The organism is Bacillus sp. FSL K6-2865, from assembly GCF_040311405.1.
Classification (GTDB): Bacteria; Bacillota; Bacilli; order Bacillales; family Bacillaceae; genus Bacillus; species Bacillus velezensis.
In genome coordinates, this window is sequence record NZ_CP152036.1 from 230,172 (window position 1) to 460,857 (window position 230,686).

184 protein-coding genes, 5 pseudogenes and 1 other annotated feature (2 of these 190 only partly in view) are annotated in these 230,686 nt (G+C 47.3%); of the genes and pseudogenes, 132 read left to right on the forward strand and 57 right to left on the reverse strand.

The genetic code is table 11. The annotated features are described in order from the left end of the window. The 10 genes from NYE42_RS01240 to NYE42_RS01285 form a co-directional block, all read left to right on the forward strand. Window positions 1–5,891 carry the 3' portion of an amino acid adenylation domain-containing protein gene (locus NYE42_RS01240; protein WP_352426706.1) on the forward strand. Its footprint begins 4,867 nt before the window's first position, so the window shows 5,891 of its 10,758 coding nt (coding positions 4,868–10,758); its start codon lies off the left edge, out of view; the stop codon is at window positions 5,889–5,891. Between the two features lie 82 nt (window positions 5,892–5,973). Beyond that, on the forward strand, window positions 5,974–7,227 hold the full coding sequence (fabD, locus tag NYE42_RS01245) for an ACP S-malonyltransferase (protein WP_033575111.1): 1,254 nt from the start codon (window positions 5,974–5,976) through the stop codon (window positions 7,225–7,227). Between the two features lie 43 nt (window positions 7,228–7,270). Next, complete coding sequence (locus tag NYE42_RS01250; protein ID WP_033575112.1) at window positions 7,271–12,043, forward strand: type I polyketide synthase; 4,773 nt, start codon at window positions 7,271–7,273, stop codon at window positions 12,041–12,043. 185 nt (window positions 12,044–12,228) lie between these two features. Further along, a complete protein-coding gene (locus NYE42_RS01255) occupies window positions 12,229–17,019 on the forward strand; it encodes an SDR family NAD(P)-dependent oxidoreductase (RefSeq protein WP_342497185.1) in 4,791 nt (1,596 codons plus the stop codon). Window positions 17,020–17,040: 21 nt separating this feature from the next. Further along, window positions 17,041–18,564 (forward strand): FAD-dependent oxidoreductase, encoded by a 1,524-nt coding sequence (locus NYE42_RS01260; protein WP_033575114.1) that lies wholly within the window; start codon window positions 17,041–17,043, stop codon window positions 18,562–18,564. 97 nt (window positions 18,565–18,661) lie between these two features. Next, on the forward strand, window positions 18,662–25,282 hold the full coding sequence (locus NYE42_RS01265; RefSeq protein WP_052467619.1) for a non-ribosomal peptide synthetase: 6,621 nt from the start codon (window positions 18,662–18,664) through the stop codon (window positions 25,280–25,282). Between the two features lie 20 nt (window positions 25,283–25,302). Beyond that, window positions 25,303–26,346, forward strand: a complete 1,044-nt coding sequence (locus NYE42_RS01270; protein WP_033575115.1) for a methyltransferase — start codon at window positions 25,303–25,305, stop codon at window positions 26,344–26,346. 156 nt (window positions 26,347–26,502) lie between these two features. Further along, on the forward strand, window positions 26,503–26,979 hold the full coding sequence (locus tag NYE42_RS01275) for a DUF4879 domain-containing protein (RefSeq protein ID WP_007408988.1): 477 nt from the start codon (window positions 26,503–26,505) through the stop codon (window positions 26,977–26,979). An 80-nt stretch (window positions 26,980–27,059) separates the two neighbouring features. Next, on the forward strand, window positions 27,060–27,308 hold the full coding sequence (locus NYE42_RS01280; protein WP_242750536.1) for a sigma-G-dependent sporulation-specific acid-soluble spore protein CsgA: 249 nt from the start codon (window positions 27,060–27,062) through the stop codon (window positions 27,306–27,308). A gap of 109 nt (window positions 27,309–27,417) precedes the next feature. Then, window positions 27,418–28,116 carry a DUF308 domain-containing protein gene (locus NYE42_RS01285; protein ID WP_352426707.1) on the forward strand — a complete coding sequence of 233 codons (699 nt, stop codon included), beginning with the start codon at window positions 27,418–27,420 and terminating at the stop codon, window positions 28,114–28,116. Window positions 28,117–28,160: 44 nt separating this feature from the next. Here the strand turns inward: NYE42_RS01285 and NYE42_RS01290 are convergent, their stop codons facing one another. Then, window positions 28,161–28,421: a hypothetical protein gene (locus NYE42_RS01290; protein WP_003156732.1), complete on the reverse strand. Its 261-nt coding sequence runs from the start codon at window positions 28,419–28,421 to the stop codon at window positions 28,161–28,163. 185 nt (window positions 28,422–28,606) lie between these two features. On the opposite strand from NYE42_RS01290, the gene NYE42_RS01295 reads away from it, so the two are divergent. Continuing rightward, on the forward strand, window positions 28,607–30,226 hold the full coding sequence (locus tag NYE42_RS01295; RefSeq protein WP_015239073.1) for an APC family permease: 1,620 nt from the start codon (window positions 28,607–28,609) through the stop codon (window positions 30,224–30,226). Window positions 30,227–30,655: 429 nt separating this feature from the next. Beyond that, window positions 30,656–32,545: a glycosyltransferase family 2 protein gene (locus tag NYE42_RS01300; RefSeq protein WP_060675263.1), complete on the forward strand. Its 1,890-nt coding sequence runs from the start codon at window positions 30,656–30,658 to the stop codon at window positions 32,543–32,545. Window positions 32,546–32,613: 68 nt separating this feature from the next. Here NYE42_RS01300 and NYE42_RS01305 read toward each other — a convergent pair whose 3' ends face one another. Continuing rightward, window positions 32,614–33,501, reverse strand: coding sequence for a glycerophosphodiester phosphodiesterase (locus NYE42_RS01305; RefSeq protein ID WP_199022313.1), 888 nt, complete (start codon window positions 33,499–33,501; stop codon window positions 32,614–32,616). Between the two features lie 95 nt (window positions 33,502–33,596). Next, on the reverse strand, window positions 33,597–34,931 hold the full coding sequence (gene glpT, locus NYE42_RS01310) for a glycerol-3-phosphate transporter (RefSeq protein WP_003156725.1): 1,335 nt from the start codon (window positions 34,929–34,931) through the stop codon (window positions 33,597–33,599). 334 nt (window positions 34,932–35,265) lie between these two features. Here glpT and NYE42_RS01315 point away from each other — a divergent pair, with 334 nt between their 5' ends. Next, window positions 35,266–35,508, forward strand: coding sequence for a DUF2651 family protein (locus tag NYE42_RS01315; protein WP_007408994.1), 243 nt, complete (start codon window positions 35,266–35,268; stop codon window positions 35,506–35,508). Window positions 35,509–35,563: 55 nt separating this feature from the next. On the opposite strand, the gene hpaB is transcribed toward NYE42_RS01315, so the two are convergent. From hpaB to NYE42_RS01330, 3 genes are all read right to left on the reverse strand, one after another. After that, window positions 35,564–37,009, reverse strand: coding sequence for a 4-hydroxyphenylacetate 3-monooxygenase, oxygenase component (hpaB, locus tag NYE42_RS01320; protein ID WP_021495313.1), 1,446 nt, complete (start codon window positions 37,007–37,009; stop codon window positions 35,564–35,566). 150 nt (window positions 37,010–37,159) lie between these two features. Beyond that, window positions 37,160–37,585: a hypothetical protein gene (locus tag NYE42_RS01325; protein WP_033575121.1), complete on the reverse strand. Its 426-nt coding sequence runs from the start codon at window positions 37,583–37,585 to the stop codon at window positions 37,160–37,162. Window positions 37,586–37,657: 72 nt separating this feature from the next. After that, complete coding sequence (locus NYE42_RS01330) at window positions 37,658–39,832, reverse strand: glycoside hydrolase domain-containing protein (RefSeq protein ID WP_352426708.1); 2,175 nt, start codon at window positions 39,830–39,832, stop codon at window positions 37,658–37,660. Between the two features lie 373 nt (window positions 39,833–40,205). Between NYE42_RS01330 and NYE42_RS01335 the strand changes: the two genes are divergently transcribed. The 9 genes from NYE42_RS01335 (at window position 40,206) to NYE42_RS01375 (ending at window position 47,450) form a co-directional block, all read left to right on the forward strand. Beyond that, a complete protein-coding gene (locus NYE42_RS01335) occupies window positions 40,206–40,649 on the forward strand; it encodes a Ser-Thr-rich GPI-anchored membrane family protein (RefSeq protein ID WP_007408999.1) in 444 nt (147 codons plus the stop codon). A 264-nt stretch (window positions 40,650–40,913) separates the two neighbouring features. Next, window positions 40,914–41,384 (forward strand): helix-turn-helix domain-containing protein, encoded by a 471-nt coding sequence (locus tag NYE42_RS01340; protein ID WP_003156718.1) that lies wholly within the window; start codon window positions 40,914–40,916, stop codon window positions 41,382–41,384. Between the two features lie 71 nt (window positions 41,385–41,455). Further along, window positions 41,456–42,526 carry an iron-containing alcohol dehydrogenase family protein gene (locus NYE42_RS01345; protein WP_108725186.1) on the forward strand — a complete coding sequence of 357 codons (1,071 nt, stop codon included), beginning with the start codon at window positions 41,456–41,458 and terminating at the stop codon, window positions 42,524–42,526. A gap of 81 nt (window positions 42,527–42,607) precedes the next feature. Beyond that, window positions 42,608–43,762, forward strand: coding sequence for a phosphoribosylglycinamide formyltransferase 2 (gene purT / locus NYE42_RS01350; RefSeq protein ID WP_007409001.1), 1,155 nt, complete (start codon window positions 42,608–42,610; stop codon window positions 43,760–43,762). Between the two features lie 476 nt (window positions 43,763–44,238). Beyond that, a complete protein-coding gene (gene pssA, locus NYE42_RS01355; RefSeq protein ID WP_003156712.1) occupies window positions 44,239–44,772 on the forward strand; it encodes a CDP-diacylglycerol--serine O-phosphatidyltransferase in 534 nt (177 codons plus the stop codon). Next, a complete protein-coding gene (locus NYE42_RS01360) occupies window positions 44,763–45,251 on the forward strand; it encodes a DedA family protein (protein WP_003156711.1) in 489 nt (162 codons plus the stop codon). Before pssA ends, NYE42_RS01360 begins: the two co-directional genes overlap by 10 nt. Next, complete coding sequence (locus NYE42_RS01365; RefSeq protein WP_007409003.1) at window positions 45,244–46,059, forward strand: phosphatidylserine decarboxylase; 816 nt, start codon at window positions 45,244–45,246, stop codon at window positions 46,057–46,059. The genes NYE42_RS01360 and NYE42_RS01365 overlap by 8 nt, the downstream gene beginning before the upstream one ends. Before the next feature lie 42 nt (window positions 46,060–46,101). Beyond that, on the forward strand, window positions 46,102–46,377 hold the full coding sequence (locus tag NYE42_RS01370) for a hypothetical protein (protein ID WP_007409004.1): 276 nt from the start codon (window positions 46,102–46,104) through the stop codon (window positions 46,375–46,377). A 104-nt stretch (window positions 46,378–46,481) separates the two neighbouring features. Next, window positions 46,482–47,450, forward strand: coding sequence for a rhodanese-related sulfurtransferase (locus tag NYE42_RS01375; RefSeq protein ID WP_007609165.1), 969 nt, complete (start codon window positions 46,482–46,484; stop codon window positions 47,448–47,450). Between the two features lie 36 nt (window positions 47,451–47,486). On the opposite strand, the gene gltP is transcribed toward NYE42_RS01375, so the two are convergent. Continuing rightward, a complete protein-coding gene (gene gltP / locus NYE42_RS01380) occupies window positions 47,487–48,737 on the reverse strand; it encodes a glutamate-aspartate/proton symporter GltP (protein ID WP_007409006.1) in 1,251 nt (416 codons plus the stop codon). 369 nt (window positions 48,738–49,106) lie between these two features. On the opposite strand from gltP, the gene NYE42_RS01385 reads away from it, so the two are divergent. Continuing rightward, the gene (locus NYE42_RS01385) at window positions 49,107–50,174 is read left to right on the forward strand and encodes a branched-chain amino acid aminotransferase (RefSeq protein ID WP_015416722.1); all 1,068 of its coding nucleotides are present in this window, start codon (window positions 49,107–49,109) and stop codon (window positions 50,172–50,174) included. A gap of 40 nt (window positions 50,175–50,214) precedes the next feature. On the opposite strand, the gene NYE42_RS01390 is transcribed toward NYE42_RS01385, so the two are convergent. The 4 genes from NYE42_RS01390 to NYE42_RS01405 all read right to left on the reverse strand — a co-directional run bounded on the left by NYE42_RS01390 (window position 50,215) and on the right by NYE42_RS01405 (window position 55,239). Next, window positions 50,215–51,618: an amino acid permease gene (locus NYE42_RS01390; RefSeq protein ID WP_186314440.1), complete on the reverse strand. Its 1,404-nt coding sequence runs from the start codon at window positions 51,616–51,618 to the stop codon at window positions 50,215–50,217. A 113-nt stretch (window positions 51,619–51,731) separates the two neighbouring features. After that, the gene (mmuM, locus tag NYE42_RS01395; RefSeq protein ID WP_144664448.1) at window positions 51,732–52,679 is read right to left on the reverse strand and encodes a homocysteine S-methyltransferase; all 948 of its coding nucleotides are present in this window, start codon (window positions 52,677–52,679) and stop codon (window positions 51,732–51,734) included. A gap of 115 nt (window positions 52,680–52,794) precedes the next feature. Next, window positions 52,795–54,231 carry an alanine/glycine:cation symporter family protein gene (locus NYE42_RS01400; RefSeq protein ID WP_032870223.1) on the reverse strand — a complete coding sequence of 479 codons (1,437 nt, stop codon included), beginning with the start codon at window positions 54,229–54,231 and terminating at the stop codon, window positions 52,795–52,797. A 24-nt stretch (window positions 54,232–54,255) separates the two neighbouring features. After that, window positions 54,256–55,239, reverse strand: coding sequence for a glutaminase (locus NYE42_RS01405; protein WP_007409011.1), 984 nt, complete (start codon window positions 55,237–55,239; stop codon window positions 54,256–54,258). A gap of 243 nt (window positions 55,240–55,482) precedes the next feature. Here NYE42_RS01405 and NYE42_RS01410 point away from each other — a divergent pair, with 243 nt between their 5' ends. From NYE42_RS01410 to NYE42_RS01430, 5 genes and pseudogenes are all read left to right on the forward strand, one after another. Next, entirely contained in the window at window positions 55,483–56,775 is a 1,293-nt protein-coding gene (locus tag NYE42_RS01410) for a sensor histidine kinase (protein WP_352426709.1), read from the forward strand. A gap of 1 nt (window position 56,776) precedes the next feature. Further along, window positions 56,777–57,724 carry a DNA-binding domain-containing protein gene (locus NYE42_RS01415; RefSeq protein WP_039252880.1) on the forward strand — a complete coding sequence of 316 codons (948 nt, stop codon included), beginning with the start codon at window positions 56,777–56,779 and terminating at the stop codon, window positions 57,722–57,724. 5 nt (window positions 57,725–57,729) lie between these two features. Continuing rightward, window positions 57,730–58,122: pseudogene (locus NYE42_RS01420) on the forward strand (phosphotransferase); the annotation flags it as partial. A gap of 48 nt (window positions 58,123–58,170) precedes the next feature. Next, window positions 58,171–58,421, forward strand: a binding site (T-box leader). Window positions 58,422–58,509: 88 nt separating this feature from the next. After that, the gene (locus NYE42_RS01425) at window positions 58,510–58,674 is read left to right on the forward strand and encodes a tryptophan RNA-binding attenuator protein inhibitory protein (protein WP_007409016.1); all 165 of its coding nucleotides are present in this window, start codon (window positions 58,510–58,512) and stop codon (window positions 58,672–58,674) included. Between the two features lie 115 nt (window positions 58,675–58,789). Further along, window positions 58,790–58,968: pseudogene (locus NYE42_RS01430) on the forward strand (IS5/IS1182 family transposase); the annotation flags it as partial. Between the two features lie 144 nt (window positions 58,969–59,112). On the opposite strand, the gene NYE42_RS01435 reads toward NYE42_RS01430, so the two are convergent. Beyond that, the gene (locus NYE42_RS01435) at window positions 59,113–60,006 is read right to left on the reverse strand and encodes a cation diffusion facilitator family transporter (RefSeq protein ID WP_007409018.1); all 894 of its coding nucleotides are present in this window, start codon (window positions 60,004–60,006) and stop codon (window positions 59,113–59,115) included. 428 nt (window positions 60,007–60,434) lie between these two features. On the opposite strand from NYE42_RS01435, the gene NYE42_RS01440 reads away from it, so the two are divergent. The 4 genes from NYE42_RS01440 (at window position 60,435) to NYE42_RS01455 (ending at window position 63,057) form a co-directional block, all read left to right on the forward strand. Further along, window positions 60,435–61,055 (forward strand): nitroreductase family protein, encoded by a 621-nt coding sequence (locus NYE42_RS01440; protein WP_015239087.1) that lies wholly within the window; start codon window positions 60,435–60,437, stop codon window positions 61,053–61,055. A 24-nt stretch (window positions 61,056–61,079) separates the two neighbouring features. Continuing rightward, entirely contained in the window at window positions 61,080–62,018 is a 939-nt protein-coding gene (locus NYE42_RS01445; RefSeq protein ID WP_064115788.1) for a ring-cleaving dioxygenase, read from the forward strand. 131 nt (window positions 62,019–62,149) lie between these two features. Further along, a complete protein-coding gene (locus NYE42_RS01450; protein ID WP_015239089.1) occupies window positions 62,150–62,539 on the forward strand; it encodes a DoxX family protein in 390 nt (129 codons plus the stop codon). A gap of 179 nt (window positions 62,540–62,718) precedes the next feature. Then, window positions 62,719–63,057 carry a thioredoxin family protein gene (locus NYE42_RS01455; protein ID WP_064115789.1) on the forward strand — a complete coding sequence of 113 codons (339 nt, stop codon included), beginning with the start codon at window positions 62,719–62,721 and terminating at the stop codon, window positions 63,055–63,057. 63 nt (window positions 63,058–63,120) lie between these two features. On the opposite strand, the gene NYE42_RS01460 is transcribed toward NYE42_RS01455, so the two are convergent. Next, a complete protein-coding gene (locus NYE42_RS01460) occupies window positions 63,121–63,504 on the reverse strand; it encodes a DUF2512 family protein (RefSeq protein ID WP_003156684.1) in 384 nt (127 codons plus the stop codon). 153 nt (window positions 63,505–63,657) lie between these two features. Between NYE42_RS01460 and NYE42_RS01465 the strand changes: the two genes are divergently transcribed. From NYE42_RS01465 to tatC, 4 genes are all read left to right on the forward strand, one after another. Then, window positions 63,658–64,086 carry a cell wall hydrolase gene (locus NYE42_RS01465; RefSeq protein ID WP_011996267.1) on the forward strand — a complete coding sequence of 143 codons (429 nt, stop codon included), beginning with the start codon at window positions 63,658–63,660 and terminating at the stop codon, window positions 64,084–64,086. A 263-nt stretch (window positions 64,087–64,349) separates the two neighbouring features. After that, window positions 64,350–66,101, forward strand: a complete 1,752-nt coding sequence (locus tag NYE42_RS01470) for an alkaline phosphatase (protein WP_033575133.1) — start codon at window positions 64,350–64,352, stop codon at window positions 66,099–66,101. Between the two features lie 12 nt (window positions 66,102–66,113). Next, window positions 66,114–66,311, forward strand: coding sequence for a twin-arginine translocase TatA/TatE family subunit (locus NYE42_RS01475; protein ID WP_003156681.1), 198 nt, complete (start codon window positions 66,114–66,116; stop codon window positions 66,309–66,311). A gap of 61 nt (window positions 66,312–66,372) precedes the next feature. Then, window positions 66,373–67,098, forward strand: a complete 726-nt coding sequence (tatC, locus tag NYE42_RS01480; RefSeq protein WP_042634779.1) for a twin-arginine translocase subunit TatC — start codon at window positions 66,373–66,375, stop codon at window positions 67,096–67,098. Here the strand turns inward: tatC and pcp are convergent. Next, on the reverse strand, window positions 67,095–67,742 hold the full coding sequence (gene pcp, locus NYE42_RS01485) for a pyroglutamyl-peptidase I (RefSeq protein ID WP_007409027.1): 648 nt from the start codon (window positions 67,740–67,742) through the stop codon (window positions 67,095–67,097). The genes tatC and pcp overlap by 4 nt on opposite strands. A 71-nt stretch (window positions 67,743–67,813) precedes the next feature. On the opposite strand from pcp, the gene NYE42_RS01490 reads away from it, so the two are divergent. Further along, entirely contained in the window at window positions 67,814–68,941 is a 1,128-nt protein-coding gene (locus NYE42_RS01490) for an aminotransferase class V-fold PLP-dependent enzyme (protein WP_251257341.1), read from the forward strand. A gap of 35 nt (window positions 68,942–68,976) precedes the next feature. Here the strand turns inward: NYE42_RS01490 and lmr(B) are convergent, their stop codons facing one another. Both lmr(B) and NYE42_RS01500 read right to left on the reverse strand, forming a co-directional pair. Then, the gene (lmr(B), locus tag NYE42_RS01495) at window positions 68,977–70,416 is read right to left on the reverse strand and encodes a lincomycin efflux MFS transporter Lmr(B) (RefSeq protein WP_032865253.1); all 1,440 of its coding nucleotides are present in this window, start codon (window positions 70,414–70,416) and stop codon (window positions 68,977–68,979) included. A 36-nt stretch (window positions 70,417–70,452) separates the two neighbouring features. Next, window positions 70,453–71,019, reverse strand: coding sequence for a TetR/AcrR family transcriptional regulator (locus NYE42_RS01500; protein WP_015416737.1), 567 nt, complete (start codon window positions 71,017–71,019; stop codon window positions 70,453–70,455). A 177-nt stretch (window positions 71,020–71,196) separates the two neighbouring features. On the opposite strand from NYE42_RS01500, the gene NYE42_RS01505 reads away from it, so the two are divergent. The 4 genes from NYE42_RS01505 (at window position 71,197) to NYE42_RS01520 (ending at window position 75,422) form a co-directional block, all read left to right on the forward strand. Further along, window positions 71,197–72,312, forward strand: coding sequence for a type II asparaginase (locus NYE42_RS01505; RefSeq protein ID WP_144664461.1), 1,116 nt, complete (start codon window positions 71,197–71,199; stop codon window positions 72,310–72,312). A gap of 195 nt (window positions 72,313–72,507) precedes the next feature. Beyond that, complete coding sequence (locus NYE42_RS01510) at window positions 72,508–73,152, forward strand: triacylglycerol lipase (protein ID WP_007409033.1); 645 nt, start codon at window positions 72,508–72,510, stop codon at window positions 73,150–73,152. A 136-nt stretch (window positions 73,153–73,288) separates the two neighbouring features. Then, on the forward strand, window positions 73,289–74,359 hold the full coding sequence (locus NYE42_RS01515; protein ID WP_015416739.1) for a helix-turn-helix domain-containing protein: 1,071 nt from the start codon (window positions 73,289–73,291) through the stop codon (window positions 74,357–74,359). 130 nt (window positions 74,360–74,489) lie between these two features. Then, entirely contained in the window at window positions 74,490–75,422 is a 933-nt protein-coding gene (locus NYE42_RS01520) for an aldo/keto reductase (protein ID WP_039062535.1), read from the forward strand. A gap of 43 nt (window positions 75,423–75,465) precedes the next feature. Here NYE42_RS01520 and NYE42_RS01525 read toward each other — a convergent pair whose 3' ends face one another. Continuing rightward, window positions 75,466–76,461 carry a DUF5105 domain-containing protein gene (locus NYE42_RS01525; RefSeq protein ID WP_015416740.1) on the reverse strand — a complete coding sequence of 332 codons (996 nt, stop codon included), beginning with the start codon at window positions 76,459–76,461 and terminating at the stop codon, window positions 75,466–75,468. A gap of 126 nt (window positions 76,462–76,587) precedes the next feature. On the opposite strand from NYE42_RS01525, the gene NYE42_RS01530 reads away from it, so the two are divergent. After that, complete coding sequence (locus tag NYE42_RS01530; protein ID WP_144664556.1) at window positions 76,588–77,988, forward strand: YcdB/YcdC domain-containing protein; 1,401 nt, start codon at window positions 76,588–76,590, stop codon at window positions 77,986–77,988. Window positions 77,989–78,188: 200 nt separating this feature from the next. Beyond that, on the forward strand, window positions 78,189–79,547 hold the full coding sequence (locus NYE42_RS01535) for a YcdB/YcdC domain-containing protein (RefSeq protein WP_094032898.1): 1,359 nt from the start codon (window positions 78,189–78,191) through the stop codon (window positions 79,545–79,547). On the opposite strand, the gene NYE42_RS01540 is transcribed toward NYE42_RS01535, so the two are convergent. After that, a complete protein-coding gene (locus NYE42_RS01540) occupies window positions 79,544–80,047 on the reverse strand; it encodes a M15 family metallopeptidase (RefSeq protein WP_060563028.1) in 504 nt (167 codons plus the stop codon). The two genes, NYE42_RS01535 and NYE42_RS01540, sit on opposite strands and share 4 nt — an antisense overlap. Before the next feature lie 109 nt (window positions 80,048–80,156). Between NYE42_RS01540 and NYE42_RS01545 the strand changes: the two genes are divergently transcribed. The 6 genes from NYE42_RS01545 to NYE42_RS01570 all read left to right on the forward strand — a co-directional run bounded on the left by NYE42_RS01545 (window position 80,157) and on the right by NYE42_RS01570 (window position 86,628). Further along, window positions 80,157–81,278 (forward strand): Rap family tetratricopeptide repeat protein, encoded by a 1,122-nt coding sequence (locus NYE42_RS01545; protein WP_060675277.1) that lies wholly within the window; start codon window positions 80,157–80,159, stop codon window positions 81,276–81,278. A gap of 115 nt (window positions 81,279–81,393) precedes the next feature. After that, a complete protein-coding gene (locus NYE42_RS01550; protein ID WP_352426710.1) occupies window positions 81,394–82,173 on the forward strand; it encodes a glucose 1-dehydrogenase in 780 nt (259 codons plus the stop codon). 83 nt (window positions 82,174–82,256) lie between these two features. Next, window positions 82,257–83,936, forward strand: a complete 1,680-nt coding sequence (locus tag NYE42_RS01555) for an alpha-glucosidase (RefSeq protein WP_352426711.1) — start codon at window positions 82,257–82,259, stop codon at window positions 83,934–83,936. Window positions 83,937–84,121: 185 nt separating this feature from the next. Further along, window positions 84,122–85,081 carry a metal ABC transporter substrate-binding protein gene (locus NYE42_RS01560; RefSeq protein ID WP_335390433.1) on the forward strand — a complete coding sequence of 320 codons (960 nt, stop codon included), beginning with the start codon at window positions 84,122–84,124 and terminating at the stop codon, window positions 85,079–85,081. A 54-nt stretch (window positions 85,082–85,135) separates the two neighbouring features. Next, entirely contained in the window at window positions 85,136–85,831 is a 696-nt protein-coding gene (locus NYE42_RS01565) for a metal ABC transporter ATP-binding protein (protein WP_003156655.1), read from the forward strand. Next, a complete protein-coding gene (locus tag NYE42_RS01570; protein WP_003156653.1) occupies window positions 85,789–86,628 on the forward strand; it encodes a metal ABC transporter permease in 840 nt (279 codons plus the stop codon). The genes NYE42_RS01565 and NYE42_RS01570 overlap by 43 nt, the downstream gene beginning before the upstream one ends. A 44-nt stretch (window positions 86,629–86,672) precedes the next feature. Here the strand turns inward: NYE42_RS01570 and NYE42_RS01575 are convergent, their stop codons facing one another. Further along, window positions 86,673–87,668: an LLM class flavin-dependent oxidoreductase gene (locus NYE42_RS01575; protein WP_352426712.1), complete on the reverse strand. Its 996-nt coding sequence runs from the start codon at window positions 87,666–87,668 to the stop codon at window positions 86,673–86,675. A 275-nt stretch (window positions 87,669–87,943) separates the two neighbouring features. Between NYE42_RS01575 and NYE42_RS01580 the strand changes: the two genes are divergently transcribed. From NYE42_RS01580 to NYE42_RS01625, 10 genes are all read left to right on the forward strand, one after another. Further along, a complete protein-coding gene (locus tag NYE42_RS01580) occupies window positions 87,944–88,540 on the forward strand; it encodes a TerD family protein (RefSeq protein ID WP_015239102.1) in 597 nt (198 codons plus the stop codon). 23 nt (window positions 88,541–88,563) lie between these two features. Next, window positions 88,564–89,145: a TerD family protein gene (locus NYE42_RS01585; RefSeq protein ID WP_007409047.1), complete on the forward strand. Its 582-nt coding sequence runs from the start codon at window positions 88,564–88,566 to the stop codon at window positions 89,143–89,145. A 32-nt stretch (window positions 89,146–89,177) separates the two neighbouring features. After that, window positions 89,178–89,756 (forward strand): TerD family protein, encoded by a 579-nt coding sequence (locus NYE42_RS01590; protein ID WP_003156645.1) that lies wholly within the window; start codon window positions 89,178–89,180, stop codon window positions 89,754–89,756. Between the two features lie 38 nt (window positions 89,757–89,794). After that, on the forward strand, window positions 89,795–90,568 hold the full coding sequence (locus NYE42_RS01595; protein WP_003156644.1) for a TerC family protein: 774 nt from the start codon (window positions 89,795–89,797) through the stop codon (window positions 90,566–90,568). Window positions 90,569–90,640: 72 nt separating this feature from the next. After that, entirely contained in the window at window positions 90,641–92,263 is a 1,623-nt protein-coding gene (locus NYE42_RS01600) for a YceG family protein (protein WP_144664557.1), read from the forward strand. 6 nt (window positions 92,264–92,269) lie between these two features. After that, entirely contained in the window at window positions 92,270–93,358 is a 1,089-nt protein-coding gene (locus NYE42_RS01605; protein WP_007609246.1) for a toxic anion resistance protein, read from the forward strand. A gap of 114 nt (window positions 93,359–93,472) precedes the next feature. Continuing rightward, window positions 93,473–94,675, forward strand: coding sequence for an MFS transporter (locus NYE42_RS01610; RefSeq protein WP_352426713.1), 1,203 nt, complete (start codon window positions 93,473–93,475; stop codon window positions 94,673–94,675). Window positions 94,676–95,056: 381 nt separating this feature from the next. Next, window positions 95,057–96,313, forward strand: a complete 1,257-nt coding sequence (opuAA, locus tag NYE42_RS01615) for a glycine/proline betaine ABC transporter ATP-binding protein OpuAA (protein ID WP_015416756.1) — start codon at window positions 95,057–95,059, stop codon at window positions 96,311–96,313. Further along, a complete protein-coding gene (gene opuAB / locus NYE42_RS01620; protein WP_003156639.1) occupies window positions 96,314–97,162 on the forward strand; it encodes a glycine/proline betaine ABC transporter permease subunit OpuAB in 849 nt (282 codons plus the stop codon). Then, window positions 97,162–98,043 (forward strand): glycine betaine ABC transporter substrate-binding protein, encoded by an 882-nt coding sequence (locus tag NYE42_RS01625; RefSeq protein WP_007409051.1) that lies wholly within the window; start codon window positions 97,162–97,164, stop codon window positions 98,041–98,043. The genes opuAB and NYE42_RS01625 overlap by 1 nt, the downstream gene beginning before the upstream one ends. 34 nt (window positions 98,044–98,077) lie before the next feature. Here NYE42_RS01625 and NYE42_RS01630 read toward each other — a convergent pair whose 3' ends face one another. Beyond that, window positions 98,078–99,199, reverse strand: a complete 1,122-nt coding sequence (locus NYE42_RS01630) for a M20 peptidase aminoacylase family protein (protein ID WP_039252859.1) — start codon at window positions 99,197–99,199, stop codon at window positions 98,078–98,080. 133 nt (window positions 99,200–99,332) lie between these two features. Here NYE42_RS01630 and NYE42_RS01635 point away from each other — a divergent pair, with 133 nt between their 5' ends. The 4 genes from NYE42_RS01635 to NYE42_RS01650 all read left to right on the forward strand — a co-directional run bounded on the left by NYE42_RS01635 (window position 99,333) and on the right by NYE42_RS01650 (window position 104,779). After that, entirely contained in the window at window positions 99,333–100,766 is a 1,434-nt protein-coding gene (locus tag NYE42_RS01635; protein ID WP_144664471.1) for a YfcC family protein, read from the forward strand. A 91-nt stretch (window positions 100,767–100,857) separates the two neighbouring features. Then, window positions 100,858–101,346 (forward strand): DUF6773 family protein, encoded by a 489-nt coding sequence (locus NYE42_RS01640; RefSeq protein WP_015416759.1) that lies wholly within the window; start codon window positions 100,858–100,860, stop codon window positions 101,344–101,346. A gap of 229 nt (window positions 101,347–101,575) precedes the next feature. Continuing rightward, window positions 101,576–103,555: a starch-binding protein gene (locus NYE42_RS01645; RefSeq protein WP_352426714.1), complete on the forward strand. Its 1,980-nt coding sequence runs from the start codon at window positions 101,576–101,578 to the stop codon at window positions 103,553–103,555. Between the two features lie 270 nt (window positions 103,556–103,825). Further along, on the forward strand, window positions 103,826–104,779 hold the full coding sequence (locus tag NYE42_RS01650; RefSeq protein ID WP_014416851.1) for an L-lactate dehydrogenase: 954 nt from the start codon (window positions 103,826–103,828) through the stop codon (window positions 104,777–104,779). 41 nt (window positions 104,780–104,820) lie between these two features. Here NYE42_RS01650 and NYE42_RS01655 read toward each other — a convergent pair whose 3' ends face one another. Further along, window positions 104,821–106,353, reverse strand: a complete 1,533-nt coding sequence (locus NYE42_RS01655; RefSeq protein WP_003156627.1) for an MDR family MFS transporter — start codon at window positions 106,351–106,353, stop codon at window positions 104,821–104,823. A gap of 113 nt (window positions 106,354–106,466) precedes the next feature. On the opposite strand from NYE42_RS01655, the gene NYE42_RS01660 reads away from it, so the two are divergent. The 3 genes from NYE42_RS01660 to NYE42_RS01670 all read left to right on the forward strand — a co-directional run bounded on the left by NYE42_RS01660 (window position 106,467) and on the right by NYE42_RS01670 (window position 108,450). Further along, entirely contained in the window at window positions 106,467–106,928 is a 462-nt protein-coding gene (locus NYE42_RS01660) for a MarR family transcriptional regulator (RefSeq protein WP_144664475.1), read from the forward strand. Between the two features lie 63 nt (window positions 106,929–106,991). Beyond that, on the forward strand, window positions 106,992–107,621 hold the full coding sequence (locus NYE42_RS01665) for a LysE family translocator (RefSeq protein ID WP_043021494.1): 630 nt from the start codon (window positions 106,992–106,994) through the stop codon (window positions 107,619–107,621). Window positions 107,622–107,688: 67 nt separating this feature from the next. After that, window positions 107,689–108,450, forward strand: a complete 762-nt coding sequence (locus NYE42_RS01670; RefSeq protein ID WP_064115801.1) for a YqcI/YcgG family protein — start codon at window positions 107,689–107,691, stop codon at window positions 108,448–108,450. A gap of 1 nt (window position 108,451) precedes the next feature. Here NYE42_RS01670 and NYE42_RS01675 read toward each other — a convergent pair whose 3' ends face one another. After that, window positions 108,452–109,780, reverse strand: a complete 1,329-nt coding sequence (locus NYE42_RS01675) for an amino acid permease (RefSeq protein WP_144664477.1) — start codon at window positions 109,778–109,780, stop codon at window positions 108,452–108,454. Window positions 109,781–109,904: 124 nt separating this feature from the next. Here NYE42_RS01675 and NYE42_RS01680 point away from each other — a divergent pair, with 124 nt between their 5' ends. Continuing rightward, window positions 109,905–110,501 (forward strand): DUF1989 domain-containing protein, encoded by a 597-nt coding sequence (locus NYE42_RS01680; RefSeq protein WP_011996295.1) that lies wholly within the window; start codon window positions 109,905–109,907, stop codon window positions 110,499–110,501. Window positions 110,502–110,635: 134 nt separating this feature from the next. After that, window positions 110,636–111,454: an ammonia-dependent NAD(+) synthetase gene (gene nadE / locus NYE42_RS01685; RefSeq protein ID WP_007409061.1), complete on the forward strand. Its 819-nt coding sequence runs from the start codon at window positions 110,636–110,638 to the stop codon at window positions 111,452–111,454. Window positions 111,455–111,504: 50 nt separating this feature from the next. Here the strand turns inward: nadE and NYE42_RS01690 are convergent, their stop codons facing one another. The 3 genes and pseudogenes from NYE42_RS01690 to NYE42_RS01700 all read right to left on the reverse strand — a co-directional run bounded on the left by NYE42_RS01690 (window position 111,505) and on the right by NYE42_RS01700 (window position 113,406). Continuing rightward, complete coding sequence (locus tag NYE42_RS01690; RefSeq protein WP_007409062.1) at window positions 111,505–111,789, reverse strand: antimicrobial peptide LCI; 285 nt, start codon at window positions 111,787–111,789, stop codon at window positions 111,505–111,507. A 180-nt stretch (window positions 111,790–111,969) separates the two neighbouring features. Beyond that, window positions 111,970–112,563, reverse strand: a pseudogene (gene tmrB, locus NYE42_RS01695) (tunicamycin resistance ATP-binding TmrB). A 54-nt stretch (window positions 112,564–112,617) separates the two neighbouring features. Continuing rightward, window positions 112,618–113,406, reverse strand: a complete 789-nt coding sequence (locus NYE42_RS01700; RefSeq protein WP_352426715.1) for a sugar phosphate isomerase/epimerase family protein — start codon at window positions 113,404–113,406, stop codon at window positions 112,618–112,620. A gap of 219 nt (window positions 113,407–113,625) precedes the next feature. Between NYE42_RS01700 and NYE42_RS01705 the strand changes: the two genes are divergently transcribed. The 9 genes from NYE42_RS01705 to NYE42_RS01745 all read left to right on the forward strand — a co-directional run bounded on the left by NYE42_RS01705 (window position 113,626) and on the right by NYE42_RS01745 (window position 124,379). Then, window positions 113,626–114,936 carry an MFS transporter gene (locus NYE42_RS01705; protein ID WP_199022321.1) on the forward strand — a complete coding sequence of 437 codons (1,311 nt, stop codon included), beginning with the start codon at window positions 113,626–113,628 and terminating at the stop codon, window positions 114,934–114,936. A 125-nt stretch (window positions 114,937–115,061) separates the two neighbouring features. Then, on the forward strand, window positions 115,062–115,622 hold the full coding sequence (locus NYE42_RS01710; protein ID WP_003156609.1) for a shikimate kinase: 561 nt from the start codon (window positions 115,062–115,064) through the stop codon (window positions 115,620–115,622). A gap of 139 nt (window positions 115,623–115,761) precedes the next feature. Next, the gene (gene cah / locus NYE42_RS01715; protein WP_144464873.1) at window positions 115,762–116,718 is read left to right on the forward strand and encodes a cephalosporin C deacetylase; all 957 of its coding nucleotides are present in this window, start codon (window positions 115,762–115,764) and stop codon (window positions 116,716–116,718) included. Between the two features lie 65 nt (window positions 116,719–116,783). After that, complete coding sequence (locus NYE42_RS01720; RefSeq protein ID WP_021494192.1) at window positions 116,784–117,569, forward strand: nucleotidyltransferase domain-containing protein; 786 nt, start codon at window positions 116,784–116,786, stop codon at window positions 117,567–117,569. Window positions 117,570–117,756: 187 nt separating this feature from the next. Continuing rightward, entirely contained in the window at window positions 117,757–118,668 is a 912-nt protein-coding gene (locus tag NYE42_RS01725) for a proline dehydrogenase (RefSeq protein WP_087920787.1), read from the forward strand. A 17-nt stretch (window positions 118,669–118,685) separates the two neighbouring features. Beyond that, the gene (gene pruA, locus NYE42_RS01730; protein ID WP_072177585.1) at window positions 118,686–120,233 is read left to right on the forward strand and encodes an L-glutamate gamma-semialdehyde dehydrogenase; all 1,548 of its coding nucleotides are present in this window, start codon (window positions 118,686–118,688) and stop codon (window positions 120,231–120,233) included. Window positions 120,234–120,324: 91 nt separating this feature from the next. Then, on the forward strand, window positions 120,325–121,779 hold the full coding sequence (gene putP / locus NYE42_RS01735) for a sodium/proline symporter PutP (protein WP_144664483.1): 1,455 nt from the start codon (window positions 120,325–120,327) through the stop codon (window positions 121,777–121,779). A 157-nt stretch (window positions 121,780–121,936) separates the two neighbouring features. After that, window positions 121,937–123,172, forward strand: coding sequence for a PucR family transcriptional regulator (locus tag NYE42_RS01740; RefSeq protein WP_003156600.1), 1,236 nt, complete (start codon window positions 121,937–121,939; stop codon window positions 123,170–123,172). 196 nt (window positions 123,173–123,368) lie between these two features. Then, a complete protein-coding gene (locus NYE42_RS01745; RefSeq protein WP_163113940.1) occupies window positions 123,369–124,379 on the forward strand; it encodes an NAD(P)/FAD-dependent oxidoreductase in 1,011 nt (336 codons plus the stop codon). A 55-nt stretch (window positions 124,380–124,434) separates the two neighbouring features. Here the strand turns inward: NYE42_RS01745 and cobA are convergent, their stop codons facing one another. The 5 genes from cobA to nirB form a co-directional block, all read right to left on the reverse strand. Next, window positions 124,435–125,874: a uroporphyrinogen-III C-methyltransferase gene (gene cobA, locus NYE42_RS01750; protein WP_352426716.1), complete on the reverse strand. Its 1,440-nt coding sequence runs from the start codon at window positions 125,872–125,874 to the stop codon at window positions 124,435–124,437. Between the two features lie 66 nt (window positions 125,875–125,940). Then, window positions 125,941–126,261 (reverse strand): nitrite reductase small subunit NirD, encoded by a 321-nt coding sequence (gene nirD, locus NYE42_RS01755; RefSeq protein WP_007409365.1) that lies wholly within the window; start codon window positions 126,259–126,261, stop codon window positions 125,941–125,943. A 20-nt stretch (window positions 126,262–126,281) separates the two neighbouring features. Then, window positions 126,282–128,699 carry an NADPH-nitrite reductase gene (nasD, locus tag NYE42_RS01760; RefSeq protein ID WP_061861830.1) on the reverse strand — a complete coding sequence of 806 codons (2,418 nt, stop codon included), beginning with the start codon at window positions 128,697–128,699 and terminating at the stop codon, window positions 126,282–126,284. A gap of 119 nt (window positions 128,700–128,818) precedes the next feature. Continuing rightward, window positions 128,819–130,951 carry a nitrate reductase gene (locus NYE42_RS01765; protein WP_352426717.1) on the reverse strand — a complete coding sequence of 711 codons (2,133 nt, stop codon included), beginning with the start codon at window positions 130,949–130,951 and terminating at the stop codon, window positions 128,819–128,821. Next, the gene (nirB, locus tag NYE42_RS01770; RefSeq protein ID WP_352426718.1) at window positions 130,944–133,271 is read right to left on the reverse strand and encodes a nitrite reductase large subunit NirB; all 2,328 of its coding nucleotides are present in this window, start codon (window positions 133,269–133,271) and stop codon (window positions 130,944–130,946) included. The genes NYE42_RS01765 and nirB overlap by 8 nt, the downstream gene beginning before the upstream one ends. Window positions 133,272–133,451: 180 nt before the next feature. Between nirB and NYE42_RS01775 the strand changes: the two genes are divergently transcribed. From NYE42_RS01775 to NYE42_RS01800, 6 genes are all read left to right on the forward strand, one after another. Further along, window positions 133,452–134,657 (forward strand): nitrate/nitrite transporter, encoded by a 1,206-nt coding sequence (locus NYE42_RS01775; protein ID WP_352426719.1) that lies wholly within the window; start codon window positions 133,452–133,454, stop codon window positions 134,655–134,657. Window positions 134,658–134,845: 188 nt separating this feature from the next. Then, complete coding sequence (locus NYE42_RS01780) at window positions 134,846–136,048, forward strand: GTP-binding protein (RefSeq protein ID WP_352426720.1); 1,203 nt, start codon at window positions 134,846–134,848, stop codon at window positions 136,046–136,048. A gap of 64 nt (window positions 136,049–136,112) precedes the next feature. Further along, window positions 136,113–137,249 (forward strand): zinc-dependent alcohol dehydrogenase, encoded by a 1,137-nt coding sequence (locus NYE42_RS01785; protein ID WP_352426721.1) that lies wholly within the window; start codon window positions 136,113–136,115, stop codon window positions 137,247–137,249. A gap of 14 nt (window positions 137,250–137,263) precedes the next feature. Continuing rightward, complete coding sequence (locus NYE42_RS01790; RefSeq protein ID WP_352426722.1) at window positions 137,264–137,698, forward strand: RDD family protein; 435 nt, start codon at window positions 137,264–137,266, stop codon at window positions 137,696–137,698. Window positions 137,699–137,770: 72 nt separating this feature from the next. Then, entirely contained in the window at window positions 137,771–138,094 is a 324-nt protein-coding gene (locus NYE42_RS01795; RefSeq protein ID WP_040221546.1) for a YckD family protein, read from the forward strand. Window positions 138,095–138,197: 103 nt separating this feature from the next. Beyond that, the gene (locus NYE42_RS01800; RefSeq protein ID WP_352426723.1) at window positions 138,198–139,634 is read left to right on the forward strand and encodes a family 1 glycosylhydrolase; all 1,437 of its coding nucleotides are present in this window, start codon (window positions 138,198–138,200) and stop codon (window positions 139,632–139,634) included. A gap of 40 nt (window positions 139,635–139,674) precedes the next feature. On the opposite strand, the gene NYE42_RS01805 is transcribed toward NYE42_RS01800, so the two are convergent. The 4 genes from NYE42_RS01805 to hxlA all read right to left on the reverse strand — a co-directional run bounded on the left by NYE42_RS01805 (window position 139,675) and on the right by hxlA (window position 142,077). Then, a complete protein-coding gene (locus tag NYE42_RS01805; protein ID WP_014416873.1) occupies window positions 139,675–140,073 on the reverse strand; it encodes a competence protein ComJ in 399 nt (132 codons plus the stop codon). A 20-nt stretch (window positions 140,074–140,093) separates the two neighbouring features. Continuing rightward, a complete protein-coding gene (locus NYE42_RS01810; protein ID WP_003156588.1) occupies window positions 140,094–140,531 on the reverse strand; it encodes a NucA/NucB deoxyribonuclease domain-containing protein in 438 nt (145 codons plus the stop codon). Window positions 140,532–140,887: 356 nt separating this feature from the next. Continuing rightward, window positions 140,888–141,445 carry a 6-phospho-3-hexuloisomerase gene (hxlB, locus tag NYE42_RS01815; RefSeq protein ID WP_007409354.1) on the reverse strand — a complete coding sequence of 186 codons (558 nt, stop codon included), beginning with the start codon at window positions 141,443–141,445 and terminating at the stop codon, window positions 140,888–140,890. Then, window positions 141,442–142,077 carry a 3-hexulose-6-phosphate synthase gene (hxlA, locus tag NYE42_RS01820; RefSeq protein ID WP_031378686.1) on the reverse strand — a complete coding sequence of 212 codons (636 nt, stop codon included), beginning with the start codon at window positions 142,075–142,077 and terminating at the stop codon, window positions 141,442–141,444. Before hxlA ends, hxlB begins: the two co-directional genes overlap by 4 nt. A 232-nt stretch (window positions 142,078–142,309) precedes the next feature. Here hxlA and NYE42_RS01825 point away from each other — a divergent pair, with 232 nt between their 5' ends. From NYE42_RS01825 to NYE42_RS01865, 9 genes and pseudogenes are all read left to right on the forward strand, one after another. Then, window positions 142,310–142,672 (forward strand): helix-turn-helix domain-containing protein, encoded by a 363-nt coding sequence (locus NYE42_RS01825; RefSeq protein ID WP_012116770.1) that lies wholly within the window; start codon window positions 142,310–142,312, stop codon window positions 142,670–142,672. A gap of 591 nt (window positions 142,673–143,263) precedes the next feature. Continuing rightward, window positions 143,264–154,018 carry a surfactin non-ribosomal peptide synthetase SrfAA gene (gene srfAA, locus NYE42_RS01830; RefSeq protein ID WP_352426724.1) on the forward strand — a complete coding sequence of 3,585 codons (10,755 nt, stop codon included), beginning with the start codon at window positions 143,264–143,266 and terminating at the stop codon, window positions 154,016–154,018. A gap of 595 nt (window positions 154,019–154,613) precedes the next feature. Further along, the gene (locus NYE42_RS01835) at window positions 154,614–154,904 is read left to right on the forward strand and encodes a hypothetical protein (RefSeq protein WP_352427002.1); all 291 of its coding nucleotides are present in this window, start codon (window positions 154,614–154,616) and stop codon (window positions 154,902–154,904) included. A 77-nt stretch (window positions 154,905–154,981) separates the two neighbouring features. After that, window positions 154,982–157,132 (forward strand): annotated as a pseudogene (locus NYE42_RS01840) (amino acid adenylation domain-containing protein); the annotation flags it as partial. 16 nt (window positions 157,133–157,148) lie between these two features. Further along, window positions 157,149–157,313 (forward strand): competence protein ComS, encoded by a 165-nt coding sequence (gene comS, locus NYE42_RS01845; RefSeq protein WP_012116773.1) that lies wholly within the window; start codon window positions 157,149–157,151, stop codon window positions 157,311–157,313. After that, window positions 157,259–164,800: pseudogene (gene srfAB / locus NYE42_RS01850) on the forward strand (surfactin non-ribosomal peptide synthetase SrfAB); the annotation flags it as partial. The gene comS and the pseudogene srfAB, both read left to right, overlap by 55 nt. A 34-nt stretch (window positions 164,801–164,834) precedes the next feature. Continuing rightward, entirely contained in the window at window positions 164,835–168,671 is a 3,837-nt protein-coding gene (srfAC, locus tag NYE42_RS01855) for a surfactin non-ribosomal peptide synthetase SrfAC (protein WP_352426725.1), read from the forward strand. Between the two features lie 19 nt (window positions 168,672–168,690). Next, a complete protein-coding gene (gene srfAD, locus NYE42_RS01860) occupies window positions 168,691–169,422 on the forward strand; it encodes a surfactin biosynthesis thioesterase SrfAD (protein WP_012116775.1) in 732 nt (243 codons plus the stop codon). Window positions 169,423–169,543: 121 nt separating this feature from the next. Next, on the forward strand, window positions 169,544–170,854 hold the full coding sequence (locus NYE42_RS01865; RefSeq protein WP_352426726.1) for an aminotransferase class I/II-fold pyridoxal phosphate-dependent enzyme: 1,311 nt from the start codon (window positions 169,544–169,546) through the stop codon (window positions 170,852–170,854). Between the two features lie 34 nt (window positions 170,855–170,888). On the opposite strand, the gene NYE42_RS01870 is transcribed toward NYE42_RS01865, so the two are convergent. After that, complete coding sequence (locus NYE42_RS01870; RefSeq protein ID WP_012116777.1) at window positions 170,889–171,284, reverse strand: YcxB family protein; 396 nt, start codon at window positions 171,282–171,284, stop codon at window positions 170,889–170,891. Window positions 171,285–171,423: 139 nt separating this feature from the next. Continuing rightward, window positions 171,424–172,383 (reverse strand): DMT family transporter, encoded by a 960-nt coding sequence (locus tag NYE42_RS01875; protein WP_039062794.1) that lies wholly within the window; start codon window positions 172,381–172,383, stop codon window positions 171,424–171,426. Window positions 172,384–172,504: 121 nt separating this feature from the next. Here NYE42_RS01875 and NYE42_RS01880 point away from each other — a divergent pair, with 121 nt between their 5' ends. Beyond that, window positions 172,505–173,815 carry a PLP-dependent aminotransferase family protein gene (locus tag NYE42_RS01880; RefSeq protein WP_352426727.1) on the forward strand — a complete coding sequence of 437 codons (1,311 nt, stop codon included), beginning with the start codon at window positions 172,505–172,507 and terminating at the stop codon, window positions 173,813–173,815. On the opposite strand, the gene NYE42_RS01885 is transcribed toward NYE42_RS01880, so the two are convergent. The 6 genes from NYE42_RS01885 to NYE42_RS01910 form a co-directional block, all read right to left on the reverse strand. Then, window positions 173,810–174,484 (reverse strand): 4'-phosphopantetheinyl transferase superfamily protein, encoded by a 675-nt coding sequence (locus tag NYE42_RS01885; protein ID WP_039252813.1) that lies wholly within the window; start codon window positions 174,482–174,484, stop codon window positions 173,810–173,812. The two genes, NYE42_RS01880 and NYE42_RS01885, sit on opposite strands and share 6 nt — an antisense overlap. A 97-nt stretch (window positions 174,485–174,581) precedes the next feature. Further along, window positions 174,582–175,211, reverse strand: coding sequence for a YitT family protein (locus tag NYE42_RS01890; protein WP_039252812.1), 630 nt, complete (start codon window positions 175,209–175,211; stop codon window positions 174,582–174,584). Between the two features lie 99 nt (window positions 175,212–175,310). Further along, the gene (tcyC, locus tag NYE42_RS01895; RefSeq protein ID WP_007410246.1) at window positions 175,311–176,054 is read right to left on the reverse strand and encodes a cystine ABC transporter ATP-binding protein TcyC; all 744 of its coding nucleotides are present in this window, start codon (window positions 176,052–176,054) and stop codon (window positions 175,311–175,313) included. Window positions 176,055–176,066: 12 nt separating this feature from the next. Next, window positions 176,067–176,771 (reverse strand): amino acid ABC transporter permease, encoded by a 705-nt coding sequence (locus NYE42_RS01900; protein ID WP_003156375.1) that lies wholly within the window; start codon window positions 176,769–176,771, stop codon window positions 176,067–176,069. Beyond that, window positions 176,758–177,555: a cystine ABC transporter substrate-binding lipoprotein TcyA gene (gene tcyA / locus NYE42_RS01905; protein WP_015416795.1), complete on the reverse strand. Its 798-nt coding sequence runs from the start codon at window positions 177,553–177,555 to the stop codon at window positions 176,758–176,760. Before tcyA ends, NYE42_RS01900 begins: the two co-directional genes overlap by 14 nt. A gap of 128 nt (window positions 177,556–177,683) precedes the next feature. Further along, window positions 177,684–178,556: a LysR family transcriptional regulator gene (locus NYE42_RS01910; RefSeq protein WP_015416796.1), complete on the reverse strand. Its 873-nt coding sequence runs from the start codon at window positions 178,554–178,556 to the stop codon at window positions 177,684–177,686. A 91-nt stretch (window positions 178,557–178,647) separates the two neighbouring features. On the opposite strand from NYE42_RS01910, the gene NYE42_RS01915 reads away from it, so the two are divergent. From NYE42_RS01915 to NYE42_RS01930, 4 genes are read left to right on the forward strand one after another with little or no spacing between them, the layout of a single operon-like run. Continuing rightward, the gene (locus NYE42_RS01915; RefSeq protein ID WP_094032062.1) at window positions 178,648–179,262 is read left to right on the forward strand and encodes a non-oxidative hydroxyarylic acid decarboxylases subunit B; all 615 of its coding nucleotides are present in this window, start codon (window positions 178,648–178,650) and stop codon (window positions 179,260–179,262) included. A 2-nt stretch (window positions 179,263–179,264) separates the two neighbouring features. Continuing rightward, window positions 179,265–180,686 (forward strand): phenolic acid decarboxylase BsdC, encoded by a 1,422-nt coding sequence (gene bsdC / locus NYE42_RS01920; RefSeq protein WP_012116784.1) that lies wholly within the window; start codon window positions 179,265–179,267, stop codon window positions 180,684–180,686. A 17-nt stretch (window positions 180,687–180,703) separates the two neighbouring features. Further along, window positions 180,704–180,931, forward strand: a complete 228-nt coding sequence (locus tag NYE42_RS01925) for a non-oxidative hydroxyarylic acid decarboxylases subunit D (protein WP_007410250.1) — start codon at window positions 180,704–180,706, stop codon at window positions 180,929–180,931. Further along, window positions 180,931–181,392: a pyridoxamine 5'-phosphate oxidase family protein gene (locus NYE42_RS01930; RefSeq protein ID WP_352426728.1), complete on the forward strand. Its 462-nt coding sequence runs from the start codon at window positions 180,931–180,933 to the stop codon at window positions 181,390–181,392. The genes NYE42_RS01925 and NYE42_RS01930 overlap by 1 nt, the downstream gene beginning before the upstream one ends. 47 nt (window positions 181,393–181,439) lie before the next feature. Here the strand turns inward: NYE42_RS01930 and NYE42_RS01935 are convergent, their stop codons facing one another. Then, window positions 181,440–182,918: a peptide MFS transporter gene (locus NYE42_RS01935; protein ID WP_012116786.1), complete on the reverse strand. Its 1,479-nt coding sequence runs from the start codon at window positions 182,916–182,918 to the stop codon at window positions 181,440–181,442. Window positions 182,919–183,196: 278 nt separating this feature from the next. On the opposite strand from NYE42_RS01935, the gene NYE42_RS01940 reads away from it, so the two are divergent. After that, window positions 183,197–184,942 carry a right-handed parallel beta-helix repeat-containing protein gene (locus NYE42_RS01940; RefSeq protein WP_144664496.1) on the forward strand — a complete coding sequence of 582 codons (1,746 nt, stop codon included), beginning with the start codon at window positions 183,197–183,199 and terminating at the stop codon, window positions 184,940–184,942. A 92-nt stretch (window positions 184,943–185,034) separates the two neighbouring features. Here NYE42_RS01940 and NYE42_RS01945 read toward each other — a convergent pair whose 3' ends face one another. Then, window positions 185,035–185,256 (reverse strand): hypothetical protein, encoded by a 222-nt coding sequence (locus tag NYE42_RS01945; RefSeq protein ID WP_007410254.1) that lies wholly within the window; start codon window positions 185,254–185,256, stop codon window positions 185,035–185,037. A gap of 121 nt (window positions 185,257–185,377) precedes the next feature. Here NYE42_RS01945 and gerKA point away from each other — a divergent pair, with 121 nt between their 5' ends. From gerKA to NYE42_RS01995, 10 genes are all read left to right on the forward strand, one after another. Beyond that, the gene (gerKA, locus tag NYE42_RS01950; protein ID WP_144664497.1) at window positions 185,378–187,018 is read left to right on the forward strand and encodes a spore germination protein GerKA; all 1,641 of its coding nucleotides are present in this window, start codon (window positions 185,378–185,380) and stop codon (window positions 187,016–187,018) included. Then, window positions 187,005–188,231 (forward strand): Ger(x)C family spore germination protein, encoded by a 1,227-nt coding sequence (locus NYE42_RS01955; RefSeq protein WP_020955315.1) that lies wholly within the window; start codon window positions 187,005–187,007, stop codon window positions 188,229–188,231. The genes gerKA and NYE42_RS01955 overlap by 14 nt, the downstream gene beginning before the upstream one ends. Window positions 188,232–188,255: 24 nt before the next feature. Beyond that, window positions 188,256–189,374 carry a GerAB/ArcD/ProY family transporter gene (locus NYE42_RS01960; RefSeq protein WP_012116790.1) on the forward strand — a complete coding sequence of 373 codons (1,119 nt, stop codon included), beginning with the start codon at window positions 188,256–188,258 and terminating at the stop codon, window positions 189,372–189,374. Between the two features lie 167 nt (window positions 189,375–189,541). Further along, window positions 189,542–190,867 (forward strand): LLM class flavin-dependent oxidoreductase, encoded by a 1,326-nt coding sequence (locus tag NYE42_RS01965; RefSeq protein WP_029326230.1) that lies wholly within the window; start codon window positions 189,542–189,544, stop codon window positions 190,865–190,867. 13 nt (window positions 190,868–190,880) lie between these two features. Further along, window positions 190,881–191,372, forward strand: a complete 492-nt coding sequence (locus NYE42_RS01970) for a GNAT family N-acetyltransferase (RefSeq protein WP_003156352.1) — start codon at window positions 190,881–190,883, stop codon at window positions 191,370–191,372. Window positions 191,373–191,400: 28 nt separating this feature from the next. After that, complete coding sequence (locus NYE42_RS01975; RefSeq protein ID WP_012116791.1) at window positions 191,401–192,192, forward strand: amino acid ABC transporter substrate-binding protein; 792 nt, start codon at window positions 191,401–191,403, stop codon at window positions 192,190–192,192. Window positions 192,193–192,214: 22 nt separating this feature from the next. Then, window positions 192,215–192,889 carry an amino acid ABC transporter permease gene (locus NYE42_RS01980; RefSeq protein ID WP_007410261.1) on the forward strand — a complete coding sequence of 225 codons (675 nt, stop codon included), beginning with the start codon at window positions 192,215–192,217 and terminating at the stop codon, window positions 192,887–192,889. Window positions 192,890–192,902: 13 nt separating this feature from the next. Beyond that, window positions 192,903–193,652, forward strand: a complete 750-nt coding sequence (locus NYE42_RS01985) for an amino acid ABC transporter ATP-binding protein (RefSeq protein ID WP_012116792.1) — start codon at window positions 192,903–192,905, stop codon at window positions 193,650–193,652. Between the two features lie 17 nt (window positions 193,653–193,669). Beyond that, the gene (locus NYE42_RS01990; RefSeq protein WP_015239149.1) at window positions 193,670–194,821 is read left to right on the forward strand and encodes a M20 peptidase aminoacylase family protein; all 1,152 of its coding nucleotides are present in this window, start codon (window positions 193,670–193,672) and stop codon (window positions 194,819–194,821) included. Further along, a complete protein-coding gene (locus tag NYE42_RS01995; RefSeq protein ID WP_338683856.1) occupies window positions 194,818–196,164 on the forward strand; it encodes an MmgE/PrpD family protein in 1,347 nt (448 codons plus the stop codon). The genes NYE42_RS01990 and NYE42_RS01995 overlap by 4 nt, the downstream gene beginning before the upstream one ends. A 103-nt stretch (window positions 196,165–196,267) precedes the next feature. On the opposite strand, the gene NYE42_RS02000 is transcribed toward NYE42_RS01995, so the two are convergent. Together NYE42_RS02000 and NYE42_RS02005 are read right to left on the reverse strand one after the other, a co-directional pair. Then, the gene (locus NYE42_RS02000) at window positions 196,268–196,951 is read right to left on the reverse strand and encodes an ABC transporter ATP-binding protein (RefSeq protein ID WP_059366584.1); all 684 of its coding nucleotides are present in this window, start codon (window positions 196,949–196,951) and stop codon (window positions 196,268–196,270) included. A 14-nt stretch (window positions 196,952–196,965) separates the two neighbouring features. Beyond that, a complete protein-coding gene (locus tag NYE42_RS02005) occupies window positions 196,966–198,402 on the reverse strand; it encodes an ABC transporter permease (protein WP_076425710.1) in 1,437 nt (478 codons plus the stop codon). A 212-nt stretch (window positions 198,403–198,614) separates the two neighbouring features. Here NYE42_RS02005 and NYE42_RS02010 point away from each other — a divergent pair, with 212 nt between their 5' ends. The 4 genes from NYE42_RS02010 to NYE42_RS02025 all read left to right on the forward strand — a co-directional run bounded on the left by NYE42_RS02010 (window position 198,615) and on the right by NYE42_RS02025 (window position 202,122). Beyond that, entirely contained in the window at window positions 198,615–199,298 is a 684-nt protein-coding gene (locus NYE42_RS02010) for a response regulator transcription factor (RefSeq protein ID WP_007410267.1), read from the forward strand. Beyond that, a complete protein-coding gene (locus NYE42_RS02015) occupies window positions 199,285–200,718 on the forward strand; it encodes a HAMP domain-containing sensor histidine kinase (protein ID WP_165913860.1) in 1,434 nt (477 codons plus the stop codon). The genes NYE42_RS02010 and NYE42_RS02015 overlap by 14 nt, the downstream gene beginning before the upstream one ends. Before the next feature lie 152 nt (window positions 200,719–200,870). Then, window positions 200,871–202,019, forward strand: coding sequence for a Rap family tetratricopeptide repeat protein (locus NYE42_RS02020; RefSeq protein WP_007410270.1), 1,149 nt, complete (start codon window positions 200,871–200,873; stop codon window positions 202,017–202,019). Further along, window positions 202,003–202,122: a PhrC/PhrF family phosphatase-inhibitory pheromone gene (locus tag NYE42_RS02025; protein WP_265451313.1), complete on the forward strand. Its 120-nt coding sequence runs from the start codon at window positions 202,003–202,005 to the stop codon at window positions 202,120–202,122. Before NYE42_RS02020 ends, NYE42_RS02025 begins: the two co-directional genes overlap by 17 nt. A 147-nt stretch (window positions 202,123–202,269) precedes the next feature. Here NYE42_RS02025 and NYE42_RS02030 read toward each other — a convergent pair whose 3' ends face one another. Both NYE42_RS02030 and NYE42_RS02035 read right to left on the reverse strand, forming a co-directional pair. Beyond that, window positions 202,270–202,365 (reverse strand): YjcZ family sporulation protein, encoded by a 96-nt coding sequence (locus tag NYE42_RS02030; RefSeq protein WP_021495118.1) that lies wholly within the window; start codon window positions 202,363–202,365, stop codon window positions 202,270–202,272. 94 nt (window positions 202,366–202,459) lie between these two features. After that, window positions 202,460–203,824, reverse strand: coding sequence for an aspartate kinase (locus tag NYE42_RS02035; RefSeq protein ID WP_095352403.1), 1,365 nt, complete (start codon window positions 203,822–203,824; stop codon window positions 202,460–202,462). 413 nt (window positions 203,825–204,237) lie between these two features. Here NYE42_RS02035 and NYE42_RS02040 point away from each other — a divergent pair, with 413 nt between their 5' ends. Genes NYE42_RS02040 through NYE42_RS02055 form a run of 4 tightly spaced genes read left to right on the forward strand, consistent with a single transcriptional unit; the run spans window position 204,238 to window position 207,846 of the window. After that, window positions 204,238–205,191 (forward strand): ABC transporter permease, encoded by a 954-nt coding sequence (locus tag NYE42_RS02040; protein ID WP_059366593.1) that lies wholly within the window; start codon window positions 204,238–204,240, stop codon window positions 205,189–205,191. After that, entirely contained in the window at window positions 205,181–206,128 is a 948-nt protein-coding gene (locus NYE42_RS02045; protein WP_007410274.1) for an iron chelate uptake ABC transporter family permease subunit, read from the forward strand. The genes NYE42_RS02040 and NYE42_RS02045 overlap by 11 nt, the downstream gene beginning before the upstream one ends. Beyond that, window positions 206,122–206,880 (forward strand): ABC transporter ATP-binding protein, encoded by a 759-nt coding sequence (locus NYE42_RS02050; protein WP_003156330.1) that lies wholly within the window; start codon window positions 206,122–206,124, stop codon window positions 206,878–206,880. Before NYE42_RS02045 ends, NYE42_RS02050 begins: the two co-directional genes overlap by 7 nt. 21 nt (window positions 206,881–206,901) lie before the next feature. Continuing rightward, on the forward strand, window positions 206,902–207,846 hold the full coding sequence (locus NYE42_RS02055) for a siderophore ABC transporter substrate-binding protein (protein ID WP_265451314.1): 945 nt from the start codon (window positions 206,902–206,904) through the stop codon (window positions 207,844–207,846). Between the two features lie 41 nt (window positions 207,847–207,887). Here NYE42_RS02055 and NYE42_RS02060 read toward each other — a convergent pair whose 3' ends face one another. The 4 genes from NYE42_RS02060 to NYE42_RS02075 form a co-directional block, all read right to left on the reverse strand. Continuing rightward, window positions 207,888–209,312, reverse strand: coding sequence for an MDR family MFS transporter (locus NYE42_RS02060; protein WP_007410276.1), 1,425 nt, complete (start codon window positions 209,310–209,312; stop codon window positions 207,888–207,890). A 17-nt stretch (window positions 209,313–209,329) separates the two neighbouring features. Continuing rightward, window positions 209,330–210,205 (reverse strand): TetR/AcrR family transcriptional regulator, encoded by an 876-nt coding sequence (locus NYE42_RS02065; protein WP_015239157.1) that lies wholly within the window; start codon window positions 210,203–210,205, stop codon window positions 209,330–209,332. A gap of 160 nt (window positions 210,206–210,365) precedes the next feature. Next, on the reverse strand, window positions 210,366–211,112 hold the full coding sequence (nfsA, locus tag NYE42_RS02070) for an oxygen-insensitive NADPH nitroreductase (RefSeq protein WP_015416815.1): 747 nt from the start codon (window positions 211,110–211,112) through the stop codon (window positions 210,366–210,368). 16 nt (window positions 211,113–211,128) lie between these two features. Next, entirely contained in the window at window positions 211,129–211,416 is a 288-nt protein-coding gene (locus NYE42_RS02075) for a putative quinol monooxygenase (RefSeq protein WP_003156323.1), read from the reverse strand. 141 nt (window positions 211,417–211,557) lie between these two features. Here NYE42_RS02075 and NYE42_RS02080 point away from each other — a divergent pair, with 141 nt between their 5' ends. Then, a complete protein-coding gene (locus NYE42_RS02080; RefSeq protein WP_012116810.1) occupies window positions 211,558–211,872 on the forward strand; it encodes a helix-turn-helix transcriptional regulator in 315 nt (104 codons plus the stop codon). A gap of 27 nt (window positions 211,873–211,899) precedes the next feature. Here NYE42_RS02080 and NYE42_RS02085 read toward each other — a convergent pair whose 3' ends face one another. Continuing rightward, complete coding sequence (locus tag NYE42_RS02085; protein ID WP_352426729.1) at window positions 211,900–213,309, reverse strand: PLP-dependent aminotransferase family protein; 1,410 nt, start codon at window positions 213,307–213,309, stop codon at window positions 211,900–211,902. A gap of 107 nt (window positions 213,310–213,416) precedes the next feature. On the opposite strand from NYE42_RS02085, the gene gabT reads away from it, so the two are divergent. The 4 genes from gabT to gdh all read left to right on the forward strand — a co-directional run bounded on the left by gabT (window position 213,417) and on the right by gdh (window position 218,042). After that, on the forward strand, window positions 213,417–214,724 hold the full coding sequence (gabT, locus tag NYE42_RS02090) for a 4-aminobutyrate--2-oxoglutarate transaminase (protein WP_144664504.1): 1,308 nt from the start codon (window positions 213,417–213,419) through the stop codon (window positions 214,722–214,724). A 105-nt stretch (window positions 214,725–214,829) separates the two neighbouring features. Further along, entirely contained in the window at window positions 214,830–216,218 is a 1,389-nt protein-coding gene (gene gabD / locus NYE42_RS02095) for a succinate-semialdehyde dehydrogenase (RefSeq protein WP_094296380.1), read from the forward strand. 154 nt (window positions 216,219–216,372) lie between these two features. Continuing rightward, a complete protein-coding gene (locus NYE42_RS02100) occupies window positions 216,373–217,236 on the forward strand; it encodes a RhaT/GlcU family sugar-proton symporter (protein WP_003156317.1) in 864 nt (287 codons plus the stop codon). 20 nt (window positions 217,237–217,256) lie between these two features. Next, window positions 217,257–218,042 (forward strand): glucose 1-dehydrogenase, encoded by a 786-nt coding sequence (gene gdh, locus NYE42_RS02105; RefSeq protein ID WP_007410286.1) that lies wholly within the window; start codon window positions 217,257–217,259, stop codon window positions 218,040–218,042. A gap of 45 nt (window positions 218,043–218,087) precedes the next feature. On the opposite strand, the gene NYE42_RS02110 is transcribed toward gdh, so the two are convergent. The 3 genes from NYE42_RS02110 to NYE42_RS02120 are packed head-to-tail and all read right to left on the reverse strand — an operon-like array spanning window position 218,088 to window position 220,945. Continuing rightward, window positions 218,088–218,699: a DUF1775 domain-containing protein gene (locus NYE42_RS02110; RefSeq protein ID WP_144664505.1), complete on the reverse strand. Its 612-nt coding sequence runs from the start codon at window positions 218,697–218,699 to the stop codon at window positions 218,088–218,090. A 12-nt stretch (window positions 218,700–218,711) separates the two neighbouring features. Continuing rightward, window positions 218,712–220,340, reverse strand: a complete 1,629-nt coding sequence (locus NYE42_RS02115) for a copper resistance CopC/CopD family protein (protein WP_047935222.1) — start codon at window positions 220,338–220,340, stop codon at window positions 218,712–218,714. A 32-nt stretch (window positions 220,341–220,372) separates the two neighbouring features. Next, window positions 220,373–220,945 (reverse strand): DeoR family transcriptional regulator, encoded by a 573-nt coding sequence (locus tag NYE42_RS02120; RefSeq protein ID WP_032870800.1) that lies wholly within the window; start codon window positions 220,943–220,945, stop codon window positions 220,373–220,375. Between the two features lie 179 nt (window positions 220,946–221,124). Here NYE42_RS02120 and NYE42_RS02125 point away from each other — a divergent pair, with 179 nt between their 5' ends. The 5 genes from NYE42_RS02125 (at window position 221,125) to NYE42_RS02145 (ending at window position 225,125) form a co-directional block, all read left to right on the forward strand. Continuing rightward, complete coding sequence (locus NYE42_RS02125; protein WP_003156306.1) at window positions 221,125–221,466, forward strand: hypothetical protein; 342 nt, start codon at window positions 221,125–221,127, stop codon at window positions 221,464–221,466. 175 nt (window positions 221,467–221,641) lie between these two features. Then, complete coding sequence (locus NYE42_RS02130; RefSeq protein WP_154019557.1) at window positions 221,642–223,081, forward strand: PTS mannitol transporter subunit IICB; 1,440 nt, start codon at window positions 221,642–221,644, stop codon at window positions 223,079–223,081. A gap of 25 nt (window positions 223,082–223,106) precedes the next feature. Next, complete coding sequence (locus NYE42_RS02135) at window positions 223,107–223,538, forward strand: PTS sugar transporter subunit IIA (RefSeq protein ID WP_012116817.1); 432 nt, start codon at window positions 223,107–223,109, stop codon at window positions 223,536–223,538. Window position 223,539: 1 nt separating this feature from the next. Continuing rightward, the gene (locus tag NYE42_RS02140) at window positions 223,540–224,661 is read left to right on the forward strand and encodes a mannitol-1-phosphate 5-dehydrogenase (RefSeq protein WP_022552598.1); all 1,122 of its coding nucleotides are present in this window, start codon (window positions 223,540–223,542) and stop codon (window positions 224,659–224,661) included. A gap of 68 nt (window positions 224,662–224,729) precedes the next feature. Then, complete coding sequence (locus NYE42_RS02145) at window positions 224,730–225,125, forward strand: 3-hydroxyacyl-ACP dehydratase FabZ family protein (RefSeq protein WP_094032077.1); 396 nt, start codon at window positions 224,730–224,732, stop codon at window positions 225,123–225,125. A gap of 38 nt (window positions 225,126–225,163) precedes the next feature. On the opposite strand, the gene NYE42_RS02150 is transcribed toward NYE42_RS02145, so the two are convergent. Beyond that, window positions 225,164–225,328 (reverse strand): hypothetical protein, encoded by a 165-nt coding sequence (locus tag NYE42_RS02150; protein WP_003156294.1) that lies wholly within the window; start codon window positions 225,326–225,328, stop codon window positions 225,164–225,166. 127 nt (window positions 225,329–225,455) lie between these two features. On the opposite strand from NYE42_RS02150, the gene NYE42_RS02155 reads away from it, so the two are divergent. The 6 genes from NYE42_RS02155 to NYE42_RS02180 form a co-directional block, all read left to right on the forward strand. Further along, the gene (locus tag NYE42_RS02155) at window positions 225,456–226,205 is read left to right on the forward strand and encodes a Cof-type HAD-IIB family hydrolase (RefSeq protein WP_003156292.1); all 750 of its coding nucleotides are present in this window, start codon (window positions 225,456–225,458) and stop codon (window positions 226,203–226,205) included. 208 nt (window positions 226,206–226,413) lie between these two features. Continuing rightward, window positions 226,414–227,178, forward strand: a complete 765-nt coding sequence (locus NYE42_RS02160; protein WP_007410294.1) for a 5-oxoprolinase subunit PxpA — start codon at window positions 226,414–226,416, stop codon at window positions 227,176–227,178. A gap of 22 nt (window positions 227,179–227,200) precedes the next feature. Continuing rightward, on the forward strand, window positions 227,201–228,415 hold the full coding sequence (locus tag NYE42_RS02165) for an NRAMP family divalent metal transporter (RefSeq protein ID WP_007410295.1): 1,215 nt from the start codon (window positions 227,201–227,203) through the stop codon (window positions 228,413–228,415). Between the two features lie 4 nt (window positions 228,416–228,419). Beyond that, window positions 228,420–229,214 (forward strand): putative hydro-lyase, encoded by a 795-nt coding sequence (locus NYE42_RS02170; RefSeq protein ID WP_285840257.1) that lies wholly within the window; start codon window positions 228,420–228,422, stop codon window positions 229,212–229,214. Between the two features lie 29 nt (window positions 229,215–229,243). Further along, window positions 229,244–229,975, forward strand: coding sequence for a 5-oxoprolinase subunit PxpB (gene pxpB, locus NYE42_RS02175; protein ID WP_012116821.1), 732 nt, complete (start codon window positions 229,244–229,246; stop codon window positions 229,973–229,975). Between the two features lie 2 nt (window positions 229,976–229,977). Continuing rightward, on the forward strand, window positions 229,978–230,686 hold the 5' portion of the coding sequence (locus NYE42_RS02180; RefSeq protein WP_154019558.1) for a biotin-dependent carboxyltransferase family protein. Its footprint extends 299 nt past the window's final position; 709 of the gene's 1,008 nt are visible here — the first part of the coding sequence; the start codon lies at window positions 229,978–229,980; its stop codon lies off the right edge, out of view.

Below are 230,686 nucleotides of genomic sequence, written 5' to 3' on the forward strand. Positions count from 1 at the left end.
AACAATTGGAATTACTTCCTTTAGGGGCAGCCGGGGAACTTTGTGTCAGCGGAGAAGGGCTTGCGGACGGATATAAAAATAAAGCGGGCTTGACGTCAGAAAAATTTGTAGATAACCCCTTTGAACCCGGGGCTAAGTTATACAGAACAGGGGATATGGCAAAATGGATGCCGGACGGGACAATTGATTATTTAGGAAGAATTGATGATCAAGTCAAAATCAGAGGGTATCGTATTGAAACGGGAGAAATAGAAAACCGGCTTCTGAAAATGAGTCACATAAGAGAGGCTGTTGTTGTAGCGAGAGATGACCAACATGGGGATAAATATCTCTGCGGTTATGTTACTTCCGACAAAAAAATAGATGTTTATGCTTTAAAAGAAAATCTGTCTAAAGAATTACCGTTATTTATGGTGCCAAGTTATATCTTCCAGATTGAAAAAATGCCGTTAAGCTCAAACGGAAAAATAGATACGAAATCATTGCCGATTATAGATATTGCGGATGTATTGGAGTCTGCATATGAAGCACCGCGAAATAAAAAGGAACAAATTCTCGCATGCGTATGGGAGAAAGTTCTGGGGATGAAATCAATCGGGATTAACTATAACTATTACGAGATCGGCGGAGACTCAATTAAATCCATTTTAGTAGTTTCCGAACTCCAAAAATACGGCTTAAAACTTGAAGTCAGAGATTTAATGAAATATCCGCACATAAAAGACTTGAGTGCTCACGTAAAATCAGCTGATATACAAGCAGATCAGTCGATTGTAGAAGGAGACGTTGATCTGACACCGATTCAAAAATGGTTTATAGAACAGAGATTTGAACAAGAAAACCACTATAACCAAGCCTTTATGCTTTACAAAAAGTCCGGCATAGAAGAAAAAGCAATCGAAACGGCCTTTTTGGAACTGGTGAGGCATCATGATGCCCTCAGGATGCAGTTTAAAAAGGAAAACGGTGAAATTAAGCAATGGAATAGGGGCATTAAACAGGCAAAAGAAACATTTACTTTAGACGTATTTGATATGACACAAACAGAAGATCCAGCCATGGCAATTGAATCACTGGCTGACCGTATGCAGAACGAATTGAGCTTGGAAAAGGGGATTTTAATAAAACTGGCGGTATTTAAAACCAAAAACGGAGATCATCTTCTATTAACCATTCATCATATGATCATTGACGGAGTATCTTGGAGAATCCTATTGGAAGATTTTGAAACAGCTTATCTTCAAACAGTTAATGGGAACAAGGTGGAGCTGGAAACTAAAACAGCATCGTTCAAAGAATGGGCGCGTCAATTGAAAGAATATGCAAACAGCAAGGCTCTTCAAAAGGAAGCTGGGTACTGGGAGACCATAGAAACGGCTATTATTGAACCTCTTCCAAAGGATTTCATTGCCGAAAGCTGCTCTTATGAAGATAGTAAAGAAATTAAAATTGAATTAACAGAGGATCAAACAAAAACACTTTTAAGAAATACAAATGCAGCATATCATACACAAATTAATGATATATTGCTTTGCTCACTGGGACTTGCAGCCAAAGAGTGGACCGGCAACGAGAAGATCCTTGTGAATCTTGAAGGGCACGGCCGTGAAAGTGTTATAAAAATTCCGGTCCATCGCACAATAGGCTGGTTTACGACAATATACCCAATTGTTCTCGATATGACAGAAAGTAATAGTTTATCAAGCTCCATTAAGTATACAAAGGAAATGCTTAGACATATCCCCCAAAACGGGATTGGTTACGGAATACTCAGATATTTGTCGGACTCGGTTCACCTTCAATTAAAACCTGATATCAGTTTTAACTACTTGGGTGAATTTGGCCAAGAAGATCGCAGCAACCTATTTCAAATATCACCTTTGTCCGCCGGAACGAGCATATCTGGAAGAAATAAAAAGACACATAGTATAGAAATAAATGGATATATCATGGATGGCAGGCTGATGTTTTCGTTCAATTACAGTGCAAACCAATATAAACGAGAGACGATTGAGCAATTTACGAAAGCCTATCAATTGAAAATAAATCAGATCATAGAACATTGTGTGAATAAGAAAATATCTGAGAAAACCCCATGGGATTATGGGGATCCCGATCTTCAAATAGAGGAGTTAAATCAAATTCTTGCAAGCGGTGCTGAAGTAGAAAAAATTCATTCTCTTTCACCGATGCAGGAAGGCATGCTGTATAACGCTGTGATTGACCATCAATCTAGCGCTTATTTCGAACAAAGTGAAATAACAGTTGAAGGAAATCTGAATACAGAAGTTCTCAGTGACGCATTAAACAGACTGATTGATAAATATGAAATATTAAGAACGTCATTTTTCTATAACGGTTTCCGTGTATTTAAACAAGCCATTTTAAAAGAAAGAAAACTAAACATTCAATATCATGATATCAGCCAATGGGAGGAGCAGAAGAAGGATGCCTTTGTAGGGCAATTCAAGGTGAGAGACAGGAATACTCCGTTTGATCTGAACAAAGATTGTCTGATCAGAGTATCGGTGATCAAGCTGGGAAGAAATAAATTTAAAGTCATATACAGTTTCCACCACATTATTTTGGATGGCTGGAGTGTCGGTATTCTGTTAAAAGAGCTTATGGATCTATACGGTGACGTGGCTGAAGGGAAAAAACTCCTTCAAGAAACACCTGTACCGTACAGTCGTTATCTTGAATGGCTTGATCAGCAGGACAAGGACCGTGCATTTGAATATTGGAAGGAATACCTTTCTGCATATGAACAAGAGATCTCATTTCCGGAACTGGAATTGAAATCTGACGAGTATCAGCATGATCAAAAACTGGGAGCGCTTAACGGTGAAACCGCCGCTAAGCTGAAAAAAATCGCTGAGTCAAACAGCATTACATTAAATTCTATCGTTCAAACAGCATGGGGGATATTGCTGCAGAAATATAACAATACAAATGATGTGGTATTTGGTTCCATTGTTTCAGGCAGACCGAGTGAGATAAACGGAATTGAAAATATGGTCGGCTTATTTATAAATGCAGTGCCAATCAGAGTGAAAAGAGAATGTGATACATCATTTATTTCATTGGCTAAACAAATAAATAAAGACTTTATTGAAGCGAACGAATACAGTTATTGTTCTCTGGCAGACATACAGTCTTTGACAAGTATGAAGAATAAATTAATCAATCACGTAGTCGTGTATGAAAATTACCCGTTGAATGAGGATCTTTTCCAAGATTCAGCCCATTCGAGTGTGAAAATAACTGCTGAACATGGGTTTGAACAAACCAACTATGATTTAGAGCTTTTAATTGCTCCCGGTGACGAATTGCATATGAAAATCACATATAACGCCAGTGTTTACAGTAAAGAAACGGTAAGTTCAATCTTGGATAACCTGGTTAGCGTTTTACAGCAGGCAGCGGCTGATCATGAAGTAATGGTTTCTCAGATCGATATGGTAAATGAGACAGAGAAACAAAAGCTGGTGAAAGAATTCAACTGCACGGAATTATCATATAAGAAAGAAAAGACGTTACAAGAGCTTTTCGAAGAGCAAGCTGTAAGGACACCTGATGCAATCGCTCTGGAATGGAACGGAGACTTCCTGACCTATAAGGAGCTGAATAATAAGGCAAATCAATTGGCACGAGCCCTCAGGGAAAACGGCATCAAAGAGAATGTTGTGGTTCCTATTTTGGTAAGAAGGTCTTTCCGATTGATTATAGGAATATTAGGAATACTAAAGGCAGGGGGATGTTACTTACCGCTTGATCCAGATTATCCGGCAGACAGGATCAATTATATGCTGAAAGACAGTAAAAGCGGCCTGCTGTTAACTGAGGAAGGACTTCCAAATGAATTAACGTACAGCGGAACTGTATTTAACATAGATTCAGAGGATTTATTACATCACTTGGAGACGAACATTGATGTTATTAACAGGGCCGAAGATTTAGCATATGTCATTTATACGTCGGGATCAACCGGAAAACCGAAAGGGGTCGCCGTAGAGCACCGTGCCGTTCATAACTTTATCAAGGGAATAACAGACAGGGTCAGCTTTTCACAAGACAATGTCCTTCTTTCGGTCACCACGTGTTCATTTGACATATTCGGATTAGAGTCGCTGCTGCCTTTAACTCAAGGGCTGAAAGTTGTCATAGCCGGTGAAGCGGAACAAAGAGATCCGTACTTGTTAAACAAGATCGTTGTTGAGACTGATGTCAATACTATTCAGCTTACGCCATCCAGATTAAAGCTGATGCTAAGTGCAGAAAACAGCACGGAGAGCCTTCAGAAATTGAAGACCATCATGGTTGGGGGCGAGGTATTTCAACGGGAATTGTTATTTGAACTAAAAAAATATAAAAATCTGAAGATCTATAATATGTACGGTCCGACTGAGACGACGATTTGGTCTTCTGTGAAAGACTTAACCAATGAAAATAGTGTAAATATAGGCAAGCCGATTGCGAATACACAGATATATATTGTAGATCATGATGGAAACACTGTACCGCTCGGCAGTACTGGCGAATTATGCATTGCTGGAGCCGGAATGGCCAGAGGATATTTAGGAAAAGAAGATTTGACTGCGCAAAAGTTTGTAGACAATCCGTTTGTTAAAGGAACCAAGATGTATAAGACAGGAGATTTAGCAAGGTGGCTGCCTAATGGTGAACTGGACGTTATCGGAAGAATGGACAATCAGGTAAAGATCAGAGGGTATCGGATAGAATTGGGAGAGATTGAAAGCATAGTAAACCAACACGAAAAAGTTAAGGAATGTGTAGCTGCCGGAAAAACAAATTCCGCAGGAGTCCAAGATTTAGTTCTGTATTATGTGGCAGAAAGCACTGTATATCCTTCAGAATTTATTAAATTATTATCACCTGTGCTTCCTGAGTATATGATTCCGCAGATCTTTATGAAAATTGACCAAATTCCGCTGACAGCAAACGGAAAAATAAATGTCCTGGCACTGCCTGAACCTGTGATAGATAGAACAGGTTTTGACCGGCCTTTTGAGGAAGCGGTAACGGATGTACAAAAAAGTATCAGCCGTGTTTGGACCGATGTTTTAAAAATAGAAGAGCTTGGAATACATGATAACTTCTTTGAAGCAGGCGGTAATTCAATCAAAATCGTTGCAGTTTATAATGAGCTTCAGAAGCTGTATCCAAAACAAATTCAAATTGCTGACTTGTTTGCATATCCGACTATTTACAGATTGTCCGAATATATAGAATCAGCTATAGCCTTTGCGGAGATAGCAGTGTCCTTGGAAAAAGAAATCATTCCTATTACTTTACCGCTTGAATACATCTCGGAATCAACTGGACAAAGTCATACAGCCATGCACGAATATGCGGTAAATGCGAATTATTATGATGGTTTAAAAACAATATGCAATACCTACAAATATGATATTTCTCATGTTTTATTAGCGGGTTATGTATTTTTATTAGCTGATGTCAGCCAGCAAAACTTGGTTCATATCCAATTTTCGGGTCATGGAGATGATCGGATGAGTCAGCTGTCTTTTGATCTGTCTGATATCGAGAATTTTCACGATATTATTCGTATGGCGAAGGAGCAGATTGAGAATCAAGAGGATTCAGATCAATACGATTTGAATACTCACTATAAGAAATCAAGTTCGGCCCAAGATGTTTTTCCTCTTTTTTATATTAGTAATGAATCAAAAAAAGAGTACTCAGAATTATATGATCTGGTTTTTGCAGTTCATGAAAAGCCATCCGAAGCAGAAATCGTTTTTATATATAACCATCAGAAACTAAATGAGCACAAAATGAAAGATTTATTTTATAACTACATGAATTTGATTCAAGTGATTACAGCAGACAAAGCAGACAATTCAATATAAAGCGGCCGGTTCTGCCTTACATTTTGCTGATCGGCAGAATGTAAGGCAAATCAGGCATTATAGAGACTTTGGAGGTATTTAAATGTCGAAAATAGGTTTTTTATTTTCAGGACAAGGATCTCAATATGCAGGAATGGGCAAACGTTTATGTGACAATTTTATTATCGCTAAAAAAACGTTTGACGAAGCCAGTGATGCATTGGGATTTGACCTGAAGAAATTATGTATAGATGGAAGTGCCGCTGAGCTATCTCAAACAGAAAATACTCAGCCGGCCATCCTGGCAACAAGTATTGCACAATTCAGAATCTACATGGAAGAGGTCGGAAAAGAACCTGAATACATCGCCGGCCATAGTTTAGGAGAATATTCTGCCTTGGTTTGCAGTGACGTTTTGGATTTTCAGGACGCTGTAAAGCTGGTGAGAGCCAGAGGATTATTAATGAAAGAAGCTGCCGCACAAGGGACCGGAGCAATGGCTGTTATCAGGAACCTGGATGAAAGAATAGCAGAAGAAGAGTGCGAATCTCTCTCTTCAAGAGGAAAAACGATTGCTGTTTCTAACTACAATGGATATAAAGATGTTGTGGTATCCGGAGAAGCGGCAGCAGTTGAAGAGCTTAGTGAAACTCTTAAAGCCAGAGGAGCAGACATTTTTAAATTAAATGTAAGTGCTGCTTTTCATTCTCCGATCATGGGTTTTGCTGCGGAAAAATTCAGCCATGAGCTAAAAAAGTATGATCTCAGAACTCCAAAATACAAAGTTTTATCTAATGTGACGGCTCTTCCATATTCGGATAAACAGCAAATGGCTGACATACTGGGAACTCAAATCGTAAAACCGGTAAATTGGATGGGAATCATGAAGTATTTAGAAGCAAACCATACTGATACTGTGATTGAATTTGGACCGAAATCTGTATTAAGGAATCTTGTAAGAAACAATATCGCTGACATCAAATCGTACAGCTATGACAAAGAAGAGGACGTGAAAATTATAAAAGAGACTCTTTTGAACGAATCTGTTTCACTGCAAGCCGGTTTTTCTATTATCTCGAGAAGTTTAGGGATCGCGGTTGCTACTAAAAATTACAACTGGAACAATGAGGAATACGCCAAAGGTGTAATCGAACCATATGAAAAAGTAGCTGCCATACAGGCTGAACTTGAAACATCAGGTCGTCAGCCGTCAAGAGAACAAATGCATATGGCAGTAGAAATGCTGAAGTCAGTGTTTCGAACCAAAAAAACCCCTATAGATGAACAGAAAAAAAGATTTAATCAATTATTTTCTGAAACAAACACAAAAAAACACTTTGAAGACTTTGAAGTTTGACAGGTATGATTACCTATCTAGTGATTCTCAGCGAGGTAAAAAAATGAAAACAGACTTTATAAGTTTAAGTAATTTAAAAGCGGCCGCTTTTACAAATCAAACTCTGAATGTAAAGAAACAAAAAAACGAGGTAGGGGCCAAAGACATTTCCGGAGATGACATTGCCATTGTCGGTTTATCATGCAGAATCGGCGAAGCCAATCACGTAAATGAATATTGGGATTTACTTTTACGAGGAAAAGAGTTCATCAGAGACATTCCGCTGAACAGAAAAAAAGATGCTGACCAGTCATTAAAAAACAGCGGAACCAAGTACAGTAAAGATGCAGCCTATACAAAAATAGCCTATATGGATGAGATTGATAAATTTGATTGTGACTTTTTCAGTATCCTTCCAAATGAAGCAAAGTTGATTGATCCCAGACAAAGATTATTTATTGAAACGGCCTGGAACGCATTGGAAGACGGGGGTTACGGCGGCGGAAAATTATGTGGGACAAATACGGGAGTATACATTGGACTCAGCAGTGACGGCTCAAATGAATACTTCAGATTGCTTGAAAAAGGAGATCAATCGTTACTCGGACTGGCTACCGCGGGTAACATTAAATCAGTTATCGCAAGCAGACTGTCATATATCTTGGATTTTAAAGGGCCAGCAATGGTAATCGATACTGCATGCTCTTCATCACTTGTCGCCCTCCATACGGCTTGTCAGGCAATAAGAAATAAGGATTGCGATATGGCATTAGCCGGCGGAGTGAATATAAAAGTATTCCCAAAGACAATAGAGGAGAGCAGGTTAAATATCGGGAATTCTTCATCTGATTTTGCTGTAAGGACTTTCGATGATTCAGCTGACGGCACGAATAGCGGCGAAGGAGTCGCTGCCGTATTGCTGAAGCCGCTGGCCCAAGCGATTCGTGATCATGACCAGATCTATGCAGTCATTAAGGGGAGCGCTGTTAACCAGGACGGCAGCTCAGTAGGAATTACCGCTCCTAACGCAGCAGCTCAAGAACAAGTAATAGTAGATGCGTGGAAAAATGCAAAAATAGATCCTAAAACAATTACATATATTGAAGCTCATGGGACAGGGACCAAATTAGGGGATCCGATTGAAATAAATGCGTTGCAACGGGCTTTCAGAAAATATACAGACCGAAAACAGTTCTGTGCCGTATCTTCAGTCAAAACAAACATCGGGCATCTTGATAGTTTGGCGGGAATAGCGGGTTTAATTAAAGCGGTAATGGCATTAAAGCATAAAAAAATTCCGCCAAGTTTACATTTTAAAGTGCCGAACCGAAATATCAATTTTCATGAATCGCCTGTTTACGTCAATGACTCCGTTTCAGCATGGGAGAGCAGCGGAGTATACAGGTGCGGCATCAGCAGTTTTGGGCTGAGCGGTACAAACTGTCATGTCATTTTAGAAGAGGCACCCGCAGTTGAAAAAGTCGATCAATCCGTTTTATCTGAACATATTTTTACTGTTTCAGCTAGGACTAAAACATCACTCGCGCACTTGCTTACAGATCATATTGATTATTTAAAGAGAGAAACAGATGTGAATCTGGGAGATATATGTTATACAGCAAACACTGGGAGATTGCCAAACAAATACAGAATCGCTATGGTAATAAGCTCTGTCGCGGAACTGCTGAAAAAGCTGGAGTTTTTATCATGCTCTGAATGGAAAACGTATCGGGAGAAAAATATATACTTTCAATCGATAACAAATCAAACAAAGTTTATAGGAAAAACGCATACAGACAGTGTGCAGAATACTCAAACAATAAAAAATGTGATTCAAAGAGTCAGACAAAACGTCTCTAATATTTCAACCTCTGACTCACATATTTTATGTGAAATGTATTGTGATGGGGCGAATATCAACTTTGAAGATCTTTATAGCGAGATGAATTTTCAAAAGGTCAGCTTGCCGACATACAAATTCAGCGGAAAAAGATTATGGGCTGAGCCGGCTGCAGACGGCCCTTCAGCCGATGAGAAAAAACAATCTTTATTGAGCAATCTTGCAGTGCAGTCACTGAATCTGGAAGTGTATATATCCCATTTGAATGTCACTGATTATTGGTTTTTAAATGAACATAAAGTGAATGATTCTTACGTTATCCCTGGAACGGTTTATATAGAAACAGCTAGAGAAGCGGGAAGAAAATACTTCGGCGCACCTTTCGGCATTCTGTTAAAAGACGTTACGTTTTCAAATCAGTTAAAGGTAAAAGCAAATGAAGTTAAAGAAGTTCATACGATCATAAAGAAAAAGGACAGCGTTTTAGAGTTTAGTGTGATAAGTAAGTCCGGCGATAAATGGATAAAGCACGCGGAAGCGGTCATTGCGAAAGAAGAACCGGTACGGGAAACATATGACATTGAGGATTTAAAGAAAAGCTTCAATGCTGTCTATGCCATTCAACGTAATAATCATCCATTGACAGAAATAAACACCGATGAATACAAGTCGGTTTATCATATAGAAGATACCAATAGACCGGAAAGCATCGTTCAAGTCGGAGGCAGATGGAAATGCACCAATGCAATCTACAGAGACGACGACAGGCTTCTATGTGAATTGGAATTGCCGAAAGAATATGAGAGTGATTTCGTTCAGTTTTCGCTTCATCCTGCGATGATGGATTGTGCCGTTAATGCCGGGACATTCACGATAGATAACGAAACCTATCTCCCTTATTTTTATAAAGAATTTAAGATTTATGGCTCCGCTTCTAAAAAGTTTTACAGTTATATCAAGAAAAAGAGCCGAAGCAACGGAGAAACAGGAACGTTTCGCATCGTCCTGCTGAATGAGACTGGAGAAGTATTCGGTGAAATAAACAATTACATCGTAAAAAGGGTGCATAAAGCAGCTGAAAAGACTAAAAGGAACAATATATATCATAAGCTATCTTGGATAAGAGAAAGCGATCAATCACACGAGATGCGAGAAATTCATCATCCTATTTTATTATTTAAGAATAATGGCTGCAGTTTATCCGAGGAAATCATTCGAAGCTTAGAACTGGAAGGGAAAACTGTGATTGTCGCGGAACAGGGTGACTATTTCTCTAAAATCGGAAGCCATCATTATACAGTCAGTGATTCTCAAGAAGATTATGACTGTCTTGTAAAAACTCTTCAAAGTGAAAAGGTTTCTCAGATTGTCCATTTGATGTCTATCAGCGATGAGAAAGACAAAAACATATATCAGCTTCAGAAAAAAATATCCTCAGGGGTAGACAGTTTATTTTATTTAACAAAATCACTTGTAGAAAATACAAAAAATAACATAGAACTGATGCTGTTTGCAGACCTTGCACATCAAGTAAGCGGTGAAGAACCAGACATTAACCCGCATAACGCGGCATTTTTCGGTTTTGGAAAAGTAATTGAAAAGGAATATTCGCGTGTAAGTGTCAGATGCATAGATTTGGATCAAAATCTTATGGCGGAAAACATCATGTTTGAAATCAACTCAAAAAAACAGTCAGAGCTTGTCGCTTACAGAGACCGGCATAAATACGTTCAAGAGCTCCAGACTGAAGACTTATCCGTAATTCGGGAAGGGAAAATAAGCATCAGAAAGAACGGTGTATATGTTATTACCGGCGGTATGGGCGGACTGGGATTAGAAATGGCCAAGTATTTATCATCAAAAGAAAATGTCCAATTAATCCTCATTGGACGCTCCGAGCAGCAGATCAACATGGAGAAGGGAAACAAAAAGAAAATCGATGCTCTAAAAGAAATAAAAGAAAGCGGTTCTAAGGTAGATTACTATAAGGCCGATGTCGCAAATGAAAGTGAAATGATTCATGTATTCGAGGAAATAAAGAGTAAATACAATACAATCCACGGTGTCATACATAGTGCTGGTGTTTCTGGAGATGGGTTTATTTTCAGAAAGGAAAAAAAAGTGTTTGATAACGTGCTCAGACCGAAAGTTAATGGAACATGGATATTAAACGAGCTGACAAAGCATGAGCATCTGGATTTCTTCATAATGTTTTCTTCTATCACAGCACTTGCGGGGAGTATGGGGCAGGCTGATTATACTGCGGCTAATGCCTACCTGGATTCCTTCGCAGAACGCAGACAGCGAAGAAGACCGGATGAAAAAACAGTTACGATTAATTGGTGCGGCTGGTCTGATGTGGGTATGCTTGCCGAATATATTGAAGAGCGTCAAAAGGCCGGAAACGAACATAAAGATGAAAACGGCTTTAAGACGATTACCTCAGCTGAAGCGATACGTGCCTTCGATGAAGTCATGCAAAAGGACATCCGGAATGTGATCATCGGGGAAATTGATCATCGGGTACTGGAATTAAATCAAGATCAAATTCAGTTCCGATTATCCCCGGATATTTTGACTTTTAAGGAGCAGGCGATTGTAAAAAAATCTGTTGAGTCGAAAACTGATCAGACATTTTGCTTCAGCGATATTGAAAATAAACTAATGAAAGCTTGGATAAAAGTTTTAGGCTTAGAACAAATCAGTATAACTGATAAATTTTATGATTTGGGCGGAGATTCAATATCCGCGATATATCTGGTAAAAGAAATAGAGAAAGAATGGCCTTCTCTCATTGATGTTTCTGATATTTTTACGTATCCCTCCATTAAGGAGATGTCAACCTACCTTGAATCCCACTTCAGTGATCAGAAGTCTTCTGACCGAATCCCTGAAGAAGACAATGAAGATGACCTGGATGCAATTTTGAATAAGCTGGCATCCGGAGAGATGGAAGTCAGCGAAGCAAATCAAATATTTCATCCAGACCGAAAATAACTGAATTGGGCCTGTAAAAATATATTCGCAAAATGAAATATTGGCAGGCTGCGAATGGAATGAAGAAAAAGCAGCCTGCCTATCACATTATTATGGGAACTGAATTCCATTTTAAGGTAAAATTGTAGATCTTATTACCCTTCCTATCAAAAATTTTCTTAGAAAGAAAGCGGGAGTGATCCGTAATGAATAGCGTTCAATCTTATATATTTGAACAAGTGAAACAGCATAAGCTAAGCCAGAAAGAAGCAAAGCGAATGCTAAAAGAATTAAAGGCTGCAAGCAGCAATGAAGATATTGCTATCATTGGAATTTCCTGCAAACTGCCGAAAGCAAACAATACAGATGAATACTGGCAGAATCTGATGAATGGAGAAGACTGCAAAGCGGAATATCCAAAAGATATGATCAATTACATTAAACCGATCGTAAACAATAAAGGGTTTACTGATTTTCTCGGTTCAGGATATCTGACGGAAGAACAAGCAGATAACTGGAAACCTGGCGGATATTTAGAAGACGTAGACAAGTTCGATCCTGAATTTTTTAATATTTCTCCTAAAGAAGCAAAGGCCATTGACCCGTCTCATAGAGTATTGCTGGAGACGGTATGGACTGCGATTGAAGATGCAGGGTATGCAGGGGACAAAATTTATGGAAGCAACACATCGCTCTTTGTTGGAAAAGACCATGTCAATAATACGTTGTACCGCTACATTACAGAATCAGAATCGACAAGTATGACGGGCAACTGGCCGGGTTTGATGGCGGGGCGGATTAATTATTTATTAAATTTAAAAGGAAGTTCTATGGTTTTGGATTCTGCTTGCAGCTCGGGGCTGCTTGGTGTGCATCTTGCCTGTAATGCTTTGAAAAATAAAGAATGCGATATGTCTATTGTCAGCGGAATTTCATTAGGATTCTTTCCGCGCTTCAAAACGTCCAAAAAATCAATGATGGAATCAGTAAGTGATAAAGTACACTCATTTGATAAAGACGCAGACGGGACATTTTTCAGTGACGGAGTAGCGGCAGTCATCTTAAAACCTTTAAGTAAAGCCAAGCAGGACGGAGATCATATTTATGCTGTTATCAAAGGGAGTGCAGTTAATAATGACGGGGCCTCAAACGGATTGACAGCTCCAAATGCCATCGCCCAGGAAGAAGTACTGGTTCAGGCATGGGAAAATGCTCAAATTGATCCCGAAACCATTCAATATATCGAAGCGCACGGTACAGGCACAAAGCTTGGAGATCCAATTGAAATAAAGGGGATTTCCAATGCGTTTTCAAAATATACGGACAAGCTGCAGTTTTGCGGGATCGGATCTGTTAAATCTAATATTGGCCATACCGTTGCCGTTTCGGGTTTGGCGTCACTTATCAAGATCGTTCTGTCTATGAAGCATCAAGTCATCCCTCCGAGTATTAATTTTAAAGAACCGAATTCATTGATTAACTTTGTGAAGTCACCTGTATTTGTTACAGACAAAGCCCATGAATGGCCTAAAAATAACTCACCGAGGAGAGCGGGAATCAGTTCTTTCGGCTTTGTGGGGACCAATTCACATGTAGTGATTGAAGATGCTGGAGATGAGGTTGAAGAGGTCATTCCTGCAAATGAAACATTTGAGATATTTACTTTATCAGCTAAAACAGAGAATTCTTTAATGAAACTCATCAAGGAATATAATGAATTCTTTAAAAAAGGAACTCAAAAAAACGTAAAACACATTTGCTATACGGCAAACACAGGGCGGGGCCATTACGGCTACCGATTGGCTCTGATTGTAAAAAGTTACGAAGAATTAAAGAGAAAAATCGGCAGGCTTGCAGGACAAAACCTGAATGAAATATCAGAAAAAGGCGTATATTTTTCTTTCCATAAAGTTGGTTCTGATAGAAAACAGATTATGGATGAAGGAGAAATTTCCTTATCTGAACATCGAAAAATGAATGCTCAATCTGACAATTTGATACATGACATTCTTACTGAAGGGGATGAATATTTACTGCTAAACCTTACGGAAATTTGCAACCTGTATATCAGAGGAGCAAAAGTAGAATGGACAAAAATGTACAAGGATGAGCACAGAAAGATTGTCAGTCTTCCGACATACCAATTTGAAAGAACATTATGCTGGGGAGAAGTAAAGGACAGAAGAGGTGAAGCGCCGCATCAGAAAAATATCAGTCACCCGCTGATTGACCAGTGTTTGGCTGATTCAATGAATGAGACGATTTATTCAACGACATTTAATGTGAATAAGGATTGGGTTTTAAGTGACCATAAAATCATGGGGGCTTGTGTTATTCCGGGGACGACTTATATCGAAATGGGAAGAAGAGCAAGTGCCGCTTACTATAAAAGCAATCAATTAGAATTACGAGATATTATCTTCTTCACTCCGTTAACGGTAAATGAGGATGAGAATAAGGTTGTACACACAATCATTAAGAAAAAGAAAGAATGTATTCAATTTATAATAGCCAGTCAGGAAGGAGAAACCTGGATTACACATGCAGAAGGAAAAGCGTTTCCATTAACAGACTCTGTATCAATGTTTGATTTACACTCTGTTAGGAATGACAGTAACAGAGAGAAGATAAAAGTCAATTATGAAAATAAAAATGGTTTAATCAGCAAAGTCTTTACTTTCGGACCGAGGTGGCTGAACTTCAAAGAAGTCATACTGGGCCCTGATGAACAGTTGGCCGAATTAAAATTGGCTGATGAATTTACAGCAGATTTAAAAGACGTCTTTTTACATCCCGCTTTGCTAGATAATGCGGTGAACGTGTTTATTGGAGAAGATGATGACGATAGTACATTCCTTCCTTTTTCATATAAAAGTGTGAAGATTTACTCAAGAATGCCGCAGCATTTTTATGCATTTGTCAAAAAGAACGCAAGCAGCAAAGAGACAAAGCTGTGTGATATTCAGTTAATAGATACAGAAGGACATGTTTTTGCAGAAATCACCGATTATGTATTAAAAAAAGTAAATCGGATTAATGCCCTTTTTGAAGAAAGTTCTGAATCACTTTATCAATTAAAATGGGTGGCGCAAGAAGCTTTTGAAGAAGAAAAAACAGAGGTAACAGGTCCTGTACTGTTATTTAAAGACAACATGGAAATTTATAAATCTATACTGGAACAGTTGAAAATTCGTGACGATGATGTTATTGAAGTGGAGTTTGGGGATGAATTTCAGAAGATAAATGGGCGGAAATTTCTAATTAGCGGATCAGAAGAAGACTATGTTCAATTATTGCATAGCATAAACGATCAAAATATCAGCAGCATTATACATATGTCTTCTATCAGCCGCCAAGGAACGGAATCATTAACAGATTTAGAAGACATGCAGAATAAAGGCGTATACAGCCTGTTCCGCTTAGTCCGGGGGTTAAGTAAGAATAAGATGAAAAGCAATATTAATTTGCATCTTATTTCTGATCTTGTGACAGAAGTGTCAGGAGAAGAAAATACAATCAATCCATTGGGCGCCGCGCTGTTTGGTCTGGGACGTGTTATTTCGCAGGAGTTCCAAAATGTTTCATGTAAAGCAATTGATATTGATGAACATACTTCACCGGAAATTATTAGTGAGGAGTTAAGAACAAAAGGGAAACACTATCAAGTCGCCTTTAGGGATGGTAAGCGGTATATCAGTCGGTTGGATACGGTTGAACGAATAAAGAATAAGAAACACGGCGGTTTGGAAATTAAAGAAAACGGTGTCTATATGATTACCGGCGGCACCGGCGGAATCGGTTTGGAGATCGCAAAGCACCTGGCTGGAAAACATAACGTCAATGCTGTATTGCTCAATCGCTCTAAACTGCCTGATCAAAGCCGATGGGACGACATCATTGCTGATGGAACGGATTTAAAGCTTTGCAGAAAACTGAAGTCCATCAGAGCTATCGAGTCAATGGGTTCTAAAGTTGATTGCTACAGCTGTGAAGTTTCTGACTTAAACAGCATGGGGCCGGTAATTGAAGAAATAAAACAGAAATACGGTACGATCAATGGCGTGTTCCATTGTGCCGGAGTTGCCGGGGACGGTTTCCTCTTTAGAAAAGAAGCTGATATTTTTAAAGAAGTGCTCGCTCCTAAAATTAATGGAACATGGGTTATCAATCATTTAACGAGAGACGTAGATTTAGATTTCACGATTTTGTTCTCCTCAATTAATTCTATTTTCGGAGGTGCCGGACAGGGAGATTATACAGCTGCAAATGCTTATTTAGATTCCTTTGCTTATATGCAAAACAAACAGGGAAAAAACACGCTGTCAATTAACTGGCCGGCTTGGGATGAGGTCGGCATAGCTGTCGATTATGGAATTACTGATGAGAGTTCTATTTTCAGATTATTGACGGTAGAAAGGGCTATTTCCGTTTTAGAAGAAATAGCATCGAATAAGCTTACTAATATCATTCCAGGTACATTAAATATGAAGCTCCTCGCTTTTGCAAAGGATGAATTGTCTTTTGAATTATCTGAGCAAATCAAAAACAAATTAATAGATAAAAACAGGACAAAAAACGAAGCAGAAAAACGTCGAAGAACAGATACTGAAGATATAGTGCTCAAAGGAAAGGGAGAACTTTACTCCGATACCGAAAAAAGTATTGCGCAAATGTACTCTATGGTTTTGGATATGCAAGAGCTAGATTTATATGAAAGCTTTAGTGCCATGGGCGGCGATTCTATTATGGCAACCCAACTGTTAAAACTGATTAATCAACAATATCCTGACATTGTGGATATATCCGATATATTTACATATTCCTCTGTAGTGGAGCTATCAGAGTATATTGACAAGCAGCTGAATAAAGATCCACAGCAAGAAACGGAAGAAGATACTGCTGAAAATCGGCTTGAGCAAGAACTCAACAATCTATTTGACGACCTGGAGAACGGCAAAATCAATATACAAGAAGGATTGAAAATTTTAGAAAACTAGTTTCGGAAAAGGGGAAAATTAATGAAGAATACAGAAGAAAACAAGACTGCAATCATAATCGGAGGCGGTATTGCAGGAATGGCCGCGGGCTGTTACTTGCAAATGAACGGATACAGCACGAAAATTTTTGAAATGGGCTTGCTGCCGGGTGGTTTATGTACCGGCTGGAAGAGAAAAGGGTACTTTTTTGACGGTTGTATCAGCTGGCTGGTCGGTTCAGGACCTAACAACACGTTCCATAAATTTTGGAAAGAGCTGAACGTGATACAAAATATGGAATTCATTAATGATGAAGAATTTGCGGTTGTTAACTTTAGAAATGGTGATACATTTACGCTGTATGCTGATGTAGATAAATTAGAACAGGAGTTTTTAAAAGTTGCACCTGAAGATGCGGAAACAATTAAGCTTTTAACTGATGGCATTCGAGTTGTTTCTGATGTAGATCTGGATTTGGATAAAGCGCCCGAACTGTTCGATTTAGCAGACTTTGAGGCCTTCAAAGCAAAGGCTGGCCCTTACATGAAAGTAATGGGGCAATGGGGAAAAGTGACGATCAAAGAATTCGCCCAGCGCTTTAAAAGCAGTTTTGTAAGAGAAAATGTAAATCGTCTGTTTTGGTTTAATGTAGATACCCCTATATCTTACTTTATGGCTACTTTAGGCTGGGCTAATAGCAAATCTTCAGGACATCCTGTAGAAGGTTCTCTGCAATTCGCAAAAATTATTGAAGCCAGATATGTTGAATTAGGCGGTGAGATTCAATATAAATCACCTGTTTCTAAGGTTTTAGTAGAAAATGATAAAGCGATCGGAATAGAGTTGAAAAACGGACAGTGTCATTATGGAGATATCGTCATTTCAGCAGCGGATGGCTATAAAACTATTTTTGAAATGCTGGATGGAAAATATACAGATGATGAACTGACATTTTGTTATGACAACCTTAAAACAAGTGCGCCGCAAATTTATGTCGGATTGGGCGTATCAAAAACGTTTGAAAAATATCCTCATTATTTGAGCCTGGAATTAGAACAGCCTCTTAATGCCTATGGCTGTGACAACGTTAAAAACATATTTGTGAAAATATATAACGAAAATCCTTCATTCGCACCTGATGGCAAAACGAGTATTATCGTGTATGCGAAAACTTCTGCTGAATACTGGGAGACTTTGCAAAAAAACAACCGCGAAAAATATGAAGAAGAGAAAAAAGCAATTGCGAATGTAATGATTGATGAATTAGACAAATGGTTTGGTGAAATTAAATCAAATATTGACGTGACTGATGTATCCACCCCATATACGATCAGAAGATACACAAATAATAGAAATGGAAGCTGGCAGGGCTGGGAAAAACAGATGGAAGGCATCATACACGAGAAAAAACTGAAACGTTCACTTCCCGGACTTAAAGACTTTTATATGGTTGGGCATTGGAGTCAAGTGGGAGGAGGTCTTCCGAGTGTTGTCTTACAGGCAAGAAATCTAGTGCAGGTGTTATGTAAAGAAGATGGAAAGGTTTTTGAGACAAAAATTAACTAATTCAATAAGCTGCTTCTTCAATTGAAGCAGCTATTCTATATATCCATGATGCTTCTCATATTTTATATAGAATCAAAATCGATAGGGGTGATTAATCGTGGATGATATTTCGATTATAAAACAATATGTATTGGAGCAAGTAAAAGAGCAAAAAATGAACAGGGAAATGGCTTTGCGCATTTTGAAAGGATTATCAGATAAGTCTAAGAAAAATCAATGTGATATTGCCATTATCGGCATATCCTGCCGTTTCTCAAAAGCCAATAATGCAAAAGAATACTGGCAAAACATTATGAACCGTGCCTCATGCATCCGGGACTTACCGAAGAAGCGGCGGAAAGATATTGATCCATTGCTGCCCAGTGCGAATGAGAATTCTTATTTTAAAGCGGGTTTCTTAGATGAAATTGATAAGTTTGATTCATCATTTTTCAGAATTTCGCCAAGAGAAGCCATGCTTATGGATCCGAAACAAAGATTGTTTTTGGAGACAGTTTATCACGCTATTGAGGACTCCGGTTATGCTGGGAACAAGTTACAAGGTTCGAATACAGGTATTTTCGTTGGACATGATCATAGCGGTGACTTGAAGTTTTCCTATGCTTCCCTAGTAAATGATGCGGATATGATTGCAATGACAGGTACTTATCCCGGCATATTGGCAAGCAGGACCTCCTACATTTTTAATCTGAAAGGGCCAAGCTTGGTTGTTGATACAGCCTGCTCTTCCGGACTCGTTTCGGTTCATCTTGCTTGTGAGGCACTTAAAAATGAAGAATGCAGCATGGCTATTGCGGGAGGCGTTAATTTATTTCTGAGACCTGAAAATATAGGTACGATGAGCGAAATAGAAGCGGAAAACGCTAAAATCAGCATTTTTGATAAAAATGCAAAGGGGACAGCATGGGGTGAGGGGATTTCTGCTATTGTATTAAAACCTTTACATAGGGCTATAGAAGACAGAGACCACATATATGCTGTCATTAAAGGGAGCGCTACGAATAATGACGGGGCTTCTAACGGAATCACCGCTCCTAATGCTGAATCACAAGAGAAATTGATTACGCGTGCCTGGAAGAATGCGAATATTAGTCCGGAAACTATTTCTTATATTGAAACGCATGGAACAGGCACGATTTTGGGAGACCCGATTGAGATCAAAGGGATAACGAATGCGTTTAAGAAATATACCGATAAAAAGCAGTTTTGCGGTATAGGTTCAGTCAAACCCAATATCGGCCATACAGTCGGGGCATCAGGCATGGCGTCTCTCATTAAAGCATGCATGGCTTTAAAAGAGAAGGTCATCCCCCCAAGTATCAACTTTAATGAACCGAATCCTTTAATTAATTTTTCGAATTCACCTGTTTATGTGAATGACATGATAAGAAATTGGGAAAAAGGAGAGACGCCAAGAAGAGCCGGTGTAAGTTCGTTTGGCTTCAGCGGAACCAACTGTCATATTGTATTGGAAGAAGCACCTGGAATAATAGGTGAGACTGAACAGAGACAGGTAAAAGAGGTATTCACTCTGTCTGCAAAAAATAAGTCCGTCCTGAATGATATTGCATCAAAGTATCTTCATTTTATCTCGGAAGAAAACAATTTGAATCTCTCTGATCTTTGTTATACAGCGAATACGGGAAGAAAACATCTGGAGAATAGAGTGTGTTTTCTCGTAAAAGACATCGAAGATCTGAAGGAAAAACTTGAAAGTCTGCTCGAAGCGCCGGTTCAGCAAGAAGAAGCTGCATTTTCTTTTAAGACCGATAGAGATCTAAGTACCGCTGCTGGAAAAAAACTTAAGGCTTATAATGCAGGCGGGAGAACAGATGAGAGTCTTCTGATTGATATAAGCAAGCTCTATGAAAAAGGTGCAGAGATCGATTGGGAAATGATATACGAAGGAGAAAAAAGAAGAAAAATCAGCTTGCCGGGTTACGCATTTTTGCGGGAGAGACATTGGGTGAAACTGCCTGAAAAATTACCGATAAGCAATGCACTAGATAACCCTTCAGTCAACAAGCCTCAAATAATAAGACTGAGTGGCAGGGAAGACGGCTGTTATTCAGAAACAGAGCTAATGGCAGGACAAATTTGGGGAAATGCCCTTGGAATCAATCCGATCGATGTTACATCCGATTTTTATGAAATGGGCGGAGATTCAATCATAGCAATAGAAATCATCAACTTTATCAATAAACAGCAAGGAACGGAGCTTTCAGTTTCAGACTTGCTAAAGCATTCGAATATAAAACTCTTCTCAGCTTATTTGGATGAATATTCTCTGAGGAAGACAAATGATGTGAATGTGATTCCCAAAGCGGGCGATTTTGAGTGGTATGAGGCATCATCTGCACAGAAAAGAATTTTTATTCTAGATCAATTAAATAAAAACAGCACTTCTTATAATATCCCGTTCTTTTTAATGATTGAAGGAGAGTTGGACGATAAACGTTTAGAAGATGCGTTTAAAAAATTAATAATCAGGCATGAGGTTTTAAGAACGTCCATAGTTTTAAGAGACGGGCAGCTTGTGCAAAACATAGAAAAAGACGTTCGATTTAAAATGGATAGAATCAAGACCTCCGACGAAGAATTAGAGAGCCTTATGGCTAATTTTGTCCGCCCGTTTGATGTAGAAAAGGCTCCTTTACTGCGTGCAGGATTAGCCGAGATTAGTCATCAAAAACATCTTTTAATGATAGATTTACAGCATATTATAGCGGATGGGGCGTCTATCCCGATCCTCCAAAGGGAATTGATAAATTTATACGAAGGCAACGAACTGCCGCCATTGAACGTTCAATTTAAGGATTTTGCGAATTGGCAAAATGAATTATTTCATACTGAAGAAATGAAAAAACAAAAAGACTTTTGGTTAAATGAGTTTAAAGGAGAAATTCCCGCTCTCAATCTGCCCGCAGATTTTTCAAGAGAAGCCAAACGAGATGATCAAGGTGAACGAATCTATTTTTATGCAGGAAGAGAGCTGACCGCCAAGTTAAAAGAATTAAACGCAAAACAAAAAGTCACCCTTTTCATGACTTTAATGGCTTCATTTAATGTGCTGCTCCATAAACTTACTGGTCAAGAAGATATTGTTATCGGCACACCTGTAGCCGGAAGAAAGCATAAAGAATTAGAAAACATGATAGGAATGTTTGTAAATACGCTGGCACTGAGAAATAAACCATCTGCCGACAAAACATTCAAAGAACTGCTTGAAGCCGTTAGGGATAATGCGCTTCTGGCTTATGAAAATCAAGATTATCCTTTTGAAGAGCTTGTAGACCATTTGAACCTTGAGAGGGATATAAACCAGAATGCTCTTTTCAACGTTATGTTTGTCCTTCAGCTGATGGATAATCCGGCAATTGAAGTAAATGGGCTGAAATATAAGCCGTATCCTTACGAAAACAAAACAGCCAAATTTGATCTTTTGCTTCAAGCATTTCCTTCAAAAGAGGACATCAAGTTTGAGTTCACTTATTCATCAAACTTGTTTAAGCGCACAACTGTAGAAAAATTCTCACAGCGATTCTTAATGATTCTCAATCATATTGTTGAAAGTCAAAATGGACTAATCGGTGAGATTAACATTTTAGAAGAAAATGAACGACGCGATATGTTGAGTTACAGTGGAAAATCACTGAGAAGCAGAGGCACAGATGCATCTATCTGTGAGCTTTTTGAGAAGCAGGCGGAAGCAACGCCGAATCAAATAGCTGTGTCTGCACAAGACGGAAGCTTAACTTATAGTGAGCTGAACAAAAATGCAAACCGGCTTGGAAGAGCACTCATTCAAAAAGGTATCAAAAAGAATGAAGCAGTGGGCATAGCTGCAGACCGAACCACTGATTTTATCATCGGAGTAATGGGAATTTTAAAAGCGGGAGCAGCTTATCTGCCAATTGATCCATCATATCCGCAAGAAAGAGTTGAGTATATGCTCAAAGACAGCGGGGCCCGCTTGTTACTGACGGATCGTAACAATCATTGTCAAAGGTACGGAGTAGAAAGTGTTTGTCTGAATGAATTGGAAACAGTTCCAGACGACGGGAGAAATGTTAAAGGAGGAGCGGAACGGCACAGCCTTGCCTATATCATCTACACTTCTGGATCAACGGGACACCCAAAAGGTGTGATGATCGAACATAAAAGTATAGTGAATTTAACAGAAGCCCTGCATGAACGTATCTACTGCAAACATGGCGGGCGGCAGAATGTAGCGTTGTTGGCACCCTTTTCCTTTGACGCTTCTGTCAAACAGATTTTTTCTGCGCTGCTTTTGGGACACTCTCTTTACATCATCTCTGAAGAAGCCAGGCATGATATCACGAAACTTGCTGAGTTCTATATCCAAAATAAAATAAATATTTCTGATGGAACACCAGCCTATCTCAGCCTGCTCTCTGAGTCTCCGCAGTGTGGCCGTATAGGTGTAAAACATTTTATTATAGGCGGCGAAGTGCTTAAACCTGAAGAAGTAAAGCGTTTTTATAAAGTATTTAAGAAGAATGACCGTCCTTATATAACAAATGTATATGGACCGACGGAATGCTGTGTTGATGCTGCATCTTATACGATAAACCCAGATAATATTTCCAATATAAAGAGGATCCCTATCGGCACGCCGATAAAAAACTGTTCTATCTACATACTAGATAAACAGCAGAAGCCTGTGCCGCCGGGAGTTATCGGAGAGTTATACATCGGAGGGGAAGGAGTTGGACGGGGTTATTGCAATCGTGAAGAACTAACCGAGGCTAAGTTTATCCCGGATCTTGTTCATTCTGGTGAGAAAATGTATAAAACCGGAGATTTAGGCAAGTGGAATGAGGATGGGAATATAGAATTTGCCGGAAGAATCGATCGTCAAGTAAAAATCAGAGGATTTAGAATTGAACTGGATGAGATTGTAAACAGACTGCTGTCTCACCAAAATGTTCAAGAAGCGGTTGCGATTGCTCACAATGATCAGATATATGCCTATACAGTATGTAAAGATACGCAGCCGCCTTCTCAGCTAAAAGAATACTTATTGGAATATCTGCCGGAATATATGGTCCCGACAGTCATTATGGGCATAGATAAAATTCCGTTGACGAACAATGGGAAGACTGATGTAAAACGTTTGCCGCTACCAGCTGAAAATAATGCCGAGCTGCATCACTTTATTGCTCCGAGAAACGAGATTGAACGAATCGTCAGTGAGGTCTGGTCCGACATTCTTGAAGTTTCTAAAATCAGTATAAAAGATAATTTTTTCGTTTTAGGCGGAGACTCAATTAAAGCCATACAAGCAGCGGTCAGAATGGAAAAATTCAATCTTAGGCTGGAAGTGAAAGACATTTTTCATTACCAGACAATCGAAGGAGTTTCGAATAAAGTCAGTTATATAACAGCGGCATCTGATAACAGTGTGATAACGGGGGAAGCCGGTCTTGTGCCAATTCAATGCTGGCTGGCTGAACGCCATAATGATACTCTGCACCATCGGAATCTTTCTTTTATGCTATACAGGGAAGCCGGGTTTGGCGAAGATATTGTAAAAGACATTTTCACCCGGATTATTCAGCATCATGACAGTCTGAGAACAGTATTCAAACGTAAAGGCGATAGAATGGTACAGGTAATAAGAGGCCTGACGGACGGCGACTTGTTTGACTTTCATCTGATCAATGCAATAAACATGCCGCAATCAGTTTTAAAAATGAAAATAAATCAAATACAAGCCAGTATGGATCTGACTCACGGACCGCTTGTTAAATTGGCACTTATTAAGGAAGCAGATGGGGAACATCTGTTAATCGTCATTCACCAAATGATAATTGATCATATGTCTTGGAGAATACTGCTTGAAGATTTTAATACAGCATATCAGCAAGTTAAAAGTAACGAAGACATTGTATTACCAAATAAAACCGATTCGTATTTAAAATGGTCTGATTATCTCTATAAATATGCTGAAAGTGAACGGCTGTTGTTTGAGAAAGAGTATTGGACGAAACTCGAAAATGTTTATGCTCCGTCTATTCCGGTTGATATTCAGGAGCAAATTGCCAAAGTCAAAGATAACAGACAAGTGTACAGGCAGTTTAATGTTCGGGAAACTGAAAATATAATGAATGCGATTCAAGGACAAGATCATTTCACTATTGAGACTGTTTTGCTCACAGCGTTAGGTTTGACAATAAAACATCAAACAGGCAGTAATACATCTCTCGTGCACTTAGGCAACCATGGCCGCACTCATCAGAGTGAGAAGCTTAATATCTACAGAACAGTAGGCAGATTTTCTGCAATCTATCCAGTGGCTTTGGAGGTCTCCGATTCAGATCATATCGGTTCGAGTTTAGATAATGTTAACTCGACCTTAGCAAATATTCCTGATCAAGGGATAGGATATGGTATTTTAAGATATTTAAAACAAGATATAAAAGAGAAATCAAAACCAGACATTTCATTTAATTATATGGGCGAATTTGATAATGAACTGCACACAGAAAGCTTTACGGTATCTCCGCTTTCAACCGGGAATGATATAAGTGAAGATGAAATTTGGAATTACAAGTTTAAGTTTATTGTGTTGGTAAGAGAGAAAAAATTGAGCATTGGAATTGAATATAATCAAAATCAGTACCATAAGAGTACTGTAGAAAATCTGCTTAATCAGTATATGCATTATATCAAAAAAGCAGCAGAAACCATTTAATTAATCGGAGGTTAACGTAAATGACCAATTCAGTTCAGCAAGATAAACAAGTACCGAAGAAATATCCTCAGGCCGCAGTCATGCAAATGGTTTCAGGGCTGGGGTTTTCCCTGGCAGTTAAAACAGCGGTAGAATTAGATGTATTTTCCGCTTTTCAAAATGGACCAGCTTCAGCGGAAGCGATAGCTGAAGCCCTTGAATTGAACCCCTCTGCCTTATTCAGGCTCTTAAGAGCGCTGGAATCCGTCGGTTTGGTCGCCCAAGCTCAAAATGGCTATTATGATGTAACAGAGTATGGTGCCACTTTGATGCCTGGGAAAGCAAAATCCATTGAGCCTTTGGTAGAATATCTGCTGCATGAAACAGTAGTGCAGTCTATGTTTAAAATGGATTATAGTATCAAAACCGGCAAATCCGCTTTTGAAGCCATTTATGGCGATAAATGGTATGAGAATAATAGTCTTGATCAAGATTACTTAAAAACAATGGATAAGGCGATGGAGATTTATTCAAAAATGAGTCTGCCATCCATATTGAAAGCTTACTCATTTGAAAAGTTTGATGTTATCGTAGACGTCGCGGGAGGAATGGGCCAGTTAATAACAGGCATTTTAGGTGCTGCTCCTAAATCAAAGGGGATATTGTTTGATCTTCCAAAAACGATACAAAGTGCAAAAAAGCATTTAGCATCTTCAGAGATGAGCGAACGCTGTCAGTTTACGGAAGGGAGTATGTTTGAGGAAATTCCTTCCGGAGGAGACTTGTATGTGATAAGCAAAGTGTTAAATGATTGGGATGATGAGCATGTGGTTGCTATTCTTGAAAATATAGCCGGTGCCATGTCTGATCATTCCAAGCTGATTATAGTTGAAAATGTGCCTGAAGCAGACAAGCTGTCCCCTGAAGAAGCTTTTCGTGATTTATTATTTTTAGTATGCTCTGCAGGCGGCAGAGTCAGAAAGAAAACCGAGTTTGAACAATTGATTGAGAAAGCCGGATTAACACTATTAAATGTAATTCAGACCCCGAGTAAATACACAATTTTGGAGTGTGGAAAGAAATAATGTTATATAAGCTATCTCTTTAGGAGATAGCTTTTTTTATATAAAAAGTTCACCAATTTGACTGATTGATTCTGTCTATCTATTGATTTTTCTGATAAAATAAAACTTATAATATTTAACATAATTATAAATTTGAACCATCAGGGAGGAAGAAACATGAAAAAGAGACTCGTTATGCTATTCGCGGCGGCCGCCGCTGTTTTGTTGCTTGTGAGCGGGTTGTGGGCTCCATCAGCGTCTGCGGCGCCGGCTCCTGCTTTAACACAAATCCGTATTATCGGTGTGACGTCTGACGGTCAGAGTTACCAATGGGAAAATATCGGGCCGAACCAAATCAGCGCATCAAAACCGATGAAGGGTACAACGGGTTATTTAGCCGTATATTTCCAAGGGTATCCGAACAATAACACGATCCAGGCGTTTAACAACGGAACGAATATTACAAATCTTACGTCAAAAGCGCTTGAAGATGAATATACAAAAAACGGCAATATCGTTACAGGCTATATTAAATATTACAGTGTTCCTCTTTCTTATGTCAGTTCAGGAACGTTCTCTTTCTCCGCAACGGGGCTGAACGGGCCGTACACGCCGTTAAGCAGCGGATTTTTCTCCATTCAGGTACAGAGTTAAGACGGTAGCCTGGTGCTTTCATGTATAGTTTTTCTCTCTTTCCGGGAAGCTATTCCTATAGAAAAGGGAGGGCTTACATGATGGACAGGACACTCAGATATTTGCGCGAGTCGCTTTCGAACCACTTGGAGCATGATGTGTGCCGAGGGATTTATAAAAAGCTTCAGGTGAAGCATTATGAAAATGAGGGCGAGTTTGTGAAAGACCTAAATGATTTGGAAATGGATGCGCTGAATCAGGTGCTTGAAAAGGAAATCAAATATGCTGAGAACGAGCAGGATGAGAAGCGCACGATGGAATTGAATGAAGTATATGAGCTCCTGTTTTAAAAAGCCTCCCGGCGGTCGGGAGGCTTTTTATTGTTTTAGAAACAGTTTACAGAATCATCCAACCCTTTGTATAATGGATAGTTGTGAAAAACACAGACGGAGGAGAAACATGAACGAAATAAAAAAACAGACGGTTCTTGAGTTGTCATCGGTTGAAAAAGCTTTGGTTTTTCTGGTGCCGCCATTATTGGGGCTGGTCATCGGATGGTTTCTGCCGGTCATTGCGAAGTGGGCCGTAACATTGGATTGGCTGCCTTTTCACGGGCCGCTGGAAATTATCGCTTCTTTTCACGGATGGAAGGCTGCGGCTGCAACCGCCGTTATCGGCTTAATCGGAGGAGTGTGGCTGACGCGGGCAGCTTTTAAAGAAACTCTTGTGGCAGTCGTGACGGACAGCGAGGTGTCCTTAACCATATATAATGAAGAAAGCGTGTTTTCGAAAGACAGCATTTCCGGTGTGTTTACGGATGAAAAGCATCTTGTCTTATTGGGGACTGAAGGGCAGGAGCTTTTTCGGGAGAAGCTTGAGCCGGCGGTTGAAAAAGCGGCTGATGCGTTTCGCGCGCATGGGTATGTCTGGCTGGGGACGGAAGATCCTTTTAAAGAAGAATACAAACGGTGGGTGCCGGACACGCCGGATTTGGAGCCTGGGGCAAATGCTCTTTTAAAAGCGAGAGAAAAGGCGCTGAAAGAGGAGGAAAAGGCTGATGCGAAAGAGCTGAAAGCGGAAATATCCAAACTGGGCATTACCGTGCGGGATAAAGGCCCGCGCCAATATTGGCGGTTCTATCAAACGCCGTCACCATAAAAAAAGCTGCCGCCGTTGATACGGCCGGGCAGCCCGGGAACAGATTATTTCTTCTTGTCATCATAATATTGAACCGGGTACATGGAGCCTTCGGATACCATTTTGTTATCTTCAATATCTTCGGGATGCGGGTTGCCTGCTTTGTTGACGGGGAATGATTCAATATCCTGCTTCCCGGAGAGCGATGTTTTCATATTGCGGATAAAGTTCATCACCTTTTGGCGGTTTGATTTATCTTTGAGCAGGTAGGAAGTCACTCCGACAGTCGACACGGCAAGTCCTGAAATGAGCAGTTTTTGTTTCACGATAAAAACTCCTTTCTATTTCTGGCTTGCAGTAGTTATTCCCGCTTAACGGCTGTTTAAACATCGGAAGGGTAATTTTGGCTTTCTGCTTTAATGCGATAAAGATTGACAAAACTATTTTCAGAATAATATTATAAATATATGATAGCGCTGGAGTCATATTTTAATTGAAAGGTGTTAACTTTATGAATCAATTACATCGCAGAATGGGAACGTTTGCACTCATGATGGTCGGACTTGGGTCGATGATTGGCTCCGGCTGGTTATTCGGGGCGTGGCGGGCGGCTCAGATTGCGGGACCTGCCGCAATTATTTCCTGGATTATCGGTATGATCGTTATTTTGTTTATCGCACTTTCTTACAGTGAATTGGGTTCAATGTTCCCGGAAGCCGGGGGAATGGTAAAATATACTCAATATTCTCATGGATCATTTATTGGATTTATCGCAGGATGGGCAAACTGGATTGCGATTGTTTCCGTTATTCCGGTGGAAGCGGTTGCGTCTGTTCAATACATGAGCTCATGGCCGTGGGAATGGGCAAAATGGACAAGCAATCTCGTTCACAACGGCACTCTTACGGGAGAGGGGCTCGGCTTCGCATCCGTATTACTGATTATTTACTTTTTACTGAATTATTGGACAGTTAACTTATTTTCAAAAGCGAATTCATTGATTACCATCTTTAAAATTATTATTCCGGGGCTGACAATCGGAGCGCTGCTGTTTACCGGTTTTCACGGCGGAAACTTCACATCCGGTTCAAGCATTGCGCCGAACGGCTGGGCGAGCGTGCTGACGGCGGTGGCCACATCAGGTATCGTATTTGCGTTTAACGGGTTTCAAAGCCCGATTAACATGGCCGGAGAAGCAAAAAATCCCGGCAAATCGATTCCGATTGCGGTTGTCGGTTCGCTGTTGGTCGCAACCGTCATTTACGTCCTATTGCAAATCGCATTTATCGGTGCGGTTGAACCTTCCATGATTGTTCACGGCTGGAGTCACCTGAACTTCAACTCTCCATTTGCCGATTTGGCGATCGCATTGAATATCAACTGGCTTGTCATTATTCTTTATGCGGATGCGTTCGTATCTCCGTCAGGAACGGGTATCACATATACCGCCACGACGTCACGCATGATTTACGGCATGGAAAAAAATAAATATATGCCGAGCATTTTCGGAAAGCTTCATCCGCTGTACGGCGTGCCGCGCCAAGCGATGATTTTCAACCTGATCGTATCGTTTATCTTTCTGTTTTTATTCAGAGGATGGGGCGTGCTTGCTGAAATCATTTCCGTTGCGACGCTGATTTCTTATATCACGGGTCCCGTGACGGTGATGACGCTGCGGCGGACGGCGGCGGATTTGTACAGGCCTCTCCGTCTGAAAGGTCTCAGCGTGGTGGCACCGCTCGGCTTCGTGTTCGCGTCTCTCGTGCTGTATTGGGCGCGCTGGCCGTTAACAGGGCAGGTGCTGTTTATCATTTTGATCGGCCTTCCGATTTATTTCTACTACCAAGCGAAAGCGAAGTGGAAAGGATTCCGCAGAAACTTTAAAGGCGGCGTCTGGATGGTTGTCTATCTGCTCAGCATGATGGTCATTTCATGGCTCGGAAGTGAAAAATTCGGCGGTCTGAACATCATTCCGTACGGCTGGGATATGGGGCTGATCGCAATCGTTGCCCTTGCCTTCTATGCGTGGGCCCTGAAGAGCGGATTCAAGACTGAGTATTTGAAAGACGCCAAAGCAATCAACGATCAATTAAAAGGCGGACAGGCGGAAGCCGCTGCCGGAAAAGAATAAGTTATAAAAAGTTGAAGTTTTTGAGAGTCTGAGCCTGTAAGCGCAGGACAAAGGCACCTTTAAGTTGAAAAGCAGGTATAATACCTGAAAACGACTTAGAGGTGTTTTTTCATGGGTGAAATTAAAAATCCGCAAAGTATCGTAATTAGGATTAAATGAAGTGAGCTTTCCAAATTCAAAGAGAAAATGAATCAAAGCCTGTACTAATGTATTTTTATTTTGAACATTTGTTAGGGGCCTTATGGAATCCGATTTAATTACTGGAAATATTCCATCTTATTATCTAGATTACGGTGGCTAGGTTTAAAAACACATTAAAATTTTTAACCATATTTATAAAAGAAAGAAATTATGGTAAACTTTTAAAATTGGAAACGAATAATTCTGGACTTGTTTTTATATAGGAAAAAATAATTAAGGAGAAAAAAGATGATATTTACTGTAGCTATTCCGGTTTATAATGATCAAAACACAATTAGAGATTGTCTTGATAGCGTGGTGAACCAAACAGTTGGAGAGGACAAACTTGAAATTATCTGTGTAAATGATGGTTCAACTGATAAAAGCGGTAATATTTTAGATGAATACATGAGCAAGTACAAGTTTATTAAAGTAATTCATCAGCAGAATAGCGGCGCACCTGGCAGACCGAGGAACAAAGCTATAGAAGCAGCAACAGGTGATTATATTTATTTTCTAGACGGAGATGATTATTTAGGACCTGAAGCTTTAGAAAAGATGGAAGAAAAAATAGTTCAGTATCAAAGTGATATAATTATCGGCCGTTATGAAGGAATTAATAGAGGTGTTCCTGTGGCTGTATTTAAAAAGAATCCAGATTGTTTTTCCTTCCCTGGTTCCAATGCTCTTTTTACGATGAGTGCTCAAAAACTATTTAAACGGGAGTTATTAATTAAACATAATATTCGTTTTCCGGAACACTTCTCTCTAGGAGAAGATCAACCGTTTATGATTCAAGCGTATGCATATTCAAATTCCATAGCCCTTGTTAAAGATTACCCATGTTATTATTTGACCAATCATCAAACAATAGGAAGGGTTCAACTTACTAAGAAACCATTATCAGGTGAAAGTTTTATGTTCAGAATCGAAGAAACATTGGCATCTATTGAATTACTGAACCTTGAAACAGATAAAAAACGGCTGATTTTCTTTCATTACTGGGAAAGGATTATGGAAGTGGAGTTAAGCGCACTGATTTCAAAGTCTTTTCTAATTGAAGATAAAATCTTTATTTTTAATAAATTAAAGAAAATGCTTGACAAGTATCAATACTTAGATTACTACCAGCAGTTTTCTTCCCGCCATAAACTCTTATTACGTTTAATTGAGAAAGGACAATTGGAGGATTTAATTTCTTTCTGGTACGCTGAAAAACAACCTGGTAACATGGTAGTACAACATGGAAAGGTCTATCCAAAACCAGAATTAGCATACAATTTGGCCTTGCATGAGTCTATTTCCTTTCATCGTAATAATAAATTTGAAGGAGAAATAACAAAAATAGAGAAATTAGAGAATGCCGTTTTGTTAGAGGGTTTTTGTTATCATTCACATGTTGACTCCTCAAATGAGCGTTTATTTATCGAAGTCTCTTTGAGAGAACAAAAAGATAAAACAATTTCATTTCCAGCTTATAGAAGCCTTTTTGAAAAAAAATATCCTTTTGAAATAGATACGCAAATTATAACAAAAGAAAAAATCACTTATTTTCACGCGTATATACCTATAGAATCTTTGCTCCACTTAAATAGCGAAGATGGTATATTAGATTTAAGATTAATTAGTAAGATAGAAGATTATACGAAATCATTGAGATTAAAATCGAAAGAAAGCGTTTATTTAAAAAATGCTTCTTATATTGCAAAAGGATGTAAAGAACCTATCGTTATAAACTCGTATCTAACTAAATGGGGTAATCTTTCTCTTGTTGTTAAACATCAAATGTTACATTTTAAAAACTTTGTGTTAACCTGCAGCGGTCCTAGGATTAAAGGACATTTTGATTGTGAAACAGATTTAAGTTTTGGAGAACAGAATTCTTTCCAGGTTAATTTTGGAAGGTTTCTTATGTTTAAACCTGATGTGGTACTTAAAGATTCTACTCGAAAAAAAATGTCATATGATTTTAGTTTTGAAGTAACTAAGCAGGAGTTAAAACAAATTAAGCTAAAAAAGAATGCAGAAGTGATTATTGGTCATTTGCAACAAAGTGTTCCTGTTATTTATAAGGGCAAATCTATTAAAGCAAAAGTTAAGAATATACTAAGACCGTTATTTAAAGGGAGAAATATTTAAAATTAATATTATAAAACTGCACGCGATATACGTGCAGTTTTTGTTTTGAAATCTTTAGATTCGTAAACCTATTGATCCCTATTAGATTTAACAAAATTAAATATATCCGCATAGTTGGTAAACACACCGGTTACGCCCCAATTCAGCAGACGGCGCATGTCCGCCTCGCTGTTTACGGTGTAAGGATGAAGCAGAAGGCCGTGGCTGCGAATGTTTCGGACATTTTGAGCGTTCAGCGCTTTGTAATCCGGTCCGATTCCGACGGCATATGTTTTAATGTCCGTTAAATCTGCGTCAGTCATTGACGTCATCTGTTCCGCTTCAAGCAATTGGACAGCGGGAAGTTTCGGATCGAGCTGTTTGATTTTCAGAAGGCTGTCCCTGCTGAAAGACTGAATGATAACTTGTCCAAGTTTCGCATGCTTACCTGCCAATTTGTATTTTTTCAGTGAAGCGATCAGTTTTTCTTCCATACCCGGATATGTTTCGGGCGCCTTTGTTTCAATATAATAGTTTGCATGTCTGCCGAACCGTTTTAACACGTCATCAAGTGTGGGAACGCGAAGTCCGACGTAATTCGGTTTTGCTTTTTCCGGATAGGCCTTATTGAACCAAGAGCCGGCGTCGAGCTTTTGAATCTCGGCTAATGTATGATCCTTCACCCAGCCTTGTCCGTTTGTGGTACGGTCCAGTTTTTCATCATGCATGACGATCAGCTTGCCGTCTTTTGTCATTTGTAAATCCAGCTCAATATAGTCAGCCTTCATTTTTTGCGCAGTTTCATAAGAAAGGATCGTGTGCTCCGGGACATATCCCGAAGCACCGCGGTGGGCAATGGTCAAAATTCTGTCAGGAGACAAGAGGTTTCCTTTTCCCGCCGCCGATACAGGCGTGACGATGAATGACAATAAACCGAATGAAAGCAATACCAGAGCAAACAATTTATGTTTCCGCATGTTTTCTTCCCCCTTAAAAATCAATATCTGTCTCTAGCGTAGAAAATCGTTGTAAATGCTGTACTGCAAAAATATTAATCTTTTATGTTGTTTTCTTACACATGCTCCGCCCGCTTGCCCGTATTCCACGTCATAGCCAAGAAGACGATGGACAGCACGCATGAGGAGATAAGCATGATAAAGCCGCCGTTCCAGTCAAAGCGGTCTACGACATAACCCATGATGGCGTTGGCGAAAGCAGAGCCTCCGATGTAGCCGAAAAACCCGGTTAAGCCGGCTGCCGTTCCCGCCGCTTTTTTAGGCGCAAGGTCAATGGCCTGAAGCCCGATCAGCATGACAGGTCCATAGATTAAGAAGCCGATGCTGATCAGCGCGATATTATCGATGAGCGGATGACCGGCAGGGTTAAGCCAGTAGACCAATACAGCGATAAATACGCCGGCCATGAACAGTACGCCTGCCGGCGCGCGGCGGCTTTTGAAAAACCGGTCGCTGATCCAGCCGCACAAAATCGTTCCCGGAATTCCCGCATATTCATAAAGGAAATAAGACCATCTGGAATCTTCAGGAGAGAACCCTTTCGCTTCCGTCAAATAAGTCGGCGCCCAGTCAACGACACCGTACCGTACGAAATAAACAAAGACATTGGCAAATGCGATATACCACAGAAATTTATTATTCAGCACGTATTTGAAAAGAATTTCTTTGGTCGTCATCTCTTTTTCCTGGTCTTTGAACGCATGCTTCGGATAGTCATTCCGGTATTCTTCAATCGGCGGAAGCCCGCAGGATTGCGGCGTGTCCCGTACGAGAAGAACAATCACAAATGAAATGACGATGGCGATAATCGCCGGAAAGAAAAACACGCTTTTCCAAGTAACAAACATGGCGATGCCGAGAGTCACGAGCGGGGCGAGAATACCTCCGCCTATGTTATGGGCGACATTCCATATCGACATTTTCGTGCCGCGTTCACTGATGGAAAACCAATGAGCCATCGTCCGTCCGCAAGGCGGCCAGCCCATTCCTTGAAACCATCCGTTAATAAACATAAAAATAAACATAATCGTCACGCTTGACGTGACCCACGGCATGGAAACAAATAAAATGTTTACGACACCTGACAAAAACAGACCCGTCGCAAGGAAATACCTCGGGTTGCAGCGGTCAGACACCATCCCCATAATAAATTTACTGAAGCCGTAAGCGATTGATACGGCCGCAAGCACCAAGCCAAGTTCCCCTTTTGAAAACCCTTGTTCCTGAAAATAAGGAATAGCGAAGGCAAAGTTTTTGCGAAGCAAATAATACCCGGCATACCCGATGAAAATCCCCAAAAATACTTGCAGCCTGAGCCGTTTATAGGCCGCATCCGTCTTTGAATCATCCAATCTCTCAATATGCGGAGCCGGCTTAAACAATTGAAACATCATATCCTCCCCTTTGCTGAACGTCTATCATGATGTATGTATGACTCCTTTCCTTGAAAATGACAAAAAGAACCAGAAATCACCCTTGTGAAAGGGCGGGGTTTCCTGGTTCTCCTCATCTCCATCCAAAAATCATTAACTTGTGTATGATAGCGCTTTCTTAAATTATCACAGTCTGACGTGAATGTAAACGCTTTAAGGAAAGTTTTCATTTTTTTGAATAAATAACCGGAGGGAAAATCAGCCGGAGCGCGAAAGATTTGAAGTACTCGATTTTGTACTCAGGCATAAGATGTGTTAGGCCGGACTAAGAAAAGCGAAGGGAGTGCATCTGTTGATTGATGAATTGGATTTTGCGTTCGGTGTTCTGCCGCTTTGTATCATCATCTTGTCAGTCGCCGGAACGTACCTGTTTAAAAACGCGTTCATTATGCCGGCTGCCGCTTTGGCCGTTTGCCTTATATGCACCTTTACCGTATTGAATTTCTCGTTTATCGGGTGGGCCGTCGTGTATACGCTTGTCTCTTTCGCGTTATCGCATATTACGATGGTGGTGATCAGCCAAAATAAAAAATAGGATCGGCGGCAGCCGATCCAGCTATCATAAGCAGAGATGCGCTCTCTGCTTTGTTTTATTTATGAATGTGCAGGAATTCCTTGATGACCGCGGTCTGTTCTTCTTTTGGATAGCTTCTGTACAGATGGCTGGTTAAGCGGACGGGGTCACCGAAGAAGTACCGCTCATATTGTGTCTGTCTTGTTCCGAAGGGGCTCATGGTCAAATCCCATGCGAGGCGGAACACTTTTACCCGGTCCTCAGCGTTCAATTCGGCCGCCTGCAAATATTGGTCAAGGTCTCCTCTGATGTCAGAACGGAACGCTTTTTCAGTCGGCAAAGTCACCATTCCGCTTGCCCCGATCAGCTGAATGATTTCCGTGAAGCGCGGGTAGATGTCGGGAAAAATCGCGCTGACCACACGAAGCGGAGTGACACTCGGACGCATATAACCCCATTCATCTGTTTCCGCATCATTCTCCGACTTTTCCAAAAGGGCTTTCATCGTTTCCAGACCGGTGATGATTTCAGCCATCTTAGCCTGAATATGCTGATATTCGCCCACATCTATCGCTTCGACAAGCGTTTGGGCGAGGCCCAGGAGAAACTCCGTCTTTACAATTTGTCTCGTGATGACTTGATGAAATGCGAAGGCGTTAAAAGAGCTTTTCATATTAAAATCAAAAGCCGCCTCGTAATTATTATAAAAAAATACGCGTTCCCAAGGGACCAAAACGTGATCAAATACAACGATAGAATCCATTTCTTCATATCTTGAGCTGAGCGGATAATCAAACGATGATTTGCCGAGTACGAAAGATTCCCTGCAGATGAATTTTACTCCCTTTGTATTGGAAGGGATTGAAAAAGCGAACGCTTCATCCGATTCAAAATACATTTTAGGCAGAGAAACCACGAGCACTTCATCCGTCAGGCCGCCTTGTGTGGCTAAAATCCGGGCGCCGTGTATGATGAGGCCTTTTTCATTTTTATCGACGACTTTTGCCGAGATAGGTGTCGGCGATACGTTTACACCCATTTGTGAACGATTCACCTGAGGGGTGATAAACGTGTGCGTAAAAGAAAGATCCTGTGCAGCAGCGCGTTCGTACAGCGCTTGAACATGTTCCGGAAAACAATGCTCGCGGTCTTTCAAAAGCGCGGCGGAGGAGGCGAAGCTCATCAGCACGGTATTCATATAATCCGGGCTTCGTCCCATCATTCCGTGCGTGTGTCTGGCCCAATGTTCGAACATGTTTCTTCTTCTTTTTACGTCTTCTTTCGTTTTCGGCTGCAGGTATGAAAGCCCGGCCCGTTCTTTTTTACCGGGAAGACTGTAAGTCATTTGATCTTTCATATCCGGTTTCGTTTGCAAATCATAAAGAGAGCGCTTCGTTTCCAGAAGGCCCTTAAATGCGGGATGCTCAGAAATCTGTCCCTCGATCTTTTCACCATCAAGCCAAATCTCATTTCCAAGCTGATTTAATCGGTCAATGAACATTTTGCCATTAATGATACCCATCATGTCGCCCTTCTTTCTTTGCGGATCCACTACCTCATTATATTGAAAACGAAATTGGGTGTTCCGGTTATTTCCAAAGGAGAAGAGCCTTTTTTGATAAGGGGGGTGAAGGGATTGCATAATAAAAAAACCCCTTAAGCAGAGGGGTTTTTAACTGATCATGTCTTTGTATCGTTGTTCGAGGACGAAGTCTATCATTCCGGTGATACGGGTGTTTTCAGATTTTTGTCTGAAACGGTCAGACACTTGGATTTTTCTTGAAAACGGAAATACAGCAATAACCCAAACAAGGCCGGCCAGGCCGAAAACCATCTGCAGAGCCATTTCAATCAAATCATTAAAATGAGTGCTGAAAAAAAAGATATATAACGTGATGAATGTGACTGTACATACGATTTTGACAGTATGTTGGAAGGTGAGGGGCGGTTCAGTGAAACACATTTTCATTTGATTCAGTGTGAGCGAATCTTGTTTCATTAAGTATGTAAGCAGTTCTTCGTCATTTTGACTTCGCGGAATCAAATCGGTTTCTATTTTTTGAACGGTGTCCTTGTATGTCTGCATATCAATCTTCATGCGAATCCTCCTTTAGAAATAACTCCAAGAATACTCATTGAGCATTCCTGGAGCAAGGAGCTGCCTGTTCAATTATAGAAATAGTGATAAAACCGTGCTGAACAAGGCTGCAGCTCCTCCTAATTCAGGTGCTAAAACGACTAAAGCACCGATCCCTACAATAACAATAATTCCTGCGCCTGCAATAGCCATGGTATTCACGACAGAATCCCAATCCGGGGAGTACACCTCTTCGGAATCCGGCAACCTGAAGCTCTTTTGTTTTATTTTAAATGTAATGGTAGTTGTTAGTCCAGTTGTAGCACTGTCACCGACCGGAATATCAGGTGTATAAATTTTAAATTGAATATTCAGCGATCCTGCAGCCGGATTGACATACACTTCTAAATAACCGTTGCGGACTGACAAGCTCAGACTGTTAAGCAGGTTTTGATAGGAATCAATTTGTGATGCTGTAAAAGAGACTTGTGAATCTCCCATCAGACCGGTAATATAGGCTCCCGGTTTGCCATTTGTAATGGTAACTGTGTTGGGAGAACCTTCGCTTGGCACTGTTGCCAAAAGTGAAGTAGATAAAAGAATATCCATTTCAGGTGATGCATAAATGGTTTCTGTCTTGTCGAATTCAAACATGGCATTCGCAAGATTCGATATATTTTCTAAAGCAGGAATGGTTGTTAAAATATCCGTCAGTGTGCGCAGTCTTGCATCATACACAGGATCAGAAGGCGGATGGACGCTGCTTGCACCCGAGTCTTTCCCGGAGTATCCGTCTTTGTCAATGGCGACTTTTCCCGCTCCGCTTCCGATTGATCCTTCATAAAATTGATCAAAAGCCCAGTTTTTCGGCATCGGGTATCCGAGGTTGCCGCTGAATCCGGTCGACATGTTAGCCGTAAAGCTATATTTGGTCAGACCTGCTTCTGACGTCCGGATACAAATGTTTCTCGGTCCGTATACGCCGATTTCATATTTCGGCGCAGTTGAGAACGCCTGCATTTTCATAAAAGCTGACTTGATTTCTTGAAAGTAAGGGATGATTTTATCCGTGACTTCATAATCATACGCATCGAAATCGACCGCAAAGTAAATGGTCGTTCCTGACGGAAAACCTAATCTTCGGGCGGCTGCTGCAGCGCTGTACGCATCTCTCGTTCCTTGGTCTTTTACAAAATAAGAAGATTCATAGCCGCCGTCCTGATAAATCGGAAACACGCTTAAGCCGGCATTGAAAATCGCGGAAAGTTCTTTTGACGTCAACGCTTTCGATGTCAGTCCGCTGCTTGTCCGCACATTCCCGGTCAGATATCTTCCCACGATCTTATAGCCATTCTCACGCAAAGTTTTAGCTGTATCTGCCGTCAAAATGGCAGCGGTGTCACAAGCTGAAGCAGCCCGTGTTGTGTCGCCTGAGCTTGATAATAAAGCTTTAATCGTCGGCATGTCCGCATAACCGGTCTGCGGCAGGCACATAAACTTTTGGAAAGCTTTCACTGCCGATACAACGCCGACGCCGTATTTTCCGTCGAATTCACCGGGGTCAAATGATTTCCCATTACAGTAAAGCGCGTATTGAACAATCAAAACAAAGCCTGTCCGTGAATCGCCGGGAGTCAAGGTAGGACATAAGCTGGTCGTTCCGTTTCCGAAAAATCCATTGGCGACGCTTGTGCTCATGCCTTCTTCTTTTTGCAGGGCATAAATGAGAGCCTTGTTTGTATCGCGGGCATATAAGCCGTCACAAGGCATCAAGCCGATGTAGTCATTGTAATCCCGGTTCAGGTTCTGCTGGATTTGGCGGATTTTTTTGTCGCCTCCCGCTACTAACCGAAAAGCGCTCATATCCAGCAAGGCTTTCATAATGAGTGCCGTGACGATGCCGTCTTGCTTAGTGAGCCCGGCCGCTTTTTGAAACTCTTTTACAGCGCTTTCGGTATTTTCATAGAAAACGCCTGAAAATCCGCCGGGGTTAAAACCTTTACACCACAGCGCCCCCTGCAGAATGTAATTCATGTTTGTCGGCTTAGAATCGGGAGCCTGCTTTTTCAACGGCTTAAACAATCTTTGTGTCGTCGGTCCGAAGTTATCGGCAGGTTCTGAAATACCAAGCTCAATTTGAAGCGCCCGTGTCAGACCGTAAATGGTATCCCAGCCCGTTTTTCCGTTTTCTGGCACTTTGTTGTACCCGTGTCTGCCTTTGTACGTCTCATTCAGCCATTGTTGTGTTTCCAGGACCATTTCGTCCATTGCAATCCCTCCATTATGTGTATTGTGCGTTCATTCATAGGTGGCAAACGTATGACAGTTTGTCATGGGTGCAGGGGTTTATCCAAGGAGCGCCCCATCACGGCAGCAGAACAAACGCCGAAAGAGAGGCATTGATAGGAAAAGACCTCGCTATGACAATTGATACAAAAACAACAAAATGAATAGCGGTTTAAAGTAACTTTATCACTTAATCAAAAATGACAAGAATCATAAGTAGTAGTCATATAGTCATTTTAAGGGCTGTTCACATCTCTTCCTGCGGTCAAAATGGTTAGTTGGACGGATTTATGATTGGCTATATTGTCATTAACATAAATAGGGTAAATAGTTACAGGAAGGAAGGATTTTCTCGATGAAAAGCAAAAAGATTTTTAAGTCGCTCATCATTATTTTTACTCTTTTAATCAGCGGAATTGGTTTTATGGGTTTTTCTTCTCCGCAAAAAGCAGAGGCTAAAGACTGGCTTCATACTTATAAAAGCGGGTATTTCACTAACTATGTGATCAATACATATCACCCTAAATTCACTAAAACGACAAAAAAGTACACCTTGAGAGCCGTGACTTTTAAATCCAACAGTAAAGGGAAGGGCACGTATAAAATATACGTCCAAAAGCAAGTCAACGGCAAAGGTGCCTGGAAAACAATCAAAACCGCCAATGCAAAGAAAAATGGTACGACTTATTTTGAAACACCTTCGTTAAAAAAAGGGGATTCATACAGATTTAAAATGGTCAATCAGGGTTCGAAAAAACGTGTCAATTATAGTGCAAGATGGATTGTATTCGCTTCATAATGCTGATCTTCCGGTCTATAAAGTTTTAGCTGCTGCAACTGCGGCAGCTTTTTATTTTGTCCGGAGCTCAACCGCCAGGGAGCCCGCACCTGTCTCTTCGGGCGTACGTTTGTATTTCACCGCATCATTCTGGATTATGCGGAAAGGTACATCGCTTCAATGATAAGCCAATCCCGGGTTCTTTTGCTTCGTTTGAAAATGTTCTGATATAAAAAAGGCGTGCCGCGGTGTAAAATGGCTATATTGATAAATATGGAGGTTGAGATGGATCAAGATTATATGACTGAGCTTGTCTCAGTCCAGCTGAAGAAAATCCGGTCGGAGAGAGGCTACACACAGGAGAAAATGGCGGATGTGATCGGCCTTTCTAAAAAGTCGCTGGTGCAGATTGAGAAAGGGCGGGCGCTTGCGGAATGGCCGCATGTTGTGGCGGTTTGCGCGCTTTTCAGATCAAGTGAAACACTGCAATCCGTATTAGGAGATGATCCGCTGGAGGTCATTGAAACGGTTGCTCACCGCACAATTGACAGGCCGAAGGGGAAGACGATGGGCGGCAAGGTGTGGTGGAAAGCCATCGAGAAAAAAGGCGAGTTCCGCTTGCAGCAGCATTTGATTTCCCACCATTACCGCATCCTTGATTCTTATGATGATCTGTGGTTCAGCAGTTTTGAAAAGGCAGAGGCTTTGGAGCGGCTTGATGAGCTGTTTTTGGAGGCGGAAGAAGCGAAGCGCTAAGCACCTCCGGTTGATGTATTTTCTGACAAGTGGGAAAATATATATAAATTCCAGCCAAAGGAGAGATTCGAATGAAGCCTGAAGATATCGTCCGAAGCGGCCCGAATCAGTACATATGCAAGGAAGGAATCGCAAAAGAACTTCCGGGGCTGCTGGAGACATTCAGAAAACCCGTTATTGTGACCGGAATCAAATCCTATCAGGCGTTCTCCGATTACGGCGGCGGTTCTTCCTGGGATGTGATTCAGCATAAAGGATACTGTTCACCTGAGGCGGTGCGTAAGGTCTGTGAGCAGGCGGAAGACGCGGATGTGATCATCGGTATCGGAGGCGGCACGATTTTGGATTTGGCAAAAGCGGCGGCAGACCGGCTTGATATAGAAGCTGTGATGGTTCCTTCCATTGCGGGGACGTGTGCGGCAAGTACGCCGTTGAGTGTCATATATGATGAGAGCGGCAATTTTATCAGAGTTGATTATCATAAGCGTTCAAGCTATTTGACGCTTGTTGATCCGCTGTTTTTGCTTTCCTCTCCCATTGAATATATGAAAAGCGGGATCGGTGATACGCTGGCGAAATGGTATGAGGCTGAGGCGGTCATCAGAAATACGGAGGAGGCGGCGCCGCTGATGGCGCAGGCGGGGCTGAGACAGGCGGAATATATCCGTAATCTGTTATTGCGTTACAGTGAAGCGGCCGTCGGAAGCATGGAGAAAGGCGAGCTGTCCGTGCCGTTCATCCATACGGCGGAAACGATCATTATGCTTGCGGGAACGGTCGGCGGGTATGGCGGCCGTTTGTGCAGGATGGCAGGGGCGCATGCGGTCCACAACGGACTCAGTTTTCTTCAGGAGACACATCAGGTGCTGCATGGCCAGAAGGTTGCTTACGGCATATTGGTGCAGCTCGCGCTTGAGAATCGGAGACCTGAGATTGAAGAGCTGCTTCCGTTTTACCGCCGGCTCGGTTTCCCCGTCAGCCTCTGTGATCTCGGCATCCTTGACAACCATGAGGAAGCCAAGCGCCGCATTGCTTCTCACGCCTGCCGGGCGGAAGAATCGTTATGTTTAATGGGGCAATATTGCGAGAAGGACGTGTCAGCGGCGATTGAATCGCTCGAATCAGCGCAAAAGACAGGATAGAGCTTGTCATCTATCTTGTCTTTATTTTTTGAATATTTCCGTTATAATGAGTGGGGTATAGAAAGGGAGGGGCCAAAGGACATGTATCAGGCGAAGAAGATGTTGTTATTAGGATCAGGCGAGCTGGGGAAAGAAGTCGTCATTGAAGCGCAGCGGCTCGGGGTTGTCACTGTAGCCGTTGACAGCTATGAGCATGCTCCCGCCATGCAGGCCGCGCACAAAAGCTATGTGATTGATATGCTTGATAAAGCGCAGGTCAGAGAAGTCATTGAGAAAGAAAAACCGGACTTGATCGTGCCGGAAGTGGAAGCCATTGCGACGGATGAGCTGCTGAAGCTTGAGGAAGAAGGTTTTCACGTCATTCCGAATGCGCGTGCGGCAAAGCTGACGATGGACCGTGAAGGCATCAGACGGCTTGCGGCAGAGACGCTTCATCTTCCGACTGCCGGCTATGAATTCGCGAATACATATGAAGAATTTAAAGAAGCGGCGGAAACAATCGGCTTTCCGTGCGTGGTAAAACCGCTGATGAGCTCTTCCGGAAAAGGGCAAAGCGTGTGCCGCTCGGCTTCCGGGCTGAAAAGCTGCTGGGACATGGCGATGGAAGGCGGCCGGGTGAAAAACGGCCGGGTCATCGTTGAGGAATTCATTCCGTTTGAATCAGAAATCACTCTTCTGACAGTGCGCGCGGCGAACGGTACGTCCTTTTGCGCGCCGATCGGACATGAACAAAAAGACGGTGACTATATTGAATCATGGCAGCCTCATCATATGACGGAACAGCAGATCAAAGAGGCGAAACACATTGCGAAAAGCATAACGGACGAGCTCGGCGGATACGGTTTGTTCGGGGTGGAGCTTTTCCTTACTGAAGATAAAGTATATTTCAGCGAGGTGTCTCCCCGTCCGCATGATACGGGGCTCGTTACGCTTGTAACGCAGAATTTGTCGGAGTTTGCGCTTCATGTCCGCGCGGTATTGGGATTCCCGATTCCCGAAATCACTCAGCTGTCGCCGGGGGCAAGCCGTCCGCTGAAGGCGCCAAAAGAGCTTGCTGATTATGCGGTTGAAGGTTTGGAGAAGGCTTTGGCAGTAAAAAGCACTCAGGTCCGCGTATTCGGTAAACCCGTCACGAAAGTAGGACGCCGTATGGCGGTTGCGCTTTCTGCAGCTGAGACCGTTGAAGAAGCCAGAGAAATAGCGGCCGAAGCACTCAGTCATTTATCAATTACATAAAATGATCTTAAAAGGCGTTTTTACCGTAATGGTAAGGCGCCTTTTTTGTTTGGCAGACTATATACTGGAAAACGGGGTTGTGAGATAATGTATGAGGCCGTTTTGTGCCGGCTTTTTAATTCATGAAACTTTTTATGTCCGCAATCGTTATATGTAATGTTCTCATTTCACGGAGAAGGAAATAACAATACATCATACGGCTTTTCATTCATCAAGAACGGACAATCCGGATCGCGGCATGGAATATTGAAGCAGGGTAATCCGGAATAAAGGCATCCATGATTGCTTACCTTAATATGAACGGCGAAAAAACAAAAATCACCAGATTAGATTGTTCAAATAACACCAAATGCTGTATAATAAAAGAATTTGAATGATAGCATTGAAAGAATTTCATTTTATGTTTCCGTAAAATGGAGCCTTTATGCATACGCAGTCCGATTTGATATGGTTTTAATTGGGGGTTTGTGTAAACTGTGAATTATATACCTAGTATGATTACAATTGGAAATTTTATTTGCGGGCTCTTATCGATTCATTCCCTTTTGTATCATAATATACACTCTGCGGTGATCTTTATTTTCACCGGGATGTTTCTTGATTTCTTTGACGGTTTGGCCGCCCGTAAGCTGAACGCGGTATCGGAGATGGGAAGGGAGCTTGACTCTTTTGCTGATCTCGTGACGTTCGGCGTAGCGCCGTCCATGCTCGCTTACAGTGTTTCACTATATACGCTTCCGTTCATCGGAATTTTAATCGCGCTTTCCTACAGCATCTGCGGGATGATCCGTCTTTCCAGATTTAATATTGAACAAAGCAAGCTGCCGACGTTTATCGGGATGCCGATTCCGTTTGCGGGTATGTGTCTTGTCATTTTGAGCTTTATCAATAACGCTTTTCTTCTGGGGGCAGGAACGATCGCGCTCGGTTATTTAATGGTCAGCAACATTAAATTTCCGCACTTTAAAAAACAGGCGCCTGAAAACCTGGAGAGCAGAAGATGGAATTAGTTCAGCAATTAATATCCGATTACGGATATATCGCGATTTTTCTTATGCTGACACTCGGTATTATCGGATTGCCTATTCCGGATGAAGTCATGATGACGCTTGTGGGCTACTTCGCTCATTTAAACGTGCTGAATTACGGGCTCTCCATTCTGATCAGCTTTATCGGAGCGCTCCTGGGGATGATTATCAGCTACTTCATCGGCAGAAAAGCCGGCCGGCCGTTTATTAATAAGTTCGGGAAATGGGTCGGCCTGAAGGAAAAGAGGATGGAGAAAGTAGACAGGTGGATGAAGAAGTACGGGCCGTACACCATTATTTTAGGTTATTTCATCCCCGGCATCAGACACGTGACCTGCTACTTTTCCGGAATCGGCAGAATGGAATTCAAAACCTACTTATGCTTCGCCGCCATCGGAGCGTTTTTATGGTGTTTTATTTTTATTACTATAGGAAAATTCATAGGAGTAATCAATGTTTAATACTGCCGCTAAAGTTCTTTACCGTTCATTGATTGAACTGACTAATAATCGATTGACGTCTTATCTCATTAAAAACTTCTGTGAATCGAAACTGAGCAAGCCGATGATTCCGCTGTTTTCCAAACACTATCGCATCAACTGGAATGAAACGGAACGCACGGCTTCTGACTTTGATTCATTGGCGTCATTTTTCATTCGTGATATTAATTTGAATCTCCGCCCCGTGGCAAAAGAGAAGAACGCCATCGTCAGCCCGGTGGACGGTGTCGTTCAGACGGTTGGCATGATTAAACCCAATCAAACTTTCATGGTAAAAGGGAAGGATTATTCGTTCGCCGAACTGACGGGGTTTAAAAGCGCCGATCACAAGTATAACGGCGGGTGTTTTGCCGTGCTTTATCTGAGCCCGAGACATTACCACCGCTTCCATTCTCCCGTCAGCTGCACGTATCAGAAGCTGGCCGAGTTGGGGAAACGCTCCTATCCCGTTAATACGATGGGGTTAAAGTACGGGAAAGATGTGCTCTCAAAAAATTACCGTTATGTGTACGAGCTGACCCGTGCTGATCAGCAGATGCTCATGATTCCGGTAGGTGCGATGAATATTAACTCGATCGTTCAGACAAACACCGGAAACAGGCTTGAGACGGGGGAAGAGCTGGGCTATTTTTCATTTGGATCGACCGTTATTTTAGTATTCGAGAAAGATATGTTTACCCCTTCGGATAACCTGACTGAAGGCCGTGAATTACAGGTCGGCCAGATCATCGGTTATGCGGAGTCACAGGAGGAGGCGTCCGCTTTATAAAAGCTGCTCCTCTTTTTTATATGGTGTAAGGAAGTGAACATTATGGAAGAAAAGGACTTGGCAAAGCTGATAGAGCAGTACCAGCATACAGGGGATCAGCAAATTCTTGAAGCCGTGCGGGACGCATGCCGGCCTGTCGTTGAGGCGCTCATCTCAGAACTGGCTGAAGACAGCGCCGATCTTCTGCGGGCAAAAGGCCGTGACCGTTTTCCGTTTATTATCGGCAAGTATCAGACCGCAGCCGGCCTTTCGCTTGAGACCTTTTTGCGCAACACGTATCGGTTTTATTTTCAGCAGGTTTTAAAAGGCGAAGCGTGACTGGAAGAAAGAGTGCGGACGGAAATGTTCATCTTTCGCCCGTTTTCCTGTATGATATAGTAGAGTGTGCGATCATTAATATAATTGAACAGGGTGTATAAATCATGGAAAAACAATATAGAGTTTTACTTTATTATAAATATGTAAAGATTGATGAGCCTGAGGAGTTCACGGCTCAGCATTTGAAGTTTTGTAAGGAGCTCGGTCTGTTAGGCCGTATTTTGATTTCTGAGGAAGGCATTAACGGTACGGTGTCCGGAACGGTTGAACAGACGGAACAATACATGAATGCGCTGAAAGCTGATCCGCGCTTTGCCGACATGCCGATCAAAATTGACGAGGCTGACGGACATGCATTCCGCAAAATGTTTGTGCGCCATAAAAAAGAATTGGTGACGCTTCGTCTCGAAGATGATGTTGATCCGAATGTCACGACGGGCAAGCATTTGAAACCGAAAGACTTTTATGAGCAAATGCAGGATCCTGACACGATCGTGATCGACGCCAGAAACGACTATGAGTATGACCTCGGTCATTTCCGCGGAGCGGTCAGACCTGATATTGAGGCGTTCCGTGAGCTGCCGGACTGGATTGAAGAGCACAAAGACATGCTTGAAGGCAAAAAAATCCTCACGTACTGCACAGGCGGCGTACGCTGTGAAAAATTTTCCGGCTGGCTGCTGAAGAAGGGCTTTGAAGACGTGTCCCAGCTTGACGGCGGTATCGTCACTTACGGTAAAGATCCTGAAGTGAAAGGGCAACTGTGGGACGGACAGTGCTACGTGTTTGACGAAAGAATCAGCGTACCGGTCAACCGCGTAGAGCACGTTATCATCGGAAAAGACTATTTCACGGGCGAGCCGTGCGAGCGTTATGTGAACTGCGCAAATCCGGCATGTAATAAAAAAATGATCTGCACACCTGAGAATGAATACAAATACATGCGCAGCTGCAGTCACGAATGCCGTACGAACGAACGCAACATGTATGTGAAAGAGCACGAAATGACTCAGGAAGAAATCAATGAACGCCTTGCTTTGATTGAGAAAGAGGATCATGCGGCGATTGATTAATAGAAAAGACCACCAATAAGGTGGTCTTTTTTGTGTTTACATACTTTCTGTCCGGGCGGTCTGGTCTGCCGTGACGGGTCCTTTATATTTGAATGCTTTTTCCCACTTGGACACGACGATGCAGGCGACCGCATGGCCGGGCACGTTGACGCCGGTTCTCGCCATGTCCATGACGCGGTCGACACCGGCAATGATGGCGACGCCTTCCGCGGGGAGACCGACGGCATTCGCTGTCGCCAGAAGCACGACGAGTGAGCCTGACGGGACGGCGGCAATACCTTTGCTTGTCATGACGAGGACAAGCATCATCAGAAGCTGCTGAGAAAGCGGCATCTCCACATGAAACGCCTGCGCCAGAAAAATACAGGACACCGATAAATAGAGGCTTGAGCCGTCACAGTTCAGCGATAAACCTGACGGAACCACAAAGGAGACGACCCGCTTCGGACAGCCGTATTTCTCCATCCGATCCATCAGCTGAGGCAGAATGGTTTCTGTGCTTGTCGTGGAGAAAGCGATCAAAAACAGATCCCAAATCATTTTCAGCACTTCAAAGTACTTGATTTTAAAAATAAGCCCCACGATCGGAAACAGAACGAAGAGTATCAGGAACAGCCCGAGGAACACAGTGCCGATCAGCTTCAGCATCGGAAGCAAAAGCGCGATTCCGAATTGCCCGACAGAGGCGGCCATCAGGGCGAGAACGCCGATCGGAGCGGTGACCATTACCATTTGCGTCAGCTTGAACATAATATTTGCCGTGGATTCGAAGAAACTCATGACAGGTGCGGAGGCTTTGCCGATGCCGGCTGCGGCAACACCGAATAAAATCGCGAAAAAAATGACGGCGAGAAGATCGTTTTTCGCCATGACGTCAATGATGTTAACGGGGATAATATCAAGAAGCATTTGTTTCAGGTCGACTACTTTTTCCGTATAGCCGGAAAGCTCGTGAATATCTTTTTTAGCAAGATGAGAGAGGTTAAGGCCGACTCCCGGCTTCAGCACGTTCGCCAACAACAGACCGAGCGCCAGAACAAGCGTCGTAATCACTTCAAACCAAATAATCGTTTTGATGCCGAGACTGCCCATCTTTTTCATACTGCCGCTGCCGGCGGCTCCGATAACAATGGTCGAAAACACGATCGGCACGACAATCATTTTAATCAGGCGGATAAATCCGTCTCCGACGGGCCGCAGCGCCATCCCGAAATCCGGGAAGAAATGGCCGATCAATGCTCCGATGGCTAAAGCGATCAAAATCTGGAATGCGATAAATTTTTTCAAGCGAATCCCCCTTTTACTTGCGCATTTCATACGTAATTCGTGAAGCAGGCGGCAACCACCTTCCTATCCGCCATAAATTTGTCACATGATTGACTGTGCGAAAGAAAGGATTGCTTTACATTATGTAAGCGCAATCATTTAATATGACAGAAAGTCCTCATTGAAAAAAATCAAGCAGAATAAAATAAAGTTAGATTTTCGCTTGAAAATATCAAAAATTTTGATAATTATCCTCTTATAAGTGGTATATTTGATATGATACGGTCAACTGCATCCTCATATATCTGTGCATACACGATTCAGGCAGAGAAAACAGGCAGCTTATAAAAGACTGAAAATTTTAACAATTACAAGAAAGGTGTGCTTTTGTTGAATCAACTGATTGAAAGACGTAAGGTCACAGCAAGAAAAGAAAAACCGGACTCCGCTTCATTGGGGTTTGGCAAGTACTTCACAGATTACATGTTTGTCATGGATTACGAAGAGGAGAGAGGGTGGCATGATCCGAGAATCACCCCTTATGAACCGGTCCATCTGGATCCTTCCGCATCGGTTTTCCATTACGGGCAGGCCGTATTTGAAGGGCTGAAGGCTTACAGGTCAGAAGACGGCCGGGTATTGATGTTCCGTCCTGACCAAAATATAAAACGGCTGAATAAATCGTTACGGCGGATGAGCATGCCGCCTCTTGACGAGAAGCTGGCGCTGGAGGCATTGATACAATTGGTGGAGCTGGAACAGGAATGGATACCGATAGAAAAAGGAACCTCTTTATATATCCGTCCGTTTGTAATTGCGACTGAGCCTTCTTTAGGCGTCCGGCCGTCAAAGCGTTACAAGTTCATGGTTGTTCTGACGCCTGTCGGTTCGTATTACGGCGATCAGCTGAAACCGATCCGAATTTATGTGGAGGATGAGTATGTGCGTGCCGTCACCGGCGGAGTGGGCGACGTCAAAACGTCCGGAAATTATGCGGCCAGCTTACAGGCTCAGCGGAAAGCCGAAGAACTGGGGTATGATCAGGTGCTTTGGCTCGACGGGGTGGAAAAGAAATATGCCGAAGAGGTAGGGAGTATGAATATCTTTTTCATCATAAACGGAGAGGCCGTAACGCCGGCGTTAAACGGAAGCATTCTCGGGGGCATCACACGCGCATCTGTGATAGAGCTGTTAAAAAGCTGGGGCATCCGCGTCAGGGAAGAACAGGTCGCCATTGATGACATCTATGAGGCTGCGATGAGAGGCGAGGTGTCAGAGGTATTCGGTACGGGAACCGCGGCCGTCATCTCGCCGGTCGGCGCGCTGCACATTCACGGAGAAACGATTGAACTGAATAACGGTTTGATCGGTGAAGTGTCAGAAAGGCTCTATGAAACGATTGCCGGCATCCAAGTCGGGAAGGTGCGGGATTCGTTCAGGTGGGTGGTTGAAGTATAAATGAAAAAAGAACCCTTGCGCTGCAGGGTTCTTTTTTTGGTTATTGGGATTTTACGGCTTGCACGCGGGCTCTGCTTTTCCGGTTTTTCAAGTAATAAGCGGTGTAACAAACGGCCATAAATGCAATTCCGCAATAAAGGGCGATGGCCTGGTTCGGATCAAAAGCGATGCCGATACAGGAGGCGAGGCATAGGAGAAAGGCCGCTATCGGTACGGCCGGATATCCCGGCGTCCTGTATTTCAAGTCTGAAAGCTGGTGCCCTTCTGTAAGAAACCGTCTTCGGAACAAAAATTGCGATGCGGCGATGCTCATCCACACAGCCACTACCGCAAATCCTGAGACGGAGACGAGAACAAGATAGACTGTATCCGCTGCAAATACGCTTGACAACAACGACAGAATGCCGCCGATCATACTGAAGATCAGAGCGTTAAAAGGAATGCCTTTAGAGGTCAGCCTGGCAAAGGCGGGATGAAGCTCCCCTTCTTTAGACAGGGACCACAGCATGCGTGATGACGCGTACAGCCCTGAATTGGCCGCAGACAGTAGCGCCGTTAAAATGACGAAATTCATCAGATCGGCCGCATAAGGCACGCCGACTCTGTCAAATACCGTGACGAACGGGCTTTCAATCACACCGGCTTCCTTGCTGGAGATCATCCCTGACAGCACAAAAATCGTTCCGATAAAGAAAAGCGCCAGCCGCCAGACTGTAGTCTTAATGGCGCGCGGAACGGTTTTTTCCGGATCGGCGCTTTCCCCTGCGGCGATTCCGATCAATTCCGTCCCTGAAAAAGCGAAGTTTACTGAAAGCATCGTCATCAGTATCGGGAAAAAGCCATTTGGAAAAAGGCTGCCGCCAGCCGTAAAGTTCGACAGCATAGGTGCGGCCTCACCGCTTTTCATCGGGACGATGCCGAACATCGCCGCTCCGCCCAATAAAATAAACAGTAAGATGGCTAAGACTTTAATGCTTGAGAACCAAAACTCCGATTCAGCAAAAAATTTCACGGAGAAGGCGTTTAATAAAAAGATGAAAAGAGCGAATACCGCACTCCACATCCAAACTGAAGTATGCGGGAACCAACGCTGCATGAAAAGCCCGGCCGCCGTGAATTCAGAGCCCAGCGCCACCGCCCACGTCAGCCAGTACAGCCATGCGACCGTAAAGCCCGTCGCCGGCCCGATATAGGTCTTCGCATAGGTGTGGAATGCGCCCGTCACCGGCATGGCCACTGACAGTTCACCGAGGCAAAGCATGACAAGATAGACGATGCCCGCGCCCAAAAGGTAAGCGAAAATGGTGCCCGCCGGACCCGCCTGATGAATGGTATACCCAGAGCTTAAAAACAGCCCCGTTCCGATCACACCTCCGAGTGATAGCATAAAGAGATGTCTGCTTTTCATACTTCTCTGAAAATTCGTCTCGTTCTTGTTGTTCATTGTTTTCCAACTTTCTGCGAAGGCCGTTCTAATAAAAAATCTCATGCCGGCGAACGGCACGAGATTCCGGCGAACCGGCTTTTTGAATAGAATATACAAACTATTCCGATTAGTCAAGTTGTTTTTAAGGTCTTGGCCCAATCGGCAATGGCCTGAATGTCCGCGGGTTTCGTCCGACAGCAGCCGCCGATCAGGCTCACGCCGTTTTCGTACCAGCCTTGCGCGCTTTTTCCGAAATGGTTTTCGCACAATGCGCCTTTCCAGGTTTTTGTCACTGGGTCATATTGTTCGCCGGAGTTCGGATAGGCGATAATCGGTTTGGATGCTGCCCGTTTGATTTCTTCTATCAGCGGCGGAATATGTTCAATCGGTGTGCAGTTGATGCCGATCGCTGCGATTTGGCTGCAGGAGTCAAGCAGGGCCGCGCATTCGGAAATAGGCGTGCCTTCGCTGATATGCCGTCCGTCTTTGGCGCTGAAGCTCATCCATGCATAAGTGCCGGGGAATTCCTCCAGCAGCCTTGTGATCGCTTTTGCTTCTGACAGGCACGGAATGGTCTCACAGGCCAAAAGATCGGCGCCGGATTCTATGAGGGCTTTCATCCGGGTGCGGTGAAAGCTGATCAGCTCATCCTCCGTCAGTCCGTAATGCCCGCGATATTCTGAGCCGTCAGCGAGGCTCGCGCCGTAAGGCCCGATAGAAGCGGCGACCAAAGGTTTGGGCCGGTGTAAACGGTTTTCTTCATGCGCCCAAAATTCATCGCGTGCTTGTGCGGCAAGTTCAACAGATGTCTGAATGAGACGTATCGCATCGGTTTCCGGGATGCCGCGCGCTGCAAATCCTTCGATTGTCGATTGATAACTGGCGGTGATCGCGCAATCAGCGCCGGCGGCAAAATATTCTGCATGCACCTGTTTGATCAGTTCTGGTCTCTCCAAAAGAATTTTGGCCGACCACAGATCATCATGTAAATCACAGCCCATCCGCTCAAGCTCGGTTGCCATCGCGCCGTCTATGATCATAACCGGGTATTCATTTAATATTTGTGTAATGGGATTCATAGGCCTTCCTTTCTGACTTTATTGAAAATATATAAAAAGGGTAATGGACGCTATTCTCTTTGTCAATGAACCGGCAGAAAAAAGGTGTTCAGGACGCTGCCCGAACACCTTTTGTTTAGGAAATGTGTTTGCCTTTCGCACTTTTCGCGATGTCTGAATACTCCCAGCAGTCGATCCCGTCATCATCAGGGAGTACATCTCTGTAAAAGACGGGGTCCTTTCCGGCTTTCTTTTGCCGGGCATAATCGCTCAAAGCGGCAAACGCTTTTTTCGACAGAAGGAAAATCGCGATTAAGTTCACGACCACCATTAAGCCCATGAATAAGTCAGCCATATCCCACACAAGCTGGACTTTGGAAATACAGCCGAACAGTACCATTCCGAGCACGCAGATGCGGTAAATGAACAGCCATTTTTTGTTCTGGCTTAAAAATCCGATATTGGTTTCTCCGTAATAATAGTTGCCCATCAGAGCGCTGAAGCCGAACAAAAGCATTAAGACGGCAAGGAAACCTGACGCCCACGCGCCGACATGGTCGCTCAAGGCGGCCTGAGAAAGCGCGATGCCGCTCAGTCCCGGCTGGTGATAAGCGTCTGAAAATAAAATGATAAGCGCCGTGCTTGTACAAATGACGAGCGTATCCGTCAGGACGCCGAATGCCTGAATGAGCCCCTGTTTCACCGGGTGGCTCGTCGTAGCTGTCGCCGCCGCGTTCGGAGCGCTTCCCATACCCGCTTCATTTGAGAAAATCCCGCGCCTTACACCTTGCATCAAGGCCGCACCTAAAGCGCCGCCCGCTGCCTGATCAATGCCGAACGCATTTTTTACGATTAGCGACAGAACGCCGGGCAATTGGGTGATGTTCGTCAGAATGACAAAGAAAGCGACACCGATATATAAAACGGCCAAGACGACTACGATGTATTCCGCCATTTTCGCAATTCGTTTGACGCCGCCGAAGATTACGCCGCCGAAAACCACGATTAAAATAATGCCCAATGTAAGCCGGCTGGTGCCGAATGCGTTTTGAAAGGCGACGCTGATCGTATTGGATTGAACGGAATTAAAAACTACCCCGAATGACAGTGTGATTAATACGGCGAACAGCGCGCCCATCCAGCGTTTCTTCAGGCCCTTTTCCATGTAATAGGCCGGGCCTCCGCGAAATCCGTTTTGATCTTTTACTTTATAGATTTGGGCCAGCGTGCTTTCAACAAAGCTTGAAGCCGAACCGATGACTGCGATAATCCACATCCAGAAAATAGCGCCCGGACCGCCGAGTGCGATCGCAATGGCGATTCCGGTAATATTCCCGGTTCCGACACGCGCCGCCATACTGATGCAAAATGCCTGAAACGGGGAAATGGTGTTTTTTGTCCGGGCGGCCGCGCCTTCCTTCAAAACCCGGATCATTTCCTTCAGCATGCGGACTTGCAGACCCTTTGATCTGAACGTAAAAAACAGTCCCAGAGAAAGAAGCAGTACGATTAACAGTTTTGACCATAAAAAATCATTTGCCGAGCCGATTACATTTTCAAGGAATTCCTGCATCCAATCACCTCTTGGTTCGTTTGATTAAAAAATACTGAGCTCCCACTCCTGTGCGATATGTTTCAGCAGCATGCCGCCGGTCAGGCTGTTGCCGTATTCATCAATGGCCGGACCGTAAATGCCGATGCCGCAGCCGTTATGAAAAGGCTGTTCTCTTCTGGCGCTTGGGGGAACCAATGCCATAATGCCGCCGGATACCCCGCTTTTGGCCGGGACGCCGACGAAAGCCGCATATTTGCCTGACGCATTGTACATTCCGCACGTCAGCATCAGGGCTTTGGCGAGTTTCGCGACATCTTTCGGAATGACCTGTTCCCGTCGGATCGGATGGTAGCCGTCATGCGCAAGTATCAATCCGATTAAAGCGATGTCCTCGGTTGTACCCTCCATGGCGCACTGCTTTAAATACACTTCAAGCGTTTCTTCCACATCCGCCTCTAGAAAGTTCGTTTCTTTTAAATAGTAGGCGAGCGCTCTGTTCCGATGCGCGGTCTGCCATTCAGAACGGAAGACCTCCTCGTGAATGTGAGGCCGTTTTCCTATTAATTTTTCAAAAACGGAAAAGAGATATTCTAATTTATCATGCGCCGTTTCACCCGGAAGCAGCGAGGCGACGGTAATGGCGCCGGCATTGATCATCGGGTTGAAGGGCTTCCCGGGTTTATGGATTTCAAGCCGGATGATAGAATTAAACGCATCACCCGTCGGTTCCACGTCCACACGATCCAGCACGTAAGAAATGCCTCTGTTCATGCAGGCGGCAATAAAGCTGATGACTTTTGAGATGCTCTGCAATGTGAACGGGACATTCCATTCACCGGCATGAATCATTGAGCCATCCGGCTCTAATATGCAAATGCCCAGCTGAGAGTCGTTGATTTCTCCGAGGGCGGGTATATAATTTGCGCTTTTTCCATTGACGGAAAACGGTCGGTAATGCTCGACCCAATCTTGTAAAAGTGAAGCCAGTTCCTCTTTTTCAAGGCGCTCTCTGACCATATCTTTCATAACATTCCTCCTCTATTGCAAGCCTGTCCGAAGCGGAAACCGGTCTTGGAAAACGTTTTCAAAAATAGCGTGTTCCATGTTAATGTATAATGACATCTACAGAATCATACAAAATACGACAAAATCATTCTTAAAATAAGCCGATAGATTTATAAATCAGCCGGAGTGTCCCGCCATTCGGGTCTAAAGAAATTTGCGGACTGTATCGGTCTTGTTCAAAATAGACAGAAGAAGGAAGTGATTATGATCAGGCTCGACTATTTACTGAAAAAAGACGGCTATCTTTTCGCCCTTATGCTGATCACCGTGCCGTTGGCGGGGGAACTGAAATTTTACCCCCTGAATGAGGTATATCGGATCAGCTTCGGCGCCCCGGCTTTTTTCTTTTTTCTGCTGCTGCTTCGGCATGTGCCGGCAGTATTGTCAGGGCTGTTGACAGGTGCAGCCGTTGTGGCATTCCGGATCGGCCTGGCGTGCTGGGGAGGAGAGCATGCCGGCTTTACGGAGGTTTTTTTCAGCCAATATCCCAGTTTCTTTTTTTACTTTACATATGCCTGCTTGTTTTATGTGCTGAAGGTCAGGCTTTTTTGGGATCGGCCGCTTATGATCGGTTTTCTCGGTTTTCTCATTGAAATTGCGTCCGATGCCGTTGAAATGACGGTTCAGTTTTCCGGCGGCCGGCAGATTATGATGCCGGACAAGCTGGCGGATATTGCGGTTATCGCTGTTTCTCACACATTTATTGTGCTGAGTTTTTTCAACGTGATGAAGCTGCACGAATCTCAGGTCAGGGAAAAACAAACGAGAAAGCAGCATGAGCACATGCTGATGATTGTGTCCAACTTATATGAAGAAACGATTCATTTGAAAAAAACGCTGAAAACGACGGAGCATGTGACGAAAGAATCCTATCAGCTATATCGGGAAATGAGCGGGAACGACCGGGAGCTCGGGAGCCGAATGCTGCGCCTTGCGGGAGAAATTCATGAAGTGAAAAAAGACAATCAGCGAATATTCGCCGGTTTGTCGAAGCTGATTTCCAATGAGAGATTCCGGGATTACATGAATGCCGCCGCTCTGGTCGGCATCGTCATCCGAATCAATGAAAAATACGCCGAATCTTTAGGCAAGGACATTCAATTCCGGAGCGTGATTGAAGGAGAGCATCCCGATTATCACGTCTTTACCGTCCTGTCGATCTTAAATAACCTGACCGCCAATGCCGTCGAAGCCATGGGTGACAGGGGTGAGATCCGCCTCGCGCTGCGCAGGGCGGAAGGAGAAAAGGCTGAATTTCAGGCGGAAGATGACGGTCCCGGCATTCCGGAAAAAATCGGAGAGGTCGTTTATGATCCCGGGTTTACATCCAAATACGATGAATTCGGCACACCTTCAACGGGCATCGGGCTTACTTACGTGAAGGAAATTGTAACTGAACTTGAAGGAGACATTTCCTTTCATAACAAGCCAAAAGGCGTCATATTTACGATTAAACTGCCGGTGAAGCATTTGATTGCAGAAAGGATGAACTCATAATATGCGTTTTTTTATAGCTGATGATGACCGGGCGATCCGTTCCATTTTAAAACAGATGATCGAGGACGAGGACTTAGGAGAAGTCGTCGGTGAGGCAGAGGACGGAAGCCAGATTGAAGGGCATTATCTCCATTTTAAACAAGTCGATATTTTATTAATTGATCTGCTGATGCCGGGTCGGGACGGGATTGAGACGATCCGGCATCTTCAGGGATCGTACAACGGAAAAGCGGTGATGATATCGCAGGTGGAGGCAAAGGAAATGGTGGGAGAAGCTTATTCTCTCGGCATCGAATACTTTATCCACAAACCGATCAACAAAATCGAGATCGTCACCGTTTTGGGAAAAGTAAAAGAGCGGATTGAACTGGAAACCTCGATCGGCGACATCCAACACTCGTTAAGCCGTCTTATTCAGCGGAATGAGCCGAAAAAAAGCGGGCCGGGGGGGATGCACGAGAAATCAATCAAAGAAACAGGAAAATTTCTTTTATCGGAATTAGGCATCGTGGGAGAAAGCGGGGCGCATGACCTCATGGCCGTCCTTCACTATTTATTTGAGGATGAACAGGCGGAAAGAAACATCCCGTCTTTAAAGCAGATGTTTACAAACGTCGCCATCCGGAAGCTGGGGCCTGCGGCGGCACAAGCCGAGGTTAACAGGGAAATCAAAGCCTCGGAACAGCGGATCAGAAGGGCCGTCATTCATTCGTTAAACCATTTCGCTTCATTGGGCACAACTGATTTTTCAAACCCCAAATTTGAATATTACGCCTCGAAATTCTTTGATTTCCCCGCTGTCAGCAAGAGAATGAAAGAAATGCAGGCTAAGGAAACCGTGCCGCTTTCTCCGGTTAAAGTGAATATGAAAAAATTCATTCACGTCTTCTTTTTGGAGGCGAAAGATTTACGCGAAGGATCAAAATTTGTCAGCGGAGGCAGCCGGTAAGCTGGCTTTGGAAAAGATGGCAAACGTGGATAAATGACAGCTCGTACTGGCCTGATTTTTCCGTGCTGATCCATGGCGACTTGCATCCTCCGCATATTTTGATCGGCGAAAATCAGCGTGTGACGGGTCTCCTCGATTGGACGGAGGCAAAGGTTGCCGATCCGCCCAAGGATTTTGTCCTTTATCAAGTGATATTAGGAGAAAAAGAAACAAAACGGCTGATGAAGAGCTGCGAAGCTGAAGGCGGGCGCGTCTGGCCGAAAATCCAGGAGCATGTGACAGAATGGCAGGCCGCTTACCCTGCGGAAACGGCGAAGTTCGCGCTTCAGACGGGGCAAGAGGAGCATATGCAAATGGCGCGGGACATGCTCGGCCTGTCCGATCCGAAAGGTTATTGACTTCCGCCGGATGACAGCGTATGATACATTTTAAAATAAAAGAACGGATGAACAATGCTGAGGAAGAGTAAGTACGCATCAGCGCGCGGGGTTCAGAGAGTCGGTGGCCGCTGTGAACCGATCCCCTTCCGGTGCCGAATGGGCTTCTGAATTGCTGCGCTGAAATGACAGTAGGCGGTGCCGGGATTCTTTCCCCGTTATCAAGAAAGGAGTATTGAAACCGTGTGTTTCTGTACTTTTTGAGAGAATGGCTTTTCAGCCGTTAATAAAGGTGGCACCGCGAAAACCTCGTCCTTTGATGGACGGGGTTTTTTTGTATTGTTAAGGAGGTGATGGCCATGGAAAGTGACTGGAGACGGACTGACAATCAAAAAAGGAGGGATATTCATGGTGATCGCAACCGACGATCTTGAGCTCACGTGTCCGCATTGTGAAGGAACCGGCGAGGAGAAGGAAGGGACGCCCTGTCCGAAGTGCGGCGCGAAGGGCGTCATATTGACCGCTCAAGGAAACACGCTGCTGCATTTTATCAGAAAGCATATTGATCAGTGAAATCAAACGAAAAAGGCCGTTATCCGGCCTTCAGGCTGTCGAGAAAACCTCGACAGCCTTTATGTTTCCCTTGTCATAAAATAAAAGAAAGACTGAAAAAAACGGTTTCTTTCTCATGTTCCACACAAGAAATTTTTCTCGAAACACAGCCGAATTCGTTCTGTTTAACCAACTCGTCGAAGAGGATCACCTTCTTCGAAAAATTGATAAATACATAGACTTCTCTTTCATTGTTGAAAAGGTCAAACCTTACTGCAGCGAACACTTGATCCGCTGATCTTATTCAAAATGATGTGGAAGATTGCCACATACCCAGCCAAGCAAAGCTAGGCATGTGGGAGTGCTTTTTCTGCACCTGAAATCAAATGAATATGTAAAGAAACAGCACAAAACAAAAAAGCTTGTAGAAAAACATCATTTTCTCTACAAGCTGCTTTTTCATTCTTCAAAATAAGGATTCACATGGATGAGCACTTCTTCAACATCTGAAAAGTGTCTTTGGATTTCATTTCGGATTTCGCGGGCAATATCGTGTCCCTGCTTAATCGTCAAATCATGATCCAAAGATAACCGGACATCAAGCAATTTATAGTGGCCGTGTTCTCTTGCTCGGATTTTATCGAGCCGTTTGACTTGAGGGCAATGCAAAATAACGGCTTTATATTCCTCTATCAGTTCGGGATCAACACTTTTTTCCATGAGAACGTCAACAGACGGCCTGATTAATTCCATTGAAATCTTAAAAATGAGGTACGCCACGATGACACTGGCAATTGCATCGGCGTACAACAGATAGGACCACCCGCGTGTGTTCCCGATAATCGCCAATAGGACGCCGATAAAAGCGGCAAGAGAGGCAACGATATCGCCTTTATGATCGTATGCAATCGCTATAATCGCTTTACTGTTCCATTTTTCCCCTTGTTTGATCGAATAACGATATAAGATCTGCTTAGCCGCGTAGGATATCAGAGCCGCAAACAATGCGCTGTATTGCGGGATGCTTGGACCTTCAACAAAGGACGAAATCGCTTCTATCAGAATATACACGGAAACGAGCACTAATATGATTCCTACAATCGCTTCGCTGATGACCTCAGCTTTGCCATGCCCGAAAGGATGGTCTTGATCGGGCGGCTTATTAGAAATGCCGATGACGGCCAGGACAGCAATTGAAGCCGCGACATCCGCTGCAGAATGTATACCGTCGGCAAAAACTGCTTCACTATCGCCTATCAGTCCAAAAAAGATCTTTCCTGCCATTAAGATCAGATTGGCTATCAATGCAATCAAAGCAACTTTTTTGCTTATTTGTTCTCTTTCACTTGTCATTTTTTCCTCCTATAAAACTGCACAAAAAAATAGAGGCGCTTTTGATTCGCTCTCCGTATCCTTTCTTGTGTAATCACTTTGCTTATCGTACCAATTCAGTTTCGAGTGGGTCTATAGCAAGGTTTTTTCCTGTTTACTAATAAATAAGGTGACAGAAAAAAAGTTGGAGCAGGGCTAAACAGTACACAGACAAATTGGGGCTGAATTAAAAAAAGAACTGTTGACATTTGAGTATTTATCTTTTATTATTATCTCGAATTCAAGATTTTTTAATTCAAGATAATTTAATTAGAGTGCAGGATAAGAACCTGCCGATCGTTTGAATCACGAAAAGATCAGTTAAGAGAACGTTTCGTTTTTTAATCATACGTTATTTGATTTTTTATACGATAATATCTCGGATTCGAGATAAAAGGGGTGCGAGAGAAATGGCTGAATTTGTACAGCTAGTGAATGAAAGAAGATCTGCAAGCAACTTTCTTCCAGAACATCCAATCACAAGAGATGAACTCAACGAAATGTTTGAATTGGTTGGGTTGGCTCCATCAGCTTTTAATTTGCAGCATACAAAATATGTGGCGGTTCTTGACCCGAATGTAAAAGAAAAGCTGAAACAGGCCGCAAACGGACAATATAAAGTGTTTAGCTCATCAGCTGTTCTTTTGGTTTTAGGGGATAAGCAGGCATATCAGCAAGCGGCTGACATCTATGAAGGATTGAAGACGCTGGGGGTATTAAATAAACAAGAGTATGATCACATGGTTCAAGACACCGTTTCGTTTTATGAAAACAGGGGAGAACCATTTAAGAGAGATGAGGCGATAAGAAATGCTTCACTTTCTGCGATGATGTTTATGCTGAGTGCTAAGGAAAAAGGCTGGGACACCTGTCCGATGATAGGGTTTGATGCTGAAGCCGTGAAACAGATTTTGAAGATAGATGATCAATTTGAGGTCGTCATGATGATTACAATCGGGAAAGAAAAAATAGAAAGCAGAAGGCCGCGCGGCTACCGAAAGCCTGTGAATGAGTTTGTGGAGTATATTTAACTATTTGTAAAGGAGCAAATAAAAATGGCGAAAAAAACGATGGGCATCCATCATATTACGGCAATTGTCGGTCACCCTCAAGAGAATGCTGATTTCTACGCTGGAGTGCTGGGGCTGCGATTGGTTAAGCAAACGGTCAATTTTGATGATCCGGGTACGTATCACCTTTATTTTGGGGATGAAGGCGGGAAGCCGGGAACAATCATCACATTCTTTCCGTGGGCGGGCGCCCGCCAAGGCATCATTGGAGACGGACAGGTTGGCGTGACATCTTACGCCGTGCCGAAGGGTGCCGTGGCGTTTTGGGAAAAGAGACTTGAAAAGTTCAACATTCCATACACAAAAATCGAGCGTTTTGGAGAACAATATATAGAATTTGATGACCCGCACGGTCTGCACTTGGAAATCGTGGAAAGAGAAGAAGGAGAAGCCAATACATGGACGTTCGGAGATGTAACCCCGGATGTTGCCATTAAAGGCTTTGGCGGTGCGACCCTGTTATCAGCACAGCCTGAAAAAACAGGTAAACTGCTAGAAAACATCATGGGGCTTGAGCGAGTCGGTAAAGAAGGAGACTTCGTTCGTTATCGTTCTGCCGGTGATATCGGAAATGTGATTGACCTTAAGTTAACGCCTATCGGCCGCGGGCAAATGGGGGTCGGCACGGTCCATCACATCGCTTGGCGGGCTCAGGATGACGAAGATCAATTAGATTGGCAGAGGTTCATTGCTGCGCACGGATATGGTGTGACTCCTGTTCAGGATAGAAACTATTTTAATGCGGTTTACTTCAGAGAACACGGGGAAATCTTATTTGAGATCGCAACTGATCCGCCGGGCTTTGCCCATGATGAGTCACAAGAAACAATGGGCGGAAAACTGATGCTCCCTGAGCAGTATGAACCGCACCGGGCACAAATTGAACAAGGGCTGCTGCCGTTTGAAGTGAGAGAATTAGATTGATTGATAGATGAACGTGAAGCATGAAGAAAAATAAAAAGACATACATTTAACAGATGTTTGCTGGAAGTGACTGTTGGTAAACAGCTGCCTTGCAGCACATCATATAATATGAAAAATAAGGAGAGATAAAAATGGAAGATGCAGGACTATTACTTATTCGAATCATAATTGGTGTGGTGTTTCTGTTTTATGGATCACAAAAATTATTCGGCTGGTTTGGCGGATACGGAATTAAAGGAACCGGACAATGGTTCGAGTCAATTGGAGTTAAACCAGGCAATGCCGCGGCCGCTTTATCAGGTCTCGGGGAACTCGCAAGCGGAATTCTATTTATTTTAGGTGTTTTCCTCCCGCTCGGAGCTGCTATTATAACGATTATTATGTTAGGTGCCATCGTAAAAGTCCATGGAGCGAAAGGATTTGCCAACGGTGCCGGCGGTTTTGAATATAACTTGGTGCTGATTGCAGTCTCCATCGGAGTTGCACTCATCGGTTCAGGGGCGTACGCTCTGCATTTTTAATATAAGTATCTAAGAACAGTAACTGAAAAGCGGTAACTGTTCTTTTATTTTTCAAGCACAACGTTCAGGTGCTCTGAATAGCAAAAAAGCGGATATGTTCAAAATAAATGTGTATAGTGGATGTACGCGTATTGATGAGCTTGGTCATGAAAGACGAGCCGATTTGGAGGAGGGTTTTGATGAAAGAGATGGCAGAATTACATTCATTAGATTCTATCGAGAATTTTATTAAACAGCATCAATTCAGTTTTATCTACATTTCAAGACCCGCCTGTACAGTATGTCACGCTGTTCTGCCGCAGCTCAGAAACGTATTGGATCAGTTTCCGAATATCAAATTGGGGCATATCAATGCTGACGAGGTAGAAGAGGTGGCCGGCAGATTTTCAGTCTTCACTGTTCCCGTGCTTCTTTTGTTCATTGATGGGACTGAGTTTCTGAGAGAAGCCCGCTTTGTTCGTTTTGAACAGCTCGAAGAAAGGCTGAAAAGGGTTTATCAGTTATATCAAGATGTATAAAGCGTTTATACTTTACAAATAAAAAGCCCCCTTTAAAGGGGCTTTTATCCGGCCTTTTTTACGTTATTCGGACCGGGGTTCTAAAAAACGGGACCCGCCCAAGTCTTTTCTCATCAGATAGATATGGAAAAAATATTCTCCGACGGCGATGATGACGGCGGAAATAAGAGCGGCAAACGCCAGTCTTCCTCCGGAAATGCCCATGGACAGCGGCATTCCCATCAGCCAGACAACAAGAAACGCGATTCCGAAATCAGCGGACGCCGCCGTGATGTTATTCCATCTCGGCAGCACGTACAGGTCGCCCGTAAAGTAAGAAACGGCTCCCAGCACAATGGTCATCAGCAGCACGTCGCCGAATGTAAAGCGAAAACCTAAGCCGAGTATCAGATACAGAATAATGATGGTCATAATGCCTTTGATGGCAAGCGCTTTAATGTGTTCCATGCGAATTCCTCCTTATGGAAATCATGTTAGTATGTTTCCTCATAACGTGAAATATAAACCCTTTTTTCGTGAACATTTGTTTTCTGGCTTTTGTCTGTCATCACTGGGCCGCGGCTGAATATGATGAAGGGAGAAAATACGGGAGGTGTCATGATGGCAGTCGTAAAAGCGTCGAGCGCCGATCTGGATCTAATGGCAAGGCTGCTCAGGGCGGAAGCGGAAGGCGAAGGGAAGCAGGGAATGCTTTTGGTCGGCAATGTGGGAATCAATCGGGTGCGGGCGAATTGTTCTGATTTTAAAGGCCTGCGCACCATCAGGCAGATGGTGTTTCAGCCGCACGCGTTTGAAGCGGTGACTCACGGATACTTTTACCAGAGACCGCGTGAATCCGAGCGGAGGCTTGCCCGCCGGACGATTAACGGAGAACGGTTTTGGCCGGCTAAGTTCAGTCTGTGGTATTTTAAGCCGCCGGGAAACTGCCCGCCGACTTGGTATGATCAGCCGTTTGTCGCGAGATTCAAATCCCACTGCTTCTATCAGCCGACAGGTGAAACGTGCGAAAACGTGTACAATACATTTTAATCCCGGGCGCACCGTTCTGAGAATGAACGGTGTTTTTTTAATTTCTTGTGAAGAAAAATAGGAAAAAAGTTCGCTTGACGGATGACAAGCCAAAAAGAAACAGAGGGGGTTTTCTCCCGGCGGGGCAAGGTTTGTCGAAACAATGTGAAAAATGTCTCCCGCCGTCCATTTTTCAGCCTTACAAACCCTTCACACTTCTTCATAGCGGTTTAACATTTCTTTTTTATAATAAGGGCGATCAATGAGACGAAAGGGGAACTGACATGACACATGACGGCCGTTTAGATGAATGGATCAAGGAATTGGAGAACAAAAGCTTTCAGAACAATACGTTTGACCGCCGCGCATTTATACAGGGCGCCGGGAAAATCGCCGGTCTTTCCCTCGGGTTAGCGATCGCGCAATCCATCGGCGCGTTTGAAGTGAATGCCGCTCCGAAATTTTCAAACTATCCGTTCACCCTCGGCGTAGCTTCCGGCGACCCGCTGTCTGACAGCGTCATTCTCTGGACGCGTCTTGCCCCTGACCCGCTGAATGGGGGCGGCATGCCGAAGCAGGCCGTGCCGGTAAAATGGGAAATCGCCGCTGATGAACATTTTCGTCACATCGTCAAACGCGGAACGGAAATGGCCAAGCCGAATCTCGGACACTCCGTCCATGTCGAGGCGGACGGGCTCAAGCCCAATAAAGTGTACTATTACCGGTTTAAAAGCGGGCATGAGCTCAGTCCCGTCGGCCGGACGAAAACGCTGCCCGCTCCCGGTGCTGACGTATCCGCCATGACGTTTGCATTTGCTTCATGCCAGCAGTATGAACACGGCTATTATACGGCGTATAAACATATGGCGAAGGAAAAGCTTGATCTCGTGTTCCATCTCGGAGATTACATTTATGAATACGGACCGAACGAATATGTGTCAAAAACGGGAAATGTCAGGACGCACAGCAGCGCTGAAGTGTATACACTGTCAGATTACCGCAACCGTCATGCCCAATACCGCTCTGATGCCAATCTGAAAGCCGCCCACGCCGCATTTCCGTGGGTCGTGACGTGGGACGATCATGAGGTGGAAAACAATTATGCCAATATTATCCCTGAAAAAGGCCAATCCGTTGAAGCGTTTGTGCTCAGGAGGGCCGCAGCTTATCAGGCTTATTATGAACACATGCCGCTCAGGCGCATGTCATTGCCGAACGGTCCTGATATGCGGCTGTACAGGCAATTTTCTTATGGCAATTTAGCATCGTTCAATGTGCTTGATACAAGACAGTACAGAGATGATCAGGCCAACGGCGACGGGAATAAGCCGCCTTCTGATGAGTGGAGAGATCCGAAGCGTACATTGATGGGGACAGAACAGGAGCAATGGCTCTTCGGAAATTTAGCCGCCTCGAAAGCGAAGTGGAATGTGCTGGCGCAGCAAATCTTTTTCGCGCAATGGAATTTCGGAACAACCGCCAATCCGATATACAGCATGGATTCATGGGACGGCTACCCGGCTCAGCGGGAGCGGGTCATCAATTTTATAAAAAGCAAAAACCTGAACAATGTCATCGTGCTGACGGGTGATGTTCACGCAAGCTGGGCGTCAAACCTGCATACCGATTTTAATCAAACGAATTCAAAGATTTTCGGAGCCGAATTCGTCGGAACTTCCATTACATCTGGAGGAAACGGAGCGGATAAACGGGCCGATACGGATCAGATCTTAAAACAAAACCCGCATATTAAGTTTTTCAACGATTACCGCGGCTATGTCCGCTGTACGGTGACCCCTGCCCAATGGAGAGCGGATTACAGAGTGGTGCCGTACGTGACGGAGCCGGGGGCTGAGGTATCCACGCGGGCTTCATTCATTTATCAGAAAGACCAGACGGGGATTCGGAAGGTCTCTCAAGCTGCGGTTGCAGGCGGTGTAAAGCAGTCAAACGAGGTGGAAGAGGATCGTTTCTTCGCCCATAACAATGCGCATGAAAAGCAAATGAGAAAGAAACGGGCCAAAATCTCACAATAAGGAGGCACACTCATGTTTTCAAATATCGGCATTCCCGGGTTGATCCTGATCTTCGTCATCGCTCTCATCATTTTCGGGCCTTCAAAGCTTCCGGAAATCGGCCGTGCCGCCGGCCGCACGCTGCTTGAATTTAAAAGCGCCGCAAAAACACTGGTCTCAAATGAAGAGCCGGACAAGCAGACGGCTGAGAAAGACAAAACGGCAGGCTGAATCCTGACATGGGGGCAGACGAATCCGCTTCTGCCTCTTTCTCTATAAGGAGGATGTACGATTGGATAAAAAAGAAACCCACTTGATCGGGCATTTAGAGGAAATCCGGCAGCGTCTCATTAAAACCGTTATCGCCTTTCTCGTGTTTTTTATCGGCGCCTGCTGGTTTGTGCAGGATATTTATGACTGGCTGATCAAGGATTTGGATGGCAGGCTGGCCGTTTTAGGGCCGAGTGAGATTTTATGGGTGTATATGATGATTGCGGGAATATGTGCCCTTACGGCAACGATTCCGGTTGCGGCCTTTCAGCTCTGGCGTTTTACGGCGCCGGCTTTGACCCCGTTTGAACGCCGCGCCGCTTTGCTTTACATCCCGGGGCTTTCGGTTTTGTTTATTATCGGAATTTCCTTCGGGTATTTTGTGCTGTTTCCGATTGTGCTCGGATTTTTAACACAATTATCCGCCGGCCATTTTGACATGGTATTTACGGCGGACAAGTATTTTACCTTTATGCTGAATCTTACATTACCGTTCGGATTTTTGTTTGAAATGCCTCTGGCCGTCATGTTTTTGACACGGCTCGGAATCGTGAATCCAACCCGGCTGGCAAAGGCGCGGAAGCTTTCGTATTTTGTGCTGATCGTTGTCTCGGTGCTGATTACGCCTCCGGATTTTATGTCTGACTTTCTCGTCATGATTCCGCTGCTCGTCCTCTATGAAATCAGTGTGACGCTGTCCCGCATCGTTTACCGGAAGAAATGGGCCGAGGCGGCGTCTGCAGCTTAGTGAAGTTCGCCTCCGCCGGTCTCAATATCGTCCTCATGCGCCGCGGCGGTCACCGCGGCGATTTTGAGCGCTTTTGTCACGAGATCCAGGCTGAGGCTCGGCGCAGACTTTTGCAAGGTTTGCTCCGGAATGTACGGGATGTGTATAAACCCGCCGCGGATGTGCGGATGATGGCGGCTGATTTCATCCATCAGCCCGTAAAAGAGGTGATTGCATACAAATGTCCCCGCCGTGTAGGATACAGCCGCGGGAATGCCTTCCTTTTTGATTTCCTCAACGATCCGTTTGATCGGAAGGCCGGTCCAATAAGCCGCGGGACCGTCTTGAGAAATGTTTTCCCCGACAGGCTGGTTTCCTTCGTTATCCGGTATGCGCGCCTCATTGAGATTGATCGCGACCCGTTCCGGCGTGATCTGCATTCTGCCGCCTGCCTGTCCGACACAGATGATAATGTCAGGCTGATGCTTTTTGATCGCCTCGCGCAGCACGGCAAGAGACTTATAAAAAACGGTCGGCACTTGTTCAGATACGATAGAGGCGGGGCCCTCAGCGGCACCATTCAGCCGTTTGACCGCTTCCCATGAAGGATTGACCGTTTCCCCGCCGAAGGGGTCAAAGCCTGTCAGCAATACTTTTTTCTCCATATAAAACCCTCCTTTTCTTTTTACCATACTCTATAATGGACATATATTCCTGCCGAAGGGGGAAACATGTCTTGAATTCGCCTCTGGTGCAATACCGATCTTTATTTCCGGCGCTCCGCACACATACGATGCTCGCCAGCTGCTCTCAAAGCGCTCTTGCCCTGCCGGTTTCAAAAGCGATCAATGACTATCAGGAAAGCCTGCTTCAGCATGGCGGAAACTGGGAAGAAGCCATTGGACGAACGGAGCAGGCAAGGTGTGAATTTGCGAAATTGATCGGCGCCCATCCTGAAGAAATCGCCGTTTTACCTTCAGTAACGGCTGCTGTCTCTGCCGTCGTTTCTGCTTTACCGGATTGCCGAAAGAAACAGGCGGTGTATACGGAATTGGATTTTCCGGCGATCGCCCACATTTTGAAGGCACAGACTGAGATGGAGCTTTCAGTCGTGCCGTCTGAAGATGGAATGATCCCGTTAGAGCGGTATGAGACGTACATATCGGAACAGACGCTTTTCACCTGTGTGCCCCATGTGTCATATACGTCCGGTTTTGTCCAGGATATGAAGCGCATTGCCGAGATATCCGCAAAGAAGGGATCGCTTCTTTTTGTCGATGCTTATCAATCAGCGGGGCACATCCCGATTGATGTAAAAGAATGGGGAGTTGATATGCTGGCCGCGGGTGCGAGAAAGTATATGCTCGGCATACCGGGAACGGCGTTTCTTTATGTCAGAAAGGAACTCGCCGAACGGCTGAAGCCGAAAGTCACCGGGTGGTTCGGGCAGCAGCGGGCGTCGATGCTGGATTTAACCCGTTTTTCTTATGCGGACGGAGCCAAACGCTTTGAGACCGGAACCCCGGCTTTTATCAGCATATATGCGGCACAGGCGGCTTTATCTCTAGTAAACGATGCCGGCACAGACCGCATTCACCGGGAAGTAAAAAAACTCAGCACATTTGCGTATGAATACGCTTTTGAAAAAGGGTTGCACCTCACAGGGCCGCCGTCTGCCGATGACAGACCCGGCATGATTTCCATACGGGATGAAAAAGCGGCGGAAACGGCTGCGCTGTTGAGGCGGAAAAACATCGTATGCGCACCCAGCGGACATATCATCCGGCTGGCGCCTCATTTCTATAACACGGCCGATGATCTGATGTATGCGATTGATGAACTGGCTGAAGCGCGCGGTATATAAAAAAACAGCAGACTCACGGGGAGCCTGCTGTTTTCTTATGAGTGATTCACTTTGACCCGTTTCATAAAGAAAGCGCTGATCAAGCCGATAACGGCGACAATCATCGCGAAGATAAAGGCGTGCTGGACGCCCGCAATCAGCGCGTGAGAGTATGCGGAAGGATCATTCGGGTTTTTCACGGTGCTCATATAATTCTTCTGCCCGGCTGCCATGATGCTGACCGCCACCGCAGTGCCGATTGCGCCGGCCATCTGCTGGAGCGTATTCATAATGGCCGTTCCGTCCGGATAAAATTCCGGCGGCAGCTGGTTTAAGCCGTTCGTTTGCGCCGGCATCATGATCATGGAAATGCCGATCATCAGGCATGTGTGGAGCACGACGATGAGAATGGCCGTTGAAGTGCCGGTAATGTTTGAGAAAAACCAAAGTACGGCGGCCGTGATGACAAACCCGGGAATGACAAGCCACTTCGGTCCGTATTTGTCAAACAGGCGCCCCGTCACCGGAGACATAAAGCCGTTTAAAATACCGCCCGGCAGCAGGATGAGTCCGGACGTAAACGCCGTCAGCATCAGTCCGCTTTGTAAATACATAGGCAATAGAAGCATTGTTGATAAGATAACCATCATACAGATAAATACAATCACGACACCGAGAACAAACATCGGATAGCGGAAAGCGCGCAGATTCATCATCGGTTGCTTCATTGTCAGCTGCCTGATGGAAAATAAGATGAGCGCGATCGCACCGACAGTGAGCGAACCGATAACCGTCGGGCTTGACCAGCCGTCTGATCCTTCGCCCGCATTGCTGAATCCGAATACGATGCCGCCAAACCCGATCGTAGACAGAATAATGGAAAGCACGTCAATTTTCGGTTTTGTAATGTCAGACACGTTCTGCATGTAGGCGATGCCGAATAAAAGAGCCAACACAAGAAACGGCAGAGAAATCCAGAAAATCCAATGCCAGTTCAAATGCTCTAACACAAGCCCTGAAAACGTCGGACCGATCGCAGGAGCGAACATGATGACAAGCCCGATCGTCCCCATCGCCGCTCCGCGCTTATGCGGCGGAAAGATGACGAGGATTGTATTAAACATCAGCGGCAGCAGCAGCCCGGTTCCTAAAGCCTGCACGATTCTCGCCGCCAAAAGAAACGGAAAGCTCGGCGCAAGCGCTGCAATCAGCGTGCCGATAATGGAAAAAGCGAGTGAAACGATAAACAGCTGTCTCGTCGTAAACCATTGCAAAAGCAGACCCGATACCGGGACAAGAATACCGAGAACGAGCAGATAGCCCGTCGTCAGCCACTGGACGGTCGCAGGAGTGATATGTAACTCCTTCATCAGGTCAGTCAGGGCGATATTCAGCGCCGTTTCACTGAACATGCCGATAAACCCTGCCGTCAGTAAAGAAATCATGATCGGCATGACTTTATATTGTTTGGAAGGCTGAGCGTTTTCCAAAATCATTCTCCTCTCTTTCTATACGTACATGTCTCTCGTATTTTATGTCTTCAGCAGGTTCGGGATTTGTTTAGAAATATGGAGGATCGGCATTTTGTCTTTTTTGGCTAAGGACACAATGATGCCGCCTTCTATCATGGCATTTAAAACAGTGCTGATTTCCGCCGCTTTCTCATCAGAAAAACCGGCTGATCTCAATTTGCCCGCGAACAGATTCTCCCATTCCTGATAAGCGCTTTGACAGGCCTGCCGGAGCTTTTCGCTCTTTAAAGCAGTCTCGGCAGCCAGTAAACCGACAGGAAACCCTTCAAAGTTTTCCGGACATGTGAATTGGCTTGATAAGTCCTGTAAAAACGCTTGAATGCTTTCCGCAGGATCAGGATGGGCATCAAGGCTTTCTTTTATTTTCATACGGATATAATGGCTCATTTCATTGACAGCCTCAATGGCGAGCTGCTCTTTGCCGTCCGGAAAATGATAGTAAAGAGAACCTTTCGGCGCACCGCTTTCTTTAATAATCTGATTCAGCCCCGTGCCGTAATACCCCTGAAGCTGAAACAGCCTGGTTGCCGCGGCGAGGATTTTTTCACGAGAATCTCCATAGCTCATAATGTTCCCACCTTACTGATTTTTGACAAATTTAAAATATAGTGACTGGTCTATTATCTTGATTTCACATGACGGTGTCAAGGTTTTTTAACGGTTATTTTCTTCGGGAGGTTGCCTGACAAGCGCGTTGACCGGTGAGAGGAAAATCTTCATAAATAAAGAAAAGGAGAGAAAAGAATGAAAAAACAATTCATGCCCTTTATTACATTTATCACGGCTCTGCTCTTCATCGCGGCCGGCTGCTCCCAATCTCCTCAAGCGAAAGAAACACCGCCCCGGATGGCAGCCGCAGCCTCAGCGAAAAAAGACGGACTTCCGAATGTTAAAATTCTTGCCGCCGGCGGCACAATTGCAGGCGCTGCTCCTTCAAAGACGTCAGCTACGGAGTACACGGCGGGGGCAATCGGAGTTGACGCCCTGATTCAGGCCGTTCCGGAGATAAAAGAGGTCGCGCATGTGAGCGGAGAACAGGTTGTGAATATCGGCAGCCAGAATATGAATAACGAGACACTGCTGAAACTTGCAAAACGGGTAAACAAGCTGCTCAAGTCTGATGATACAGACGGCATTGTCATTACACATGGAACAGACACACTTGAGGAAACCGCCTACTTTCTCAATCTGACGGTCAAAAGTGACAAGCCCGTTGTTGTCGCCGGGTCAATGAGGCCGTCCACGGCGATCGGAGCAGACGGGCCGTCCAACTTATATAACGCTGTAAAAACAGCGGCTGCGCCTGATGCGAAAGGTAAGGGGACGCTTGTCGTATTAAATGACAGAATCGCTTCGGCGCGCTATGTGACAAAAACCAATACAACCGCGGCAGACACATTCAAATCGGAAGAGATGGGTTATATCGGAACAATTGCTGATGACATCTATTTTAATAACATCATGACCCGAAAGCATACGAAGGATACAGATTTCAAGATAGATAAACTTGATAAACTGCCGCAAGTCGATATTATATACGGCTATCAAAATGACGGAAGCTATCTCTTTGAAGCTGCCGTAAAATCAGGGGCGCAAGGCATTATTTTTGCAGGCTCGGGAAACGGCTCAATGTCTGATGCGGCGCAAAAAGGCGCCGTAAAGTCGGTCAAAAGCGGGCTGGCGGTCGTCCGCTCCACAAGGACGGGAAACGGAACGGTAACACCTAATCGAGAGTATGAAAAAGACCATTTGACAGCTTCAAACTCTCTCAACCCTCAAAAAGCGCGGATTCTGCTGATGCTCGCGCTGACAAAAACGCATGACCCTAAGCGGATTCAAACCTATTTCAATGAGTACTAGGAGAAGAGAACCGGGTGTTCTCTCCTTTTTTTGTTTGCCGTATTAAAGTATAAGTGTGCTTTCGGGAAAGGGGCGTCTTTCTCATTTTTCCGCCTCTTTTTCAATTGTTGAAAACAGTAAAAAATACTCTATTTTTTCCTTTTCTTCTCTAATAAAATGAAAATTGCAAAAAATTACATAACAGGAGGAAAGTTCATGAAACAAATCAAAAGCAAAATCCTAGCGATCCTTACAGTCTGCATGCTCTCCGTCATTTCCGTATTTGCCTTCCAGCCGACCGTATCGAAAGCCTCCTCAGAGCATAACCCGGTTGTCATGGTCCACGGAATCGGCGGGGCGTCCTTTAACTTCGCGGGAATCAAAACGTACTTGGCATCCCAAGGCTGGTCAAGAAATGAGATGTACGCCATTGATTTTCTGGACAAAACCGGAAACAACAGACACAATGCACCGAGACTGTCCAATTACGTGAAAAAAGTGCTCAGCGAAACAGGTGCGAAAAAAGTCGATATCGTCGCGCACAGCATGGGCGGCGCCAACACGCTCTATTACATTAAAAATCTTGACGGCGGAGACAAAATCGCAAACGTCGTCACACTCGGCGGAGCGAACGGCCTTGTGACCAACCGGGCGCTTCCGGGGACTGATCCGAACCAAAAGATTTTATATACATCGATTTACAGCTCAGCGGACTTAATCGTCCTGAACCCGCTGTCACGGCTGATCGGCGGGAAAAACGTGCAGATTCACGGTGTCGGACACATCGGACTTTTGATGAACAGCCAAGTAAACGGGCTGATTAAAGAAGGTCTGAACGGCGGCGGACAAAATACAAATTAACAGTTTCAAAGCCCCGGAGAATGAGAATATCCCGGGGTCTTTTTTTCTTCCATATTCTTTTTTCGCCGTAAACCAAGCCCTCTGAAGTTATTTTTGTTAAAATAATAAAGTTATATCAGAATTCGGAGGGTTTATTGTGGGAAAAGTGAAAAGAAATGCCCCTTGCCCATGCGGCAGCGGGAAGAAATATAAAAAATGCTGCGGAAGCAAAGAAGCTGCCATTCCGGCAGACATCGCGGCAAAAGAAGCGAAACAGATTCAGGAAAGCCTAATGGAGTACGCCTTTACAGCACATAGAGACGGCATATCATCATTTATTAACCAGCACGCGTTCATTACGGAGCTGGACAGACAGACAAAAGACATCGGAGTCTTCAACCTCGGCATCTGGGGAATTTTCTTCCGTCCGCTGGCAGGCGGCAAGACGATTTTTGAAGAATATCTTCAGAAAAAAGCCGGCGGCATCAACCGCCCGAAAACACGGGAAATCGTTGAATCATGGAAAAGCATGACACCTGCCGTTATGGTGCTTGAAGATGTGAAAGAAGGAATGATTCACTTTGAAGATGTGATGACGAAAAAACAATTCAAAGTGGAAATGGACGTCAGCCAGCAGGATCTTCCGCCGGCGGGAAGCCTGATTCTCGGCTATCCGATCCACGAAGCGGAAAAAGCGGAGTTCTTCATGCAATTTACGATCTTCCCTGTGAAGCGGACCGAAGCTCTAATCAGCAAAGTGAAAAAGGCGGCTGCCCCGGCTCTTGCGGAAGGAAAATCGCCTGAGCGCTTTATGCAGGACAACTTCGACATTGTGCTGGCCGCTCTTTTAGGAACGGCGGAAGAGCCTGAGCAGGCTGCTGAAGAAAAACAGACAGAGTGGGCCAACGACATGGAGAAGGAAACGGCAGACGCCATTGAAAAAGGCCTGAGCGGGGATGAATACCCGGCTGAGCTGGTTCCGGCCGTTATTGATCTGTGGAAAACGTTCTGTGTCAAAAAAACACCGACGATCAGAAAGCCTGAAGCTTTCGCGGCGGCGGTCGAATATTACGTAAACAGCATTTCTCTGAACGGCGCGTCCGTTTCTCAAGCGAAGCTGGCGAAGAAGTACGGCGTCAGCGCCTCAACGATTTCCAGCCGCTATAAGGAAATCGAGGGTGCTCTCACGGATGAAGCCGAACGCTTCGCCGCAGCTCTGACATCTTAATACACAGCCAAAAAAACCTTGAAGGGCAAACGCTTTTCAAGGTTTTTTCTGTAGATAGGCTCTCAGGCAGGATAATTCTTACCGTCTATCTAATACTAAACAGAGCGATAAAAAGAAGGGAGCCTGAGCCATGGATGAGACACGTACGCTGGGCAGGACGGATTTACGGGTAAAGCGTATCGGTTTTGGCGCAAATGCGGTCGGAGGACATAATCTGTTTCCGAATCTTAATGATGAAACGGGAAAAGAACTCATCCGCACAGCATTGGACGGCGGCGTCAATTTTATTGATACGGCGTTTATATACGGTTTGGGGCGTTCCGAAGAGTTAATCGGTGAAGTTGTCGCAGAGCGCGGCGTGCGGGACAGCCTCGTGATTGCGTCAAAAGGCGCGCATAAAGAAGTCAACGGACAAATCGAGCTGGACAACAGCCGTGAATTTCTCCGGAGTGAGGCGGAAAACAGCCTGAAGCGGCTGAAAACAGACGTGATTGATTTGTATTACGTCCACTTCCCTGACGGCAAAACACCGCTCTCCGAAGTGGCGGGCACGCTAAAAGAACTGAAGGACGAAGGGAAAATCAGAGCAATCGGCGCGTCCAATCTCAGCTTCCGGCAATTGCAGGAGTTTAACGCCGACGGCTATTTAGAGGTTTTTCAATCGGAATATTCACTGATTCAGCGTGAGGCGGAGCATGATCTGCTGCCTTATTGTGAAAAGAACGGCATTTCCTTTATTCCTTATTTTCCGCTTGCTTCCGGCTTGCTGACGGGAAAGTTTACAAAAGACACAGTCTTTGAGGACAGCCGAAAGAACAGGCCGCCGTTTCAGGGAGAAGCTTTTCACCAAAATCTGGAGAGAGTGGATAAGCTTCGGGCCGTTGCGGAGGAAAAAGGGGCGCAGACAGCGCATATCGCACTCGCATGGCTTCTGTCGCAGCCGGCGGTGGATGCGATCATTCCCGGAGCCAAACGCCCCGACCAGCTGAAACACAATCTGGACGCGCTTCATGTGCAGTTAACCGAGGATGAGGTTCAATATATCAGTGACATCTTTAAGTGAAAATAAAAAAAGGAAATAGCCTGGGCTATTTCCTTTCTTGTTGTCAGGACGTTTTCAAAAACGCTTCTGTCAATCCTTCCAGATCGGCGTCTGTATCCAGATACCACTGGCCGCGGGCGTTTTTCTTCATCTCGATTTCTCTTGTAACGGAAGAAGAAGCCGGTTTCAGGCGCATAAACTCTTCCGGATAGACAGAAAGCAGGTGGCTGACAATTTCGTTTTCATCAGCATCAGGGTGCTTTCCGGCATAGTCTTGCACGCGGTCTTGCAGCTGGCCCGCAAGCGGAGACATATCAAGCGGCGTCACTTTTGCTTCAAGGACGGCTTTTTTGCCTGACATGGATTTGGTATGCACCTTGAGCTCTGTGTTATCCCGAAGCGCTGATGACATGGCGTCAATAATAGCGGAAATGGCTTTTGAATCCGCCTGTTCTTGTGAAATGCCTGCAGAAGCGATAAAGCTGGCTTTCGCCGATTCCTGATATGCGGCGGCCGTCATTTTTTCATTTACACCGGTCAGGCGGGTGAAATCTTTATTGTGCTTGCCGTACAGCATCACATCAATGTATGCGGATAATGCGTCCGCCGGGTCAGGTTTTGCATTTGAGGCTGTGCCTTTGACTTTCAGTTTATAAGATAAAGGCTTCGCGTCTTTTGCCTGCGGCTGATATACCAATTCATAGGATTTGCCTTCGTCAGCCGTGAAGTACAGATTGCCCGTCACTGTCTTACCGGCATGAAGCGTGCCGCTCTGCATCAAGTCTTCCTTATCGGCCTTGGCTGTTTTCGCGTCATCCTGATAAAGTGAGAAGTCGCTGCTTTTGACGGTAAGCGGGTCTTTGCCCGTATTTTTGACGGTGACCGTTACTTTCAGCGCGGCCGGATGTTCAGTATCGTCTGAAGCGGCCCATGCCGTCTCTTTTATTTTCACTTTCGCCGTGCTGCTTTCCTGGCCGCCGCTCGTTTCGCTGCTGCATGCGGCGGTAAATGCCGTGAGAAGCAGAATGAAAAACACGGCGCTCATTTTTTTGATGGACATCTGGTTTACCCCCTGTTGTTAATGATTAATTCGATAGTCATGAAGACAGACAGGTTAATTATACTAGTTTTGTATAAAAGAGTCTTGGTAATCATCAATCTTTTTGGAAGAAAAGGAAGTGTTATGATGAATAAAGAAGAATTGAAACAGCTGGCTCTCCGAATCGGAAACGTACCTGCCCGCTACGAGAGTAATGTGGAAGAATACCAGGAAGATGAGGTTCTGTTTTGGTGGGAAGATAAGAATGATCCGGAAGCCGGCATCATGGTCGAATTAGACCGGGAAGGAAAACTGAAATACTTATCCCGTCCGGCTTTCCAGACTGATCTGCCGGCTCTTTCGGAATCGGACATAGAAGAACGGATGCGGGCGTTTTTAGAAACCCATCGTCCGGGGGCATTGGCTGAGTTTGAACCGGAAAAAAACGGACCCGCAAATGATGGCGATGTGAGATATTCCTATGTTCAGATGGCTGACGGTCTGCCGCTTCCGCTGACCGGGTTTTACATCGACCTGGCTGTGACAGGGGAAGTAACCGGCTTTTCTTACCATGGGAAGGCCGATGATCTGTTAAGACCGGAGACAATTGCGGACAAGCGGGAAGCATTGGCTCACTTTGTCAAACATATTGAAGCAGAGCTGTTGTTCACCGTCCTGCATCAGTCCGTCTATGTGCAGGGGGATGACAAGCCCCATCTCGTCTATGAAATCGTGTCTCCGACGCGGCCGATATCGGCCGACCTGAAGGAAGAGAATGCAGAATTAGACGAATATGAAGAGCTGGAAGACGGCACGCGGCCGTATGTCCCGATTTCACGCCCTGCACCTGAAGCGGAAAAGATGAGCATCAATGACATGATCGGGCTGCACGACGGTTTTTATAAAGAGAGGGAAAGCGATCTTGGAGAGGGCTGTATCGGCATTGCCTGGCGTCCTGAAAAAACAAAATCCGTGCGGGAAGATAAAAGCTTTGAAAGTCTGTTTAAAGAACGGAATGAACACGTATTGAAAACAAGATATGATAAAGAATCGGGCCGGCTCACCGGGGTGATGTCATTTATAAAAGTTGAAGGTGAATCGGTGTTTTCCGAGGAAGAATGCCATCACATGGCCATCCGCTTTTTATTCGCCATGTTTCCGGAAGCGGATCAGTATTTCCGGGTTCAATATGATGAACCGGATGATGAAGGAGAAAACGTGGGACTTACATATAAGGCTTGTTCGGGCGGCGTTGATTTGCGATTCGGAGAGGGAAGAATCTGTGTCAGCAAAAAGACGGGTCTTGTCACTTTTTATATGCCGCCGGAAATTGATCCGAAAGAGCTCGAGGAAATCGATCCCGTTCCTTCATTGACAATGGAAGAGGCGAAGGACGCGATCCGCCGGGCCATCAAAGCAGAGCTCGCTTGGGACCATTGTTACGATGACGGCAGCTGCGGAAAAGTGTACAGGCTCGTATACAAGCCGGTTTTCCCGCAGTTTATTGAGGCTCATACGGGAGAAGCGATCACGAGTTTAATAGGCTGAAGGTCATGGGCGTCCGTCCCGGGGCTTTCACGGGGAATGTGACATTTGTATGAAAAAGTGCCGCTCAGAATACGGCTCTTTTCCCTCTTTGCTAAAAATAGACACATAAAAGGCACTTTCTTCCCTTTAAAAGGATAAGGACGTTTTTATATAATAAAAAACAGTTCTTTTTTATACACTCTTCTGAAAGGATGACCCCATTGCTGAAAGAACATCTAAGAAAAAAAGCGCTGGATATCGGGAACATACCGCCGCACTATGAGCTTGAAATAGAAGATTATGATGAAAAACAAAAAATGAGAGCCTATTATATATGGAAAGATCGTAACCATCCGGATAAAACGGTCACGATTGAGCTGGGCGACGACGGATCTTTGCTTACCTATTCACGCAACGACTGCCCGGGTTCAGACATGAAGCTGTCAGACGCCGAATTAAAGCTGACGGCTCTTCGGTTTGCGGCGAGACACCGCCCGCTTACTTTTATGAATTTCATCTTTCAGGCGAGGGAAGAACGCAATGGGTGCATCCGATTTATCTATACAAAAAAAGTGCTCGGCCGGCCGCTTCCCGATTCAGGTTTTTTCGTTGATGTAACCAGGAGCGGCTTCGTCGTGCAGTTTATCTATTACGGGGATAAGGGTGAAGCGCCCGTCCCGGAAACATTCGTCGATCGGGAAAAAGTCGTCTCGCATTACATGAGTGTGCTGACATTCAGTCTCGTCTATGATGTGGTCAATTTTGAGAAAATACCGCGTCTCGTCTATGAACCGATTCTGCCGGCTTACAGCTATCCGGCCGGTGAAGATGATATCGTGCCGGATCAGCAGCTTTGCGAAGACAGGAATGAGCCGGCAAAACCGCTTCCCGCGTTTGAACATAAACGGGAAATCAGCCTGGATGAATTAATGGGGTTTACCTCGGATATGGTTCAGACGCGCCGGCGCGATCTCGGGGATGAGATCGGAACGACATGGCGGAAAGGGTCGGTTCCGGAACGGAAAGATTTGAGTATCGAAAGCTATTTTGAAAGCAGCAACAAAAATACAATGAAGATGAAAACGGACAAAAAGACAGGGAAAATGACAGCCTTTAAATCTTTTATTGAGCATCAGGGCCCGGCCTTTTATTCTGCGGAAGAGTGTGAGGCCGTCGCGCTTCAATTTTTATACAAACTTTATCCGAGAGCGGACGAGTTTTTTAAAATGAACCCGGTGAAAACGGACGGAAGGGGCAGGTTCCGCTTCCATTTTTCCATATGGCATCAGGATATTCCGCTGCGGTTCGGCGCTGCGAGAATACTTGTCAGTCCCGTAACGGGGCTTGTGGAAGCTTACATGGCGCCTGACATTGACCCGGAGCAGCTGGAGAAGATCAATCCGGTCCCGGCCGTTACTCCCGAAGAAGCAAAGGCCGCTTTTTTATCCGATTTCCATCTGCGGCTGGAGTGGCAGCGCGATTTTACGCCGTCCGGCAATGAAGGATATAAGCTTGTGTACAGGCCTGTCTATCCTCCGTACATTGATGCGCAAAAGCGAAAAAAGAAAAGGTTTTATTAGCCAGGGATCATTTGTAAATGAGGATAATCTTTAAAGCCTCTCCAATCGCCTCCCCAATCAAAACCGAGCGTTTTGGCAATCGATACGACCTCAAGCCAATCGGGCGTGCCGTTTCGGTTTCCGTCGTACGTCATATCCCAAATCAGGCTTCCATCCTTTTTTTGCAGGGCGAAGTCGATCGCAAGGCCGTAATTGTGGTAAGATTCCCCGCCTTTTGCGTAGGTGACGATATTTCCTTTTTTTGAACGTCCTTGACGGTACAATTCGTTTTGTTCCTCAATTGATCTGAAACCCTCTGTGATAACGACGGTGATGCCTTTTTTCAGAGCGGCCGTCTGCAATAGCTCCGCATTCTGTTTCACGAGCGGATGAAGAGCGCTTGGAATGGCTCTATCTTGTAATGCCGTCTGCGGCCTCAATTCTTTCTGCACATAGGAAAAACATAGGTCTGCGGAAAAGAAGAGGATCAAAAGCAGCGCAATTCTGACTGGTAGTTTCATGGTGAATTCTCTCTTTCTTTAATTGATTAAAATCTTTGTTTGCTCACTGCCATAAATTTGCTATGATAAAATATAACATAATTAGTAGCCGGAGGAAGGAGGCAAATCTATGAAATCCAAGATTCCATCTGAAGAAGTGGCCGTAAAGATGAATGAATGGTATAAGCTGATCCGCGCGTTTGAAGCCGATCAAGCTGAAGCGCTGAAGCGGGAGATTCAATATGAACTCGAAGATATGGAAGAGAACCAGGATTTATTGTTGTATTTTTCATTGATGGAATTTCGGCACCGCATCATGCTGGATAAATTAAAACCCATGAAAGACGGCGACTGCCAGCCTCCGTTCTCTGAAATGCTCACTGAGATTGAGATGAACCAGCAAAAGCTGACCGGCTTACTGGAATATTATTTTTACTATTTCAGGGGAATGTATGAATTTAAGCAGAAAAACTTCATCTCAGCGATTTCTCATTATAAGCGGGCTGAGGAAAAGCTTGAATATGTGGAAGATGACATAGAGAAAGCCGAGTTTCTGTATAAAATTTCTGAGGTGTACTATCATATCAAGCAGACTTTCTTTTCGATGAATTACGCGGGGCAGGCGCTTGATATTTACAAGAAATATGAATTATACGGAATGAGAAGGGTGCAGTGCAAATTTATCATTGCCGGAAATCTGATGGACGCCCAGCAGCATAAAAAAGCGCTGGAATACCTCAAATGCGCCTTGGAACACGCGGAGCGGCTTGATGATCAATATATGATTGCTGCGGCCTATTATAATATCGGGCACTGTATGTACAGTCTGGGTGATTTTTGCAAGGCGGCGGAGGATTTTGAACGGGCGGCTGCCGGATTTGAAGCACACAGCTTCCGGCAGGTCATCCAGGCTGTTTTTTCACTCACACATATCTACTTTAAAACGGAAAAATACAGTGAAGCCGCCGCCAGCTGCGCGCGGGGCATGAGAAGCGCGGCGGAGTGGGAAGATGAGATCTATATGACGAAATTCCGTCTGATTAAAGAGCTTTATCAGGGGGAAGGCGGACAGAATTCGCTCAAAGAGTATTTTGACATTCTGGAATCAAAAGAGCTGTTGGCTGACACAGAGGAACTGCTTCAGGACGCGGCTCATTTCTTTCATAAACGGGAGAACTACAAAGCGGCATCTTATTTTTTCAGCAGGCTTGTCGGCGTGCAAAAAAGGCTGCAAATGAACAACTACGCATAATGAAAAAAAGAACGAGGGAGCTTCGGCTTCATCGTTCTTTTTATGATTCCTTTTGTTTTCAGCCGATTAAAACCGGGTACATGCTCTGTATTAACATCAGGGAGGAAAAGAGACAATGTATCAGGATTTACAGGGAAAAACAGCGATCGTAACAGGTTCTTCGAAAGGAATCGGAAAAGCCATTGCCGAACGCTTCGGCAAGGAGCGGATGAATGTGGTTGTGAACTACCTCGGTGATTCCGCCGGAGCGGAAGAAGCGGCGGACATCGTTGAGAAAGCGGGAGGCCGAGCCGTCACCGTAAAAGCCGATGTATCCTCAGAAGAAGGGATTCAGGCGCTGCTTGATGCCGCCCAGGAGCATTTCGGGGGTGTGGACGTGATGGTCAACAATTCCGGCTTTAACGGGGCCGAAGCGATGCCCCATGAAATGAGCTTGGAGGATTGGCAAAGGGTCATCGACGTCAACGTGACCGGCACCTTTTTGGGGGCGAAAGCGGCACTGAAACATATGCTCGATCGCGGCAAAAAAGGAACGGTCTTAAACATATCGAGCGTTCATCAGCAAATACCGCGTCCTGAAAACGTGCAGTACTCGGCATCCAAAGGCGGAATCAAAATGATGACGGAAACGATGGCGCTCAATTACGCAGACAAAGGCATCCGGGTGAATGCCATCGCTCCCGGCACGATCGCCACGGAGTCCAATAAGGATCTGGAAGATGAAACACATAAACAGGCCCAGCTGAAAAAAATTCCGATGAACGCCTTCGGAAAACCGGAAGAAGTCGCCGCGGCCGCCGCATGGATGGTGTCGGAAGAAGCGAGTTACGTAACCGGAACGACACTTTTCGTCGACGGAGGCATGACGCTTTATCCGTCTCAGCTGGAAAGTTAAAAGAGGAGGGGAAACCTTCTCTTTTTTGTTTAGGAAAGGATTATAAAGGAAATGGTTCTCTAAAAAACAGGAGGGGCCGCAAGATGGAGAATGACTGGTGGAAAGACGCCGTTGTCTATCAAATCTATCCGCGAAGCTTTCAAGATACGAACGGCGACGGCATTGGCGACCTGCGGGGGATTATCGCGCGTCTCGATTATATAAAAGAACTTGGCGCTGATGTGATATGGATCTGCCCGATTTACCCGTCGCCAAACGTCGATAACGGCTACGATGTGACGGATCATCAAGCGATTATGGAATCTTACGGAAGGATGGAGGACTTTCACGATCTGCTTACAGAATGCCACAGCCGCGGATTAAAGCTTGTGATGGACTTTGTCTTAAATCATACATCCACAGAGCATCCTTGGTTCAAAGAGGCGGAAATGAATCCGGACAGCAAATACCGCGATTATTATATTTGGCGGCCGGGCACCGCGGACGGCCCGCCGACCGATTGGGTGTCGGATTACGGACAATCCGTCTGGCAGTACGAAGAACATACGGGCGAATATTACCTGCATATGAACGCCGTCAAACAAGCCGATCTGAATTGGGAAAACCCCGAAGTTCGGCAATCAGTATACGAGATGATGAGATTTTGGCTCGATAAAGGCGTGGACGGATTGCGAATAGACCAGCTCCATCTTCTGTCAAAAAAAGAATACTTGCCGCCATATGAAGATTACATCGCCCGCCGGGCCGATCCGAAGCCTTTCCGGCCAAACGGAGCACGGATACATGATTACTTAAAAGAAATGACGAAAGAGGTATTTTCCAAATATGACGTGATGTCGGTCGGCGAGGCCGGATCAGTGACGCCTGAGGAAGGGCTGGTCTACACGGGAACCGATGAGCATGAACTGAATATGATTTTTCATTTTCAGCATATGGAGCTTGATCAAAAGCCGGGCCAAGAGCATTGGGATGTAAAACCGCTTGAGCTGTCCGATTTGAAGAAAGTGCTCACAGATTGGCAGGAAAAACTGGAACATCAAGGCTGGAATACGCTGTATTGGTGCAATCATGACCAGCCTCGGATCGTATCCCGTTTCGGAGACGAAGGCACATACCGCAAAGCATCCGCCAAAATGCTTGCCGCCCTGCTTTATTTCATGAAAGGCACGCCGTACATTTACCAGGGGGAAGAAATCGGCATGACAAACGCTCCGTTTGACAGAATAGAGGATTATCAAGATATTCAGACCGTCAATATGTATCATAAAAGGGTATTTGAAATGGGTCGGAACAGGGAAGAAGTCATGGCGTCCATTATGGCGAAAAGCCGGGACCATGCCCGTACACCGATGCAGTGGGACGGCAGCAAGAATGCCGGATTTACGGAGGGCGAACCGTGGCTCACGGTCAATCCCAATTACAAAACCGTCAATGCGGCCGAGGCTCAGGATGATCCCGATTCTATATTGAACTTTTACAAAAAACTGATCCGCATGCGAAAACAGTATGCTGATATCATAAAAGGCAGCTACACGCTGCTGCTTCCTGATGACCCGCAGCTGTTCGTGTATGAAAGACAGGCAAACGGACAAAAACTCATGTCCATCAGCAACGTATCGAAAGAAGAAGCCGCTTTTTATTGGCCGGACGGTTCCGAACCTGAAAGGGCCGAGCTGCTTCTCAGCAACTATGATAATGACAGCGGCACGGAATCCCGCATCACATTCCGCCCATACGAAACAAGAGTTTATCTGCTTGCCTGATATGTGATAGGACTCCCCCGTCCATACATGGCGGGGGCTTTTTAGGTAAATTGGATACTAATTTAGAAAAAAATATCTTGCAAAACGTAATTACTTCGTTTTATTATGGTATAGGTAACAAATGAACGAGAAAGAACGCTTTGGAAATCGTCATCATTCTGATTTACAGAACAGGGGGAAACGGCTTGTTTAAAAAATGGAGCGGAATCATTGTCATTGCGGCATGCTTTTTAATCGCGGCGGGCTGCGGCAATTCACCTTCAAAAGGTTCGTCAGGTTCTTCAAAAAGCGGCAAACTGCACGTCGTGACGACCTTTTATCCTATGTACGAATTCACGAAACAAATTGTCAAAGACAAAGGCGATGTAGACATTCTCATCCCGTCTTCGGTCGAACCCCATGATTGGGAGCCGACGCCGAAGGATATCGCCGGCATTCAAAACGCCGATCTTTTCGTATACAACAGCGAATATATGGAGACATGGGTTCCTTCAGCGGAAAAAAGCATGGGCTCTGATCATGCGAAGTTTGTAAAGGCGTCGAAAGGAATTGACTTACTCGAAGGTTCGGATGAAGAGGAAGAGGAACATGGACACGGCGGTCATGACCACAGCCACAGCATGGACCCTCACGTGTGGCTCAGCCCGGTTCTTGCGCAAAAAGAGGTCAAAACCATTACGGCGCAGATTGTAAAACAGGACCCGAAGAATAAAGCATACTATGAGAAAAATAGTAAAGAATATATTGCAAAACTGCAGGATCTTGATAAACTATACCGTACAACATTAAATAAAGCGGCGAAAAAAGAATTGATCACACAGCACGCGGCATTCAGCTATCTCGCCAAAGAATACGGCTTAAAACAAGTCGCAATTGCAGGCCTTTCTCCTGAAGAAGAGCCGAGTGCGGCCAAACTGGCGGATCTCAAAACGTTTGCCAAACAGCATGATGTGAAGATCATCTACTTTGAAGAAGTTGCATCGCCTAAAGTTGCAGATACGCTTGCCGGTGAAATCGGCGCGAAAACGGAAGTGCTCAATACACTGGAAGGTTTAAGCCAAAAAGAACGGGATAAAGGCATCGGTTATATCGACATTATGGAGAAAAACCTTGATGCACTGAAAGATTCGCTATTGGTTAAATAACATAGTGTGCGCCGCGGGGTGCACACTATTTCTATGCGGGAAAGGAAGGTCAGCATGAATCTCGTTACATTACAGGATATCGTTTTTGGTTATTCGCATACACCCGTGCTTGACGGCGTGTCGCTGGAAATCAAAAGCGGCGAATTCGTCGGCATTACAGGGCCGAACGGCGCGTCAAAATCGACGCTGATGAAAGTCATGCTCGGCATGCTCAGACCTTGGGAAGGAACGGCCGAGATCAGTAAAAAAAACGCAGCCGGAAAACGCCTGACAATCGGCTATGTTCCGCAGCAGATTTCTTCATTTAACGCAGGATTCCCAAGCACGGTTCTGGAGCTTGTGCAATCAGGCCGTTATACGAAGGGAAAATGGTTTAAACGATTGAACGAAACGGATCACCACGAGGTGGAAAACGCACTGAAGATGGTGGAAATGTGGGATTTCCGTCACCGGAAAATCGGCGATTTATCCGGCGGACAGAAGCAGAAAATCTGCATTGCGAGAATGCTTGCGAGCAATCCGGATCTGCTGATGCTTGATGAGCCGACAACCGCGGTTGATTATGAAAGCAGACAGGGTTTCTACGAATTTATGCACCATCAGGTGAAAAATCACAACCGCACCGTCGTCATGGTGACACACGAACAAAACGAAGTACAGCAGTATCTGGATAAAGTCATACGGCTTGAAAGGGGGGAAAAAGGCGGATGGAAATGTTTGACTTGGAATTCATGCGACGAGCTTTTCTAGCGGGAAGCATGATCGGAATTATGGCGCCGATATTAGGCGTATATCTCGTGCTGAGAAGACAGGCGCTGATGGCGGATACGCTGTCTCATATTTCATTGTCGGGCGTGGCCATCGGTTTTTTTCTCAGTACCAATATTACGGCGGCGAGCATCGTTGTCGTCACGATCGGAGCGATCGGCATTGAATACATGCGGCGGGCGTACCGTACATATTCCGAGGTATCTATCGCAATCTTAATGGCGGCCGGGCTGTCGTTTGCGATGTTTCTGATCAGCCTGTCAAAAGGCGGCGCGTCGATGAGCATCGATCAATATTTATTTGGATCGCTTGTCACGGTCAGCCAGCAGCAGGTCTATATTATCGGAGGCATTACCCTGCTGATTCTGCTTTATTTCATTATATTAAACAGACCGCTCTATCTGCTTACTTTTGACGAGGCGACGGCGAAGACATCAGGCATTAACACAAACCTGCTGTCAATGTCATTCAGCATCGTGACGGGGCTGGCGATTTCGGTCATTATTCCGATTATCGGCGTGCTGCTCGTTTCCGCGCTCCTCGTACTGCCCGCGGCTTTTGCAATCCGTATCGCCAAAGGGTTTAAATGGGTGTTTGCGGCGGCCATTATTATTTCTCTTTTCAGTGTGTTCATGGGGCTGACGTCTTCGTACCAGCTCGGAACGCCCCCGGGGCCGTCAATCACTTTACTGTTAATCATTCTGCTTCTGCTCGGCTTTATGCTGCAGGGGATTTGGAATGCGTTTAAAAAAGGAAAAGAACGAAAAAACCGCCGTTAAGCGGTGCAGCAGTCTCATCTGCTGCTCCGTTTGACGGCTTTTTTTCACAGAAATATATCAGCAAGACGCTCATATGACTCTTTTTTTGCTTCGAAATCAAAGACGTTGCACAGCACCATCATCTCTTTTGTCTGATACCGCTCGGAAAGTTCAAGCAGACGGCGTTTCACTGCGGCAGGAGAGCCGATCACCATCCGCTTCCTGTTTTCTTCTATCTGTTTACGGTCCTCCGGCGAATACGGATAAGCTTTCGCTTCCTCCACACTCGGCACGCGGCTGTCGGCGCCTTTTCCGACACGAAGAAGCCATAAATCCTGGCTTAAGGCGAGTTCTTCCGCTTTCTCATCCGTAGCCGCGCATATGACGAAAATGGCACAGAGCGAGGCGGGAGCGGAAAAATGGGCGGAGGCCCGGAAATGGTCCCGATAGATCTGAAAAGCTTTTTCCCCGCGTTCCGGATTAATGAAATGGCCGAAGACATAGCCCGCACCTTGAAGAGCGGCGCGTCTGGCGCTGTTTTCCCCGAGGCCGAGCACCCAAAGCTGCGGGGCTGTTTCAATCAAAGGCGCTGTTTTTATTCCTGCATAAGCATGGTCCGAGGGAACCGAATCTGTCAGAAAGGATGATAAATCCTGAAGCTGCCTGTTGAACTCGGTCATGCTTTTCTTTACCCCGTCTGTGAGGGCGAGCCGGATTTTCGTCGTGCCGCCCGGTGAGCGTCCGACCCCAAGGTCAATCCGGTTCGGGTGCAGCGCCTCAAGCTGACGGAAAGTTTCCGCGACTTTATAAGGGCTGTACTGCGGCAGCAGCACGCCGCCAGATCCGACACGGATGGACGTTGTGGCTGCGGCGGTATGAGCGATCATAATTTCCGGCGAAACGCTTGCGAGCCCTCTTGTGCCGTGATGCTCGGCAAACCAGTACCGCTTATAGCCCCATCCTTCACTGAGACGGGCGAGCTCCGCTGAACGGCGGAGCGTCTCGTGCGGCCCGTTTCCTTTGGATACGGGCGCCTGATCAAGTATGCTTAAATTAATCACTCGTCTGCCCCTTTCCTGACATGTATTGATACAAGGATAGGAAAAATGTTCAGTCTTCGTCAATTTCTTTGTTTTCTCTATTCTCTCCGGAACGAAGGAGAATATAGGAAGTAATTTTTCGCCGTTTTTCGCCAAAAATTCTTATGTTTTATGAAACTTTGATATAATAAAAGACGTATATCTTAATAAACACCGGGATTCTTGTCCCGGAATTTAGTAAAAATGCGCACTTGCGGCGTGCTTAGCGGCACCCTTACAGAATAGGAGTGAATCATATGGCGATCTCTTTACAAAAAGGACAGCGGATTGATTTAACAAAAGGAAAAGCCGGCCTGTCAAAACTGCTGGTCGGACTCGGCTGGGACCCTGTATCATCCGGGGGCTTTTTCGGAAAGCTGTTCGGCGGAGGCGGTGCCAATATCGACTGTGACGCTTCCGTACTGATGCTTGAAAATGATAAAATGACAGACAGCAAAAACGTCATCTATTTCGGCAATCTGAAAAGCCGGTGCGGCGGTGTCGTACATACGGGTGACAACCTGACGGGTGAAGGCGACGGCGATGATGAACAAATTCTCATCGATTTGGCGAAGGTGCCCGCTCAGATTAATAAACTTGTGTTTGTCGTCAATATTTACGACTGCGTCAGACGAAAACAGGACTTCGGCATGATTCAAAACGCGTTCATCCGCGTCGTTGATCAGGCTAATCGCGAAGAACTGGTGACTTACAATTTAAGAGATAACTATTCAGGCAGAACGAGCCTGATCGCGGCTGAAATCTACCGCCAGGACGGCGAGTGGAAATTCGCCGCAGTAGGAGAAGGCACAAACGATACAAAAATCGGCGATATCGTTAACCGATACGCCTAAACGATAAAAAGGAGAGTGCACACATGGCAATTTCATTGGCAAAAGGACAAAAAGTAGATTTGACTAAAACAAATCCGGGTCTTTCTAAAGTCGTTGTCGGCCTTGGCTGGGATACAAACAAATACGACGGCGGACATGATTTTGATTTAGATTCCAGCGTCTTTCTATTAAATGAAGCGGGAAAATGCGCGTCGCCTGATGATTTCATTTTCTATAATCAGCTTGAAGGAGGAAACGGCTCTGTCGCACATTCAGGCGACAACCTGACAGGCCAGGGCGAGGGCGATGACGAAAGCGTAAGAGTCAACCTGAGCGCGGTGCCCGCGGCTATTGACAAAATTTCATTCGTCATCACGATTCATGAAGCGGAAGCGCGCGGCCAAAACTTCGGACAAGTTTCCAACGCGTTCGTGCGCATTGTCAATGAAGAGACAAATGAAGAGCTGATCCGCTACGATCTGGCTGAAGATTTCTCAATTGAAACAGCCATTATCGCAGGGGAGCTTTACAGACATAACGGCGAATGGAAATTTTCCGCGATCGGTTCAGGCTACCAAGGCGGACTGGCCCGTATTGCGACAGATTACGGCCTGCAAATCGGCTGAACCATATCAAACACAGAAGGGAGAGACGGCACATGGCTATTCAATTGGCGAAAGGACAGCGTGTTGATCTGACAAAAACGAACCCCGGTCTTACAAAAGCGGTGATCGGTTTAGGCTGGGATACGAACAAGTACTCCGGAGGGCATGACTTTGACCTTGATGCGTCGGCTTTTCTTGTCGATGCCCATGACAACTGTGTAAATGATCTTGATTTTGTTTTCTACAATAACCTGGAACACCCGAGCGGGGGCGTCATCCATACGGGAGACAACCGGACGGGCGAGGGCGAGGGAGACGATGAACAAATTATCGTCGACTTCTCAAAAATACCCGCAAATATTGAAAAGATCGGCATCACCGTCACGATTCATGATGCGGAAGCGCGCGGCCAAAATTTCGGACAAGTTTCGAACGCGTTCGTGCGCGTCGTCGATGAAAACAGCCAGAATGAACTGCTTCGTTTCGATTTAGGGGAAGACTTCTCGATTGAAACGGCGGTTGTCGTTTGTGAGCTTTACCGCCATGGGGCTGAGTGGAAGTTTAACGCCATCGGCAGCGGGTTTTCCGGCGGTCTGGCATCACTTTGCCGGAATTACGGCTTGCAGGTGTAAGCAGGAAATTATCGTTTTACTAAATAGGAGGAAAAAACTTGGATTTTCTACATCATATTATGTCGACCTACGCTTCCTTTTTTGATTGGAAAATGTGGGGTGAGGTGCTGACTGACCCTGTATCATGGGGGCTGATCGGTTCCTTGGTTCTGCTGGAAGGGCTGCTGTCGGCCGACAATGCGTTAGTGCTTGCGGTGATGGTAAGGCATCTGCCTGAAAAACAGCGGAAGAAAGCATTAACATACGGATTGTTCGGGGCATATATTTTCCGTTTTATCTTTATCGGGATCGGAATGCTGCTCATTAAGTTCTGGTGGATTAAAGTGCTTGGCGCGCTGTACCTGGCTTGGCTCGTCATTAAGCATTTCTGGATCGGAGAAGGTGATGACGATACGGAAGGCATGAAGAAAAATTCATGGATGGTCCGTACGTTCGGAATTTTCTGGGCCACTGTCGTTTCAGTTGAGTTAATGGATTTGGCCTTCTCTGTTGACAGCATTCTGGCCGCGTTTGCGGTATCGGAAAAAGTGTGGGTGCTCTTGATCGGCGGTATGCTTGGCATTCTCATGATGCGTACAGTCGCAAAAGTATTCCTTGTTTTAATTGATAAAATCCCTGAGCTTGAAAATACGGCTTTTGTGCTGATCGGGATTATCGCCGTGAAAATGGCGGCGAGCGCCTTTGATTATGAAATGCCGCACGTGGTGTTCTTCGGAATCATCATCGCTGCGTTTGTGGTAACGTTTATTATCCACTATTTCAACAAACAAAAGCAGGTTCAGGAGCAAACGGCTGCATCTAAAGAAGAATAAAACAAAAAAGGAGGGAGAGTTCATTTCCTTCCTTTTTTGTACCGATCATCATGAAGAGAAAGGAGGAAAATGATGAGGCAGGAAGAATTGGTGATCCGAAAGGCCGAGCCGGAAAACGATGACTGGGAAACGTTTCTGATGCGGCCGCTGCCGGAACGTCCCGGTTACGAGCGGGAAAACGGGCTGGCGTTTACCCGTCTTGCCGTCCGGATTTTGGGCACTCCTTATGATGAGACGGAGTATTACAATAAGCTTTTCGAGCTGTCTTCTCACGAAAACATCCATGTGTTAAGCGAGACGCTGGATAAGACCATCGCGCCTGAAACGTTTCAGGCGCTGCAGCACATCCATTCGGTCAATCAAAAAGAGAAAGGGCTTTCGGTTTCCAGGTTTGTCGCGTTTCTCGATGGGGGCAGGCTGCTTGCCAAACACGCTGATCCGCTTATGCATCGCCGGCTGAGAACCGCGTTTATGACGCTTTTGGAAACCTTTGCGGACCGGCATGAAAACGGGCTGAATCATCCCGATTTCCGGCGTGTGCTCTTGGATGTGTCAAAGTTTTCGCTGAACCACCTGAATCCATGGCTCGAACAAGCCGATATAGAGCGTGAGATGCCGAAGGTGGTGTGGTATGGAGACGCTACCAAAAGCCAGCTCTATTTTCTCTATTATATAATGCTGATCGGCTGTGACGTCCTATTGTTTCATCCGGCTGCGGAAGATCCGTTCAGCTTGATTGATCCGGATGAGGAACTCAGCTTTGTGATAAAGCTCCCCGCAACAGGCGGCCTTGAGCCATTCCCGAAAGAAAAGCCGGACAGAACGTCCACGACGGCCTACCGGTCAACGAAAGAAATTGAGCATGTGCTGAACCATGAGGAATCCATGATGTATAAACCTTGGCAGTTCAGGGATCATACCCCGCAGTCCGTGACCTTAAAAACGACGTATGATGAGTTATTTCTCATTGCGAAGGAGCGGGCGTTTATCCGGCCGCAATTTAAAGCGGACAGGGAGCGGGTGGCCGTTCCGAACCTTTTTGCAAAAGTGATGGGGGTTTCCAAAGATACGAAAGAATATTGGAACAGACTCCATACCGCCGCGGACTATCAGGAGACACACATGATCCGCAGTTTCCCGTTTACGGAAGAGCTGAAAGCCAACTACCAGTATCACTACAGTCAGGTTTTGAACGAAGAAGGAGTGATTGACGCGGATAGGCTGAAAAAAAGCAACATCTGGCAGTACAAGCACCTCCCGTCAGGCGTGCAGAACGCCATCGCCAATGTGATTTCTGACATGTGCAGAAACCCCGGACTGAAGGCTTTGCCCGGCGAGCAGGCAAGGGATGCCGCAATCTATTTGTTCCGCCAGGCGACGAACCTGCCCGCTTCGCTGCTGCAATTGATTCAGACGTTTGATTACGCCCAAACCGTTCCGAAACTCGTTTTATATCATACGGAACAAAATGGTGAACTCACACGTTCTGACGCCGCCGCTCTGTTGTTTTTAAATAAATTCGGCGTCGATATCATCTTGTATAATCCGCCGGGGCATCAAGATATTGAGCATTATATAGAAGAAAGCCAATTTGATGTCCATTGGCTGGAGGACATGGTGTTTCGGCAGGAATATAAGGAGCCGTCACTCGTAAGAAAGCTGTTTAGAACCATTACGCAAAAGCAGGGAGAGTAAATAAACATGACAGAAAATCAAAATCCGCTTGTTCTTGATAAAAATGAAGAGATTTCTGAACAAAAAGCAGATGACATCAGGGTGCAGTTGCGCCAAGACCCTGAGGTGCAGCGCATTTCGCAGCAGATTGACGTGAAAAACCAAATGGAGCTGCTTGAGTACGGAAAAGAACCGGCAGTTGAAATCTCGAAGTTCTCCGACCGCATCTTAAATATGATGAAAACAACAAGTGTCACGGATTCAGGCACAATGCTGACGCAGCTCGGAAAAATCATGGACCGTTTCGACAAAAATGATTTCGATGAACCAAAAGGATTTCTCGCTAAAATGTTCAAACGCGGCAACAGCATGATTGAAAAGATCTTTCAAAAGTACCGCACCCTGGGCGGAGAAATTGAAAAAATCCACGTCGAAATTTCAAAATACAAAGATGAAATGGCAAAGACGAACCATACGCTTGAAGAGATGTATGAAAACAACATTAACTACTACATGGAGCTTGAAAAGTATGTCGTTGCCGGGCAGATGAAGCTTGAGGAAATGCAGGCGCTCATTCCTTCTTATGAAGAAAAAGCGGCCGGCGGAAACCAGCTTGCGCAAATGCAGCTTGATACGCTGCGTGACGGGCTTCAGGCGCTTGAGGAACGTGTGTATGATTTAGATATGGCGCGGATGGTGGCGCTGCAAACGGCACCGCAGATCCGCCTCCTTCAGCGCGGGAATACGAAGCTCATCGGGAAAATCAATTCCGCTTTCGTCATTACGATTCCGATTTTCAAAAATGGCATTATTCAGGCTGTCACAGTCAAACGGCAAAAGCTTGTGGCTGATTCAATGAGCGAGCTGGACCGCCGCACGAATGAAATGCTGAAGCGAAACGCTGAAAATATCTCAAACCAAAGCGTGGAGATTGCCCGTATGGCAGGCCGTCCGAGCATTGACATTGAGACGATTGAAACGTCTTGGAATACGATTGTCAGCGGTATGCAGGAAACGAAACAGATCGAGGAAGAGAACAGACGTATCAGAGAAGACGGCGCGAAACGGATTCAACAGCTTCAGGATAATATTAAAAACGCAGTCTTAAAGAATTAACACACACCCCGCTTGCTTACGGCAAGCGGGATTTTTTTGTGAAAAAGATAATGACAATGTGTAAAGACAGGTGTAAACTTATACGGTAATCATTTTCGATTTGAGGTGCTGCTTATGAACAAACAACCTGCCGTCACTCCGCGAAAACTTCTGGCGATTGCCGGAATGGGCTGGCTGTTTGATGCGATGGATGTCGGAATTTTATCGTTTATTATTGCCGCGCTTCACACTGATTGGAATTTAACACCTGATCAAATGAAATGGATCGGAAGCGTCAATTCCATCGGTATGGCAGCGGGCGCCTTTGTATTCGGAATGCTGGCCGACAGGATCGGCCGGAAAAAAGTGTTTATGATCACGCTGTTATTCTTTTCTGTCGGAAGCGGCATATCCGCTTTCGCAACGGGATTGACGGTTTTTCTCATATTGCGTTTTCTGATCGGAATGGGGCTTGGCGGGGAACTGCCTGTCGCCTCGACGCTCGTGTCAGAAGCGTCCCCTCCCGAAAAGCGGGGACGGATCATCGTGCTGCTTGAGAGCTTTTGGGCCGCGGGGTGGCTTCTTGCGGCGGTGATTTCCTATTTTGTCATACCGTCATTCGGCTGGCAGGCCGCGCTGCTCTTAACGGCGCTGGCCGCATTTTATGCGCTGTACTTGCGGAGAAGCCTTCCGGAATCACCGGCGCATCAGGCATTGCCGCAGAAAAAAAGCATACGCGGGCAGGCGGGAAGTGTCTGGACGAAACCGTATATCCGGCCGACGGTGCTGCTGTCTGTCGTTTGGTTCTGCGTCGTCTTTTCTTATTACGGCATGTTTTTATGGCTGCCGAGCGTGATGCTGATGAAAGGCTACAGCATGATTGAGAGCTTCGAATACGTCCTTCTGATGACACTTGCCCAGCTTCCCGGATATTTCTCTGCGGCGTGGCTGATCGAAAAAGCGGGGCGGAAGACCATCTTAGTCTTCTATTTGCTCGGAACGGCGGGCAGCGCTTATTTCTTCGGTGCCGCGGATTCATTGGCCATGCTGCTCACAGCGGGCATGCTGCTGTCCTTCTTCAATCTCGGCGCATGGGGCGTGCTTTACGCCTATACACCAGAGCAGTATCCTGCGGCGATCCGTGCGACCGGTTCCGGCACAACGGCGGCCGTCGGCAGAATCGGCGGCATTTTCGGTCCGCTTCTCGTCGGATCGCTTGCAGCCCGGAACGTTTCGTTTACAGTGATTTTCGCCGTCTTTTGTGCGGCCATCCTGATTGCCGTCATCACCATTATTATTCTCGGAAAAGAAACGAAACAGACAGAGCTTGTGCAATGAGCACCCTTTTGGGGTGCTTTTTTTAGTGAGCTGTCTGTTGACAGACCTATATTTTTCCTTAATATTCCTTATTTTTAGGAGGGGAAAACTTCTTTTTTCAGGACAATGTCGCGAAAAAATTCTTGTTTTTGTAAAAAAAGGATAGGAAATCAGTTTGCAGCACATTCGATGGAAACGTTCTCAAGCCTGATAAAATCCCGATTTACTTTATAATTTATCCTCAATAAGGAGGATTAGAGAGTATTTAGAAGCATACCAGAGGAAAATAAGACACAGGGATGTTTTTAAAGTAATGATACAAAATAAACGGGATTATGATGTTTGTTTGACTTATTACAAACGTGTTACGGTATTAAAGATTGCTTATTATGGAGGGAAAATATGAATTTGGATGAGAAACCAATTAAGATAAAAGTCGAAAATGTATCTAAGGTTTTCGGAAAACAGACAAAAAAAGCCATTCAGATGCTGTCCAGCGGAAAAAACAAAAAAGAGATCCTGAAAGCGACCGGATCAACCGTTGGTGTCAATCAAGCAAACTTTGATGTATATGATGGGGAGATATTTGTCATCATGGGTCTATCGGGGAGCGGTAAATCAACTTTAGTTCGGCTGTTAAACCGGCTTATTGAACCGACTGCCGGGAATATTTATATTGATGGTGACATGATAACAAATATGTCAAAAGACCAGCTCCGGGAAGTGCGCCGGAAAAAAATCAGCATGGTCTTTCAAAAATTTGCACTGTTTCCGCACAGAACGATTCTTGAAAATACGGAATACGGCCTGGAGCTTCAAGGCGTCGACAAAAAAGAGCGTGAGCAAAAAGCGCTTGATTCGCTTAAACTTGTCGGTCTTGAAGGCTTTGAACACCAATTTCCTGATCAGCTCAGCGGTGGAATGCAGCAGCGTGTCGGACTTGCCCGCGCATTGACGAATGATCCTGACATTCTTCTGATGGATGAAGCTTTCAGTGCGCTTGATCCGCTGATCCGCAAAGACATGCAGGATGAGCTTTTAGACCTTCATGACTCTGTCGGCAAGACGATCATCTTCATCACGCATGATCTTGATGAAGCATTGCGCATCGGCGACAGAATCGTGCTGATGAAAGACGGTAACATCGTTCAGATCGGGACGCCTGAAGAAATTCTGATGAGCCCGTCCAATGAATACGTTGAGAAATTCGTTGAGGACGTTGATTTATCCAAAGTTCTGACAGCGGGCCACATCATGAAGCGCGCTGAAACCGTGCGGATTGACAAAGGGCCTCGTGTAGCGCTGCAGCTCATGAAGAATCTCGGTATTTCTTCTATTTACGCCGTTGATAAACAGAAACAGCTTCTCGGCGTCATTCACGCGGCGGATGCGAAAAAAGCGGTGGAATCCGACTTATCGCTTCAGGATATTCTAAATACTGAATTTACGACTGTAAACGAAAGCACGTACTTGACGGAAATTTTCGATGTCGTGTCTGATGCGAATATTCCGATCGCCGTCACGGACGATAAGGACCGCATGAAAGGCATTGTCGTAAAAGGCGCATTAATCGGCGCGCTTTCAGGAAATAACGATTATATAAATGTTGAAGATTCTGCTGAACAAGCTCAGGATTCTTCTGTTCAGGGGGTGAAGTAAATGGACAGATTGCCTAGAATTCCGTTAGCAGATATCGTTGACCGGTTTGTTGACTGGCTTACCATGACGTTCGGAGGTTTCTTTGACGGAATCTCAAACGGTTTGGCCGCTTTCGTAAACGCGATTGTGAGCGGTTTGGGTTTCATCCCGTCTATTTTATTGACTGTTATTTTTGCAGCTCTCGCTTGGTGGATCAGTACGAGAGGAATTGCACTCTTTACGTTAATCGGATTCCTTGTTATTGATTATTTGGGCTATTGGTCGCCGATGCTGCAAACGTTGGCGCTTGTCGTCACATCTGTTTTGATTTCCATTATTATCGGGGTTCCGATCGGCATATGGGCGTCTCAGAAAGAAACGGTCCGCCGCATTGTTACACCGATTCTGGATTTAATGCAGACCATGCCGGCTTTCGTATATCTGCTGCCTGCAATTTTCTTCTTTAATATCGGGGTTGTGCCAGGCGTCGTGGCATCTGTTATTTTCGCGATGCCTCCGACGATTCGCATGACGGTTCTCGGTATTAAACAGGTTCCGGCTGATCTGATTGAAGCGACGGAAGCATTCGGTTCAACGACGTCTCAGCGTCTGTTCAAGGTTCAGCTTCCGCTTGCCACAAAAACAATTCTTGCCGGTATTAACCAAAGCATCATGCTTGCTTTGTCAATGGTCGTTATCGCGGCCATGGTCGGTGCGCCGGGTCTCGGTTCTGAAGTATACAGCGCCGTGACACAGTTGAAAACCGGTGTCGGAGTGGAAGCGGGTATCGCGATCGTCATCGTAGCGATTACACTCGACCGTATCACGCAAAACATTAAAGTGAAGAAGAAGAGCAGGGGGAATGCCTGATGCTTAAGAAAATCATCGGTGTCGGCGTTACCGCTGCGCTGGCTCTTTCTTTGGCTGCCTGCGGTTCGCAGACTGATGGTAAGGCAACGGCTGCGGACCAGGTGAACAAAACCATTATCGGTATTGATCCGGGATCGGGGATCATGGCCCTGACGGATGAGGCTGTGAAGGATTACGGGTTGAAAGACTGGAATGTCGTCACGGCGTCAAGTGCTGCCATGACGGCGACATTGAAGAAATCATATGACAGGAAAAAGCCGATCATCGTAACGGGCTGGACGCCGCACTGGATGTTCTCCAGATACAAGCTGAAGTTCCTTGATGATCCGAAAAAAACGTATGGAACTGCCGAGCAAATTCATACAATTACAAGAACCGGCTTCAGTAAGGAACAGCCTAACGCGGCCAAAGTTCTCAGCCAGTTCAAATGGACGCAGGACGATATGGGAGAAGTCATGATTGCCGTTGAGGAAGGCGAAAAGCCGGCCAAAGCCGCAGCTGAATATGTGAAAAAACACAAAGACCAAGTGGCTCAATGGACAAAAGGCGCCCATAAAGTCAAAGGTGATAAAATCAACCTGGCTTATGTGGCATGGGACAGTGAAATCGCAAGTACGAATGTAATCGGAAAAGTATTTCAAGACCTCGGCTATGACGTGAAGCTGACGCAAGTGGAGGCAGGACCGATGTGGACTGCGATTGCGACAGGCAGCGCGGATGCGTCATTGTCTGCTTGGCTTCCGAATACCCATAAGGCATATGCGTCTAAATATAAAGGCAAATATGAAGATGTAGGAACGAGTCTGACAGGCGTCAAGATGGGTCTGGTCGTTCCTCAGTATATGAAAAACGTCAATTCAATTGAAGATTTGAAGAAATAACGAAGAAAAGCAGCCCTGTAACGGGCTGCTTTTTTTATGCTTCAAACGATTTGAGGACGGCAGCCGTTAATATCTCAACGCCTGTAAAGATGGCGCTTCGGTCAAATGTCATTTGGGGATGGTGAAGCCCCGGCTGCAGACCGCATCCTAGGCCGAGCATCGTCGTTTTTAAGTTCGGCACCTTTAACCCGTAAAAGTGAAAATCCTCTCCTCCGGTTGTCACAAGAGGTTCATCCACATGTTCTTCTCCGAGAATGCCGCTTATCGCAGATGCCATGATGGCTTCCGCCTCCTTGTTTCGCTCGGCTGCCGGGAGGCTGTGTTCTTTTTGCAGTTCGATTTTTGCGCCGAATGCGGCAGCCGCCGCCTCACAGGCTCTTTCGGTTTCGGCGGTTAATTTCTCCATGGCGGCATTGGTTTGTGCGCGGAGATCAAGGCTGAACGATGCTTTTCCCGGAATGATATTGGAACTCTCACCGCCTGCCTGAAGCTTTGTCATCTTCACGGAATGCGGGATGCCGGGATCAAGATGAATGAAGCTGAGTTTTTGGACGAGAAGGGCGGCGATTTCGATACTGTTAAGGCCGAGATGCGGTCTCGCGCCGTGGGCTTCTTCTCCGATAATCAGGCCTTCTATATGCTGGCTTGAGCCATGCAGAATGGACGGTGCGCATCGGCCGTTTGCCGTTTCCTGTACGGGGCGCACGTGCACGCCGTATAAGAAATCAACATCATCCAGTACGCCTTTTTCAATCATTTTCAGCGCTCCGCCGCCTTTTTCTTCCGCCGGCTGAAAAATTAAGCGGATGGTGCCCTTCGGAAGTTTCGGCTGACTCTTTAAAAGCATCATCGTGCCGAGCGCCATCGTCATATGTGAATCATGTCCGCATGAATGGTTCGCCTGAAAGACACCGTCCACTTCCTGCCACAGCGCGTCAATATCCGCCCGGACAGCCACAACGGGCGAGCCTTCTCCGATTTCGCCGACAACACCGGTACAATCATCAAACGTGCGGGTTCGGCAGCCGGCCTCTTTCAGTTTTTCAGTCAGATATTCAGTTGTTTGATATTCTTTCCAGCTTACTTCGGGATTGGCGTGCAGGTGGTCAAAAATATCCATAATGACTTGCTTTTCATGCGCTGTGAGTCTGTTCATGCCGTAAGTCCTCCTTCAAAAGCTGTCTGTTTTTTATTTTTGATATTGAAAACAGGCAATCGGTCTGTATATAATATAGCACATATCTGTATTTTCTGAATAGTTTATAAATTTAAAGCGGGATGGTGATGTTATGGCTGTGCCGAAGGCCGAACCTGTATTGAAAAAGAAGAAATTGTTTGTGATGCCTGATGCTTATGTGCTGCTGTTCATTGTCGCTTTACTATGCGCGATAGCGTCGTACATCGTTCCCGCGGGGGAATTTGACAGGGTGACAAAGGGCAGTGTGACGTCCGCCGTCCCGGGGAGTTATCATTCTTTAGACCGGTCTCCTGTCAGCCCGATCGCTTTTTTTACCGCGATTCAGGAAGGGATGACAAGTTCCGCGCCGATTATTTTTTTAATCCTGTTTACGGGCGGCACCATTGCGATTTTGGAGAAAACGGGCGCCATCAATGGATTGATCAGTAATGTCATCAGTACGTTCCGCACAAAACAGCTGCTGTTTATTGCGATTGTCGGATCTCTATTTTCGATCCTCGGCACAACCGGCATCGTCGTTAATTCCGTGATCGGTTTTATTCCGATCGGCCTGATCGTCGCCCGCTCGCTGAAATGGGACGCCGTGGCCGGAGCGGCCGTCATTTATATCGGCTGCTATGCCGGGTTTAACGCGACGATTTTATCACCTTCACCGCTCGGATTATCACAAAGCATCGCGGAGCTGCCGCTGTTTTCCGGTATCGGCCTGCGGATTGCCGTCTACATTTGTTTTCTGTTATCATCTATTTTATATATTTATCGGTATACGAGAAAACTCAGAAAAGCAAAGGATGCCAGTCTGCTGGGGAACGATTGGTTTCCGGCGGCAGGTTCAGTCCCGCAGGTTTCTGAGCCGGAGGACAAGCATGTCCCGTTTACCGTCCGCCATAAATTGATTCTGGCTGTTGCGGCTTTGTCGCTTGCCGGCTTTTTATACGGCGCGCTTACTCTTGGCTGGTCTGATTCAGAGATGGCCGCCGTGTTCATTTTTATCTCAATCGTGTCCGGCCTGATTGCAGGAATGGCGGCAAATGATATCGCAAAAACGTTTATTACAGGCTGTCAGGGGCTCGTTTACGGTGCGCTGATCGTCGGAATGGCGAGAAGCATTTCCGTTATCCTGGAACATGGAAAGCTGCTTGATACGGTAGTCAATGGACTTGCGTCACTGCTGCACGGTTTCAGCCCGATGGCAGGCGCCATCGGAATGTATATTTCCAGCGCCCTGCTTCATTTTCTGATTTCATCGGGCTCAGGGGAGGCGGTCGTATTTATTCCGATCTTGGCGCCGCTTGCCGATCTGATGGGCATCACGAGACAGGTCGCGGTTGAAGCGGTCATGCTCGGAGAAGGCGTCGTAAACTGTGTCAATCCGACTTCCGGCGTGCTGATGGCCGTACTGGCTGCCAGCGGCATTCCGTACGTAAAGTGGCTTCGCTTCATGATTCCGCTGGCGCTGATTTGGTTTGTCATCGGTCTCGTGTTTATCTGCATAGGCGTCCTGATCAATTGGGGCCCTTATTAACATTTTTGTCAATGATATTTCGGTTTATCATTATGAATCGGCAAGATATAATGGGAGTTGTAAGCCATTCTTAATAGTACGGGAGGAAGTCATGAATCAGCGTCGGAACAGACTTTCAAACGTGAATGGAAAGAGTGAGAGTGTGAAAGAGAAAGAACGAATGATTTGGTCAGAAGTCGGAATGCTTGTGGGCACACTGTCTTTGCTTGACATCATCGTACGCGGACTTGTTCTGAACTGTCCGTTTAGGGAATGGGCCGGAAGCTTGGCGGTTTTCTTCATTATAATTGTTTATTATTGCATCAGGGCGGGGGCGTCGGGAATGCTCATGCCGAGAATAGACACCAAAGAAGAACTGCAAAAGCGGGTGAAGCAGCAGCGGATAGATTCAATTGCGGTCACTTTTGCGGTAGCGGCGATTACGATGTACGACAGGGGGTTTCCCCATACATTCTTTGCTTGGCTGAAAATGATCTTTCTTTTTATCGTCTGCGGAGGCATTCTGTTTCTGCTTCGGTATGTCATTGTGAAGCTGTCTTACAGAAGAGCGATAAAAGAAATAAAAAAGAAATCATCTTGACAGGTGGTTTCTTTTTTTGTTTGAAAGCGGGAAGTCTTTTTAATTGATAGGAATATAGATTTGAATTCACTCTGCCACGTTGCTTTGATAGAGAGTGTGTGATAAGTTGAAATGTAAGCGTTAACAGAATTCTCCAGTCTTCACAACAGTTGAAAGGAGCTGAAGAAAGAGTAAGAGGAATTTTTGACTCCGCAGTCAGTCTTCAAAAATCAAATAAGGAGTGTCAAAAATGTTTGAAAAACGATTCAAAACCTCTTTACTGCCGTTATTCGCCGGATTTTTATTGCTGTTTTATTTGGTTTTGTCAGGCCCGGCGGCTGCAAACGCTGAAACTGCAAACAAATCGAATAAGGTGACCGCGTCATCGGTCAAAAACGGGACCATCCTTCATACATGGAATTGGTCGTTCAATACGTTAACACAAAATATGAAAGATATTCGTGATGCGGGCTATGCAGCCATTCAGACGTCTCCGATTAACCAAGTAAAGGAAGGGAACCAAGGAGATAAAAGCATGAGGAACTGGTACTGGCTGTATCAGCCGACATCGTACCAAATCGGCAACCGTTACTTAGGCACTGAACAAGAATTTAAGGACATGTGTGCAGCCGCGGAAAAATATGGCGTAAAAGTCATTGTCGATGCGGTTATCAATCATACTACCAGCGATTATGGCGCGATTTCTGACGAGATTAAGCGTATTCCAAACTGGACCCATGGAAACACACAAATTAAAAATTGGTCGGATCGATGGGACGTCACTCAAAATTCATTGCTTGGGCTGTATGATTGGAATACACAGAATACTGAGGTGCAGGCCTATCTGAAACGTTTCTTGGAAAGAGCATTGAATGACGGAGCAGACGGGTTCCGCTATGATGCCGCCAAGCATATAGAGCTTCCGGATGATGGGAATTACGGCAGCCAATTTTGGCCGAATATCACAAATACATCAGCGGAGTTCCAATACGGAGAAATCCTGCAAGACAGCGCGTCCAGAGATACAGCTTATGCGAATTATATGAATGTGACGGCTTCTAACTACGGGCATTCCATCAGATCCGCTTTAAAGAACCGTAATCTGAGTGTGTCGAATATCTCCCGTTATGCATCTGACGTGTCTGCGGATAAGTTAGTCACATGGGTGGAATCACATGATACGTATGCCAATGATGATGAAGAGTCCACATGGATGAGTGATGACGATATTCGTTTAGGCTGGGCAGTGATTGGTTCCCGCTCAGGAAGCACGCCTCTTTTCTTTTCCAGACCTGAGGGCGGAGGAAATGGTGTAAGATTTCCCGGAAAAAGTCAAATAGGAGATCGCGGGAGCGCCTTATTTAAAGATCAGGCGATCACTGCGGTCAATCAATTTCACAATGTAATGGCCGGGCAGCCTGAGGAACTCTCGAATCCGAATGGGAACAACCAAATCTTTATGAATCAGCGCGGCTCAAAAGGCGTTGTGCTGGCAAATGCAGGATCGTCTTCTGTCACCATCAATACTTCAACGAAATTACCTGACGGCAGGTATGATAATAGGGCCGGCGCCGGTTCATTTCAAGTAACGAACGGCAAACTGACAGGTACGATCAATGCCAGATCCGCGGCTGTTCTTTATCCTGACAACATTGGAAATGCGCCTCATGTCTTTCTTGAGAATTACCAAACGGGGGCAGTCCATTCTTTCAATGATCAGCTGACGGTCACCCTGCGTGCAAATGCGAAAACAACAAAAGCCGTTTACCAAATCAATAATGGGCAGCAGACAGCATTTAAGGATGGAGACCGACTAACGATCGGGAAAGGAGATCCAATCGGCACGACATACAACATCAAGTTAACCGGAACGAACGTCGAGGGTGCAGCGAGAACCCAAGAATACACGTTTGTCAAAAAAGACCCGGCCCAAACCAACATCATTGGCTATCAAAATCCGGATCATTGGGGCCAGGTAAATGTATATATTTACAAACATGATGGAGGCAGGGCCATAGAATTAACCGGATCGTGGCCCGGGAAAGCAATGACTAAGAATGCAAATGGAATGTACACGCTGACGCTGCCTGCGAATGCGGATACGGCCAATGCCAAAGTGATTTTTAACAATGGCAGCGCCCAAGTGCCCGGACAGAACCAGCCCGGCTTTGATTATGTGCAGAATGGTTTGTATAACAACTCCGGTTTAAACGGTTATCTTCCGCATTAATGGATAGGGCCATCATCACATCAGCGTGCGGGCAAACCCCCGCTTCTGGGAAAGGGACAGCGCGTCTTCAATCACGCTGAAAAGATGACAGCATCCTAAAACGGAACCGTTTTAGGATGTTGTCAAAAATCTGGAAACCATCACCGATATTTTTTTGTTCAAAAATCAAACTTTTCTCTTGCAAAAGTTTGTGAAGTGTTGCACAATATAAATGTGAAATACTTCACAAGATAAAAACAGACACCACGAAACACTGGAGGATGAGCATACATGATGAACGAACGAGTGAACAAAGTAGCATTAATCGGAGCAGGTTTTGTTGGAAGCAGTTATGCATTTGCGTTAATTAACCAAGGGATCACAGATGAGCTTGTGATCATTGATGTAAATAGAGAAAAAGCCATGGGAGATGTCATGGATTTAAATCACGGAAAGGCATTTGCGCCTCATCCGGTCAAAACGTCTTACGGCACATATGAGGATTGCAAGGATGCCGATATCGTGTGCATCTGTGCCGGAGCCAATCAAAAACCGGGCGAAACGAGACTTGAGCTGGTCGAAAAAAATCTCGCCATTTTTAAAAGCATTGTCGGTGAAGTAATGGCAAGCGGATTTGACGGCATCTTCCTCGTTGCCACAAACCCGGTCGACATTCTCACTTATGCGACTTGGACATTCAGCGGGCTGCCGAAAGAACGCGTCATCGGCAGCGGCACGACACTGGATTCTGCGCGATTCCGTTATATGCTGAGTGAATACTTCGGAGCCGCTCCGCAAAACGTACACGCCCACATTATCGGCGAGCACGGCGATACCGAGCTTCCTGTATGGAGTCACGCCAATATCGGCGGAGTGCCGGTGCAGCAATTGCTGGAGAAAAATGCAGCTTACAAACAGGACGAGCTGGATCAGATCGTTGACGATGTGAAAAACGCGGCCTACCATATTATCGAGAAAAAAGGCGCGACATATTACGGAGTGGCGATGAGCCTTGCCCGTATCACAAAAGCGATTTTGCGTAATGAAAACAGCATTTTAACCGTCAGCACATATCTGGACGGCCAATACGGTGTAAACGACGTCTTTATCGGCGTTCCGGCCGTCGTCAATCGGAACGGCATCGCAGGTGTGACGGAACTTGAGCTGAATGAAACGGAACAGGCTCAATTCAGCCGCAGCGCAAACGTGCTGAAAGATATTCTCGCTCCGCATTTCGCAGAGTAAACAAAAAAGCAGTACATGACAAACGCCATGTACTGCTTTTTTTAATTCGCTTTTTTCGCCATTTCCTGAGAGGTTTTTACTCTCGCTTTTCCCATAAACAAAATGGTAACGGCCGCAATGACGATCGGCGCCAGCGCAAGCGTAAATACATATGTGATGCTTTGCGACATGGCGTCAATAATGCGATCCAGAATGTGCGGCGGAATATGAGCGCGCGTGCCGGCCTGGAAAATCTCCTGCGGATTTCCGATGTTCTGCATCGCGCCGCCCGCTCCTTTCATGCCGCTGAATGAATCTGTGAGCTTATTGGTAAACACATTCGTCTGGATGGTTCCGAAAATCGTCACACCGAGCGTCATACCGAATGATCTCAAAAACGAGTTTGTTGAGTTGGCGCTTCCGCGGTAACGCGGCTCCAGATCGTTCATGGACGCGGCCGGCAGCAGTGAGAAGTTGAAGCCGACGCCGAATCCTGAGATCAGCATGAATACCGTCAGCATCGTACGCGCCGTATCCGGTGTCATATTGGAAAGCAGCAGCATTCCGATAAAGAAAGCGACCACGGAAATCAGCATTAAATTGCGGAACCGCACTTTCGTCTGGAAAATTCCGCCGATCATACTTCCGATAACAGAACCGATCATCATCGGCGTCAAAATAAAGCCCGCGCTTGTCGCTGTGCTTCCGTACACAGCCTGAACGAAGATCGGGATAAACACCGCTAAAATGACGAACGTGGCTCCGTAAAGGAACGCCAGAATCTGTGCCGTGGCAAATAAACGGTTTTTAAACATCCAAAATGAGATAATCGGTTCTTCCGCTTTTCTTTCCACAATAAAAAAGGCGATAAAGAACACGGCGAACACAGCGAACAGACCGATGATCTGCACGGAGTTCCAATCATACGTTTTTCCGCCGAGCTCAAGAGCGAACATCAGACCGACAATGGAAACCACCAGCGTGATTGCGCCGGCCCAGTCGATTTTCTGTTTCTTGTGTTCAAGGGATTCTTTATAATAACGAAGAATGAAAAACAATGATAAAATACCGATCGGCACGTTGATGTAAAACACCCAGTGCCAGCTGATGGAGTCGGTAATGAGCGCGCCTAAAAGCGGCCCGAGAACGCTGGACAGGCCGAAAACGGCACCGAACATGCCCGACATTTTTCCGCGTTTTTCGGGCGGAAATAAATCAAAAATGATCGTGAAGGCGATCGGCATCAGCGCGCCTCCGCCGATTCCCTGAATGACGCGGTAAATAATGAGCTGATCCATTGTTTGGGCGATTCCGCATAATGCAGATCCGATTAAGAAAAGAATAAGACCGAATAAAAAGAAACGCTTGCGTCCGTACATATCGGACAGTTTTCCGTAAATCGGCATACCGGCCATAACGGCTACCATGTATGATGCCGTCACCCACGCGAACTTGTCGAAACTTCCGAGGTCCGCCACGATATTTCCCATCGCAGTGGCAACGATTGTATTATCCATAGCCGACATTAAAATGCCCAGTAAAAGACCGATGACGACAAACTTCGTCGAGGCGTCCTTAGCGGCTGTTTGTTCCATGCTTTTTCCTCCCATACTTACTTTTGATCATTAAATTTGCTATGATCATATTAGATTTGCCGAAAATTATCTTGATCGTCAAGATAAATTGATTTTATAGGGAGGCCTGTCAGTTGTCAACAAGAAATACCAGAAGCGAGACGGAGGAAACCGCGATACAGTTATTCCGGAAGATGGCCACAAGGACGATCCTTTTTCATCAGGCGGCCGCTCAATCTCTCGGTCTGTTTCCGACCGATTTAAAATCAGCTGATATCTTAAATGAAGCAGGCCCGATGACCGCAGGCGAGCTTGGGAAAAAAACCGGCCTCAGCACAGGTTCGGTAACGGCGCTCATTGACCGGCTCGAAAAAGCGGGATATGTCATGAGGAAAAAAGACCCCGAAGACAAACGTCGGGTGATCATCGTGCCCCTGACGGCCGGAAAAGCGAATGTGAAGAAATTGTTCAGCTCCTTATCCCAGTCCACGATCAGCCTTTGCCGGCAATATAAAGAAGAAGAACTGCAGCTGATATTCGATTTTTTAGGAAAGGCGACGGACATGATGGAAGACGAGCTTGAGAAATTAAAATAATGTATCATATCACGGCCCATTCATGAATAACTTGTACAAGTTGCATGAATGAGGGGGAAGCCAATGAACATCTTTTTAAGCTACATCGTTCTCGGGCTGTCATTGTCAGCACCTGTCGGACCGGTCAATGCGGCGCAAATTGACAAAGGCATCAAAAACGGCTTTTGGCATGCATGGATTTTCGGTCTTGGCGCCATGGCCGCGGACGGGCTGTATATGATTCTGATCTATTTCGGGCTGTCTCAATTTTTGACCGCTCCTTTTGTAAAAACGTTTTTGTGGCTCTTCGGTTTTTTCGTGCTGACCTATACGGGAGTCGAAACGCTAAAAAATATCAGGGAAGCCATGAATGTCAGAAGCGGAAAAGGAAAACCGGCTTTTTACAAAACATTCGGCGCGGGATTTTTTATTTCTCTTTCCAATCCGCTGAGCATTTTATTCTGGCTCGGCATATACGGCAGCATCCTCGCTAAAACCGCTGAATCCTTCGATGCAAATCAGCTTTTGATTTACAGCTCCGGCATTCTTCTCGGCATTTTGATCTGGGATTTCTGCATGGCGATCGCTGCGAGCACTTTCAGAAATCTTCTTCATGAAACAGCGCTTCGCTGGCTGACGGGAGCGGCGGGTGTGTCTTTGATCGTTTTCGGATTTTATTTCGGCTGGCAGGGGATTCAAATGCTCATCTCATAAATAGAAGGACTGTCACCCATCGCCTGTCTCCATCATAACGTATCCTGACGATACTGGAGGTGGGCTGATGGCAAGCGAGCTGTACACAAAAAGTTGCCTTGAGGAAAAGTTATTGGATCTGCCAAATTGGCAGAGAGTCGCTTTTGAGCTTCTATCAGAAAAAGTAGGCGATAAAGCGGACGCGTTTCCGTGCATTCCGGGACGTCAGGGATTTTTGACAGATCAGCTCCGGATATCCTTTGCGGGTGATCCCCGCGAAGAGGGAACCCCGGAGGAAGTGGGACTACTGCTGTCCGAGTACGGAAAGATCTCAAGGAATACCGGAAAATACGCGTCGCTGCTTGTGATTTTTGATACGCCTGAGGATTTAGCTGAGCATTATTCCGTTGAGGCGTATGAAGAGCTGTTCTGGTCTTTTTTAAACCGGCTGAGCGGCTGCGACCCGAAAGACTGGCCGGAAGACATACCGGAAGACCCTGAACATTATAAATGGGAGTTCTGCTTTGACGGCGAGCCGTATTTTATTCTGTGCGCGACGCCTGCGCATGAAGCGAGACAAAGCAGAAGCTTCCCGTTTTTTATGCTGGCGTTTCAGCCGAGATGGGTTTTCGAAGGATTAAATGATTCAACCGCGTTCGGACGAAACATGAGCCGGCTGATCAGAAAACGCTTAGAGGCGTATGATGAAGCCCCTCTTCATCCCCGATTGGGGTGGTACGGAGGAAAAGACAATTTAGAATGGAAGCAATATTTCCTCCGTGATGATGAGACGCAAGTGTCAAAGTGTCCCTTTTCTTATTTGAAGAGACTGTTTAAACCGACGAAATAAGCTATGATCCGGCAGGGCTGTGTCCCTGCTTTTTTTGTACGATCCATGTCACGATCGCAATGACGGCGAGAAAACAAAGGCTGACCAGAAAACCGGGCCGGCTCGATTTCTCAAACAGCGTCCCGGAGACGGCCGCGACAATCAGCACAAGGGCGATAACAATCTGTACGGTTCCCATCTTTGTCGTTTCGAGCAGTTTCTTGCCCGAGAACAAAATGAACAGCCACGTATAAAGAAGCATCAGTCCCGCCGCGGTTGTCATGTGTTCATATATATTTTTCGGCAGCACCAATGACAGGATGATGGAGACGATGAGTCCGGCAAACGTCAATCCGAGCGCAGGCCAGCAGATTTTTTTGTTTTCCTTTAATCTGAAGCATTTCGGCGCATCTCCGTCATCTGCCATCGTACAAAGCAATGTCGTCACGGCAAACAGCGAGGCGACGAGCGTGGAAAATCCCGCAATAATAAAAATCCCGTTAAAAATATCAAGAATGATATCTAAATGAAAACCCTTCAGCGATGTAATAAACGGGCTGTCCTGTTCGGTGAATTTGCCCAGCGGCACTAACAGCAGCGCCAGGCCGAGAGAAATGACGTAAATCACCGCAAGAACGGCAAGCATCAGCCGGCCTGATTTTGAGGCTTCCTCCGGATTTTTCAAATGCACGGTCATCAGCCCCAAGACTTCAATTCCTCCGAAGGCGTAAAACGCATAAATCAATCCGGTCCATAACCCCATCGCTCCGTGCGGGAACAAATCCTTTGATTCGTTCGGCACCTGTACATCCGGTTTATGAGAAAATATACCGCACAGCGCCAATATGGCGATGACGATAAACATAACAATCGCCGCCGTCTTGACAACAGCGAGCACATTTTCCGTTTTTTGAAAAACGGACAGCCCCGTAAATATAATCAAGAGACCGAGCACCGCATAGATGGAGGCGAAAATCCACAGCGGCACATTCGGAAACCAATGCTTCGTAAAAAGCGAGATCGCTGTCAGCTGGCTTCCAGTGATCAGCATCTCGGACGACCAGTACACCCATCCGTTGCTGAAACCGGCCCAAGTGCCGAAAGCCTTTCTCGCATAAGCGCAAAAAGACCCCTTTTCGGGCTGTTTAGCCGAAAGCTTCGCGAGCTGCTCAAAGACAAAATAGGTGCCAAGCCCGGCAATAAGAAATGAGATCAGCGCGGAATATCCGCTTTTGACAATAGCGATGCTGGACCCGAGAAAAAAGCCCGTCCCGATTGTGCAGCCGACGCCGATTAAGGAGAGCTGCCACCAAGCGAGATTTCCTTTAGGCTGGTCCTGTGATTTACCCATGAAGTTCAACCCCTTTATCAAAGCTTAGATTGCAGCCGTCAGAAGGGGAATATACATCCAATAAATTGCTTTACATGAAACAAACGGCCGGAGTTCATAATAGAAGAAAAAAAGGAGCAGTCTGATGACACAGCAATTTATCGTACCGCCGAAAAAAGGGCTCGGCCTGAAGGTTCACAAAGGGCAGATTATAAAAGTAGTCGATGTGGAAGGGCAGCAGGTGGCTGACTTCACGGCGTATCATGCCAAGGACTTTTATGAACATCTTGATCAGGGCGCGACGATTGATGCCAACCAGTCCATTCATGTAAAAACGGGTGATCATATTTATTCGAATTTATACAAGCCGATGCTGACGCTGATTGAGGATACAGTCGGCAAGCATGACCTGCTGCTTCCCGCCTGCCGTCCGGATATGAACAGGCTTTTATACGGAAAGCATAAAGACGAGCTCCAGGATACGTGCTATGACAATATGAGCGGGGCGCTTGAACCGTTCGGGGTGCCGCGGCCGCATATGCATTACCCATTTGCCATCTTTATGAACACGGTGCTCGATGAGAAGGGGAACTTATCAGTCGAAACGCCTCTTTCTGACGCGGGTGATTATGTACGGCTCCGTGCGGAAATGGATCTCGTCGTCGCGTTTTCATCCTGTCCGATTGAAAAAGGAAAATGCAACGGAGACAGCATCACGGCGCTGCGGGTGGAAATCAGCTGATCCCGGTGTATTTGATTCACTTAAAATCTGCACCTGTGCTATATTTAACAGAGAGTCGTACATAGTGGCATGATTCATTTTCAGCATGAACGGGAAATGGATCATAAAGAAACAATGCAGGAGGAGTGATTGGGATGAGCATCCAGAAACAAATTATGAATGATCTCCATGTAAAGCCCTCAATTGATCCGAAACAAGAAATTGAGGACAGAGTGAACTTTCTGAAACAATATTTGAAAAAAACAGGTGCCAAAGGCTTTGTGCTCGGCATCAGCGGGGGGCAGGATTCCACGCTTGCGGGACGCCTCGCCCAGTTGGCGGCTGAAAGCATCAGAGAAGAAGGCGGAAACGCTGAATTTATCGCCGTCCGCCTTCCGCACGGCACACAGCAAGATGAGGATGACGCCCAATTGGCGCTCAAATTCATTAAACCTGATAAATCATGGACATTTGATATTAAGTCCGCTGTCAGCGCGTTCGCTGATCAGTATAAAAAAGACACGGGCGATCAGCTGTCTGACTTTAACAAAGGAAATGTAAAAGCCAGAATGAGAATGATCGCTCAATATGCCATCGGCGGACAAGAGGGGCTGCTTGTCATCGGAACCGACCATGCGGCCGAGGCGGTGACCGGTTTCTTCACGAAATACGGTGACGGCGGAGCTGATCTGCTGCCGCTGACCGGATTAACGAAACGCCAGGGCAGACGTTTATTAGAAGAGCTCGGCGCGCCGGAACGCCTGTATTTGAAATTACCGACGGCCGATCTGCTTGATGAAAAACCGCAGCAGACTGATGAGACCGAACTCGGCATCACATACAATGACATTGATGATTATTTAGAAGGCAAGGATGTTTCTTCCGAAGTGATTGAAGCGCTGGAAAAACGCTACCTCAGTACGGAGCATAAGCGCCAGGTGCCGGCATCGATGTTTGATGATTGGTGGAAATAGAATGAAAAAAACCTCCCTTTTGAAAGGGAGGTTTTTTGTTTATTTCATTTTTATTTATCTACACTTTCATAAATCCCTACCCAATACCCTTTGCTGCTGTCATAGTATTTGCTTTTGAAAATCCATTTTGTTCCATCTAAAACGAAAGAAGCAGCGAAGTTGCCGTTAGGGCTTTGAACGAGTTTGATGGCATTAATGCCGGCATCTGCTTTCGTTGAGATTGGGCTATTTTCCGCGGATGCGGATGCTGTTGGTGATGCGGCAAAGGCAGGAGCGGCAGACATCAGTAAGGCAAGAGACAGCGCAGAACCGGTTAACACTTTTTTGAATTTCATTTCGAGCACTCCCTTTTCAAATGAAATGTGTTACAGTGTTAATAATTAAATGATTATCCATAAAATTCCTTCTTTATTTCTAAAATTTTTTTCTTAATTTGAAAAAACATCCCTTCAGAGGGGCTTTTTATTTATTGATCCATTTGCATGGATCAGGGACATGTTTTTCAAAACGTTTTTTTATTTGATACGGATATGATTCAGCTTCACCATCAATCTGTCGGTGAATCTTCGAAGGCTGCCTCTCGAATCAGGCTTAAGAGGCAGATTTGCTTGGGCAGCGATCGTTTCTGCGACCTGCTGAATAGACATTTGGTCTGTATGGAGATGTTCTGTGAAGAGGCTATCAGACAGGCTGTTGATGCAGCGGTCGATTTGTTTTGCGGCCCAGGAGTTTTTTCCTTACGCTCTGGTGCGCAGGCGTTTCAGCAATGTTTCCTTTGAAGCCAGCAGGGTAAAGTGGTGAATGGTCCGGCCATCCTGTCTCAGCCTGCTGATAATGTCATGGAAGTATTGAACGTTCGTAATGGTCATGGGCACAATGATGATGCCCTGATATGTATCTGACAAATAGGAAAGCATGCTGTAATTGAATTCCCGCCACAGAGGGTAGCTTTGAAAGTCATCTTCAGCGATATCCGGCGGTATCATCGAACGCATCGCAAACCCCATCTTTTCAGGATCATATATGTAAGACGGTTTCAGTCTTCTGTGCAGTTCAAACGCTGTTTGTGTTTTTCCGGAACCGAAAGCCCCATTTATCCAAATGATCATCATGATATCCCCCTTTTTTTATATGATACAAAAAAAGACCCTTCGATCGAAGAGTCAGCGGGAAAAAACAGACGTATATTCGCGGAGCGATTCCTTTATATGCGTAAAGGCATGTTCTCCAAAATACTCAAGAGAAACAAAACCGTCATATTGTCTGTTCATCAGCTCTTTTAAAAATGCTTTTTGATCGAGATCTCCTTGAAAAATCGGAGTTGGCTTGCTGAGATACCAGTTGGCAAAATCCCAGTGATAGTTTTTCAGATGAATGTGGCTGACGGTATGATACAGTTTTTCCAAAGCGGACATTTGGTCAACGTGATTGACGTGTAGGTTGGAGCCGTCAAAAATGGTGCGGACCCGCGGATGTCCGACATCGTCCAAAAATGCCAGCGCCGCCTCCGGTGTATCCGCGTACGTATCGTAATGAATCTCAAGCCCGATATCGACTTCATAGTCATCTGCGAGCCGTGCCGCCTGCTGAAATTGATCAACCGCACGTTGCCACTTTTCCGGTGACGTCCGGTGCGAAGGAAGATTGCCGGCAAAGACTCTGATCAAGGGACTGTGCAGCTGTCGTGCCGCGCTTAATGCCCTTTGAACATCCTTTAACGCCTGCCTTTCATCCTGAGTGGCGAAGTCAGTGTACAAACTGACGGCAGGCACCCCGATGCCTTCCTCCTGAAGCTGCTGATAAAGCCTGTCGAGCGGGCCGATTTCCTCTATATATTGTTTAGCGTGTCCGTACCACAGTTCGATTCCCTCAAAGGAGTGCTCCTTCGCGAAAGAAATGATGTCGAAAATATGCTTTTTTTTAAATCCTGTCGTGCAAAAACTCAGTTTCATCGATAATCCTCCCGTAACTGTCTATCATATGTGTACTTTTTCCCCGGGTGCGATACGGATAAACAGGTGAAAAGGGCAGACACTTTTTTATAAGCGGGGTGTGTCTGCATCAGGTCAGTGCGGCACACAAATTGTTTAACGCTTTTTTGCGTCAAAGTATTAAATAATTAACCGAAGTGTTGTACAATTAATTTCATTCGAGTAAGGGGGGAGAAGCCATTGAAAAAAGAAACGGAGCTGAGGGCCTTCAGTCCCGTCCGCAATAAACCGACTCGCGCTCGTTATGTGATATTGGTTCTTTTGTTTTTTATCACTGCGATTAATTATATAGACCGAGCCAGTGTATCTATTGTCGGCCCATCCATTCAACATTCGCTGAACCTAAGCCCCGCGCTTTTGGGCATCGTTTTTTCTGCGTTCAGCTGGACCTATACGGGGATGCAGATTCCAGGCGGGCTCATTTTGGATAAATTCGGGTCAAAACGGACATACGGAATTTCTTTATTTGTGTGGTCGGTTTTTACCGGAGTACAAGCTTTTGCGACAAGTTTCGGGTTCCTATTCGGCTGCCGCCTGCTCATCGGGATAGCTGAATCGCCGGCGTTTCCGGCAAACAACCGGATTGTCACGACATGGTTTCCAAGGCGGGAACGCGCCTTTGCGACGGGTGTTTATACGGCGGGGGAATATGTCGGGCTGGCGTTTGCCACACCGGTTTTATTCTGGGTGTTAACGGCATTTGACTGGCGCGCCGTATTTATTTCCTCAGGGGTGCTCGGAATTGTTTTCTCCATTTTCTGGTTTAAAATGTATCACGAGCCGAACGGGTATCGGAAAGTGAATCGTGAGGAGCTTGATTATATTAAAGAAGGCGGCGGACTGACTGAGGTGTCTGATTCAGCCGGCAGGATATCGTGGGCGGATTTCGTCCAGCTTCTAAAATACCGCAAGCTTGTCGGATTGTATATCGGCCAATTCGCCGTAGCCTCCACGCTGTTCTTCTTTTTGACATGGTTTCCGACTTATCTGGCGGAGGCAAAGCACATGGCTTTCTTAAAAGTCGGCTTCGCTGCATCAATCCCGTATATCGCCGCTTTTTTCGGCGTATTGTTCGGCGGATTTTGGTCTGACGGCATGATGAAACGGGGGGTGTCGGTGAACGTTGCCCGGAAAACGCCCGTCATCCTCGGTCTTCTGCTGACAGGCTCCATCGTGCTTGCGAATGTTACGGATTCTGCTCCTGCGGTTTTGACGATCTTATCCATTGCTTCTTTTGCGCAGGGCATGTCCAATATATCCTGGACGATGCTGAGTGAGGTCGCGCCAAGCGAAACAATCGGATTGGCAGGGGGCGTCTTTAGCTTTTTCGCCAATATGGCCGGCATTATCACCCCGCTTCTCATCGGGTTTATCGTTTCTGCGACCGGTTCATATAACGGAGCGATTCTGTTTGTCGGCGCTGTCGCATTTATCGGGGCATTTTCTTATATTTTCATTGTCGGAAAGGTGGAACGCATTACGCTCCGATAGAAAGAAAAACTCATCTCTTCTTATAAAGGATGGGTTTTCTTTCATTGCATTATCTCTATATTTCAATATTGAGTTATCATATAATAAACATAACTTTTTCATTTCTTAGGAGGATTTCGCCGAAGATGAACGCAAAACGTGCCATTCCCGTAAGAGAAAGAAATATCGTACTGATCGGATTCATGGGTGTCGGAAAGACAACAATCGGCCAGCTGGTCGCTAAGAAACTATACAGAGACTTCATTGATATTGATCTGCAGATTGAGAAAGATTTCAATATGTCCATCCCTGAAATGTTTGAGAAAAAAGGTGAAGCCTTTTTCCGTCAGACTGAAAAGGACTATATATTAGATATCTGCCGCAATACGAAATTCAAGATCGTGTCGCTTGGGGGCGGTTCGTTTAAACAAGAGGAAATCAGACAGTGCTGCCTTGAAAACTGCCTCGTGCTCCATCTTGATTTATCATGGGAGAATTGGAAGCAGCGGGCTGACCTGCTGATTGAAAGCCGTCCCGTTCTGCATAACCGTTCCATGGATGAAATGCAGCAGCTCTTTAACGAGCGCCAAAGCATCTATGATAAACATAATTCAAAAGTGGCGACGGATAATCTGGAACCAGAAGAAATCGCCGATTATATCGTAGAAACGTTAAAAATCGGCTGGGACCTGTATCAGCCGATGTAAAAAGAGCCGTGACGCTGTGAGCGCACGGCTTTTTGTTTTTAAACAAACGTTTATTAAAAAGTTTAGAAAATGAGTGTAAAATCGTGTTAAGATAGAGTCAGAAAATTAAATCTTACAAAACAAAGGAGAATAATCGGATATGCAATTATACGACTTGCCGCTCGACCAACTGCAAACCTATAAACCAAATAAAACCGCTCCTCATGACTTTTCGGATTTTTGGGCATCATCATTACATGAGCTTGCAAAGGAAGAGGCAAAGCCTGAATTGAAGGCTGAAAGCTACCCGGCTGACGGCGTGAAAGTATTCCGGCTGAAATACCGAAGCTTCGGCAAGGCGGAAATTGAGGGATGGTACGCCGTTCCCGACCGGCAAGGACCGCATCCGGCCATCGTGAAATATCACGGTTATAACGCGAGCTATGACGGGGATATACATGACATCGTAAATTGGGCGCTACACGGATATGCCGCATTCGGCATGCTTGTCCGCGGTCAGCACAGCAGCACAGATACAAGCGTCTCACCGCACGGACACGTTCCCGGCTGGATGACGAAAGGGATTTTAGATAAAGATACATATTATTACCGCGGCGTGTACTTAGACGCCGTCCGGGCTTTGGAAGTCATCAGCGGCTTTGATGAAGTGGATGAAACGAGGATCGCCGTCATCGGCGGGAGCCAGGGAGGCGGACTTTCAATCGCCGCGGCGGCACTATCTGACATTCCGAGAGCGGTTGCGGCCGATTATCCTTATTTAAGCAATTTTGAGCGGGCCATTGATGTCGCTCTTGATGAGCCGTATCTTGAGATTAACTCCTTTTTCAGAAAGAACGGCAGCCCTGAAACGGAGAAGGCCGCGATGAATACACTGGCCTATTTTGATATCATGAATCTGGCGGACCGCGTAAAAGTTCCGGTGCTCATGTCCATCGGGCTGATTGACCGCGTGACCCCGCCGTCGACGGTGTTTGCCGCGTACAATCATCTGGAAACGGAAAAAGAATTGAAGGTTTACCGGTATTTCGGACATGAATACATACCTTCTTTCCATACGGAAAAGCTGGCCTTTCTGAAAGCGCATCTGAAAGGCTGACGATAGCGAAAAGCCCAAGTACTTGGGCTTTTTTCAGGAATGATCACGGAAAAGGACGGATACAGATGGAACAAAGGATCATCGAAGAATTAAAACGAATTGAAGCACAGCACGGCGTCAAGGTGCTTTACGCCGTAGAATCAGGGAGCCGCGCATGGGGATTTCCGTCAAGCGACAGCGACTACGATGTACGGTTTCTCTATGTGCCGAAAAAAGAATGGTACTTTTCGATCGAACCGCATAGGGATGTCATAGAAGAGCCGATTCATGACATGCTTGACATCAGCGGCTGGGAACTGAGAAAAGCGCTGCGGCTTTTTAAAAAATCAAATCCGCCTCTTTTGGAATGGCTCTCTTCTGAGATGATCTATTATGAAGCTTTCTCAGCGGCTGAAAAGCTTCGAAAACTGAAAATCCGCGCCTTTTCGCCTGAAGCCGGCATCTATCATTATCTCAATATGGCAAAACGGAATGAAAAAACGGAATTGCGGGGCAGTGAAGTGAAGATTAAAAAGTATTTTTATGTTCTGCGTCCTCTCCTTGCCTGCAGATGGATTGAAACGTTCGGCTCCGTACCGCCGATGTCATTTCCCGTACTGGCCGATGCCTTATTGACGGATGAAGCGCTCATTTCTGAAATCAATACACTGCTTACAAGGAAAAAAAGCGGTCAGGAGCTGGCTCCGGAACCGAGAAATACGATCATTCATGCATTTATAGAAGAAGAAATAGAACGCATCGGGCACTATGTCAAAACGATCAAAACGCCGAAACCTGACATAACGGAGGAACTGAATCGGCTATTGATTCAGACCGTCGAAGAGGCGTGGGGGGAAAAAGGCGGAAATTGACGATTGCCGTCATTTCCGTCCGCCTTTTTTCGGCATAATCCGCCTGCTATCTAAGAAGCTGATTGTGGTAAAACCACAAAAATTTATCAGAATCTTTGTATTTTTAGAATATTGTGAGAGGATGTTTTGTCCATTTACAATAGACTCATACAAATACTTCTTAGATTGCGGGGTGTTAAGGTTGGAAGTGATTACAAGAGATTTTTTCTTATTTTTATCCAAGAGCAGCTTTCTCAATAAGATGGCGCGAAGCTGGGGAAGCCGTGTGGCAGCCGGCAAAATCATCGGAGGAATGGATTTCCGCAGTTCTATCCCGACAATCCGACATTTGAACAGCCAGGGGCTGTCAGTTACTGTTGATCATTTGGGGGAATTTGTCAACAGCGGTGATGTCGCGAAAGAACGCACCGAGGAGTGCATGCAGACCATCGCCTTAATCGCTGATGAACAGCTGAATTCCCAAGTGTCATTAAAAATGACGTCTTTAGGTCTTGATATAGATCTCGATCTTGTCTATGAAAATATGACGAAAATCCTCCAGACGGCTGAAAAACATAAAGTCATGGTGACGATTGACATGGAAGATGAAACGAGATGCCAGAAGACGCTGGATATCTTTAAAGACTTCCGGAGCCGGTATGAATATGTAAGCACCGTGGTGCAGGCCTATCTGTACAGAACGGAGAAGGATCTTGATGACCTCAGCCCGCTGAATCCGTTTCTGCGGCTTGTCAAAGGGGCCTATAAAGAATCGGAAAAGGTGGCCTATCCTGAAAAAAGCGACGTCGATGAAAATTATAAAAGACTCATCCGCAAACAGCTTTTAAAAGGACATTATACGGCAGTTGCCACGCATGATGACAAAATGATCGAGTTTACAAAACAGCTTGCCAAAGAGCACGGCATTCCAAACGACCGTTTTGAGTTTCAGATGCTGTACGGCATGCGCTCGCAAACCCAGCTCAGCCTGGTGGAAGAAGGATACCGCATGAGAGTCTACCTGCCTTACGGGGATGACTGGTACGGCTATTTCATGAGACGGCTCGCCGAACGCCCCTCAAACATCGCATTCGCCTTTAAAGGAATGACTAAGAAGTAAAAAAGGGAGAGATGACAATGACTACACCTTATAAACACGAACCATTCACGAATTTCCAAGATCAATCGAACGTTGAAGAATTTAAGAAAGCGCTTGCGACGGTAAATGAGTATCTGGGAAAAGATTATCCGCTCGTCATCAACGGTGAAAAGGTAGAGACGGAAGCGAAAATCGTTTCAATCAATCCGGCTGATAAAGAAGAAGTCGTCGGAAAAGTGTCAAAGGCGTCCCAGGAGCACGCTGAGCAAGCGATTGAAGCAGCTGCGAAAGCGTTCGAAGAGTGGAGATACACATCCCCTGAAGAAAGAGCGGCCGTTTTGTTCCGCGCAGCTGCCAAAGTCCGCCGCAGAAAGCACGAATTCTCCGCCCTGCTCGTCAAGGAAGCGGGAAAACCTTGGAACGAAGCTGATGCGGATACGGCGGAAGCCATCGACTTTATGGAATACTACGCGCGCCAGATGGTTGAATTGGCAAAAGGCAAACCGGTCAACAGCCGTGAGGGCGAGAAAAACCAATATGTGTACACGCCGACCGGAGTGACAGTTGTTATTCCGCCGTGGAACTTCTTGTTTGCGATCATGGCAGGAACAACAGTGGCGCCGATCGTTACTGGAAACACAGTGGTTCTAAAACCTGCGAGTGCTACACCTGTTATTGCAGCAAAATTTGTTGAGGTGCTTGAAGAGTCCGGATTGCCAAAAGGCGTAGTCAACTTTGTGCCGGGAAGCGGAGCAGAAGTAGGCGATTATCTTGTTGACCATCCGAAAACAAGCCTTATCACATTTACAGGATCACGTGAAGTCGGTACGAGAATTTTCGAACGCGCGGCAAAAGTGCAGCCGGGCCAGCAGCATTTAAAACGTGTCATTGCAGAAATGGGCGGTAAAGATACGGTTGTCGTTGACGAAGATGCGGACATTGAATTGGCGGCTCAATCCATCTTTACATCAGCATTCGGCTTCGCGGGACAAAAATGTTCTGCAGGTTCACGTGCAGTTGTCCATGAAAAAGTGTATGATCAAGTATTAGAGCGTGTCATCGAAATCACTGAATCAAAAGTAACTGCTAAACCTGACAGTGCAGATGTTTATATGGGGCCTGTCATCGACCAAGGTTCTTACGACAAGATCATGAGCTACATTGAAATCGGAAAAGAAGAAGGCCGTTTAGTAAGCGGCGGCACCGGAGATGATTCAAAAGGCTACTTTATCAAGCCGACGATCTTCGCTGACCTTGATCCGAAAGCAAGACTCATGCAGGAAGAAATTTTCGGGCCTGTCGTGGCGTTTTCTAAAGTGTCAAACTTTGATGAAGCTTTAGAAGTGGCCAACAATACTGAATACGGTTTGACAGGCGCGGTCATTACAAATAACCGCAAACATATTGAACGGGCGAAACAGGAATTCCATGTCGGCAACCTGTACTTCAACCGCAATTGTACGGGAGCGATTGTCGGCTACCATCCGTTCGGAGGCTTCAAAATGTCCGGCACTGATTCAAAAGCGGGCGGCCCGGATTATTTGGCCCTCCACATGCAGGCGAAAACAATCAGTGAAATGTTTTAAGAGGGACTGAATGGGCATCCTCCTCGCGGGGGGTGTCCATTTCACCATAAACATATAAAGCGGAGGAGGAAATGCCATAGCAAACATTCAGTTGATTATTTCCATTTGTATTTATATGGCGGGTATGCTGTTTATCGGTTATTTCGCCTACAGACGGACGTCAAATCTGACGGATTACATGCTCGGGGGGCGTTCTTTAGGCCCTGCCGTCACAGCGCTCAGCGCGGGAGCGGCGGATATGAGCGGATGGCTCTTAATGGGGCTTCCGGGCGCCATGTTCTCGACAGGATTAAGCGGCGCTTGGATTGTGATCGGGCTTGTGCTCGGAGCATGGGCGAACTGGCTTTTCGTGGCGCCGAGACTGAGAACGTATACCGAAAAAGCGGGGAATTCCATCACCATTCCGGGTTTCCTTGAAAACCGTTTCGGTGATCATACGAAGCTTCTCAGACTGTTTTCGGGTCTTGTCATTCTCGTCTTTTTCACATTTTACGTATCATCCGGCATGGTATCCGGAGGTGTCTTATTCAACAGCATTTTAGGGTTGAAGTACCACACGGGGCTGTGGGTCGTGACAGGCGTCGTTGTCGCCTACACCTTGTTCGGAGGCTTTTTGGCGGTAAGCTGGACGGACTTTGTTCAAGGGATCATTATGTTTGCGGCGCTTATTCTTGTGCCGATTGTGACGATTTTCCATACGGGCGGCCCGGGGGAAACCGTTGCCGATATCCGTTCCGTCAACCCGGAACTGTTTAACATGTTCAAAGGGACGACCGTCCTTGGCATTATTTCTTTATTTGCGTGGGGGCTCGGCTATTTCGGGCAGCCGCATATTATTGTGCGTTTTATGGCGATCACGTCTGTGAAAGAAATCAAACGCGCCAGACGGATCGGAATGGGATGGATGATTTTGTCTGCACTAGGCGCGCTGTTTACGGGTCTTGCGGGAATCGCGTATTACCACCAGAACGGACTGAAGCTGGCTGATCCGGAAACCATTTTTATTCAGCTCGGCAACATTCTGTTCCACCCGATTATTACGGGATTTCTCATTTCTGCGATTTTAGCGGCCATTATGAGTACGATTTCGTCTCAGCTGCTCGTCACGTCCAGTTCTTTAGTAGAGGATTTGTATAAGTCCATGTTCAGGCGTTCGGCTTCTGATAAGGAACTCGTATTTCTGGGGAGAATGGCAGTGCTTGCGGTGTCAATCATCGCTTTGGTGCTCGCCTGGGAGAAAAATAACACGATACTTGGTCTTGTCAGCTATGCATGGGCGGGATTCGGCGCTTCATTCGGGCCGGTCGTACTGCTCAGTTTATTTTGGAAACGGATGACGAAATGGGGGGCACTCGCCGGCATGATTGCGGGAGCGATTACCGTAATCATTTGGGCGAATGCCGGTCTTTCAGACTTTTTGTACGAAATCATTCCGGGCTTTGCTGTAAGCCTTGCCGCTGTATTTGTCGTCAGCTTATTGACACAGGCTCCGTCAAAAGATGTCACAGATCAGTTTCATGAGTACCGTGATACACTTTCTCAATAAAAGCAAGGAACGAGAGGAAGAAGGGACCGCCCTTTTTCCTCTTTTCACGATACAGGCTTTCGGATCATGCCGTTTTAGGAATATATGAATTTTTTTCTATACAAAAAGTCACCCCGCAGAGTATGATAAAGATAAAAAGAGCATAGGAGAAATAGGTATGGAAGAGCTTTTAGAGAGAGTTTTTTCATTTACGGACATTGATAAATTAATTGATTTCATCAGTTATGAATTGCAGAAGCCCGTTATTCTGGAAAGCGCGGATTTCTTTTTGCTTGCCTATAATTCTTATTACATTAATCACTTCGACTCCGCCAACCAGCAGACGATATTTTCAAAAAAATGCCCCGTGCAGATTTTTGAAAGGTTTCTGAAGGACGGGGTGATCGAAAAGCTGAAAACCGTTCCTGAACCGTTCCGTGTCGAAAAAATAGACAGTATCGGACTGAATCAGAGAGTGGTTGTAAGCGCAAAACATAAAGGGGAAGTGATGGGCTACATCTGGATTCAGGAGCTCGACCGAAACTTGACGGACGAGGAGCTCGATTTTTTATATGAAACTTCATTCCATGTCGGAAAAATCATCTATAAAACGAACCGGCTGAAACAGGAAAAAGAAGAGAGAGCGGAAGACCTGGTGAAACGGGCGATCTTTCAGCAATTCTCCTCTGAAAAGGAGTTCAGGCGGGAAGCGGAAAAGATGAACGCCGTGCTGCCGTCGGTTTTTTCGGTAGTCGTCCTGCACGCCGCAAATGGGGATGGGGAGGCAGTCGAAGATGTGAAGGAAAACATCAAATCGTACTTGAATTTGCGGGATAAAGTCAGTCACGTCTTAACCATTGATTCCAATATTGTCATCGTCGTCGCAAGCTTCTCGCAAAAAAGCTCCGGCACTTCGGCAGCATCTGAATTCATCCACAAACTGCTGACTCATTTTCACTTTCAGAAGATCCCCACTCCCATCTATATCGGAATCGGCAATGAATACAGCAGCATCCTGAAGCTCGGCAAAAGTTATATAGAGGCCCTTGAAGTCATAAAGGCCGCCGAAATTACCGGAAACCAGGAAAATATCCCGTACGAATACAGTAAGCTCGGGATTTACCGCTATCTTGAAAGCATCGAAGAAAAAAACGCCTCACTGGAATATGTAAACGATGATTTAGCGTTATTAAAAGCCAAAGACAGAGAAAGCAGTACCGAACTGCTGAAAACGTTAGAAATCTATCTCCTCAATAACTGCAAAACAAAACCAGCCGCAGAACAGCTTTTTATTCATCAAAACACATTGAACTACCGTATCAAACAGATTCTTGACATGACATCAATTAATTTAAACGACTTCAGGACAAGGTGCCAGCTGTATCTCGATATCATGCTGATGAAAAAGAGATAAAAAAGAAACCAGTCGCCGTACTGGTTTCAGTTTTAATACCTTCCCGCTTATCAATCTCAGAACCTCACTTCTGAATCACTCCTTTCCCGCAAGAGAGAAATGAATAAACACTGCTGCTCGATGTGTGTTATACTTTTATTGATATTGATTCTCAATTAAAAATGTTGAAGTATAGATATAAACGGGAGGCAGAACGATGGCGGAAAATCATGAGGTGTATGACGTCACGATTATAGGCGGAGGCCCGATCGGCCTGTTTGCGGCTTTTTATTGCGGGATGCGCGAGCTGAAAACGAAAGTGATCGAGTTTTTGCCGCGGCTCGGAGGGAAAGTGTCTATGTTTTTCCCTGAAAAAATCATCCGTGATATCGGCGGAATACCCGGGATTGCCGGAGAACAGCTGATTAAGCAGCTGAAGGAACAGGCTGCGACATTTAAGCCGGATATCGTGTTGAATCAGCGGGTGACCGGATTTGAACGGCTGGAAGACGGAACCATTGTGCTGGAAAGTTCCGAAGGGGAAAAGCACTATACACGCACGGTGATTTTGGCCGTCGGCATGGGGACGCTTGAGGTCAATGAACTTGACAGCGCGGATGCGAGCCGTTATTCGGGAAAGAACCTTCATTATAAGGTGGAGAAGCTTGATGCGTTTCGAGATAAGCATGTCGTGATTTCCGGAGGGGGAGATACCGCGGTTGACTGGGCGAATGAGCTGGAACCGATTGCGGCGTCTGTTACCGTCTTGCACCGCAGGGAGGAGTTCGGCGGTTTGGAAAGCAGCGTGGCGAAAATGAAGCGGTCTTCCGTGCGGGTGCTTGCGCCATATCGTCTGAAGCATCTCAACGGCACCGGAGAACGGATCGAGAGCGTCACCATTTGCCAAACCGAGTCCGGACTTTCTGAAGTCATCAAGCTTGATGAGCTCATTATCAACCACGGGTTTAAAATTGATCTCGGTCCGATGAAGGACTGGGGGCTTGAGATAGAAGAAGGCAGGATTAAAGCTGACAGACATATGCGGACGAATCTTCCGGGCGTGTTTGTCGCCGGTGACGCCGCCCATTATGAAAGTAAGCTCAGATTGATTGCAGGCGGTTTCACGGAGGGGCCGACCGCCGTGAACAGCGCCAAAGCCTATTTGGACCCGCAGGCGGATCAGATGGCGATGTATTCGACTCACCATAAAAAATTGGTGACACAATAAAAAAGGGCTGACCCCCGATGTTGAGTCTGGGGGGTCAGAAAAGCATTCCGGCGTATCAGCTGTGAACGAGCATGTCTTTCATTTCATTTCGTATAAACGCAAATAACTGTTCCTGATTTTTCACGGCGGTAAACCCGCAGCCGGCGGGGACGTCTTCGCCCATGCAGATGACGGGAGGGCGGTTTGCTGACGGATCCGGTGATATGCCGATTTGTTTTCCGGCGCTGATCAAATGCTGAGCGGATTCTTTGCCCGTACAGATAATCATTTGCAGAGGAGACTCGCTGATCGTGCGTTCGATCATGGAAGTGAACCGCTCATCTGCGATATGCTCATGGGTGATATAAAACGGGCATGATTTTGAGTCTGACAAGTTTTCTGCTGCTTGACGGCTTCCTACAATGAGTGAATGCGGAGAATCAATTTGACATTCGGATAGGAGAAAGCCCCGTTTTGTCAGTTCCGTCTTTGCGGCCTCAGTCGCTGCATTCAGGCTTGCGGTCACCCGGCGGATGTCGATCTGCTTGAAAGCCAGTGTGTCAAAGAATTCGCATACCGCAAGGCGTGATGTGAAAAATAGTTGTTCAAAGGTGCTGATCTGTTTCAGGATGTTTTCGTTTGCGGGCATTTTTTTAACGATCCGCTTCGGCCATTCAATAACATCGGCGCCATACTCGCGCAGCTTGTCTGTCAATGTATGTTCTTCATCGCCATGAGTGACAACCATGATATGCCGCCCGATGAACGGCTTGCTTTCAAACCAGCTGTGTGTTTGAAAATTGACAATATCACCGATGACGATAATGGCAGGGTTGGTGATGTTTTGGCTTTGAACTTTTTCATGGATATCCTGAAGCGTTCCTTTAACGCTCCGCTGCCGCCCCCACGTCCCCCATTGAATGACGAGTACGGGAACGGAAGGGGATTTTCCGTACTCCGTAAGCTTACGGCATATAAATGACAGATTTTTAACGCCCATATAAAACACAAGCGTTTGAACGCTTCGGGCAAGCCCTTCCCAGTCGAGATTCGGCCTGCCGTGCAATGATGTATCATGAGCGGTGATCATCGCGAAGGACGAAGCTAAATCACGATGGGTGACGGGGACTCCCGCATACAGCGGCGCTGCGATTCCCGAGGTGATGCCGGGCACCATTTCGTAGCGGATGCCGTGCTGATGAAGCGCCTCTGCTTCTTCGCCGACTCTGCCGAACACACTTGGGTCTCCGCCTTTCAAGCGGACTACGGTGCAGCCCTCCGCCGCTTTTTCAATCAGCAGGGCATTTATCTCAGACTGTTTCATAAAATGGCGGTCGGGCAGCTTTCCGCAATAAATGAAGCGGCAGTCCGGTGAGGCATACTCAAGAAACTTTGGGTTTGCGAGCCGGTCATACAAAATAATATCCGCTTTCTCCAGAGCCTGTTTTCCTTTTAGGGTGATCAGCCCCGGGTCTCCTGGTCCGGCACCGACAAAATATACGATTCCGTTTTTCATGATGGCGTCATCCCTTCAGCAGTTTAAAAAATGAAGGACCACTTGAAAAAGTGATCCGGTCTTTGCTCAATACAGGAGGTATACATTCTCTCCTTCAATCAGTGTTTCGTATGTTTTGACACAGCCATGATCCGGCTCTTGGACTTTTCCGTCTTCTAAGGAGATTTTCCAGTCATGCATCGGGCAGAAGACGTATTCTCCGCTGACGATGCCTTCAGCCAGGACGCCCCCTTTATGGGGACAGCGATTTTCGACGGCGCGGACGCTCCCGTCAGAAAGCTTAAATACGGCAAGCTCTTTATCTTCTATATATACGGTTTTTCCTAACTCCTCGGGTAATTCGTTTACTTTGCCTATGCAAACCTTTGTCATATCTTTATTCACCATGTCCGTTCCCCCTTACTGTTTTATGAAGTCGTGACGACATTTTCGAATAGATCTTTAGATGCTTTTTTATCTTTAAGGAAGTATTGCCACGGATCTTTGTGGACAGAGAGTGTCTCATTCATTCTGTCGTTGAGCTCCTGCCGTTTTTCCGGATCGTTTAATACGGATTGGACATGAGATAAACCGACGCGCTCAAGCCATGCGGATGTCCGCTCCAGATAGTTTGCCGTTTCTCTGTAGTACTGAAGGTAAGCCCCCGCATATTCTAAGACTTCTTCATTCGTTTTTACTTTCATCAGCAAATCACCGGCGCGCAAATGGGTTCCGCCGTTTCCGCCGACATAAAGCTCCCAGCCTCCGTCGATGCCGACAACGCCAAGGTCCTTAATGCCTGATTCCGCACAGTTCCGCGGGCAGGCGGACACGGCCATTTTGACCTTATGAGGCGTATTGAGCCCTTCGAATTTTTTCTCAAGCGCAATGCCCAGTGCCATGGAGTCTTGCGTGCCGAAGCGGCAGAATTGTTCGCCTACGCACGTTTTTACCGTGCGGAGTGTTTTTCCGTACGCGTAGCCTGACGGCATATCAAGCTCGGCCCATACTTTCGGCAGGTCTTCTTTTTTGACGCCGATGAGATCAATTCGCTGGCCGCCTGTCATTTTAACGAGGGGGATCTCATATTTGTCGACGACATCGGCGATCTTGCGGAGATCTTGAGAGTTGGTCACGCCGCCGTACATCCGGGGAACGACTGAGTATGTTCCGTCTTTTTGAATATTGGCGTGCATCCGTTCGTTTACAAAACGGGATGTTCTGTCATCCTCGTATGTAGCCGGATTAATCATGCCTAAGTAGTAGTTGAGGGCAGGACGGCATTTGGAGCAGCCCTCCGGCGTTTTCCAGCCGAGCACGTTCATGATTTCTCTTGTATGGGACAGCCCTTTGGCTTTGATTTCTTCTACGACTTCATCTCTCGACAGTGATGTGCAGCCGCAAATCGCTTCTTTTTGCGCGGACGCGTCAAATTCTGAGCCCAGTGTATATTGAAGAATGTCTTCCACGAGCGGTTTACAGCCTCCGCAGGAACGGGATGCCCCGGTGCATGCTTTGATTTCGTCCGTAGATGTGCAGCCTTTTTCCTGAATGGCTTGAATAATCGCGCCTTTTGAAACGCCGTTGCATCCGCAGATGATTTCATCGTCGCTCATCGCCGCGGTCATGCTTGCGCCTGCTTCCTGATCAAGAGGCTGTAAGATTGATATTTTGGAAGTTTCGGAGATATCGGCTTCTTTTTGAATCATAGAAAACAGGCGGCTGCCCTCGCTGCTGTCTCCGAACAAAACAGCGCCGACAATTTGATTGCCCCTCAGGACGATTTTTTTATAAATGCCGTCCTGCTCATCGAACACTTTAATCGCTTTTTTGTCCTCTGATTCGTTAAAGTCACCGGCAGAGAAGACTTCGACGCCTGATACCTTTAATTGAGTGGAGAGAACGGAGCCTTCATACGGTTTTGTTTCAATGCCGCAAATATGTTTGGCCAGCACTTTTGCCTGTTCATAGAGCGGCGCCACAAGACCGTATGCGATTCCGCGGTGCTCGGCACATTCACCGACCGCGTAAATGTGCGGAATGTCAGTCTGCATATAATCGTTGACAATGATTCCGCGGTTTACCGGAATGCCGCTTTCTGTGCCAAGCTGTGTATTCGGGCGGATGCCGACCGCCATGACGACCAGGTCAGCTTCGATGCTTGTGCCGTCTTTGAAGCGTACGCCTTCGACACGGTCAGTACCGAGAATTTCTTCGGTTTGCTTTTCAAGGAAAAAGGTCATGCCTTGTTTTTCTAATTCGTTTTGCAGCAGGCGTCCCGCCGCTGCGTCAAGCTGGCGCTCCATCAGGAATGGGGCGAGGTGGATGACAGACACGTCCATTCCGAGATTCAGCAGTCCGCGTGCGGCTTCCAAACCAAGCAGTCCTCCGCCGATGACGGCTGCTTTTTTATATTGTTTTGACGCGGCGAGCATCGTGTCTGTATCTTTTATATCCCGGAATGCCGTGACGCCTTGTTTGTCTGCGCCCGGAATCGGAAGGATAAAAGGGACAGAGCCTGTCGCCAGGATGAGTTCATCGTAAGGCTGGATTCTGTCTGCATCGGTGATGACGGTTTTGTTTTCCGTGTCGACTTTGATGACTGTTTCACCGGTATACAGCTGAATGTTGTTTTCTTTGTACCAGTTCCAATCGTTTAACGTAATGTCTTGAATGTCGGTATCGCCTTGCAGCACTTTTGACAGAAGGATTCGGTTATAGTTGGGATGAGGTTCGGCCCCGAATATTGTAATCTCGAATTCGTCTTTTGAAACACGCAGTATTTCTTCAATCGCTCTTACCCCGGCCATTCCATTTCCAACAAGGACTAGCTGTTTTTTTCCCATCAGATGATCCGCTCCTTATCTTTGTTTTTTTTAGCGTAGCACAGCAAAAACAAATATTTAAGATGCATGTTATGAAATGTAACAAAAAATACTAAAAAATCTAAAAATTTTATGAAAAATTATATAGGGCTGATTCGTACCGCACACATCTTAAAACCGGGCATTTTACAGTCCGGGTCCAAGGCTTCACCAATTAAATCGTTGACGTTTTGCGTGTCAGACCAATGGATGGGAACAAACAACGTGTCTTTTCGTACTTTCTCCGACCATCTGCTCCGGACCGTGATGCTGCCCCGGGGGGATTCTACTTTCACGAGAACACGGTCTTCGATATGATAGTCGGCCGCCGTTTTTGGGTGGATTTCCACAAAGGATTCGAAATGTCTTGCAGTCAGGGCAGAGCTTTTTCTCGTTTGGACACCCGTTAAGTAATGAGACATCACCCTTCCTGTGGTTAAATAAAGCGGATAGCCGGCGCTCGGTTTCTCTTTCGGGACGGCCGGTTCATTTGGAATCACGCTTAATTCAGCTCTGTGATCGGGATGGGCAAATGAGTGCTCAAACAATCGCCCGGTTCCGGGGTGATCCGCTTCAGGACATGGCCACTGAATGCCGCCTTCCCGCCTGAGCCTGTCATAGGTGATGCCTGCGTAATCAGCAATTCCGCCGCGGCTCGCTTCTCTCAGTTCGTTAAAGATTTCCTCCGACGAGGTATAGGGAAAATAATGCCCTTTACCAAGAGCCGAGGCAATGTCACAGATGATCTGCCAATCATGTTTCGCTTCTCCGGGACAGGTGCGGCTCGCTTCTCTTAATGTCACGCGGCCTTCTACATTTGTCATCGTGCCTTCGTCTTCCAAATAAGAGGAGGCGGGTAAAATCACATCCGCGAATGCCTCGGTCTCAGAAATAAATAAGTCAACTGCGACAAAGAATCTCAGTTTCTTGATTGCCTGCTTGACGAAATTCGCATTTGGGCCGGAAACAGCCGGATTGGAACACATGAGAAACAGTCCTTTGATGTCGCCGCTATCTATTTTTGCTATCATTTCATAGGCTGAGACGCCTTTGCGCGGCAGCTCATCCTGATGAATCCCCCACACCTTCGCAATGTGCGCCCGGTGTTCTTCAATTTCGATAGAACGGTAGCCCGGAAGCTGATCCGCTTTTTGGCCGTGTTCTCTCGCGCCTTGTCCGTTGCCTTGACCGGTAATCGCCCCGTAACCTGAGAAGGGCTTGCCGATTTTTCCCGTGATCAGCACCATATTTAAGAAAGCTTTCACTGCCGCGGTACCGTCAGTCTGCTGTTCGATCCCCCGCGCTGTAAACAGCATGCCGGATGTTTCCTTGGCAAACTTCACGGATGCCTTTCGTATATGCTCCAAAGGAACACTTGTCTGCTCGGAGATCTCTTTCAGATCCAAAGCGTCGGTATGCCGTTTGAGCTTATTGAATCCGTTTGTGCGTGTGCGGATAAAGTCTTTGTCTGTAAGCTGTTCGTCAATGCAGATTTTGACGAGTCCGTTTGCCAGGGCTGCGTCTGTGCCGGGCTTGATTTTCAGGTGAAGATCGGCTATTTTGGTCGTCGCCGTTTCCCGGGGATCAATGGCGATAATGTAAGCCCCGTTTTCTTTCGCTTTATCAAAATACGGCATGATCGTCGGCTGGCATTCGGCGATATTGGTGCCTGCCAGGATGATGACACGTGTATGCGGGATGTCCGATAATGGATTCGTCAGGCCCCTGTCCGCGCCGAATGTCTGGCCGGCCGCCGTTGCTGCGGCAGACATACAGAGCCGCCCGTTGTAATCGATGTATTTCGTCTGTAAGCCGACCCGTGCGAACTTTCCAAGCAGATAGGCTTCTTCATTTGTAATTGAGGCGCTCCCGTAGACAGCCATCGCATCATTGCCGTGTTCGGTTTGGATCAGATTGATTTGTTCCTTAATGCGATTCAGTGCTTCAGCCCAAGAGACAGGCACAAATTCACCGTTTTTTTTAAGCAGGGGGCGTGTAATGCGGGAAGAGTGCACGGCATGCTGATGGGCATTCATGCCTTTTGTACATAAACGGCCATGTGTCGTCGGATTATCAATGCCGATTGCAGTGTATTTCTTCCGTGCCGCGAAGGTTTGTTCCGTAAGCTGCATCTTGCATTGCATGCTGCAGAACGGGCATTGCGTCTCATATGTTTTTTCCGATTGGACATCTTGCAGTTTGTCACGGAAATAACGGAGCATCGGTTCAGTCAAAAAGCTTCATCCTTTCGTATGGCGTTTTCCCGGCAGACAGGTTTTGCAGCAGGGATATGTCTGAACGGAGATTTTTCAGAAGCTGTGTCCGCATATCTTCTTCAAAAAGCATTTCTCTGATATGGACGAGGCCGAGTCTGTCAACCCATTGATAAATCGCTTCGTTGTAGTGAGCTGTTTCGCGATAATATTGAATAAGGCCTTTCATCATAGCGGCGGTACTGTCTTCGTTATCCGTCACACAAAAAAGGCTGCCGGCGCGGGCTTGTTTTCCGCGGACGCCCCCGATATAAATCTCCCAGCCAGTTTGTGTCTGAAGCGCGCCGATATCCTGAATGTAAGCATCGGTGCAATTGTTTTCACATGACAAGCTGACGGATACATAAGCGGGTACGGCAAGCGTGTCGGTATCTCGTTCAATCCTGCTTGCCAGCTCTTGAAAGGAGCGATGCTGTCCGCACGTACATGCTTTGATTTGCATCGTCCAGCGGTGCCGGGGGGAGAAAACCGGCATGTTCAGTGCTTTTCTGATGCTTGCAAGGTCATTTGGCCTTATTCCGGAAAGCCTCAGCCGGTGACTGTCAGTCATCGAAACCTCGGGGATGCCGTATGCTTCGATGACGTCTGCGATGTTTTTGAGCTCTGCCGCACTTGTCAGTCCGCCGTACATTTGCGGAATCAGGGTGCATGTCTCTTCTGCCGATATTTCATTGAACTGCATAAAATCAGGCCGCGTCCTTTCCAAGTAATAGTGAAGCGCCGGAATACAAATGCGGCAGCCGTTTTCTGTTTTCCAGCCGCTCTCTCTCATTACCTCGGCGGCATCAGTGAACGGACGGCGCCGAATTTCGGCGATGACTTCTTCTTCCGTCAAATCGGTGCAGCCGCAAAACGAAGGCTGGCGGGAGGGTTTTGTGTAATCATCGCTCGCCATATACTTCAGCAAGTCTTCAACGAGCGGCCTGCATCCTCCGCAAGATCCGGACGCTTTTGTCATGTGCTTCACTTCCTCCGCGGTTTTTAAGCCATATTTGTTCACCGCTTCTTCAATGGAGCCCTTGGTCACTGAGCTGCATTGGCAAATGGTTTCATGGGGAGGCATGGATTCAAAGGATATACCGCCCTGATCCGGTTCCATGAGCTGTTTTTTCACGATGGAAATATCTCTTTGCTTCACAAGACTGTCGAGAAGCCGCTGTTTACCGCGCGTGTCCCCGAATAAAATAAAGCCGGCCGGTTTATCGTCCTCAAAGAGCGCTTTTTTGTAGATGCCTGCATGCTCATCATGGAACAATATGCCGGCTGTGTGCTCATCCTCGTGCACCTTTCCTGCCGACCATACATCAATACCGGCTATTTTTAAGGCTGCAGATTGTGCAAAGCCTTGAAACCCTTCGCACGGGACGCCGCATAGATGCTGCGCGAGCACTTTTCCCTGTTCATAAAGCGGCGGCGCCAATCCGTATACAATCCCGTCATGCTCCGCGCATTCACCGACGGCATACACATTCGGTTTGTTCGTCTGCATGAATTGATTGACGATGATTCCTCTGTTCACTGAAAGTCCGGCAGATGGAGCCAATCGGATATTGGGCCTCACACCGGCGGCCATGACAATCAGGTCTGCTTCTATGGAAGAACCGTCTTTGAAACGAATGGCTTCCGCCCGTGAGTTCCCTGTAATGGATGCCGTGCCTTTCTCTAAAAGAAAGACTAAGCCTTTTCGTTCCAGCTCTTTCTGCAGCAGGCGGGATGCCGTTTGATCAAGCTGTTTTTGCATAATGGCGGAAGAGTGGTGAATGACGCTGACGTCCATGCCGAGCTGCCGTAAGCCGACGGCCGCTTCAAGACCTAATAAACCGGCGCCGATGACCGCCGCCTTTTGATACCGGCCGGCCGCATTGATAAGGGATTGGCAGTCTTCTATTGTCCGAAAGCCGTACACACCTTCTTTATCTGCTCCGGGTATGGGGAGAATATAAGGAGAGGAGCCCGTTGCAAGGATGATTTGATCGTAAGTCATGCTGCGCTTCCGATCCGTTGTGACAACCTGCCGTTCTGTATCAATGTGTACAACCGTTTCTCCCGTGTAAAGCGTAATTCCGTTTTTTTCGTACCATTCGCGGCTATTCAGCGTAATGTCATCAAGCGAAACCTCACCTTGTAAAACGGAGGATAAGAGAATGCGATTGTAATTGGGATGAGGTTCGCTTCCGAAAATGACAATCTCAAACATGTCACGGTTCATCTTTAAAATGTGCTCAATACAGCGGATTCCGGCCATTCCGTTCCCTGCTGCAATTAATCGTTGTTTCTTCATTCGCCAAACCTCCTTTGCAGCTGCCTGTAAGATTGCTTCTCTATGAGAAATTATGGCACATTGCCTGATTAACGCATTAAATGTGTCGCATTATCTTACACATGTCTTTTCCGGTGAATGCCGGTCATATATTCTTGATTCAGCAATTTGAAATGATAGAAGACCGGAAAGGAGAATGTTATGAAGCTGTCGGAATTAAAAACAAGCGGTCATCCGCTCACTCTGCTCTGTTCCTTCTTATATTTTGATGTGAGTTTTATGATTTGGGTAATGCTGGGGGCGCTCGGCGTTTATATTTCTCAGGATTTCGGGTTATCTTCTTTTGAAAAAGGGTTTGTCGTGGCTCTGCCGATCTTATCAGGATCTGTGTTTCGGATCATTTTAGGTGTGTTAACGGACAGGATCGGGCCGAAGAAAACAGCTGTGATCGGGATGCTGATCACGATGATCCCGCTGCTTTGGGGGGCATTCGGCGGCCGTTCTTTGACTGAGCTGTATGCGATCGGCATTCTGCTGGGCGTAGCGGGCGCAAGTTTTGCTGTTGCGCTTCCGATGGCGAGCCGGTGGTATCCGCCTCACTTGCAGGGGCTTGCGATGGGGATAGCAGGTGCCGGCAACAGCGGCACTTTGTTTGCGACATTGTTCGGTCCCCGCCTTGCGGAACAGTTTGGGTGGCACAGTGTAATGGGAATTGCGCTTCTTCCGTTGATGATCGTTTTTATACTGTTTATCGTCATGGCGAAGGACTCTCCTGCACAGCCCGCACCGCAGCCGCTTAAAAACTACCTTCACGTTTTCAGGCAGAAGGAAACATGGTGTTTCTGTCTTCTGTACGGCGTCACTTTCGGAGGTTTTGTGGGATTATCAAGTTTTTTGGCGATTTTTTTCGTTGATCAATATCAATTGTCAAAAATCCATGCCGGTGATTTCGTCACAATATGTGTCGCAGCGGGCAGTTTTTTTCGCCCTGCAGGAGGCTGGATTTCAGACCGGGCGGGAGGTGCGAAAGTTCTGGCTGTACTGTTTGTCATCGCGGCTCTGTGTATGGCGGGAGTCAGCAGTCTGCCTCCGCTTTCAACGGTGATCGTTCTGCTGTTTATCGGAATGATGGCGCTCGGTATGGGCAACGGAGCGGTATTTCAGCTTGTCCCTCAGCACTTTGCAAAAGAAATCGGAATGGTGACGGGAATCGTCGGAGCAGCCGGCGGCATAGGGGGTTTTTTCCTTCCGAATATTTTAGGATCATTGAAGCAGATGACGGGAACTTATGCGATCGGTTTTATCTCTTTCTCATGTATCACATTGCTCGCATTTGTGCTTGTTCTGGCCGCAGGCTATTTTTGGAGAAAAAGCTGTAGCACTGAAAACAGTCCTGCGGATGTTTAAGTTTGGGCGGAAGACACGTATGACAGCGTGTCTTTTTTATGATTGATTATTTTTCACTTGATTTTAAACGGAGAATACATCAGAATAAATAGTAACGATTACGATTTATAATAATGTACATCATGATGATAATAAGGCAGGTGCAGGGTATAAATCGTAATCATTCTATTTTGTCAGGAGGCTATTTTATGAAAAAAATTCCGGTTACAGTATTGAGCGGCTATCTTGGTGCCGGAAAGACGACCGTTTTGAATCATATTTTACAAAACCGCAACGGTTTAAAAATTGCCGTCATCGTCAATGACATGAGCGAAGTAAATATAGACGCGGGCTTGGTGAAGCAGGGAGGCGGCTTGTCAAGGACGGATGAGAAACTCGTAGAATTATCCAACGGCTGTATCTGCTGCACGCTGCGTGAAGATTTATTAGTCGAAGTTGAGAAACTCGCGAAAGACGGCAGATTTGATTATATAGTGATTGAATCAACCGGGATCAGCGAACCGATTCCCGTTGCCCAGACATTTTCTTATATAGATGAAGAAATGGGCATTGATCTGACAACTTTCTGCAGGCTGGACACAATGGTGACCGTGGTGGATGCAAGCCGCTTCTGGCATGATTTCCAGTCCGGTGACAGCCTTCTTGACCGGAAGGAAGCAGCGGGAGAAGAGGATGAACGGGTGATTGCCGATTTATTAATTGACCAAATCGAGTTTTGTGATGTGCTCATTTTAAATAAATGCGACATGGTCGGCGAAAAAGAGCTTGAACAGCTGGAAACGGTTCTTCGCGCATTACAGCCCCGTGCCAGACTGATCCGGTCCGTCCGCGGAGAAGTGCCCGCCGAATACATATTGAATACCGGTTTATTTGAGTTTGAGGAAGCGAGTTCATCAGCAGGATGGATAAAGGAGCTGACGGCAGGTCATGAAGCGCACACTCCCGAAACGGAAGAGTACGGTATCACTTCGTTTGTGTACTCGCGGCGTTTGCCGTTTCATACCGTTCGTTTTGACAGCTGGCTGCATCAATCAATGCCTGACAGCATTGTGCGCGCAAAAGGAATTGCTTGGTGCGCAACCCGCAACAGCCTTGCGCTGCTGATGTCTCAGGCGGGTCCGGCGGTTTCGATTGAGCCTGTTTCTTATTGGGTGGCGGCAATGCCGAAACTTGAGCAGGAGCAGATCAAACAGCAGGAACCGGAGATTCTGGAAGATTGGGACGACCAATTCGGAGACCGTCATACGAACCTGGTGTTTATCGGAACAGATTTAGATGAAGCAGCCATTACAAAGGAATTGGATCAGTGCCTGCTCACGCCGTCTGAGTTCGATTCCGATTGGTCGCAGCTTGAAGATCCTTTTCAATGGGATATTCAGCGGGCCGAATAACATACCGGCCAAGTTTAGAAGCAGGTGAAAAGGGAAGGAGTGATGAAAAAGGAGCTGACCAAGTGTGAAAGCACTGACATACCAAGGAAAAGAACATATGGAAGTGAAAGAAGTCCCGGCACCCGCCATTCAAGATGAGAGAGATGTCATCGTTCGAATCACCGCAACCGGGGTATGCGGTTCAGACCTTCATTTATATAAAAACGGAATACCCGCCGATCCGGGTTATATCGTCGGGCATGAGCCGATGGGAATCGTTGAAGAAACGGGCAGTCAAGTCAAAAAGCTGAAAAAAGGCGACCGGGTCGTGATTCCTTTTAACATCGGCTGCGGAGAATGTCATTATTGCAAGCACCAGATGGAAAGCCAGTGTGATGAATCTAATCCAAATCCTCATACAGATGCCGGCGGCTTATTCGGTTTTTCGGAGTTTAACGGTAATTATCCCGGCGGGCAGGCTGAATATTTACGTGTTCCTTATGCTGATTTCTCTTCTTTTCTGGTTCCGGCAGACAGTGAGCTTGAAGATGAGCAGGTGCTGCTTCTGTCAGATGTCATGCCGACCGCCTTTTGGAGCGTCCAGCACAGCGGAGTGAAAAAAGGAGATACAGTCGTGATTCTGGGATCAGGTCCGATCGGTTTAATGGCGCAAAAATTCGCGTGGAAAAAAGGAGCTAAACGGGTTATTGCAGTTGATCAAGTCCCGCATCGCCTTGAACATGCGAGACGCATAAACGGAGCAGAGACCTTCAATTTTTCAGAACATGATGAGATCGGGAAACAGCTGCATGAACAAACGTCAGGGGGCGCGGATGTAGTGATTGATTGTGTCGGAATGGACGGCACGCCGCTTTCAAAAGAAAAAACAGAGCAAAAACCGAATCAGTTCGGAACGATCAGTCCGATTCTTACAGCATCAGAAGCCGTTAAGAAGTTCGGAACCGTGCAGCTCACGGGCGCATACATTTCTGAAGCGGACGGCTTTCCGCTCGGTGATTTTTTCACACGCAACGTTTCTTTGAAAATGGGCCAGGCACCCGTTATTCATCTGATGCCGATGCTGTATCAAATGATCGAACAAAATGAAATTGATCCGACGGATATCATTACACACAAAATGAGTCTTGCGGAAGCTCCTGCTGCATATGATATATTTGACAAAAAAGAAGATGGCAACATTAAAGTGATTTTAAAGCCATAGCGAGGAGAAACACGATGAATATTTACAGACCGGCGGGATTTTGGATCAGATTGGGAGCCGTGGTACTCGACTATTTAATTACTTCAGTGCCTTTGGCGATTATTTTTATGCTGGCAACAGGAAAAGATCCGAATGAGAGCACAATGATCAGCATCATTTTGACTCTTTATGCTATTTTGCTCCCTGTATACTGGAACGGTTATGTTATCGGCAAAAAGATCTGCGGTATCCGCATCGTCAAAAAAGACGGCACTCAGGTAGGCTTTTTCACTATGATTTTGAGAGTGCTTGTGGGCGGCCTGATATATGGCGTGACGTTTGGAATCGGTGTGATCGTGAGCGCATTCATGGTCGGAATGAGAGAAGACAGACGGTCAATCCACGATTTTGTAGCGGGAACGTATGTCACATACGCGCTGCCGGACGAATCGATTGAAAAGAGCGAATAATTTCGCTCTTTTTTTTGCATAAAAAATGGATGAGGGAGCAACATATAACAAACGTTAAAGGAGGAAAGAGTCATGAAAAAAGCTGCATTGTCTTTAGCTGTGTTTTTCATTACAGCAATGGTTTTCACAATGCCGGCACACGCCGCCGGAACAAAAATGCCTTCAACAATGTCACTCACGGAACAGCAGAAAAAAGAAATTGAATCACTTGAAAAAGAAGTGCTCGAAAAACGAAAACATGTTATATCCAAATATGTTGAGTACGGGGTCCTGCCGAAAGAAAAAGCAGAACATATTAAACAGCATATGGACAGGCGCTTTAACATGATGAAACAAAATGGGTTTGTCCCGAAGCCTCCGCCTCATAAATTGGAAAAGCGGCATCATCATTCTTAAGCATCCGGCAAGCCGGATGCTTTTTTGTTTTTATCGGGATTGCTCTGAAACGCGTTTCATAACGTATGATATCAATATCATACGCATCAGGAGGATGAAACACATGATACATAAAAAACAGGGCCTGTTCCCTGATACATTTCTATGGGGGTCAGCCTCGGCTGCCTATCAGGTTGAAGGAGCCTGGAATAAAGACGGTAAAGGACCTTCAGTATGGGACTTATTCACGAAAATACCGGGTAAAACGTTTAAAGGCTCAAATGGCGATACAGCAGTCGGCCATTATGAGCGTTATAAAGAAGATATCGCCTTGATGGCAGAAATGGGTTTGAAAGCTTACCGCTTTTCTGTCAGCTGGCCGAGAATTTTTCCGAATGGCAGAGAGGAAATCAACGAATCAGGGATCGCATTTTACGAAGACCTGATCGATGAATTGATTTCTAACGATATTGAGCCGGTGCTGACTCTTTATCATTGGGACTTGCCTCAGGCGCTGATGGATGAATACGGCGGCTTTGAATCAAGAAAAATTATTGATGATTTTAATGATTACTGCATTGCGTTATACAAAAGATTTGCCGGCAAGGTGAAATACTGGGTCACGTTAAACGAGCAGAATTATAATTTTCATAACGGGTTTATTACAGCTGCACATCCGCCCGGCGTAAAGGACAGAAAACGATTTTATGAAGCGAATCATATCGCATTTTTAGCTAATGCCAAAGCGATTGAATCCTTCAGACAATATGTTCCTGACGGCATGATCGGCCCGAGCTTCGCTTATTCACCGGCTTATCCGCTTACAAGTCATCCTGAAGACATAACTGCATTTGAAAACGCAGAGGAATTTATGAATCATTGGTGGCTTGATATGTATTGCCGGGGGACTTATCCGCAAATTCCTTTCAATTATTTAAAGGAAAAGGGCTGGGCGCCCGCCATTGAAGCCGGGGATATGGAATTGCTTGCAAAAGGCAAGCCGGATTTTATCGGTGTTAATTATTATCAGACGATTACGTACGAAAGAAATCCTCTTGACGGTGTATCGGAGGGGAAAATGAACACGACTGGTCAGAAAGGGACAAACCAGGATACCGGTATACCGGGGCTGTTTAAAACGAAAAAGAATCCTAACCTCGTGACGAGTAATTGGGATTGGACGATTGACCCGATAGGTCTGCGCATCGGCCTCCGGCGTATAACGAGCCGCTATGAGCTGCCGGTTTTTATAACAGAAAACGGGCTGGGGGAATTCGATAAAATAGAAGAAGACGGCTCAATTCAGGATGACTACAGAATTGACTATTTACGCTCCCATCTTGAACAGTGCAGAGAGGCCATTAGTGACGGAGTTCATCTCATCGGCTACTGCAGCTGGTCATTCACGGATCTGTTAAGCTGGCTGAACGGCTATCAAAAACGCTACGGTTTTGTCTATATCAATCGAGATGAAGAAGATGAAAAGGATTTGAAACGGATCAGGAAAAAAAGTTTTTATTGGTACCAGAATGTAATTGAAACAAACGGTAAAAGTTTATAAAAGTTCCCTGAGAGAAATAAGATTCTCTCAGGGATTTCTTTTACATTGCGGCTGCATCAATAATATACGTATCCGCATGAAGATCGGATATTTCGGCAGGCACTGAATAACAGGTAAGGCTGTATCGGCCTTTCGGAATATTAAAAGAAAGCCGCTTTGACATCACGCTTTCAATCTCAATTCCATCTTTTACAGCCTCAAAGGGAACAGTCGCTTTTTTCTCATAGGATGGTACCGGTTCACTTGTGTTAAGCCTGAGAACGATAAATGCCCTCGTATTTCTCCTTGCCTCAAATGAAACAGCTCCGTCAGCTTCCGCATATCCTTTTTCAATGGCTTCATCGGTCCAATCGATAACAGGCGGTTCTGAATCTTTTTGGAAGATTGTAAATTGATGATAAGAAATGGCCAGTTCTTGCGGTTTCCATGATTTAATCAATGCGCTGTTCCTCCTGTTTTTTACTTGATTTTAAATAATACTCTCGTTCCGTCGGGATCATTGGTAAGCTGGTGTCCGACCCATGAGCCGGCTCCGCGGTTGTCTGCCGGAGAAATATATTCTACGGAGGCGTTGTTTCCGCCCTGTTTACAAACCGCCATCGGCCATTCATCTCTATCGTATCCCGTTTTGACGGGCACATGTTTAAGAGATTGCTCACGCCGCTTATGTACTCCGTCTCTGTCAATGGTGCATATGCTGGAATGTCCTTCTTTTATCGCGTCCTTAATATGCTTTGCTGTTTCCGGATATCGATCGGACGGAAATAAGATTACTTTGTCGTAATCACTCTTCTGAACGGTCTGCTCGTTATCTGAGAAAAGATCACCCTTGATCAGGGCCGCGACTGCTCCGGCAATGATGATAAGAACAAGCAGCAGTGCTTTTAATGTTTTCAAGAGTATCAATCACCTCCAGTTTTAATTGCTGTAAAGCTGGTCCAAGAATAAAGCAGAATCGGGTTGCTGTAAAGCTGTTAAAATATATTTCTCAGCCGCAATTCAGCTGAATATCTGTAAAACCATCCGCACAAATCAACTTTATTCATTAAAAATTCGATCAGAAAGTGTTTTTTGCCGTTTCCCTATTCAGAAATGAATAGTTGCGGGTGTATCGTCAATTGACTTATTATAGCGATAAGCTCACCGCAGGATATCTTTGTCTGCGAGTGTCCGACCCGAAAACCTTGGCCTGCATGACCGGGCGCAACAAGACGATAAAAAGACGGCCATCTGATAAGAAGGCCGTCAGCAAATCATTCCAGATTCGCATGCTTTGTAAACATGTCTGCTGAATTCAATTCTTTTTTCTCCATGATTTTTAGAATAACCGCATCGTAAAACAGCAGAAGAGTTTGTTCGAATAAAGAACCCATCGGCTGAATCGTCTTTCTGTCTCCGCCGGTCTCTTCCTTAGGAGAGCCGGGAATCGTTATTGTAAGATCCGCAAGTTTGCCGAGACTTGAGTCGGGGTTAATCGTTAATGCAGTGATGATGCCGTTAAGGCTTTTGGCTTTTTCAGCCGTATGAAGCAGACTTTTTGTTTCGCCTGAGCCTGAGCCGATGATGACGAGACCGCCTTCTTGGAGGGGAGGGGTAAGCGTCTCACCGACGATGTAAGCGTTCAGACCGATGTGCATCATCCTCATGGCGAACGCTTTAGCCATAAAGCCGGAACGTCCCGCTCCGGACGTGAAGATTTGATCTGCCGATAAAATCTGATCCGCAAGCTTGTCAGCTTCACTGTCGGATATTAATGCTGCGGTGCGGGATATTTCATTTAGTATTTCATGTAAGTATTCAGTCGTTTTCATGATCCTTGTGTGATCAGCTGTTTCATTTTAGCAGCAGCATCCGCTTTATTGTCAGCTCCCGTAATGCCTCCGCCGACAATGATTAAATCTGGGTTTTGTTTGATGGCTTCAGGAAGCGTATCAAGTTTAATGCCTCCGGCAATTGCGGTTTTAGCGCTCTTGACCGCTTTTTTAATCGCCGTCAGTTCCTCGAATGAATTTTTTCCTTCTGCTTGAAGATCATAACCTGTGTGAACACAAATATAATCAACACCGAGCTGGTCAATTTCTTTTGCCCGTGTTTCAAGGTTTTTTACGTTAATCATGTCGACGAGAATTTTTTTCTGCTGTTTTTTTGCTTCGGCAACCGCCCCTTTGATTGTTGAGTCGTCTGTCGCTCCTAAAACGGTGATGATGTCGGCTCCCGCTTCTGCCGCTTTCATGATCTCGTAGCCGCCTGCATCCATGATTTTAAGATCGGCAAGCACTTTCAAGTGAGGAAAGGCTGATTTCATTTCCTGTACGGCTTTCAGGCCTTCATTAATGACAACGGGAGTGCCGATTTCTACAACATCTATATATGGTTCGACCTCTTTCACAAGTTCAATTGCTTCCGGGATATTCACTAAGTCTAATGCCAGCTGTAATTCCACTTTATATCCACTCCTCTTTTTTATGTATTTTCATTCTATAGAGTGCCCCGCATGTTGAGAAGTACGCACTTTGAAGTCTAATAGTTACTTTGAGGATACTGTCCCAAGCAGGCAATGCGCTTTGTTTCAGCAAAACTGCGTGGTAGTATAAACTGATGAAAGTTGTGTAAAAAAGTAAGCGTGTATGAATAGATGATCAACGTACAAAAAGTAAGAGGAAGGAGAATGGCCCGTGAGCCGAATGGATAAGAAAACGTTTAATTGCGAAAAGGAATTGACGCTTGCCGTGATAGGCGGGAAGTGGAAAATGCTGATTATGTGGCACTTGGGAAAAGAAGGGACGAAGCGGTTTAATGAGCTGAAAGCTTTAATTCCGGATATTACGCACAAAATTCTTGTGAATCAGCTCAGGGAGCTGGAGCAGGATCTGATCGTTCACAGGGAAGTTTACCCTGTCGTCCCTCCGAAAGTGGAGTATTCTTTAACGGCGCAAGGAGAAAGCCTTATGCCGATTCTGGACGCCATGTATAAGTGGGGAAAAGATTATATGGAATTAATCAACATTGATAAAACTGCAATAAAGGAATCTTTTTGAAGTGCTCTATGTAAAATAGAGTGCTTTTTTTGCGGTTTAATGAAATCATATTGCGAACATTCGGACCGTCTGTTTCGGTTCTTGCGCTGTTTTTTCCGGGTCAGCTTACGTACGTAAATTTTTTTCATTCTGCCATAACTGGATATTCGACAGATTTTCATTATAGTTTAAAGATTTTTAATTTTACGTAAATAATATTTTTGAAAATAAATTGCGGGATGCCGCAAAATACCCTCTGGATTTGTCGGAATTTTTTTCGGTGTGCCGCATGAAACTTTTCACCCATTTTTCGGTGATAAAAACAATATTTTCATATAAAGTGAACGTAAGTAGATATATAGAAATACATGCAGAAATAGGTAAACCTTTCGTGCTTACAATCAATGGCTTTTTGTCTTGATTTCTCATAAATTTGATGCCGCATTTCGGACTGCGCGGGTGAACGGATGACGGATTTCGGCGGTGATTGAATCGGGATCGTTTTTGGAGGTAAGTGGTTCTTTTGGCTTGAGAATGAGTTAGGGACATAGAGGGAGGCTGTTTCTAAGGGAGAATTGACATCTTTATCTTAAAAAGGGGAGGCGCACACATATGGAAATAACTTTTTATCCTTTAACAAATGCTCAAAAACGTATCTGGTATACAGAAAAATTCTATCCGAACACAAGTATTTCAAATCTTGCCGGGTTCGGGAAACTCATTTCTGAAGACGGCGTACAGGCTCATTACGTTGAGAAAGCGATACAGGAATTCGTCCGGCGGTATGAGTCGATGAGAATCCGTCTGCGGCTTGATGATGAGGGGGAGCCCGTTCAATATGTGAGCGAATACCGTCCGCTCTCTATCGGGCACACAGATATCAGGCAAGCCGGCTGCTCTGCGGACGAGCTGTCCAAATGGGGGCGTGAAGAAGCTGGCAAGCCTCTGGCGTTATATGATCAGGATTTATTCCGTTTTTCCGTGCACACGATCAGTGAAAATGAGGTCTGGTTTTACGCTAATGTGCATCACATTATTTCAGACGGGATTTCCATGACGATTCTGGGCAATGCGATTACTGATATTTATTTGGAGCTTTCAGGCGGGACAAGTGAGGAACAGACGGAGATTCCTTCTTTTATCGAGCACGTGCTGACAGAGCAGGAATATGTGCAGTCGAAGCGGTTTAAAAAGGATCGGGATTTTTGGAACGGGCAGTTTGAGACCGTGCCGGAGCTTGTGTCCCTGAAACGGAGCCAGGCAGATGCGGGTCTTGATGCGAAACGGTTTTCTCAAGAAATTCCTCACGACTTATATGGCCGCATTCATTCATTCTGCGAGGAGCATAAAGTCAGCGTACTATCTCTGTTCCAGTCAGCTCTGATCACTTATCTCTACAAAGTGACCGGCCGGGATGACGTTGTCACGGGTACGTTTATGGGAAACCGGACGAATGCGAAAGAAAAGCAGATGCTCGGGATGTTCGTATCTACGGTGCCTGTGCGGACAAGCGTTGACGGAGGACAGTCGTTCTTGGAATTCGTTAAAGGCCGGATGAAGGATCTGATGAAAATTCTCCGCCACCAAAAGTATCCGTATAACCTGCTTGTCAATGATTTGCGCGCTTCGAAAAGTTCGCTGAGCAGATTGTTTACGGTGGCTCTGGAGTACCAGGTGATGCAGTGGCAGAAAAAAGAGAATCTGTCCTTCCTGACAGACCCTATTTTCAGCGGAAGCGGTACAAATGATATTTCAATTCATGTGAAGGAACGATGGGACACCGGGAAATTGACAATTGATTTTGACTATCGCAGCGACATTTTCAAGGGGGAAGAGATTGAATCTGTTTCTGAACGTTTGATCACGCTGATTGAAGATGCGATTTCATCTCCTGATCGCATAATTGATGAACTTACTCTTCTTTCTGAATCCGAGAAAGAGCGGCTGCTGAAACGGGCCTCCGGCAATCCGGTGAATTACCGCAAGGAGATGACGATACCGGGGCTGTTTGAAGAGAAAGTGAAGTCACTGTCTGACAAACCCGCGGTTGTGTATGAAGGCCGAACATTGTCCTATCGCACATTGCATGAACAGTCAGGCCGTATTGCCGGACGCCTTCTTCAAGCCGGGATATCAGCCGATTCTCCTGTCGCGGTGCTGCTTGGCCGTTCTGAGCGTGTCATTGCGGCAATATTGGGAATTTTGAAAGCGGGCGGCGCCTATGTGCCGATAGATCCTGACTTTCCGGCGGATCGGATTCAGTACATTTTAGAGGACAGCGGAGCGAAGGCTGTTCTGACGGAGGCCGGAATACAGGTGCCTGCAGCGGATGCCGAACGGATTGATTTTGACGAGGCTGTTCAGTTTGAAACGGCTGCGGACGTTGTCATCACACAATCAGACCGGCTGGCTTACATCATCTACACGTCAGGTACAACGGGGCGGCCGAAAGGCGTGATGATTGAGCACCGGCAAGTTCATCATCTGGTGCAATCACTGCAGCAGGAGATTTATCAATGCGGTGAGCAGACGTTAAGAATGGCGCTTTTGGCTCCGTTTCATTTTGATGCGTCCGTCAAACAGATATTTGCCTCGCTTCTTTTGGGACAGACGCTTTATATCGTGCCGAAAACGACTGTAACGAATGGCTCGGCACTGCTGGACTATTATCGTCAAAACCGGATTGAAGCCACTGACGGAACGCCTGCGCATCTGCAGATGATGGTTGCGGCGGGAGATGTCAGCGGAATTGAATTGCGCCACATGCTCATTGGGGGAGAGGGCCTGTCCGCGGCTGTTGCCGAGCAGCTGATGACGCTCTTTCATCAATCGGGCAGGGCGCCGCGTCTGACGAATGTCTACGGGCCGACAGAAACGTGCGTAGATGCGTCCGTGCATCAGGTGTCAGCCGATAACGGAATGAATCAACAGGCGGCGTACGTTCCGATCGGAAAACCGCTCGGCAACGCCCGTCTGTATATATTGGATAAGCACCAGCGGCTTCAGCCCGACGGCACGGCCGGTGAGCTGTATATCGCGGGTGACGGTGTAGGCCGCGGCTATTTAAATCTGCCGGATTTGACCGCAGAGAAGTTTTTGCAGGATCCGTTTAACGGAAACGGCCGCATGTACCGCACGGGTGATATGGCGCGCTGGCTGCCGGACGGGACGATCGAATATATCGGCCGTGAAGATGATCAGGTGAAAGTCCGCGGCTACCGCATTGAGCTGGGAGAAATTGAAACGGTGCTCAGAAAAGCTCCGGGCGCGGCGCAGGCCGTCGTGCTGGCACGGCCGGATCAGCAGGGCAGCTTAGATGTCTGCGCATATATCGTTCAGGAAAAAGGAACCGAGTTTCACCCTGCCGAGTACAGGGAGTATGTGTCCAAGCACCTTCCTGATTACATGGTGCCCGCTTACTTTACAAAAACGGACGAAATTCCGCTCACGCCGAGCGGGAAGGCGGACCGCAAAAAGCTGTTTGCGCTTGATGTGCAGGCTGTCAGCTCATCTGAATATGCCGCGCCGAGAAATGAAACGGAGGAAACACTTGCCGTCATCTGGCAGGAAGTTCTCGGAATGGACAAGGCGGGCATTTATGATCATTTCTTCGAGTCAGGCGGTCATTCATTAAAGGCAATGACGCTTCTGACGAAAATTCATAAGCAAATGGGCGTTGAAATTCCGCTGCAATACTTGTTTGAGCATCCGACGATTGCGGCGCTTGCCGATTATGCGGAAAACCGAAACGAAGGATCGGCATTCAGGGCAATTGAGCCGGCTGAGAAGCAGGCGAGCTATCCGCTTTCGCTCGCTCAGCAGCGGACTTATATCGCAAGCCAATTTGAAGACGCGGGAGTCGGATATAACATGCCGGCTGCGGCCATGATTGAGGGCGCTTTAGACCGTGAAAAGCTTGAGCGTGCATTTTCTGCCTTAATCAGCAGGCATGAAGCGCTCAGAACATCGTTTCAATCAGAGGACGGCACGCCGAGACAAGTGATTGGCGAGCATGTTCCGTTTCATATTGAAATGATCGAAGCGCGCGGAAGAACGAATGAACAGGTCATGAAGGACTTTGTGCGCCGTTTTGATTTATCTGAGGCGCCGCTGTTCAGAATCGGCCTGCAAACGTTCGGTCACAATCGCCATATGCTGCTGTTTGATATGCATCACCTGATTTCTGACGGGGTGTCTATTTCCATCATGCTGAAGGAACTGGCTGACATCTACGGCGGAAATCAGCTGCCTGAATTGCGCATTCAATATAAAGATTATGCCGTATGGCAGGCGGAACGGGCGAAAGCAGGCTACAAGAAGGAGCGGGCGTACTGGAAAGAAGTCTTCAGCGGCGAACTGCCGGTGCTTCAGCTGCTCCCTGATTATCCGCGGCCGCAGGTGCAAAGCTTTGAAGGTGACCGCGTGTCCGCCAAGCTGCCGAAAATGCTGCGGGAACGGCTGCAGAAGCTTGCCGAGAAAAACGGAGCCACCCTTTACATGGTGCTGTTATCAGCATACTATACGCTGCTTTCTAAGTATTCGGGACAGGAAGACATCATCGTGGGAACACCGTCAGCGGGAAGAAATCACTCCGATACCGAGGGGCTTATCGGGATGTTTGTCAACACGCTTGCGCTGCGAAGCTCCGTGAAGCAGGATCAGACATTTGCCGGCTTGTTAGGTCATGTGCGCAAGCAGGTGCTGGATGCGTTTTCTCATCAGGATTATCCGTTTGAGTGGCTGACAGAGGAACTGAACGTGCCCCGGGACATGAGCAGGCATCCGATATTTGATACGATGTTCAGTCTGCAAAACGCCTCGGACGGAATTCCGGAGATCGGTAATCTGACGCTGTCTCTTCATGAAACAAACTTCAATATCGCCAAATTCGACCTGACCATGCAGGCTCGGGAAACAGCGGAAGGCATTGCGCTTGATTTGGATTATTGCACGAAGCTGTTTAAGCGCTCAACTGCGGATCGCATGCTTGCGCACTATGTCCGTCTGCTGGAAAGCGCGGCAGCTCAGCCGGATGCGAAAATCAGCGAATATGATCTGCTTTCTGAACGGGAGGCTTTGAATCAATTACAGCGGTTCAACCCGGGACGCACGGTATACCCGAAAGATCAAACGATCGTGCAGATCTTTGAAGAACAAGTCCGAAAGAACCCTGACCGGACGGCTCTACAGTTCGAAGGGGAAACCCTGTCGTATCAGCAGCTGAATGAACGCGCCAACAGGCTTGCGCGGCATATTCTTTCGGTCGGAGGCGGCGGAAAAACCGCGGCTGTTCTGTGTGAACGGTCAATGGATATGATTGTTTCCATTATGGCTGTGTTAAAAGCGGGGTCCGCCTATGTGCCGATTGATCCTGAGCATCCGGTTCAGCGGATTCAGCATTTCTTCCGCGACAGCGGGGCGAATGTGCTCCTGACTCAGCAAAGCCTCAAGCCGCTTGCGGAAAAGGCCGGTTTTCAAGGCGTCATTGTGCTTGCTGATGATGAGGCGAGCTATGAAAAGGACTCTCGCAATCCAGCATTGCCGTTTGATTCCAAAACGATTGCCAATCTCACTTATACATCAGGCACGACGGGAACGCCGAAAGGAAACATCGTCACACATGCCAACATTTTGCGGACGGTAAAAAACACGAACTATTTGACTGTTTCTGAAGAGGACACAGTGCTCGGTCTGTCAAACTACGTTTTTGACGCTTTTATGTTTGATATGTTCGGTTCGCTGTTAAACGGTGCAAAGCTTGTAATCGTCCCGAAAGATACGGTGCTGGATATGTCACGCCTGTCCCGTGTGATCAAACGGGAGAACGTCAGCATTCTGATGATTACGACGGCCCTGTTCCACCTGCTTGTTGATATGGAGCCGTCCTGTCTGACGACGCTTCGGAAAATCATGTTCGGGGGCGAAAGAGCGTCTGTAGAACATGTCAAAAAGGCGCTTGCGGCAGTCGGAAAAGGAAGACTGCTTCATATGTACGGCCCGTCGGAAAGCACGGTGTTTGCGACATACCATCCGGTGGATGTCATTGAAGAGGATACGCTCTCCGTTCCGATCGGGAAACCGGTCAGCAATACGGAAGTCTTTATCATGAACTCAGCCGGACGCATTCAGCCGGCGGGTATCGCGGGAGAGCTGTGCGTCAGCGGGGAAGGACTCGTAGAAGGCTACTACAACCGTCCTGAACTGACGGAAGAAAAATTTGTAAAGCATCCGTTTAAGGAAGGTGAACGGATGTATAAAACGGGCGACTTGGCCAGATGGCTTCCGAATGGCGATATCGAGTTTATCGGACGTATCGACCATCAGGTGAAAATCCGCGGTCAGCGGATTGAGCTTGGCGAAATTGAGCATCAGCTCCAAAGTCATGACCAGATTCAGGAATGTATTGTGCTCGCTGTGGATCAGGGTGCGGGTGACAAACTTCTTTGCGCGTATGTTGTCGGCCTCAGGGAAATCTCTTCCCGGGAGCTGAGGGAGCATACGGCGAAGGATCTTCCGGCTTATATGATTCCGTCCGTCTTTATTCAATTGGATGAACTGCCTCTTACAGGGAACGGAAAAATCGACAGGCGGGCGCTGCCGATGCCGGATGTGACCGCAGCGAATGCCGTGTCATATACGGCGCCGCGCAATGAAACAGAACAAAAACTGGCGGATATTTGGGCTGAGGTGCTGCAAATGGAGCGGGTCGGCGTCCATGACCAGTTCTTTGAGATCGGGGGCCACTCGTTAGCGGGGATGAAACTGCTGGCCCTTATCCAGAAGACATTCGGCGTGCAGCTTACCTTAAAGGATCTGTTCACTTCTCCGACGGTTGCGGGGCTGGCGCAGCTGATTGAAGGGGCTGAGCGGAAGGCGGCTGAGAGCATCGCACCGGCGGCCGAGCGGGAAACGTATCCGGTTTCTTCACCGCAGAAGCGGATGTTCGTGCTTCAGCAGCTGGAAGGCGCTGAAACAAGCTATAACATGCCGTCTGTGCTCCGCTTAAAAGGAAAGCTTGATGCGGAAAAGCTGAAATCCGTCATGAAACAGCTGACAGAACGCCATGAAGCCTTCAGAACGACATTTGACATAAAGGATGGGGAAACGGTTCAGCGCATATGGACGGAAGCTGATATCGACATGGAATATTATGAAGCCTCTGAAGAAGATGCTGAACGGATTATTCAGAGCTTTATCCGGCCGTTCCGCCTGGATCAGCTTCCTCTCGTCAGAACGGGACTGGTCAAGCTGGCTGAACATGACCACCTGCTGCTGTTTGACATGCACCATATCATTTCGGACGGCGCTTCAGTCGGCGTGCTGATAGATGAACTGTCCCGCTTGTATGGCGGCGAAACGCTTGAGCCGCTGCGGATTCATTATAAAGACTATGCGGTATGGCAGCAGAAATTTATTCAATCAGAGCAGTACCGCAAGCAGGAGGAGCATTGGCTTCGGGAGCTTGACGGCGAGCTTCCGGTATTGACGCTGCCGGCTGATTACAGCCGTCCGGCCGTGCAAACCTTTGAAGGAGACAAGCTGGTCTTTTCTCTGACTGAGGAACAGACGTCGGCTCTTCGCAGTCTTGCGAAACAAACGGATTCTACCATGTACATGGTGCTGCTGGCGACATACAGCGCCTTTCTATCAAAACTGAGCGGACAGCATGACATCATTGTCGGCTCGCCGGTTGCGGGACGGTCACATGCGGATCTCGCAAACGTCATCGGTGTTTTTGTGAATACACTCGCGCTTCGTACGTATCCGGAAGCGGACAAAACGTTCACGGACTATCTTAAAGAAGTAAAACAAACCGCTTTACATGCATTTGACGCGCAGGATTATCCGCTTGAAGACCTTCTGCAAAAGGTTGAGGTGCAGCGTGATACGAGCAGAAATCCGCTGTTTGATGCGGTATTCTCAATGCAAAATGCAAATGCGGAAGATCTGGTCATGGAAGGAATTGAGCTGAAGCACCATCCGTTTGACAGAAAAACAGCCAAGTTTGACCTGACAATGACGGCTGAGGACACAGACGAAGGTTTAACGTTTGTGCTTGAATATAACACCGCGCTGTTTAAACCGGAAACGGCAGAGACATGGAAGCATTACTGGCTTCAACTGTTAGAAGCCGCAGCGGAAAATCCGGCTGCGAAGCTTTCTGAGCTTTCATTGGTGAATAAAACAGAAAAACAAGCTCTCCTCAACGCATGGAAGGGAAAAACACTTTCTGTGCCGCGGGATAAAACGGTTCACCGTCTCTTTGAAGAAACGGCCGCCCGCTACGCGAACCGGCCGGCCGCGGCATACAACGGCGCGAAATGGACGTACGGCGAGCTGAACGCAAGGGCGAACCGGATCGCGCGCATTCTCATGGACTGCGGCGTCACGGCTGACGAACGTGTCGGCATTTTGACGAAACCGTCCTTGGAAATGGCCGCGGGCGTACTCGGCGTCCTGAAAGCAGGCGCGGCATTTGTGCCGATTGATCCCGACTACCCGGAAGAGCGGATCAGCTACATTCTGCAGGACAGCGGCGCCAAGCTTCTTCTTACACAGGAAGCGCTCGACGTGCCGGAAAGCTACAACGGAGAAACGATTCTGCTTGACGGCAGCCGCTCCATTTTGAGCCTGCCGCTTGATGAAAACGATGAAGCGAACCCGCAGACGGAAACAACGGCGGATCATCTCGCTTATATGATTTACACGTCAGGAACGACCGGACAGCCGAAGGGTGTCATGGTCGAACACCATGCGCTGGTGAACCTGTGTTTCTGGCATCACGACGCATTCGCCATGACGGCGGATGATAAAAGCGCCAAATACGCGGGCTTCGGTTTTGACGCCTCTATCTGGGAAATGTTCCCGACATGGACCATCGGCGCGGAGCTTCACGTCATTGACGAAGCGATCCGGCTGGATATCACCCGCTTAAATCACTATTTCGAAGAGCACGGCGTGACCATCACTTTCCTGCCGACGCAGCTGGCCGAACAATTTATGGAGCTGGAAAATACCTCTCTCCGCATGCTTCTCGTCGGCGGCGACAAGCTGAAGCGGGCGGTGAAACAGCCGTACACGATCGTCAACAACTACGGCCCGACGGAAAACACCGTCGTCGCGACAAGCGGCGTCATCAATCCGGAGGAAGGATCGCTTTCGATCGGACGGGCGATTGCCAATACGAGAGTTTATATTCTCGGCGACGGCGATCAGGTGCAGCCGGAAGGCATTGCCGGTGAATTGTGCGTGGCCGGCCGCGGTCTGGCGCGCGGATACCTGAACCGTGAAGAAGAAACGGCGAAGCGGTTTACCGCAGATCCGTTCGTGCCCGGCGAGCGCATGTACCGGACCGGCGACCTCGTCAAATGGAACGCGCAGTGCGGCATCGAATACATCGGCCGTATTGACCAGCAGGTCAAAGTGCGGGGCTACCGGATCGAGCTTTCAGAAATCGAAGTCCGCCTCGCCCAGCTTGCGGACGTTCATGACGCAGCGGTGACGGCCGTGGAAGACAAAGCGGGCAATACCGCGCTTTGCGCCTATGTCGCGCCTCAGCAGGACGATATTGAAGCGCTCAAATCCGCGCTGAAAGACACGCTGCCTGACTACATGGTGCCGGCGTTCTGGGTGGAGATGGACGAGCTTCCGGTCACCGCAAACGGAAAGATTGACAAAAAAGCCCTGCCGGCGCCTGACATTGAAGCGGGAAGCGCGGCATACAAAGCGCCGGAAACGGAGATGGAGACGCTGCTTTCCGACATTTGGCAGGAAGTGCTCGGTCTTGACCAGATCGGCGTAAGCGATAATTTCTTCACGCTCGGCGGGGACTCGATCAAAGGCATCCAAATGGCGAGCCGCCTGAACCAGCACGGCTATAAATTGGAGATGAAAGATCTCTTCCAGCATCCGACCATCGAAGAGCTCGTCTCCTACGTGGAGCGGACGGAAGGCAAGCAGGCCGACCAGGGCCCTGTCGAAGGCGAAGCGGCTTTAACGCCGATCCAGCGCTGGTTCTTTGAACGAAACTTCACGGACAAACACCACTGGAACCAATCCGTCATGCTTCACGCGAAAGACGGCTTTGATCCGGAGATAACAGAAAAAACATTACATGTCCTGACGGTTCACCATGATGCGCTCCGGATGATTTATCGTGAACAAAAACCGTATTACAGAGGGCTTGAGGATGCGTCTGTTGAACTGAACGTCTTTGAGCTGAACGGACCTGCTGAAGACCATGAGGACCGTATCGAAAGGGAAGCAGACCGTCTTCAAAGCAGTATTTCACTGGAAACAGGACATCTCTTGAAAGCCGGGCTCTTCCGGGCTGAAGATGGAGACCACCTTCTTCTCGCAATCCATCACTTAGTCGTGGATGGTGTATCTTGGCGGATTTTACTGGAGGACTTTACGTCCGTTTATACGCAGCTGAAGCAAGGCAATGAACCCGCGCTGCCGCCGAAAACACATTCATTCGCCGAATTTGCCGAGAGAATCAAAGAATACGCAAATACGAAGGCGTTTCTGAAAGAAGCGGATTACTGGAGAGAGCTTGAGGAAAAAGAGGTATGCACTCAGCTTCCGAAAGACAGGCAGTCTGGTGATCAGCGCATGAGACATACGAGAACGGTCAGCTTCTCTCTGACGCCTGAACAAACTGAACAGCTGACGACAAACGTACATGAAGCCTATCACACCGAAATGAACGACATCCTGCTCACGGCGCTCGGACTGGCGCTGAAAGAGTGGACGGGTGAAGACACGATCGGCGTTCATTTGGAAGGCCACGGGCGCGAAGACATTCTTGACGGCCTGAATATCACCCGGACGGTCGGATGGTTTACGAGCATGTATCCGATGATCCTTGAGATGAAGCACGCCGACGATCTTTCATATCAGCTGAAACAAATGAAAGAAGACATCAGACACATCCCGAACAAAGGAGTCGGCTACGGCATTCTGCGTTATGTAACGGCGCCTGAGCATAAAGAGAATCTTTCATTTGAGATTGATCCGGATATCAGCTTTAACTACTTAGGCCAGTTTAATGAGATGTCGGATTCCGGCTTATTTACAAGATCCGGGATGCCGTCAGGACAATCGCTGAGCCCTGACACAGAGAAGCCGAATGCGCTTGATATTGTCGGATTTATAGAAAATGGGCAGATGACGATGACGTTTGCCTATCATTCTCTCGAATTTCATGAAAAAACCATTCAATCGTTCAGTGACAGTTTTAAAGGGCACCTCTTGAAAATCATAGATCACTGCCTGGCCCAAGACGGACCTGAGCTTACGCCTAGCGATCTTGGCGATGATGATCTGACGCTTGATGAACTTGATAAATTAATGGAAATTCTCTAACAGAAAAGACAGAGGTGACATATGAGCAAAAAATCGATTCAAAAGGTGTATGCACTCACACCGATGCAGGAGGGAATGCTGTATCATGCGCTGCTTGATCCGCATTCTTCCTCCTACTTCACACAATTAGAGCTTAGGATTCACGGAAGCTTTCAGCTGGAGCTTTTTGAAAAAAGCGTCAATGAGCTGATCCGGACATATGACATTTTGCGTACGGTATTCGTGCACCAGCAGCTTCAAAAACCGCGCCAAGTCGTATTGGCGGAGCGGAAGACGAAGGTGCACTATGAAGATATCAGTCAATTAGATGAATCGCGCCAAACCGAATATATTGAACGCTATAAACGCGGCGTGCAGCAGCAGGGCTTTCATCTGGCGAAAGATATTCTCTTTAAAGCGGCGGTGTTCAGACTCAGTGAGAAGGAGCTGTATCTCGTCTGGAGCAATCATCATATCGTCATGGACGGCTGGAGTATGGGCGTTTTGATGAAAAGCCTGTTCCAAAACTATGAAGCGCTTCGTGCCGGCCGGCCTGCCGGGGGAAGCCAAGGCAAACCTTACTCTGACTATATCAAATGGCTCGGAGGCCGGGATTATGAGGAGGCGGAACAATATTGGAGCAGCCGACTGGCGGATTTCGAACAGCCGAGCCTGCTCCCGGGCCGTCTGGCATCAGAAAAGAAAGACTACCAAAATGAAGAATATTCTTTTGTCTGGGATGAAGAGCTGGTCGCGCAGATTCAGCAGACCGCCAACCGACATCAAGTCACGGGGCCTAACCTGTTTCAGGCCGTTTGGGGTGCGGTGCTCAGCAAATACAACTATACAGACGATGTGGTGTTCGGCACCGTCGTATCAGGCCGTCCTTCAGAAATCAACGGCATAGAAACGATGGCGGGGCTGTTCATCAATACAATTCCCGTCAGAATCAAGATTGACAAAGATGCAGCCTTTTCGGACGTGATGGCGGCAGTTCAGAAAAACGCCGTGGAAGCCGAGCGCTATGATTATGTGCCGCTCTATGACATTCAAAAGCGCTCCGCCCTAGACGGCAGCCTCTTAAATCATTTGGTCGCGTTTGAAAACTATCCGCTGGACAAAGAGCTGGAAAACGGGGGCATGGAGGAAAGACTCGGCTTTTCCATTAAAGTTGAACATGCTTTTGAGCAGACGAGCTTTGATTTCAATCTCATCGTGTATCCGGGAAAAACGTGGACTGTCAAAATCAAATACAATGGAGCGGCTTTCGCTCATGATGCCATCGAACGAACGGCGCACCATCTGACCCGCATGATGAAAGCCGCGGTCGGAACGCCTGACGCGCCCGTGCGGGAACTCGGCCTTGTTTCAGGCGAAGAAGAGCGGCAGATTGTTGAGATATTCAATGATACGAAAACGGCGCTTCCGGAAGAGGAGGCCGTTCACCGTTTGTTTGAAGCACAGGCAAACCGGACGCCTGCAAGCATCGCGATAAAAGAAGCGGGACGCGAATGGACCTACCGTGAAGTGAACGAAGCGGCCAACCGTCTGGCGAGACACCTTGTGAAGAGCGGGCTGGAAAAAGGCCGGACCGCCGCTATTATGAACGACCGGTCTGCGGAAACCGTTGTCGGAATGCTTGCCGTCCTAAAAGCAGGCGGCGCATATGTGCCGATTGATCCGGCTTTTCCGGAGGACCGTCTCCGCTTTATGGCGGAAGACAGCTCGATTCGGCTCGTGCTGACAGTTCAGGACTATCAAGAACAAGCGGGCACATTGCAAGTCCCGGTCGTCATGCTGGATGAAAGCGCGGATGAAACGGTAAGCGGAACAGACTTGAATCTTCCGACCGGCAGCAACGACTTGGCGTATATCATGTATACATCCGGATCGACCGGCAAACCGAAAGGCGTCATGATTGAACACAGAAATATCATCAGGCTCGTCAAACATTCGAATTACGTGCCGGTTCATGAAGAAGACCGGATGGCGCAAACGGGAGCCGTCAGCTTTGATGCCGGAACCTTCGAAGTCTTCGGCGCATTGCTGAACGGAGCGTCATTGCACCCGGTGAAAAAAGAGACGCTGCTTGACGCCGGACAATTCGCCCAATTTCTGAAAGAGCAGCGGATCACGACCATGTGGCTGACGTCTCCGCTGTTTAATCAGCTTGCCCAAAAGGATGCCGGCATGTTTAACACGCTCCGGCACCTCATCATCGGCGGTGATGCACTTGTGCCGCATATCGTCAGCAAAGTGAGAAAGGCATCACCGGAGCTGTCGCTTTGGAACGGATACGGGCCGACGGAGAATACGACGTTTTCGACGAGTTTTCTCATTGATCAGGATTATGACGGTTCGGTCCCGATCGGGAAGCCGATCGGAAATTCCACTGCGTACATTATGGATGAAAACCGCAATCTCCAGCCGATCGGCGCGCCCGGTGAGCTGTGCGTCGGCGGAAGCGGAGTGGCAAGAGGCTATGTGAACCTGCCTGAATTAACGGAGAAGCAGTTTGTCCGCGATCCGTTCAGACCGGATGAAATGATATACCGGACGGGGGACTTGGCGAAGTGGCTTCCGGACGGCACGATCGAGTTTCTCGGCAGAATTGACAACCAAGTAAAGGTCCGCGGTTTCAGAATCGAGCTCGGCGAAATCGAGGCGAAAATCAGCCAGGCGGAGAATGTGACGGAATCTGCGGCTGTGATCCGGAAAAATAAAGCGGATGAAAATGAAATCTGCGCTTACTTTACGGCAGACCAAGCCCTTTCGCCGGAAGACCTGCGCAAAACGCTTTCGGAATCACTTCCGGAATATATGATTCCCGCGCACTTCATCCAGATGAATCAGTTTCCGCTGACGGCGAACGGAAAAATTGATAAAAAAGCGCTGCCTGAGCCTCAGGCTGAAGCCGTTCAAAAAGAATACGTAGCGCCGAAAACGGAAGCGGAGCAGAAACTCGCGGACATTTGGGAAGGCATTCTCGGTGTAAAAGCGGGTGTGACTGACAATTTCTTCACGATTGGCGGACATTCTTTAAAAGCCATGATGATGACCGCTAAAATCCAGGAGCACTTTCAAAAAGAAGTGCCGATTAAAGTGTTATTTGAAAAGCCGACCATTCAGGAGCTTGCGCATTATTTGCAGCATGAGAGCGAGGAGGAGCAGCAGTTTGAACCGATCCGACAAGCGCCTTATCAGAAGCATTATCCTGTTTCCTCAGCACAGCGCAGGATGTATATCCTTAATCAGCTCGGACAGGCCAGCACGAGCTACAACGTCCCTGCTGTACTTTTGCTGGAAGGGTCAGTAGACAAAAAGCGTCTTGAGGAGGCCATGCAGGCATTAATCAACCGTCATGAGACACTGCGTACGTCGTTTGACATGGCAGAGGGAGAAGTCGTGCAGACCATTCATAAAAATGTGTCGTTTGAGCTTGAAACCGCCGAGGGCCGGGAAGAAGATGCAGAAGAGCTGACAAAAGCCTTTATCAGGCCGTTTGCGCTCAACCGCGCGCCGCTTGTCCGTTCGAAGCTGATCCGGCTTGAAGAAGACCGGTATCTTCTGCTGATTGACATGCACCACATTATTACGGACGGAAGCTCAATGGGCATTTTCATCGGTGATCTTGCGAAGCTTTATCAAGGCACGGAGCTTGCGCTGCCAAAGATTCATTATAAGGATTTTTCAGTCTGGCAGCGTGAAAAAGCAAAACTCGATCAGCACGAAGCCTACTGGCTTGATACGTTCAAAGGCGATCTGCCGGTGCTGGATCTGCCGCTTGATTTCCCGCGTCCTGCCGAGCGCAGTTTTGAAGGGGAACGCGTCATCTTCGGGCTTGATAAACAGGTGACGGCGCAGATTAAGAAGCTGCTGGCTGATACGGATACGACGATGTACATGTTCTTGTTAGCCGCTTTTCAAGTGCTGCTGTCCAAATATTCTGGGCAGGAAGACATCATAGTCGGGTCTCCGGCGGCCGGAAGACAGCATCCTGATCTCCAAGACGTGCCGGGCATGTTTGTCAACACAGTGGCGCTTCGGTCGCATCCTGCCGGCAAAAAAACGTTCAAGCAATTTCTGGATGAAGTGAAAACGGCGAGCCTTCAAGCTTTTGAGCATCAAAGCTATCCGCTTGAAGAATTAATTGAAAAACTGCCGTTAACGAGGGACACAAGCCGGAGTCCGCTGTTCAGCGTGTTATTTAATATGCAGAACATGGAGATCCCGGCCCTGCGGCTCGGAGATTTGGAGATTTCTTCTTACTCCATGCATCATCATGTCGCTAAATTTGATCTTTCCTTAGAAGCGGCTGAACGCGGAGAAGAGGTCGGATTGAGCTTTGATTACGCGAAAGCCTTATTTGCGGACGAAACCATCCGCCGCTGGAGCGCTCATTTTGTCAATCTGATTAAAGCCTGCGCTGAAAATCCGGATATTCAGCTGGCCGACGCAAGCCTGCTGTCCGCTCCTGAACGGGAAGCGCTCCTTTCTGATGAAAAACGTACGGAAGCGGATCTGCCTGAGGGCACTTTTGTTTCGCTGTTTGAACGGCAAGCGCAAAAAACGCCTGATCTCACGGCGGTTGCGGGCGGAATAAGTCTGACATATCGTGAGCTTGATGAACGCTCGAACCGGTTTGCCCGCCACCTTCAGGCTTGCGGAACGGGCAGTGAGGACATCGTGGCCATTATGATGGATCGTTCGGCCGACTTGATTACCGCGATTCTCGGCGTCATGAAAGCCGGAGCGGCATTTCTCCCGATTGATCCGGAGACTCCTGAAGAGAGAATCCGCTACTCTCTCGAAGACAGCGGAACGAAGCTTCTGGTCGTCAATGAGAGAAACATGACCGCGGCCGCCGTTTATAAAGGAAAAACGGTCGTAATGGAAGACGGAGAATGGCAGAACGAAAGCGCCGACCGGCTTGAAACGGAGCCCGGCGCCGACCAGCTTGCATATATCATTTATACCTCGGGAACAACGGGCAAACCGAAAGGCGTCCAGCTGGAGCACCGCAATCTAATCAATTATGTCACATGGTTCAGCCGTGAAGCCGGTTTGACCGAAGCTGACAAATCTGTGCTGCTGTCTTCTTACGCATTTGATCTCGGCTATACGGCTATATTCCCGATTCTTCAGGCGGGCGGAGAGCTGCACATTGTGCCGAAAGAGATGTACACCGCGCCTGATCAGCTTGGTGAGTATATACAGAAAAACGGCATTACGTATATGAAACTGACGCCGTCATTGTTCCATATGATCGTCAATACAGCCCGTTTTACGTCAGAACGCCGTTTCAGCCCGCTTCGTTTAGTGGTGCTCGGCGGAGAAAAGATCATCACGTCCGATGTCCGCAAGTATCATGACGTATACGCCCATACCGACTTCATCAATCACTACGGGCCGACGGAAACGACGATCGGCGCCATTGCCGGACGGATCAATATGGAGCGCCTTGATCAATATGAACAGCGTCCCGTCATCGGCCGCCCGATCGCGAATACCGGCGCGCTTGTATTGGACGGAGCAATGCAGCTCGTTCCTCCGGGCGCAAGCGGCGAGCTTTATATTGCCGGGAAGGGGCTTGCCAGAGGATATCTTCACCGTCCGCAGCTGACGGCGGAGAAATTTCTCTCAAATCCTTTTTCACCGGACAGCCTCATGTACAAAACGGGAGATGTCGTCCGCAGGCTTCCTGACGGGACGATTGAATTTATCGGCCGTGCGGATGATCAGGTGAAAATCCGGGGCTACCGCATTGAATTAAAAGAGGTTGAAACTGTGCTGTTAAGCGTAAACGGCATTCAGGAGGCGGTCGTTCTCGCAGTCAGCGAAGGCGGGCTGCCGGAACTGTGCGCGTACTATAAAGCCGACAGCGGGCTGAAAGGCTCTGAGCTTCGCAAACGGCTTTCCGAAACACTGCCGTCTCATATGCTTCCGGCTTATTTCATGCAAGTAGACCGCATTCCGCTCACAGCCAACGGAAAAGCCGATAAAAACGCCCTTCCGAAACCGGGCGTCAGCCAAACGGCGCAAACAGCTTCAGCCTTGCCGGAAACGGAATTGGAGGAAAAGCTGTGCCGCATTTGGAAACAGACACTCGGTACGGATACGCTCGGCATTGACGATAATTTCTTCGATTACGGCGGGCACTCTTTAAAAGGCATGATGCTCCTCGCCAATATTCAGGCTGAACTGGACAAAACGGTTCCGTTAAAAGCGCTGTTCGAACAGCCGACTGTCCGCCTGCTTGCCGCATATATCGAAAAATCAGCGGTATCTGAGGGATATCGGATGATCTCACCGGCCGACAGTGCAGACGCGTACCCGTTATCATCCGCCCAAAAACGGATGTACGTCCTGAACCAGCTTGACCGGGAGACAATCAGTTATAATATGCCGTCCGTTCTTCTGATGGAAGGAGAAGTCAATATTTCAAGGCTTCAGGAAGCGCTCAATCAGATGATCAATCGCCACGAGTCTTTGCGGACGTCCTTTATCGATCAAAACGGCCGCCCGATGCAGCAGATCGCAGAACAGGCTGACATCGACCTGCACATCTTTGAAGCAGCAGACGAGGAGAAAGCGGATCTTATCATTCAGGCATTCATTAAGCCGTTCGATCTGAGTGCGGCTCCGCTCATTCGGGCCGCTCTTGTCAGACTGAATGAAAAGAAACACCTGCTGCTGCTGGATATGCATCATATTATTGCCGACGGCGTGTCCAGAAGCATGCTGGTCAAAGAGCTCGCTCATCTTTACAAAGGCGGAAGCCTGCCGTCGCCGAACCTGCACTATAAAGACTTCGCCGTCTGGCAGAATGAACTCGAGCAGGCCGAACGGATGAAAGACCATGAGCGTTATTGGCTCTCCGCATTTTCCGGCGAGCTTCCTGAATTGAATCTGCCGACCGATTTCCCTCGTCCGCCGGTTCAAAGTTTTAAAGGACAATTCGTCCGTTTCAGAGCGGGGCGTGAAACGGAAAAAGCGGTGCGTGAATTAATGGAATCATCGGGAGCGACTCTTCATATGGTGCTTCACGCCGCGTTCCATGTCTTTTTGAGCAAAATCACGGGGCAGCGCGATATCATTATCGGCTCGGTGACCGCCGGAAGAACGAGCGCCGAAGTTCAGGAAATGCCGGGGATGTTTGTCAATACGCTTGCGCTTCGCAATGAAACGCAAAAAGAGCAGACCTTTGCCGGGTTGCTCGAACGGGTGAAACAAACCAATCTCGACGCGCTGGCGCATCAGGATTATCCGTTTGAAGATCTGATCGGAAAGCTTGACCTGCCGAGAGATATGAGCCGCAACCCGTTGTTCCAGGTGATGGTGACGACAGAAGATCCGGATAAAGAAACACTGGAACTGGAGAACCTGCGCATCACTCCGTATGAGTCAAACCAAGGCACGGCGAAATTCGATCTGACACTCGGCGGCTTTACGGATCAAGAAGGTTTCGGCCTTCAGTTTGAATATGCGACTGATCTGTTTAAAAAAGAAACAATTGAAAAGTGGAGCGCCGGGTTCCTGCGGATTCTGAAGCAAGCGGCAGAAAGTCCGGACAGAAAGCTGCCTGAGATTTCACTGATCAGCGATGCTGAAAAACAAGCTCTCCTCAACGCATGGAAGGGAAAAACACTTTCTGTGCCGCGGGATAAAACGGTTCACCGTCTCTTTGAAGAAACGGCCGCCCGCTACGCGAACCGGCCGGCCGCGGCATACAACGGCGCGAAATGGACGTACGGCGAGCTGAACGCAAGGGCGAACCGGATCGCGCGCATTCTCATGGACTGCGGCGTCACGGCTGACGAACGTGTCGGCATTTTGACGAAACCGTCCTTGGAAATGGCCGCGGGCGTACTCGGCGTCCTGAAAGCAGGCGCGGCATTTGTGCCGATTGATCCCGACTACCCGGAAGAGCGGATCAGCTACATTCTGCAGGACAGCGGCGCCAAGCTTCTTCTTACACAGGAAGCGCTCGACGTGCCGGAAAGCTACAACGGAGAAACGATTCTGCTTGACGGCAGCCGCTCCATTTTGAGCCTGCCGCTTGATGAAAACGATGAAGCGAACCCGCAGACGGAAACAACGGCGGATCATCTCGCTTATATGATTTACACGTCAGGAACGACCGGACAGCCGAAGGGTGTCATGGTCGAACACCATGCGCTGGTGAACCTGTGTTTCTGGCATCACGACGCATTCGCCATGACGGCGGATGATAAAAGCGCCAAATACGCGGGCTTCGGTTTTGACGCCTCTATCTGGGAAATGTTCCCGACATGGACCATCGGCGCGGAGCTTCACGTCATTGACGAAGCGATCCGGCTGGATATCACCCGCTTAAATCACTATTTCGAAGAGCACGGCGTGACCATCACTTTCCTGCCGACGCAGCTGGCCGAACAATTTATGGAGCTGGAAAATACCTCTCTCCGCATGCTTCTCGTCGGCGGCGACAAGCTGAAGCGGGCGGTGAAACAGCCGTACACGATCGTCAACAACTACGGCCCGACGGAAAACACCGTCGTCGCGACAAGCGGCGTCATCAATCCGGAGGAAGGATCGCTTTCGATCGGACGGGCGATTGCCAATACGAGAGTTTATATTCTCGGCGACGGCGATCAGGTGCAGCCGGAAGGCATTGCCGGTGAATTGTGCGTGGCCGGCCGCGGTCTGGCGCGCGGATACCTGAACCGTGAAGAAGAAACGGCGAAGCGGTTTACCGCAGATCCGTTCGTGCCCGGCGAGCGCATGTACCGGACCGGCGACCTCGTCAAATGGAACGCGCAGTGCGGCATCGAATACATCGGCCGTATTGACCAGCAGGTCAAAGTGCGGGGCTACCGGATCGAGCTTTCAGAAATCGAAGTCCGCCTCGCCCAGCTTGCGGACGTTCATGACGCAGCGGTGACGGCCGTGGAAGACAAAGCGGGCAATACCGCGCTTTGCGCCTATGTCGCGCCTCAGCAGGACGATATTGAAGCGCTCAAATCCGCGCTGAAAGACACGCTGCCTGACTACATGGTGCCGGCGTTCTGGGTGGAGATGGACGAGCTTCCGGTCACCGCGAACGGAAAGATTGACAAAAAAGCCCTGCCGGAACCGGATATTGAAGCGGGAAGCGCGGCATACAAAGCGCCGGAAACGGAGATGGAGACGCTGCTTTCCGACATTTGGCAGGAAGTACTCGGTCTTGATCAGATCGGCGTAAGCGATAATTTCTTCACGCTCGGCGGCGACTCGATCAAAGGCATCCAAATGGCGAGCCGTCTGAACCAGCACGGCTACAAGCTGGAAATGAAAGATCTCTTCCAGCATCCGACCATCGAAGAGCTCGTCTCCTATGTGGAGCGGACGGAAGGCAAGCAGGCCGACCAGGGACCTGTCGAAGGCGAAGCGGCCTTAACGCCGATCCAGCGCTGGTTCTTTGAACGAAACTTCACGGACAAACACCACTGGAACCAATCCGTCATGCTTCACGCGAAAGACGGCTTTGATCCGGACCTGGTGGAAAAAACCCTGCAAGCATTGATTGAACACCATGACGCGCTCCGCATGGTTTACCGTGAAGAAAGGGAAGGCATCATTCAGACATACCTCCCTGTCACAGAATGCAAGGCAAGCTTTGAAATCGTTGATCTGTACGGAACTGACGAGGATATGCTGAAAAGCCAGATTCAGCGGCTTGCCGATCATCTTCAGGGAAGTCTGGATCTGGAGAACGGCCCGCTGTTAAAAGCGGAGCAATACCGGACAGAACAAGGCGATCATCTGTTAATCGCGATTCACCATCTCGTCGTGGACGGGGTTTCATGGAGAATTCTGCTTGAGGATTTCGCTTCAGGTTATAAACAGGCGCAGCAGCAAAACAGCATCGTCCTCCCGCAAAAAACCCACTCCTTTAAAGATTGGGCGGAGGCGCTGAACACGTTTGCGCAATCAGAAGAGCTGAAAAAGCAGACGGATTATTGGGCGCAGGCAGATGCGGAAGAACTCCGGCCGCTGCCCAAAGACCATGATCCGAACAAGCGGCTCGTCAAACATACGGCGGCCGTGAAATGTGAATTGACTGAGGAAGAAACGGCACAGCTGCTCACAGATGTTCATCATCCGTACGGAACGGAAATCAACGACATTCTGCTCAGCGCGCTCGGCTTAACGATCGGTGAATGGACGGAAAACGGCAAAGTCGGCATCAACTTAGAAGGACACGGCCGGGAGGAAATCATACCGAATGTCAATATTTCACGGACGGTCGGCTGGTTTACGGCCCAATATCCTTTGATTCTGCAGATCAGCAAGGAAGACGGCATCTCTTCCGTCATTAAAACGGTAAAAGAGACGGTGCGGCGCGTTCCTGATAAAGGTGTAGGATACGGGATTCTCCGGTATCTGTCATCCGATGAAGCAGAAAAAGGCGTCACGCCTGAAATCAGTTTTAACTACTTGGGGCAGTTTGACAATGAAGTGAAAACGGAATGGTTTGAGCCGTCTCCATATGATATGGGACGTCAAGTCAGCGAAGAGTCAGAGGCGTTATACGCACTGAGCTTCAGCGGGATGGTTACAGGCGGCCGCTTCGTCATTTCCTGCTCATACAATCAGGAAGAATATGAAAGAAGCACCGTCGAAACACAGATGCAGCGGTTTAAAGACAATCTCTTAATGATCATCCGCCATTGCACGGCCAAAGAGGAGAAAGAATTTACGCCGAGCGATTTCAGCGCGCAGGATCTTGAGATGGATGAAATGGGAGACATCTTTGACATGCTTGAGGAGAATTTAACGTGACAAAAACAGATAACAGAAGGGGGGAGCGGAGCAGATGAGCCAATTCAGCAAAGATCAGGTTCAGGACATGTATTATTTGTCGCCGATGCAGGAGGGAATGCTGTTTCATACTCTCCTGAATCCCGGCCAAAGTTTTTACATCGAACAAATGACAATGAAAGTAAAAGGCAGCTTGAATATCAAAAGCCTTGAAGAAAGCATGAATGTGATCATGGACCGGTACGATGTATTTCGTACCGTGTTCATTCACGAAAAAGTAAAAAGGCCGGTCCAAGTCGTATTGAAAAAACGGCAATTTCAGATAGAAGAAATCGATCTGACACATGTAACGGACAGCGAGCAAACAGCCAAAATCAATGAATACAAAGAACAGGATAAGATCAAGGGCTTTGATTTGACGCGGGATATTCCGATGCGGGCAGCCATTTTTAAAAAATCGGAAGAAAGCTTTGAATGGGTGTGGAGCTACCACCACATCATTTTGGACGGCTGGTGCTTCGGCATCGTCGTGCAGGATCTGTTTAAGGTATACAATGCCCTGCGTGAACAAAAGCCGTACAGCCTGCCGCCGGTCAAACCGTATAAAGACTATATCAAGTGGCTTGAAAAGCAGGATAAACAAGCATCACTGCATTACTGGCGCGGGTACTTAGAAGGTTTTGAAGGACAAACGACATTTGCGGAGCAAAAAAAGAAACAAAAGGACGGCTATGAGCCGAAAGAGCTGCTCTTCTCACTGCCGGAGGCGGAAACAAAAGCATTTACCGAGCTTGCAAAATCGCAGCATACCACTTTGAGTACGGCGCTTCAGGCGGTTTGGAGTGTATTAATCAGCCGCTATCAGCAGTCTGGCGATTTGATCTTCGGTACAGTCGTTTCCGGGCGTCCCGCAGAAATCAAAGGCGTTGAACATATGGTCGGGCTGTTTATCAATGCTGTCCCGAGGCGGGTCAAGCTGTCTGAGGATACCACATTTAACGGCTTGCTCAAGCAGCTGCAGGAACAATCGCTGCAGTCTGAGCCGCATCAATATGTACCGCTCTATGACATCCAAAGCCAGGCCGATCAGCCAAAGCTGATTGACCACATCATTGTGTTTGAAAATTATCCGCTTCAGGATGCAAAAAATGAAGAGAACAGTGAAAACGGCTTTGATATGGAGGACGTCCATGTTTTTGAGAAATCGAATTATGATCTCAACCTGATGGCTTCTCCAGGTGATGAGATGCTGATTAAGCTTGCCTATAACGGGAATGTGTTTGATGAGGCGTTTATCCTGCGCTTAAAATCTCAGCTTCTCACAGCGATTCAGCAGCTCATCCAGAAGCCGGATCAGCCTGTCAATACGATCAGACTTGTTGATGAAAAGGAAAGAGAGCTTCTGCTTACCGGCTTAAACCCGCCGGCTCAGACTCATCAGGCGAAGCCTCTGACAGATTGGTTCAAGGAAGCGGTGAATGTAAATCCAGATGCACCGGCGCTTACGTATTCCGGCCAGACTCTTTCCTATCGTGAATTAGATGAGGAAGCGAACCGTCTTGCGCGCCGTTTGCAAAAGCAAGGTGCGGGTAAGGACACTGTTGTCGCGTTGTACACGAAGCGCTCGCTTGAGCTGGTGATCGGCATTCTCGGCGTATTAAAAGCGGGAGCGGCTTATCTGCCGGTTGATCCGAAGCTGCCGGAGGACCGAATCTCGTACATGCTGGCTGACAGTGCGGCAGCCTGTCTGCTGACACATCAGGAGATGAAAGAAAAAGCGGTTCAGCTGCCGTATACAGGAACAACGCTCATCATCGATGATCAAGCACGGTTTGAGGAACAGGCAAGCGATCCTGCAGCCGCAATTGATCCCGATGATCCGGCGTATATTATGTATACGTCCGGCACAACCGGAAAGCCGAAGGGCAATATCACCACTCATGCCAATATTCAAGGATTGGTCAAGCATGTAGACTACATGGCATTTTCTGAAAAAGATACGTTCTTATCTGTTTCCAATTACGCCTTTGACGCATTTACCTTTGATTTCTACGCATCAATACTGAATGCGGCACGGCTCATTATCGCAGATGAACATACACTGCTTGATACAGAACGGCTCACTGATCTGATCCGGCAGGAGAATGTCAATGTCATGTTTGCGACAACCGCACTTTTTAATCTTCTCACCGATGCGGGAGAGGAGTGGCTGAAGGGGCTTCGCTGTGTGTTATTCGGGGGTGAGCGCGCGTCAGTGCCTCACGTCAGAAAGGCGCTTGAGATCATGGGGCCCGGCAAGCTGATTAATTGCTACGGGCCGACTGAGGGAACGGTGTTTGCGACAGCTCACGTCGTGCATGATATACCGGATTCCCTTTCCTCATTGCCGATCGGAAAGCCGATCAGCAATGCCAGTGTTTATATTCTTAACGGGCAAAATCAGCTTCAGCCGTTTGGAGCTGTCGGTGAACTGTGCATCAGCGGAATGGGTGTATCAAAAGGGTATCTGAACCGTCATGACCTGACGAAGCAAACGTTTATCCCAAATCCGTTCAAGCCGGGAGAAACGCTTTACCGCACAGGGGATTTAGCACGCTGGCTGCCGGATGGAACAATTGAATACGCCGGGCGTATTGACGACCAGGTCAAAATACGCGGACACCGGATTGAGCTTGAAGAAATCGAAAAGCAGCTGCAGGAATACCCGGGTGTGAAAGATGCGGTCGTTGTTGCAGACCGCCATGAGTCTGGAGATGCATCAATCAACGCCTACCTCGTGAACCGGACGCCGCTTTCAGCTGAAGACGTAAAGAGGCACCTGAAAAAACAGCTTCCTGCTTACATGGTGCCGCAAACCTTTACTTTCTTAGAGGAGCTTCCGTTAACGACAAACGGGAAGGTCAATAAACGGCAGCTGCCGAAACCGGATCAGGCTCAGGCGGCGAAAGAATGGATCGGGCCTCGAAACGCGACGGAAGAAACGATTGCACACATCTGGTCCGACATCCTCGGCAGACAGCAGATCGGGATTCATGATGATTTCTTCGCGCTCGGAGGCCATTCCTTAAAAGCGATGACGGCAGCGTCGCGCATTAAAAAAGAGCTCGGTACGGACATTCCGGTGCAGCTGTTATTCGAAGCGACGACAATTGCAGACATTGCCGGTTATCTGCTTCACGGTGAAGAAAAAGGAATGAAAGATCTCACCATCATGAATAAAAATCAGTCTGACACACTGTTTGGGTTCCCGCCGGTTCTCGGTTACGGGCTGATGTACCAGCCGCTGGCAAAACAGCTGTCCGGCTATAAAATCTGTGCGTTTGATTTTATCGAGGAAGACAACCGCATCGAACGCTACACAGAGCTGATCAATCAGCTCCAGCCGGAAGGACCGGTCAAGCTGTTCGGATACTCGGCAGGCTGCACGCTCGCCTTTGAAACGGCCAAACGCCTTGAAGCAGGGGGCCGTAAAGTGGAGCGGCTGATCATGGTTGATTCCTATAAAAAACAAGGCGTCAGCGACTTGGAAGGCCGCACCGTAGAAAGTGATGTCCAGGCGCTGATGAAGGTAAACCGGGACAATGAAGCGCTGAATGACGAAGCTGTCAAAGAAGGTCTCGCCAAAAAAACAAACGCGTTTTATTCTTATTTCGTGCATACCGTCAGCACCGGCACGGTCAATGCGGATATAGATCTTTTAACGTCAGAACCGGACTTTGCGATGCCGCCGTGGCTCGCTTCGTGGGAAGAAGCCACGACAGGTGAATACCGTGTGAAAAAAGGCTGCGGCACGCACGCAGAAATGCTTCAGGGAGAATGTCTCGAAAGGAATGCGGCATATTTGCTCGAATTCCTAAAGAAGGAACATCTGAAGCTGACAACTTCACGATAGAAAAGGAGGAAGCCCGCCAATGGTCCAGCTCTTTAAATCGTTCGATACCACAGAAAAAACGCAGCTCATCTGTTTTCCGTTCGCAGGAGGCTATTCCGCATCATTCCGCCCGCTCCACACCTACCTTCAAGGTGAGTGTGAGATGCTTGCCGCGGAACCGCCGGGACACGGAACAAATCAAATGTCCGCCGTTGAGGATTTTGAACAGCTTGTCAGTTTATACAAGCAGGAGTTGAATCTCCATCCCGACCGCCCGTTTGTGCTGTTCGGCCACAGTATGGGAGGCATGGTCGCTTTCAGGCTGGCGCAAAAGCTGGAGCGGGAGGGCATTTACCCGCAGGCCGTGATCATCTCAGCCATTCAGCCGCCGCATGTTGAAAGGAAAAAAGTGTCTCATCTTGATGATGAAAAATTTCTCGCCCATATTATCGAGCTTGGCGGAATGCCGCAGGAGTTAGTGGAGAATAAGGAGGTCATGTCATTTTTCCTGCCTTCTTTCAGATCCGACTACCGCGCGCTTGAAAGCTTCCGTCCGTCTGATTCTCACATCATTCAATCACCCGTCCATATTTTTAACGGGCGGAAGGATAAAAAATGTATCAAAGATGCGGACGGATGGAAAAAATGGGCCGACAATCCCGTATTTCATGAGTTTTCGGACGGCCACATGTTCATATTAAGTGAAACTGAAAAAGTGGCGGAACGAATCTATGAGATTATTAACAGGAGCACTGCAGGCCAATTGTTATAGGATATGACAGACAGCATTCGCTGTCTGTTTTTTGTAACAAAATCTGCCCGCGAGTTTTCTCATTTATCAAAAATTTTATGTTATGATTTGATGGAATATAATTTTGAAGGGATTGTCGTACATGAATGATGCAGCAAAAGAGCTGAACAGAACATTATCTGAAGAAAACCCGCACGTGCTTCATATGCTTTCTGATTTGGGCAGAGAGTTGTTTTATCCGAAAGGGGTGCTGACACAATCGGCGGAAGCGAAAGCCAAGGCCGGAAAGTATAATGCCACGATCGGAATCGCCACCTCACAGGGCGAGTCCATGCACTTTTCCCATATTCAAGAGACACTGTCCGCCTATAACCCCGATGATATCTACGATTATGCTCCGCCGCAGGGAAAAGAGCCGCTCAGACAGGAATGGCTGAAAAAAATGCGTCTCGAAAATCCTTCATTAGCCGGCAAAGACATCAGCACGCCGATCGTGACAAACGCTTTAACACACGGGCTGAGCATTGTCGCCGACTTGTTCGTCAATGAAGGGGATACGCTGCTTCTGCCTGATAAATATTGGGGAAATTACAATTTCATTTTCGGTGTCCGGCGCAAGGCATCCATTGAGACGTACCCGCTTTTTCAGCAGGATGGGCGTTTTAATGCGGCGGGGCTGTCCGAGCTGCTGAAAAAGCAGGAAGAAAAGGCGATTGTCGTGCTGAATTTCCCGAATAATCCGACAGGCTACACGCCGGGAGAAGAGGAAGCGGCAGAAATCGTCAGCGTGATCCTGGAGGCGGCGGAGGCCGGCAAAGAGATTGTCGTGCTCGTAGACGATGCGTATTACAATCTGTTTTACGATGAAACGGCCATTCAGGAATCCATCTTCAGCAAACTCGCCCAAGTGCACGACCGGGTGCTTTGCGTGAAAATAGACGGCGCGACGAAGGAAAATTACGCGTGGGGCTTCCGCGTCGGTTTTATTACGTACAGCACAAAAAGCGAAAAAGCGCTGCGCGTGCTCGAGGAAAAAACAAAAGGAATTATCAGGGGAACGATTTCAAGCGCCCCGCACCCGTCCCAAACGTTTATGCTGCGGGCGATGCAGTCACCGGAATACGAGAAAGAAAAATCGCTGAAATATAACATCATGAAAAAACGGGCTGACAAAGTGAAAGCCGTTCTTGCAGAAAACAAGCACTATGAAGACGTATGGACGCCTTATCCGTTTAACTCGGGTTATTTCATGTGTGTCCGGCTGAAAGACATAAACGCCGGCGAATTGAGAGTATCGTTGCTTGAAAAGAGAGGAATCGGGACGATATCCATTAATGAAACCGATTTGCGAATCGCATTTTCATGTGTTGAAGAAGAACACATCGCGGATCTGTTCGAAGAAATTTATCAAGAAGCAAAGCAGCTGCAGAAACAGGCGGAAATATCAGGCTGACAAAAAAGGAGGGGGGCACCCTCCTTTTTGTCTTTTATTCTGTTACATTTACTTTCTCATTCACATTTTCCCGGAGCATTTGCCTGAAAACGGCGATATCTTTTTGCGAATAGAAAAGTCGTTTCGGCAGCAGAAGTGTTCCGTAACCCGATGTTTGTAATCGAAACATATCTTTGTGCTCCCTAGCCGAGAGCAGTTCATCCCATTCAAAAAGAATGCTTGCGTTTTTTTGTTTTTGGCTGATTCCGAGCTGATGAATCGTAATACTTCTGGCAGATTTCAGCCGCTGATTCGTTTTGTATGTTCTGTAAAGACGGAAGAATGAGATTGCCGTTGCGATCACCGTGACTGCCAAAGAGAGAATCACAGCTGCAAGGAAATTCAGGAGAGCTCTGACGCCCCATGTGCCGCCTGTAACCGGGCCGTTCATTCAAAACAGATGGCAGAAGCCAGCAGCATAATCAAAAAACAGACAGCCGCGGATTTTCCTTGATGATAAGCAAAGTGTTTTCTTACATCGGCAAATGTTAAGCAGCCCGCGAGATAGATATTTTCATTTCGTGTGTTGATCATATTCCGTCTTCGTTTCCTTTCATTTTTTCCCTATGTCGTAATATGCTTTTTTTCCGCCGTCCTGAAGCATTGCTTCCCAAGACTCCGATGACGATACAGACGGCGCCGGCGATATGATACCAGCGGAGTGACTCATGGAGAACGAGGACACCCGCAAGCATCGTCACGATGACGGACAAATTGTTAAAGGCGCTCATCTTAAACGCTTCAATCTTGGACAGCGCGTAGTTTGACATCAATGATGTAATGAGAGAAGACAAAATGCCTAAATACAGAATCGCTGCGATAAAACCGGGATCGCGGAAGGGCAGAAAATACTGCCCGATCGTTCCTTCCGCTCCGTGCCGGAAGAGAGCGATGCAGTTGAAGGAAGCAAAGCCGATCGCAGACATGCACCAGGTCAGCTCACCCAATGAAAAACGCTGGGTCATGCGTCTCGCTGCCGTATTGTAAAGGGCGGAGGACAGCGCGGACAACAGGATCAGGAAAGCACCTTTAAAACTCGCCGATTCCGCGGACACCCCTTTCATTGTGAAAATAAATACCACCCCGGCCACTGACAGGCATGTGAATCCCTTTTGCGCCCATGTCGGACGTTCCTTTAAAAAGTAAGACGAAAACAGCATCGTAAAAATCGGGATGGCGGCTTGAATGATACCGGCTTCCGATGATGAAGAATACAAAAGGCCGAACGCCTGAAAACTGAAAAACAAAGCCGGATATAAAAGGGCCAAAGGCAAGATCGCCAGCACATTCTTCCAGCTGACGGACAGTTTGATCCAGCCGAATAAAACAGGAAGCATTGCACAGATGAAGGCCGCTGTGAACCGATGAGCCAATATATCAAACGGATTGGCGGATTGAAGCGCAATCTTGACAAATATAAAGGAAAAACCGATAATCAGCGCATTTAAAATGGCAGCGAGGTAAGCAGCAGCCAAACGGTTTTGATTAATCATCTTTACGAACTCCTTTAATGAGATCGAGCGCCGGCCGCTCCCTTTTATTGTATGGGAAGGGAAGAAGCAGTACAATGAGAATAATGATAAACTGTACCGGTACAGATGGAGGTTCAGCATGGAAAAGTATATGAACGTGATGATAGAAGTGGAGAGTCTCATTGAAGGCGGCACTTTTCAGGAAGGGGCGCGGCTGCCTTCTATCAGGCAGCTGGCCGAGCGTTTTCACGTCAGTAAAAGCACCGTCATCCGTGCGCTTCAGGAGCTTGAAAAACGGCACATTATTTATGCCGTGCCGAAAAGCGGCTACTATCTTATTAAAAATGAAAAAAAGCGGGAGCGAGAACAAACAGGTATCATTGATTTTGCAGCCTCGGCGCCGGACCCTGATATTTTTCCGTACCGCGACTTTCAGCATTGCATCAACAAAGCCATTGATATGTATAAAAATGATTTGTTCATTTACGGCACGCCGCAGGGGCTTCCGTCTTTAATCCGGGTGCTTCAGAGGCTGTTATCCGATTATCAGGTATTTGCAAAAGAGCGGAACATTTTTATCACCTCGGGTGTGCAGCAGGCGTTATCCCTGCTGTCTCTGATGCCGTTTCCGAACGGAAAAAAGAAGATTTTAATCGAACAGCCGGGCTATCATCTGATGGTGGAGCAGCTTGAAGCGCTGCGCCTTCCCGCCTGCGGCATTAAACGGACGGCTGAGGGGCTTGATATGGCGGAAGTCGAGCGGCTGTTTCAAACGGAGGAAATTAAGTTTTTTTACACGATGCCCCGATTTCATAATCCGCTCGGCAGCTCTCTGACAGAATGGCAAAAACGAGAGCTTGTCCGATTAGCGGAGGCGTATGACGTTTATTTGGTTGAGGATGATTTCCTAGGAGATTTAGAGGACAATCAGAAGGCAGACCCGCTGTACGCCTACGATCTGTCTTCCCGCGTGATTTATTTGAAAAGCTTTTCGAAAATGATTTTTCCGGGGCTGCGTGTTGGAGCGGCTGTGCTCCCGGATTCGCTGGCCCCGGTTTTCCATACGTATAAAAAGCTGAGCGATATCGACTGTTCGATGATATCCCAAGCGGCCCTTGAAGTGTATATCAAAAGCGGCATGTTCAAAAGGCATAAAGAAAAAATCCGGGCCTCTTACAGAGCACGTTCCGAGCTGCTCCAAAACGCGCTGCAGGAGTACGGCGGTTTTTCTGTAAAGCAAACGTCGATCCATACCCATCTCGTGCTGGAGAAAAGCCTTTCCGCTTCAAGAGTTGTGCAGCGTCTGAAAGCGCAAGGCGTGCTGGTGGAGCCGATTGAGAGCCATTACCTATCGAATTTTCCGAAAGAAAATATCATCAAACTCAACGTGTCCAACGTCAAGACAGGGGATATCACGCGAGGCATCAAAATGCTGACGGATTGCTTATAACAGCTCTTCATACGTTTTCATCTCAATACCGTCACAAAAATCGGGATGCGCCGCACAAACGGCCAGCTTATACTCCTCGTCCGCCTCATATGTGCGGATGAAACAAGGTTCATGTCCGTCCGGAAGTTCAATGGACACATGGCCGTCGTCTTTGAGGCGGACGCTGAATGAATCAAGCGGCAGGGAAAGCCCTTTTCCGGCCTGTTTGATAAAGCTTTCTTTCATCGACCACAGGTGGTAAAAATAATCGGTCTGCTGATCGGGGTGTTTCGCTTGCAGATCACTGTATTCCGTCGGCGAAAAAAACCGTTTGGCGATATCAACCGTGCCGGGCTTCATTTTTTCAATATCAATGCCGATCGGTTTTGAATCAACGGCGCACACGATCCAGCGACCGGAGTGGGAAATATTAAAGTGCATGTCCGGAAGCGCGGGGATGTACGGCTTTCCGTATTCCTGAACGCTGAATGAAATCCCGGCCGGATCAAGTCCGTAAGCCTTCGCCGCAGCGGTGCGGATCAGCATGTCGCCGATCAAGGTGCGGTGAGCATCCTCCTTATGGTAAAAGCGCCGGCATTTTTCCCGCTTTTCGGCGGACACGGCCGCCATCATCCGATCCTCTTCCCCTGCAGAAAGCGGGCGGTCCATATATACTCCGTAAATCTTCATGTCCGATCCTCCGTCTGAAAATATTGTCAAAACCATCCTATCATATCAGACGAAAGCTGTCCGAAAATAAAAAAACAAAACCGTTTCGGCTTTGTTTTTAATGAACGGACGTTGCCCGCCCGGAGATCGCGTATGTTAACAGTTTAGAGGACTGCGGCAAAGAAAAACGCAGAATCAGCCCCGTCAAAACAGCCGTAATAATGGTTCCGGCACCGATAGGTCCGCCCATCATCCAGGCTGCGGCAAGAATCGTCAGCTCAATGCCGTTCCGCACCCATTGCACGTTCCAGCCCGTTTTTTCAGATATCAGCATCATCAGAGAGTCCCGGGGGCCCGCGCCGAGCCCTGCTGATACGTAAATACCGACGCCGCAGCCGATCAGCAGCAATCCGATAGAAAAAAACACGGCCGCTAAGGAAAAAGCGTGCGTCTCAGGAAGCAGAAACGAAAAGAAATCAATAAACATTCCCATCAGCACCATGTTTAAGATAGCGCCGATTTTCGGGAGTGTCCTTGTGAACAGGCAGGTTAAAGCCACGATGACTGCGCCGACCACGATGGACCATTGGCCGACAGAAAACCCGAAATGCTGAAAAAGCCCATAATGAAAGGCATCCCAAGGGCTGATGCCGAGAGCTTTTCCTTTAATGGTTAACGATACCCCGAAAGACAAAATTAACAGACCGGCAAAATAAAACGTCCAGCGCATCAAGAATTCCCGCTTCAAAGAGGCCCCTTCTTTCATAAAATTTCATTAATTGTCATTGTAGCATAACCGCCAAAAAAAAGAAGAAGCGAAATCAGTGTTTCGCTTCTTCTCCCGCTCCTACAAAGGATTCAGTATACGATTTAAAAACCGCTGCGTGCGTTCTTCTTTCGGCGCGGAGAAAATTTGCTCCGGCGGTCCTTGTTCCACAATGACGCCGCCGTCAATGAAGATGACTTCATCGGCCACTTCCTGCGCGAATTTGATTTCATGGGTGACGACGACCATCGTCCAGCCTTCGTTCGCCAGATCCTTAATCACTTTGAGCACCTCGCCGACCAGCTCCGGATCAAGCGCTGACGTCGGTTCGTCAAACAGCATCAGCTCGGGCTGAATCGCAAGCGCGCGGGCGATGCCGACACGCTGCTGCTGACCGCCGGAAAGCTGGAACGGATATAAATCCATTTTGTCTTTCAGTCCGACTTTTTCCAGAAGCTCCATCGCTTCTTTTCTGACTTGCTCCTTGTCGCGTTTTTGCACTTGAACGGGTCCTTCCATGACGTTTTCAAGCGCCGTGCGGTGAGGAAACAGATGATACGCCTGAAAGACCATGCCTGATTTGCGGCGGAGGCGAAGAATATCAGCCTGCTTCACTTTTTTGGAGAAATCTATTGAAAAATCGGAGAATGCCAGCTCGCCGCGATTGGGAATCTCAAGCGCGTTCAGACAGCGCAGAAGCGTCGTTTTTCCTGAACCGGACGGCCCCAGAATGGCGATGACTTTCCCTTTTTCTATCTCCATATCTATCTTTTTTAAAATTTCATTCTGTCCGAATGATTTATTTAATCCTTTGACGGAAAGCATATCGAAACCTCCTTATTTGGCCACATAACGGTCGAGACGCCGTTCGATCACGTGTTGTACGATTGACAGCAAGAAGCAGATGATCCAATAAATAAAGGCGGCTTCAATATAGATGACCAAGATTTGATCAAGGTTTTGCGCGCCGATTTCCTGCGCTTTTCTGAACAACTCCGCGACGAGAATCTGTGACGCGAGAGATGTATCCTTGATCAGGCTGATAAATGTATTTGATAATGGCGGAATGGACACGCGAAACGCCTGCGGCAGGATCACGCGGAACAATGTCTTGCGATAGGTCATGCCGATCGTATAACCGGCTTCCCATTGCCCTTTCGGCACGGATGAAATAGATGCCCGGATGATTTCAGAAGCGTAGGCGCCCACGTTTAATGAAAACGCGATGACTGCGCTTGGGAAAGGGTCCAGCGTAATATTAAATGTCGGGAACAGATAAAAAATGATGAACAATTGAACGAGAAGAGGAGTGCCGCGCACCGCTGATACGTATACGCTGAACACCCATCTCAATGGTTTCATATTTGACATTCTGGCGAGCGCCGTAATCAGCGCGATGATCATCCCGAAAATAAAGGAAAGAATGGTAAGGGGAATCGAGTAATAGATTCCCCCGGAAAGAATCGGCCAGAATGACTGCTGCACCAGATCCCAAGGAATGGCTGTTGCAATCACGGGTTCCGGCATGTTACTTAGAAACATCTTCGCCGAACCATTTTTTCGCTATTTTAGAAAGAGTCCCGTCCTCTTTCATTTCTTTTAACGCCTTGTTGACGTGAGTCACAAGTTCGCCGCTTCCTTTTCGGAATGCGAAATACGTCTGCTGCGGCTGGCCTGCTTCAAACGCGATTTTCACGTTTTTATTGCCGGACGTTTTTAAGTAGTTCAGTACGGCAAGCTTATCGTTGTAAGTCAGATCAGCGCGGCCCTGCTGAATGAGCTGAAGGGATTGCGCCATGCCTTCAACGCCTTCAATTTTCGCGCCGGCTTCTTTCGCTAATTTATTGTAATTGCTTGTTAATGACTGAGCCGCTGTTTTTCCTTTGACATCAGCCTCTTTCGCAATCGTGCTGTCTTTTTTCGTCACGACGACTGCATTTGACGTTGTGTATTTATCCGAAAAATCATATTGGTTCTCACGGCCCGTTTTGCCGACTTGGTTGGCAACGACGTCAAACCGTTTCGCGTTTAATCCGGCAAACATGCTGTCCCATTGCGTTTCTTTGAAGTCAGCTTTCAGATCGAGGCGTTTCGCGACTTCTTGAATCACTTCAACATCATATCCGGTCAGTTTGTCACTCTTTTTATCATGGAAGGTAAACGGTTCGTACGTTCCTTCTGTGCCGACGGTCAGTACGCCTTTTTTCTTGACAGAAGCCCAAAGATCGCCGTCTTTTGACTTAGATCCGCTGTCCTGTGAGTTTCCGCAGGCTGCAAGCATTGCGATGCTGACCATCATGAACAAAGCGAATAATGCTTTTTTCATCTTCTTTATTCCCCACTTTTCTGAGTAGTTTTATTGAGAAAAAATAGCTCCCAATTGTAAAGGATAACTTTTTTTTAGTATGAGTCAAGTAATTGGTTTTCATAAGCGGGAATTCTTCGTGTTCCAGATCAAAATAATTCCAAAAACTGTCTGACCGGCTTCGGCAGATAGCTGTCTTTTCTCCAGATGACGGCCGGTGTCATGACAAACGGGTTGTCTTCGATGATAACCGTTTTGACATGCGAGCGCATATGGACGGGAATCATCGTCAAAGGCAGAATTGTGGCGCCGAATCCTGATGATACGAGGCTCAAGAGCGTCGCGGAGTCATGGCATTCACAGACAACCTGAAGGTCGAGACCGTACTGTTCACAAACTTGGAGGACTTGGTCATACACACCTCTTCCATTGACGGTGCGCAAAAGGATCAAAGGCAAAGAGGCGATGTCATTCAGTTTAATCGTTTCTCCGCACAGTCGTTTTGAATGCTCGGACAGCACCAATACACACGGAATGTCTTCAAGCTCCTTCGATTCAATGCCGTCGTTTTTAATCAAGGTGGTGGTCACGGCGGCGTCAATCTGCCGGGTTTCCAGAAGCTCGAGCAGTGAGACGGGCTCATCTTCCCAAATGTTAAAGGTGAGATGGGGAAACCGCTCTTTCATCTGTGACACTTTCTCAAGCATGAGGGCTGCGCAGTAAATGGTTGACCCGACGGCAAGTGTGCCGGCCACCTCCTCCTTCAGCTCTTGTACCTCGATAATGGCATCCTCAAACTTATGAAGAATCTCTTTCGCTCTTTTCAAAAAGACATTTCCTTCATATGTAAGGGTCATGTGTTTCTTTTTATTGCGGTCAAACAGAATGACGCCCAATTCTTCTTCGAGCTGTTTCAGCTGTCTGCTTAAAGGCGGCTGTGCCATATGAAGCTTTTTGGCGGCCGTCGTGATTTTCTGCTCTTGGGCAATGGTGATGAAATAACGCAATTGCCGGATATCCATGAGAACGCGCTCCTTTCTGTTATACCTTTAAGGTATGATACATAGATTTAACGAATATTTTTCATATGGATATATCAGGAGTATGATGGTTTTGACACCACATTTCAAGCGTAAAGGAGGGGTCGATATGAAGCTCGTCATCGGAATGACCGGGGCAACGGGAGCCATATTCGGGATCAGGCTTTTAGAATATTTAAAAGCCGCGGAGATCGAAACCCATCTTGTCGTGTCTCCTTGGGCAAATGTCACCATTACACATGAAACCGATTATACGTTAAAAGATGTCGAGAAACTCGCATCCTATACGTATTCTCACAAAGACCAAGCCGCGGCGATTTCAAGCGGTTCGTTTGAAACGGACGGGATGATCATCGCTCCGTGCAGCATGAAATCACTGGCAAGCATCCGCACCGGAATGGCTGACAATCTGCTGACAAGGGCGGCTGACGTCATCCTGAAGGAGCGGAAAAAACTTGTGCTGCTGACTAGAGAAACGCCGCTCAGCCAAATCCATTTAGAAAATATGCTAGCGCTTACAAAAATGGGTTCCGTCATTCTTCCGCCGATGCCTGCATTTTATAACAAGCCGGCTGACATGGATGAATTGATCGACCATATTGTGTTCCGGACGCTCGATCAGTTCGGCATCCGTCTGCCGGAAGCGAAACGGTGGTACGGAATTGAAAAACAAAAAGGAGGAATCTGATAATGGCCTATCAGGATTTTAGGGAATTTCTCGCCGCTCTTGAAAAAGAAGGGCAGCTCTTAACAGTCAACGAAGAGGTAAAACCGGAGCCGGATCTGGGCGCCGCTGCGCGTGCAGCCAGCAATCTCGGGGATAAAACCCCTGCGCTTTTGTTTAACAATATTTACGGACATCACCATGCGCAGGTGGCTCTGAATGTCATCGGCTCGTGGCCGAATCACGCAATGATGCTCGGCATGCCGAAAGATACGCCTGTTAAAGAACAATTCTTTGAGTTCGCCAAACGGTACGATGCATTTCCGGTGCCGGTCAAACGGGAAGAAACCGCGCCGTTTCATGAAAATGAAATAACGGAAGATATCAATCTATTTGACATCCTTCCGCTATTCAGAATCAACCAGGGGGACGGCGGCTATTATTTGGATAAAGCGTGCGTCATTTCCCGCGATCTTGAAGATCCGGACAATTTCGGCAAGCAGAATGTCGGCATTTACAGAATGCAGGTAAAGGGAAAAGACCGCCTCGGCATTCAGCCCGTGCCTCAGCATGATATTGCGATTCATCTTCGCCAAGCTGAAGAACGCGGCGTGAATCTTCCCGTTACGATCGCGCTCGGCTGTGAGCCGGTGATTACGACAGCTGCTTCAACTCCGCTGTTATACGATCAATCCGAGTATGAAATGGCCGGCGCGATTCAAGGGGAGCCCTACAGAATCGTCAAATCTAAACTGTCTGATTTAGACATCCCTTGGGGCGCTGAAGTCGTTCTGGAAGGAGAGATCCTTGCGGGAGAACGGGAATACGAAGGACCTTTCGGTGAGTTCACGGGCCATTATTCAGGCGGCCGCAGCATGCCGGTGATCAAAATCAAACGGGTATATCATAGAAACAATCCGATTTTTGAACATTTATACTTAGGCATGCCGTGGACGGAGTGCGATTATATGATCGGCATTAATACGTGCGTGCCGCTTTACCAGCAGCTCAAGGAAGCTTATCCGAACGAGATTGTCGCCGTGAACGCGATGTATACGCACGGCCTGATCGCCATCATTTCAACGAAAACGCGCTACGGCGGATTTGCCAAGGCGGTCGGCATGCGCGCCCTGACCACGCCGCACGGACTCGGCTACTGCAAAATGGTCATTGTCGTGGATGAGGATGTCGATCCGTTTAACCTGCCGCAAGTCATGTGGGCGCTCTCAACGAAAATGCATCCGAAACACGATGCAGTCATCATTCCTGACCTGTCCGTCCTTCCGCTTGACCCGGGGTCTGATCCGGCAGGGATGACACACAAAATGATTCTTGACGCCACGACGCCTGTCGCGCCGGAAACAAGAGGCCATTATTCTCAGCCGCTTGATTCTCCGCTGACAACGAAAGAATGGGAACAAAAACTGATGGACTTAATGAATCAATAAGAAAGGATGAGGATGCAATGAAAACATGCCCGCGCTGTGAATCGAAAAAAGGAGAAACCGTAAGCCAATCGCCGGTCAAAGGCGCTTGGGAAATTTACCAATGCCAAACCTGCTTTTTTACATGGAGATCCTGTGAACCGGAAAGCATCACGAATCCGGCGGCATTCAACCCGGCATTTAAAATTGATCCGAAAGAAACGGAGACGGCCGCACATGTTCCCGCTGTTCCGGAAAGAAAAGCGTAATGATGACGGAGCACTTGCCGGAGGCGCTTTACACGCTTTTAGACGGGACGGAGCTTGAAAAAAAGCAGCACGACGCGTTTGTGCTACAATCTGTGACAAAAGAAGGCCGTCCGCACGCGGCCATGATCAGCGCCGGTGAAATCGTGGCCGTGAGCAGAACAAATCTCCGGCTCGCCTTATGGAAAAACACGACGACCGTGAGCAGCCTTCTGCATTCGGGACAAGCTCTTTTCATCGCCTGGCACGGAGGAGCCGCATATTACGTCACATTGGAATGTGAGGCGCTTCCGCCGCTGAAAGAGGCGAAACACGAGCGGGAACGGTTCAGCTGCCGCGTAATCACCGTCAAGGAAGATCGGGCGAAATACGCGGATCTGACATCCGGACCGGCCATCCAGCTCCACGAACCGGAAGATGTCTTGAAGAGATGGAGAGCAACACTTGAGGAGTTAAAACGATAGACGCATCAAAAAAGCCTGCGGACGATCCGCAGGCTTTTCTTTATCTGTTATTGTACGCCTTTCATCGCCCGTTTAATGACGGGAGACAGAAGAATCAAAATAATACCGAGAATGATCGAAACAAGACCGATTGAGCCGAAGTAGGCCGCTTCAGAAATCTTATCAAACAAACCGACTACTTTTGCGTTCAGGGCTTGACCGCAGGCGTTTGTTAAAAACCACATGCTCATCGTCTGCGCTGAGAAAGCGGCAGGCGCAAGTTTTGTTGTGACGGATAAACCGACCGGTGAAAGGCAAAGCTCACCAAGCACAACCAAAAGGAAGCTGAGCACAAGCCAAAGCGGGCTCACAAGCTCGCCGCTCCCGCCCATAACCGGAAGCACCATGACTAAAAATGATAATCCGGCAAGGATAATGCCGATCGCGAATTTAATCGGTGTTGAAGGCTGGCGTTTGCCGAGCTTCATCCAGATCCAGGCGAACACCGGCGCGAAAATAACGATGAATAATGGGTTCAGAGACTGGAACCATGAAGACTCAAGATGCATGCCCGCAAAGGAAAGTCTCGTGCGCTGATCCGCATATAAAGCAAGAATCGTCGCGCCCTGCTCCTGAATCGCCCAGAACATTGCCGCTGCAACAAACAGCGGAACATAAGCCGCAAGCCGTGATTTTTCCGTTTTCGTCGCTTTTTTGCTCGTGAACATCACGATAAAGTAAATAACCGGAATGACAATGCCGAGGATACTGACGGTATCAATCACACGCTGGATCGTCAGCCAGCCGGTTTGAATCAGAACGATGATAACTGCTGCTGCGATGACCACTCCGATTCCCGTGCCGATCACTGATGATTTAGAAATCGGATTCGGTACATTGGAGCCTGCTTTGCCGAGGTATTTCTTTCTCGTAAGAGCGAAAACAATCAGTCCGAGGAACATACCGGCCGCGGCGCATCCGAAGCCTAAGTGGTAGTTGTACTTCTGTCCGAGTGTTCCGACAATTAGCGGCGCAAGCAATCCGCCGAGGTTGATCCCCATGTAAAAGATGCTGAAACCTGAGTCGCGGCGCTCGTCTTCCTTCGTATATAAATCTCCGACAACGCTGGATACGTTTGGTTTAAGCAGGCCGGTTCCGATAATGATCAGAGCCATGCTGGTAAAAAACGCCGCCGTGCTGCCAGGGAAGGCAAGAGCGATGTGCCCGAACATAATTAAAATTCCGCCGTAAAATACGGTGTTTGCCGTGCCGAATACCCGGTCGGCCAGCCATCCGCCGATGACGCTCGACATGTATACGAGAGACCCGTATATGGACATGATGGCAACTGCGGTCGTTTTATCAAAGCCGAGACCGCCATGAGCGACTTCCGTATATAAATAGTAAAGCAATATGGCTCTCATACCATAGTAGGAGAAACGCTCCCAAAATTCGGTGAAAAACAGTGTGAACAAGCCGCGGGGATGACCGAAAAAGCCTCGTTGCGGCACAGTTTCTGTTATAGAGTCCTTATCAATAGATGCCACCTGAGCCAACCCTTTCTTAAAAAAGTGTATTACAAAAATCATATTCTTATATAATACTTGTGTCAATATAATTTATACTGAATTCAAAAAATTCCAGAATGAAAAGATATTAAAACGTTGAATATAGACGAATTTTCCTAATTCCATTGACTTATTTTGTTATATTATCTGACTAAACTATCTTTATAAACTTTTTTAATAAAATTTAAAGTATGTACAGGCGGAGCGGGATATGGCGGAATAAGATGACAATAAGAGAGGAAGGAGGAGATTATCACTTGCCGAATCGTATATTGGATATTACGGATTGCGGTGTGGCGGCAGACGGAAAAACCGATGTGACGGGCGCCATCAACCAATGCTTGGCCAAGGCCGTCAGCGAAGGCTGTCATACGGTGTTTTTTCCGCCGGGAACGTATAAAATCAACGGCACGCTTGGCGGGGACAGCAGCCAGCCGTTTCGGAACGCCGGGATTAACGTGCCGAGCCATCTCACCATCGTTTTAGATCCGGAATGCACGATTAAAGTGGCGCCGAACAGCTCTTGGGGCTACTCGGCTTTCTATATAGGCAGGCGGGAAAATGTCACCATCACCGGCGGCCGGATCATCGGCGAACGGGATGAACACACGTATACCAATGTCCCTTTGCGTTCGACCCATGAATGGGGGTTTGGAATCTGTATTGAAGGCAGCAGCAATGTGCTGATCGAAAATGTGAAGATTTCGGATTTTACGGGAGACGGCATTATTGTCAGCCCGCTCGGGTTAAAAACAAACAGTGATTACGAAACTTCAGAACAGGTGACCATCCGCCGCTGTGAGATCAGGCAGTCAAGGCGAAACAACATTTCAATCACCGGCTGCAATACCGTTACGGTGGAAGAATGCGTGATTGAAGACGCCGGGCAAGGGAACGGAACGGCTCCGAAATTCGGAATCGATATTGAATCGTACGGAGAAGGCGATATTGATTATGAAGAAGCTCTTCATATTACGGTACGCAACAACTTCTTTTCCGGAAACGCCGCAAGCTCAGTCACCAATTTTAACGGATATCATGTGTTAATTGAAGGAAATCATTCCGATAACACAATCAGCTACGGGTATGGGGCACATACCGTCATTTCGGGGAATGTCTTCTTTCGGTCAGACGGCGGCTCAAGGACCGCAGTCGCCGGACAAGGTGTGTCACAGGGACAGGACAGCAGCAATGCCGTTATTTCCAACAATCTGATTACCGGTTTTTCCACCGGAATAGATGTAAGGGGAAAAAGCGTCCTCGTCACCCATAACAAAATCAGTCAATTTGAAAATACGGGCATTTCCGTCTATCAGGCCGAAGATGTGACCGTTGACGGCAATATCATTGAAAACGGACGTTCCGAAACGAGACGAAGCACGGGGATGCGGGCGACGCTGTCGGAAAACGCCGTCTTTATGAATAATACTCTGAATCAGGTAACGGACGGAATCAGCATGTCGGCCGGCAATATCACCGTAAAACAAAATGTGCTGAAATCGTTCAGCCGGGGCATATGGGTCACAGGCGGAAATGCCGTTATTGAAGGAAATACGCTGATTCCGAATGCGTATCAGGGCGTCGCGGAGTCCTATGCCGTATCTGTGACAAATGACGCCAGGGCTGTCATCAAGGGAAATCTCTTCAAAAGCTACAAAAACTATCCCATTTTCAGTTCAACATCCTCGGGAACCTCTGTCATCAGCAACCGTTTTGAATCATCACCGCTTATCGTTACCGTGTATCTGAATTCAGGCACGCATGAAGTCATAGACAATACGCTCACGATCAACCGAACGGCGGGCAGCCCGATCGGCATCTATCTGAACGGATCCTCAAATTCCCTCGTGTCGGGAAATACCATCAACAACCTTTCCGCCGCTTCTGCTTCCGCCATCCAAACCAATTCCTCCGCAAGTACTAAAATCATCGGCAACCGCATTATCAAAGGCGTCATTGTGAAACACGCGACAGATACGGACAGCGGAAATATCGTCATCTGAAAACAATCTGCATCGGAAAAATAAAAAGAACACATGAACTCCGAAAGAAGGAGGGATGTGTTCTTTTTTGACACAATACAGCCGTGCGCCTGTCAGGCATCTTTTTTACCTGATTTATATAAAACGATCATTTCTCTGATTAAAAAGAGGGCGAATAAAAACAGCATCAGCCATTCTGAGAAGGTGGTCAATTTAAAAGCGGACAGGTTGTTTTGGACCGCTCCATAGAAACTGAAACCTTGCAGCATATCTATCGTTACTGAAATGATCAGACAGGCAGCCAGCAAAAAAAATGAAACCCCCAATATTTTCATGCGCATCACTCTCCCTTTTTATCCTTTTCGATTACGCAGAACTTATACAGACTTTCCGCCGTGCATAATCTTTTGCCGTACAGGAAGAATATGAAAAAAACGAGGAAAGGTTTTTTGCGATATGCCGCCATTTTTTAAGCAGAAGAAACAAAAAAAAGCCGATCAAAACGACCGTGACAATGAAGGCAGAAAAGAAGCGGACAGCCAGCCGGACAAAGAGCGGGATGAGCCGATCTCCCTCAGCTTAAAGCAAAATATGAAGAAGCTGTCTGAGAGGTTCGGCAACAGTGCCGATGTCGTCATCCGCCGGCTGAAAATCGGAAAAGAAGAGCTTCCGTCCGCAATTGTGTATATCGCCGGTTTGGTAGACGAACAGCTCGTCAGCCAATCCCTTCTGGAGGATTTAATCGACATCCCGTCCGTTCAGCCGGAACAAGCGGTCTGCCTGATATACGATAAAACGCTTGCGATCGGCGGGGTGAAAGAGGAAGAAAAATGGAAAAGTCTTTATGCCGGGCTGGTGGCGGGCAGCACGCTCATTTTTGTCGACGGGGCTGACAAGGCGCTGATCGCCAGCACGGAAGGGGGAGAGCACCGGTCCATTCAAGAACCGAGCACTCAGGTCTCTTTCCGCGGCCCGCGGCAGGGATTCACTGAATCTCTGCAAACCAATATTTCCATGATCCGCAGGTATGTAAAAACGCCTGATGTATGGGTTGAAAAAATGGAGATCGGACACGAAACGAATACGGATGTCGCGCTGATGTATATTAACGGAATTTGCGATAAAAAGCTGATTAAGGAAGTCCGCAAGCGGCTGAAGCACATTGACATCGACAGCATTCTGGAATCCGGATACATTGAACAGCTCATTGAAGACGCGCCGTTTTCTGTGTTTCCCACCGTATATCATACGGAGCGGCCGGACGTCGTGGCGGGGAATCTGCTGGAAGGACGATTTGCGATTATCGTGGACGGAACGCCGTTCGTTCTCATCGCGCCGGCCTTATTTATTCAATTTTTTCAATCCGTTGAGGATTATTATTCACGATTTGATATCGCCACCAGCATCAGGGTGCTGCGGGTTTTGATCTTCTTCATTTCACTGGTGGCGCCGGGGATTTATGTGGCGGCGACGACCTTTCACCAGGAAATGATTCCGACGCAGCTGCTGATTGTCATCGCGGCTCAGCGGGAGACGGTGCCGTTCCCGGCCGTGATTGAAGCGCTGACGATGGAAGTGGCCTTTGAGATTCTCAGGGAGGCGGGTGTCCGGCTTCCGAGAGTTGTCGGCTCCGCCGTTTCCATAGTCGGAGCGCTTGTCATCGGCCAGGCCGCCGTACAGGCCGGCATCGTCTCCCCGGCCATGGTTATCGTCGTCGCCCTGACGGCGATTGCCAGCTTTGCGACCCCGGCTTTTGACATGGCGATATCTGCGCGCCTGATCCGGTTTCTCTTTATTCTGTCGGCGGCGGTCATGGGATTTTACGGGCTGATTCTGGGCATTATCATGATGTTTGTCCATCTGTGCGGCCTGCGTTCATTCGGATTTCCGTATATGTCCCCGCTCGCTCCTTTAACCCCGGGCGGGCTGAAGGATTCCCTTCTCCGAGCTCCGTTATGGGCGGATGAAAAAAGGCCGGGACTGCTCGTGCAGGAAAACAACAGGCGCCAAGGGGAACATCAAAGACCGAAACCGGAGACATCCAGAGGAATGGTTAATAAAGATGTAGAAGAGGGCGACGGTAATGAAAAGACGTAAATGGATGCTTATCCTTTGTACGATGGTTTCCCTTATGTTTGTATCCGGATGCTGGGATAAAAGGGAGCTGACCGATCTAGCGGTGATCTCCGCCATCGGTATTGACCGAACCGAAACGGGAAAATACGTCCTTCACTTGCAAATTATCAATCCGGGAAACGTGGCCGGCGGTCTGCAGGGCGGCGGAGCGGGAGACCGGCCTCCGGTTTCCGTCTATTCGGTGTCCGGAGACAATATGACGGAAGCTTTGAGAAAAGGCTCGATGAAAGTGTCCAGAAGGCTCTATTTTGCGCATACGAATCTCGTGGTGTTCAGTGAAAAACTGGCGAAAGAGGAAGGGCTCAGTTTTATTCTGGACAATCTTGACCGCGACACCGAATTCAGGACGACCGCAACCGTTGTGATCGCGCATAATTGCAAGGCTGAAGACATTATTAAAGTGCTGACGCCGATTGATAAAATCCCTTCCAATAAAGTGAACAAGACGCTCAGCTTCACGCAGGAACAATACGGCAGAGTCATTAAAACCAGCCTTCAGGACGTTCTGATTGATCTCGCTTCTCCGGCCGGGTCGCCGTTTATTCCTGGTTATGAAATGCACGGAGACGATAAAGCCGGTCCTACGATGGAAAATACGCAGACAACTGAACCGAAAGCAGTGCTGTCAGCGGACGGACTGGCGGTGTTCAAAAAGGATGGGAGGCTGGATTACTGGATTGAGGATGACGACAGTGTGGGGGCTGTATGGCTGCTCAATAGGATCAAGCATACGTTCATCAATGCGGATTGGAAGAACGTGAAGCATGCAATCAGTCTGCAGGTCACCCGTCAGAATACAAAGGTGACGGCCACTTTTCCGAACGGAAAACCGCATATTCACGTGCATGCTCAGGTCGAGGGGCTGGTGGACGCTGTCAGATACCCTTTCCATCTGTCTGATCCGCAAGTGCTGATGACGATGCAAAAGGCGCTCAGCGTGCAGCTTGAGAAAGATATCACCAAATCGATTGAAGATATAAAAGCCCATAAGAATGACTTCGTCGGCTTCGGAGACCTGATCTATCGGAAGCATCCGGACAAATGGAAAAAGTTCAAAGGGAAGTGGGATGAAGAATATTTCCCCAATCTCCCCGTAGATGTCAAAACGGAAGTCATTATCAGAAGAACGGGCTTGCGGAATAATCCTCTCTCAGACAAGCTTGAGCATGATTGATTTGAGGAGAAAGGAGCGAAGCGTATGGAAAATGCGAAAATCGGCACGCGTCAGCTGTTTATTATGATCATTTTGTTTGAATTGGGCAGTTCGTTATTGATCCCGCCGGGCACGATGGCCGGGCGGGATGCGTGGCTGTCCGTGCTTCTCGGGTGCGTTATCGGTCTCGGACTTTTCTACGTTTATCAGGCGCTGTATCAATTTTTTCCTGAGTCTTCTCCGAGAGATTACATGAACGAACTGATCGGCAGACATCTGAGCTGGGCGGTCTCCCTTCTTTATATTCTCTATTTTGCTTATATCGCCGCCCGCGTATTGCGGGATTTCGGCGAAATGCTTGTCACCTTCGCCTATCAGGACACGCCGATTTTAATTGTGAATGCCATGCTGATGATCGCCGCGATATTCGCGGTCAGAAAGGGAATTGAAGTGATAGCGAGAGCCGGCGAGCTGCTGTTTGGCATTATGTATTTCCTGACAGCCGTCGGGCTGATCCTCATTATCAGCTCAGGCACGATAAACCTCAGATTTCTCCAGCCCGTTTTAGCGGAGGGTGCAGGAACGGTCATTTATTCCGTGTTTAAACAGACGATGTTCATCCCGTTCGGTGAATTAATCGTGTTTGTGATGATTTTCCCTTATTTAAAAGATCGGAAAAAGGTGAAGAAAACCGGATTTCTGGCGATTATCATCAGCGGCCTGTTTTTGGCGATGTCAGTGGCGATTAATATTTGTGTGCTGGACGTCAACTTAATGCTCCGCTCTCAATTTCCGCTGCTGAGCACCATACAGACAATTAAAGTGGAAGAGTTTTTAGACCGGCTGGATGTCTTTTTCATGCTCGTGCTCGTCATCGGCGGTTTTTTCAAAGTCAGCCTTTTTACATATGCGGTTGTCGTGGGCGTGTCCACGCTGTTTAAAGAAAAAAATCCGTCCCAGCTGGCCTTCCCGGTCGGATTGGGGGTGCTGATTCTCTCCATCAGCATCGCAAGCAATTTTTCGGAACATATGAATGAAGGCTTAAACATTGTGCCAATCTATATTCATCTTCCGTTTCAAGTGCTGTTCCCCGTTTTGCTGCTTATCATTGCCGTTATTAAGAAAAAGGTCAAAGGGACCGTCTATACAGTTTCGAAGAAATAACCCGGCCTGTGCGCCGGGTTATTTTAAAATCATGATTTTTGTCTTAATGCATTGACAAACTTGCCTGACAATTGTACATTTTGATTTATTCTTATAAAATTACTAGGAAATATAGGTTTAGTGGTGTTAATATGTTCCGAACCGTATTTCAGAATAGAAGGAGATCCATCATGACAAAGAAAAAAGAAATCAAACTCGGTGTGTTTCTCGCGGGCACCGGCCATCATGTCGCTTCTTGGAGACATCCTCAGGCACCGGCGGACGCGAGCATGAATTTGGATTATTTCAAAGAACTGGCGAAAACAGCGGAGCGGGGGAAATTGGACATGCTGTTCTTGGCGGACAGTTTATCAATAGACGGCAAATCACATCCGAATGTGCTGACGCGCTTTGAGCCGTTTACGCTTCTGTCGGCGCTCGCTCAGGTCACATCCCGCATCGGTCTGACGGCGACCGCGTCTACCACATACAGCGAACCGTTCCATATCGCGAGACAATTTGCATCACTTGATCATCTTTCCAACGGCCGCGCGGGCTGGAATGTCGTCACATCTTCGATTGAATCGACCGCGCTTAATTTCAGCGGCGAAAAGCATCTTGAGCACCATCTCAGATATCAGCGCGCGGAAGAATTCGTTGAAGTCGTCAAAGGATTATGGGATTCGTGGGAGGAAGACGCCTTTATCCGTGACAAAGAATCAGGAGCATTTTTCGATAAAGACAAAATGCATGAATTGAACCATAAAGGAACATATTTCTCCGTGAGAGGGCCGTTAAATGTCGCCCGCACACCTCAAGGGCGCCCGGTCATTATTCAGGCCGGATCATCAGGAGACGGAAAAGCGCTGGCCGCCAAAACGGCGGAGGTCATTTTTACCGCGCAAAATCATTTGGAGTCCGCGCAGGAATTCTATCAATCTATTAAAGAACAAGCGGCTTCTTTCGGCCGTGATCCTGAAAAAATCGCGATCATGCCGGGAATTTTTCCCGTTATCGCCGATACCGAAGAAGAAGCGCAGGCAAAATATGAAGAGCTCCAAGACCTCATCATTCCGTCTGTCGGCCTGAACATTCTGCAAAACTATCTGGGCGGCGTCGATCTTTCCGCCTGCCCGCTTGACGGCCCGCTGCCTGAATTGGATGCGGATGCGTCGAATGCCGTTAAAAGCCGCTTCAAGCTCGTTCAGGAGATGGCCAAACGCGATAACATGACCATCCGCGAGCTGTACAAATATGTGGCGGGTTCAAGAGGCCATCATATCTTTGTCGGAACGCCAGAACAGCTTGCCGATAAGATGGAAGAATGGGTCGGAAAACAAGCTTGTGACGGTTTCAACATCATGCCGCCGCTTTTGCCTGAAGGTCTCACTCTTTTTGTAGACAAAGTGATTCCGATTTTACAAGAACGGGGCGTGTTCAGAAAAGAGTATGAAGGAACGACGCTCAGAGAACATTTCGGACTGGAAAAACCGGCAAACCGATATGCCGACTAAAGGAGGGCTCATCATGTCAAGACAATACCGGCTCGCAACGGAGGCAGACGCTGATGAGCTGCTTTCACTGACACTGCGGGCGTATGAACCGATCCGCAAGCTCGGCATCAACTTTGCCGCTGCCACGGCGGATAAAGAACTCGTTTTGAATAACATACAAAAAAACGCCTGTTACGTTTTGGAGGAAGACGGCCGGATTCTGGCGACGATTTCTCTGCGGATGCCGTGGGGGCCGAATCCCGGGCCGTACGGTGTTCCACATATTTGGTGGTTTGCCGTCGATCCTGAAACCGGAAAAAAAGGGACGGGCTCAGACATGCTGGAGTGGCTGGAGAATACAGTGCTCCGCGACACATTAAAAGCGCCTTTCGTGTCACTGGGCACAGCGGACAAGCATCCGTGGCTGATCGGCATGTACGAGCGAAAAGGCTACGTCCGTGCAGGCGAAAAGGATCTAGGAAAAGGGCACATCACCATCTATTTAAAAAAACAATTGCAGGATTAACATATTAATAGGAAAAGGCGGGATTTTAATGAAGAAGAAAACATGGGCTTTGCTGCTGTCTGCCGCGCTTTTGGCGGTCTTATCAGCATGCGGAAACGGAAAAGAAAGCGAAGGCGGCGATAACGTACTGCATGTCGGCGCCACGGGACAAAGCTATCCGTTCGCATATAAAGAAAACGGCAAGCTGACCGGCTTTGACGTGGATGTCATGGAAGCCGTTGCGAAAAAAATCAACATGAAACTGGACTGGAAGCTGCTTGAATTCAGCGGTCTGATGGGAGAGCTCCAGACCGGCAAACTCGACACCATCTCTAACCAGGTCGCTGTCACGGACGAACGCAAGAAAACGTATAACTTCACAGAACCGTATTCGTATGCGGGCACTCAAATCGTCGTCAAAAACGATAACAAAGACATCAAATCAGTCAACGATCTAAAAGGAAAAACAGTGGCGGCCGTTCTGGGCTCAAACCACGCGAAAAACCTTGAGAGCAAGGACCCGGATAAAAAAATCAACATGAAAACATATGAAACACAAGAAGGCACGCTGAAAGACGTGGCTTACGGACGGGTTGACGCTTATGTAAACAGCCGCAGCGTCCTGATCGCCCAGATCAAAAAGACCGGTCTGCCTCTGAAATTAGCAGGAGACCCGATTGTCTATGAAAAAGTCGCTTTCCCGTTTGCGAAAGATGCGGCTCACGATAAAATCCGCAAAAAAGTAAACAAAGCCATTGAAGACCTGCGAAAAGACGGCACGCTGAAAAAGCTGTCTGAAAAGTACTTTAAAGAAGATATCACAACAGAAGCAAAGCATTAAGAAACGGCGGTGAAAATCGAGAATGAACAGCATTGATTGGGGATTTATGTTTTCAGCTTTTCCCGCGTTAATCGAAGCCTTGCCGATCACATTACTAATGGCCGTTGCGGCCATGGTATTTGCCGTGATCGGCGGCCTTATATTAGCGCTTATCACAAAAAATCGTGTTCCTGTGCTTCACCAGCTGTCAAAGGTGTATATTTCATTTTTCCGGGGCGTGCCGACGCTTGTCCAGCTTTTCTTAATTTATTACGGCCTGCCTCAGCTGTTTCCCGGAATGAGCAAGATGACGGCGTTAACTGCGGCGATTATCGGGTTAAGCCTGAAGAATGCCGCCTACTTGGCTGAAATCTTCCGCGCGGCGCTCAATTCAGTCGATGAGGGGCAGCTTGAAGCCTGTCTGTCTGTCGGAATGACAAAATCCCAGGCGTACAGGCGGATCATTTTCCCGCAAGCCGTCAGAAACGCGCTTCCTGCGACGGGAAATACGTTTATCGGCCTGTTAAAAGAAACATCGCTCGCCTTTACATTAGGAGTGATGGAGATGTTCGCCCAAGGAAAAATGTACGCATCAGGCAACCTCAAATATTTTGAGACGTATTTAGCCGTCGCGGTCATGTACTGGATTCTTACGATTATTTACAGTGTGCTGCAGGATCTGCTCGAACGGGCGATCAGCAAGCCTTATCGCACATAGGAGGAGGCTCAGGATGATACAAGTCAGACATATTCGAAAAGCATTTAAAGACCTTACCGTACTTGACGGGATCGATCTTGAGATCAAAAGCGGCGAAGTCACGGCCATCATCGGCCCGTCAGGCTCGGGAAAATCAACGCTCCTCCGTTGTTTGAATCTGCTGGAGCGCCCGGATGACGGCATCATTGAAATCGGTGATGCAAAGCTGAATGCAGCGTCCTATTCGCGCAAAGACGTTCATAAGCTTCGCCAGCAGACGGCGATGGTGTTTCAGAATTACAACCTGTTCAAAAACAAAACCGCCCTGCAAAATGTGACAGAGGCGCTGATCACCGCGCAAAAGAAACCGAGAAAAGAAGCGGAACAGATCGGTATGGATCTGCTGCGGCAAGTCGGTTTAGAACACAAAGCTGACAGCTACCCGATTACGATGTCAGGCGGGCAGCAGCAGCGGATCGGGATTGCGCGTGCCTTGGCCGTTGATCCTCACGCGATTTTACTGGATGAACCGACTTCGGCCCTTGACCCTGAGCTTGTAGCCGGGGTGCTCCAAGTCATCAAATCAATTGCCGAAAAACAGACAACCATGATCATCGTCACGCATGAGATGGCTTTTGCGCGTGAAGTGGCCGACAAGGTCATATTTATGGCGGACGGACGCATCATCGAACAGGGAACGCCGGAAGAGCTGTTTGACAATCCGCAGAACGAACGGACGAAAAAATTCATTAAGCAAGTGGGAGAGCCCGCCGAACTTGTCTAAGAAGGGAAGAAGAAGAAATGGCAAATGAAACGTATGAATCATTAAACAAACGTTTAATCAATATCCGCCGCGACCTTCATGAACACCCTGAGCTGTCAGGCGAGGAATACGAAACGACGAATAAAATCCGCCGCTGGCTGGAGGAAGAAGGAATTACGGTTCTTGATATGCCGAAACTTCAAACCGGAGTGATCGCTGAAATCAAAGGAGACAAAAGCGGCCCCGTCATCGCCGTCAGAGCGGACATCGACGCATTGCCGATCGAAGAGAAAACAAACCTTCCGTTTGCTTCGCGCAACAGCGGCGTGATGCACGCCTGCGGCCATGATTTCCATACGGCATCTATTCTCGGCACGGCTTTTTTATTAAATGAGAGAAAGCATGAGCTGAAAGGAACGGTGCGGTTTATTTTTCAGCCCGCGGAAGAAATCGCCGCCGGAGCAAGACAGGTCATTGAAGCCGGCGCGCTTGACGGTGTATCGGCGATATTCGGCATGCATAACAAACCTGACCTCCCCGTCGGCACGGTCGGTCTGAAAGAAGGCCCGCTGATGGCGAGTGTCGACCGCTTTGAAATCACTGTTAAAGGAAAAGGCGGCCACGCCGGAATCCCTGATAACAGCATTGATCCGATTCAGGCGGCAGGACAGATCATCGGCGGCCTGCAATCGGTTGTCAGCAGAAATATCAGCTCGCTTCATAATGCCGTCGTCAGCATCACAAGAGTTCAAGGCGGCAGCTCTTGGAATGTCATCCCGGACCATGTTGAAATGGAAGGCACCGTCCGGACGTTTCAAAAAGAAGCGCGTGACGCTGTTCCGAAACATATGAAGCGGGTTGCCGAAGGAATCGCAGCCGGATTCGGGGCAGAGGCTGATTTCCGCTGGTATCCTTACCTTCCGTCAGTGATGAACGACGCCCGTTTCATACAGGCGGCGGAACAAACGGCTGAAAGCCTCGGGCTTCAGACCGTTCGGGCAGAACAGTCGCCCGGCGGTGAAGACTTTGCATTATATCAAGAAAAAATCCCCGGCTTCTTCGTCTGGATGGGAACAAACGGAACAGAAGAATGGCACCATCCCGCCTTCACACTCGACGAAAAAGCGCTCCCGGCAGCGGCTGAGTTTTTCGCCCGGCTTGCCGTCAATGTATTGGAGCAGACGGAATGAATACGGAAAATCTGACGGCCGGACTTGCTCAGGCCGTCATGTCGTCTGTGCCGGAAACATCCGCTGAAGCGATGAAAGAAGCGCGCAAAGGACTGCTTGATTTTACAGCGGCAGCTTTTGCGGGGAGACGGGATAAAGGAGTTGAAAAGCTGGTAAAACTGGCCGAAGAAGAAGGCGGGGTGCCGATAGCGCCGCTTATCGGCAGAAATCAAAAAACCACGCCGTCCCAATCCGCGCTCATTAACGGATTCATCGCACATGCGCTTGATTTTGACGACGTTCATTCTGATGTAAGAGGACATCCGAGCGCAGTCATCCTTCCGGCTTTGATTGCAGCCGCATCAGCCGGCCGGATAGACAAGAGCCGCTTTCTCGGTGCTTATGTGACGGGAATCGAAGTGATGGCGCGGCTCGGCGAGTCAGCTGGAAGGCATCATTACGAGAAAGGCTGGCACAATACAGGAACGTTAGGTGCCATTGCGGCCGCATGCGCCGTCGGATTCGCGGAGAATCTGAATCAAATCCAATTGCAGAAAGCAATCGGGTTTGCGGCTGCCCGTTCCGGAGGCATGAGAGTGCAATTCGGGACAGAAATGAAGCCGCTTCACGCCGGACTGGCCGCTCAAGCCGGATTGTTCGCCGTGCAGCTTGCAAAGGCCGGTTTCGGCGGCTCAGCTCATGCGCTCGACGGGGAGAAAGGTTTTTTCGGACTGTATGGCGATCTTGAACGGGCAGAAACCCTCCTTGTAAGCGGGTGGGGAAAACCTTGGCGGATTGTGAGCCCGGGACTTTGGTTTAAGGTTTATCCGTTTTGCTCGGCGGCTCATCATGCGGCGGACGCCATTCTCAAGCTGAAGGCCGAACATGGTCTCACTTTCGGCCAAACGGAACGGATCGACGTGATTTATCCGCCGGGCGGTGACGCCGCATTGACAGAACGGCGTCCGAAAACAGGCGAAGCGGGAAGATTCAGCGTGGAATATGTGATCACCTTGGCTTTGCACGGTAAGGATTTTTCAGTTGAACATTTCACATCCGAGCCGATTCCGGAATCCCTTCAAAAAGGATTTGAGCTGATTCACCGCAGCTGCGATGACCAAATTCAGCCGGCTGACAACGCCGTTCCGAAGGGCCGTTTTACAATTGTGCGGGTCACGGCTTCCGGCGGTCATGTCTATGAAACACGTATCGACTGTCCGAAGGGAGCGCCGGGAAACGGCCTTTCTGAAAAAGACATTGAAGACAAACTCCGGCTCGCTTTGCCTGGGGAAGAGGAAAAGGCGGAAGAATTGATCAAAGCAGCCGGACAATCAAATATGGACCGTTATTTACAGCTGATATAAATAAAAAGAGCGAGGGGATGCAGCCCTCGCTCTTTTTACGTTCACTTCTATTGAATAGGGGGATATAGGGTGCGCCCCTGTCTGCGCTGGCAGGAGCGCGGTATCAGGAAACGGCCGTGCCGTTTTCTTTAACCGTGAAACTTCCTCTTGATAAGCGGATGTTGATATCAGACACTTTGGCAATTTGTTCGTCGTGCGTAACCATGATGACGCATTTGCCGTCTTTATGCGCCAGATCCTGAAAGAGCCGGACGATTTCCTTTGACGTATCCTCGTCGAGATTTCCCGTCGGCTCGTCCGCGCAAATCAAATCCGTGTCACAGCTGAAAGCCCGCGCAATTGAAACGCGCTGCTGCTGTCCGCCGCTTAATGTCAGCACCCGCTGACGGGCCTGCTGTTCGGTGATGCCGACTTTTTTTAGCATGCTGAGCGCGAACGCATCTTTGTTGTTCTCCTTAGAGCCGGTGATCTCCATCGCCGTTGTGACATTCTGGAGCGCCGTCATATACGGGATCAGATGATAAGATTGAAAGACGATAGAGACATATTGATTTCTGAATTTGGTTAATCCGATTTTGGAGATGTCTTTTCCGTTATAAAGGATGCTTCCCTCTTTAGGTGTGTCAAGGCCGCCAGCCAGAGACAGAAACGTTGTTTTTCCCGTTCCGGAGGCGCCGACAATTGTATAAAACTTCCCTTTTTCAAAGCTGATCGTTATATCCTGAAACAGCGGCTGTGATTTATCTTGGTACCAGTAGCCGGTCTGTTGAAAGGTTAATAGGCTCATTATGCTGCCTCCTCTTACTCCTGCTTGGTCAGGATCGTTTTAGGGTGAAGCCGCATGACTGATACAGACGGCAGTAATGTGGCGATGACGGCAATTGCGACGCCGATCCCGCCAAGAATCAGAAGGTCATTCAGTGAGACGTTTACCTGCATTGTACTGATGACATCCGCGCCGGATGAATGCTGACCGAACAAGCCGCCTCCCCGCGGCATTTCTCCTCCGCCCCAGCCGCTTGTTTGCTGCTGTGAATCATCGGCTGAGCTGACCTGCTGGGAAAGAAGCTGATTTCCGAGCTGATTCGCCACAAGGCTGCCCGTGACGGATGCGATCCCGATGGCAATAACGGCGACAACCAGAATTTCCGTTAAGAATTGTCCGATGAGCTTCCAGCGCTTTTCGCCGATCGCCATCAAGACACCCATTTCATACTTGCGTTCCCTGATCGACATCATCACGATCAACCCGAGAATGACCGCGCCCGCGATGGATACAAGGTATACCACGTTTTTAGAAAATGACGCGACATTTTCAATCGGGCCGGCCATTTGCTGATACACCTGATCATTTGTCGTCAGCGTGTAGGTTTTATCAACTATGGATGTTTTTTTCGCAGCCGCAACGAATGAGTCAATATATTTTGCATCATCCATATAATAAACGGCTGAGCTGATTTTGTTTTTGTAATCAGACCCTTTTAACGCCGCCGCGGCGGTGTAAGGCGTATAGATTTTATTGTCAGGATTTAAGAATGAAAAATGCTGTGCCTGATCGTCTCCTGATGATGTTGTTTTATAGATTCCCACAATTTTAAGCTTCGTTTTCACAGAATCATCCGCTGCTGAGGATACGGTAATGGAGCCGCCGACCTTCAGCTTGTTTTGATCTGCCAGCGTTTCATTAATCACGGCGACTTTTGCGTCCGCATCTGTCTTTGTGATGGCGCGTCCGTCAGTGATTTTTGAGCTCCCGCCTGTGAAATCATCAAGCAATGCCGTAGAGAGCACGCCTTCGATCGAAATATCCGCTGAAATTATCTGTCTTCCGCCGCCTTGAAAACGGCCGTCGCCGGAACTGTTATCGGCTGATTCGCCTGAGCTTTTTATCGCATCAAAGCTTTCTGCATTTGCTGACGCTGTCGTGAGGAAGTTGTAATTTTTAACATGCTGTAAAGATGTAAGCTTCTTGGCATCTGAGACGGAAATCGGCGTTGATTCAAACGTCCTCTTTTCACCGTCTTTTTGCTGCTGCGCCATTTGCTTTTGGCGGTCAGCCTGGAGTGTGACGCTCCCGCCGAGCTGCTGCCTTGCCAGTTCGCTTGATTTCTTTGCCGCTGACTGGATCGTAAGACCGGACAGGACAAAAATGCAAATCACTGAAAACACAACCAGCTGCAAAAATGTTTTTCCCTTTTTTGCCTTCATGCTCCAAAAGGCTCTTTTTATAAAGTTCATGTCTGTTCCTCCGTGTGGGTGTCAGATCTTGTAAAACCGGACTTCTTTAGCACCAGCCATCCGATATGTATATAGTAGGAGAAATGTATGAAAAAAATATGAACAAACTATTTCCGGATGATGAAATAAAAACTAACAATTGTGAAACCCGAAAACATCCGGATAAAATGGTGCTATTATAAGAAAAAGCGTGAAGATAAGCGGAGGAACCAATGAAGATATTAATGATAGAAGACAATATAAGCGTATGCACCATGACGGAAATGTTCTTTTTTAAAGAAGGATTTGAAGCCGAATTTGTCCATGACGGAGTGGAAGGCTATCAGCGGTTCACGGAAGAGGACTGGGATTTGGTCATTCTGGACATTATGCTTCCATCCATGGACGGAGTGACGATCTGCCGGAAAATAAGAGAGACGAGCAGTGTGCCGATTATTATGCTGACCGCAAAGGACACGGAGTCTGATCAGGTGATCGGGTTTGAAATGGGGGCGGACGACTATGTCACCAAGCCGTTCAGCCCGCTGACGCTAGTAGCGCGGATTAAAGCGGTGATCAGAAGATACCGGGCGACGGGGCAGGCCGTAAAAAGCGACGACTTGATCGAAACGGCGTGTTTTTCAATCAATAAGAAGACGCGGGAAGTGTTTCTGCACGGAAAACCTGTCGAGAATCTGACGCCGAAGGAATTCGATCTGCTCTTTTATCTCGCACAAAACCCGCGCCAGGTTTTTTCGAGAGAGCAGCTGCTTGAGCAGGTGTGGGGCTATCAATTTTACGGCGATGAACGTACGGTTGATGTTCATATTAAACGGCTGCGCAAAAAACTGTCCAGTGAGGAAAAACCGTTTTTATACACGGTGTGGGGGGTAGGATACAAATTTGATGAGGATTAAATACTTATATCAGCTGCTGTTAAGCCATGTCAGCATTTTGATTTTGGCCTTTTTCATCATCATTTCCCTGTTTTCGCACTTTGTGAAAGATTTTGCGTATCAAAATAAAGTGGATGAGCTGTCTTCTTACGCGCAGCAGATCACTAGTGAGCTGAACGGCCGCGATCTTGATCTGCGCCGCCTGTATCCGTATCAGGACATGTTAAAAACGCGCGAGACCAGGTTTATTATTTTTGATGAACATCAGCGCCCTTACTTTTTTCCTGACGATATGCCGCCGCGCGAGAAGCTGAAAAGTAAAGAGTGGCACATGCTGAAGCAAGGGAAAACCGTTCAGATCAGAGCGGAGATGAACCGTTTTAATACGGAAGGCTTGGAAGTATCGCTTGTCGCAAAACCGCTTTTTATCAACGATCAATTTAAAGGCGCGGTGCTGCTCGTGTCTCCCGTCAGAGGGGTCGAGCAGATGATCAGCCAGGTCAACCGCTATATGATTTACGCGATCATCAGCACCCTTATCATCACGATTCTGCTGAGCTGGCTTTTATCTAAATTTCACGTCAAGCGGATTCAGACATTGCGGGATGCGACCGGAAAAGTGGCATCCGGTGATTACGATATTTCGCTCAAGAACAGCGGCGGCGATGAAATCGGCATGCTGGCGTCTGATTTCAACACCATGGCCAAAAATCTGAAGCAATCGAGAGAGCAGATTGACCGCCTTGAAAAACGGAGGCGCCAATTTATCGCCGATGTCTCCCATGAGCTGAGAACGCCTTTGACGACCATTAACGGACTTGTGGAGGGGCTTAACAGCAACACCATCCCGGAAAAAGATAAAGAGAAATGCTTCTCGCTAATCAGCGAAGAAACGAAGCGGATGCTCAGGCTCGTGAAAGAAAACCTGGATTATGAAAAAATCAGATCCCAGCAAATCAAACTGGACAAGCTCAGTCTGCCGCTCATCGAGGTGTTTGAAATTATTAAAGAGCATCTCAATCAGCAGGCGGAGGAAAAACAAAATCAGCTGCGGATTCAAGTGGAGGATGGCGTCAAAGTATTCGCCGATTATGACAGGCTGATCCAGATTCTCGTCAACATCACGAAAAACAGCATTCAATTTACGCAAAAGGGAGACATCACGCTGCGCGGGTATGAAGGCTATAAAGAAACGGTGATTGAAATCGAAGACACCGGGATCGGCATCTCCAAAGAGGAAATTGAACATATATGGGAGCGGTTTTATAAGGCGGACGTGTCCCGGACGAATACGGCATACGGCGAATACGGACTCGGCCTTTCCATCGTCAGGCAGCTCGTCGAAATGCACAAGGGCACGATAGATATTGACAGCGAAAAAGGAAAAGGCACGACCTTTACAATCCGCCTTCCGCTGAATACGAAAAATGAATCATCTTGAAACCGGCGGCCCCGTCTGGTCGCCGTCTGTTTTATCTCCACTCGGAAAATTGCGCTCTGCCGAAACAAAGTTTGCGTGTTTTTCGGGATGGAAAGAGACGGAAACGTGATAAAATAACTGGTAAACAGGTCTTGGATGGGGAGGGTGAAGGAATGAAGAGCGGGTTAATTCCTTCTTCAGCAGTCGGGCAGAAAATTAACGAGTGGTATCGATACATCAGAACATTCAGCGTGCCGGATGCGGAGATCTTGAAGGCCGAGATCAAACAAGAGCTTGACCATATGGAGCCTGATTCGAACTTAGTGCTTTATTATTCCCTCATGGAATTTCGCCATCAGCTGATGCTGGACTACTTGGAGCCGTTGGAAAAACTGAAGATAGAAGACCAGCCGACCCTGTCGGAAATTCTTGATAACATTGATAACAGCCAGGCCGGCCTCAAAGGGCTTCTCGATTATTACGTCAACTTTTTCAAAGGCATGTTTGAATTTGATAAAAGAGAATTTATCTCAGCGATTACATATTATAAACAAGCTGAGAAAAAACTGGCCTTCGTATCGGACCACGTGGAACGGGCGGAGTTTTATTTTAAAGTGGCCGAAGCTTATTATCATATGAAACAAACGTATTTTTCTTTGATACATATAAAAAACGCTTATGAAATTTACGTAGAGCAGGACACATATAACGTCCGGATCATTCAATGCCATTTTGTATTCGGCGTCAATTTAATGGATGAAAGGCGCTTTGAACAGGCGGCCAAACATTTTCAGCACGCTCTGCAAATGGCCGAAAAAGAACAAAAAGCGCAGCTTGTCGGGAGGGCGCTGTATAACCTCGGACTGTGCTACTACAATCAGGACCGCATCGGCGAAGCGATTCCGTACTTTGAACGGGCGGTCGATACATTTGAATCACAAAGAATCGTCAATTCTCTTCCTCAAGCATATTTTCTAATCACACTCATTTACTTTAAACTCGGAAAAAAAGAAAAAGCGTCGGAATATCACAAGCGGGGATATGAATATGCTAAAGAAACAGACGATCCCGTTTATACGGTAAAATTCGAATGGCTGCAGGCTCTGTATCAGGCGAAACCGGATGAGGAAACAATCAGCGCATGTTTCCGTTACCTGGAAGATAAAAATTTATACGCCGATATAGAGGATTTAGCACTAGAAGCAGCTAAATATTACTATGAACAAAATTGCTTTAAAATTTCTTCTGACTATTTTCTGAAAGTCGAAGAGGCAAGGAAACAAATACAAAGGAGTGAGGGTTTGTATGAAATTGAAATCTAAATGGTTTGTTATTTGTTTAGCAGCCGCCGCGATTTTTACAGTGACAGGTGCAGGCCAGACAGATCAGGCTGACTTCCATGTAACTGAAAGAGGAATGACGTGAGAAGAAAATAACCTGAACAAAGGAAAAGACTGCCCGAGAATGTTCTCGGCAGTCTTTTTTGCGCGGCCGGACTTGGACAGCGGCGGAAAACAAAAGAAAACGCCGCAGGTCAAAACCCGCAGCGTCCTCATATAGACGGAGTGATGTTTAGAAACCGCCAACGAAGGCAGTACCTACAATAATCAACAGGATAAATAAAACAACGATCAAAGCGAAAGAGCTGACTCCAGAATATCCTGACATGAGCTTCACCTCCATATTGTCTATACCATACAATATGTAAAAGAAGCTGCTTTGTAAGGGATATTAGTGGACAAGAGAAAAAAGAGGCGGTGTCCTATGAGAGTAAGACTCCGGCGAAAAATTCGTCATACAGCGCACGCACCGCGTGTTTTTCCTGTTCTTCTTTCACTCCGAACATCATGCTGACTTCCGATGACCCTTGATTGATCATCTCGATGTTGACACCGGCTTCCGACAGGGCTTTGGATGCCCTGGCGGTTGTGCCGACATTATGGCGCATCGCTTCCCCGACGACCATAATCAGCGCCAGATTGTGCCTGACTGTGACTTCATCTGCTTGAAGTTCCTGCTTCAGGCGGGTGACGAGCCTGTGTTCCAGTTCTGAGTCCATCTGATTGTGCCGAAGGATGATCGTGATGTCGTCAATGCCGGATGGAACGTGTTCATACGTCAATCCTTCTTCCTCCAAAATGTGAAGGGCTTTGCGGCCGAAACCGATTTCCCGGTTCATTAAATATTTGCTTATGTAAATGCTGCAAAAGCCCGTGTCGCTTGCGATGCCGATGACTGGCCCGTTCGTATTGTCACGGCTGCTGACGACGCGTGTTCCTTTCGCATCCGGATTATTCGTATTCTTAATCTGAACGGGGATGCCGGCCCGAAATGCGGGAATCAGCGCTTCATCATGAAAAACGGAAAATCCGGCATAGGAGAGCTCACGCATTTCCCGATACGTCAGTTCGTTAATTTCTTTCGGATGCCGCACGATTGACGGGTTGACGGAATAGACGGCGTCCACATCAGTAAAGTTTTCGTACAGGTCGGCTTTTAAGCCGCTGGCGAGAATGGAGCCGGTAATATCAGAACCGCTCCGGGAAAACGTCACAATCTCATGCTCCTTCGTGTAACCGAAAAATCCCGGAAAAATGATCAAGCCTTCCCGGTTTCTCAGACGGTACAAATGATCATAAGACTCAGGGAGCACCTGCGCGCTTCCGGGTTCATTCGTCACAAACAGCCCCGCTTCTTTCGGACTTACGTATTCCGCTTTCACGCCCTGCCGTCGGAAGTAGGCTGCGATCAGCTTCGCGTTGTTGTCCTCGCCGCTCGCCTTCACCGCATCCATATATTGTTCGGAATTGGTTTTACAGCTGTTTAAGAGATCGAATAGGTCACTGCGGATTCTTTCTATAATAGAGAAATCCAGGTTCAGCTCACGCGCGATGGCGGCGTACCGTTCAATGACCGTTTCGGCAAGCTCGGGCGCTGCACCTTTTTGCAAATAATGCTCCGCACAGCGGATTAACAGATCCGTCACCTTTGTATCGTCCGAGAAGCGTTTTCCCGGCGCCGATACGACGACGGCTTTCCGCGCGGGATCAGCCGTCACGATTTGAAACACTTTCTCAAGCTGGGCTCCTGACGCAAGAGAGCTGCCTCCGAATTTTACAACTTTCATGATTTACATCCCCTAATATTTAAATTTTCTCACAAATTTAATTTTTATTATCTCTCTTTCAAACATGTAAATCAAGGATTTTTTCTACGTGAGGAGAACATTTGTATTTTCGTGGAGGAATTTTGCCGCTGTTTGTCAGATTTGTTTCCCTCAAGCGTGTCATCATGTGCAAAAAATGATAAGCAGCCAAATGTAGGTTATAGAAAATCCTGCAAATTCTTGATAGACTGATTGTAAGACAATTTAGTGTACGGCCCGCGGATGACCGCTTTTGAAAGCAAAACTGTATTGACTGCGCTTGGAAAGATGATAAGATTATAATTGTCGTTGATAATGATAATCATTACGAGTGGGATATATGGGAGTTGTTTGGCAATCAGTCATACCGTTTGTGATGGGTGCAGGGAGGCAGCATGAAGCTACGTTACTTACTTTTGCTACTGGCGGTTTTGGCGTGTACTTCTATATTTATCGGTGTAGAAGATTTGTCGCCGCTGGATATTTTTCATTTAAATAAAGAACAGGCGGGTACATTGTTTGACAGCCGGCTGCCGCGTTTGGTGAGCATTATCATCGCCGGCATGAGCCTGAGCATCTGCGGATTAATCATGCAGCAGATCAGCCGGAATAAATTTGTATCGCCGACGACTGCGGGAACGATGGATTGGGCAAGGCTCGGAATCTTGATTTCATTAATGCTTTTTACGTCAGCGAGTCCGCTTGTGAAAATGTCTATCGCTTTCGTTTTCGCGTTGGCGGGAAATTTCCTTTTCATGAAAATTCTCGAGAGAATCAAGTTCAATGATGCGATTTTTATTCCTCTCGTCGGTTTAATGCTTGGGAACATCGTCAGCTCAATCGCCACGTTTATCGCATATAAATATGACCTGATCCAAAACCTGTCGTCTTGGCTGCAGGGAGATTTCTCACTGGTCGTCAAAGGCCGGTATGAGCTTTTATATCTGAGTATCCCGCTTTTGATCATCGCTTATGTGTATGCGGATAAATTTACGGTGGCGGGAATGGGAGAGAGCTTTTCCGTCAATCTCGGCCTGAAATACAAACGCGTCGTCAATATCGGTCTGATTATCGTGTCGCTCATCGCTTCACTGGTGATCCTGACCGTCGGGATGCTGCCGTTTCTCGGTTTGATCATTCCCAATATGGTGTCGATTTACAAAGGGGACAACCTGAGGAGCAGCCTGCCTCACACCGCTCTGCTGGGCGCTGTTTTTGTGCTGTTTTGCGACATTTTGGGAAGGGTGATCATCTTCCCGTACGAAATTTCCATCGGCCTGATGGTCGGTGTTATCGGCAGCGGCATCTTCCTGTATATGCTGTTAAGGAGAAAAGCATATGAGTCATAATAAAAAAATTACGCTGCTGGCGGCGCTCGCCATGATATGTATCGGATTCTTCCTGTTCTACGGACTGGGCAATTGGGAATACTCCCTGCCGAGACGATGCTTCAAAGTGCTTGCCATGATGCTCACCGGAGGAGCGATCGCGTTTTCGACGGTCATCTTCCAGACGATTACAAATAACCGCATACTGACACCGGGCATTTTAGGCCTCGATTCCCTGTATATGCTCATTCAGACCGTCATCGTGTTCCTGTTCGGTTCAATGAATATCGTCATGATGAACAAAAATCTTAATTTCGTCATCTCCGTCGGGCTGATGGTGCTCTTGTCACTCGTTTTGTATCAGCTCATGTTTAAAGGCGAGGGGCGGAACGTGTTTTTCCTTCTGCTTGTCGGCGTCGTGTTCGGCACGCTGTTCAACAGTCTGTCATCCTTTATGCAGATGCTGATTGATCCGAATGAGTTCCAGGTTGTTCAGGACAAAATGTTTGCCAGTTTTAACAATATCAATACCGATCTTTTAGGGTTTGCCGGTGCTGTCTTTCTTCTGACGGGCATTTATGTCTGGCGGTTCACGCGGTTTTTTGACGTGCTGTCGCTCGGCAGGGAGCACGCCGTCAACCTGGGGATTGATTACGATAAGCTTGTGAAACAGATGCTCATTGTCGTCGCCATTCTTGTGTCTGTCTCTACGGCTCTTGTCGGACCGATTATGTTTTTAGGACTGCTTGTCGTCAATCTGGCGAGAGAGTTTTTAAAAACCTACAGGCACACGTATTTAATCGCAGGTTCTGTCCTGATCAGCATCGTCGCGCTCGTCGGGGGCCAGTTCGTCGTGGAGAAAGTGTTCACGTTTTCCACGACGCTGAGCGTCATCATTAATTTTGCCGGCGGGATTTATTTTATCTATCTGCTGTTAAAGGAGAATAAATCATGGTAGAGGTCAAAAATGTAAGCAAACAATACGGAGGGAAAACCGTCCTTGAGAAAACGTCTCTATCCATTCAAAAGGGCAGGCTCACCTCATTTATCGGTCCGAACGGCGCGGGAAAAAGCACGCTGCTGTCTATCATGAGCCGGCTGATTAAGACGGATTCCGGGGAAATCACGGTCGACGGGCAAGAGATCGGGGCCTGTAAAAGCAACGATCTGGCAAAAAAAATCAGCATCCTGAAGCAGACGAACCAAATCAATATCAGGCTGACGATTAAAGACCTGGTCAGCTTCGGCAGATTTCCGTATTCCCAGGGGAAACTGACGGATGAAGATTGGGTGCATATCAACCAGGCACTCAGTTATATGAAGCTGGATGACTTAAAGGATAAATATCTCGATCAGCTCAGCGGGGGCCAGTGTCAGAGGGCGTTTATCGCGATGATCATCGCTCAGGATACGGACTATATTTTTCTCGATGAGCCGCTGAACAATTTAGATATGAAGCATTCCGTTGAAATGATGAAGCTGTTGAAGCGGCTTGTGGAAGACTTCGGAAAAACGGTCGTCGTAGTGATTCACGATATCAACTTCGCATCCGTATATTCAGACCATATCGTTGCACTGAAAAACGGCCGGATCGTCAAAGAAGGGCCGGCGGAGGAGATCATTGAAACCTCCGTGCTTGAAGATATTTATGATATGACCATCCCGATTCAAGAGATTGACAGTCAGCGGATCGGTGTGTACTTTTCTTAAAAACCAGATGAGGTGAAAATCATGAAAAAATTCGCATTGCTATTCATTGCGCTCGTTACGATTTTTGTTGTTTCTGCATGCGGAAACGGGAACAAAACATCAGGCAAATCAAAAGAAACAATCACAATCAAAGATGACCTGAACAAAGAAGGCGTCAAAGTGCCGAAGAATCCGAAAAAAGTCGTCGTATTCAACTTCGGAATGCTGGACACGATGGATGAACTGGGTTTACAGGATCATGTGGCGGGGCTTCCGAAACAAAACATTCCAAAATACTTATCTTCATATAAAAGTGATAAATACACCAATACAGGCGGTTTAAAAGAACCGGATTTTGAAAAAGTCGCGGATATTGACCCGGATTTAATCATTATCGCTCACAGACAATCTGATTCTTATAAAGAGTTCTCAAAAATCGCGCCGACGATTTACCTTGATGATGACTATACAAACTACGTTGACAGATTCAAGCACAACACCGAAGTGATCGGCAAAATCTTTAACAAAGAAAATGAAGTGAAAGATAAGCTTGCGAAAATTGACAAATCCATTGCGGATCTGAAGAAAAAGACAAGCAGCACGGATAAAAACGGGTTAGTGGTGATGGCGAACGACGGCAAAATCAGCGCGTTCGGATCTAAATCAAGATACGGCTTCATTCATGATGTGTTCGGCGTCAAACCGGCTGACAAAAACATCGAAGCCTCATTGCACGGACAAAGCATTTCTTATGAATATATCGCCAAAACAAACCCTGATTATATGTTTGTCGTTGACCGCGGAACAGCGATCGGCACAAAATCTTCAACAAAACAAGTGGTTGAAAATGATTATGTAAAATCGGTGAAAGCGGTGAAAAACAACCATGTTGTCTACCTTGATTCAGCTACATGGTATTTATCAGGAGGCGGCCTGGAATCCATGGCGCAAATGGTGAAAGAAGTTAAAGACGGAATCGAGAAGTAAAAAAAGAACCCGGTCACATACGTGATCGGGTTCTTTTTGGTTTACCGCGTAACGGCCTGCTGCTGCTCGGGCTGACGCGGTTTTTTCTTCAATATAAAAGATAGGAGGAAGCCGGCCAGCGCGATGCAGGCGGCTACGACAAATGCCGCATTCATGCCGTGCAGGGCGGCGTTTGCCGGAGTTGTCGCATTTGCGTGCGCGGCCTGGCTGCTCATCACGGAAACTAGCAGCGCCGTACCGATAGAACCGCCGACTTGTCGGACGGTATTGTTCATGGCTGTGCCGTGCGGAATTAAGTGGCGCGGCAGGGCGTTGATACCCGCTGTCGTCACCGGCATCATAATCATGGCTGTTCCCAAAAGCCGCGCGGTATAAACGACGACAATCCAAATGAGAGACGTCGAGTCCGTCAGATTCATAAACGGCAGGGACGTGAGCAGGATGATGAAGAATCCGGTCATCGCAAGGCCCTTTCCGCCGATTTTGTCAAACACCCGGCCGATAAACGGAGACATCATCCCCATCACAATCGCGCCCGGCAAAAGCATTAATCCGGTATCAAACGCGGATACGCCCCGGACTTTTTGCGTGTAAAGCGGGAGAATGGTTTCCGTTCCGATCAGCAGCGCGAAAACAAGCGTTCCGAGCAGGGTGGTCAGGCTGAAAATCCCGAAAGAAAACACACGGAATTCCAGCATCGGTTTTTTGAGCTTCATCTGTCTTGCGATAAAGAAAATCAGCGCGACCGCTCCGACAAGCAGCGAAGTCAGCACTTCAGTACTGGTCCACCCTGATGAACCGGCGCTTGAGAAGCCGTAAAGCAGACCGCCGAATCCGAGGGTCGATAAGATCACAGATAAAATATCAATCTGTGTTTCTCGTAATGTCGTGACGTTTTTCATCAGAATAATCGCTAAAAGCAAATCGATGACTGCGATCGGGAAGATAATATAAAACAAAGACCGCCAAGAGAATGCTTCGACCGCCCATCCGGAAAGCGTCGGGCCGATCGCCGGCGCGAACGAAATAACCAAGCCGACCATACCCATGGCGCGGCCGCGCTTTTCCATCGGGAAAATCGTGAGAAATACCGTCTGCATGAGCGGCAGCATAATTCCGGCGCCGGCCGCCTGAATAATCCGGGCCGTTAAGAGCACCGGAAAGTTCGGGGCGAATGCGCCGACAATGGTGCCCGCCGTGAAAATACTCATGGCGGAAATCAAGAGGGTGCGGCTTGTGAATTTCTCTATTAAAAACGCGGTAATCGGAATCAAAATCCCGTTCGTCAGCATAAACGATGTTGTCAGCCATTGCGCTTTGTTGGCGTCTATATTGAAGTCATTCATAATGTGCGGCAGCGCCGTAATAAGCAGTGTCTGGTTCAAAATGGCGACGAACGCACCCGCCAAAAGAATCCCGACAATGACAGAGCGGTTGTATGGTGCAGTTTTAATACTCTTATTCAAGCTGATTCCTTCTTTCTTTATAGTTTGAGCAATGTTTTAACGGCTGCAAGCGGCTGGTGCAGCGGTCCGGCCTGCTCCAAATAACCGATGAGCGCTTTGATGAGAAAATCCCGCGGCTGTTTGTCCGCTGATTCTTTCTCCAGCATAGCCGCAGCGGAAGCGAGTCCTGCGGCGTCATATTTTTCCTCCGGAAGGGCTGAGACGGCTTCTTTCAGTTCCTTCAGGCTTTCAGCCAGCAATACGGTTTTGTCTTTCGGCTCAAATGAGGAAGCGGAGGCGATATAAAGGTCAATCATCTCCTGAGGCAAAGCGGTTTCGGTTGTCCTGTTTTCGACGATGAGATTGAGATGGCGGATGATAAACTCCGTGAGCGGCTCCAGGGCGAGCGGTTCTTTTTCCAGCTTAATCAGCGTGATGCATTCTCTCAGGAGCCCCTGCAGGACGATCACCAGCTCCCATACATAAGGAATAATGTCTTCGCCGTACGTCTGAATCAGTGAATCGCGATGCCAGCAGATAAAGGTGGAGCGGGCCCTGTGAATATGCCGTTTTACCCGTTCATTAATGGAAGAGGGGCTTCCGTACATCAGCATATTAAAAAACTGCTGATTGCGCCTGAAGCCTTCAAGCTCAGCCATCAGTTTTTTGGCAAACCGTTCCTCAGGGGAGAGGCTTGTTTCTTCATTCAATAATGAAGCGGCGGCTACCATCTGTTTCTGGTTAAAGTCGAGCAGCTCCAACAGCAGGTCTTCCTTTGATTCAAACAGCTTATATAAAGATGCTTTGGAGACTTTGCACTCCTCTGCGATCGCCTGCATCGAAACTGACGAAAAGCTTTTCCCGGAAAAAAGCTTTCTTGCCGCCAGCAGAATATCCGTTTTCTTATCATTCATAAGCCCAGATTCCTTCTTTCGTCACAATAGAAAACCCATCGGTTCACAGAAAACCAATGAGTATATGATGAAAATATTAACAAAAATTTTTACATAGTGTCAACGCTTTTGTTTGAGAAATAGAAAAAACCTGCCGGAGTGTTCCGGCAGGCTGATACGTTTATTTATCCGTCTTAAATCCTTGTTTTTCAAGCATTTCACGAATGTGAGGATAATAAACCTGCTTATAGTAGGAAGTGATGCCTTGTGACCAGTTTCTTGTTTCCTGTCCGTCGGTGCGTTTTTTCATGTATTCGGACATCTGCTTGTCATAGGCCTCGATATGGGTTCTTACATCTTCTTCTTGATACGTTTCATGATGCAGAACGGCTGCTTGCGGCAGACGCGGTTTTTTCGCGGAGCGGTCTGCCGGATGGCCGATGACGAGACCGGAAACCGGGAAAACGTATTTCGGAAGTTTCAGCAATTCAATGAGTTCGTCAGGCTTGCCGCGCACGGCGCCGATCGGCACAGTGCCGAGTCCCATTGATTCAGCCGCAGCCGTTGCCGTACCCAGCGCAATCCCCACATCTACGGCTCCGACTAGAACGGACTCTAAACCGTTCGTGATCTCAAGCGGTGTATCATTATATTCTTCAAGCGCAATTTTGGCGCGGTTAAAATCAGCGCAGAATAAAAGGAAAACCGGCGCTTGGTCAATCCACGGCTGGCCGCCGGCCAATTCGGATATTTTTTTCTTCCGCTCCTTATCTTTCACCGCAATAACGGTAAATTGCTGGCCGTTAATGGAAGTCGGCGCTGCCTGAGTTGCTTGGATGATAAGGTCCAGCTGCTCATCCGATACGGGTTCATCTGTGTAGCTGCGGATGGAACGGTGGTCTGTTAATATTTGAAGGACTTCGTTCATGTCATTCATCCTTTCGTTACTCTGACAGTTCTGTGCGGACGACGTCAAGCGGCGCACTCAGCACTTCTTTTGCTTTTGCCACGAATCCTTGGAAATGGTCAGTTGCGTTGTGGAATTTCATCGCTTCTTCATCTTTCCATTGCTCAAGCATAACGAATGTATTTTCCTCACCGACTTTTTCGAAAAGATCGTATTGCACATTTCCTTCTTCCGCGCGTGAATGCTGAACAAGTGATTGCGCTTCTCCTAAAAATTCCTCGCGTTTATCCGCTTTTACTTTCATGTAAGCCTGTAAGACGATCATTGTTATTCCTCCTGATTGGGTTTATTTGTTATAGTTCGAATATTATCGAACTAACTGTAACATGTTTCGCTGCGAATGGTAAAGGAAAAACCCTCACCGCCTAAATTGTCACCCGCCGATGATCTGTGTTACATTTGACTCATGAACATTCCAAACCATCCTGAAACCGAACGCTTACAGCTGACAAAGGTTCTTCATGCTCTGAGTGATCCGCTCCGCTTAGAGCTGGTTAAACAATTGGCGGAAACAACAGAAAAAACGTGCGGAACCTGCGCTGATGTCCGGGTCGCTAAATCAACGCTGTCCCATCACTTCAAAGTGCTGCGGGAAGCGGGGATCGCCCAAGTGCGCATAGACGGGAAGCACCGTTATTATTCCCTGCGCAAAGATGATTTACAAGCGGCGTTTCCCGGCCTGTTGGAGGCGATTTTGCAGACAGAACCGGACCGCTGGTAAATAAGTCCCCGAATTCCGGGGGTTTTTTTATGCGCCGAAAACCGCCCGGTAAAGCCTGTAGACGCCTTCTTGAATATCGCTCTCCTTCAGGCGTGCGAACCCCAGGATAAGCTGCGGCTTATTTGAATCGCCTCCCGCTTTCAGACGGAACCGGCTCATCGCAAACAGATCCAGCTGTTCTGCATCCGCCCGTGCCAATATCTCTTTTTCTGAACGGGCGCATTCAAACTCAGTGACAAAATGAAGCCCCGCATTGGCGCCCTTTACACTGATTCTTTCTCCGAATGTTTCTTCCAAAGCCGAAATGAGGCATTCCCGCATGTTCTTATAATGCTGCTTCATCTTTTTAATATGTTTCTGATATTCACCTGAGTCGATAAATTCTTTCAGCGCGAGCTGGGCAAGCGTGCTGCACGTATGCAGGTCATACGTTCTCTCTTTGAACGTCCGCAAAAGCCCGGGCGGCAGAACCATATAGCTGATGCGCAGACCTGGGAAAAGGGATTTTGAAAAGGTCCCCATGTAGATGACATTTTGAAACCGGTCAAGGCTTTGAAGCGCCGGTATCGTATCGGCGTCATATTTAAATTCACTGTCATAATCATCTTCAATGATGAAGCGGCCGTTCTGTTCGGCGGCCCAGTTTAAAAGCTGAATCCGCCGGGAAGCGGGCATGATCACGCCTGAGGGGAATTGATGGGAAGGCGTGGTGATCAATACAGAGGGCCGGCGTTTTTCGATTTCGTCCATGGACATGCCTTTTTCATCAAGGCTGATCGTCGCAACCTTTTTCCCGAGGTTTTGCAGCAGCCGGTACATCCTCATATATCCCGGGTTCTCCATGGCGTAGAGCGCGTCTTTTGGCAGCAGTTCCGTCAGCAGCTGCATCAGCATTTGCGTGCCCGCTCCGAGCACGATTTGTTCCGGGCGGCATGTAACGCCCCTTGTCAGGGAAATAAGCCGCGAAATTGTTTCACGGACTTCATATAAGCCTTGCGGATGGACGAGTTCTCCGAGTATATGAAATGAACGGGCGGCTGCTTTCTGCTCACAGCGGAACCAGCTTTTCAGGGGGAAATGCGCCGTATCCACACTCATATGAGAAAACGAAATCCAGCCGCTCTTATCCGTCTCCCGCTCTTTCAAATCATCAGGCAATAGGAGCGAAGGCGTTTCTTCATGATAAACCGTATCAATTTCCTCCACGAAAAAGCCTTTTCTTTCGACCGCATATAAATAACCTTCCGAAAGCAGCTGCTGATAAGCTGAATTCACTGAATTCACGCTGACCTTCAGCGTCTCGGCAAGCTCCCGTTTAGACGGCACCTTTGTATGAGGCATCAGGCTGCGCTTTAAAACGGCCGCTTTTATGTGCTGATAGATCTGCTGATAGATATAATCCGCCGTTTCCGAATGGTCAATGGAAATCGTCAGCATCCAGACCCTGCCCCTTTCTGATACCATGGATAAATTGATTTTGGTACTTTTCATCATACCAAAAAGAAGTCAGAATGATAAGAAAACAATGCAGGGGGATGGAATCTATGAGTCGAACAGCATCATCGGAAGTGACAACTGCCCAGTGGCAGCAAAAACGGGATCAATTCGTTTCCAAGGGGGTCGGCAACGGAAACCGCAGCATGGCGGTAAAAGGGGAAGGGGCGCTTTTGTACGATTTGGACGGCAGACGATTCATTGATTTTGCCGGAGCGATCGGAACGCTGAATGTCGGCCATTCCCATCCAAAAGTGGTGGAGGCTGTGAAGAAACAGGCGGAGGATCTGATTCACCCGGGTTTTAACGTCATGATGTATCCGTCTTATATTGAGCTGGCCGAAAAACTTTGCGCCCTTGCGCCGGGAGATCATGCGAAAAAAGCGATTTTTCTCAATTCGGGGGCGGAAGCGGTGGAAAACGCCGTGAAAATCGCCAGAAAATATACGAAGCGCCAGGCTGTCGTATCATTTACAAGAGGGTTCCACGGCCGCACGAACATGACGATGAGCATGACGAGCAAGGTGAAGCCTTATAAATTCGGTTTCGGCCCATTTGCCTCAGAGGTGTATCAGGCGCCGTTTCCTTACTATTATCAAAAGCCGGCCGGCATGAGCGACGAGCAGTATGACGAGTTTATCATCAGCGCTTTTGAGGATTTCTTTATCGCCGCAGTTGCACCGGAAACCGTCGCCTGTGTCGTAATGGAGCCGGTTCAGGGAGAAGGCGGCTTCATCATTCCGTCAAAACGTTTCGTGCAGCACGTCGCCGCTTTTTGTAAAAAACACGGCATCGTTTTTGTAGCGGATGAGATTCAGACCGGTTTTGCCAGAACGGGAACGTATTTTGCGATTGAGCATTTCGGAGCCGTTCCTGATTTGATCACCGTATCCAAATCACTTGCGGCCGGATTGCCGCTGAGCGGCGTCATCGGCCGGGCGGAAATGCTTGATGCCGCCGCGCCGGGTGAACTCGGGGGCACATATGCGGGAAGCCCGCTCGGCTGTGCGGCTGCGCTTGCGGTCTTGGATATTATTGAAGAAGAAGGGCTGAATCAGCGTTCCGAGGAGATCGGCCGGATCATCGAGCATCAAGCGCTCGAGTGGAAAAAAGAGCATGCCTGCATCGGAGAAGTGCGCAGACTCGGCGCGATGGCGGCCATCGAAATTGTCAAAGATTCGGACACGCGGGAACCGGACAAAGCGAAAGCCGCGGCGATCGCCAAAACGGCGAACGAGAACGGACTGCTGCTGCTGACGGCCGGCATTAACGGCAACATCATCAGATTCCTGACGCCGCTTGTCGTGACGGATGAGCAGCTCAAAGAAGGCCTTTCCATTATCGAAGCAGCTCTGTGAGTTCAATTATTGGAATGCCGACGGATGTGTCTGCTATCATGAAAGTGTGAGATACATCAACTAGCATTCAATGGCTTTACTATAGCAGAGAAAGGAATGTTCAATATGCCAGAACAATTAACAGTGTACAACCCGGCAACGGGAGAGGCGATCGAAAGCATCCCCCAGCAGACGGCCGACGATGTTGAAAAAGCGATTGAACGTTCACATCAAGCGTTTCAATCATGGTCCAAAACATCAGCGGGAGAACGTGCCTCACTTTTGAGAAAATGGTATGAGCTGATTGTTGAAAATAAAGAAGAACTTGCGGAATTAATTACGAAAGAAAACGGCAAACCGTACGAAGAAGCGGTCGGAGAAGTTTTATACGGCGCCGGCTATATTGAATGGTTCGCCGAAGAAGCAAAACGGATTTACGGCAGAACAGTACCTGCGCCGACAACGGGCAAACGGATTGTCGTCACCCGTCAGGCGGTCGGCCCGGTAGCCGCGATCACGCCGTGGAATTTCCCGAATGCGATGATTACAAGAAAAGCCGCGCCCGCTTTGGCGGCAGGCTGTACGTTCATCATCAAACCGGCGGAGGATACGCCGCTTTCCGCTTACGCCCTTGCGCGTCTCGCATATGAAGCGGGAATTCCGAAGGACGTGCTGCAAGTGGTGATCGGTGACGGAGCGGAAATCGGAAACGTCTTCACCAGCAGCCCGAAAATCCGCAAAATTACCTTTACCGGCTCAACGCCTGTCGGCAAAATCCTGATGAAAAACAGCGCCGACACCGTAAAACATATGTCAATGGAGCTTGGCGGACATGCGCCGCTGATCGTGGATGAAGACGCTGATCTTGATCTGGCGGTAGCCCAAACAATGGCCTCTAAATTCAGAAATGCCGGCCAAACCTGCGTCTGTGCGAACCGGCTGATCGTACACGAATCCGTAAAAGACGAGTTTGCGAAAAAACTGAGTGAAGAAGCTGCGAAACTCAAAGTCGGAAACGGTCTTGAAAAAGGCGTAAACGTCGGCCCTGTCATCAACAAAAAAGGCTTCGATAAAATCGTCGGCCAAATTAATGACGCCGTGGAAAAAGGCGCAAAAGTGCTGACGGGCGGAACGTATGACCAAAACGATGAAAAAGGATGCTATTTCGTGACACCGACCGTGCTGTCAAATGTAGATACATCCATGAACATCATGCATGAAGAAACATTCGGCCCGGTTGCGCCGATCGTTACGTTCTCAGATATTGATGAAGCGATCAAGCTTGCGAACGATACGCCGTTCGGGCTTGCGGCTTATTTCTTCACAGAAAACTACCGCCGCGGCATCTATATTTCTGAACAGCTTGAATACGGCATCATCGGCTGGAATGACGGCGGTCCGTCCGCGGTTCAAGCGCCGTTCGGAGGAATGAAAGAAAGCGGCATCGGCCGTGAAGGCGGTACGGAAGGCATTGAGCCGTACCTGGAAACCAAATACATGTCTATCGGACTTTAATGAGCCGAAAAGTAAGCCCCGCTTCTAAGCGGGGCTGTTTTTATTGAGCAGTCTGCCGGTGAATATCGCCGGCAGGCTTTTTTGATCTTGCGGGAATAATCGGTTCGATTCCAGACAAAATAACAGCAAATACGATTGAAAGAAGGTCGCCATCATGGATATATTACTGGCTCTTCTTCCGGCTTTATTTTGGGGGAGCATCGTGTTATTTAACGTCAAATTAGGCGGCGGGCCTTACAGCCAGACGCTGGGAACGACAATCGGGGCGCTCATCGTTTCGTTTGTGTTGTATCTGTTTGTCCACCCGGTGCTGTCTGGGCGCATTTTTATTGTCGGCATCATCTCGGGGCTGTTTTGGTCGCTCGGCCAAAGCAATCAGCTTAAAAGCATACAGCTGATGGGCGTTTCAAAAACGATGCCGATATCAACGGGAATGCAGCTCGTCTCGACTTCTTTGTTCGGTGTGATCGTATTCAAAGAATGGTCAACCCCGATCGCGATTACGCTGGGTATTCTCGCCCTTATTTTTATCATCATCGGGATTGTGCTCACATCTTTAGAAGATAAAAAGGGGCGGGCGGACGGAGAACCGGGAAACTTAAAAAAAGGCATTGTCATCCTGCTGATCTCCACGCTCGGTTATTTGGTCTATGTCGTTGTGGCCCGGCTGTTCGGCGTATCCGGATGGTCAGCGCTCCTGCCGCAGGCGATCGGGATGGTCATCGGCGGACTGCTCCTGACGTACAAGCATAAACCGTTTAATAAGTACGCCCTCAAGAACATTCTGCCGGGAATCATCTGGGCGCTCGGGAATATGTTTCTGTTCATCTCACAGCCGCGCGTCGGAGTTGCGACAAGTTTTTCCCTCTCTCAAATGGGGATCGTCATCAGCACGCTCGGCGGAATCTTCATTCTCCGTGAGAGCAAAACGAAGCGTCAGCTGGTCGCCATTGCCATCGGGATTATCCTGATCATTGTGGCCGCGGTATTCTTAGGCGTTGCGAAATCAAATTCATAACAAATGCAGGAGGTTTGAACATGTACACGGATTTAAAAGGAAAAGTCGTTGCCATTACGGGAGCTTCATCAGGATTAGGAAAAGCGATGGCGATCCGCTTCGGACAGGAGCAGGCGAAAGTCGTGGTTAACTACTATAGTAATGAAAAAGACGCCCAAACCGTTAAAGAAGAGATTCAAAAAGCGGGAGGAGAAGCGGTCATCATTCAAGGCGACGTCACAAAAGAAGAAGATGTCAAAAACATCGTGCAGACCGCGGTGAAGGAATTCGGCACATTGGATGTCATGATCAATAACGCCGGTATGGAAAATCCGGTTCAGTCGCACGAAATGCCGCTCAAAGACTGGAACAAAGTCATCAATACCAATCTGACCGGCGCTTTCTTAGGAAGCCGCGAAGCCATTAAATATTACGTAGAGAATGATATTCAAGGAAACGTCATTAACATGTCAAGCGTACATGAAATGATTCCATGGCCTCTGTTTGTTCACTACGCGGCGAGTAAAGGCGGCATCAAATTGATGACGGAAACGCTGGCGCTTGAGTACGCGCCGAAGCGCATCCGTGTCAACAACATCGGGCCGGGAGCCATCAATACGCCGATCAACGCGGAAAAATTTGCGGATCCCGTTCAGAAAAAAGATGTGGAAAGCATGATTCCGATGGGATATATCGGTGAGCCGGAAGAAATCGCGGCTGTCGCCGTCTGGCTTGCTTCAAAGGAATCAAGCTACGTAACCGGCATTACGCTGTTTGCTGACGGGGGAATGACCAAATATCCGTCATTCCAGGCAGGCCGCGGATAAGAAAAAAAGCGATCGCAGGCTCTTTAGAGCCGGATCGCTTTTTGCTTACGCGCGTTTTTTCTTTACAAGCGCCGCGATGGAAAGGATAATCGCCGCAGCTGACAGAACGATGGCTGCAATATCAAGCGCTGATACGCCGGATTTGCTTTCTTCATTTGGCTGTTCAGCTCCGTGCGCATCCGTCACGCTGGCCGATTTCGTGATTTTCGTAATCGAGTGAGGCGTGTCGGCTTTCTCATCACCCGTCCATTCTACAATGCTGCCGTCTTTGTAATATTGGTAAGCGTCCCAAGCGGCATCTCCGCTCTTTTCAGGATTTTTCGCAACGAACGTGAACTGCTGGAATTGGCCGGGCTGAATGCCGCCGTCTTTTGCTTCCCAAGTGACGGAGACCGCTTTGTCATCATGTTTGGATACGGATGTTTTCCAGCCCGGAATCGGCTGATACTGCTGAAATTCAACGCCGGCGGGCATTTTCAGCACGACTTTCGTTGTGGGCTCATTCTTTTCCACAGGCACTTTCATCGTGTACGTTTCCCAAGAACCGGCCGCGGATTCCGCCGGTTTGACTGAGACGTGGGCGCTTGCTGCCGCCGTAAAACCGACGAGTGACAGGGTCACGGCGGATATGAATAATAAAGCCTTTTTTTTCAACATGAGATACACTCCTTAGTTTGTCGTTGAGAATATTTGGTTGATTTCATTAAAATCGTTTGTCAGCCCGTGGACTTTGATCTTCCAGTTTCCCTTTTCGGTGATGGACAGGTTGGCGGCTTCGAATGTGCCTTCCTTCGTCTTCTTCAAATCAAAGGTGCTTTCATGCTGTTTGCCGCTGAAGCCCGTCTGGTAAACAGTGACCGTAAATTGCTGAATGTCTTTTACCAAGCTGCCGTTATGATCGGTGACAATGACTTGAAATTCATTTTTACCCGGCTGGTTCGGCGTAATGTGCAAGGACAGGGTTTCCCCGTTTCCGATCGTTTCTGAGCCGTTAAAAGGCAATGGCGCAGGCGGCGGCGGGCTGGGCAGGCTTGTGAAGACGGCGGTTGTAAATAACACCGCAATGCCTAGTGCCCATTCGGCCTTTATCGTTGCGCTGATGCTCCTTTTTCTGCTGAACTTCGTCATCCATACGTGAACGGCGCCGAGCACAAGCATGATGACAAACAGTCCGATTTTCAAAAGGAGCGTCTTACCGTAAGCGGTGTGAAAGAGTGAATCAAACGTGCGGATAATGAAAAATCCGTTCAGCACACCTGAAAATAACAGCACACCGACAGAGGCGAACGCCCAAGGAGAAAACCGTCTGACCGTTTCCCAAGCGATGGTTTTATCGGGTTTTCTCCACTCTGATGAAAGAAGCAGCACAAGCGCGGCGATACCGCCCATCCATACAGACGCGGCCGATAAATGGAGAAAGTCCATCGCGATGCCGACCGCTTTTTCGTCGATAACCGCCGCATGCCCGGCGAATGCTTTTGCCAAAAGCGAAGCGAAGAAGAACAACAGCGGCGCCGTCCAGTACGCAAATGACCGGAATGCTTTCTTCTTCAACAGCGGGATCATGGACAGGGCGAGCAGGATAAATAAGCTGATCTGGATCATCCAGACGTACCCGCCTGCCGTTTTCAGAAGCGTTTCTTTTACATAGTCCGGCTGGAACGCGGCGCTCCAAGCGCCGCCCGCGTTTTCTTTCGTCTGGATCGGGAGCTGGCAGATAAGCGCGAGCCCCGTTACACATAAAGAAATCACGAGCAGCTTTACAGTTCGTTTTGCTTTTGATGAATCTTTATTATTTCTGTACCAAAACAGATGGAAAAAAGCCGTGCCGATAAACAGGGAGAGAGCGGTGTACAAAATACCGCGGTCGATGGCCGCTTCGGGATGAAGCGCCGCTTGCGATGATGTCTGCTCCTGAAGTTCTCCGCCGGCTTTTCCGATACTGAAAGGGATGACGCCGGATACCGGATGTCCGTCGGCCGATACCGCGTTCCATTCCGCTCTGTAAATATCATGCGGCAGATTTTTTTTCAATGCCGCGGTCATGATGCGGGCATCATTTTTTTGAATCACTGTTTTGCCCGCGTCGACCCGTTCGCCGGATGAATTATAGACCTTAATGGAGTGGAAGCCTTCTTCAATCTGTTCATTAAACTCAATTTCAATCTGCTTCGGCGCTTGTTTTAATTCACTGTTCTCACCCGGATTTGAGTTTGTGATGTAGGCGTGGGCGAAGCTTGTTTTCGGAATCAAAACAAGGAACAGCAAAAAGATGAGCCAGCGTTTGTTCTGTCTCATGGATGATGACACCGCCTTCCGGTTGGTTGTTGTTATGTCTTGCTGCAGGTGCATCCCTTCTGCCTGTCGTGTAAGATGATGTCCGCCGCCTCGTCAAAGGTGCAAATGATCCCGCCGAATCCTTTTTGAAACCGTTCTGCGTAATCAAGCGTTGAGAAGGGAATCGCCTGAGGCCGGCAGCAGTGAAGGTCAATATCGGCATGGACTAAAAAGTATGCGGAAGCGGCCGTCAGCGTCGTCTGGAGAAGAAAATCTTTACAAATGACGTGGGACACTTCTTCCTTTTTATCCTCATACCGCAAAATCGCGCAATGAATGCAGCACATCTGCTCAACGGCTTGTGAAACGGTAATAAGCTGAACAGAATACGAATGCTGAATCGGCCGCAGGCAATAGCCGCATTGATTGGCGCTTCGTTCTGAAGCGGGAGGGAGCGTAATGCCGCCGGGTGTCCGGATAATCCGGTTTGCATCCGCCAGCTGATTGACGTCTCTGTACACGGTCATCTCGGAGACGCCGAATCTCTCGCTTATGTCAGAGATTTTCAGCGCGCCCTCTTCTTTCAGCCATTCAAGCAAGGTTTGCTGTCTGTGAATCGGAAGCAATTCTGCATCCTCCTTTTTATGATGCGAATGAGTGATGAACCTCCCTCTAAGAGTAGATGTTTTCACAAATGCACACAAGAGCCTGATGATAAAATATGTGAAAAAATGTTGAACAATCACAAATGTAAAAGACGTAGTCAGACTCTGTTATAATAGAAGAGTTGAATGGAGGAATAAACATGAAAGAAACGACCTGCCCGAACTGCGGCAAGCCGATTACAGGCGACATGGTCAGATCATCCATGATCCCGTGCCAGTTTCAGTGCGGGCATTGCCATGTGAAATTGCGTGAATATAAAGTATCAGCTCCGATTATGGCTGCGGCCATTGCGATCACGGTGCTTTTGATTTATCTTGTGCAGATGGCCAGAACCGCCGTCATGCCGATGTTTCCGGCAGCGCGGTATGTGCCGGCCGCCATTTTCGCGCTCGTATGTGCGTATCCGGTGTTTATTGTCAGTGAGCGGCTCATTGCCAAACTCGTCGTCACAAAAGGACACATTATATACAGAAAGCGGTAAGACACCTTTGATGAGGTGTCTTTTTTTTGTTAAGGAGTTGTCACAGTCTCTGTGCCAAACTCCTCTTTACTTTTCATTGAATGGGGATTGTAAGCGTTTTATGATGAAGACACAGGGGAGAGAGAAACCCCGTGTCTTATTTATTTTCATCTGAAGGCAAGCAAACAGGGAGGGAATGAACATGCAGCAAGAACAGCAAGCTGGCATGAAAGTGAAGATACAGCGGTTCGGCAGTTATTTAAGCGGTATGATCATGCCGAATATCGGCGCTTTTATCGCATGGGGAATTATCACCGCGCTGTTTATTCCAGCGGGATGGTTTCCGAATCCGCAGCTGAATACATTGGTAACCCCGATGATTACGTATCTTCTGCCGCTTTTAATCGCATATACGGGCGGAAAAATGATTTACGATCACCGCGGGGGAGTCGTCGGAGCGACGGCGGCCATCGGAGTCATTGTCGGAGCGGACATTCCGATGTTCTTAGGGGCAATGATTATGGGGCCTTTGGGCGGTTATCTCATTAAACAATTAGACCGTGTATTTAAAGATAAAGTCAGACAGGGTTTTGAAATGCTGATCAACAACTTCACGGCGGGAATTATCGGAGCTGTGCTCACGATTATCGCGTTTTATGCGATCGGCCCGGTCGTCCTGTCTCTTAACAAATTGCTGGCGGCGGGTGTGGAAGTCATTGTCCACGCGAATTTGCTGCCGATTGCAAGCGTTTTCGTAGAACCGGCGAAAGTCCTGTTCCTGAATAACGCGATCAACCACGGCATTTTAAGTCCGATCGGAATCGAGCAGGCCGCCAAAGCGGGTAAATCCATTCTGTTCTTAGTGGAAGCGAACCCCGGACCGGGACTCGGTATTTTACTGGCATATATGTTCTTTGGGAAAGGCTCTTCAAGATCGACGGCTCCGGGAGCGGCGATCATTCATTTCTTCGGGGGGATTCATGAAATCTATTTCCCTTACATTTTAATGAAACCGATGCTGATCCTCGCGGCGATCGCCGGGGGAGCGAGCGGACTGCTTACATTCTCGATCTTTAACGCGGGTCTTGTCGCCGCATCATCTCCGGGAAGCATCATCGCCATTTTAGCGCTGACGCCGAAAGGAAGCTACCTCGGCGTGCTGGCGGGCGTCATCGTTGCCGCGGCCGTATCGTTTATCGTTTCGGCGCTTATTCTGAAATCGTCTAAAGCGGGCGAAGAAGATTTGACAGCCGCGGCGGAAAAAATGCAGGAAATGAAAGGCAGGAAAAGTGAAGCGGCGGCCGCGTTGGCGGACAAAGAGGAAGAATCGGAAAACAGCGCCGCTGATATTTCCGCCGACCAAGTCAGCCGCATTATCTTCGCGTGTGACGCGGGTATGGGATCGAGCGCAATGGGCGCCTCCATTTTAAGAAACAAAGTGAAAAAAGCAGACCTGGATATTAATGTGACAAATACGTCGATCAATAATCTGCCGAATGACGCGGATATCGTCATTACGCATAAGGACCTGACTGACCGCGCGAAAGCGAAGCTGCCGCAGGCGGTGCACATTTCGGTTGATAATTTCTTGAACAGCCCGAAATACGATGAACTGATTGAAAAGCTTAAAAACTAATCAAACAGAAAGAGGGATCTTCATCATGGAAGTATTGGCTAAAGCGAACATCAAACTGAACCAGACGGTGAACTCAAAAGAGGATGCCATCCGCCTCGCGGGACAGACATTGATTGATAACGGCTACGTGAAGAACGGCTATGTGGAAAAAATGTTCGAACGTGAAGAAACATCATCGACGTTTATGGGGAATTTCATCGCGATCCCGCACGGCACGGAAGATGCGAAGGATGAGGTGCTTCATTCAGGCATTTCCGTCATCCAGATTCCGGACGGTGTGGAATACGGTGAAGGCAATACGGCAAAGGTCGTTTTCGGTATCGCCGGAAAAAACAATGAACACTTAGACATCCTGTCAAACATCGCCATCATCTGCTCAGAGGAAGAAAACATTGAACGGCTGATCAGTGCAAAGACGGAAGAAGAACTGGCCGCTATTTTCAGCGAGGTGAACTGACATGATTGCCCTTCATTTCGGAGCGGGAAACATCGGGCGGGGCTTTATCGGCGCCTTGCTCCATCATTCCGGCTATGACGTAGTTTTCGCTGATGTGAATGAAACGATGGTCAGCCTTCTCAATGAAAAGAAGGAATATACCGTGGAGCTTGCCGACGGCGGCCGGCAGACCGAAATCATCGGCCCCGTTTCAGCCATCAACAGCGCGGTGCAAGAACAAGAGCTGTACAGGCTGATCAATGAAGCGGCGATCATTACGACGGCGGTGGGCCCGAACGTTCTCAGACTCATCGCCCCGTCCATCGCGGAAGGGCTGAAGCGCAGAACGTCCTCTGAACCTCTCAATATCATTGCCTGTGAAAATATGATCGGCGGCAGCAGTTTTCTGAAAAAAGAAGTTTTCGGACATTTGACGGAAGCGGAACGGGAACTCGTGAACCGGACGGTCGGCTTCCCGGATTCTGCGGTGGATCGGATCGTGCCGATTCAGCACCATGAAGATCCGCTGAAAGTATCTGTAGAACCGTTTTTTGAATGGGTCATAGACAGAACCGGCTTTGCCGGCGGCCAGCCGGTACTGGAAGGTGCGTTGTTTACGGATGATCTTACGCCGTTCATTGAACGGAAACTGTTTACCGTCAATACCGGTCATGCCGTTACGGCGTACGTGGGCTATCAGCGCGGATTAAAAACCGTCAAAGAGGCTATCGGCCATCCGGAAATCCGGCGTGTCGTGTACGATGCACTTTCAGAAACGGGCGAGTACTTGGTGAAAGCGTACGGCTTTAAGCAAGCCGAACACGAGCAGTACATGAAGAAAATCATCGGCCGCTTTGAAAATGAATACATCACGGATGATGTGACAAGAGTCGCCAGATCACCGCTCAGAAAACTCGGAGCGAATGACAGATTAGTAGGGCCGGCCAAAAAAATAAAAGAACCGAACGCGCTGGCAGAAGGCATCGCCGCCGCCCTGCGTTTTGACTATCAGGATGATCCGGAAGCGGTTGAGCTGCAAAAGCTTATCGCGGAAAAAGGCACGAGCGGCGTTCTTCAAGACATTTGCGGTATTCAGCCGCATGAACCGCTGCACGGCATCGTGCTCAAAAAGCTCAATCAATAAAAATGAACCCGCGTCGGGGGACGCGGGTTTTTTCTTGCGTTATAATGAGAGAGAAGGGAGGCTGCGTGATGAATCAGAAGCTATTGCCCCATCGTTTTCCGTTTCTTTTGATTGACGGCACGACGAACAGTGAAGCCGGAAAATGGGCGGCTGCTTACAAAAACATCAGTGAAAATGACTGGTTTATAACTGAATCCCAAAGAGAGATGCCATTTTCGCTCGTCGTTGAAGCAATGGCCCAAACGGCGGCTTGCGCGGGAATTACCGGCGGTGACGGCCTCGGTCTCTTATCCGCGGTGAAGAAAGCGGAAAGGTTAGGTGCCGCTTTGCCGGGAGACCGTCTGGATCTTTTTTTTGAGGTCACGCGAATCAGACGCGGTTTTGTGTTCGGCCGGGCGAAAGCGTCCGTTGCCGGGAAGCCTGTGGCGGAAGCTGAGCTCAGCATATTTATCCAGCGATCGTAAAAAAGGCCGCCTCCAGCGGCGGCTTTCGGACAAGCGTGTTATTTTGTATCATAATCTCTTTCACTTTGTGAATTGTCCCTCTGGTCATGTTTGTGTTTTTCGTCATTGGCGTTTTCCTTCAGCTCTTCCAGCGGAATCGGATCGGTTAAATCATGATGTTCAGGATTTTCATTCGGTTTGTTCTTTTGTTTTCTTTCTTTCATCCTCCATCACCTCAATATTTCTTTTCCTCAACGTTCTCCCCGCCAAACGCATGAAGCGGTTTTTTGTTCCTGTGGGTCATATGTATTAAAATAGAGACGACTACATTATAAAAAGTGAGGTACATATATGCCGATACAAAGAGAAGACGCAGATATTAAACTGATCGCGATTGATATGGACGGAACCCTGCTCAATGACGAGCAGCTCATCCCGGAGGAAAACCGGCGGGCGATCAAGGAAGCGGAGGCGAAAGGAATTCACGTCGTCATCAGCACAGGACGCACGCTGATGACCTGCCGCGAACTGGCTGAGTCTCTCGAGCTGTCATCCTTTTTAATCACGGCAAACGGCAGCGAAATCTGGGATTCCAACTTTGAGCTGGTTGAGCGCAAGCTTCTTCATACCGATCATATTCAAAAATTATGGGATCTAAGGAATAAGCACAACACGAATTTCTGGGCCTCTACCGTCGATAGAGTGTGGAGAGGGGAATTCCCGGAAACGATTACGGATCATCAGTGGCTCAAGTTCGGGTTCGAAATCGAGGATGACGAAGTGCGGAATGAGGTGCTGAAAGAGCTCAAGGAATACAAGGAGCTCGAGATCACAAACTCCAGTCCGATCAACATCGAAGTCAATGCCCTCGGTATCAACAAAGCGGCTGCGCTGGCGAAGGTATCGGAAAAACTCGGCTTCACGATGGAAAATGTGATGGCCATGGGTGACAGTCTGAATGACATTGCCATGATTGAAAAAGCGGGTGTCGGCGTCGCCATGGGGAATGCGCAGGACATTGTGAAAGAAACAGCTGACTGGGTGACTGATGTCAACACGGAAAACGGGGTCGCCAAAGCGATCCGCCACTGGGTGTTATAATAGAAAAAAGAGAGAGTCTCAGTATGAGACTCTCTTTTTTTTTTGTTTTGTCAGATTTGTGACTAGGTCCATGGTAGGTTTTCTGACAAAAGGATGTTCAAACCTGTCAGAAATAAATATAATGAAGAGAAATCCAACAATTCGGAATAGTCATTCCGAATAGCGGAATGATAATCATATAAAACGTTTACAATACAGGAGGGATCTTATGTTTCAGATTGACATCAATTGTGATTTAGGAGAGAGTTTCGGTGCTTATAAAATCGGGCTGGATGAAGAGATTTTGGATTACGTGACATCTGCAAACATCGCCTGCGGCTTTCATGCGGGTGATCCCAGCGTGATGCGCAAAACGGTTGCGCTTGCGGCGGAAAAAGGCGTGAAAATCGGCGCTCATCCCGGGCTGTTCGATCTGCAGGGATTCGGGCGGCGGCAGATCGCGATTACACCCGAGGAAGCGTATGATCTGACGCTGTACCAAATCGGCGCGCTGTCAGGGTTTTTAAAAGCAGAAGGTGTCGAGATGCAGCATGTGAAGCCGCACGGCGCTTTATATAATATGGCCGCCGTCAATCCCGGCCTGTCAGAAGCCATCGCTCAGGCGGTCTGTCATTTTGATCCCGGGCTTATTCTTTTCGGGCTTTCCGGAAGCGAGCTGATTAAAGCGGGAGATCGAATCGGACTGAGGACGGCAAGCGAAGTGTTTGCGGACCGCACCTATCAGGAAGACGGCACGCTGACGCCGCGTTCAGAGCCGGATGCGCTGATTCAGGATGACAAAAAAGCGGTCGGTCAAGTGATTCAAATGGTGAAAGACAGCACGGTGACATCACGTAAGGGACAAGCTGTAAGCCTGAAAGCGGACACGGTCTGCATTCACGGAGACGGAGCCCACGCCCTCACATTCGCAAAAACAATCAAAAAAGAATTAAAAGCGGCAGACATTCAAATCAGCGCGCTTTCAAAAGACTGAGCAGCAGAGGGAGGAAGACAGCATGGAGCAAAAGAAAAAAACAGCCGGAAAGGCTTCCGGCAAATGGTCGCTTCTTTTAGGCGCGACATTTTTGATGGCGACATCATCAATCGGGCCCGGCTTTCTGACGCAAACGGCCACGTTTACCAATACATTGGCGGCAAGCTTCGGCTTTATCATTTTAATTTCTATTATTTTGGACATTTTCGCGCAAACCAATGTATGGCGGATTATCGCGGTTTCCGGAAAGCGCGGCCAAGAGATTGCCAATATGGTGCTTCCGGGCGCCGGTTATGCCATTGCTTTTCTGGTCGTGCTCGGCGGACTTGCGTTTAATATCGGAAACATCGGCGGCGCGGGTCTCGGTCTTCAAGTATTATTCGGGATCAAACCGGAGATCGGCGCTTTAATCAGCGCAGCGGTCGCGGTGCTGATTTTTGTCATAAAGGAAGCCGGAAAAGTCATGGACCGTTTTATGCAGATCGCCGGAATCGTCATGATCGTATTGACAGTGTATGTTGCCGTAACGACGGCTCCGCCGGTCGGACACGCCGTTGTGAAAACTTTTATGCCTGATCATATCAGTGTGCTGGCGATCGTGACGCTTGTCGGCGGCACGGTCGGCGGATACATTACATTTGCCGGCGGCCACCGTTTGCTTGATTCAGGCATCCAAGGGAAGGAAGTCCTCCCTCAGGTTACGAAAAGCTCCATCACAGGCGTTCTGATTACATCGATTATGCGGATTGCCCTGTTTCTCGCCGTGCTCGGCGTCGTCTCAAAGGGCCTGAGCATTGATCCTGATAATCCGGCGGCTTCTGTATTCCGGCTTGCGGCGGGAAATGTAGGCTATAAAATTTTCGGCGTCATCATGTGGTCTGCCGCTATCACGTCTGTCATCGGCGCCGCCTATACATCGGTATCATTTTTCAAATCATTTTCAACAAAAATCGAAAAGCACTCACATGGCGTCATTATCGGTTTTATCATCGTATCCACTCTTATTTTTGTTACGATCGGCCAGCCTGCCAAAATTCTGGTCGCGGTCGGTTCGCTTAACGGCTTAATTCTGCCGCTTGCATTAGCGATGATACTGTTGGGCGCTTATAAGAAAAAAATCGTCGGCGATTACAAGCATCCGATCTGGCTCACGATTGCAGGGGCGATCGTAGTGGTTGTCATGGCGGTTATGGGCATCTATACATTATTCACGCAGATGCCGCAGCTATGGAGCTGATGATATGAAAAACCATATGAGTGACATGAGCCCCGAAGAAGTCAGACAGCTGATCAGGAAGGGGCAGATGACCGGGCCGACGGCGGGGATGGCCGCTTCTTACGCACAAGCCAATCTCGTCGTTTTGCAAAAGGATCTTGCCTTTGATTTTCTCTTATTCTGCCAGCGCAATCAAAAGCCTTGTCCGGTGCTTGACGTGACGGATGCGGGTTCACCCGTTCCGGCAATAGCTGCGCCGGGAGCTGATATCCGGACGGACTTTCCGAAATACAGGGTTTATCGGCATGGCGTGCTTACTGAAGAGGTAACGGATATTACGCCGTATTGGAAGGATGATTATGTCGGGTTTTTAATCGGCTGCAGTTTTTCATTCGAGCAAGCCCTTATTAATCAGCACATTCCAATCAGGCACATCGATGAGGGTGTGAATGTCCCCATGTATAAAACAGACATTGACTGTGTTCCCGCCGGCCCGTTTTCTGGAAAGATGGTCGTCAGCATGAGACCGATTCCGGAAAGGCTTGCAGTCCGCGCGGCGCAGGTCACGTCACGTTTTCCCGCCGTGCACGGCGCCCCCGTCCGCATCGGAAATCCGCAAAGCATCGGTATCAGCGATTTGCATCAGCCGGATTTCGGAGATGCCGTAACGGTGCGGGAAGGCGAAGTTCCCGTATTCTGGGCTTGCGGCGTTACGCCCCAGGCGGTGATCATGGAAGCAAAGCCTGACATCGTAATAACACATTCACCGGGGCACATGCTGATCACCGATATACGAAATGAATCGCTTGCTGTCCTGTAAGTGAGAAAGAATACAACGAGGTGATGACAATGATGCAGTATAGCGGAAATACAGCGCTTGATATACAGCCGTACGGTGATTCCGCCGTTATCATCCGCTTTGGCGGGCACATCAGCGAAGAGGTCAACAGCCGGGTGCATGCGGCGGCAGCCTGTATGGAAGAACGGCCGTTTCCGGGCTTCGTTGAATGTATTCCGGCATTCACAAGCTTAACGATCTTTTATGATGTGTATGCCGTCTCAAACATAAAAAAAGGCGTCTCTCCTTTTGCCCTGGTCAAGAAAGAAGTGACAGAACGTCTCAGCCATATAATGACCGGCCGCAAAGAAGAGCGCCGGGTGATGGAAATCCCCGTTTGCTACGGCGGTGATTTCGGTCCCGATTTAGAAGAGGTCGCTGAGATGAACGATCTGACCCCGGAAGACGTCATCCGCATTCATACTGAAGGCGAATATCTCGTTTATATGCTCGGATTTGCGCCGGGATTTCCGTTTTTAGGAGGAATGTCTGAGCGGATCAGAGCGCCGAGAAAGGCGTCGCCAAGGCCGTCCATCCCGGCCGGTTCAGTAGGAATCGCGGGAATGCAGACCGGTGTGTATCCGATATCCACTCCCGGCGGCTGGCAGCTGATCGGCAGCACCCCGCTCCGGCTTTTCAGGCCGGAAGAACATCCGCCGAGTCTATTGAGAGCGGGCGATACGGTGAAATTCGTCCGGATCACGGCAGAGGAGTACAGCCGCATCAAGGAGGGAGCCGAATGAGTATGAAAGTGGTAAAGCCCGGTCTCTTGACGACGGTTCAGGACAAGGGGCGGACGGGATATCAGAAATACGGTGTGCTGGGAAGCGGCGCAATGGATACGATCTCACTGCGCATCGCCAATCTTCTTGCCGGAAATCAAGAAAAAGAGGCGGGACTGGAAATTACGCTCATGGGGCCCGGGCCTTCCTTTGAATTTTCAGAACCTGCGGTTATTGCCGTCACGGGAGCTGATTTCGCCTTTCATATTAATGGGGAGCCCGCTCCTCTGTGGAAACCGGTTTTGATAAAGGAAAACAGCGTCGTCTCATTCGGGCCGTGCAAGATGGGGAGCCGCGCTTATCTCGCCGTCGCGGGGGGATTTGACGTGCCCGCCGTCATGGAAAGCAAAAGCACATATGTCAGAGCGGGGATCGGCGGTTTTTGCGGAAGAGCGCTGCAAAAAGATGATGAGCTGCCGCTCGGCCGTATGACGCCATGTTCGGAATCAATCGCGTACCGTCTGAGCGATTCTTTCGGACAGCATGGTTTCTCAGCGCCTGATTGGTCTGTCAGTAGCAGAGGATTTCTGCCGCTGAAAAAAAATCCGGTCATACGAGTGCTTGAAGGCGCTCAATTTCATGCTTTTACAGAAGAAGCAAAATTACGTTTTTACCAAGAGTCATATACGGTCACGCCTCAATCCGACCGAATGGGCTACCGGCTGAAGGGCG

What these genes read in the sequence shown, in the direction of transcription:
- fabD (WP_033575111.1), top strand. Translation starts at nt 5,974, where the DNA reads ATGTCGAAAATAGGTTTTTTATTTTCAGGACAAGGATCTCAATATGCA.
- NYE42_RS01250 (WP_033575112.1), top strand. Translation starts at nt 7,271, where the DNA reads ATGAAAACAGACTTTATAAGTTTAAGTAATTTAAAAGCGGCCGCTTTT.
- NYE42_RS01255 (WP_342497185.1), top strand. Translation starts at nt 12,229, where the DNA reads ATGAATAGCGTTCAATCTTATATATTTGAACAAGTGAAACAGCATAAG.
- NYE42_RS01260 (WP_033575114.1), top strand. Translation starts at nt 17,041, where the DNA reads ATGAAGAATACAGAAGAAAACAAGACTGCAATCATAATCGGAGGCGGT.
- NYE42_RS01270 (WP_033575115.1), top strand. Translation starts at nt 25,303, where the DNA reads ATGACCAATTCAGTTCAGCAAGATAAACAAGTACCGAAGAAATATCCT.
- NYE42_RS01275 (WP_007408988.1), top strand. Translation starts at nt 26,503, where the DNA reads ATGAAAAAGAGACTCGTTATGCTATTCGCGGCGGCCGCCGCTGTTTTG.
- NYE42_RS01280 (WP_242750536.1), top strand. Translation starts at nt 27,060, where the DNA reads ATGGACAGGACACTCAGATATTTGCGCGAGTCGCTTTCGAACCACTTG.
- NYE42_RS01285 (WP_352426707.1), top strand. Translation starts at nt 27,418, where the DNA reads ATGAACGAAATAAAAAAACAGACGGTTCTTGAGTTGTCATCGGTTGAA.
- NYE42_RS01295 (WP_015239073.1), top strand. Translation starts at nt 28,607, where the DNA reads ATGAATCAATTACATCGCAGAATGGGAACGTTTGCACTCATGATGGTC.
- NYE42_RS01300 (WP_060675263.1), top strand. Translation starts at nt 30,656, where the DNA reads ATGATATTTACTGTAGCTATTCCGGTTTATAATGATCAAAACACAATT.
- NYE42_RS01305 (WP_199022313.1), bottom strand. Translation starts at nt 33,501, where the DNA reads ATGCGGAAACATAAATTGTTTGCTCTGGTATTGCTTTCATTCGGTTTA.
- glpT (WP_003156725.1), bottom strand. Translation starts at nt 34,931, where the DNA reads ATGTTTCAATTGTTTAAGCCGGCTCCGCATATTGAGAGATTGGATGAT.
- hpaB (WP_021495313.1), bottom strand. Translation starts at nt 37,009, where the DNA reads ATGGGTATCATTAATGGCAAAATGTTCATTGACCGATTAAATCAGCTT.
- NYE42_RS01325 (WP_033575121.1), bottom strand. Translation starts at nt 37,585, where the DNA reads ATGAAGATTGATATGCAGACATACAAGGACACCGTTCAAAAAATAGAA.
- NYE42_RS01330 (WP_352426708.1), bottom strand. Translation starts at nt 39,832, where the DNA reads ATGGACGAAATGGTCCTGGAAACACAACAATGGCTGAATGAGACGTAC.
- NYE42_RS01335 (WP_007408999.1), top strand. Translation starts at nt 40,206, where the DNA reads ATGAAAAGCAAAAAGATTTTTAAGTCGCTCATCATTATTTTTACTCTT.
- NYE42_RS01340 (WP_003156718.1), top strand. Translation starts at nt 40,914, where the DNA reads ATGGATCAAGATTATATGACTGAGCTTGTCTCAGTCCAGCTGAAGAAA.
- NYE42_RS01345 (WP_108725186.1), top strand. Translation starts at nt 41,456, where the DNA reads ATGAAGCCTGAAGATATCGTCCGAAGCGGCCCGAATCAGTACATATGC.
- purT (WP_007409001.1), top strand. Translation starts at nt 42,608, where the DNA reads ATGTATCAGGCGAAGAAGATGTTGTTATTAGGATCAGGCGAGCTGGGG.
- NYE42_RS01360 (WP_003156711.1), top strand. Translation starts at nt 44,763, where the DNA reads ATGGAATTAGTTCAGCAATTAATATCCGATTACGGATATATCGCGATT.
- NYE42_RS01365 (WP_007409003.1), top strand. Translation starts at nt 45,244, where the DNA reads ATGTTTAATACTGCCGCTAAAGTTCTTTACCGTTCATTGATTGAACTG.
- NYE42_RS01370 (WP_007409004.1), top strand. Translation starts at nt 46,102, where the DNA reads ATGGAAGAAAAGGACTTGGCAAAGCTGATAGAGCAGTACCAGCATACA.
- NYE42_RS01375 (WP_007609165.1), top strand. Translation starts at nt 46,482, where the DNA reads ATGGAAAAACAATATAGAGTTTTACTTTATTATAAATATGTAAAGATT.
- NYE42_RS01390 (WP_186314440.1), bottom strand. Translation starts at nt 51,618, where the DNA reads ATGAACAACAAGAACGAGACGAATTTTCAGAGAAGTATGAAAAGCAGA.
- mmuM (WP_144664448.1), bottom strand. Translation starts at nt 52,679, where the DNA reads ATGAATCCCATTACACAAATATTAAATGAATACCCGGTTATGATCATA.
- NYE42_RS01400 (WP_032870223.1), bottom strand. Translation starts at nt 54,231, where the DNA reads ATGCAGGAATTCCTTGAAAATGTAATCGGCTCGGCAAATGATTTTTTA.
- NYE42_RS01405 (WP_007409011.1), bottom strand. Translation starts at nt 55,239, where the DNA reads ATGAAAGATATGGTCAGAGAGCGCCTTGAAAAAGAGGAACTGGCTTCA.
- NYE42_RS01410 (WP_352426709.1), top strand. Translation starts at nt 55,483, where the DNA reads ATGATCAGGCTCGACTATTTACTGAAAAAAGACGGCTATCTTTTCGCC.
- NYE42_RS01415 (WP_039252880.1), top strand. Translation starts at nt 56,777, where the DNA reads ATGCGTTTTTTTATAGCTGATGATGACCGGGCGATCCGTTCCATTTTA.
- NYE42_RS01425 (WP_007409016.1), top strand. Translation starts at nt 58,510, where the DNA reads ATGGTGATCGCAACCGACGATCTTGAGCTCACGTGTCCGCATTGTGAA.
- NYE42_RS01435 (WP_007409018.1), bottom strand. Translation starts at nt 60,006, where the DNA reads ATGACAAGTGAAAGAGAACAAATAAGCAAAAAAGTTGCTTTGATTGCA.
- NYE42_RS01440 (WP_015239087.1), top strand. Translation starts at nt 60,435, where the DNA reads ATGGCTGAATTTGTACAGCTAGTGAATGAAAGAAGATCTGCAAGCAAC.
- NYE42_RS01445 (WP_064115788.1), top strand. Translation starts at nt 61,080, where the DNA reads ATGGCGAAAAAAACGATGGGCATCCATCATATTACGGCAATTGTCGGT.
- NYE42_RS01450 (WP_015239089.1), top strand. Translation starts at nt 62,150, where the DNA reads ATGGAAGATGCAGGACTATTACTTATTCGAATCATAATTGGTGTGGTG.
- NYE42_RS01455 (WP_064115789.1), top strand. Translation starts at nt 62,719, where the DNA reads ATGAAAGAGATGGCAGAATTACATTCATTAGATTCTATCGAGAATTTT.
- NYE42_RS01460 (WP_003156684.1), bottom strand. Translation starts at nt 63,504, where the DNA reads ATGGAACACATTAAAGCGCTTGCCATCAAAGGCATTATGACCATCATT.
- NYE42_RS01465 (WP_011996267.1), top strand. Translation starts at nt 63,658, where the DNA reads ATGGCAGTCGTAAAAGCGTCGAGCGCCGATCTGGATCTAATGGCAAGG.
- NYE42_RS01470 (WP_033575133.1), top strand. Translation starts at nt 64,350, where the DNA reads ATGACACATGACGGCCGTTTAGATGAATGGATCAAGGAATTGGAGAAC.
- NYE42_RS01475 (WP_003156681.1), top strand. Translation starts at nt 66,114, where the DNA reads ATGTTTTCAAATATCGGCATTCCCGGGTTGATCCTGATCTTCGTCATC.
- pcp (WP_007409027.1), bottom strand. Translation starts at nt 67,742, where the DNA reads ATGGAGAAAAAAGTATTGCTGACAGGCTTTGACCCCTTCGGCGGGGAA.
- NYE42_RS01500 (WP_015416737.1), bottom strand. Translation starts at nt 71,019, where the DNA reads ATGAGCTATGGAGATTCTCGTGAAAAAATCCTCGCCGCGGCAACCAGG.
- NYE42_RS01505 (WP_144664461.1), top strand. Translation starts at nt 71,197, where the DNA reads ATGAAAAAACAATTCATGCCCTTTATTACATTTATCACGGCTCTGCTC.
- NYE42_RS01510 (WP_007409033.1), top strand. Translation starts at nt 72,508, where the DNA reads ATGAAACAAATCAAAAGCAAAATCCTAGCGATCCTTACAGTCTGCATG.
- NYE42_RS01520 (WP_039062535.1), top strand. Translation starts at nt 74,490, where the DNA reads ATGGATGAGACACGTACGCTGGGCAGGACGGATTTACGGGTAAAGCGT.
- NYE42_RS01525 (WP_015416740.1), bottom strand. Translation starts at nt 76,461, where the DNA reads ATGTCCATCAAAAAAATGAGCGCCGTGTTTTTCATTCTGCTTCTCACG.
- NYE42_RS01530 (WP_144664556.1), top strand. Translation starts at nt 76,588, where the DNA reads ATGAATAAAGAAGAATTGAAACAGCTGGCTCTCCGAATCGGAAACGTA.
- NYE42_RS01540 (WP_060563028.1), bottom strand. Translation starts at nt 80,047, where the DNA reads ATGAAACTACCAGTCAGAATTGCGCTGCTTTTGATCCTCTTCTTTTCC.
- NYE42_RS01545 (WP_060675277.1), top strand. Translation starts at nt 80,157, where the DNA reads ATGAAATCCAAGATTCCATCTGAAGAAGTGGCCGTAAAGATGAATGAA.
- NYE42_RS01550 (WP_352426710.1), top strand. Translation starts at nt 81,394, where the DNA reads ATGTATCAGGATTTACAGGGAAAAACAGCGATCGTAACAGGTTCTTCG.
- NYE42_RS01555 (WP_352426711.1), top strand. Translation starts at nt 82,257, where the DNA reads ATGGAGAATGACTGGTGGAAAGACGCCGTTGTCTATCAAATCTATCCG.
- NYE42_RS01565 (WP_003156655.1), top strand. Translation starts at nt 85,136, where the DNA reads ATGAATCTCGTTACATTACAGGATATCGTTTTTGGTTATTCGCATACA.
- NYE42_RS01570 (WP_003156653.1), top strand. Translation starts at nt 85,789, where the DNA reads ATGGAAATGTTTGACTTGGAATTCATGCGACGAGCTTTTCTAGCGGGA.
- NYE42_RS01580 (WP_015239102.1), top strand. Translation starts at nt 87,944, where the DNA reads ATGGCGATCTCTTTACAAAAAGGACAGCGGATTGATTTAACAAAAGGA.
- NYE42_RS01585 (WP_007409047.1), top strand. Translation starts at nt 88,564, where the DNA reads ATGGCAATTTCATTGGCAAAAGGACAAAAAGTAGATTTGACTAAAACA.
- NYE42_RS01590 (WP_003156645.1), top strand. Translation starts at nt 89,178, where the DNA reads ATGGCTATTCAATTGGCGAAAGGACAGCGTGTTGATCTGACAAAAACG.
- NYE42_RS01600 (WP_144664557.1), top strand. Translation starts at nt 90,641, where the DNA reads ATGAGGCAGGAAGAATTGGTGATCCGAAAGGCCGAGCCGGAAAACGAT.
- NYE42_RS01605 (WP_007609246.1), top strand. Translation starts at nt 92,270, where the DNA reads ATGACAGAAAATCAAAATCCGCTTGTTCTTGATAAAAATGAAGAGATT.
- NYE42_RS01610 (WP_352426713.1), top strand. Translation starts at nt 93,473, where the DNA reads ATGAACAAACAACCTGCCGTCACTCCGCGAAAACTTCTGGCGATTGCC.
- opuAA (WP_015416756.1), top strand. Translation starts at nt 95,057, where the DNA reads ATGAATTTGGATGAGAAACCAATTAAGATAAAAGTCGAAAATGTATCT.
- opuAB (WP_003156639.1), top strand. Translation starts at nt 96,314, where the DNA reads ATGGACAGATTGCCTAGAATTCCGTTAGCAGATATCGTTGACCGGTTT.
- NYE42_RS01625 (WP_007409051.1), top strand. Translation starts at nt 97,162, where the DNA reads ATGCTTAAGAAAATCATCGGTGTCGGCGTTACCGCTGCGCTGGCTCTT.
- NYE42_RS01630 (WP_039252859.1), bottom strand. Translation starts at nt 99,199, where the DNA reads ATGAACAGACTCACAGCGCATGAAAAGCAAGTCATTATGGATATTTTT.
- NYE42_RS01635 (WP_144664471.1), top strand. Translation starts at nt 99,333, where the DNA reads ATGGCTGTGCCGAAGGCCGAACCTGTATTGAAAAAGAAGAAATTGTTT.
- NYE42_RS01640 (WP_015416759.1), top strand. Translation starts at nt 100,858, where the DNA reads ATGAATCAGCGTCGGAACAGACTTTCAAACGTGAATGGAAAGAGTGAG.
- NYE42_RS01645 (WP_352426714.1), top strand. Translation starts at nt 101,576, where the DNA reads ATGTTTGAAAAACGATTCAAAACCTCTTTACTGCCGTTATTCGCCGGA.
- NYE42_RS01650 (WP_014416851.1), top strand. Translation starts at nt 103,826, where the DNA reads ATGATGAACGAACGAGTGAACAAAGTAGCATTAATCGGAGCAGGTTTT.
- NYE42_RS01655 (WP_003156627.1), bottom strand. Translation starts at nt 106,353, where the DNA reads ATGGAACAAACAGCCGCTAAGGACGCCTCGACGAAGTTTGTCGTCATC.
- NYE42_RS01665 (WP_043021494.1), top strand. Translation starts at nt 106,992, where the DNA reads ATGAACATCTTTTTAAGCTACATCGTTCTCGGGCTGTCATTGTCAGCA.
- NYE42_RS01670 (WP_064115801.1), top strand. Translation starts at nt 107,689, where the DNA reads ATGGCAAGCGAGCTGTACACAAAAAGTTGCCTTGAGGAAAAGTTATTG.
- NYE42_RS01675 (WP_144664477.1), bottom strand. Translation starts at nt 109,780, where the DNA reads ATGGGTAAATCACAGGACCAGCCTAAAGGAAATCTCGCTTGGTGGCAG.
- NYE42_RS01680 (WP_011996295.1), top strand. Translation starts at nt 109,905, where the DNA reads ATGACACAGCAATTTATCGTACCGCCGAAAAAAGGGCTCGGCCTGAAG.
- nadE (WP_007409061.1), top strand. Translation starts at nt 110,636, where the DNA reads ATGAGCATCCAGAAACAAATTATGAATGATCTCCATGTAAAGCCCTCA.
- NYE42_RS01690 (WP_007409062.1), bottom strand. Translation starts at nt 111,789, where the DNA reads ATGAAATTCAAAAAAGTGTTAACCGGTTCTGCGCTGTCTCTTGCCTTA.
- NYE42_RS01700 (WP_352426715.1), bottom strand. Translation starts at nt 113,406, where the DNA reads ATGAAACTGAGTTTTTGCACGACAGGATTTAAAAAAAAGCATATTTTC.
- NYE42_RS01710 (WP_003156609.1), top strand. Translation starts at nt 115,062, where the DNA reads ATGAACGCAAAACGTGCCATTCCCGTAAGAGAAAGAAATATCGTACTG.
- cah (WP_144464873.1), top strand. Translation starts at nt 115,762, where the DNA reads ATGCAATTATACGACTTGCCGCTCGACCAACTGCAAACCTATAAACCA.
- NYE42_RS01720 (WP_021494192.1), top strand. Translation starts at nt 116,784, where the DNA reads ATGGAACAAAGGATCATCGAAGAATTAAAACGAATTGAAGCACAGCAC.
- pruA (WP_072177585.1), top strand. Translation starts at nt 118,686, where the DNA reads ATGACTACACCTTATAAACACGAACCATTCACGAATTTCCAAGATCAA.
- NYE42_RS01740 (WP_003156600.1), top strand. Translation starts at nt 121,937, where the DNA reads ATGGAAGAGCTTTTAGAGAGAGTTTTTTCATTTACGGACATTGATAAA.
- NYE42_RS01745 (WP_163113940.1), top strand. Translation starts at nt 123,369, where the DNA reads ATGGCGGAAAATCATGAGGTGTATGACGTCACGATTATAGGCGGAGGC.
- cobA (WP_352426716.1), bottom strand. Translation starts at nt 125,874, where the DNA reads ATGAAAAACGGAATCGTATATTTTGTCGGTGCCGGACCAGGAGACCCG.
- nirD (WP_007409365.1), bottom strand. Translation starts at nt 126,261, where the DNA reads ATGGTGAATAAAGATATGACAAAGGTTTGCATAGGCAAAGTAAACGAA.
- nasD (WP_061861830.1), bottom strand. Translation starts at nt 128,699, where the DNA reads ATGGGAAAAAAACAGCTAGTCCTTGTTGGAAATGGAATGGCCGGGGTA.
- nirB (WP_352426718.1), bottom strand. Translation starts at nt 133,271, where the DNA reads ATGAAGAAACAACGATTAATTGCAGCAGGGAACGGAATGGCCGGAATC.
- NYE42_RS01775 (WP_352426719.1), top strand. Translation starts at nt 133,452, where the DNA reads ATGAAGCTGTCGGAATTAAAAACAAGCGGTCATCCGCTCACTCTGCTC.
- NYE42_RS01780 (WP_352426720.1), top strand. Translation starts at nt 134,846, where the DNA reads ATGAAAAAAATTCCGGTTACAGTATTGAGCGGCTATCTTGGTGCCGGA.
- NYE42_RS01790 (WP_352426722.1), top strand. Translation starts at nt 137,264, where the DNA reads ATGAATATTTACAGACCGGCGGGATTTTGGATCAGATTGGGAGCCGTG.
- NYE42_RS01795 (WP_040221546.1), top strand. Translation starts at nt 137,771, where the DNA reads ATGAAAAAAGCTGCATTGTCTTTAGCTGTGTTTTTCATTACAGCAATG.
- NYE42_RS01800 (WP_352426723.1), top strand. Translation starts at nt 138,198, where the DNA reads ATGATACATAAAAAACAGGGCCTGTTCCCTGATACATTTCTATGGGGG.
- hxlB (WP_007409354.1), bottom strand. Translation starts at nt 141,445, where the DNA reads ATGAAAACGACTGAATACTTACATGAAATACTAAATGAAATATCCCGC.
- srfAA (WP_352426724.1), top strand. Translation starts at nt 143,264, where the DNA reads ATGGAAATAACTTTTTATCCTTTAACAAATGCTCAAAAACGTATCTGG.
- NYE42_RS01835 (WP_352427002.1), top strand. Translation starts at nt 154,614, where the DNA reads ATGAGGAGGCGGAACAATATTGGAGCAGCCGACTGGCGGATTTCGAAC.
- comS (WP_012116773.1), top strand. Translation starts at nt 157,149, where the DNA reads ATGAGAGCGAGGAGGAGCAGCAGTTTGAACCGATCCGACAAGCGCCTT.
- srfAC (WP_352426725.1), top strand. Translation starts at nt 164,835, where the DNA reads ATGAGCCAATTCAGCAAAGATCAGGTTCAGGACATGTATTATTTGTCG.
- srfAD (WP_012116775.1), top strand. Translation starts at nt 168,691, where the DNA reads ATGGTCCAGCTCTTTAAATCGTTCGATACCACAGAAAAAACGCAGCTC.
- NYE42_RS01865 (WP_352426726.1), top strand. Translation starts at nt 169,544, where the DNA reads ATGAATGATGCAGCAAAAGAGCTGAACAGAACATTATCTGAAGAAAAC.
- NYE42_RS01870 (WP_012116777.1), bottom strand. Translation starts at nt 171,284, where the DNA reads ATGAACGGCCCGGTTACAGGCGGCACATGGGGCGTCAGAGCTCTCCTG.
- NYE42_RS01880 (WP_352426727.1), top strand. Translation starts at nt 172,505, where the DNA reads ATGGAAAAGTATATGAACGTGATGATAGAAGTGGAGAGTCTCATTGAA.
- NYE42_RS01885 (WP_039252813.1), bottom strand. Translation starts at nt 174,484, where the DNA reads ATGAAGATTTACGGAGTATATATGGACCGCCCGCTTTCTGCAGGGGAA.
- tcyC (WP_007410246.1), bottom strand. Translation starts at nt 176,054, where the DNA reads ATGCTTTCCGTCAAAGGATTAAATAAATCATTCGGACAGAATGAAATT.
- NYE42_RS01900 (WP_003156375.1), bottom strand. Translation starts at nt 176,771, where the DNA reads ATGTTTCTAAGTAACATGCCGGAACCCGTGATTGCAACAGCCATTCCT.
- tcyA (WP_015416795.1), bottom strand. Translation starts at nt 177,555, where the DNA reads ATGAAAAAAGCATTATTCGCTTTGTTCATGATGGTCAGCATCGCAATG.
- NYE42_RS01910 (WP_015416796.1), bottom strand. Translation starts at nt 178,556, where the DNA reads ATGGATATCCGGCAATTGCGTTATTTCATCACCATTGCCCAAGAGCAG.
- bsdC (WP_012116784.1), top strand. Translation starts at nt 179,265, where the DNA reads ATGGCCTATCAGGATTTTAGGGAATTTCTCGCCGCTCTTGAAAAAGAA.
- NYE42_RS01925 (WP_007410250.1), top strand. Translation starts at nt 180,704, where the DNA reads ATGAAAACATGCCCGCGCTGTGAATCGAAAAAAGGAGAAACCGTAAGC.
- NYE42_RS01930 (WP_352426728.1), top strand. Translation starts at nt 180,931, where the DNA reads ATGATGACGGAGCACTTGCCGGAGGCGCTTTACACGCTTTTAGACGGG.
- NYE42_RS01945 (WP_007410254.1), bottom strand. Translation starts at nt 185,256, where the DNA reads ATGAAAATATTGGGGGTTTCATTTTTTTTGCTGGCTGCCTGTCTGATC.
- gerKA (WP_144664497.1), top strand. Translation starts at nt 185,378, where the DNA reads ATGCCGCCATTTTTTAAGCAGAAGAAACAAAAAAAAGCCGATCAAAAC.
- NYE42_RS01955 (WP_020955315.1), top strand. Translation starts at nt 187,005, where the DNA reads ATGAAAAGACGTAAATGGATGCTTATCCTTTGTACGATGGTTTCCCTT.
- NYE42_RS01960 (WP_012116790.1), top strand. Translation starts at nt 188,256, where the DNA reads ATGGAAAATGCGAAAATCGGCACGCGTCAGCTGTTTATTATGATCATT.
- NYE42_RS01970 (WP_003156352.1), top strand. Translation starts at nt 190,881, where the DNA reads ATGTCAAGACAATACCGGCTCGCAACGGAGGCAGACGCTGATGAGCTG.
- NYE42_RS01975 (WP_012116791.1), top strand. Translation starts at nt 191,401, where the DNA reads ATGAAGAAGAAAACATGGGCTTTGCTGCTGTCTGCCGCGCTTTTGGCG.
- NYE42_RS01980 (WP_007410261.1), top strand. Translation starts at nt 192,215, where the DNA reads ATGAACAGCATTGATTGGGGATTTATGTTTTCAGCTTTTCCCGCGTTA.
- NYE42_RS01985 (WP_012116792.1), top strand. Translation starts at nt 192,903, where the DNA reads ATGATACAAGTCAGACATATTCGAAAAGCATTTAAAGACCTTACCGTA.
- NYE42_RS01990 (WP_015239149.1), top strand. Translation starts at nt 193,670, where the DNA reads ATGGCAAATGAAACGTATGAATCATTAAACAAACGTTTAATCAATATC.
- NYE42_RS01995 (WP_338683856.1), top strand. Translation starts at nt 194,818, where the DNA reads ATGAATACGGAAAATCTGACGGCCGGACTTGCTCAGGCCGTCATGTCG.
- NYE42_RS02000 (WP_059366584.1), bottom strand. Translation starts at nt 196,951, where the DNA reads ATGAGCCTATTAACCTTTCAACAGACCGGCTACTGGTACCAAGATAAA.
- NYE42_RS02005 (WP_076425710.1), bottom strand. Translation starts at nt 198,402, where the DNA reads ATGAACTTTATAAAAAGAGCCTTTTGGAGCATGAAGGCAAAAAAGGGA.
- NYE42_RS02010 (WP_007410267.1), top strand. Translation starts at nt 198,615, where the DNA reads ATGAAGATATTAATGATAGAAGACAATATAAGCGTATGCACCATGACG.
- NYE42_RS02020 (WP_007410270.1), top strand. Translation starts at nt 200,871, where the DNA reads ATGAAGAGCGGGTTAATTCCTTCTTCAGCAGTCGGGCAGAAAATTAAC.
- NYE42_RS02025 (WP_265451313.1), top strand. Translation starts at nt 202,003, where the DNA reads ATGAAATTGAAATCTAAATGGTTTGTTATTTGTTTAGCAGCCGCCGCG.
- NYE42_RS02030 (WP_021495118.1), bottom strand. Translation starts at nt 202,365, where the DNA reads ATGTCAGGATATTCTGGAGTCAGCTCTTTCGCTTTGATCGTTGTTTTA.
- NYE42_RS02035 (WP_095352403.1), bottom strand. Translation starts at nt 203,824, where the DNA reads ATGAAAGTTGTAAAATTCGGAGGCAGCTCTCTTGCGTCAGGAGCCCAG.
- NYE42_RS02040 (WP_059366593.1), top strand. Translation starts at nt 204,238, where the DNA reads ATGAAGCTACGTTACTTACTTTTGCTACTGGCGGTTTTGGCGTGTACT.
- NYE42_RS02045 (WP_007410274.1), top strand. Translation starts at nt 205,181, where the DNA reads ATGAGTCATAATAAAAAAATTACGCTGCTGGCGGCGCTCGCCATGATA.
- NYE42_RS02050 (WP_003156330.1), top strand. Translation starts at nt 206,122, where the DNA reads ATGGTAGAGGTCAAAAATGTAAGCAAACAATACGGAGGGAAAACCGTC.
- NYE42_RS02055 (WP_265451314.1), top strand. Translation starts at nt 206,902, where the DNA reads ATGAAAAAATTCGCATTGCTATTCATTGCGCTCGTTACGATTTTTGTT.
- NYE42_RS02065 (WP_015239157.1), bottom strand. Translation starts at nt 210,205, where the DNA reads ATGAATGATAAGAAAACGGATATTCTGCTGGCGGCAAGAAAGCTTTTT.
- nfsA (WP_015416815.1), bottom strand. Translation starts at nt 211,112, where the DNA reads ATGAACGAAGTCCTTCAAATATTAACAGACCACCGTTCCATCCGCAGC.
- NYE42_RS02075 (WP_003156323.1), bottom strand. Translation starts at nt 211,416, where the DNA reads ATGATCGTCTTACAGGCTTACATGAAAGTAAAAGCGGATAAACGCGAG.
- NYE42_RS02080 (WP_012116810.1), top strand. Translation starts at nt 211,558, where the DNA reads ATGAACATTCCAAACCATCCTGAAACCGAACGCTTACAGCTGACAAAG.
- NYE42_RS02085 (WP_352426729.1), bottom strand. Translation starts at nt 213,309, where the DNA reads ATGCTGACGATTTCCATTGACCATTCGGAAACGGCGGATTATATCTAT.
- gabT (WP_144664504.1), top strand. Translation starts at nt 213,417, where the DNA reads ATGAGTCGAACAGCATCATCGGAAGTGACAACTGCCCAGTGGCAGCAA.
- gabD (WP_094296380.1), top strand. Translation starts at nt 214,830, where the DNA reads ATGCCAGAACAATTAACAGTGTACAACCCGGCAACGGGAGAGGCGATC.
- NYE42_RS02100 (WP_003156317.1), top strand. Translation starts at nt 216,373, where the DNA reads ATGGATATATTACTGGCTCTTCTTCCGGCTTTATTTTGGGGGAGCATC.
- gdh (WP_007410286.1), top strand. Translation starts at nt 217,257, where the DNA reads ATGTACACGGATTTAAAAGGAAAAGTCGTTGCCATTACGGGAGCTTCA.
- NYE42_RS02110 (WP_144664505.1), bottom strand. Translation starts at nt 218,699, where the DNA reads ATGTTGAAAAAAAAGGCTTTATTATTCATATCCGCCGTGACCCTGTCA.
- NYE42_RS02115 (WP_047935222.1), bottom strand. Translation starts at nt 220,340, where the DNA reads ATGAGACAGAACAAACGCTGGCTCATCTTTTTGCTGTTCCTTGTTTTG.
- NYE42_RS02125 (WP_003156306.1), top strand. Translation starts at nt 221,125, where the DNA reads ATGAAAGAAACGACCTGCCCGAACTGCGGCAAGCCGATTACAGGCGAC.
- NYE42_RS02130 (WP_154019557.1), top strand. Translation starts at nt 221,642, where the DNA reads ATGAACATGCAGCAAGAACAGCAAGCTGGCATGAAAGTGAAGATACAG.
- NYE42_RS02135 (WP_012116817.1), top strand. Translation starts at nt 223,107, where the DNA reads ATGGAAGTATTGGCTAAAGCGAACATCAAACTGAACCAGACGGTGAAC.
- NYE42_RS02140 (WP_022552598.1), top strand. Translation starts at nt 223,540, where the DNA reads ATGATTGCCCTTCATTTCGGAGCGGGAAACATCGGGCGGGGCTTTATC.
- NYE42_RS02145 (WP_094032077.1), top strand. Translation starts at nt 224,730, where the DNA reads ATGAATCAGAAGCTATTGCCCCATCGTTTTCCGTTTCTTTTGATTGAC.
- NYE42_RS02150 (WP_003156294.1), bottom strand. Translation starts at nt 225,328, where the DNA reads ATGAAAGAAAGAAAACAAAAGAACAAACCGAATGAAAATCCTGAACAT.
- NYE42_RS02155 (WP_003156292.1), top strand. Translation starts at nt 225,456, where the DNA reads ATGCCGATACAAAGAGAAGACGCAGATATTAAACTGATCGCGATTGAT.
- NYE42_RS02160 (WP_007410294.1), top strand. Translation starts at nt 226,414, where the DNA reads ATGTTTCAGATTGACATCAATTGTGATTTAGGAGAGAGTTTCGGTGCT.
- NYE42_RS02165 (WP_007410295.1), top strand. Translation starts at nt 227,201, where the DNA reads ATGGAGCAAAAGAAAAAAACAGCCGGAAAGGCTTCCGGCAAATGGTCG.
- NYE42_RS02170 (WP_285840257.1), top strand. Translation starts at nt 228,420, where the DNA reads ATGAAAAACCATATGAGTGACATGAGCCCCGAAGAAGTCAGACAGCTG.
- pxpB (WP_012116821.1), top strand. Translation starts at nt 229,244, where the DNA reads ATGATGCAGTATAGCGGAAATACAGCGCTTGATATACAGCCGTACGGT.